This is a genomic window from Bradyrhizobium sp. CCBAU 53351 (assembly GCF_015291745.1).
Taxonomy (GTDB): Bacteria; Pseudomonadota; Alphaproteobacteria; order Rhizobiales; family Xanthobacteraceae; genus Bradyrhizobium.
The window spans coordinates 5,715,496-5,942,728 of record NZ_CP030059.1 but is presented as its reverse complement, the minus strand read 5'-3'; the positions used below and the strand labels follow the sequence as shown (position 1 = coordinate 5,942,728).

The 227,233-nt window shown below is 63.7% G+C and carries 216 protein-coding genes, 1 tRNA gene, 1 other RNA gene and 2 pseudogenes (2 of these 220 running past the window's edge); 126 read left to right on the top strand and 94 right to left on the bottom strand.

Going from position 1 to position 227,233, the window contains the following annotated elements; translation table 11 throughout:
• On the bottom strand, window positions 1–687 hold the 5' portion of the coding sequence (locus XH83_RS28255; protein WP_194403905.1) for an alpha/beta fold hydrolase. Its footprint begins 165 nt before the window's first position; 687 of the gene's 852 nt are visible here — the first part of the coding sequence; its start codon is at window positions 685–687; the stop codon falls past the left edge of the window.
• 118 nt (window positions 688–805) lie between these two features.
• On the opposite strand from XH83_RS28255, the gene XH83_RS28250 reads away from it, so the two are divergent.
• Together XH83_RS28250 and XH83_RS28245 are read left to right on the top strand one after the other, a co-directional pair.
• Complete coding sequence (locus tag XH83_RS28250; RefSeq protein ID WP_194403904.1) at window positions 806–1,423, top strand: ABATE domain-containing protein; 618 nt, start codon at window positions 806–808, stop codon at window positions 1,421–1,423.
• 143 nt (window positions 1,424–1,566) lie between these two features.
• Entirely contained in the window at window positions 1,567–2,511 is a 945-nt protein-coding gene (locus XH83_RS28245) for a LysM peptidoglycan-binding domain-containing protein (RefSeq protein WP_194403903.1), read from the top strand.
• A 27-nt stretch (window positions 2,512–2,538) separates the two neighbouring features.
• Here the strand turns inward: XH83_RS28245 and XH83_RS28240 are convergent, their stop codons facing one another.
• Window positions 2,539–3,612 (bottom strand): tartrate dehydrogenase, encoded by a 1,074-nt coding sequence (locus XH83_RS28240; protein WP_194403902.1) that lies wholly within the window; start codon window positions 3,610–3,612, stop codon window positions 2,539–2,541.
• 153 nt (window positions 3,613–3,765) lie between these two features.
• Here XH83_RS28240 and XH83_RS28235 point away from each other — a divergent pair, with 153 nt between their 5' ends.
• Together XH83_RS28235 and XH83_RS28230 are read left to right on the top strand one after the other, a co-directional pair.
• On the top strand, window positions 3,766–4,683 hold the full coding sequence (locus XH83_RS28235) for a LysR substrate-binding domain-containing protein (protein ID WP_194403901.1): 918 nt from the start codon (window positions 3,766–3,768) through the stop codon (window positions 4,681–4,683).
• A 38-nt stretch (window positions 4,684–4,721) separates the two neighbouring features.
• Entirely contained in the window at window positions 4,722–5,546 is an 825-nt protein-coding gene (locus XH83_RS28230; RefSeq protein ID WP_194403900.1) for an aspartate dehydrogenase, read from the top strand.
• Window positions 5,547–5,550: 4 nt separating this feature from the next.
• On the opposite strand, the gene XH83_RS28225 is transcribed toward XH83_RS28230, so the two are convergent.
• The 9 genes from XH83_RS28225 to XH83_RS28185 form a co-directional block, all read right to left on the bottom strand.
• Complete coding sequence (locus XH83_RS28225; RefSeq protein WP_194403899.1) at window positions 5,551–6,855, bottom strand: sorbosone dehydrogenase family protein; 1,305 nt, start codon at window positions 6,853–6,855, stop codon at window positions 5,551–5,553.
• 142 nt (window positions 6,856–6,997) lie between these two features.
• Complete coding sequence (locus tag XH83_RS28220) at window positions 6,998–7,207, bottom strand: hypothetical protein (protein WP_194403898.1); 210 nt, start codon at window positions 7,205–7,207, stop codon at window positions 6,998–7,000.
• Between the two features lie 154 nt (window positions 7,208–7,361).
• Window positions 7,362–7,988: an isoprenylcysteine carboxylmethyltransferase family protein gene (locus XH83_RS28215; protein ID WP_018319663.1), complete on the bottom strand. Its 627-nt coding sequence runs from the start codon at window positions 7,986–7,988 to the stop codon at window positions 7,362–7,364.
• Window positions 7,989–8,015: 27 nt separating this feature from the next.
• Window positions 8,016–9,047, bottom strand: a complete 1,032-nt coding sequence (locus tag XH83_RS28210) for an NAD-dependent epimerase/dehydratase family protein (RefSeq protein WP_194403897.1) — start codon at window positions 9,045–9,047, stop codon at window positions 8,016–8,018.
• Between the two features lie 28 nt (window positions 9,048–9,075).
• Window positions 9,076–9,594 carry a DUF962 domain-containing protein gene (locus XH83_RS28205; protein ID WP_194403896.1) on the bottom strand — a complete coding sequence of 173 codons (519 nt, stop codon included), beginning with the start codon at window positions 9,592–9,594 and terminating at the stop codon, window positions 9,076–9,078.
• A 170-nt stretch (window positions 9,595–9,764) separates the two neighbouring features.
• Window positions 9,765–10,436: an OmpA family protein gene (locus tag XH83_RS28200; protein ID WP_194403895.1), complete on the bottom strand. Its 672-nt coding sequence runs from the start codon at window positions 10,434–10,436 to the stop codon at window positions 9,765–9,767.
• Window positions 10,436–10,852: a hypothetical protein gene (locus XH83_RS28195; protein ID WP_194403894.1), complete on the bottom strand. Its 417-nt coding sequence runs from the start codon at window positions 10,850–10,852 to the stop codon at window positions 10,436–10,438. Before XH83_RS28195 ends, XH83_RS28200 begins: the two co-directional genes overlap by 1 nt.
• A gap of 88 nt (window positions 10,853–10,940) precedes the next feature.
• Entirely contained in the window at window positions 10,941–11,225 is a 285-nt protein-coding gene (locus XH83_RS28190) for a type II toxin-antitoxin system HicB family antitoxin (RefSeq protein WP_194403893.1), read from the bottom strand.
• Between the two features lie 10 nt (window positions 11,226–11,235).
• The gene (locus tag XH83_RS28185) at window positions 11,236–13,842 is read right to left on the bottom strand and encodes an ATP-dependent helicase (protein WP_194403892.1); all 2,607 of its coding nucleotides are present in this window, start codon (window positions 13,840–13,842) and stop codon (window positions 11,236–11,238) included.
• 235 nt (window positions 13,843–14,077) lie between these two features.
• On the opposite strand from XH83_RS28185, the gene XH83_RS28180 reads away from it, so the two are divergent.
• On the top strand, window positions 14,078–14,251 hold the full coding sequence (locus tag XH83_RS28180) for a DUF1328 domain-containing protein (protein ID WP_028138034.1): 174 nt from the start codon (window positions 14,078–14,080) through the stop codon (window positions 14,249–14,251).
• A gap of 3 nt (window positions 14,252–14,254) precedes the next feature.
• Here the strand turns inward: XH83_RS28180 and XH83_RS28175 are convergent, their stop codons facing one another.
• Window positions 14,255–14,761, bottom strand: a complete 507-nt coding sequence (locus XH83_RS28175; protein WP_194403891.1) for a thioesterase family protein — start codon at window positions 14,759–14,761, stop codon at window positions 14,255–14,257.
• Window positions 14,762–14,846: 85 nt separating this feature from the next.
• On the opposite strand from XH83_RS28175, the gene XH83_RS28170 reads away from it, so the two are divergent.
• From XH83_RS28170 to XH83_RS28160, 3 genes are all read left to right on the top strand, one after another.
• Complete coding sequence (locus XH83_RS28170; RefSeq protein WP_194403890.1) at window positions 14,847–16,271, top strand: FAD-binding oxidoreductase; 1,425 nt, start codon at window positions 14,847–14,849, stop codon at window positions 16,269–16,271.
• Window positions 16,272–16,354: 83 nt separating this feature from the next.
• Window positions 16,355–17,653: a Spy/CpxP family protein refolding chaperone gene (locus XH83_RS28165; RefSeq protein WP_194403889.1), complete on the top strand. Its 1,299-nt coding sequence runs from the start codon at window positions 16,355–16,357 to the stop codon at window positions 17,651–17,653.
• 34 nt (window positions 17,654–17,687) lie between these two features.
• Window positions 17,688–18,056, top strand: a complete 369-nt coding sequence (locus tag XH83_RS28160; protein WP_194403888.1) for a hypothetical protein — start codon at window positions 17,688–17,690, stop codon at window positions 18,054–18,056.
• A 58-nt stretch (window positions 18,057–18,114) separates the two neighbouring features.
• Here XH83_RS28160 and XH83_RS28155 read toward each other — a convergent pair whose 3' ends face one another.
• Window positions 18,115–19,590, bottom strand: a complete 1,476-nt coding sequence (locus XH83_RS28155) for a caspase family protein (protein ID WP_194403887.1) — start codon at window positions 19,588–19,590, stop codon at window positions 18,115–18,117.
• A gap of 424 nt (window positions 19,591–20,014) precedes the next feature.
• Between XH83_RS28155 and XH83_RS28150 the strand changes: the two genes are divergently transcribed.
• From XH83_RS28150 to XH83_RS28140, 3 genes are read left to right on the top strand one after another with little or no spacing between them, the layout of a single operon-like run.
• On the top strand, window positions 20,015–21,046 hold the full coding sequence (locus XH83_RS28150) for a TRAP transporter substrate-binding protein (protein ID WP_194403886.1): 1,032 nt from the start codon (window positions 20,015–20,017) through the stop codon (window positions 21,044–21,046).
• Between the two features lie 5 nt (window positions 21,047–21,051).
• Entirely contained in the window at window positions 21,052–22,905 is a 1,854-nt protein-coding gene (locus XH83_RS28145) for a TRAP transporter large permease subunit (protein ID WP_194408427.1), read from the top strand.
• 12 nt (window positions 22,906–22,917) lie between these two features.
• Window positions 22,918–23,895: a hydroxyacid dehydrogenase gene (locus XH83_RS28140; RefSeq protein WP_194403885.1), complete on the top strand. Its 978-nt coding sequence runs from the start codon at window positions 22,918–22,920 to the stop codon at window positions 23,893–23,895.
• A 7-nt stretch (window positions 23,896–23,902) separates the two neighbouring features.
• Here the strand turns inward: XH83_RS28140 and XH83_RS28135 are convergent, their stop codons facing one another.
• Entirely contained in the window at window positions 23,903–25,069 is a 1,167-nt protein-coding gene (locus XH83_RS28135) for an ABC transporter substrate-binding protein (RefSeq protein WP_194403884.1), read from the bottom strand.
• Between the two features lie 328 nt (window positions 25,070–25,397).
• Here XH83_RS28135 and XH83_RS28130 point away from each other — a divergent pair, with 328 nt between their 5' ends.
• The 3 genes from XH83_RS28130 (at window position 25,398) to XH83_RS28120 (ending at window position 32,076) form a co-directional block, all read left to right on the top strand.
• Window positions 25,398–27,788 carry an EAL domain-containing protein gene (locus XH83_RS28130; RefSeq protein WP_246776343.1) on the top strand — a complete coding sequence of 797 codons (2,391 nt, stop codon included), beginning with the start codon at window positions 25,398–25,400 and terminating at the stop codon, window positions 27,786–27,788.
• A gap of 248 nt (window positions 27,789–28,036) precedes the next feature.
• On the top strand, window positions 28,037–29,335 hold the full coding sequence (locus tag XH83_RS28125; protein WP_194403882.1) for an MFS transporter: 1,299 nt from the start codon (window positions 28,037–28,039) through the stop codon (window positions 29,333–29,335).
• 155 nt (window positions 29,336–29,490) lie between these two features.
• A complete protein-coding gene (locus XH83_RS28120) occupies window positions 29,491–32,076 on the top strand; it encodes an EAL domain-containing protein (RefSeq protein ID WP_194403881.1) in 2,586 nt (861 codons plus the stop codon).
• Window positions 32,077–32,270: 194 nt separating this feature from the next.
• Here XH83_RS28120 and XH83_RS28115 read toward each other — a convergent pair whose 3' ends face one another.
• On the bottom strand, window positions 32,271–32,549 hold the full coding sequence (locus XH83_RS28115; protein WP_194403880.1) for a hypothetical protein: 279 nt from the start codon (window positions 32,547–32,549) through the stop codon (window positions 32,271–32,273).
• A gap of 241 nt (window positions 32,550–32,790) precedes the next feature.
• Here XH83_RS28115 and XH83_RS28110 point away from each other — a divergent pair, with 241 nt between their 5' ends.
• A complete protein-coding gene (locus XH83_RS28110) occupies window positions 32,791–33,027 on the top strand; it encodes a hypothetical protein (protein WP_194403879.1) in 237 nt (78 codons plus the stop codon).
• 38 nt (window positions 33,028–33,065) lie between these two features.
• Here XH83_RS28110 and XH83_RS28105 read toward each other — a convergent pair whose 3' ends face one another.
• From XH83_RS28105 to XH83_RS28095, 3 genes are all read right to left on the bottom strand, one after another.
• Window positions 33,066–33,287 carry a hypothetical protein gene (locus XH83_RS28105; protein ID WP_194403878.1) on the bottom strand — a complete coding sequence of 74 codons (222 nt, stop codon included), beginning with the start codon at window positions 33,285–33,287 and terminating at the stop codon, window positions 33,066–33,068.
• 49 nt (window positions 33,288–33,336) lie between these two features.
• The gene (locus XH83_RS28100; protein WP_194403877.1) at window positions 33,337–33,579 is read right to left on the bottom strand and encodes a transcriptional regulator; all 243 of its coding nucleotides are present in this window, start codon (window positions 33,577–33,579) and stop codon (window positions 33,337–33,339) included.
• A 97-nt stretch (window positions 33,580–33,676) separates the two neighbouring features.
• Complete coding sequence (locus tag XH83_RS28095; RefSeq protein WP_194408426.1) at window positions 33,677–33,886, bottom strand: cold-shock protein; 210 nt, start codon at window positions 33,884–33,886, stop codon at window positions 33,677–33,679.
• A gap of 439 nt (window positions 33,887–34,325) precedes the next feature.
• Between XH83_RS28095 and rpsU the strand changes: the two genes are divergently transcribed.
• On the top strand, window positions 34,326–34,601 hold the full coding sequence (gene rpsU, locus XH83_RS28090; protein ID WP_194408425.1) for a 30S ribosomal protein S21: 276 nt from the start codon (window positions 34,326–34,328) through the stop codon (window positions 34,599–34,601).
• An 88-nt stretch (window positions 34,602–34,689) separates the two neighbouring features.
• Here rpsU and XH83_RS28085 read toward each other — a convergent pair whose 3' ends face one another.
• The 3 genes from XH83_RS28085 to XH83_RS28075 all read right to left on the bottom strand — a co-directional run bounded on the left by XH83_RS28085 (window position 34,690) and on the right by XH83_RS28075 (window position 35,646).
• Window positions 34,690–34,968, bottom strand: a complete 279-nt coding sequence (locus XH83_RS28085) for a DUF1488 domain-containing protein (RefSeq protein ID WP_194403876.1) — start codon at window positions 34,966–34,968, stop codon at window positions 34,690–34,692.
• A 122-nt stretch (window positions 34,969–35,090) separates the two neighbouring features.
• Entirely contained in the window at window positions 35,091–35,387 is a 297-nt protein-coding gene (locus XH83_RS28080; RefSeq protein ID WP_194403875.1) for a hypothetical protein, read from the bottom strand.
• A complete protein-coding gene (locus XH83_RS28075) occupies window positions 35,380–35,646 on the bottom strand; it encodes a hypothetical protein (protein WP_194403874.1) in 267 nt (88 codons plus the stop codon). Before XH83_RS28075 ends, XH83_RS28080 begins: the two co-directional genes overlap by 8 nt.
• Before the next feature lie 353 nt (window positions 35,647–35,999).
• Between XH83_RS28075 and XH83_RS39810 the strand changes: the two genes are divergently transcribed.
• On the top strand, window positions 36,000–36,344 hold the full coding sequence (locus XH83_RS39810; protein ID WP_246776341.1) for a hypothetical protein: 345 nt from the start codon (window positions 36,000–36,002) through the stop codon (window positions 36,342–36,344).
• A gap of 125 nt (window positions 36,345–36,469) precedes the next feature.
• Here XH83_RS39810 and XH83_RS28065 read toward each other — a convergent pair whose 3' ends face one another.
• The gene (locus XH83_RS28065; protein ID WP_194403873.1) at window positions 36,470–37,096 is read right to left on the bottom strand and encodes a TetR/AcrR family transcriptional regulator; all 627 of its coding nucleotides are present in this window, start codon (window positions 37,094–37,096) and stop codon (window positions 36,470–36,472) included.
• A 132-nt stretch (window positions 37,097–37,228) separates the two neighbouring features.
• Here XH83_RS28065 and XH83_RS28060 point away from each other — a divergent pair, with 132 nt between their 5' ends.
• The 4 genes from XH83_RS28060 to XH83_RS28045 all read left to right on the top strand — a co-directional run bounded on the left by XH83_RS28060 (window position 37,229) and on the right by XH83_RS28045 (window position 43,938).
• On the top strand, window positions 37,229–38,461 hold the full coding sequence (locus tag XH83_RS28060) for a cytochrome P450 (RefSeq protein ID WP_194403872.1): 1,233 nt from the start codon (window positions 37,229–37,231) through the stop codon (window positions 38,459–38,461).
• A gap of 144 nt (window positions 38,462–38,605) precedes the next feature.
• Window positions 38,606–42,232: an AsmA-like C-terminal region-containing protein gene (locus tag XH83_RS28055; protein ID WP_194403871.1), complete on the top strand. Its 3,627-nt coding sequence runs from the start codon at window positions 38,606–38,608 to the stop codon at window positions 42,230–42,232.
• Window positions 42,233–42,545: 313 nt separating this feature from the next.
• Window positions 42,546–43,664: a DUF2336 domain-containing protein gene (locus XH83_RS28050; RefSeq protein WP_194403870.1), complete on the top strand. Its 1,119-nt coding sequence runs from the start codon at window positions 42,546–42,548 to the stop codon at window positions 43,662–43,664.
• Between the two features lie 31 nt (window positions 43,665–43,695).
• Complete coding sequence (locus XH83_RS28045; RefSeq protein ID WP_194403869.1) at window positions 43,696–43,938, top strand: hypothetical protein; 243 nt, start codon at window positions 43,696–43,698, stop codon at window positions 43,936–43,938.
• Between the two features lie 42 nt (window positions 43,939–43,980).
• On the opposite strand, the gene XH83_RS28040 is transcribed toward XH83_RS28045, so the two are convergent.
• Window positions 43,981–45,687, bottom strand: a complete 1,707-nt coding sequence (locus tag XH83_RS28040) for an ATP-binding protein (protein ID WP_194403868.1) — start codon at window positions 45,685–45,687, stop codon at window positions 43,981–43,983.
• On the bottom strand, window positions 45,684–47,198 hold the full coding sequence (locus XH83_RS28035; protein WP_194403867.1) for an ATPase domain-containing protein: 1,515 nt from the start codon (window positions 47,196–47,198) through the stop codon (window positions 45,684–45,686). Before XH83_RS28035 ends, XH83_RS28040 begins: the two co-directional genes overlap by 4 nt.
• Window positions 47,199–47,661: 463 nt before the next feature.
• Between XH83_RS28035 and XH83_RS28030 the strand changes: the two genes are divergently transcribed.
• Window positions 47,662–48,147: a YkgB family protein gene (locus tag XH83_RS28030; RefSeq protein ID WP_194408424.1), complete on the top strand. Its 486-nt coding sequence runs from the start codon at window positions 47,662–47,664 to the stop codon at window positions 48,145–48,147.
• Window positions 48,148–48,162: 15 nt separating this feature from the next.
• Here XH83_RS28030 and XH83_RS28025 read toward each other — a convergent pair whose 3' ends face one another.
• The 8 genes from XH83_RS28025 to ssrA form a co-directional block, all read right to left on the bottom strand.
• Complete coding sequence (locus XH83_RS28025) at window positions 48,163–48,660, bottom strand: GNAT family N-acetyltransferase (protein ID WP_194403866.1); 498 nt, start codon at window positions 48,658–48,660, stop codon at window positions 48,163–48,165.
• Between the two features lie 215 nt (window positions 48,661–48,875).
• Window positions 48,876–50,747, bottom strand: coding sequence for a ferrous iron transporter B (locus XH83_RS28020; protein ID WP_194403865.1), 1,872 nt, complete (start codon window positions 50,745–50,747; stop codon window positions 48,876–48,878).
• A 73-nt stretch (window positions 50,748–50,820) separates the two neighbouring features.
• Entirely contained in the window at window positions 50,821–51,099 is a 279-nt protein-coding gene (locus XH83_RS28015) for a FeoA family protein (protein ID WP_194403864.1), read from the bottom strand.
• A gap of 119 nt (window positions 51,100–51,218) precedes the next feature.
• On the bottom strand, window positions 51,219–51,470 hold the full coding sequence (locus XH83_RS28010; RefSeq protein WP_025038043.1) for a ribbon-helix-helix domain-containing protein: 252 nt from the start codon (window positions 51,468–51,470) through the stop codon (window positions 51,219–51,221).
• A complete protein-coding gene (locus tag XH83_RS28005) occupies window positions 51,467–51,655 on the bottom strand; it encodes a DUF4169 family protein (RefSeq protein ID WP_194403863.1) in 189 nt (62 codons plus the stop codon). The genes XH83_RS28010 and XH83_RS28005 overlap by 4 nt, the downstream gene beginning before the upstream one ends.
• 280 nt (window positions 51,656–51,935) lie before the next feature.
• Window positions 51,936–53,369 (bottom strand): class II fumarate hydratase, encoded by a 1,434-nt coding sequence (gene fumC, locus XH83_RS28000; protein ID WP_194403862.1) that lies wholly within the window; start codon window positions 53,367–53,369, stop codon window positions 51,936–51,938.
• Between the two features lie 87 nt (window positions 53,370–53,456).
• Window positions 53,457–53,975: an SspB family protein gene (locus tag XH83_RS27995; protein WP_194403861.1), complete on the bottom strand. Its 519-nt coding sequence runs from the start codon at window positions 53,973–53,975 to the stop codon at window positions 53,457–53,459.
• 125 nt (window positions 53,976–54,100) lie between these two features.
• Window positions 54,101–54,466, bottom strand: a transfer-messenger RNA (tmRNA) gene (ssrA, locus tag XH83_RS27990).
• 84 nt (window positions 54,467–54,550) lie between these two features.
• Between ssrA and XH83_RS27985 the strand changes: the two genes are divergently transcribed.
• The 12 genes from XH83_RS27985 to XH83_RS27930 all read left to right on the top strand — a co-directional run bounded on the left by XH83_RS27985 (window position 54,551) and on the right by XH83_RS27930 (window position 65,230).
• Window positions 54,551–55,156 (top strand): chromate transporter, encoded by a 606-nt coding sequence (locus XH83_RS27985; RefSeq protein ID WP_194403860.1) that lies wholly within the window; start codon window positions 54,551–54,553, stop codon window positions 55,154–55,156.
• Window positions 55,153–55,683 (top strand): chromate transporter, encoded by a 531-nt coding sequence (locus XH83_RS27980; protein WP_194403859.1) that lies wholly within the window; start codon window positions 55,153–55,155, stop codon window positions 55,681–55,683. The genes XH83_RS27985 and XH83_RS27980 overlap by 4 nt, the downstream gene beginning before the upstream one ends.
• Before the next feature lie 95 nt (window positions 55,684–55,778).
• Window positions 55,779–56,540, top strand: coding sequence for a tripartite tricarboxylate transporter TctB family protein (locus tag XH83_RS27975; protein WP_194403858.1), 762 nt, complete (start codon window positions 55,779–55,781; stop codon window positions 56,538–56,540).
• A gap of 7 nt (window positions 56,541–56,547) precedes the next feature.
• Entirely contained in the window at window positions 56,548–58,062 is a 1,515-nt protein-coding gene (locus XH83_RS27970; RefSeq protein WP_246776340.1) for a tripartite tricarboxylate transporter permease, read from the top strand.
• Window positions 58,063–58,179: 117 nt separating this feature from the next.
• Window positions 58,180–59,163, top strand: coding sequence for a tripartite tricarboxylate transporter substrate binding protein BugD (locus XH83_RS27965; protein WP_194403856.1), 984 nt, complete (start codon window positions 58,180–58,182; stop codon window positions 59,161–59,163).
• 171 nt (window positions 59,164–59,334) lie between these two features.
• Window positions 59,335–60,129: a thymidylate synthase gene (locus tag XH83_RS27960; RefSeq protein ID WP_194403855.1), complete on the top strand. Its 795-nt coding sequence runs from the start codon at window positions 59,335–59,337 to the stop codon at window positions 60,127–60,129.
• Window positions 60,130–60,134: 5 nt separating this feature from the next.
• The gene (locus XH83_RS27955; RefSeq protein ID WP_194403854.1) at window positions 60,135–60,620 is read left to right on the top strand and encodes a GNAT family N-acetyltransferase; all 486 of its coding nucleotides are present in this window, start codon (window positions 60,135–60,137) and stop codon (window positions 60,618–60,620) included.
• The gene (locus tag XH83_RS27950) at window positions 60,620–61,132 is read left to right on the top strand and encodes a dihydrofolate reductase (RefSeq protein ID WP_194403853.1); all 513 of its coding nucleotides are present in this window, start codon (window positions 60,620–60,622) and stop codon (window positions 61,130–61,132) included. Before XH83_RS27955 ends, XH83_RS27950 begins: the two co-directional genes overlap by 1 nt.
• A gap of 153 nt (window positions 61,133–61,285) precedes the next feature.
• A complete protein-coding gene (gene hflK / locus XH83_RS27945) occupies window positions 61,286–62,422 on the top strand; it encodes an FtsH protease activity modulator HflK (RefSeq protein WP_194403852.1) in 1,137 nt (378 codons plus the stop codon).
• Window positions 62,419–63,315 (top strand): protease modulator HflC, encoded by an 897-nt coding sequence (gene hflC, locus XH83_RS27940; protein ID WP_194403851.1) that lies wholly within the window; start codon window positions 62,419–62,421, stop codon window positions 63,313–63,315. The genes hflK and hflC overlap by 4 nt, the downstream gene beginning before the upstream one ends.
• Window positions 63,316–63,387: 72 nt before the next feature.
• A complete protein-coding gene (locus XH83_RS27935) occupies window positions 63,388–63,594 on the top strand; it encodes a DUF2065 domain-containing protein (RefSeq protein WP_194403850.1) in 207 nt (68 codons plus the stop codon).
• Window positions 63,595–63,736: 142 nt separating this feature from the next.
• The gene (locus tag XH83_RS27930; RefSeq protein WP_194403849.1) at window positions 63,737–65,230 is read left to right on the top strand and encodes a Do family serine endopeptidase; all 1,494 of its coding nucleotides are present in this window, start codon (window positions 63,737–63,739) and stop codon (window positions 65,228–65,230) included.
• Window positions 65,231–65,371: 141 nt separating this feature from the next.
• Here the strand turns inward: XH83_RS27930 and serB are convergent, their stop codons facing one another.
• On the bottom strand, window positions 65,372–66,277 hold the full coding sequence (gene serB, locus XH83_RS27925) for a phosphoserine phosphatase SerB (RefSeq protein WP_194403848.1): 906 nt from the start codon (window positions 66,275–66,277) through the stop codon (window positions 65,372–65,374).
• Between the two features lie 11 nt (window positions 66,278–66,288).
• Between serB and miaA the strand changes: the two genes are divergently transcribed.
• The 10 genes from miaA (at window position 66,289) to XH83_RS27875 (ending at window position 79,032) form a co-directional block, all read left to right on the top strand.
• Window positions 66,289–67,245 carry a tRNA (adenosine(37)-N6)-dimethylallyltransferase MiaA gene (miaA, locus tag XH83_RS27920; protein WP_194403847.1) on the top strand — a complete coding sequence of 319 codons (957 nt, stop codon included), beginning with the start codon at window positions 66,289–66,291 and terminating at the stop codon, window positions 67,243–67,245.
• 328 nt (window positions 67,246–67,573) lie between these two features.
• Entirely contained in the window at window positions 67,574–69,349 is a 1,776-nt protein-coding gene (locus XH83_RS27915) for an acetolactate synthase 3 large subunit (RefSeq protein ID WP_194403846.1), read from the top strand.
• 24 nt (window positions 69,350–69,373) lie between these two features.
• Window positions 69,374–69,916, top strand: a complete 543-nt coding sequence (gene ilvN, locus XH83_RS27910) for an acetolactate synthase small subunit (RefSeq protein ID WP_028145447.1) — start codon at window positions 69,374–69,376, stop codon at window positions 69,914–69,916.
• A gap of 3 nt (window positions 69,917–69,919) precedes the next feature.
• Window positions 69,920–70,615, top strand: coding sequence for a class I SAM-dependent methyltransferase (locus tag XH83_RS27905; protein ID WP_194403845.1), 696 nt, complete (start codon window positions 69,920–69,922; stop codon window positions 70,613–70,615).
• Between the two features lie 47 nt (window positions 70,616–70,662).
• A complete protein-coding gene (locus XH83_RS27900) occupies window positions 70,663–71,553 on the top strand; it encodes an EamA family transporter (RefSeq protein WP_194403844.1) in 891 nt (296 codons plus the stop codon).
• Between the two features lie 7 nt (window positions 71,554–71,560).
• A complete protein-coding gene (locus XH83_RS27895) occupies window positions 71,561–72,163 on the top strand; it encodes a LysE family translocator (protein WP_194403843.1) in 603 nt (200 codons plus the stop codon).
• Window positions 72,164–72,297: 134 nt separating this feature from the next.
• The gene (gene ilvC, locus XH83_RS27890) at window positions 72,298–73,317 is read left to right on the top strand and encodes a ketol-acid reductoisomerase (RefSeq protein WP_194403842.1); all 1,020 of its coding nucleotides are present in this window, start codon (window positions 72,298–72,300) and stop codon (window positions 73,315–73,317) included.
• Between the two features lie 310 nt (window positions 73,318–73,627).
• The gene (locus XH83_RS27885) at window positions 73,628–76,972 is read left to right on the top strand and encodes a PAS-domain containing protein (RefSeq protein WP_246776339.1); all 3,345 of its coding nucleotides are present in this window, start codon (window positions 73,628–73,630) and stop codon (window positions 76,970–76,972) included.
• 40 nt (window positions 76,973–77,012) lie between these two features.
• Window positions 77,013–78,104 (top strand): DUF2336 domain-containing protein, encoded by a 1,092-nt coding sequence (locus XH83_RS27880; protein ID WP_194403840.1) that lies wholly within the window; start codon window positions 77,013–77,015, stop codon window positions 78,102–78,104.
• A gap of 79 nt (window positions 78,105–78,183) precedes the next feature.
• A complete protein-coding gene (locus XH83_RS27875) occupies window positions 78,184–79,032 on the top strand; it encodes an SDR family oxidoreductase (RefSeq protein WP_194403839.1) in 849 nt (282 codons plus the stop codon).
• Window positions 79,033–79,042: 10 nt separating this feature from the next.
• Here the strand turns inward: XH83_RS27875 and XH83_RS27870 are convergent, their stop codons facing one another.
• A complete protein-coding gene (locus XH83_RS27870) occupies window positions 79,043–79,663 on the bottom strand; it encodes a hypothetical protein (RefSeq protein WP_194403838.1) in 621 nt (206 codons plus the stop codon).
• A 107-nt stretch (window positions 79,664–79,770) separates the two neighbouring features.
• Here XH83_RS27870 and XH83_RS27865 point away from each other — a divergent pair, with 107 nt between their 5' ends.
• Both XH83_RS27865 and XH83_RS27860 read left to right on the top strand, forming a co-directional pair.
• Window positions 79,771–80,424 (top strand): TetR/AcrR family transcriptional regulator, encoded by a 654-nt coding sequence (locus tag XH83_RS27865; protein ID WP_246776338.1) that lies wholly within the window; start codon window positions 79,771–79,773, stop codon window positions 80,422–80,424.
• A 237-nt stretch (window positions 80,425–80,661) separates the two neighbouring features.
• Window positions 80,662–82,374 (top strand): sulfatase-like hydrolase/transferase, encoded by a 1,713-nt coding sequence (locus tag XH83_RS27860; RefSeq protein ID WP_194403837.1) that lies wholly within the window; start codon window positions 80,662–80,664, stop codon window positions 82,372–82,374.
• A gap of 119 nt (window positions 82,375–82,493) precedes the next feature.
• Here XH83_RS27860 and XH83_RS27855 read toward each other — a convergent pair whose 3' ends face one another.
• The gene (locus XH83_RS27855; RefSeq protein ID WP_194403836.1) at window positions 82,494–84,053 is read right to left on the bottom strand and encodes a glycine betaine ABC transporter substrate-binding protein; all 1,560 of its coding nucleotides are present in this window, start codon (window positions 84,051–84,053) and stop codon (window positions 82,494–82,496) included.
• A complete protein-coding gene (locus XH83_RS27850) occupies window positions 84,050–84,832 on the bottom strand; it encodes an ABC transporter ATP-binding protein (RefSeq protein WP_194403835.1) in 783 nt (260 codons plus the stop codon). Before XH83_RS27850 ends, XH83_RS27855 begins: the two co-directional genes overlap by 4 nt.
• 123 nt (window positions 84,833–84,955) lie before the next feature.
• Between XH83_RS27850 and XH83_RS27845 the strand changes: the two genes are divergently transcribed.
• From XH83_RS27845 to XH83_RS27820, 6 genes and pseudogenes are all read left to right on the top strand, one after another.
• On the top strand, window positions 84,956–85,774 hold the full coding sequence (locus XH83_RS27845; protein ID WP_194403834.1) for an ABC transporter ATP-binding protein: 819 nt from the start codon (window positions 84,956–84,958) through the stop codon (window positions 85,772–85,774).
• Window positions 85,774–86,559, top strand: a complete 786-nt coding sequence (locus XH83_RS27840; RefSeq protein ID WP_194403833.1) for an ABC transporter permease — start codon at window positions 85,774–85,776, stop codon at window positions 86,557–86,559. Before XH83_RS27845 ends, XH83_RS27840 begins: the two co-directional genes overlap by 1 nt.
• Window positions 86,560–86,661: 102 nt before the next feature.
• Entirely contained in the window at window positions 86,662–87,198 is a 537-nt protein-coding gene (locus XH83_RS27835; protein ID WP_194403832.1) for a DUF305 domain-containing protein, read from the top strand.
• 9 nt (window positions 87,199–87,207) lie between these two features.
• Window positions 87,208–88,677 (top strand): annotated as a pseudogene (locus tag XH83_RS27830) (YncE family protein).
• Window positions 88,678–88,717: 40 nt separating this feature from the next.
• The gene (locus tag XH83_RS27825) at window positions 88,718–89,236 is read left to right on the top strand and encodes a sigma-70 family RNA polymerase sigma factor (RefSeq protein WP_194403831.1); all 519 of its coding nucleotides are present in this window, start codon (window positions 88,718–88,720) and stop codon (window positions 89,234–89,236) included.
• Window positions 89,233–90,006, top strand: coding sequence for an anti-sigma factor (locus XH83_RS27820; RefSeq protein ID WP_194403830.1), 774 nt, complete (start codon window positions 89,233–89,235; stop codon window positions 90,004–90,006). Before XH83_RS27825 ends, XH83_RS27820 begins: the two co-directional genes overlap by 4 nt.
• 72 nt (window positions 90,007–90,078) lie before the next feature.
• On the opposite strand, the gene XH83_RS27815 is transcribed toward XH83_RS27820, so the two are convergent.
• Window positions 90,079–90,528, bottom strand: coding sequence for a cupin domain-containing protein (locus XH83_RS27815; protein ID WP_194403829.1), 450 nt, complete (start codon window positions 90,526–90,528; stop codon window positions 90,079–90,081).
• 137 nt (window positions 90,529–90,665) lie between these two features.
• Here XH83_RS27815 and XH83_RS27810 point away from each other — a divergent pair, with 137 nt between their 5' ends.
• The 19 genes from XH83_RS27810 (at window position 90,666) to XH83_RS27720 (ending at window position 111,375) form a co-directional block, all read left to right on the top strand.
• Window positions 90,666–91,691, top strand: coding sequence for an ABC transporter substrate-binding protein (locus tag XH83_RS27810; protein ID WP_194403828.1), 1,026 nt, complete (start codon window positions 90,666–90,668; stop codon window positions 91,689–91,691).
• A gap of 29 nt (window positions 91,692–91,720) precedes the next feature.
• The gene (locus XH83_RS27805) at window positions 91,721–92,425 is read left to right on the top strand and encodes an NUDIX hydrolase (protein ID WP_194403827.1); all 705 of its coding nucleotides are present in this window, start codon (window positions 91,721–91,723) and stop codon (window positions 92,423–92,425) included.
• 93 nt (window positions 92,426–92,518) lie between these two features.
• On the top strand, window positions 92,519–93,829 hold the full coding sequence (locus XH83_RS27800; protein ID WP_194403826.1) for an ABC transporter substrate-binding protein: 1,311 nt from the start codon (window positions 92,519–92,521) through the stop codon (window positions 93,827–93,829).
• Between the two features lie 15 nt (window positions 93,830–93,844).
• A complete protein-coding gene (locus XH83_RS27795; protein ID WP_194403825.1) occupies window positions 93,845–94,615 on the top strand; it encodes an ABC transporter ATP-binding protein in 771 nt (256 codons plus the stop codon).
• Window positions 94,615–95,319: an ABC transporter ATP-binding protein gene (locus XH83_RS27790; RefSeq protein ID WP_194403824.1), complete on the top strand. Its 705-nt coding sequence runs from the start codon at window positions 94,615–94,617 to the stop codon at window positions 95,317–95,319. The genes XH83_RS27795 and XH83_RS27790 overlap by 1 nt, the downstream gene beginning before the upstream one ends.
• 5 nt (window positions 95,320–95,324) lie before the next feature.
• Complete coding sequence (locus XH83_RS27785) at window positions 95,325–96,206, top strand: branched-chain amino acid ABC transporter permease (RefSeq protein ID WP_194403823.1); 882 nt, start codon at window positions 95,325–95,327, stop codon at window positions 96,204–96,206.
• Complete coding sequence (locus XH83_RS27780) at window positions 96,203–97,222, top strand: branched-chain amino acid ABC transporter permease (RefSeq protein ID WP_194403822.1); 1,020 nt, start codon at window positions 96,203–96,205, stop codon at window positions 97,220–97,222. Before XH83_RS27785 ends, XH83_RS27780 begins: the two co-directional genes overlap by 4 nt.
• The gene (locus XH83_RS27775) at window positions 97,182–98,132 is read left to right on the top strand and encodes a polyphosphate kinase 2 family protein (protein ID WP_194403821.1); all 951 of its coding nucleotides are present in this window, start codon (window positions 97,182–97,184) and stop codon (window positions 98,130–98,132) included. Before XH83_RS27780 ends, XH83_RS27775 begins: the two co-directional genes overlap by 41 nt.
• A gap of 5 nt (window positions 98,133–98,137) precedes the next feature.
• Entirely contained in the window at window positions 98,138–98,287 is a 150-nt protein-coding gene (locus XH83_RS27770; RefSeq protein WP_194403820.1) for a hypothetical protein, read from the top strand.
• 733 nt (window positions 98,288–99,020) lie between these two features.
• Window positions 99,021–101,360, top strand: a complete 2,340-nt coding sequence (locus XH83_RS27765; protein ID WP_194403819.1) for a mechanosensitive ion channel domain-containing protein — start codon at window positions 99,021–99,023, stop codon at window positions 101,358–101,360.
• Between the two features lie 102 nt (window positions 101,361–101,462).
• Window positions 101,463–102,455: a tripartite tricarboxylate transporter substrate binding protein gene (locus XH83_RS27760; protein ID WP_194403818.1), complete on the top strand. Its 993-nt coding sequence runs from the start codon at window positions 101,463–101,465 to the stop codon at window positions 102,453–102,455.
• Between the two features lie 224 nt (window positions 102,456–102,679).
• Window positions 102,680–104,275 carry an NAD-dependent malic enzyme gene (locus XH83_RS27755; RefSeq protein ID WP_246776521.1) on the top strand — a complete coding sequence of 532 codons (1,596 nt, stop codon included), beginning with the start codon at window positions 102,680–102,682 and terminating at the stop codon, window positions 104,273–104,275.
• Window positions 104,276–104,509: 234 nt separating this feature from the next.
• Window positions 104,510–104,902, top strand: a complete 393-nt coding sequence (locus XH83_RS27750) for a BlaI/MecI/CopY family transcriptional regulator (RefSeq protein WP_194403816.1) — start codon at window positions 104,510–104,512, stop codon at window positions 104,900–104,902.
• Window positions 104,899–107,418 carry a M56 family metallopeptidase gene (locus tag XH83_RS27745; RefSeq protein WP_194403815.1) on the top strand — a complete coding sequence of 840 codons (2,520 nt, stop codon included), beginning with the start codon at window positions 104,899–104,901 and terminating at the stop codon, window positions 107,416–107,418. The genes XH83_RS27750 and XH83_RS27745 overlap by 4 nt, the downstream gene beginning before the upstream one ends.
• Before the next feature lie 147 nt (window positions 107,419–107,565).
• Window positions 107,566–109,020 (top strand): DUF1800 family protein, encoded by a 1,455-nt coding sequence (locus tag XH83_RS27740; RefSeq protein ID WP_194403814.1) that lies wholly within the window; start codon window positions 107,566–107,568, stop codon window positions 109,018–109,020.
• Window positions 109,021–109,022: 2 nt separating this feature from the next.
• Complete coding sequence (locus XH83_RS27735; RefSeq protein ID WP_194403813.1) at window positions 109,023–110,273, top strand: DUF1501 domain-containing protein; 1,251 nt, start codon at window positions 109,023–109,025, stop codon at window positions 110,271–110,273.
• 6 nt (window positions 110,274–110,279) lie between these two features.
• The gene (locus XH83_RS27730) at window positions 110,280–110,447 is read left to right on the top strand and encodes a hypothetical protein (RefSeq protein ID WP_194403812.1); all 168 of its coding nucleotides are present in this window, start codon (window positions 110,280–110,282) and stop codon (window positions 110,445–110,447) included.
• A gap of 153 nt (window positions 110,448–110,600) precedes the next feature.
• Window positions 110,601–111,119: a septal ring lytic transglycosylase RlpA family protein gene (locus tag XH83_RS27725; protein ID WP_194403811.1), complete on the top strand. Its 519-nt coding sequence runs from the start codon at window positions 110,601–110,603 to the stop codon at window positions 111,117–111,119.
• A 100-nt stretch (window positions 111,120–111,219) separates the two neighbouring features.
• Window positions 111,220–111,375 carry a hypothetical protein gene (locus tag XH83_RS27720; protein WP_167771231.1) on the top strand — a complete coding sequence of 52 codons (156 nt, stop codon included), beginning with the start codon at window positions 111,220–111,222 and terminating at the stop codon, window positions 111,373–111,375.
• Window positions 111,376–111,676: 301 nt separating this feature from the next.
• On the opposite strand, the gene XH83_RS27715 is transcribed toward XH83_RS27720, so the two are convergent.
• From XH83_RS27715 to XH83_RS27705, 3 genes are all read right to left on the bottom strand, one after another.
• A complete protein-coding gene (locus tag XH83_RS27715) occupies window positions 111,677–111,982 on the bottom strand; it encodes a hypothetical protein (protein ID WP_194403810.1) in 306 nt (101 codons plus the stop codon).
• A gap of 95 nt (window positions 111,983–112,077) precedes the next feature.
• Window positions 112,078–112,350: a hypothetical protein gene (locus XH83_RS27710; RefSeq protein WP_194403809.1), complete on the bottom strand. Its 273-nt coding sequence runs from the start codon at window positions 112,348–112,350 to the stop codon at window positions 112,078–112,080.
• 131 nt (window positions 112,351–112,481) lie between these two features.
• On the bottom strand, window positions 112,482–115,151 hold the full coding sequence (locus XH83_RS27705) for an alpha/beta hydrolase fold domain-containing protein (RefSeq protein ID WP_194403808.1): 2,670 nt from the start codon (window positions 115,149–115,151) through the stop codon (window positions 112,482–112,484).
• Between the two features lie 228 nt (window positions 115,152–115,379).
• Between XH83_RS27705 and XH83_RS27700 the strand changes: the two genes are divergently transcribed.
• The gene (locus XH83_RS27700; RefSeq protein WP_194403807.1) at window positions 115,380–115,592 is read left to right on the top strand and encodes a hypothetical protein; all 213 of its coding nucleotides are present in this window, start codon (window positions 115,380–115,382) and stop codon (window positions 115,590–115,592) included.
• Between the two features lie 76 nt (window positions 115,593–115,668).
• A complete protein-coding gene (locus XH83_RS27695; protein ID WP_194403806.1) occupies window positions 115,669–117,129 on the top strand; it encodes a carboxylesterase/lipase family protein in 1,461 nt (486 codons plus the stop codon).
• Window positions 117,130–117,150: 21 nt separating this feature from the next.
• On the opposite strand, the gene XH83_RS27690 is transcribed toward XH83_RS27695, so the two are convergent.
• Window positions 117,151–117,330, bottom strand: coding sequence for a hypothetical protein (locus XH83_RS27690; protein ID WP_194403805.1), 180 nt, complete (start codon window positions 117,328–117,330; stop codon window positions 117,151–117,153).
• Window positions 117,331–117,484: 154 nt separating this feature from the next.
• Here XH83_RS27690 and XH83_RS27685 point away from each other — a divergent pair, with 154 nt between their 5' ends.
• Complete coding sequence (locus XH83_RS27685; protein WP_194403804.1) at window positions 117,485–118,279, top strand: class III extradiol ring-cleavage dioxygenase; 795 nt, start codon at window positions 117,485–117,487, stop codon at window positions 118,277–118,279.
• Window positions 118,280–118,442: 163 nt separating this feature from the next.
• Here the strand turns inward: XH83_RS27685 and XH83_RS27680 are convergent, their stop codons facing one another.
• From XH83_RS27680 to glgC, 3 genes are read right to left on the bottom strand one after another with little or no spacing between them, the layout of a single operon-like run.
• Window positions 118,443–118,703 (bottom strand): SemiSWEET transporter, encoded by a 261-nt coding sequence (locus XH83_RS27680; protein WP_194403803.1) that lies wholly within the window; start codon window positions 118,701–118,703, stop codon window positions 118,443–118,445.
• A 37-nt stretch (window positions 118,704–118,740) separates the two neighbouring features.
• Window positions 118,741–120,195, bottom strand: coding sequence for a glycogen synthase GlgA (gene glgA, locus XH83_RS27675; protein WP_194403802.1), 1,455 nt, complete (start codon window positions 120,193–120,195; stop codon window positions 118,741–118,743).
• A complete protein-coding gene (gene glgC, locus XH83_RS27670; RefSeq protein ID WP_194403801.1) occupies window positions 120,192–121,454 on the bottom strand; it encodes a glucose-1-phosphate adenylyltransferase in 1,263 nt (420 codons plus the stop codon). The genes glgA and glgC overlap by 4 nt, the downstream gene beginning before the upstream one ends.
• A gap of 292 nt (window positions 121,455–121,746) precedes the next feature.
• Here glgC and XH83_RS27665 point away from each other — a divergent pair, with 292 nt between their 5' ends.
• From XH83_RS27665 to XH83_RS27655, 3 genes are all read left to right on the top strand, one after another.
• A complete protein-coding gene (locus tag XH83_RS27665) occupies window positions 121,747–122,175 on the top strand; it encodes a hypothetical protein (RefSeq protein WP_194403800.1) in 429 nt (142 codons plus the stop codon).
• Window positions 122,176–122,390: 215 nt separating this feature from the next.
• Window positions 122,391–122,705, top strand: a complete 315-nt coding sequence (locus XH83_RS27660) for a septal ring lytic transglycosylase RlpA family protein (RefSeq protein ID WP_194403799.1) — start codon at window positions 122,391–122,393, stop codon at window positions 122,703–122,705.
• 45 nt (window positions 122,706–122,750) lie between these two features.
• Complete coding sequence (locus XH83_RS27655) at window positions 122,751–123,920, top strand: Gfo/Idh/MocA family protein (RefSeq protein WP_194403798.1); 1,170 nt, start codon at window positions 122,751–122,753, stop codon at window positions 123,918–123,920.
• Window positions 123,921–124,148: 228 nt separating this feature from the next.
• Here the strand turns inward: XH83_RS27655 and XH83_RS27650 are convergent, their stop codons facing one another.
• From XH83_RS27650 to XH83_RS27635, 4 genes are all read right to left on the bottom strand, one after another.
• Window positions 124,149–125,459, bottom strand: a complete 1,311-nt coding sequence (locus XH83_RS27650) for an ABC transporter substrate-binding protein (RefSeq protein WP_194403797.1) — start codon at window positions 125,457–125,459, stop codon at window positions 124,149–124,151.
• A gap of 166 nt (window positions 125,460–125,625) precedes the next feature.
• Entirely contained in the window at window positions 125,626–128,133 is a 2,508-nt protein-coding gene (gene uvrA, locus XH83_RS27645; protein ID WP_194403796.1) for an excinuclease ABC subunit UvrA, read from the bottom strand.
• A gap of 255 nt (window positions 128,134–128,388) precedes the next feature.
• The gene (locus XH83_RS27640) at window positions 128,389–129,570 is read right to left on the bottom strand and encodes a calcium-binding protein (RefSeq protein WP_194403795.1); all 1,182 of its coding nucleotides are present in this window, start codon (window positions 129,568–129,570) and stop codon (window positions 128,389–128,391) included.
• 332 nt (window positions 129,571–129,902) lie between these two features.
• Complete coding sequence (locus XH83_RS27635; protein WP_194403794.1) at window positions 129,903–131,120, bottom strand: SMP-30/gluconolactonase/LRE family protein; 1,218 nt, start codon at window positions 131,118–131,120, stop codon at window positions 129,903–129,905.
• A 324-nt stretch (window positions 131,121–131,444) separates the two neighbouring features.
• On the opposite strand from XH83_RS27635, the gene XH83_RS27630 reads away from it, so the two are divergent.
• From XH83_RS27630 to XH83_RS27605, 6 genes are all read left to right on the top strand, one after another.
• Window positions 131,445–131,708 (top strand): hypothetical protein, encoded by a 264-nt coding sequence (locus XH83_RS27630; protein ID WP_194403793.1) that lies wholly within the window; start codon window positions 131,445–131,447, stop codon window positions 131,706–131,708.
• 685 nt (window positions 131,709–132,393) lie between these two features.
• A complete protein-coding gene (locus XH83_RS27625; protein ID WP_194403792.1) occupies window positions 132,394–133,956 on the top strand; it encodes a 2-isopropylmalate synthase in 1,563 nt (520 codons plus the stop codon).
• 218 nt (window positions 133,957–134,174) lie between these two features.
• Window positions 134,175–135,179 (top strand): TRAP transporter substrate-binding protein, encoded by a 1,005-nt coding sequence (locus tag XH83_RS27620; protein WP_194403791.1) that lies wholly within the window; start codon window positions 134,175–134,177, stop codon window positions 135,177–135,179.
• A 244-nt stretch (window positions 135,180–135,423) separates the two neighbouring features.
• A complete protein-coding gene (locus XH83_RS27615) occupies window positions 135,424–136,038 on the top strand; it encodes a Spy/CpxP family protein refolding chaperone (RefSeq protein WP_194403790.1) in 615 nt (204 codons plus the stop codon).
• A 180-nt stretch (window positions 136,039–136,218) separates the two neighbouring features.
• A tRNA-Lys gene (locus XH83_RS27610) sits at window positions 136,219–136,294 on the top strand.
• Window positions 136,295–136,435: 141 nt separating this feature from the next.
• Entirely contained in the window at window positions 136,436–137,254 is an 819-nt protein-coding gene (locus XH83_RS27605; protein ID WP_194403789.1) for a metallophosphoesterase, read from the top strand.
• Here XH83_RS27605 and XH83_RS27600 read toward each other — a convergent pair.
• Complete coding sequence (locus XH83_RS27600; protein WP_194403788.1) at window positions 137,251–137,466, bottom strand: hypothetical protein; 216 nt, start codon at window positions 137,464–137,466, stop codon at window positions 137,251–137,253. The two genes, XH83_RS27605 and XH83_RS27600, sit on opposite strands and share 4 nt — an antisense overlap.
• 73 nt (window positions 137,467–137,539) lie before the next feature.
• Between XH83_RS27600 and XH83_RS27595 the strand changes: the two genes are divergently transcribed.
• On the top strand, window positions 137,540–137,926 hold the full coding sequence (locus XH83_RS27595; RefSeq protein ID WP_194403787.1) for a hypothetical protein: 387 nt from the start codon (window positions 137,540–137,542) through the stop codon (window positions 137,924–137,926).
• A gap of 151 nt (window positions 137,927–138,077) precedes the next feature.
• On the opposite strand, the gene XH83_RS27590 is transcribed toward XH83_RS27595, so the two are convergent.
• The 7 genes from XH83_RS27590 to XH83_RS27560 form a co-directional block, all read right to left on the bottom strand.
• Window positions 138,078–138,350, bottom strand: a complete 273-nt coding sequence (locus XH83_RS27590; RefSeq protein ID WP_194403786.1) for a hypothetical protein — start codon at window positions 138,348–138,350, stop codon at window positions 138,078–138,080.
• On the bottom strand, window positions 138,350–138,544 hold the full coding sequence (locus tag XH83_RS27585; protein WP_194403785.1) for a hypothetical protein: 195 nt from the start codon (window positions 138,542–138,544) through the stop codon (window positions 138,350–138,352). The genes XH83_RS27590 and XH83_RS27585 overlap by 1 nt, the downstream gene beginning before the upstream one ends.
• Window positions 138,544–138,726 (bottom strand): hypothetical protein, encoded by a 183-nt coding sequence (locus XH83_RS27580; RefSeq protein ID WP_194403784.1) that lies wholly within the window; start codon window positions 138,724–138,726, stop codon window positions 138,544–138,546. Before XH83_RS27580 ends, XH83_RS27585 begins: the two co-directional genes overlap by 1 nt.
• Window positions 138,726–138,995: a hypothetical protein gene (locus XH83_RS27575; protein ID WP_194403783.1), complete on the bottom strand. Its 270-nt coding sequence runs from the start codon at window positions 138,993–138,995 to the stop codon at window positions 138,726–138,728. The genes XH83_RS27580 and XH83_RS27575 overlap by 1 nt, the downstream gene beginning before the upstream one ends.
• A gap of 633 nt (window positions 138,996–139,628) precedes the next feature.
• Complete coding sequence (locus XH83_RS27570; protein ID WP_194403782.1) at window positions 139,629–139,883, bottom strand: hypothetical protein; 255 nt, start codon at window positions 139,881–139,883, stop codon at window positions 139,629–139,631.
• Window positions 139,884–139,891: 8 nt separating this feature from the next.
• Entirely contained in the window at window positions 139,892–140,215 is a 324-nt protein-coding gene (locus tag XH83_RS27565) for a hypothetical protein (RefSeq protein WP_194403781.1), read from the bottom strand.
• Window positions 140,216–140,217: 2 nt separating this feature from the next.
• Complete coding sequence (locus XH83_RS27560; RefSeq protein ID WP_246776520.1) at window positions 140,218–141,747, bottom strand: AAA family ATPase; 1,530 nt, start codon at window positions 141,745–141,747, stop codon at window positions 140,218–140,220.
• Between the two features lie 24 nt (window positions 141,748–141,771).
• Here XH83_RS27560 and XH83_RS27555 point away from each other — a divergent pair, with 24 nt between their 5' ends.
• The 4 genes from XH83_RS27555 (at window position 141,772) to XH83_RS27540 (ending at window position 146,379) form a co-directional block, all read left to right on the top strand.
• Window positions 141,772–142,251, top strand: coding sequence for a ribbon-helix-helix protein, CopG family (locus XH83_RS27555; RefSeq protein ID WP_194403779.1), 480 nt, complete (start codon window positions 141,772–141,774; stop codon window positions 142,249–142,251).
• Between the two features lie 163 nt (window positions 142,252–142,414).
• Window positions 142,415–144,970 (top strand): hypothetical protein, encoded by a 2,556-nt coding sequence (locus XH83_RS27550; protein WP_210346988.1) that lies wholly within the window; start codon window positions 142,415–142,417, stop codon window positions 144,968–144,970.
• 195 nt (window positions 144,971–145,165) lie between these two features.
• Window positions 145,166–145,642: a hypothetical protein gene (locus XH83_RS27545; RefSeq protein WP_194403777.1), complete on the top strand. Its 477-nt coding sequence runs from the start codon at window positions 145,166–145,168 to the stop codon at window positions 145,640–145,642.
• A 383-nt stretch (window positions 145,643–146,025) separates the two neighbouring features.
• Window positions 146,026–146,379 carry a hypothetical protein gene (locus tag XH83_RS27540; protein ID WP_194403776.1) on the top strand — a complete coding sequence of 118 codons (354 nt, stop codon included), beginning with the start codon at window positions 146,026–146,028 and terminating at the stop codon, window positions 146,377–146,379.
• A gap of 215 nt (window positions 146,380–146,594) precedes the next feature.
• Here XH83_RS27540 and XH83_RS27535 read toward each other — a convergent pair whose 3' ends face one another.
• Both XH83_RS27535 and XH83_RS27530 read right to left on the bottom strand, forming a co-directional pair.
• On the bottom strand, window positions 146,595–147,176 hold the full coding sequence (locus XH83_RS27535; protein WP_194403775.1) for a hypothetical protein: 582 nt from the start codon (window positions 147,174–147,176) through the stop codon (window positions 146,595–146,597).
• Between the two features lie 61 nt (window positions 147,177–147,237).
• A complete protein-coding gene (locus XH83_RS27530) occupies window positions 147,238–148,332 on the bottom strand; it encodes a DnaJ family molecular chaperone (protein WP_210346987.1) in 1,095 nt (364 codons plus the stop codon).
• Window positions 148,333–148,978: 646 nt separating this feature from the next.
• Between XH83_RS27530 and XH83_RS27525 the strand changes: the two genes are divergently transcribed.
• The 5 genes from XH83_RS27525 to XH83_RS27505 all read left to right on the top strand — a co-directional run bounded on the left by XH83_RS27525 (window position 148,979) and on the right by XH83_RS27505 (window position 155,521).
• Window positions 148,979–149,653, top strand: coding sequence for a methyltransferase (locus XH83_RS27525; RefSeq protein WP_194403774.1), 675 nt, complete (start codon window positions 148,979–148,981; stop codon window positions 149,651–149,653).
• A 351-nt stretch (window positions 149,654–150,004) separates the two neighbouring features.
• Window positions 150,005–152,227, top strand: coding sequence for an ATP-binding protein (locus XH83_RS27520; RefSeq protein WP_194403773.1), 2,223 nt, complete (start codon window positions 150,005–150,007; stop codon window positions 152,225–152,227).
• A complete protein-coding gene (locus XH83_RS27515; RefSeq protein ID WP_028141937.1) occupies window positions 152,228–152,686 on the top strand; it encodes a response regulator in 459 nt (152 codons plus the stop codon).
• Window positions 152,683–155,118 carry a response regulator gene (locus XH83_RS27510; protein WP_194403772.1) on the top strand — a complete coding sequence of 812 codons (2,436 nt, stop codon included), beginning with the start codon at window positions 152,683–152,685 and terminating at the stop codon, window positions 155,116–155,118. The genes XH83_RS27515 and XH83_RS27510 overlap by 4 nt, the downstream gene beginning before the upstream one ends.
• A gap of 55 nt (window positions 155,119–155,173) precedes the next feature.
• Window positions 155,174–155,521 carry a response regulator gene (locus tag XH83_RS27505; RefSeq protein WP_028141938.1) on the top strand — a complete coding sequence of 116 codons (348 nt, stop codon included), beginning with the start codon at window positions 155,174–155,176 and terminating at the stop codon, window positions 155,519–155,521.
• Window positions 155,522–155,862: 341 nt separating this feature from the next.
• Here XH83_RS27505 and XH83_RS27500 read toward each other — a convergent pair whose 3' ends face one another.
• The 3 genes from XH83_RS27500 to XH83_RS27490 all read right to left on the bottom strand — a co-directional run bounded on the left by XH83_RS27500 (window position 155,863) and on the right by XH83_RS27490 (window position 159,584).
• Window positions 155,863–156,615: a ZIP family metal transporter gene (locus tag XH83_RS27500; protein WP_028141939.1), complete on the bottom strand. Its 753-nt coding sequence runs from the start codon at window positions 156,613–156,615 to the stop codon at window positions 155,863–155,865.
• Window positions 156,616–156,862: 247 nt separating this feature from the next.
• Window positions 156,863–157,768 (bottom strand): glucose 1-dehydrogenase, encoded by a 906-nt coding sequence (locus XH83_RS27495; RefSeq protein ID WP_244429559.1) that lies wholly within the window; start codon window positions 157,766–157,768, stop codon window positions 156,863–156,865.
• Entirely contained in the window at window positions 157,746–159,584 is a 1,839-nt protein-coding gene (locus XH83_RS27490; RefSeq protein ID WP_194408422.1) for a glycoside hydrolase family 15 protein, read from the bottom strand. Before XH83_RS27490 ends, XH83_RS27495 begins: the two co-directional genes overlap by 23 nt.
• 136 nt (window positions 159,585–159,720) lie before the next feature.
• Between XH83_RS27490 and XH83_RS27485 the strand changes: the two genes are divergently transcribed.
• From XH83_RS27485 to XH83_RS27445, 10 genes are all read left to right on the top strand, one after another.
• Window positions 159,721–160,176 (top strand): low affinity iron permease family protein, encoded by a 456-nt coding sequence (locus tag XH83_RS27485; protein ID WP_028141941.1) that lies wholly within the window; start codon window positions 159,721–159,723, stop codon window positions 160,174–160,176.
• Between the two features lie 513 nt (window positions 160,177–160,689).
• Window positions 160,690–162,150, top strand: coding sequence for a glucan biosynthesis protein G (locus tag XH83_RS27480; protein ID WP_097664814.1), 1,461 nt, complete (start codon window positions 160,690–160,692; stop codon window positions 162,148–162,150).
• The gene (gene mdoH / locus XH83_RS27475) at window positions 162,138–164,249 is read left to right on the top strand and encodes a glucans biosynthesis glucosyltransferase MdoH (RefSeq protein ID WP_194403771.1); all 2,112 of its coding nucleotides are present in this window, start codon (window positions 162,138–162,140) and stop codon (window positions 164,247–164,249) included. Before XH83_RS27480 ends, mdoH begins: the two co-directional genes overlap by 13 nt.
• Window positions 164,250–164,429: 180 nt before the next feature.
• On the top strand, window positions 164,430–164,768 hold the full coding sequence (locus XH83_RS27470) for a DUF1236 domain-containing protein (RefSeq protein WP_028141944.1): 339 nt from the start codon (window positions 164,430–164,432) through the stop codon (window positions 164,766–164,768).
• 80 nt (window positions 164,769–164,848) lie between these two features.
• Window positions 164,849–165,268: a hypothetical protein gene (locus XH83_RS27465; RefSeq protein WP_050990942.1), complete on the top strand. Its 420-nt coding sequence runs from the start codon at window positions 164,849–164,851 to the stop codon at window positions 165,266–165,268.
• Between the two features lie 171 nt (window positions 165,269–165,439).
• A complete protein-coding gene (locus XH83_RS27460) occupies window positions 165,440–165,640 on the top strand; it encodes a hypothetical protein (RefSeq protein WP_028141945.1) in 201 nt (66 codons plus the stop codon).
• Window positions 165,641–165,656: 16 nt separating this feature from the next.
• The gene (locus XH83_RS27455) at window positions 165,657–166,064 is read left to right on the top strand and encodes a hypothetical protein (protein WP_028141946.1); all 408 of its coding nucleotides are present in this window, start codon (window positions 165,657–165,659) and stop codon (window positions 166,062–166,064) included.
• A gap of 100 nt (window positions 166,065–166,164) precedes the next feature.
• Window positions 166,165–166,374: a hypothetical protein gene (locus tag XH83_RS27450; protein ID WP_028141947.1), complete on the top strand. Its 210-nt coding sequence runs from the start codon at window positions 166,165–166,167 to the stop codon at window positions 166,372–166,374.
• Between the two features lie 5 nt (window positions 166,375–166,379).
• The gene (locus tag XH83_RS40260; RefSeq protein ID WP_256379450.1) at window positions 166,380–166,502 is read left to right on the top strand and encodes a hypothetical protein; all 123 of its coding nucleotides are present in this window, start codon (window positions 166,380–166,382) and stop codon (window positions 166,500–166,502) included.
• Between the two features lie 4 nt (window positions 166,503–166,506).
• On the top strand, window positions 166,507–167,535 hold the full coding sequence (locus tag XH83_RS27445; RefSeq protein ID WP_028141948.1) for a glycosyltransferase family 4 protein: 1,029 nt from the start codon (window positions 166,507–166,509) through the stop codon (window positions 167,533–167,535).
• 81 nt (window positions 167,536–167,616) lie between these two features.
• Here the strand turns inward: XH83_RS27445 and XH83_RS27440 are convergent, their stop codons facing one another.
• Window positions 167,617–167,844: a hypothetical protein gene (locus XH83_RS27440; RefSeq protein ID WP_028141949.1), complete on the bottom strand. Its 228-nt coding sequence runs from the start codon at window positions 167,842–167,844 to the stop codon at window positions 167,617–167,619.
• Here XH83_RS27440 and XH83_RS27435 point away from each other — a divergent pair.
• The 4 genes and pseudogenes from XH83_RS27435 to XH83_RS27420 all read left to right on the top strand — a co-directional run bounded on the left by XH83_RS27435 (window position 167,843) and on the right by XH83_RS27420 (window position 170,149).
• Window positions 167,843–168,187 carry a hypothetical protein gene (locus XH83_RS27435; RefSeq protein ID WP_158228804.1) on the top strand — a complete coding sequence of 115 codons (345 nt, stop codon included), beginning with the start codon at window positions 167,843–167,845 and terminating at the stop codon, window positions 168,185–168,187. The two genes, XH83_RS27440 and XH83_RS27435, sit on opposite strands and share 2 nt — an antisense overlap.
• 302 nt (window positions 168,188–168,489) lie before the next feature.
• Window positions 168,490–169,587, top strand: a complete 1,098-nt coding sequence (locus tag XH83_RS27430) for a DUF1236 domain-containing protein (RefSeq protein ID WP_194403770.1) — start codon at window positions 168,490–168,492, stop codon at window positions 169,585–169,587.
• 24 nt (window positions 169,588–169,611) lie between these two features.
• A pseudogene (locus XH83_RS27425) lies at window positions 169,612–169,927 on the top strand (hypothetical protein).
• Between the two features lie 60 nt (window positions 169,928–169,987).
• Window positions 169,988–170,149 (top strand): hypothetical protein, encoded by a 162-nt coding sequence (locus XH83_RS27420; protein ID WP_193374107.1) that lies wholly within the window; start codon window positions 169,988–169,990, stop codon window positions 170,147–170,149.
• A 224-nt stretch (window positions 170,150–170,373) separates the two neighbouring features.
• Here the strand turns inward: XH83_RS27420 and XH83_RS27415 are convergent, their stop codons facing one another.
• Window positions 170,374–170,739 (bottom strand): response regulator, encoded by a 366-nt coding sequence (locus XH83_RS27415; RefSeq protein WP_035703238.1) that lies wholly within the window; start codon window positions 170,737–170,739, stop codon window positions 170,374–170,376.
• Window positions 170,740–170,968: 229 nt separating this feature from the next.
• On the opposite strand from XH83_RS27415, the gene XH83_RS39805 reads away from it, so the two are divergent.
• The 4 genes from XH83_RS39805 to XH83_RS27390 all read left to right on the top strand — a co-directional run bounded on the left by XH83_RS39805 (window position 170,969) and on the right by XH83_RS27390 (window position 177,318).
• Window positions 170,969–171,844, top strand: a complete 876-nt coding sequence (locus XH83_RS39805; protein WP_081492397.1) for a sensor histidine kinase — start codon at window positions 170,969–170,971, stop codon at window positions 171,842–171,844.
• Between the two features lie 1,183 nt (window positions 171,845–173,027).
• Complete coding sequence (locus XH83_RS27400; protein WP_035703233.1) at window positions 173,028–173,762, top strand: outer membrane protein; 735 nt, start codon at window positions 173,028–173,030, stop codon at window positions 173,760–173,762.
• 250 nt (window positions 173,763–174,012) lie between these two features.
• On the top strand, window positions 174,013–175,122 hold the full coding sequence (locus tag XH83_RS27395; RefSeq protein WP_194402635.1) for an IS630 family transposase: 1,110 nt from the start codon (window positions 174,013–174,015) through the stop codon (window positions 175,120–175,122).
• A 336-nt stretch (window positions 175,123–175,458) separates the two neighbouring features.
• Window positions 175,459–177,318, top strand: coding sequence for a PAS domain-containing sensor histidine kinase (locus tag XH83_RS27390; RefSeq protein WP_035709162.1), 1,860 nt, complete (start codon window positions 175,459–175,461; stop codon window positions 177,316–177,318).
• Between the two features lie 373 nt (window positions 177,319–177,691).
• On the opposite strand, the gene XH83_RS27385 is transcribed toward XH83_RS27390, so the two are convergent.
• The 3 genes from XH83_RS27385 to XH83_RS27375 all read right to left on the bottom strand — a co-directional run bounded on the left by XH83_RS27385 (window position 177,692) and on the right by XH83_RS27375 (window position 180,092).
• Window positions 177,692–179,044, bottom strand: coding sequence for a transposase (locus XH83_RS27385; RefSeq protein WP_194403708.1), 1,353 nt, complete (start codon window positions 179,042–179,044; stop codon window positions 177,692–177,694).
• Window positions 179,045–179,179: 135 nt separating this feature from the next.
• Window positions 179,180–179,317 (bottom strand): hypothetical protein, encoded by a 138-nt coding sequence (locus tag XH83_RS27380; RefSeq protein WP_194403769.1) that lies wholly within the window; start codon window positions 179,315–179,317, stop codon window positions 179,180–179,182.
• 13 nt (window positions 179,318–179,330) lie between these two features.
• Entirely contained in the window at window positions 179,331–180,092 is a 762-nt protein-coding gene (locus XH83_RS27375; protein ID WP_194403768.1) for an IS5 family transposase, read from the bottom strand.
• A 709-nt stretch (window positions 180,093–180,801) separates the two neighbouring features.
• Here XH83_RS27375 and XH83_RS27370 point away from each other — a divergent pair.
• The 3 genes from XH83_RS27370 (at window position 180,802) to XH83_RS27360 (ending at window position 184,589) form a co-directional block, all read left to right on the top strand.
• A complete protein-coding gene (locus XH83_RS27370) occupies window positions 180,802–181,047 on the top strand; it encodes a hypothetical protein (RefSeq protein ID WP_128963644.1) in 246 nt (81 codons plus the stop codon).
• Window positions 181,048–181,321: 274 nt separating this feature from the next.
• A complete protein-coding gene (locus XH83_RS27365) occupies window positions 181,322–181,501 on the top strand; it encodes a hypothetical protein (protein WP_128963645.1) in 180 nt (59 codons plus the stop codon).
• Between the two features lie 2,875 nt (window positions 181,502–184,376).
• The gene (locus XH83_RS27360; protein WP_194403767.1) at window positions 184,377–184,589 is read left to right on the top strand and encodes a hypothetical protein; all 213 of its coding nucleotides are present in this window, start codon (window positions 184,377–184,379) and stop codon (window positions 184,587–184,589) included.
• A gap of 1,323 nt (window positions 184,590–185,912) precedes the next feature.
• Here XH83_RS27360 and XH83_RS27355 read toward each other — a convergent pair.
• Entirely contained in the window at window positions 185,913–186,725 is an 813-nt protein-coding gene (locus XH83_RS27355) for an aminoglycoside phosphotransferase family protein (RefSeq protein ID WP_194403766.1), read from the bottom strand.
• A gap of 352 nt (window positions 186,726–187,077) precedes the next feature.
• Here XH83_RS27355 and XH83_RS27350 point away from each other — a divergent pair, with 352 nt between their 5' ends.
• Complete coding sequence (locus XH83_RS27350; protein ID WP_194403765.1) at window positions 187,078–188,586, top strand: tetratricopeptide repeat protein; 1,509 nt, start codon at window positions 187,078–187,080, stop codon at window positions 188,584–188,586.
• Window positions 188,587–188,830: 244 nt separating this feature from the next.
• On the opposite strand, the gene XH83_RS27345 is transcribed toward XH83_RS27350, so the two are convergent.
• On the bottom strand, window positions 188,831–189,001 hold the full coding sequence (locus tag XH83_RS27345; protein ID WP_246776518.1) for a DUF1127 domain-containing protein: 171 nt from the start codon (window positions 188,999–189,001) through the stop codon (window positions 188,831–188,833).
• A gap of 232 nt (window positions 189,002–189,233) precedes the next feature.
• Between XH83_RS27345 and XH83_RS27340 the strand changes: the two genes are divergently transcribed.
• Window positions 189,234–190,808, top strand: a complete 1,575-nt coding sequence (locus XH83_RS27340; protein ID WP_194403763.1) for a winged helix-turn-helix domain-containing tetratricopeptide repeat protein — start codon at window positions 189,234–189,236, stop codon at window positions 190,806–190,808.
• A 136-nt stretch (window positions 190,809–190,944) separates the two neighbouring features.
• Here XH83_RS27340 and XH83_RS27335 read toward each other — a convergent pair whose 3' ends face one another.
• Window positions 190,945–191,268 (bottom strand): hypothetical protein, encoded by a 324-nt coding sequence (locus XH83_RS27335; RefSeq protein ID WP_246776337.1) that lies wholly within the window; start codon window positions 191,266–191,268, stop codon window positions 190,945–190,947.
• A 130-nt stretch (window positions 191,269–191,398) separates the two neighbouring features.
• The gene (locus tag XH83_RS27330) at window positions 191,399–192,121 is read right to left on the bottom strand and encodes a hypothetical protein (RefSeq protein ID WP_246776336.1); all 723 of its coding nucleotides are present in this window, start codon (window positions 192,119–192,121) and stop codon (window positions 191,399–191,401) included.
• A gap of 157 nt (window positions 192,122–192,278) precedes the next feature.
• Here XH83_RS27330 and XH83_RS27325 point away from each other — a divergent pair, with 157 nt between their 5' ends.
• Entirely contained in the window at window positions 192,279–193,838 is a 1,560-nt protein-coding gene (locus tag XH83_RS27325) for a winged helix-turn-helix domain-containing tetratricopeptide repeat protein (RefSeq protein ID WP_194403761.1), read from the top strand.
• Window positions 193,839–193,976: 138 nt separating this feature from the next.
• Here XH83_RS27325 and XH83_RS40255 read toward each other — a convergent pair whose 3' ends face one another.
• Window positions 193,977–194,111: a hypothetical protein gene (locus XH83_RS40255; protein WP_256438859.1), complete on the bottom strand. Its 135-nt coding sequence runs from the start codon at window positions 194,109–194,111 to the stop codon at window positions 193,977–193,979.
• Window positions 194,112–194,266: 155 nt separating this feature from the next.
• Here XH83_RS40255 and XH83_RS27320 point away from each other — a divergent pair, with 155 nt between their 5' ends.
• Both XH83_RS27320 and XH83_RS27315 read left to right on the top strand, forming a co-directional pair.
• On the top strand, window positions 194,267–194,506 hold the full coding sequence (locus XH83_RS27320; protein ID WP_194403760.1) for a hypothetical protein: 240 nt from the start codon (window positions 194,267–194,269) through the stop codon (window positions 194,504–194,506).
• Between the two features lie 420 nt (window positions 194,507–194,926).
• Entirely contained in the window at window positions 194,927–195,094 is a 168-nt protein-coding gene (locus XH83_RS27315) for a hypothetical protein (protein WP_194408509.1), read from the top strand.
• Between the two features lie 888 nt (window positions 195,095–195,982).
• Here the strand turns inward: XH83_RS27315 and XH83_RS27310 are convergent.
• The 5 genes from XH83_RS27310 to XH83_RS27290 all read right to left on the bottom strand — a co-directional run bounded on the left by XH83_RS27310 (window position 195,983) and on the right by XH83_RS27290 (window position 203,037).
• Window positions 195,983–196,828: a carbohydrate ABC transporter permease gene (locus XH83_RS27310; RefSeq protein ID WP_194403759.1), complete on the bottom strand. Its 846-nt coding sequence runs from the start codon at window positions 196,826–196,828 to the stop codon at window positions 195,983–195,985.
• Window position 196,829: 1 nt separating this feature from the next.
• Window positions 196,830–197,759, bottom strand: coding sequence for a carbohydrate ABC transporter permease (locus tag XH83_RS27305; protein WP_194403758.1), 930 nt, complete (start codon window positions 197,757–197,759; stop codon window positions 196,830–196,832).
• Window positions 197,760–197,773: 14 nt separating this feature from the next.
• A complete protein-coding gene (locus XH83_RS27300; protein ID WP_194403757.1) occupies window positions 197,774–198,802 on the bottom strand; it encodes an ABC transporter ATP-binding protein in 1,029 nt (342 codons plus the stop codon).
• A gap of 118 nt (window positions 198,803–198,920) precedes the next feature.
• Complete coding sequence (locus XH83_RS27295) at window positions 198,921–200,264, bottom strand: extracellular solute-binding protein (protein ID WP_194403756.1); 1,344 nt, start codon at window positions 200,262–200,264, stop codon at window positions 198,921–198,923.
• A 418-nt stretch (window positions 200,265–200,682) separates the two neighbouring features.
• Entirely contained in the window at window positions 200,683–203,037 is a 2,355-nt protein-coding gene (locus XH83_RS27290; protein ID WP_246776335.1) for a membrane-bound PQQ-dependent dehydrogenase, glucose/quinate/shikimate family, read from the bottom strand.
• A 310-nt stretch (window positions 203,038–203,347) separates the two neighbouring features.
• Here XH83_RS27290 and XH83_RS27285 point away from each other — a divergent pair, with 310 nt between their 5' ends.
• Entirely contained in the window at window positions 203,348–204,196 is an 849-nt protein-coding gene (locus tag XH83_RS27285) for a YihY/virulence factor BrkB family protein (protein ID WP_194403754.1), read from the top strand.
• Here the strand turns inward: XH83_RS27285 and XH83_RS27280 are convergent.
• The 3 genes from XH83_RS27280 to XH83_RS27270 all read right to left on the bottom strand — a co-directional run bounded on the left by XH83_RS27280 (window position 204,114) and on the right by XH83_RS27270 (window position 206,695).
• The gene (locus tag XH83_RS27280) at window positions 204,114–205,493 is read right to left on the bottom strand and encodes a DUF2254 domain-containing protein (RefSeq protein WP_194403753.1); all 1,380 of its coding nucleotides are present in this window, start codon (window positions 205,491–205,493) and stop codon (window positions 204,114–204,116) included. The genes XH83_RS27285 and XH83_RS27280 overlap by 83 nt on opposite strands.
• Window positions 205,494–205,578: 85 nt before the next feature.
• On the bottom strand, window positions 205,579–206,316 hold the full coding sequence (locus tag XH83_RS27275; RefSeq protein ID WP_194403752.1) for a PRC-barrel domain-containing protein: 738 nt from the start codon (window positions 206,314–206,316) through the stop codon (window positions 205,579–205,581).
• A 76-nt stretch (window positions 206,317–206,392) separates the two neighbouring features.
• On the bottom strand, window positions 206,393–206,695 hold the full coding sequence (locus tag XH83_RS27270; protein ID WP_246776517.1) for a BA14K family protein: 303 nt from the start codon (window positions 206,693–206,695) through the stop codon (window positions 206,393–206,395).
• Window positions 206,696–207,038: 343 nt separating this feature from the next.
• Here XH83_RS27270 and XH83_RS27265 point away from each other — a divergent pair, with 343 nt between their 5' ends.
• Together XH83_RS27265 and XH83_RS27260 are read left to right on the top strand one after the other, a co-directional pair.
• Window positions 207,039–207,419: a response regulator gene (locus XH83_RS27265; protein WP_194403751.1), complete on the top strand. Its 381-nt coding sequence runs from the start codon at window positions 207,039–207,041 to the stop codon at window positions 207,417–207,419.
• A 199-nt stretch (window positions 207,420–207,618) separates the two neighbouring features.
• Window positions 207,619–207,792, top strand: coding sequence for a DUF1328 domain-containing protein (locus XH83_RS27260; protein ID WP_194403750.1), 174 nt, complete (start codon window positions 207,619–207,621; stop codon window positions 207,790–207,792).
• Window positions 207,793–207,953: 161 nt separating this feature from the next.
• Here the strand turns inward: XH83_RS27260 and cax are convergent, their stop codons facing one another.
• Entirely contained in the window at window positions 207,954–209,021 is a 1,068-nt protein-coding gene (gene cax, locus XH83_RS27255; RefSeq protein WP_194403749.1) for a calcium/proton exchanger, read from the bottom strand.
• 218 nt (window positions 209,022–209,239) lie between these two features.
• The gene (locus tag XH83_RS27250) at window positions 209,240–210,046 is read right to left on the bottom strand and encodes a Crp/Fnr family transcriptional regulator (RefSeq protein WP_194403748.1); all 807 of its coding nucleotides are present in this window, start codon (window positions 210,044–210,046) and stop codon (window positions 209,240–209,242) included.
• 349 nt (window positions 210,047–210,395) lie between these two features.
• On the opposite strand from XH83_RS27250, the gene XH83_RS27245 reads away from it, so the two are divergent.
• Entirely contained in the window at window positions 210,396–211,109 is a 714-nt protein-coding gene (locus XH83_RS27245; RefSeq protein ID WP_194403747.1) for a PRC-barrel domain-containing protein, read from the top strand.
• Window positions 211,110–211,328: 219 nt separating this feature from the next.
• Here XH83_RS27245 and XH83_RS27240 read toward each other — a convergent pair whose 3' ends face one another.
• From XH83_RS27240 to XH83_RS27180, 13 genes are read right to left on the bottom strand one after another with little or no spacing between them, the layout of a single operon-like run.
• The gene (locus tag XH83_RS27240) at window positions 211,329–211,625 is read right to left on the bottom strand and encodes a cytochrome C oxidase subunit IV family protein (RefSeq protein ID WP_194403746.1); all 297 of its coding nucleotides are present in this window, start codon (window positions 211,623–211,625) and stop codon (window positions 211,329–211,331) included.
• Window positions 211,622–212,266 (bottom strand): cytochrome c oxidase subunit 3, encoded by a 645-nt coding sequence (locus XH83_RS27235; RefSeq protein ID WP_194403745.1) that lies wholly within the window; start codon window positions 212,264–212,266, stop codon window positions 211,622–211,624. Before XH83_RS27235 ends, XH83_RS27240 begins: the two co-directional genes overlap by 4 nt.
• Window positions 212,263–213,936 (bottom strand): cbb3-type cytochrome c oxidase subunit I, encoded by a 1,674-nt coding sequence (locus XH83_RS27230; protein ID WP_194403744.1) that lies wholly within the window; start codon window positions 213,934–213,936, stop codon window positions 212,263–212,265. Before XH83_RS27230 ends, XH83_RS27235 begins: the two co-directional genes overlap by 4 nt.
• A complete protein-coding gene (gene coxB / locus XH83_RS27225; protein ID WP_194403743.1) occupies window positions 213,929–214,870 on the bottom strand; it encodes a cytochrome c oxidase subunit II in 942 nt (313 codons plus the stop codon). Before coxB ends, XH83_RS27230 begins: the two co-directional genes overlap by 8 nt.
• Window positions 214,867–215,640: an SCO family protein gene (locus XH83_RS27220; protein ID WP_194403742.1), complete on the bottom strand. Its 774-nt coding sequence runs from the start codon at window positions 215,638–215,640 to the stop codon at window positions 214,867–214,869. The genes coxB and XH83_RS27220 overlap by 4 nt, the downstream gene beginning before the upstream one ends.
• The gene (locus tag XH83_RS27215) at window positions 215,637–216,041 is read right to left on the bottom strand and encodes a hypothetical protein (protein ID WP_194403741.1); all 405 of its coding nucleotides are present in this window, start codon (window positions 216,039–216,041) and stop codon (window positions 215,637–215,639) included. Before XH83_RS27215 ends, XH83_RS27220 begins: the two co-directional genes overlap by 4 nt.
• Window positions 216,031–217,101 (bottom strand): hypothetical protein, encoded by a 1,071-nt coding sequence (locus tag XH83_RS27210; RefSeq protein ID WP_194403740.1) that lies wholly within the window; start codon window positions 217,099–217,101, stop codon window positions 216,031–216,033. The genes XH83_RS27215 and XH83_RS27210 overlap by 11 nt, the downstream gene beginning before the upstream one ends.
• Window positions 217,098–217,622 carry a cytochrome c gene (locus XH83_RS27205; RefSeq protein WP_194408419.1) on the bottom strand — a complete coding sequence of 175 codons (525 nt, stop codon included), beginning with the start codon at window positions 217,620–217,622 and terminating at the stop codon, window positions 217,098–217,100. The genes XH83_RS27210 and XH83_RS27205 overlap by 4 nt, the downstream gene beginning before the upstream one ends.
• Before the next feature lie 2 nt (window positions 217,623–217,624).
• On the bottom strand, window positions 217,625–218,143 hold the full coding sequence (locus XH83_RS27200; RefSeq protein ID WP_194403739.1) for a DUF3341 domain-containing protein: 519 nt from the start codon (window positions 218,141–218,143) through the stop codon (window positions 217,625–217,627).
• Complete coding sequence (nrfD, locus tag XH83_RS27195; protein WP_194403738.1) at window positions 218,140–219,507, bottom strand: NrfD/PsrC family molybdoenzyme membrane anchor subunit; 1,368 nt, start codon at window positions 219,505–219,507, stop codon at window positions 218,140–218,142. The genes XH83_RS27200 and nrfD overlap by 4 nt, the downstream gene beginning before the upstream one ends.
• Window positions 219,504–222,347 carry a 4Fe-4S dicluster domain-containing protein gene (locus XH83_RS27190; RefSeq protein ID WP_194403737.1) on the bottom strand — a complete coding sequence of 948 codons (2,844 nt, stop codon included), beginning with the start codon at window positions 222,345–222,347 and terminating at the stop codon, window positions 219,504–219,506. Before XH83_RS27190 ends, nrfD begins: the two co-directional genes overlap by 4 nt.
• Window positions 222,335–222,988, bottom strand: coding sequence for a cytochrome c3 family protein (locus XH83_RS27185; RefSeq protein WP_194403736.1), 654 nt, complete (start codon window positions 222,986–222,988; stop codon window positions 222,335–222,337). Before XH83_RS27185 ends, XH83_RS27190 begins: the two co-directional genes overlap by 13 nt.
• Window positions 222,989–223,015: 27 nt before the next feature.
• Window positions 223,016–225,310, bottom strand: a complete 2,295-nt coding sequence (locus XH83_RS27180; protein WP_194403735.1) for an FdhF/YdeP family oxidoreductase — start codon at window positions 225,308–225,310, stop codon at window positions 223,016–223,018.
• A 302-nt stretch (window positions 225,311–225,612) separates the two neighbouring features.
• On the opposite strand from XH83_RS27180, the gene fdhD reads away from it, so the two are divergent.
• The 3 genes from fdhD to XH83_RS27165 form a co-directional block, all read left to right on the top strand.
• Window positions 225,613–226,470 carry a formate dehydrogenase accessory sulfurtransferase FdhD gene (fdhD, locus tag XH83_RS27175; RefSeq protein WP_194403734.1) on the top strand — a complete coding sequence of 286 codons (858 nt, stop codon included), beginning with the start codon at window positions 225,613–225,615 and terminating at the stop codon, window positions 226,468–226,470.
• Window positions 226,471–226,614: 144 nt separating this feature from the next.
• Window positions 226,615–226,983: a hypothetical protein gene (locus tag XH83_RS27170; RefSeq protein ID WP_194403733.1), complete on the top strand. Its 369-nt coding sequence runs from the start codon at window positions 226,615–226,617 to the stop codon at window positions 226,981–226,983.
• A gap of 186 nt (window positions 226,984–227,169) precedes the next feature.
• Window positions 227,170–227,233 carry the 5' end (the start) of a thiamine pyrophosphate-requiring protein gene (locus XH83_RS27165; protein WP_194403732.1) on the top strand. Its footprint extends 1,712 nt past the window's final position, so 64 of the gene's 1,776 nt are visible here — the first part of the coding sequence; it begins with the start codon at window positions 227,170–227,172; its stop codon lies beyond the right edge, outside the window.

Sequence of the window (227,233 nt, the reverse complement as noted above, 5' to 3'; positions counted from 1 at the left end):
GAACGGCGGCTTATGCGTGCGGAAGTAGCTCTGGAAGAGCGGGTAGAGCGCGACGTTGCTCTTGTAGTCGCCGAACAGGTCGAGCTGCACGTCATCCGAGCCCGGGCGCGCCAGGTAGAAATTGTCGAGGTTCTGGCCGTCCGGCGACACCAGGGTCGCGTCAGGGACGCCGTGCGTATATTGCCAGCGCGTCGCCTCCGGCGTGAGGAAGGCGCGTAGCGCCTCGCGGTTTGCAGCGGATGGATCCTGCCAATAGGCCTTGATCGGGGTCCAGCCATCGCTGAGGCCGTCCTCATAGGCGTTGCCGTTCTGCGAGATGATCGCCCTGATCCGCTCGGGATGGCTGAGCGCCAGCCGAAAGCCCGTCGGCGCGCCATAGTCGAACACGTAGACGGCAAAGCGATCGAAGCCGATCACCTCGGTGAAGCGCTCGATCACATGGGCGATGTTGTCGAAATTGTAGACGAAGTTTTCGCGCGGCGGCATGTCCGATTGGCCGAAGCCGGGAAGGTCCGGCGCCACGATGTGAAACCTGTCCGCCAGCAGCGGGATCAAGTCGCGGAACATGTGGCCGGCGCTTGGGAAGCCGTGCAGGAGCAGCAGCTTCGGCGCGCCCTTGGGGCCGGCCTCGCGATAGACCACCTTGAAACCATCGACATCGGCGGTGCGATAGGTGGTCGGGGTCATAGCCATCTCCATTGAATAACCTGTTGAGTTCTGTATTGAGGGTTACGTACTCTCGAGTAACTTGTCAATCGTGCTTTAACAGGTTACATATTTGTGAGCCTTGTTTCTGGGACCGCTCATGGACAGACCGCCCGCGATGTTCATCGCCGACTCGCTCGGCCTCGATTTCCTCAATTCGGTGGCGACGCCGGTCGATACGCCCGTCGACTGGCTCGGGGACGGCGATGGCCTGATCGACTGGCTGGCCCAGGCGAAGCTGGTGCCGGCGGAGGAGCTGGACGAACTGAGGGCGCGCGCGAAGCCGGGCGAGCTCGACAAGGTCGCCGATCAGGCCCGTGCCCTGCGCGAGTGGTTTCGCGGCTTCGTGCGCAAGCATGCCGGTCGGCCGTTGACGGGGAATGCACTGCGCGAGCTCGGCCCGCTCAACAGCTTGCTTGAGCGCGACGACATGTTCAGGCGGATCGAGCCTGGGCCGGGCGACGACAGCGTTCTCGCGCTACGAATGAAGCGCCGCTGGCGGTCGCCGGACTCCCTGCTGCTGCCTATCGGCGAGGCAATGGCAAAGTTTGTCTGCGACGAGGATTTTTCCGACGTGAAGGCATGCGAGGGCCAAAACTGCACGATGCTGTTCGCCGACCACACCCGCAGGCGGGCACGGCGATGGTGCATCATGTCGGTCTGCGGCAATCGCGCCAAGCAGGCCGCGCATCGCAGCCGGCTCAGGAACAGACAGTGACCGCGCCGAGAAAGTCCCCGTTATGAGATCACGGGTCTTTGATAGGCGCGTGCCCCAGTTCCTGCGCCCCAAAATTCACCAAATCGGTGGTCACTAAGCCCCAAGGGGAGGCCTCTGCCTTCCGTGGTGGGACTGCTGGACTGATGATTGATCTGAGGCGCCTTGTCGTGCTGGCAGCCATTGCGCTGCTCGCCCTGGATCCCGGCGTAGCAGCCGCTTCACCCGCCAAGTCGAAGCCCGCGGCGGCCGCCGTCCCTGCCGCGCCGCCGCCCCCGCCGTTCGAGCCGCTGCCGCCGCCGAAGATCTACCTGTTCCGCGGTGCCATGGGGCCGATCTTCTCGACCGGCATGGACAGGCTCGGCGAGAAACTGACCGAGGCCGGCTTCGCGGCCGACGTCTATGAATTCACCCTGTGCCGGTTCGTCGGCAATCGTGTCATCGCCAGCTACAAGGAAAGCCCGGCGCCGATCGTGCTGATCGGCCATTCCATGGGCGGGCTGTGCTCGGTCGTCATCTCAGAGATGGCGGCCAAGGAGAACATCCCGATCAGCCTCGTCATCGCCATCGATCCCGCGCATGCGACCGGCGACGTGCCGCTCAATGTCGAGCGCTTCATCAACATCTTCCTGTCCGACAGCGTGCTCGGCGGCGGTGACGTCGTCGCGGTCTCCGGCTTTCGCGGCCATTACGCGAGCTACGATCTCAAGGAGAATAGCCGCGTCTCGCACATCAACATCGAGAAGTCCGACGACATCCATCGCCAGATCGTCGAGATGGTGAAGCAGTTGCAGCGCATTCCGCCGCAGACCCACGCCGACGCCGTGCCGCTGCGCTATCTCGTGCCTGCCGATACGTTGGTCGAATTGTGGGATTCCGGCGTGCGGGTGCCGGTGCGCAAGGGCGATACCATGGAGAGCATCGCCGCCGCCAATCGCGTGCCACTGTGGACGCTGGCGCAGAGCAACTCGCTGGCGGAGAATGCGCCGCTCACCCCAGGGCAAACCATCATCGTCCCGCGCCACCTGACACCGCCCGAGCCCACCGCCGCGATGGCGACGCCGCCGCCGGCTCCGACGAAGCGGAAGTAGGGCGTCTTCGCCTCTCCAAGCTGGACTCTACACGTTCGACCCGTGGATCGCGTCGATCACGGCGTCCGTCACTTCTTTCGTCGTCGCCTTGCCGCCGACATCGGGCGTCAGCACGCCGGCGGCGCAGACACGCTCGACGGCGGCCATCAGCCGTAACGCCGCATCCTTCTCGCCGAGATGCTCCAGCATCTGCGCGCCGGTCCAGAAGGTTGCGACCGGATTGGCGATGCCCTTGCCGGTGATATCGAAGGCCGAGCCGTGGATCGGCTCGAACATCGAGGGGAAGCGGCGCTGCGGATCGATATTGCCGGTCGGCGCCACGCCGAGGCTTCCCGCCAGCGCGCCGGCGAGATCGGAGAGGATGTCGGCGTGCAGATTGGTCGCGACGATGGTGTCGAGGCTCTTCGGATGCAGCGTCATGCGCACCGTCATGGCATCGACCAGCATCTTGTCCCAGGTCACGTCGGGGAATTCGGTCGCGACCTCGGCGGCAATCTCGTCCCACATCACCATGCCGTGGCGCTGGGCGTTGGACTTGGTCACCACGGTCAGGAATTTACGCGGGCGCGACTGCGCGAGCTGGAACGCATAGCGCATGATGCGGGTGACGCCGACGCGGGTGAACACCGCGACTTCGGTGCCGACCTCTTCCGGCAGGCCCTTGTGCGCGCGGCCGCCCATGCCGGCATATTCGCCTTCCGAGTTCTCGCGCACGATCACCCAGTCGAGATCGCCGACGCCGACATTGCGCAGCGGCGAGGCGACGCCGGGCAGGATCTTTGTCGGCCGCACATTGGCGTATTGGTCAAAGCCCTGGCAGATCGGCAGGCGCAGGCCCCACAGCGTGATGTGATCGGGCACGTCGGGGGCACCGACTGCGCCGAAATAGATCGCGTCGAACTTCTTGAGCTCAGCGAGACCGTCGGCCGGCATCATCACGCCGTGCTTCTTGTAATAGTCCGAGCCCCAGTCGAACGTCTTGACGTCGAAGGCGAGATCGCCGCTGCGCTGTGCCAGCGCCTCCAGCACGCGGATGCCGGCCGAGATCACCTCGGGGCCGATGCCGTCGGCGGGAATGGCCGCGATCGAATGGGTGCGCATGGGAGGCTCCGTTTGGGATGTCAGTGGTGCCGCGCCGGATCCGGCGGGCTGCGTCGGCGCCGAATCTAGACGGTGGCCCAAACCGTCTCAAGCGACGCTGGTTTATACAAAAAAATGATATAATCATCGCCGTCTGAGGTGAGAGGGCCGGGAATGGAATTGCATCAGCTTCGGTGCTTCGTGGCGGCAGCCGAGCAGCTGCATTTCGGCCGCGCTGCGCAGCAGCTCCACATGCTGCCCTCGGCGCTGGGCCGGCAGATCAGGTTGCTGGAGGAGGATCTCGGCACGCGGCTGTTTGCGCGGACCACGCGCGCGGTGTCGCTCACCGAGGACGGCACGACGCTGCTGCGCGATGCCCGTGCCATCCTCGCCAAGGTCGAGGCCGTCGAGAACAGCCTTCGCAATCGCTCGCGTGCGGGAGCCGCGCGGCGGCTGCGGATCGGTGCCATCGACAGTGCGGCGGCCGGGCTGCTGCCGCCGCTCTTGCGCGACTTTCGCGCGAGCCATCCTGACATCGCAGTGCAGCTTCTCGAGGACAAGACGGTCCGGCTGCTGCCGAAGGTGCTGACCGGCGCGCTCGATCTTGCCTTCGTCCGCCCGCCGGGCCGCGCGGACAAGCGGCTCGAATTCCGCAATCTGCTCCAGGAGACCGCGATCGTGGCGTTCCCGCAGCGGCATGCACTGGCGAGGCGCAAGTCGATCACGCTGGCCGACATCGCCGACGAGGCGATGCTGGTGCCGGATCGCCGCTCGCGGCCGCACAGCCACGATCTCACGATCAAGCTGTTCGAGCAGGCCGGGCTGACACCGCGCATCGTGCAGGTCGCCGACGAGAAGCAGACCATCATCCATCTGGTGGCCACCAGGCTCGGCGTCGCGATCGTGCCGCGCTGGACCACGCGGATGGCGGTGTCGGGCGTGCGCTTCGTGCCGCTCCGGCTGAGGCAGAGCGGTCCGGTCGGCCGGCTGCCGCTTGCCGCCGCCTGGCTGCGCGGCACGCGCGATCCGGCTCGCGATGCCATGCTGGCGGTGCTGGAGGCGCGCCTGCGCAGCTATGCGCGGGAGGCGTGAGGGGCTATGACGTAGGCTAGGGTGAGAAGGTGGATGCGATGAGCGAACAAAAGACGCCGGGTGAATTGCGCGTTGCCATTGCCGGGCTGGGCTCGATCGGCAGCAAGATCGCGACCGCGCTCGATCAGGGCATCGAGGGGCTGGCGCTGTCCGCCGTCGCGGTGCGCGATCCCGCAAAGCATCAGGCATTCCTCGATAGCCTGCGCCGCCCGCCGCGAATCCTGCCGCTCGAGCAGCTCGGCGAGGCCGCCGACATCGTGGTCGAATGCGCGCCGAGCCATCATCTGCGCTCCATCGTCGAGCCCGCGGTGAGGCGCGGCAAGGCCGCGGTCGTGGTCAGCGTCGGCGGCCTGCTCGATAATTTCGATCTCGTCGATCTCGCCCGCGCCAATGGCGGCCGCATCATCGTGCCGACAGGCGCACTGATCGGGCTCGACGCCGTCAACGCCGCCGCCATCGGCACCATTCATTCCGTGAAGATGGTGACGCGCAAGCCGATCGACGGGCTGAAGGGGGCGCCGTTCATCGTGCAGAACAACATCGATATCGACAATCTGCGCGAGCCGCTGAAATTGTTCGAGGGCAGCGCGCGCGAAGCCGCAAAAGGCTTTCCGGCGAACGTCAATGTCGCCGTTGCGCTGTCGCTGGCGGGCATCGGGCCTGATCGCACTCAGATCCAGGTCTGGGCCGACCCGACCGTGACTCGCAACGTTCATCGCATCGAGGTCGACGCGGATTCGGCTAGGTTCTCGATGGGCATCGAGAACATCCCGTCGGAGAATCCCAAGACCGGGTTGATCACCGCACTGTCCGTGATCGCGCTGCTCAAGAAGGAGCGCGCCACCCTGTGCGTGGGGACGTGAGGCTCTACGCTCCCGTGACGCGCCAGATCACGTTGCCGACGTCGTCGGCCATCAGCAGCGATTTCTTGTCGGGGCCGATCGTCACGCCCACCGGGCGGCCGTAGGATTCCTTCTCGTCGGGGGACAGGAAGCCCGACAGGATGTCGCGACCCGGACCGGACGGCTTGCCGTTCTCGAACGGGATGAACACCAGCTTGTAGCCGGACAGCTTGCTGCGATTCCACGAGCCGTGCTGGCCGATCACCATGCCGTCGCCGAAGCCGGGCAGGGTGCCCGCGGGCATCCAGCACAGGCCGAGCGAAGCGGTGTGGCCGCCGAGCGCGTAGTCCGGCTGCAGCGCCTTGGCGACCATCGCCGGATCCTGCGGCACGCGGTCGTCAACCGTCTTGCCCCAATAGCAATAGGGCCAGCCGTAGAAGCCGCCGTCACGCACCGAGGTGAGATAATCGGGCGGCGTCTCGTCGCCGAGCCCGTCGCGCTCGTTGACGACGGTCCAGAGCACGTTCGTTTTCGGCTCCCAGGCCAGGCCTACGGGATTGCGCAAGCCGGCGCCGAAAATGCGATGCGTGCCAGCGACGAGGTCGAGCTCGTACACCGCGGCACGGCCTTCCTCGACCTCCATGCCCATCTCGGCGATGTTGCTGAGCGAGCCGACGCCGGCATAGAGCTTCTTGCCGTCTGGGCTTGCGAGCAGGCTGCGCGTCCAGTGGCCGCCTGGCTTGAAAGTCGTGAGGCGCTTGCCCGGCGCGGTGATGCGGTCGGCCCCCGCGACATAGGGAAACGCCATCACGCCGTCGGTGTTGCCGACATAGAAGGTGTCGCCGACCAGCGCCATGCCGAAGGGCTGATTGAGGTTCTCCATGAAGGCGCCGCGAACTTCGGCGACGCCGTCGCCGTCTCTGTCGCGCAGCAGCGTGATGCGGTTGGCGGACACGCCGAGCGCGGCGGCGCGGCGCATCGTCGCCTGCATCGCATAGTGAAACACGCTCCTCGGCGCGCCCGCGATCTGCGTCGCCTCCGCGATCAGCACGTCGCCATTCGGCAGTACCTCGATCCAGCGCGGATGGTCGAGGCCGGTGGCGAACGCGTTGACCTCAAGGCCCGGCGCGACCGTCGGTTTCTGGCCCTCGCTCCATCCGCGCGCGGTCGGCATCTTCAAGGTCGGGATCGCGCCTTGCGGCTTCGCTTCGGGAATGGCGGGGCTCAGGCCCCAAGCCGGCGCTGGCTCGGTGCCCGTCATCTTGCGCCATTGCAGCGCGATGCCGCCGAGGATCGCGACGAACTGCGCGAAGATGCTGGAGAAGGTCATGAGGTGCCCCTGTTTGCGCGCGCATCCAACTGGCTGACGGGGCCGGCGTCAACCTATGCGGTATGCCGCTGGGGCCTATTCCCTGGGAATGGCAGCCGATCGAATTTGCATGGGACGAGCGCCGACGGGTGGTACCCGGAGATCAACGGCCGATCTGCCGCTCGAGCTGCCGTGCCGCGCGAAAATCGTCGAGGTGATGGACGTTGGGTGCGAGCGCGGCTTCCCTGGACAGCAGATGATAGACCCGCGCGACCGTACGCTGCTTCTGCTTGGTACGCCCAGGCGGCAGCGCCCGCGCCTTGCGCAAGGCGGCGATCGCGTGCTCGCGGAAATAATCGTAGGCGTCCGACATGGCTTGGGCTCGGCTCGATGCTCTGCGTGGTGCAGATGTCGCGGAGCTAACGGACAAGGGGAGGAGCGGTTCCTTGGTGCTTAAAGCGTGCGCTCGTGCCCCGGACGCAGCGCAGCGCGTCCGGGACACGAGAGTGAGGGCCAGTTGCTAGCCCTTAACGCGGCGACAGGAACGGAATGATCATCGGCACGCGGCGGCAATAGGCGCCGTAGGCGTCTTCGCCGAGCTCCTTGGAGAGGAACACCTCTTCCATCCGGCCCTTCTGCCACATGCCGAGCGAGATCAGGATCGCGCCGAGGATCGTCGTTACGAGGCCGATTGCGATGCCGGTGACGAGCATGCCGAAGATCAGGCCGGTGTAGATCGGGTGACGCACGATGCCGTAGGGGCCGGTGTCGATCACGCGGTGATCTTCCTTGTGGGTGATGGTGTTCGACCAGAATTTTCCGAGATGCAGCCGGCCCCACCAGGCGAAGGCGATGCCGGCCGCGGAGAGCACCGCAGCGATGTAGATGCCGGTGTTGCCGAGCACCCAAAGCGGCTTCCAGCCCAGAAGCTGTGCAACCCATGGCGTGTACAGGATGCCGCCGACCAGGATCGGCAGGCGATAGCGCTGCGACTCCAGCGTCATGACCTGCTTTTTGGTCCGCCCCTGCCAGAACGAGGCCCCAACCCAGCTGGCGAGAAAGGCGAGCCAGACCAGGGCCAGGAGTTCGGTCGGCCAGGCCGTGGTCCAGCCACCCCAGGCGACGGAGAGAAGCTTGCTGAAATCGAAGGACATGAAGGTTCTTTGCGTTAGGCGGCGGCTTCAGCCAGCGCGCGAGGAGAGCGCGCGATGCTCGATGGCGCCGGTGGGCTGCTGGCCGTTGCGGGCGAGCAGATGGGTGATGGTTTCGCGCAGCACCGGCTCGATCGGACGCGGCGAATAGCCGAGCTCGTTACGGGCTTTGCCGATCGAAAGATCGCTCGCGGCGAGCGCGATGCGCACGCCCTCGGCGGTGCCGTTGGGCGGCCGGCGCGTGAATTGATCGGAGATGTATTCCAGCATGATCGCGGAGAGCTCGGCGATCTTGCCGGGGACGACGACCGGAAACTGCCGGCGGCCGCTCATCGCCGACATCATCCGCAGGATGCGTCCGAGTGGGACGCAGTCCCCGCCGAGAATGTAGCGCTGGCCGAGGCGGCCGCGCTCCATGGTCAGCACCAGGCCCATGGCAACGTCGCGAACGTCGACGAGGTTGACCAGGAAGTTGAGATGCGGCTGCACCTTCTTCTGCAGGAAGTACCAGAGCATCGCGGTCGGCGGCGTCAGGCTGTGGTCGGCGGCACCGATCGGCATGGTCGGCGTGCCGATCACGAGCGGAAAGCCATCGGCCGCGGCCTTTGCGGCGCAATGTTCGGCGAGCGACTTCGAGCGCGTATAGGCGCCCGGCATGGCATCGGCCGGCTGCAACGCTTCTTCCGCGGGGACGCCGTTCAGGTCGGAATAGGGGAACAGGATCGATTCGGTCGAACAGTGCAGGAAGCGCGACACGCCGCGCTTCATCGCGGCCGCAAGCACGATCTCGGTGCCGCGGCAATTGACCTCGTGAAAGTCCTGCTTGTTGGCGACCCACATGCCGGGCAGACCGGCGAGGTGATAGACCTGATCGACCCCGGCGATCGCAGCATCGACCGCGGCGCCGTCAAGCACCGAACCCTGCACGTGTTCGACGTCAGTGTTCCCCGCGGCCGGCGCGCGGACATCGAGAACGCGCACCCGCTGCCCACGGGCGCGGAGCGCTTCGACGAGATGATGTCCGATGAAGCCACTGCCACCGGTAACCAGGACGAGAGCCATGCAGAAGGTTGCTGTTTCGCTTCTAGAACTATCGGGTTGAAAGGGAATTCGCCGGAAGAGGCGCCAGAATCGCGGCAAGGTCGCGACGGAAGCCCAATGCAATGAATAATTTTGCCATGACGAACATCGGTCCAAGCAAAAGATGCGAAGGAAAAGTGAACAGCGAGGCTTCGCGGCCCTCAAAAACCTTGTGGCCGATGGTCTGCGCGGCGAGGCCGAGCGCCACCAGCGCGGCGAAAATCGCCCACATCGTCGCAGTGCTGACCTGCGCCGCAATCGTCGTCGCCACCGAAAACAGCACGATGGAAACAGCCAGAATGCCGATCCCGAGCGCCACATCCAGCAGCAGCCAATAGATCAGCACCGGCAAGGCCAGGATCACCGCCAGGCTGACATCGAAACCGAACAGCGGAAGCCGGACCAGCGTCAGCGGCATCACCGCGCCGGTGAACAACAGAAGAATACCGACCACATGCATCGCCGTATTCCGGGGATCGCGATGGTACTCGACGTAAACGGCAAGTTGGCGCTGAAAAATGCCACCCATTTTGGTCTCATGCAGCACGGGATCGGGAAGGGCGAACAGTGGCTATAGCACTGGACAGGGCGGTGCACAAACCGGCGCTTTTGTCGCGCAAAGCCGTATGGGTGCGCCCCGGACAGGTTACAAAACGATCAGGACTTCAAAGGGTTCCACCGGGTGCGAAGCCCGTGTGCTCAGCGCTTCTTGGCGGGCTTTTTCGCCGCAGGCGCGGGCACTGCGGCCGGACGCGCAGGCGCCTCCTCGGGCACCTTGGCATAGGTCAGGATTTGCAACTGGCCGTTGACGGCCGACGTCGGCTTGGCGCGGTCGAGAAACTGCTCCTCGCCGAGGCCGATCGGATGCAGCCGCTTGGTCGAGATCTTGAAGGTGTTCACCAGCACGTCGCGGATCGCGTCCGCGCGGCGCTGGCTCAGGATCGCATTGGCCTCGCGCGTCTTCGAATTGGATTCGACGTGGCCGACGATCAGGAACGTGTAAGGCAGCAGCGAGGAATGAACCAGCGCGTCCGCGATGCGGCCGACGGTCTGGTAGGATGCCGGCTGGATGATCGGCGTGTCGGCATCGAACTGGATCTGCGCGTTGAAGGCGGGCAGCTTTGCGAGATCAGGCGCGATCGGCGGCCGGTTCACCGGACCGGGATCATTCTTGATCCTGGCCTTGGCGCGCTCCATCACCTGCGTCTTCAGCGCGGGGAGATCGACCTCGCCGGGCTCTTCGAGATGGTTGAGCTTGCCGACGATGTCGTCGCGGGTCGGCGCCGCCGTCTGCGCGACGGCTGTGCCCGCGAGCCAAGCGAGGCCAAACGCGAGGGCCGGTCCGGCAATGTAGAGCCTCGTCGCGCGCATCAGCGATACCCCGCGTCGTCGACGGCCTTCAGGCAGTTGTTGCTGATGCCCTTGGGGGTCGAAACCAGGCAGGGGATCGACTTGCTGGTCTCCTTGGTCGAGCCGCCGCAGACCTTGACGATCTCGCGCTGGCAGGCATTCGCCACGGTAACGCGCGCGGCAACGCGCTTCTGGATGGCGTCGAAGGCGCCGAGATAGTCGCTCTGGCACTGCGGGGACAGCACGTCGCGGTTGCGCGACAGGCACTCCTTCAGGCGGGTCGAGTCCGGGTTGACACCACGGCAATTGGCGACGATTTCCGCGCCGCAGCTCGCCGCCAGCTTTCCGATCGAATCGCCAAAGCTCATGGTCTCCGCCGCGCTGAGCGACGGCATCCCCAATGTCAGCAAGATCAGTGTGATGGAGCCCCGGACCATGGCTTTATCTGATACGGGGAAGTTCGCGATGGTCAAGACCTGTTCGGAGGAGAACCGTCGAAGGCCAGGGGAGTGCGGCGAACAGTCCTCACTCGGCGGTGTCGAGGGGTGGCCATTCGATCAGGACGACGGTGTGGTTTCCCAGGTCGTCGGCGAACTCCGGATCGGCCCTGAGCTCGTCCAGCGTCCGCGGCGGAGGAAGCCGGCGGCCGTCGGCGCCAAGCTCCTGTGCATAGAATGCGAGGGCCTCTGGAGCATTCTCCAGGGCCTCGTCGACGTCGTCGCCGCCGGAAATGCAGCCGGGCAGGTCCGGAAACCACAAGCTGACGGCTTCGGGATCGGTGTCCTCGATGACAGCAACGTATTGGGCCATATCGCAGGCCTCACGCCCGCTGCACAAAACTGTCCACGACCTTCTTCTCGCCGGCCTTGTCGAAGGCGATGGTGAGCTTGTTGCCGTCGATCTTGGTGACGCGGCCGTAGCCGAATTTCTGGTGGAAGACGCGGTCTGCCAGCGAGAATTCGGACGTCGTGCCGGTCGATTTGGCGACCAGCTCGCCCTCGATCGTCAGGGGAGCGCGACGGCGCGAGGAGAAGCTGCCGAAATCCGGTCCGGATGACGAGGAGGAGAACGTCGCGGCTTCTTCCTCGAAGCCGCCGCTTCCGCCGCCGCCATTGCGTCCGCCGCCGCGGTTGCGGTTGGCCTGGGCGCGCTGCCAGCCCGGCGTCGAATAGGTCGAGCCGAACGCCTCCATGTCGTCGAAGCGCGAGGCGCCGTAGCCGCCGGTGCCGCCCCAGGCCGAACCGCCTTTGGACTCCGTGATCTCGACATTGGCCGCCGGCAATTCGTCGAGGAAGCGCGAGGGGATCGTGGTCGACCAGGTGCCATGGATGCGCCGGTTGGTCGCGAAATAGATCATGGCGCGGCGGCGGGCGCGGGTCAGGCCGACATGGCCGAGCCGGCGCTCCTCTTCGAGGCCCGCGCGGCCCTGTTCGTCAAGCGTGCGCTGGCTCGGGAACAGGCCTTCCTCCCAGCCGGGCAGGAACACGTTGTCGAATTCGAGCCCTTTGGCCGAATGCAGCGTCATCAGCGACACCGCGTCCTCGTCGGCACCGCTGTCGCGGTCCATCACCAGCGAGATGTGCTCCAGGAACCCTTGCAGGTTCTCGAACTCTTCCATCGAGCGCACGAGTTCTTTCAAATTCTCCAGCCGGCCCGCGGCGTCGGCCGAACGGTCCTTCTGCCACATCTCGGTGTAGCCGCTCTCGTCGAGCACGATCTGGGCGAGATCGGTGTGGGCGGTGACCTCGCGCTGGGCGCGCCAGCGGTCGAACTGCGCGACGACGTCGCGAAGCGAGCCGCGCGCCTTCGGCTTCAGCTCGTCGGTCTCGACCACCGCGCGGGCCGCCTCGAACAGGGGAATGCGGCGCTTGCGGGCGTGGTCGTGCAGCATCTGCACGGTGGCATCGCCGAGGCCGCGCTTCGGGACGTTGACGATACGCTCGAAGGCGAGGTCGTCGGCCGGGGAGTTGATGACGCGCAAATAGGCCAGCGCGTCGCGGATTTCGGCGCGCTCGTAGAAGCGCGGGCCGCCGATGACGCGATAGGGCAGGCCGAGCGTGACGAAGCGGTCTTCGAACTCGCGCATCTGGTAGGACGCGCGCACCAGGATCGCGATCTCGTTGAGCTTCTCGCCCTTGCGCTGGATCTGCTCGATCTCCTCGCCGATGCCGCGGGCTTCCTCTTCGGAATCCCACGAGCCTGTGACCGTGACCTTCTCGCCGTCCTGGTCCTCGGTGCGCAGCGTCTTGCCGAGCCGGCCTTCGTTGTGCGCGATCAGATGCGAGGCGGCGGCGAGGATGTGCCCGGTCGAGCGGTAGTTGCGCTCCAGGCGAATGACCTTGGCGCCCGGGAAATCGTGGTCGAAGCGCAGGATGTTGTCCACCTCGGCGCCGCGCCAGCCATAGATCGACTGGTCGTCGTCGCCGACGCAGCAGATGTTCTTGACGTGAGGCTTCTGCTCTCTCTCCCCGTCCTGCATGGGGAGAGGGGTTGTCTTCACGGGTTCAGCTTGCGGAGAGTCCTCCTCACCCGCATCGCTCAGGCGCGCAATTGCGCTGCCGGGCGATGCGACCTCTCCCCGTGCGCGGGGAGAGGTGAAGGACGAATCCGACGGCGCCTGCGACAGCAGCCGCAGCCACAGATATTGTGCGACGTTCGTATCCTGGTACTCGTCGACCAGAATGAATTTGAAGCGCTGCTGGTACTGCCGCAAAATATCCGGGTGCTCGCGGAAGATGCGGATATTCTCCAGCAGGAGATCGCCGAAATCGGCCGCGTTCAGGATCTTCAGCCGCTCCTGATAGCTCGCATAGAGCTTGCCGCCCTTGCCGTTGGCGAACATGGCGGCTTCACCCGAGGGCACCTGCGAGGGCATCAGGCCACGGTTCTTCCAGCCGTCGATCAGGCCGGCCAGCATGCGCGCCGGCCAGCGCTTGTCGTCGATGCTCTCGGCTTGAAGCAGTTGCTTCAAGAGCCGGACCTGATCGTCGACGTCGAGCACGGTGAAGTTCGACTTGAGCTGCGCGAGCTCGGCATGGACGCGCAGGATGCGGCCGCCGATGGAGTGGAAGGTGCCGAGCCAGGGCATGCCCTCCACCGCATGGCCGAGCATCTGGCCGAGCCGGTGCTTCATCTCGCGCGCGGCCTTGTTGGTGAAGGTCACCGACAGGATCTCGGCGGGGCGGGCGCGGCCCTGGCTCAGGATATGGGCGATACGCGTCGTCAGCACGCGGGTCTTGCCGGTGCCGGCGCCGGCCAGCACCAGGACCGGGCCGTCCAGCGTCTCCACCGCTTCGCGCTGCTCCGGATTGAGCCCGGACAGGTATTTCGGGCCCACCGAGGCGCGCGCACGCGCGGCGATGCCGCCGGCTGCGGGCTGGTGGTCGGGTACGCCAGTGATCTTGCTCGGCTCGGTCATGCGAATCATTTGGCCCCACGATGACACCGCGGGGTGACGGGAGGGAGCCTTCTAACAGGGATGGTGCCTATATGGGGCGGCGAAAACAGGTTTTCCACGTGCGCGGCAGGTCAATTTGTTCCTTCGCGAGCCGCGAATTTCGCTGTTGCAGGGCCCGGAACCATCGTTCCCGCCTCGAGATTGTCTGGGCAAGTGGCGCGGCGAGCCGCGTCGACGCAGACAACATCAAGACGAGGGTTTGACCATGCTAGGCTGGGTTGTGACGTTTCTGGTTATCGCACTGATCGCCGGCATCCTGGGCTTCGGCGGCGTCGCCGGCGCTTCGATCGAGATCGCCAAGATCATCTTCTTCATCGCGGTCGTTCTGTTCCTGGTCTCGGCCGTGGTCGGCTTGGCCCGCGGCCGCAACAGGGTATAGCGCTTAGCGCTTCGAGGGCATCGCCACGTTCCGGCCGATGCCCTCGGGGCGCGGGACCGCGCTGTGGGCCTTTGTGACCGCAGCGATGCGCTCGCTGATATCGGGCGGAAACGGCGCAACGCGCCGCGCATTCATGTCCATGTGCAGCGACATGTTCTCGGACGTCGCCGACAGCCAGCCCTCGGTCGCGTGCCGCATCTCCTCGAATGTATGCAGCCGCTTGTCGTCGGCTTCCAGCAACCACACCAGGATCTGCACGGGATCGCCGAGGTGGATTTCGCGCAGATAGCGCACATGGCATTCGGCCGTGAAGGTCGAGCCGCCGCGCTCCTTCATATAGGTGGGCCCGATCCCGAGCTCGCTCCAGAGCTGGTCGATCGCGCGGTCGAACATCACGTTGTAATAGGCCATGTTGAGATGGCCGTTGTAGTCGATCCATTGCGGCTCGATCTGCATGATCGCGGCGCGGAACGGCTCTGCTTTGGGCGTCGAGGCGGCAGTCTCCGGCATGTTTCCTTCCCAAGCTATGCGTCCGGTCGCTTGACTTGACCGGCTTTATGTCCTTTGCCACGGTTCTTCTGTCGGGAGGAATTCCGTGGGTACGACCATCACCAATAATCCGCCGCGGCCGGAGCCGAAAGCCCTCGCGAGCGCGCTGGAGCAACTCGCCGCACGCTTCGGCAACCGCCTCATCACCTCGCAGGCCGTGCGCGAGCAGCACGGCCATACCACCACCTGGATCCCCAACCAGCCGCCGGATGGCGTGGTGATGGCGCAGGAGACCGCCGACATCCAGGACGTGGTGCGGATCTGCGCCAAGAACGGCGTCCCGGTCATTCCCTTCGGCACCGGCACCTCGCTGGAGGGCCAGGTCAACGCGCCCGCCGGCGGTATCTCGATCGACCTGCGCGACATGAACAAGGTGCTCGCGGTGCATGCCGAGGACCTCGACTGCGTGATCCAGCCCGGCGTGACCCGCAAGGCGCTCAACGAGCACCTGCGCGACCAGGGCCTGTTCTTCCCGATCGATCCCGGCGCGGATGCCTCGCTGGGCGGCATGGCCTCGACCCGCGCCTCCGGCACCAATGCGGTGCGCTACGGCACCATGCGCGACAGCGTGCTGGCGTTGAAGGTGGTACGCGGCGACGGCGAGATCATCACCACGGGCACGCGCGCCAAGAAGTCATCGGCGGGCTACGACCTCACCCATCTGTTCGTCGGTGCGGAAGGCACGCTCGGCATCATCTCGGAATTGACCATCCGCCTGCGCGGCATTCCCGAGACGATCGCGGCCGGCGCGGTGTCGTTCGAGACCGTGCACGGGGCCTGTCAGGCCGTCATCCTGGCGATCCAGACCGGCATTCCCGTGGCGCGTATCGAGCTGCTCAACGCCGCGCAGGTGCAAGCCTGCAACGCCTATTCGAAGCTGACGCTGCCGGAGACGCCGCTGCTTCTGATGGAATTCCACGGTAGCGAGATCGAGGTCGCCGAACAGTCCAAGGCCTTCGGCGAGATCGCGAAAGATTGCGGCGGCGGCGATTTCTCCTGGACCACCAAGCCGGAGGACCGCACCAAACTGTGGCAGGCGCGGCACGACGCCTATTGGTCCGTGAAGGCGCTGCGGCCCGGCGACAGCATCGGCGTGGTCGCGACCGACGTCTGCGTGCCGATCTCTCGCCTTGCCGAGTGCGTCAGCGAGACCGAGGAGGATCTCAAGCGGCTCAACCTGCTGTCGCCGATCGTCGGCCATGTCGGCGATGGCAATTTCCATTGCTCCCTGGTCTGCGACACCAACGACGCCGCCGAGATGGCGCGCGGCGAAGAGTTCATGCATCGCCTGGTCGAGCGCGCGCAGGCCATGGACGGCACCTGCACCGGCGAGCACGGGATCGGCCAGGGCAAGCAGAAATATCTGAAGGCGGAGCTCGGCCCCGAGGCACTGGATGCGATGCGGGCCCTGAAGAAGGCCCTCGATCCGCTCAACATCTTCAATCCCGGCAAGATTGTGCCCGAGGCGTAGACCGGGAACTTTCGGCAATCCTGCCGGTTCCAATTCCCGCCAAGTTCCGGTGCCTCAATGGCGCGGCTCTGCGGGAGGATGCGATGGTGCGACCGGTCATTGGAATTGCCGCAATGGCGTTTGCCTGCATGCTGGCGGGCGCGGCCCTGGCGAAGGGCGGACATGGCGGGGGTCATGGCGGCGGCCACGGAGGCGGACACGGCGGTGGCCATCACGGCGGCGGACATTTCCGCGGTCATGGCGGCGGGCATGTGCATGGCGGCGGACATCATCGCGGCATGCGGTTCACCACGGGTGCCCGGCGCGGCGGGCCCAATTTTGGTCAGATCCGCAACGCGGCGATCCGTCCCGCGAGCTTCCGCAATGCCCTCAACTCCAGCGCATTCCGCAACGGCCGGCTGATCAGCAATCCGGCGGCGCGTGCGCAGCTCGCCGCCGCGGCCGCACTCGCCGGCTGGAGCGGCGCGAGCAGCGGCTGGTGGCAACATGCGGGTGGCGGCTATGGCTGGGTTGGTCCGCTGTTCTGGCCGTTCGCCTATAACGACCTCTACGACTACACGATCTGGGGCGACGGGCTCGGCTTCTGGGGTTATGGCTACCCGGACATCTATGCCGGAATATTCGGCCCCTACGGTTTTGATCGCCTGTCGGCCTATCTGCCGCAGCAACCGCAGGGACGACGGCGGGCGCGCAGCGCACCGCTCGATCAGCTCTGCGGCAGTGACCACCGCGCCATCGCCGGGCTGCCCATCGATCAGATCGCATCCGCGGTGCAGCCGACGGATGCGCAGGGCTCAGCTCTCGATGCGCTCGGCAACGCCTCGGTCGACGCGGCAGCACTGATCCGCACATCCTGTCCGACGCAGGCCGCAGCGACGGCCCCCGGCCGGCTCGCGGCCATGCAGCAACGCATCGAGGCGATGCAGAAGGCCGTCGATCTGGTCCAGCCCGCCCTCGACCAGTTCTATGGTTCGCTCAACGACGAACAGAAGGCGCGCTTGAATGCCCTCGCTGACGATCAGCGGCGCGCCAGCGCATCGAACAATGCGGGCGGATCGCCGGTGCAGACTTGCAGCGTGCCCGCCGCGTTCGATTGGCCCAGCGCCACGATCGAGGAAAGACTTCGTCCGAGCGACACCCAGCGCGCGGCGCTTCAGGTGCTGCAGGATACCAGCGTCAAGGCCAGCGCATCGCTGAAAGCGACCTGCGAGCCCAATGAGGTCATGACACCGCCGGCCCGCATGGCCACGATCCGCAAGCGGCTGGATGCGATGCTGGACGGCATCAAGTCGGTGCGCGCGGCGCTCGATGATTTCTACGCCACGCTCAACGACGAGCAGAAGGCGCAGTTCGAGGCGATCGGGCCGCGCCGCACGTCCTGAAAGGTGCAAGCAACGGCGACCATTGGTGGGGGCAATGAAGTGGTTCGCAAGGCGGCAGCCGGCCGACATCTGGGATGAGCCGATCCCGGGGCCGCTCGGCGATATCGACGCGGCGGAGCGAATCCGCAACATCTGCGAGGCCGCGAGAGCGGGCGCGGAGGCCGTCGGAAGCTCCGCGCAGACTGCCACGCGCGAGCGTGAGCGCTATGAGCGTGCGGCCCGCGTCGCGATGGAAATCGCGATGAAGATTGCAGACGATCTGATGCGCGACGATGCGGTCCGCCGCATCGTCGACCTCTGCATGAAGGCCAATGATCTCAAGACGGCGCAGATCCTGTTTCGCGCGATCCAGGCCGGATGGATCCGGGAGGGCATCCAGCGCGATTATCCGGCGCTGACGTAATAAATCCGGCTCGCGCGCGATTGGGCGCGAGCCGGGGCGATGTCGAAGCTGGACCGTCTCAGTATCTGCGGTAGTCGCCGCGGTAATGGTCGCCGCCGCCGCCGCGACCGCCCATTCCGATGCCGATGCCGATCCCGACGCCGATGCCCTGCATCACGGCGCCGGGCGGCGGTCCGGGAGGCGGCGCGCGCTCGTAGACCACTTCGTCGGGCGGCGGCCGGCGCTTCGGCGGCGTCTCGACCACCTTGCGCTTGGGCGGAGTGACGTCGACGCGCTTCTTGATGATGGGCGCGACGCTCGGATTGGCGGGCGTTGCCGGCGGTGTCGGCGCTGAGCACGGGCAGGTCGGAGCCATTGCGACGGCGACCGGGGTCGCCGCGGCGGCGACGGGCACGCCGTAATTGCGGTTCTGCACGCGCAGCAGCAGCCGGCGCGCGGTCGCGGCGAGGTCGCTGTTGTCCCAATTGGCCAGATAAGCCTCGAACGAAGCGTGGGTGTTGATCGCGGTCGCGCGCTCCCAGGCCAGCATCTGGCGCCGCCGTTCCAGCACGGTGCGCACGCGCGGCGTGCGGGTATCCTGCGCGTACAGCTCGATATAGGCCTGATACGCCGGCACCGTGTCGTCCGTGATGACGAGTTCATAGGCGATCATGGCAGGCTTGCCCTGCAATTCCTTGCGCCAGTCCTCGAGGCTACGCGTGCCACTGGCAAGCGCCATCGAATTTGCGCCCGGAAGCGACGACGGCTGACTGCCGCTCTCGCCGAAGAACTTGAAGTCGGTGGTGAGCGAGGAGCTTTCCCAGGGAATCTGCCGGCCGTCGGTCGATTGTGCGACGGCGACACGGATGCGCTTGAACACTTCCTCGATCGGCAGGTTGGGCTGCTTGGCGATGGTCAGCGCCGCCGTGGTGTAGGGGCTGTCGATGCCACTGCCGTCCTCGGCTTCGGCGCCCGGCGATGTCGAATAGGAGATGAAGGAGCCGGGCGCGCCGGCCTTGGTGTCGACGATCGCAAGGCCGTGGCCGGCGCCGCTCAGCGCCGGGAACGGATTGTTGCGGCAGGCATCGAGCATGAAGATGCGTGCCCGCGTCGGCAGGGCGCCGAGCGTGTTGAGCAGGTCGTTGAGGCGGACGCCCTGGAGCGGGATGTCGGCCTCGCGCTTGGGATCGAGATCGACAGGAACGAGATAGTTCTCGCCGTCGATCTGCAGACCGTGGCCGGCATAAAACACCAGCGCGACGGTGTCGGCGCCGCTGGCGCTGACCTTGCCGGCGAAATCCGAGATCGCGGCGCGCATCTCGTTCTGCGCCAGATTGGCCGCGGTGGTGACGGTGAAGCCGGCATTGCCGAGCAGCTCTGTCATGCCCTTGGCGTCGTTGGCGGCGTTGGGCAGCTCGGGCACGGTGCGATAGGCGGATTGGCCGATCACCAGCGCGAGCCGCGCTTCGGCAGCGGCCTCCGTCGGAATCATCAACTGAGCGAGCGCAAGAAGGCCGGATGCAAGAAGCAAATTGGAAAAGACTGGACGGCGCATGGTGTCACCTCCATCGGCAATGCGCGCGATGATGTCACTTTTTCTAAGGTGCCGCCATGCGTCCGTCTGTGCACTGGATCACGTTCGGCGTGCGGCAAAATGGGGCAGGGCGCCTGCCGGGCCGGAGGGCATCGTTCTCGGCCCATCCATGTCAGTTGCGCATTGATCCATGCTCCAATTGGATCGATGCCGGCCCGGCGCGACCGCGCCCGCTGCGCGGATGTGGCTGCAGGCCGATCCTCGTCGCGAATCCCGGGGAATTGTGGTCGCTCAGCCGCGCTGGTCGCCTGCCGTACGCGCTCCCTGCCGCTCTGCGCTTGCCGGCCGCCCGCTTGCCTGTGCCGTCGCTTTGGCCATAGAGTTCACGCAACAGGCCGCCAGCAACGACTGCGGCGAACAAAAACAATGTGGGAGAAGCCGCACCATGACCATCGTGCCCGTGAACCGCCGCGCGTTCATCAAGTCATCGGCGGCGGTCACCGCCGGCCTCGTGCTCTCTCCCGCCATCATCGGCCGCGCCGAAGCTGCGACGCTGAAGCTGAAATGCTCCTCCTCGCTGCCGAACGATCCCAAATTCGCCAACGGCCGGGTCTACTACGACAATCTCGTCAAGAACCTGAAAGGGAATGGCCTCGGCGAGCAGGTCGAGGTCGCCTTTTTCCCCGACAACCAGCTCGGCCAGGAGATCGACGTCATCAATTCGGTGAAGCTCGGTGTCATCGACCTCATGGTGTCGGGCTCGTCGATCTCGGCCAATCTGGTGCCGCTGGTCGGCACGTACGATCTCGGTTTCCTGTTCTCGAGCTTCCCGCAGCAGACCAAGGCGTTCGACGCCGGCGCGGCCAAGCCGATCGAGGACGCGCTGCTCAAGGGCGGCAACATCCGCATCATCGCCTGGGCCTATAATTTCGGCTCGCGCAGCGTGCTGGCGAAGAAGCCGGTGAAGACGCCGGAGGACCTCGCCGGCCTCAAGATCAGGACGCTGCCCAACCCCGTCATCACCGAATGCCTGCGCCTGATGGGCGCCGCTGCGACGCCCCTGGCGTTCGGCGAAATCTACACGGCCCTGCAGGCCGGCGTGCTTGACGGTCTGGAGCACGATCCGCCGACGATCCTGGCCAGCAAATTCTTCGAAACGTCGAAATTCTACGCGCTGACCCAGCATAATTTCTCGCCGCTTGCGATCTATTTCAGCGACATGACCTATAACCGCATGGACCCGAAGCTGCGCGAAGGCTTCCTCGATGCTGCGAAGAAGGCCGCGGTCGACACCCGGGCCCATGGGCTCGCCGTCGAGAAGGAGGCGCTTGCGGCCCTGACCGAGAAGGGCGTGACGGTGGCCGAATGCGACCGCGAGGCGTTCAAGAAGCGCGTCGCGCCGCAGACCGAGAACTTCATGAAGGCGCGGCCGGAGTCCAAGGCCGTCATCGACATCATCCGCGCGACGCAAGCCTGATGACGATGACAGCCGCCGTGTCCGTTTCGGGCGGCCGCCGCGGCAGCATCGCCCTGCTGCTCCGCGTCAGCGATGCGATCGCGGCGATCCTGCTCGCCGCCGATCTCGTGGTGGTCTGCGTCTCCGTCCTGCTGCGGTTCTTCTTCAACGCGCCGGTTGAATGGTCCGACGATGTTGCGCGCGGGCTGATGGTCGGCTCGGCCTTTTTCGGCGCGGCGAGCGCGCTCGCGCGCGGCGAGAATGTCGGTGTTTCCTTCTTCCGCGACCTCTTGCCGGTGCGGCTGCGCGCGCTGGTCGATGCCGCCAGCGCGCTGTTGATCGTGCTGATTTCCGGCTACGTCGCCTACAACGCGATCAAGCTGGGTTCGCTGACCGCAGGCCAGACCACCGGCTCAGGCCTGCCGCTGGAATTGACCTTCTATCCCATGGGGGTCGGCGCGCTGTTCATGACGGTGTTCGCGATCGACCATCTCTGCGCAAGGCCGCTGCCAGAGATCGTCAGGGGGCTCATCGCGATCATCGTCGTCACCGGCCTTTATCTGGTCTGGGACTATCTGTCGCCGTCCTCGGTGCCGTCGGCAGGCACCTTGATGCTGATCGGCTTCTTCGCAACCCTGTTCGGCGGCCTGCCGATCGGTTTTGCGCTGGCGCTCGCCGCGCTGATCTTCATCTGGGTCGAAGGCGCGTTGCCCGGCGTGATCTTCGCCCAGCAGATGGCGCGCGGCATCGACAATTTCGTGCTGCTGGCGATCCCCTTCTTCATCCTCGTCGGCTATCTCATGGAAGCCAACGGCATGTCGGTGCGGCTGATCGAGCTGTTGCAGCGCGCGGTCGGGCGCATGCGCGGCGGCCTCAACGTCGTCATGGTCGCTTCCATGGTGCTATTCTCGGGCATCTCGGGCTCGAAGATGGCCGATGTCGCAGCGGTCGGCTCCGTGCTGATCCCGGCCGCGCGTCGTTCCAGGCAAAATCCGGGCGGCGCGGTGGCGCTGCTCGCGGCCTCCGCCGTGATGGCGGAGACCATTCCACCCTGCATCAATCTGATCATTCTGGGCTTCGTGGCCAATCTGTCGATCGGTGGCCTGTTCGTCGCCGGCCTGCTGCCGTCGGCGCTGATGGCTTCTGTGCTGATTGCGGTCTCCATCATCTTCGGCAAGCGGCCGGAGCGGATCGAGGAGGTCGAGCCGCAGATGCCGGTGTCGGGGCTGTGGAGCGGTGCGATCGCCTCGTTCGGCCTGATCTTCATGATCTTCTTCGGCTTCAAGAGCGGCTTTGCCACCGCGACCGAAATCTCGGCCTTCGCGGTGGCTTATGCGCTGGTCGTCGGCAGCGTGGTGTTCCGGGAGCTCAGCTTCAAATCGGCCGCGCACAGCTTCGTGCAGGCCGCGACGCGCGCGGGTCTCGTCCTGTTCATCGTCGCCGCCGCGCAATCGCTGGCGTTCACGCTGACCCTGCAGCAGGTGCCGCATGCGGTCGGCGATTTCATGCTCGGGCTCTCCAAGACCTCGGGCGTCTGGCTGTTCATCCTGCTGGCGATCGCCGTGCTGATCGTGATGGGCTCGGTGCTGGAGGGCGCAGCCGCGCTGATCATCTTCGGGCCGCTGCTGTTGCCGGTCGCGGTGCAGCTCGGCGTCGACCCCCTGCATTTCGGCGTCGTGCTGGTCATCGCCATGGGCATCGGCCTGTTCGCGCCGCCGCTCGGGCTCGGCCTTTACGGCGCCTGCCTGATCGGCAACGTGCCGATCGAGCAGACGGTGAAGCCGATCATGGGCTATCTCGGCCTGTTGTTCCTCTGCCTGCTCGTCATCGCCTTCGTGCCGTGGCTGAGCACCGCGCTGCCGCGGGCGTTCGGTTACTGAAGGAGAGATGTCGTGAAGGTCCTGCTCGCGCACACGCCGGAGATGCGGCGCAACTATTACGGCGACCGTAGCCTCAACGGGCTGCGGGCGGCTGCCGAGGTTATCCTGCACGAGAGCGACGAAATCCTGGACGCCGCCGGCCTCGTGCGTGCCGCGAAGGACGCCGACATCATCGTCGCCGACCGCATGACGGAAGGGCGCGGCGAAATCTTTGCGCAATTGCCGCGTCTGCGGGCCTTCGTCCGCTGCGCCGTCGATATCCGCAACGTCGATGTGGAGGCGGCCTCGGCGGCCGGCGTGCTCGTCACCCGCGCTGGCCCCGGCTTCGTGCAGGCGGTCGCCGAGCTCGCGCTCGGCTTCATGGTCGATCTCTCCCGCGGCGTCTCGCGGACGACGGCGGACTACCAGGCCGGCCGCAAGCCGGAGGCGCGGATGGGCCGCCAGCTCGCCGGCAGCAGGCTCGGCATCATCGGCTATGGCAGCATCGGGCGATACCTTGCCGAAGTGGCAAAGGTACTGCGCATGGAGGTGCTGGTCTGCGATCCGTTCGCTGACGTCAGCGATGCCGCGATCCGGCAACTCGGCCTCGACGAGCTGCTCGCCGCGTCGGACTATGTCGTCTGCCTCGCGATCGCCAACGAGCAGACCGAAAATCTGATCGGCGAAGCGGCGCTGGCGCGCATGCAGAGGCATGCCGTCTTCATCAACCTCTCGCGCGGGAATCTCGTCGACGAGCCGGCGCTGGCGCGGGCGTTGCGCGAGGGCCGCATCGCCGGCGCCGCGCTGGACGTCGGCCGCGCGCCGGACCAGATGCCGACGCCGGAGCTGGCGAGATTGCCGAACGTCATCGCGACGCCCCATGTCGGCGGGCTGACGCCGCAGGCGATCGAATATCAGTCGCTGGAAACCGTGCGGCAGGTGGAAGCGATTGTGAAGGGCGAAGTGCCGCCGGGCGCGGTGAACGCCGACCGCTGGACGCGGCGGCCGTGAAGCGGCCCTACAGCCGGTCCACAGCCTTGAACGTCCCGTCCTTCTGGATCACCGTCAGAAACACCTTCGGCGGTGTGTCGAATGTGCGCACGCCGACGGTGACGGTGCTGCCGCTGATGTCGAAACGGCCGACATTGTTGATGGCGCGGAGCAGGCTCGCGCGGGTCGGTTTCGGCCCGGCGATTTCCAGCGCCGCGGCCGCGAGGCGGCCGGAGAGATAGCCTTCCAGCGACACGAAGTCCGGCGTCAGCGTCGGATCGAACGCCTTCTGCGCCGCCTGGTAGTCGGCGACGAGCTCGAGCGAGCGGTCCCACGGAAACGGCACGACCTGCGAGACGATGACGCCTTCGCCCTCGGGGCCAAGCTCCCTGGCAAGCGCGGTGGCGCCGACGAAGGAGATGTTGACGAAGGTCGGATAGAAACCGCTGCGGTGTGCGAGCTTGATGAACTCCGCGCAGGGCCCATAGGTCCCGACCATCACGATGGCCTCGGGCTCGGCACGCTTGATCGTTCGCCAGGCGGCCGTCACCGCCCGGGTGTTGCGCTCGAAGGTGCCTTCGGCGGCAAGCTCGAGGCCGCGCTTGGCGAGTGCGCGCTTCACACCGCTCAGCCCGTCGCGGCCGAAGGAATCGTCCTGGTAGAAGATGCCGATGCGGGTGAAGTGGCGATCCTCGGTGAGGTGCTTGACCCAGGCTTCGGCTTCCGCACCATAGCTCGCGCGGATGTTGACGACATTCGTGAGCTCGAGGTCGCGCAGGAATTCGGCGCCGCTGAACGGGCCGATGAAGGGAACGTTCCTGGCGCTGGTGATCGGAATTGTCGCCATCGCGGTCGGCGTGCCCACCGCGCCGATCAGCGCGAACACCTTGTCGTCCTCGATCAGGTGCAACGTCTCGGCCACAGAACGATCGGGGTCGTAGCCGTCGTCGCGGCTGACGAGCTGGAGCTTGCGGCCGTGCACGCCGCCTTTGGCGTTGATCTCGGTGAAGGCTGCGACGATGCCTTGCCGCATGCGCTGTCCAAGCGCGGAGGAGGGGCCTTCCAGCGCGGCGGCCTGGCCGAACAGGATCGCATCCTCGCTGACGCCGGTCTCATCGCCTCTGGCGGCGAGCGCGGTCGCTGACAGGAGCAGGAAGGTCAGGACAACGGATCTCGTTGATCGAAATCGATACATCGGAAGGTCTTGCCGGATGCTGGAAGAAACCTTCCGCAACATATCCCTGCGAGCCTGAATAGCTCGCTAAGCGGCACGGTATCGAAGGGCCGTAGTACTCCGGGCAAAACCGGCAAGTTGTTTCCACTATGCCCAGTCATTCGCGCACTTCGTTAACTAATCCATGCAGTGCGGAACGATCCGGTTCCGAAATTGTGCAGTTCTTAACCGCGGTCTTGTTCCGATAGCCGGGCCGCAGCCTCAACCAGAGGTTCCGGCTGTCGCGGGATAGGGGACGGCGGCTTTCAAGATGGGCGATCGCGATCAGAACGATCAGGATCGAAGGCGGATGACCGGATGGTGGCGTGCTGCGCCGCTGCTCGGGCTCTATCGCCCTGCGCTCGTCGCGGTCGGCGTCGGCCTTCTGTTCTCGGTCGTGGGTGCGGCCGCCGTGGCGCGGTGGGAAGATCGCGTCAACAGGATCGAGTTCGAGAACGCGGCCGAGACCGAAGCGATCGTCATGCAGAACGGCATGGGCGAGTACATCTCGAGGCTGGTCGCGCTGCGCACGCTGTTCGAATCGACCAACGACGAAGTCACCCGCAGCGAGTTCGAGACCTTCAGCGCCCGCCTGTTCGAGCGCCATCCCGGCATGCTGCGCATTGCCTGGCTGCCGCGCGTCAACCGCAAGGAACGCGTCGAGTACGAGACTGCGGCGATCACGGACGGTGTGTCCGGCTATCGCATCAAGGCGCTTCAAGGCGAGAAATTCGTGACTGCGCCGCAGGGCGACGAGTACTTTCCGGTGTTCTACTCGACCCAGCCGAAGACCTCGTTGGTCTACGGCATGGACTACGCCACCGTTCCGGAGCGCCGCGCGGTTCTGGAGCGCGCGCGCGACAACGACAAGGTCGCGGCCATCCGCACGCGCCTGTTCGAACCGAAGGAGGGGGGCCGGCTGCCCGACGTCCTCGTTGCCGTTCCCGTCTATGCCAAGGGGACGTCGCGCGAGACGGTTGCGGACCGGCGTCGCAATCTCGCCGGCTTCGTGGTCGGCATCTTCGACCTGCCGCTGTTGATTCAGACCATTCGCGTGACCACAGGCGCAAGCCCCGCGGTCAGCATGAACGTCTATCCGCCGTTCACGGCGCAGATCGTCGGCCTGGAGCAGATGCTGCCGGACTATTCGTCGGCGGCCACGGCGCCGCAGTCCATGCGCGACGTCGCGCGGGCGCTGCACTGGTCGGGCAGCCTGAAGATCGGGGATACCGATTGGCAGGTGCGTGCGGTTCCGACCGCCGGCGGTGCGCTGGAGACGACCTATGATCGCGCGGGCGCGGTGCTGATCGTCGGCTTGCTGCTGACGCTGTCGTTGTCGACCTATCTCATGCTCGCGAGCCGCAATTCACGGCGGCTGTCATTGGCCAACCGGCGGGTGCTCGAGCTCGCTCAGACCGACATCCTGACCGGATTGCCGAACCGCGCCTTCTTCCTGACCCGGCTCGACGAGATGAACAGCCAACTGGGCGTGCGCGGCCTGCCGTTCTCGATCCTGATGCTCGACCTCGATCGCTTCAAGAACGTCAACGATTCCCTCGGTCACGGCGCCGGCGATGCGCTGCTGCGCCAGGTGGCACAGCGGCTGAAATCCGCCGTGCGCGCCAACGACGTGCTGGCGCGGCTCGGCGGCGACGAGTTCGCCGTCATCCAGGAAGCCGGCGCGGATCAGCGCGCCTGCTCGACCGAGCTGGCGGCGCGGATCGCCAAGCTCTTGACCGAACCGTTCCTCCTGCCCGGCCACCGCGTCGAGATCGGCACCAGCATCGGCATTGCCATCGCGCCGGATCACGGCAGCGATCAGGAGCAATTGCTGAAGAAGGCGGACCTTGCGCTCTATCGGTCGAAATCGGCGGGCCGCAACTGCTTCACCATCTACGACGAGGCGATGTCGGCCGAGCTGGAGGCCCGCAATACGCTGGAGGGGGACCTGCGCGACGCCATCGCGCGGTGCCAGTTGGAGGTGCATTACCAGCCGTTCATCGACGCCCTCAGCGGCGCGCGGCGCGGCTTCGAGGCGCTGGTGCGCTGGCGGCATCCGACCCGCGGCCTGATCCCGCCGGACCAGTTCATCCAGCTTGCGGAGGAGACCGGGCTGATCGTGCCGCTCGGCGAATTCGTGCTGCGGCGCGCCTGCGCTGATGCGGCCGGCTGGCCTTCCAATCTCGCGGTCGCCGTCAATTTGTCGCCGATCCAGTTCAAGGAAGCCGAGCTGTTCGAGGTGATCTGCGCGGCGCTCGCGGATTCCGGCCTGCCGCCGCACCGGCTGGAGATCGAGATCACCGAATCCGTCCTGCTGGAACGCGGCGGCGAGAACCACGCCTTCATGCAGCGGCTCAAGCAGCTCGGCATCGAGCTCGCGCTCGACGATTTCGGGACCGGCTATTCCTCGCTGAGCTACCTGACCGCGTTCCCGTTCGACAAGATCAAGATCGACAAGTCGTTCATCCGCAATCTCACGCAGCAGCCGCGCAGCTCCGCCATCATCTCCTCGATCGTGACGCTGGCGCGCGGGCTCGACATGTCGGTGACGGCCGAGGGCGTCGAGACCCGCGAGGAGTACGAGCGGCTGAAGGCGCTCGGCGTCAATTTCGCGCAAGGCTATCTGTTCGGCCGCCCGCAGCCGATCGAGCGGATCCTGTTCGACGCCCCCGCCAAACCGTCGCGCCGCGACGCCGCCTGAGCGCACCGCCTCTAAGGTCCTTGAACAAGAAGCCGCCATGCCGGGCCTTGTCCCGGGCATCCACGTTCTATGTCTCGTTGACAAGGGCGTGCATGGCCGGGACACGCCCGGCCATGACGATGCGGAAGCATCATGCCCAGGCTCTGGCATCATGCGAGCCCCGCGGCTCGAGCGTACAAGCGAAAAGCGCTTGACCCGGACCGCTCCGGATGGTCGGTAGCACCATCTAGGGGTGAAACAATCACATCATGCGGCTTCCGTTCTTCTACGGCTGGGTCGTGGTCGCCGTGACCTTCGTCACCATGGCCATCGGCGTCAACGCGCGTACCGCCTTCTCATTGTTCTTTCCGCCGATCATCTCCGAATTCGGCTGGGAGCGTGGCGTGACCGCCGGCGCGTTCTCTTTCGGCTTCGTCGTGTCGGGCGTGGTCAGCCCGCTGATCGGCCGCTTGATGGACCGCGCCGGCCCGCGCGCGGTGATGGAACTCGGGGTCGTGCTGATGGGGGGCGGCTTGCTGCTCGCGCCGCTCACCAGCGCGCCCTGGCATCTCTATGTCACCATCGGCGTCATGGTCGGCGCCGGCTCGGTGTGTCTCGGTTATTCCGGCCAGTCGCTGTTCCTGCCGAACTGGTTCATCCGCAAGCGCGGGTTTGCCATCGGCATCGCCTTCGCCGGCGTCGGCATCGGCTCGGTGACGCTGCTGCCATGGGTGCAGCACATGATCGAACAGACCGGCTGGCGCACCGCCTGCACCGCGATGGGCCTGCTCATCCTGGTGGTGCTGGCGCCGGTCAACTTGCTGCTGCACAAGCGCCCGCAGGACATCGGCCTCGAGCCGGACGGCGATGCCGCCCCGGCTGCGGGCGATGCCCAACCGATCTCCAACATCGTCGATCCCGTTTGGGTCAACACCGACTGGACGCTGAAACGCGCCGTTGCGACCGCGCGCTTCTGGTGGATCGCGATCGGCTATTTCTCCGGCCTGTACATCTGGTACGCGGTGCAGGTGCATCAGACAAAATTCCTGCTCGACATCGGCTTCAGTCCCGGTGTCGCGGTGTGGGCGCTCGGTATCGTCAGCGTGCTCGGCATTCCCGGCCAGATCGTGCTGGGCCATGTCTCCGATCGCATCGGACGGGAGTGGGTCTGGGCGATCAGCTGTGCGGGCTTCGTGATCTGCTTCGCCGCGCTGATCGCCTTGAAGTATCAACCCTCGCTCTGGCTTGTTTACGTCATGGTGTTCGCGCAAGGTGCGCTCGGCTACGGCCTCACCTCGATCATGGGCGCGGTGGTGTTCGAGATATTCCAGGGCAAGCACCAGGGCAGCATCTTCGGTACGATCATGCTGGCGGCGCTGGCGGGCGGTGCGGCCGGACCGTGGGTGACCGGCCTGCTCTATGATCGCGCCGGCGACTACACGCTCGCCTTCGGCATCGCGATGATCGTGAGTGGATTGTCGGCGCTGTCGATCTGGCGGGCATCGCCGGGAAAGGTGCGGGCCGTCGCCGGCCGGCTGCACGAACTCCAGGGCCGAACCGCGGAGTGAGTTCCGGGCACACCGCATTACCTGCGCTTCCTTCGCGGAATGTTAAGCATGTCGCGGCTTGGCAAATGCGAGGGAGGATTGCAAAAACGTCTTGGACACCATCGGAGCGTTAGCCTCGGGCCGATTGCCGCTTCTTCCCTATGCCCGGTCCACCGATGTCTGCTTGCGATGGTGTTGTGACAGAAACTTCGGACGTGCTGCTTGCTGCGCTGGAGCGCGCCGACGATGGCGTCGTCATCGTCGACAGCGCGCATCGCATCACGCATTTCAACGCCAGTGCGGAGCGGATCTGGAAGCTCGCGCGCACCGACGCGCTCGGCCGCGATGCCGGAATTCTCACCCTGAAATGCCTTCAGGCCGATCCGGTCGCGGAATTCCGCGACGAGATCAGCCTCGTGCGGAACGATGGCAGCCGGATCCGTGCCGCGATATCGCTGTCGTCGATTGCGCATGACGGCGCGACCCATCGCGTCGTGTTCGCGCGCGACGTCACCGCGGATGCCGAGCGCCGCGTCAGGATCGGACTTCTCCACGCCGTCTCCGATCAGACCAACCGGGCGGTGATCATCACCGATACCGAGCAGAACATCGTCTACGTCAACTCGGCTTTCACGGCGCTGTTCGGCTACGCCAGCGATGAGGCCGAGGGCCGCCGCGCAGGCGAGCTGATCGCCGGCTGTCACACCGACCGCAGGGCGGTCGAGAGGCTCGTCAAGCGACTGATGCATGGCGGTCGCCGCGGCGAAGCCGAAGTGCTCGCCTACGACAAGGATGGCGAGGAGATCTGGGTCTGCGCCCGGATCGATGCTTTCCGCGACAAGAAGGGCCAGGTCAGGCACATCTTCGCGCTGCTCGAGGACATCACCGAGACCAAGCAGTTGCGCTCGCTGCAGCAGCTCATCATGGGCTCGCTCGCGGACGAAGTTCCGATTACCGACATCGCCGACCGGCTATGCCGCCGCGTCGAGGAGATCGCGCCGGACGTCGTCTGTTCGCTGCTCCACGTCGATGCCGCCGGCCTGATCCACCCGCTCGGCGGTCCCTCGCTGCCGGAGGATTATTCACGCGCGCTGGACGGGATTGCGATCGGCCCGAATGTCGGCTCCTGCGGCACTGCCGCCTTCTACGGCAAGCCGGTGCTGGCGACCGACCTCGAGACCGATCACCGCTGGCAACCCTACAAGGCGATGCCGCTTGCGATCGGCCTGCGCGCCTGCTGGTCGACCCCGGTCAAGGCCAAGGACGGCCGAGTCATCGCGACCTTCGCCTTCTACTATCGGGAGCCTCGCGCGCCGAGCAACTGGCACCGGCGCATCGTCGAGGCTTGCGTCAATCTCGGAGCCTTCGCGATCGAGCGCAAGGAGGCACGCGCCGAGATCGCGCGGCTCGCCTATCACGACATCCTCACCGGCCTGCCGAACCGCGCGCAGCTGCGGAATCTGATCACCACCGCGATCGATGCCTGCCCGACCGGCAGCCATATCGCGCTGGCCTTCCTCGACGTCGATCATTTCAAGGACGTCAACGACACGCTTGGTCACGCCGCCGGTGACGAGCTGCTGATCCAGCTGGCCCAGCGTCTGCGCGAGCAGATCGGCCCCGAAGACATGCTGGGACGGCTCGGCGGCGACGAATTCGTCATCCTGCTGCCGCAGCGCAACGCGCAAGACGCCGAGCGCGTCGCGGCCGGGATCACCGAGGCGCTCGCCGCGCCCTTGAGGCTGGGATCGAAGCTGATGCCGATGTCGGCCAGCATCGGCATCAGCCTCTATCCCGACCATGCGACCGACATCGACACGCTGATGCAGCAGGCCGACGCCGCCATGTACATGGCCAAACAGGCCGGGCGCTCGACCCATCGCATCTTCAGCGCCGAGATGAACGCGCTCACCGAGCAACGTCTGGCGCTGATCGCAGCGCTCCGTCGCGCCGTCGCGGAAGGAGCGCTCAGCCTGAGTTACCAGCCGCAGATCCGCAGCTCCGACGGCGCGATCCACGGCGTCGAGGCGCTGTCACGCTGGCATGACGCCGAGCTCGGCAACGTCTCGCCGGCGAAGTTCATTCCGCTCGCCGAGGAGTGCGGCCTGATCGAGCAGATCGGCCTGTGGTCGGTGCGCGAGGCCTGCCGGCAGATGGCGAGCTGGCGCCGCGCCGGTCTCGACATCCCCTGCGTGTCGGTGAACCTGTCGCCGATCAATTTCCGCAACGTCACGTTGGCCGCGCGGCTCAAGGACATCCTCGCCGAATACGATCTGCCGGCGGAAGCCTTGATGCTGGAGATCACCGAAGGCGCGTTCATGCAGGACAGCGTTGCCGCCCTCGAGACGATGAACGCGATCCGCGAGCTCGGCGTCGGCCTCTCGGTGGACGATTTCGGCACCGGCTATTCCAGCCTCAGCCGCCTCGCGCATCTGCCGATCCGCGAACTCAAGATCGACCGCAGTTTCATGCGCGATATCGAGAAGGATGCAGGCGCCCTCGCCATCGCCACCGCCGTGGTGCGCGTCGGCCAGGGCCTCGGCATGACCGTCGTCGCCGAAGGCGTCGAGACCGACGGCCAGCGCAAGACGCTGGCCGAGCTCGGCTGCGACGTCGTGCAGGGTTTCCTCTACGCCCCCGCGCTTCCCCCCGTCGCCTTCGAGCGCTGGCTGATCGAGCATTGCGCCGAGCAGGCGAAGACGATGCTGGCGCGGCTCGGGGTTGGACCGGCTGGCATGGCCGGGGTGAAGCGGTCGGCATAATTGCCGAACCGGCGATCTTCCTCGGCCAATAGGAACGTATCGGAACGCCGGCGGTTTGATCTATGATACCTGCGGAGGGGCGCCACGCCGTATCCAGTTTGGAGGATGCATGGGCCCGACGAAGAGACCGGAAGACGCCATTCCCTTGGTTCGATCGGCAGGTTTTCGACCGTCGCAACCGCTGCTCGGAGCCATCACGGCATGGATGGCGTTTCAGGAAGAAAACGCCCAGTCTGTCCCAGGCAATAGCTCGCTTGGTGGAGCTGGGGCTTACGCACGCCGACCAGGATCGACAGAAGCTGCGCGCCCGCGAAATGGCCGGCGATACGATTGATCGCATAGGCGACGCGACGACGACAGCGGACGATCGGGCAATCCGCAAGCAGGATCTGCTCGATGGACCCAAGGAGTTCGGACGCGTGCGAATTGATCGTGCCAAACGCGGCAAGCCGATCCAGGAATGAGGCGACCACCTGGAAGCCCCCATACCGGAGGACTTCGGGCCGCCGGAGAGATAGAGGACGTAAGATGAAACGGCATTCCCAATCGCGTGCAGAGGATGAGGCGAACAGCCACTTCAAGCAGGCCGCGGCAAAGCCGGCGACCGACTACGAGAAAGCGGAACAGGCTTTCAAGGATAACCGGGAACGATTGAAGGCTGAACGGTTGGCGAGGGAAGCCGACCGACCAAGCCCGTCCGACAGGACGCGTTAGATGTCGCTCTTCTACTTCGACATCTGGGATGGTGAAGCGCTCGTCGTTGACGAAGAAGGCCTGGATCTGGCCGGCCAACGCGCCGCGGAGGTCGAGGCCGCGATGTCTCTGGCCGACATCGCCAGACAGCTTGAGCCACTCGCCAGCAGCGACGGTTTGGCCGTCAATGTTCGGGATGCGAGCGGACCGGTGTTGAGAGCGATATTCGTTTGCGAAAAAGTTCAGTCGATCAATTGAGATCGCGGCGAGCCGGCCATACAGCCCGAGCGCTTTGGCTAAAGCATCGAAAGCACGACGATCCCGTCTTCGAGCTCTCCTGAAGCAAGCCGTGCCCGAGCAATACGCTCGAACTCGGTTCGATTCCTCTGCAAATAGCTGAAGGCCTGCTTCTGCGTGTTGAACGTCGTGGCGAGCTGGCACATCTGCCGAGTTGCACCGGACGCGAGAAAGAAGGTGATGGTTCCGTGGTCAGATTTGATTCTAGGCACGATCTGCACTCTCCGGCATGGGATCGGCCCCCTCAATTCGGCGGCGTCTTGAAGACGATTACCGCGTCGGCTTCTTCGAACGCTTCTTGAGCGCCGGTGGGGGCAAAGCGAGCCGAACAGCTTCGTCAGCCGCCTCCTTGGCCTCGCGCGCAGCTCGGAGCCGCGCCATGTTCTTGCGAACGTCGATGGCCTGCCTTTCGGCGTCAGCCATGGCCCGCACGCCCTCTTCAGCGGCCAAACGCCGCCGATCGGATCGCGCAACGCTTTCGGCTGATGGTTCTGCCGTCTTCTTTGTGCCCATCGTTCACCCGGCTCCGTAAACGACTAAACCCGCTCAATCCTGGGATTGAGCGGGTAGGGCGGCCGTTTCAGTACATCCGTGAAACGGCGCCACGATATCAAGCCAGCGAGAGGTTCTCGGCGCTGACTTTGCCTCGCATCTTGTCGGTCTTGGCCTCGAAGTTGACCTTTTGGCCTTCTGCGAGACCGGCAAGGCCAGCTCTCTCGACTGCGCTGATGTGAACGAACACATCATTGCTGCCGTCGCTTGGCTGAATGAAACCGAAGCCCTTTTGGCCGTTGAACCACTTGACAGTACCTGTTGCCATTTTCTTCTCCAAAGCGCGCAAGCGCATTCCGCGCAACAATCGCGCGTTATCTTCAACTTCGTCGATGTCTCTGGAAAAGGAGCCCGCGGGCGCATTCAACAAGGCACAGCGGCTAATCGAACCAGGCCAATATATATGGTTTTCACGATTTTGCAAGGAGTGGGGCCGATTTGTTTTCCTGCGAGGCATGTCGTCGGCTCCGATCGCGGCGCTTTGCGTCCGTCGACCTCGCAAGCAGGGACCTTAGCGATTGACAGCGCTGTACGACAGTGGTCACGTTCACGCCACGAAGCTGCATCGCTGTGACAAGCAGATCAGCTCATCCGAGGCCGCGACGAGTGTCGCCGCTACCGTCCTCCAAAATCGCAATGAGACTCCTGCGCAATGGGCTGCCCTGCAGGACGTGTCGCATATGCAGCCCCCCAGCAGGGAGAACCAATTGCAAGTACTCGTCAGAGACAACAATGTTGACCAAGCGCTCCGTGTGCTCAAAAAGAAGATGCAGCGCGAGGGCGTCTTCCGCGAAATGAAGCAGCGGCGTTCCTATGAAAAGCCGTCGGAGAAAAAGACTCGCGAGAAATCCGAAGCCATTCGTCGCGCCCGCAAGCTTGCCCGCAAGCAGGCGATCAGAGAGGGATTGCTGCCCGCGCCGCCGAAAAAGAAACCCTTTGAACGCAAGCCGCCCTTGCCGGCGATCAAGGCAAAGGCCGAGTAGAGACGACCTCGGGTTGGCTGCGATCATGGGACCGCGACGACATCGGTCCTTCCGCCGCACATCCGCCGTTGCGCCGTTGCGCCGTCCCCTATGTCCTGAAATCGATGCCACGCAGCACGATGCCCGGCGGGGTGCCTTCGAACTCCGTCGCGCGATATTTGCTCGCCGCGCGTGCTTCGATGCGATCCCGCAGGCGGGTGAACTGAGCCTCTCGCTGCTCGGGCCTGACCTGCGGCCCACGCTCGAGATCATCCATCGCGGAGGTCGAGATGGCGCAGGGAACCTCCCTGGTGCCGTCATGCATCGAGAACCGGACGACCATCCGGTCGTATTCGTGGCTGATGAAGCAGCCGCTCGTCAACGTCATGGTTTGCTCCGTTGCGTGATCGCCAGGCACGATCGCGCCCCTCAAATCACCGCGAGTGACCGGCCGCCTGCGTTCCCGCCGCGCATGGCGCGCGTTGGGAATGCAGGCGGCGGTCGTTCGCCTCAGCTCTCCCCCGACAGCCGGGCGAAATCATCGAGCAGCGCCGTCACCAGCGCGCGGTGGCGCGTGTCCTCGGTGGGCAGGCTCGCGGCGTAGAGGTTGAGCAAATGGCGCGCCTTCACCGCGGCCTCCGACCAGGACGCGGCGGGCACCGTCATCATGCGGTGCTCGAGATCGGCCTCGCGCTCGCGCAGCTCTCTGGTGTTGGCTTCGACCTCCGCCAGCGCGCGGCGCAGGTCGGTGGCCTTCTGTGCGGCCATGCCGCGGTGCTTGTCGAGATCCACGGTATGATCAGTCATTGGCGATGCTCGCGTCTGCGGCTTGCGCGTTCGCAAGATCGATCGAGCCGATCGGCAGCATCTCCATGATGCCGCCCGCGCCTTCGGCGGGCACGGTGATCATCGTGGCGACGCGGCGATAGGCGGCAAAGGTCAGGCCCTCGATCGCCTCCTCGTCAGTGACGACCTCATAGGCGCCGGCCGGCAAGACGCGGTCGATGCCGCGCATGCGGAACGGATGCCTGAACGTAACGGTTTCTCGCCGCGAGCGGATGGTCATGCACGCCTGCCTTTCGCAAGTGAAGCCCCAACCGGTGCCGGCTGCCCGCGAGCATGCGCTCCTGGCGCGGCAATAGCCAGCACTATCGTCACCGCGCCGAGAACGACAGTGTCACGGCGCGATAGACGCCCGCGAGGCATTTAGCGCTCGCTATCGCGTCAGTGCGGGCGTAAGGTCGCGGCCATCACCGCACGTCTCAACGGCTTCGACCGGTGACTGAGGGTCACGTGTGCTCCCGCCGAAGGCTTCGCAGGAGCGTTCGATGTCGCGTGTTCAGATCTCGGAATGGATCGTGCCGCCGGTGATCGTTCCGTTGTTTCTTCTGCTTCTGGTGTGCGCCGCGGCCCTTCTAAATGGCTAGGCCGACCCGCGTGCCGTATCTGGTCAGCGGGACCAACGAATACGGTAGTTCCAATCTCGGCCGCGGCAATGCGACGGTTGCGCTACGCCTTGCCCGAAAGCTGCTGCGCGAAGGCTACATGGACGTCAGGGTCTGCACCCCGCGCGGACGGGTGCTTCAGCCGGATGAATTCGACGAACTTGAACCTACAGAGGAGAGTGGCATGGCAAAGGGTCAGCAACGCAACAATCGCGAAGCCAAGAAGCCGAAGAAGGAAAAGTCCAAGGTCATCGCCGCGGCTCCGAGCCGCAAGGAAGCCGCCTGGCAGCCGGATTTCGGACCTGCAAAGAAGAAATAGGAACGAGCTGGCGCGGAATCGGGATCCGGCCGCGCGCTGCTAACGACAAGGCTCGTGCTCGCAGCGACTGGAAGGCCGCACTCACCGCCCGGTCCGCCGCATGCAGGACAACGCCGGCTCGCGCCTTACGACGCTTCGCCCTGGCTCGACGCCAACCCCGTCCTGCGCCTGAGATCGGTGATCGCACGCAGAAAACTGTCGGCCGGCGTCGTCTCGGGATCGATCAGCCGGTGCAGGCGAAAGCCGTCTTCCAGCGCCAGCACCACCGACGCCATCCAGGGCGGGTTCAGATTGGTGTTGCGTCCGTTGCTTCTCAACGTGGCCTCGACGATGTCGGCGATCAGCTTGCGCCGCGCGCGCAGACGTTTGGCAAGTTCTGGCCGGCGCTTCTCGGCGCGCGCGACGAACAGGATCATCTCGATGTGCAGCAGCGGCGAACGGCCGAGCGGATCCTGCTTGCTGCGGTCCATCGTCTTCAACGCGTCGATGAAATCGTCGAGATTGTCGTGCTCGGCGAGGATGTCCATGTTGCGCCGGATCGACTGCTCGACATGGTTCTCGAGCATGGCGATGATCAGCTCGTCCTTGCTTTTGAAGTTCGAATAGAACGCGCCGCGGGTGAAGCCTGCCGCCGCCGCGATCGCCTCGATGCTGGCGCCGCCGATGCCGTCCTCCTCGAACACGCGCGCGGCCGCTTCGAACAATTTGTCGCGCGTATCGTCCCTGGTCGGCCTGGTTCTCACCCTTGACATCGGACGAGGGTAGGGCAGAATGCAACTCGATACAACAATGTATCGAGTTTATAATTTCGAGGGATGGTTACGCCGGGCAGTGCGGCTGCGCTCGGCGTATTCGTGTCATGCGGCAACCGATTTGAGGTCACCATGAACGAGCACGTGCAAGGCGCCGGCGGCGCGCCGCTGTTCAACCCGCTCTCGCCGGATTTCATCCGCGATCCCTATCCGCATTACGACCGGCTGCGCAGGATCGATCCGGTCCATGTGACGCCGTTCGGCCAGTTCGTTACCAGCCGCCATGCCGACGTCAGCCTGGTGATGCGCGACAAGCGCTTCGGCAAGGACTTCGTCGAGCGCTCCAAGCGCCGCTACAGCGACAAGATCATGGACGAGCCGGTGTTCCGCAGCATGAGCCACTGGATGCTGCAGGCCGATCCGCCCGATCACACCCGCCTGCGCGGCCTCGTCGTGAAGGCCTTCACCGCGCGCCGCGTCGAGGACATGCGGCCCCGCATCCAGCAGGTCGTCGACCAGGCGATCGATGCCGTGATCGACCGCGGCCACATGGACCTGATCGAGGATTTCGCCTTCCGCCTGCCCGTCACCATCATCTGCGACATGCTCGGCATCCCCGAGGACCATCGCGAGGTCTTCTACAAGAACTCGGGCGACGGCGGGCGGCTGCTCGACCCCGTGCCCCTCACGCCCGAGGAGATCCAGAAGGGCAACGCGGGCAACCTGATGGCGCAGATGTATTTCCAGCAGCTGTTCGAGCTGCGCCGCAAGAATCCCGGAGACGACCTCACCACCCAGCTGGTGCAGGCCGAGGAAGACGGCAACAAGCTTACCAATGAGGAGCTGACCGCCAACATCATCCTGTTGTTCGGCGCCGGCCACGAGACCACGGTCAATTTGATCGGCAACGGCCTGCTCGCGCTTCACCGCAATCCGGACCAGCTCGCGCTGCTCAAGGCGCGGCCCGAGCTGATGGAGGGCGCGATCGAGGAGTTTCTGCGCTACGATTCCTCGGTGCAGATGACCGGCCGCGTCGCGCTGGAGGATATCGAGGATCTCGGCGGCAAGCGGATCCCCAGGGGGGAGACCGTGCTGTGCCTGCTCGGCTCGGCCAACCGCGATCCGGCGGTCTACCCTGACAGGCCGGACCGGCTCGATGTCACCCGGGCGAACGTGAAGCCGCTGTCGTTCGGCGGCGGCATCCATTTCTGCCTGGGGGCCCAATTGGCGCGCATCGAGGCCGAGATCGCCATCGCGACGCTGCTGCGGCGGCTGCCGGACTTGCGTATCGACGACGTCGAAAACCCGGAATGGCGGCCGACCTTCGTGCTGCGCGGCCTCAAGCGGCTGCCGGCGAGCTGGTGAGGCACCCCCGGGCATTAACCTCCGCGCGCAACAGTCGCTGTGACTTCGCCACACTTCCCCCTATATAAGGGGCTGTTCCGGCACGCCTGAAGTCCGCTAAGGCCAGGGTTTGGTCCGGTTGCCGGTTTGGCCGAGGGGAGACCCGTGCAGACGACGCTGCTCGGATTGGCGATTGCCTTCATCATTGCGCTGCTGGCCGCGCTGATCGGGCCTTACTACGTCGACTGGAACCAGTTCAGGCCCCAGTTCGAGGCGGAGGCTGGCAAGATCATCGGCGTGCCGGTGCGGGTCGCTGGGGAGCTTGACGCGCGGCTGTTGCCGGCGCCGACGCTGCGGCTGCGCCAGGTCACCTTCGGCGGCAACAACGATCTCGGCCGGCTGCGTGCCGACAAGCTCGACGTCGAGTTCAGCCTCAGCTCCCTGATGCGGGGGGAATGGCGCGCCACCGAGCTTTCGGTGGGCGGCATGGCGGTCGATCTCGGCCTCGATGCGCGGGGGCGGGTCGATCTGCCCTCCACCGCGAGCGGCACCTTCAATCTGGCCTCGCTGGCCATCGAGCGGCTCAATCTCACCGGCCGCATCGCCCTGCACGATGCCGCCAGCCGCTCGACGCTGGAGCTGAACGACATCGCCTTCTCCGGCGACGTTCGCTCGCTGGCGGGCTCGGTGCGCGGCGACGGCCGCTTCACCGCCAACGGGGTGCGCTATCCGTTCCGCGTCTCGTCCGGTCCGAGCCCCGACGGCAGTGCCACCCGTCTCCACCTCAACATCGATCCCGGCGAGCGCGCCATCCTCGCCGATCTCGAAGGCGTGCTCGCCTTCGACAATCGCTTGCCGAAATTCGAGGGCGCGCTGACGCTGGCCGTGCCCGCTGCGAAGAAGGCCGGCGAGGCGGGGCCGACGCCGTGGAAGCTCACGACCAAGCTGAAGGCGGAGCCGGCCGGTGCCAAGTTCGAGCAGATCGATGCGAACTTCGGCCCGGAAGACAGCGCGCTGAAGCTCGGCGGCGTCGGCGACCTCAAATTCGGCGCCTCGCCGCTGCTGCGCGCGGTGCTGTCGGCGCGGCAGGTCGATGCCGACAAGCTCGCAGCCAAGAATACGGACAAGGACGATGCCGAGCCGCTGCGCATCCTGCCGGCGCTGCGCGCAGGCCTCGCCGCGATTCCGCAGGCGCCGATCCCGACCCAGATCGAGTTCAACTCCGACCAGATCATGCTCGGCGGCCGTCCGCTGCAGAACATCACGGCCGAGCTCCAGACCGACGGACGGTCCTGGACCTTCCAGCGGCTCGAGCTGCGCGCGCCCGGCATGACGCAGCTCTCGCTCAATGGCGCGACACCAGGCGCCGACAGTTTCAGCGGCCGTCTTTCCGTCGAATCCTCCGATCCCGATACGCTGGTGGCCTGGCTGCAGGGCCGCAGCGAGATCAACCGCCGCAGCACGCGGCCGCTGCGCCTTGCCGGCGACGTCACCGTCGCCGCCAATCATCTCGCCGTCGACAAGCTCAAGGCCGACATCGAAGGCGGCACCGTCGAAGGCCGCATCGCCTTCGTGCAGTCAGGCGCGAGCAAGGGCTCGCGGGTCGACGCCGACCTCAAGGCCGACCGTCTCGACCTCGACGCCGCCGCAAGCTTCGTGCGCGCGCTCGCGGGACCGCAAGGCGAGTGGCCGGAAGAAGCAAAACTTTCGCTCGACATCGGCCGCGCGATCTCCGCCGGCCAGGAGCTGCGGCCGTTCGCGGCCAAGCTTGCCTACGGCCCCGCATCGCTGTCGCTGGAGCAGCTGCGTTTCGGTCAGGCCGGCGGCGTCACCACCGAGGCGAGCGGCAGCTTCGACCGTGCCAAGGCCACCGGCAAGCTCGCGCTGAAATCCTCAGCCAATTCGCTGCGCGAGCTCACCGCGCTGATCGAGCCGTTCGCGCCTTCGGTCCGTGCGCGCTTCGATGCTCTTCCGCCGCTGGCCGGCGCGACGCGCCTCAAGCTCGATCTCAGCCTCGACAAGAATGCCGAGCATGCCGATCGCAGCAATGCCCGCGCCGTGCTCGATCTCGACGCGCCGCAGCTCAAGGCGACCGCGACGCTGGCCGCGCAGATGCCGGCAGCCGCCATCGGCGGCATCGATCTCAACCGCCTGCAGAGCAGCGACTTCACGCTGGACTCGAAGGTGTCGACGCCGCAGGCCGGCGCGCTGCTGGCGCTGCTTGGGCTCGATCGCGTGGTGGCCGCAGGCGAGGGCGCCTCGCAGTTCGAGGGCAAGCTGACCGGTGCCTGGCGGCGGCCGTTGCAAGTGAGTGCAAAGCTCAGCGGCGGCGGGCTGGATGCCGACGCGCAAGGCAGCGTCGAATTGTCGGAGCCGAAGGGCAGCGTGAACTTACGTGTGCGCAACGTCAACCTGGCGCCGCTGCTCGGCGTCAGCCGGACCGACAAATCGGCGCAGAACGTCAGCCTGTCCTCGCGCGTCGGGCTTTCAGGCAATCGCCTGACCTTCGACGATCTCGACGGCAATGCGGCCGGCTCGCATCTGCGCGGCCATCTGGCGGTGATGCTGGATTCCGACAAGAGTGTCGACGGCGAAGTCGGTCTCGATACGCTCGATCTGGCGCCGGCGCTCGCGATGGCGATCGGCGCAGCCGGGCACGATGCGAGCGAACCCCTGGGTGCAGGGCTCATCACCGGCTGGCGCGGCCGGATCGCCTTCCAGGCGTTGCGCGGCACGTTGCCCGGCGGCATCGAGCTGCGCCCGTTCGGCGGCACGATCCGCAGCGACGGCCAGTCGCTCGCGCTCGATGCGCTGAAGGGCGGCGTTGGCGGCGGCGAGATGTCGGCGAGCTTTGACGCGCGCAACGGTGCCAATGGCCTTGCTCTGAACGCGCGCATCGAGCTCGGCAATGTCGATGCGGCGGCGCTGCGCTACCGCGATCTGGCGCTGCCGAAGGGGCGCGCCTCGGTGCAGATGGCGTTGACCAGCCAGGGCCGCAGCGTCGCGGCGCTCACCGGCGCGCTCGCCGGCAACGGCACGGTGACGCTGGACTCCGCGGAAATCAGCGGCCTCAATCCGCGCGCCTTCGAGATCGCGATCCGCGCCAGCGACGGCGGCCAGGTCTCAGACGACAACCGCTTGCGGCAGCTGGTCGAGCCCGCGCTTGCCGCCGCGCCGATCGCGGTGGCCTCCGCGCAGATTCCGTTCACGATCCGCGATGGCCGCTTGCGGGTCGGCGCGACGCCGCTGGAAGCCAAGAACGCCCGCGCCATCGTTTCCGGCGGCTACGACATTCCCGCCGACCAGGCCGACATCCGCGCCAGCCTGACGCCGATCATGACCGGCCTCTCCGGCGCTCCGCCGGAGATTCAGCTGTTCGCGGCGGGGCCTCCCGACAAGCTCAATCGCACGATCGATCTCGCGCCGTTGTCGTCCTGGCTTGCAGTGCGCACGATCGACCGCGAGACGCGCCGGCTGGATGCCATCGAGCGTGGCGAGCCACCGCCGGCGACGGCGGCGCTGCCGACGCTGGTGTCTCCTGATCCGGCCCCTGAGCAGGCGCCCGCCAATGTGCCGCTGCCGGGCCAGGATCCGCGCCGCGCGCCGTTGAAGCCAAAGGCCGCGCCGACGCCGAAGGCCCCACAGGCCGCTCCCGCTGCGCCGAGCCCGCCGCTCGCCAGCCAGCAGCTCGCGCCGCTGCCGCCGGCCATCGACGTCAGGCCTGCCCCGGGTCCGCCGCCCGCAAAGCCGAGGCCGAAGCCGCCGCTGGTGCTGACGCCGCAAAATCCATGAGGTTCCCCTCATCCCCGGGCTTGTCCCGGGCATCCACGTTCTTCGCGTCGCACGCAAGGCGTCGATGGCCGGGACAAGCCCGGCCATTACGCCGGGAAGGCTTTGGTGCTGCTAGCTTCTCGGCACCCGGCAAGCCTGTCGAAGCGGTAAACCCATTCCCTCACATTTGAATGAATTTTGCCCGGCAAAACTGATTTGCCGATTTTACCGAATTCTCGCGTTTCAACTCTAACGTCGCTTCAGAGGAATTCGGCGTCGCGTCGTTGAGACGCAACGGTTCGCAAAAGAACGGCCAAGAACTGGGGTGATCGAGATGAACGGGGCGAAATCGCTTCTGCAGGATCTGGACGACGCGATCGCGCGCGGCACCGACGAGAGCCGGGCGAAGGCGTTGTGGCATGCGACCGACATACTGATCACGGGCCGCTACAGCGACGACGAGATCAGCACGTTTGGCGACGTGATCGGCCGGCTCGCCGAGGAGATCGAGGTCGCCGCGCGGGCGCAGCTGTCGGAGCTGATGTCGGCTTGCGATCACGCTCCCTTCAACGTCATCGAGAAGCTCGCGCTCGACGACGAGATCGAGGTTGCCGGTCCCGTGCTGCGCGACTCCAACCGCATCGACGAGAAGATGCTGATCGAGAGCGCCCTGACCAAAAGCCAGTCGCATCTGCTGGCGATCGCGCAGCGCAAGTCGATCGGCGAGGCTGTGACCGACGTGCTCGTCAAGCGCGGCAACCAGGAGGTCGTGACGTCGGTTGCGAAGAACGAGGGCGCGCGCTTCTCCGGCTCGGGCCTCCTGCACATGGTCCGCCGCGCCGAGGGCGATTCGATCCTTGCCGAGCAGCTCGGCCTGCGCAAGGACGTGCCGCGCCACGTCTTCCAGCAGCTGATCTCGAAGGCCTCCGAAGACGTCCGCCGCCGCCTCGAGACCGAGCGACCCGAGATGATGGCGCAGATCCAGAGCTCGGTGACCGAGGTCACCGGCGATCTCCAGTCCAAATTCGGTCCGTCCTCGCGCAGCTATTTCGTCGCCAAGCGCGTGGTGACGACGCAGTACCGCCAGGGCAACCTCAATCAGGACTCGATCTCGAATTATGCACGCCAGCACCGCTTCGACGAGGTGCAGATCGGCCTGTCGCTGCTCTCCTCGCTCCCGGTCGACGTGATCGAGCGCGCGCTGATGGACCGCAACCGCGAGATGATCCTGGTCCTGTGCAAGGCGCTCGACTTCTCCTGGGATACCACGATGTCGCTGCTGTTCCTCGGCGCCAAGGATCACCTGATCACGGCGCGCGAGCTGCAGGACAACGAGCGCGAATACGGTCGCCTCAAGATCGAGACTTCGCGCAGCATCTTGAAGTTCTACCAGTCGCGCAAGACCGGCACCGGTAACGACACGGGCCGTCAGCCCGAGCTCCAAGTTCACTGACAGGTACACTGAGGACAGGGGAGTATCTGCAATGTTGCCTCAATTCGGCACTGCCGTTCGCAAGAAGAACCTCACCAGCGTCGCCCCCGCCGATATCGGCGGCGGAGCGCCGGACAAGGCGTCGGTCGACGCGGCCTGGCTCGTGCTGGAAGCCGCCAATGATCTCGGCGACCATGCCGCAATCGACGCCTGTCGCCGCGTCATCGACGCCGAGCTGACCGGCACGGCGGCCCGCAGCGCGGATGTCGATCTCGTGCTGGGATATTTCCGTTGAGGCTCCCAGCCCTTCGGAAAGGCCGTCCCGTCAGGGCCGAGATCAACAGGAACTCGAGCGCTGCGTTTCTGGATCGAGCTGAAGGTTCGACTTTGCTGTGCTCAACGCGGCCGCCAGCTCGTCGATGTGGTAAGGTTTCGCCAGGATCTGGATGCCGGCCCGCTGCGCCTCATGGACCGAAGCTTCGGCGTATCCGCTCGTCAGCAGCACCGGGATGTCGCTTCGCCTTTTCTTGATCTCCCGCGCGAGCTCGACCCCGTTCATGCCGCCCGGCATCATGATATCGGAAAAGATCAGATCGACGGTGCGGCCATCAGCCAAGGCGCCGAGCGCCGCGGCGGCGCTGGCGGCACGCGTGACTTCGTAACCGAGCTGGCCGAGCATCTCGCCCACGAGGGCGGCAACCTCGTCGTCGTCTTCGACCAGGAGGATTCGGCCATGATTGCTCTTCTTCGGCCGTATGCGCGTGAGGTCGATGAGATGTCGCTCCTTCGAAGGAACGTCGAATGATCGCGGCAGGTACAGCTCGATGCTGGTGCCGCGGCCGACCTCCGACTGGATCCGGACAGTGCCCCGTGACTGCGTGGCAAATCCATGGACCTGCGCGAGCCCGAGCCCCGATCCCTTGCCGACGTCCTTGGTCGTGAAGAACGGCTCGAATACGCGCGAAAGGATATCCGGAGCCATGCCGATGCCAGTGTCGACGACGGAGAGACGAACATAATCACCCGAAATCGGACCGTCTTTCAGGCCGGGCAAATTTTCCCCGCGCACGACGATCGTCCCGCCGTTGGGCATGGCGTCGCGGGCGTTGACGGCGAGGTTGAGGACGACCAGCTCGAGCTCCCCGGGATCGACCTCGACCGGCCATAGCGAGTCCGGGAAATCGAACTCGACGTGGACGTCCCCCCTCAGGCTGCGATCGAGCAGTTCCCGCATGCCGCCGATCTGCGCGGCAACGTCGACGGGCTCCGGCCGAAGCTTCTGTCGGCGCGAGAATGCGAGGAGCTGCCTCGTCAGGCTGGCGCCACGCTGAGCGGCCTGGGTCATGCCGTCCATCAGGCGCCGGCGCCGGTTCGGATCGGTCTGGCGGTCGAGCATGTCGAGGCCGCCCGAGATCACCATCAGCAGGTTGTTGAAGTCGTGCGCGACGCCGCCGGTGAGCTGGCCGATGGCTTCGATCTTCTGAGCCTGGCGAAGGGTCTCCTCGACGCGCGTGCGTTCGTTCATTTCGAGGCGAAGCTGTTCGTTGGCCTCTTCCAGCTCTCGCGTCCGCTCGACCACCAGCTTCTCGAGCTCCTGAGCGGTCTGCTCACGGGCCTGGAGCAAGGCCCGGATTTCATATTGTCGCCGCCGCGCCCTCATCGCGGATTGAACCGCGCTGGTCAGCGTGATCGGCTGCACTGGACGTTCGAGCAGCGAAACGTTGCGCAGGAGGTCGACGATGCTGCGTCGCCACGCAACGACAGCCGGTTGCTCCCGGTGGCTGGTGAGGACGACAAAAGGCAGGTCGGACCATGGCGGCTGGTTCGCGATCCATTGTGCGAGCGGCGCCGTGTCATTGCCGAACAATCCCTCTTCGGCCAAGAAAACCGCTCCAACGCCACCCTTCATCTCGGCAACGAGTTCGGGCAGACTTCGGCAATTGACCGCTTCCAGGCTCGCGCCGCGAAAAAGCTCCGCCGATGCCGGTCCGTCGCGGCCGATCGGGGCGAATATCAGAACACGCTTGTCCCGGTCGGCGCTCATTCAGCCGGTCCTTCCGGCAGCACCGTGCCGGTATAGCGGGGATTGCCGGAAAAAATGCCGCTGAACTCCTGCAGAGGCGGACCGAGCCTGATCCCCGTGCCGCCGAGCCGGAACTCGCGGATGCTGTGCTCGTGGTTGCCGCTGCGCTTCTTGACGACGGAGAGCGCGCGCCGCACCGTTCCGCCAAACTCGAAATAGCGCAGCATCACCACTGCATCGCTCAGATAGCTGATATCGAGCGGCGTATCCATCGGGCCGACGAGCCCATGCTGGGCGAGGATCAGAATCGTCAGCACGCCTTGCTGGGCCAAATAGCTGAGGAGTTCGTGCATTTGCAGGATGAGGAAGCGCTCGTCCGGCATCGCGTTCAAATAGCCGTTCAGGCTGTCGATGATGACAACCCTGGCGTTGTCGATCTCGACGCTCCGGCGCAGCGTCGCCGCGAACTCTCCGGGCGACAATTCGGCGGGATCGACTTGTTGGAAGCGGATTTTCCCGGAATCCAGATGTTCCTGCAGAGGCAGGCCCAGTGTCCGAGCACGTGCTTCGATCGTCCCACGGCCTTCATCGAAGGCGAAGAACACGGCGTGCTCGCCGCGTTCCGCCGCCGCGATGGCATAGGCCAGCGCGAGGGAGGACTTGCCGACACCGGCAGAGCCGAGGAGAAGCGCGTTGGTGCCGCGCTCGAGCCCGCCGCCCAGCAGTTGATCAAGCTCGGCGTTACCGCTGGACACGAACTCGCCGTGGAACGCCTTGTGATGCTCGGCCGCGACAAGCCGTGGGAAGATCCGCAAGCCGCCTTGCGAGATCGTAAAATCGTGGTACCCGCCGCGAAATCGAATGCCGCGCATCTTGATCACGCGAAGCCGGCGCCGCTCCGCGCCGTAATCGATAGCCATTTGCTCAAGCATGACGACACCGTGTGCGATCGAATGCAGCTGCAGATCGTCCTGGGAGGAGGATAGATCGTCGAGCAGCACGACAGTGCAGTTGCGGTTGGTGAAGAAGTGCTTCAAGGCCAGCACTTGGCGCCGGTAGCGCAGCGGGTTCTGGGCCAGCAGGCGCAGCTCGGACAGGCTGTCGAGCACGACGCGGGTGGGATTGATCCGCTCGACCTCTTTGAAGATCAGGCCGGTCGTTTCGCTGAGCTCCATCTCCGCGGGATGGAAGACTGTGAGCTCCCGGTCGGGATCGAGCGTCGTCTCGGGCGGGACCAGCTCGAAAATATCGACGCCTTGCAGAGACCAGCCGTGCCGATGCGCGACGAGCTCGAGCTCCCGCCGTGTCTCTGACAGCGAGATATAGAGCACACGCTCACCGTCGCGCACACCCCGGAGAAGGAATTGCAGCGCGATCGTGGTCTTGCCGGTCCCCGGCCGCCCCTCATAGAGGTACATCCTGTTGGCGTCCAAGCCACCGCCCAGAATGTCATCCAAACCGTCGCTGCCGGTCGAAACTCTTGGCAAATCTTTGAACCCGCTGCTCGATGCAGCCTTCGACGGACCGGTCATTGTCCCCCTCGCGACTTGGTGGAATCCCTCATTCTGCGCGGCTCATGAAAGAACAGCCAGCCTCAGGAGCGGAAATGTTTCATCTGAGGAACTCGCGGGGAAGCATTGAGTTCCGTTTGACCACCTATGCGCCGTCTCTGGTGTCGGCGGACGTCTGTCCGGCAGGCGAAAGAAGGTTTTGCGGTCAGCAGACTGCGCCCGGAAACTCGCGGCGTCGGTTCACAACTTAACACAGTCATCCTGATACCGGACCGCTGCCGTCGCCGGCGTCGCGTGACTGAGAAGACGACCGGTCGACTCTCGGTTGGGGCGAGGGATCGCTTACGGTCGAACACATCCCCGCACGCAGCTGTGATCGTCCGGGCCGGCGACGCGCTGTAACGACGCGACGGCCTCTTCGTACAGCGTGTTGGCGACGACGTGTCGCCAGCCGTTCAATGCGCACCCGGGGAGCAATCGCCACATGCAAGGTTTCAATGTCGCCGAGAATGGCGGCGGGTCTTATCGTCCGCTCGCCATTCTCCGCTGGGTCATGGTGGTCATTTTCGTGTCGTTCGGGATGCAGAAATTCACCCCGCAATCGGCGCAGGGCATCGCGCAGTTCATCACCAACAGTCCATTCGTCTCCTGGCTCTCGGTGTTTGGATTGAGGGGAGAGGCGTACGTTCTCGGTGTTGTCGAATTCGTGATTGCGGCGTTGCTCGCGGGCGGTGCGTTCAGCCCGATCCTCTCGGCCTTGGGCTCGCTCATGGGCATGGTGACATTCGCGATCACCTGGTCGTTTTTCTTCACGACGCCCGGAGTCGTGAAATGGAGCCTGTCATCGGATCCGATGGCGTGGAATCTGGCGGGCGAGTTCCTGTTCAAGGACATCGTCCTGCTGTGTGTTTGCGCCGTGCTGTTCCTCGCATCACTGCCGCGATCACTGGTTCGGCTGCGTGCCGGCTGAGCGCCGAGCCGTCCCTCAGCGCCGGATGCGATAGATCTCGACGTCCTCGCCGTGGCGGTTGGCGCCGCGCTCGAGGACGTAGTTCGCTTTTTCCAGCACCCGGCGCGATGCGACGTTCTCGACATTCACGATGCCGATGAGGAACGGCAGCCTGAAATGCAACAGTCCGATGTCCGTCATCGCGGCCGCGATCTCGCTTGCAAATCCCTGACCCCAGAATTCGCGCTTGTACGCATAGAGGATCTCGATCTCGTCGACGTCGTCGACGAGAATGTGCCGGATGCCTCCGCGTCCCACGAACGCTCCGTCCTGCGTTCGCATCACCCAGAGGCCGAAGCCATGCTGGTCCCAATGGGCCATGTTGGTGGCGAGATAGGTCTTCGTGACATCTAGCGTCCGCACCCCACCGAGATAGCGGGAGACCTCGGCATCGAGATGCAGCGCGACGAGATCGGGGAGGTGACTTTCGTTCAGCCGCTCGGCGGTGAGCCGCTTGGTGCTGAAGTGATCCATGACTGCGAGGTCGTCACCAAGAACGCGTTGCCGGCCGGCCCGCCGGTTGAATGCCGCTGAAGTCGACCATGGCAGCGTGCCCGTGTTTTGCCCGACGGGTCAACCGGCGCGTCATCGACGGCCGGATGATTTTTCGCGCATGCGTAAGCCATTGATTTCACAATCCCCGTCTACTGTGCATGGGGTTGTTTTCGTACTTTTTTGTTTTGGAGGACCTATCCAGCCCCGAGCGCCACCGCGACGTTGTACGTCAAAAGGCTCGCGGCATAGGCCAGCACCAGCATGTAAGTGAAGGTCACCGCCATCCAGGTCCAGCTGCCGGTCTCGCGCCGGATGACGGCCAGCGTCGAGGCGCATTGCGGGGCGAAGATGTACCAGGCCAGCATCGACAGGGCGGTGGCGAGCGACCATTTCGTCGCCAGCACCTGGCCGATCTGCTCGGCCGCTTCCTTGCCGCCTTCGATCGCGTAGACGGTGCCGAGGGCTGCGACCGCGACCTCGCGCGCCGCCATGCCCGGGATCAGCGCGACCGCGATCTGCCAGTTGAAGCCGACCGGCGCGAGCAGCGGCTCGAGCGCCTTGCCGATCATCGCCGCAAGGCTGAAGTCGATCGCTGGATCGGTCGCGCCTGCCGGCGGCTGCGGGAACGAGGCCAGGAACCAGATCAGCACCATCATCGAGAAGATCGTGGTGCCCGCGCGCACCAGGAACATCTTGGCGCGGGTGTAGATGCCGATCACGATCGATTTCAGCCGCGGCATCTTGTAGTCGGGCAGCTCCAGCATGAACGGCGCCGGCGCATAGTCGCGCAGCATGAAGAACTTGATCAGGAACGAAACGGCCAGCGCGCTGATGATGCCACAGGCATAGAGGCCGAACATTACGAGACCCTGGAGGTTGATGAAGCCCCAGATGTCCTTCGCCGGAATGAAGGCGGAGATGATCAGCGTGTAGACCGGAATGCGCGCCGAGCAGGTCATCAGCGGCGCGATCAGGATCGTGGTCAGCCGGTCGCGCTTGTTGTCGATCACGCGCGTCGCCATGATGCCGGGAATGGCGCAGGCAAAGCTCGACAAGAGCGGAATGAAGGCGCGGCCATGCAGCCCCGCGCCGCCCATGATGCGGTCCATCAGGAACGCGGCGCGCGCCATGTAGCCGAAATCTTCCAGCAGCAGGATGAACAGGAAGATCAGGATGATCTGCGGCAGGAACACGATGACGCTGCCGACGCCGGAGATCACGCCGTTCTGCAGGAAGCTCTGCAACAGGCCGTCGGGCAGGGTAGCCTGCACCAGCTCCCCGAGCGAGTCGAAGCCGGACTTGAGCAGGTCCATGGCCGGCTGCGCCCAGGCGAACACCGCCTGGAACATCACGAACAGGATCAGCATCAGCACGATGAGACCGCCGACGGGATGCAGTACGACCGCGTCGATCCGCGCGGTCCAGGTGTCGGGCCTCGTAGGCAGGCTGACGCAGTCGGCGATGATGCGGTCGGCCTCGCGCTGGGTCGCGCGGAGTTCGGAGACGCTGAGCGCGCGCCAGCTGTTGGCCTCCGCCTCGGCGGCGAGCTTGGCCGAGATCTCGTCGGTCAGCTTCAGGAGGTCGGCCGTGCCGCCCTTGCGCACCGCGATCGAGGTGACCACGGGCAGGCCAAGCTCCTTGGCGAGCCGCTCGACGTCGACGGTGATGCCGCGGCGGGCGGCGATGTCGAACATGTTGAGCACGAGCACCATCGGCCGTCCGGTGCGCTTGAGCTCGAGCAGCAGGCGGATGGTCAGCCGCAGATTGGTGGAATCGGCCACGCACAGCACGAGATCGGGCACGGTCTCGCCGGAGGCCTTGCCGAGCACGAAGTCGCGGGTGATCTCCTCGTCCGGGCTGCGGCCGCGCAGCGAGTAGGTGCCGGGCAGGTCGACCACCGACACCTGGCGTCCCAGGGGGGTGACGAAGAAGCCTTCCTTGCGCTCGACCGTGACGCCGGGATAGTTCGCGACCTTCTGCCGGCTGCCGGTCAGGGCGTTGAACAGCGACGTCTTGCCGCTGTTGGGCGTGCCGACCAGGGCGAGATGCAGCAGGGGTAATTCCATGTGATCAAAGGCCTGGCAAACGGCTTGGCGAAAGGCTTGTCGAAAAGCCTGGGATGAGGCGTCCGGTCGCCGTCTAGGCGACGATGACGGCCATGGCCTCGCGGCGTCGGACCGCGATCGTGATGCTGTCGACCCGCACGGCGATCGGATCGCGCCCGACCAGCCCCTCGTGCAGGACCTCGACCCGGGCGCCCTCGACGAAGCCGAGCTCGATCAGGCGGCTCTCGAGCTCGATGTCGGAGAGCGCTGAGCCCGCCTCGCGCGCGGACAGGTGCTGGATGACGCCCGTATAGCCGCGCTGGGCCAGACCCAGCGGCATGTGCGGGCGCGTGTCATTATTGGTGTCGGTCATGCCCTGTATTTTCAACGCAAGGCATTGAGGTCAAGCGAATGCGCTCGTTGAAACCGCACCTTAGAGTGATTTTAAAGTGCGGGCGGCGGGGCGCCCTCGAAGGCGCCCCCGACGGCTGGCTATTGGGCCGGGACCTTGTCCGGCTGGGCGGCCATGGCGCGGCTCTTGAAGTAGTCCAGGACGAACAGACGGATCGCCGACGACAGATTGCCCTGCTGGCGGTTGTTGTCGATCTCGCCGACCAGCTCGGACAACGTCATGTTGCGCAGGCCGGAGATCTCCTTCATGCCGTTCCAGAACGCCTCTTCCAGGCTGACGCTGGTCTTGTGCCCGGCGACGACGATCGACCGTTTCACGACGGGCGACTTCATGGCTGCTCCTCGCGATCGATCTGATGCTGATCCAGGTGCGCCTTCGCCTTGTCCGCGCGCGTCTGCTCCGCCGACCGGTCCGCCTTCGTGCGCCCGAACTTCGTCCGGTTGGCCTCCGCCTGCTTCGCCGAGGCTTGCCGCTCGGCGCGCTTCCTGAAACGATTCAGGTTGATGACGTTCCCCATGTCGCGTCTCCATCATCCGATCCTCTTCAGGCTGGATGAAACATTCCGAAACAGGGTGCCGCGTTGCGCCCCACATGACTTGATCGCCATTCGCTCGTCCTCGTCAATCGGCCCCTTGGGCCATCAAAGGATGAAATTGGCCCCGTCGAGGGGGCAGAAGGGCTGCGTAGCACGCCGTCCCGCCAGAACATTGACGGTAATCAAATCCCGCCCCCAAAGCCGCACATTTCTAAGGCGTTAGGGTCCGTATCATTACGGATGGCAATCGGAATTCGGAATTTTATCCCGGGCTGGTCATCTTCTCGGGGCGCACCAGGCGATCGAACTCGTCGGCCGAGACCAGGCCGAGCCGCAGCGCCTCCTCCTTCAACGTGGTGCCGTTGGCATGGGCCGTCTTGGCCACCTTGGCGGCGTTGTCGTAGCCGATCTTCGGGGCGAGCGCCGTCACCAGCATCAGGGAGCGCTGCATCAGCTCGTCGATGCGCTTCTCGTCGGCACGGATGCCGCTGACGCAATGTTCGGTGAAGGATCGCGCGGCATCGGCCATCAGGCGGATCGAGTGCAGCATGTTGTAGGCGAGCACGGGCTTGTAGACGTTGAGCTCGAAATGGCCCTGGCTGCCGGCCACCGTGATCGCGGTGTGATTGCCGAACACCTGGCAGCACACCATGGTCATCGCCTCGCATTGCGTCGGGTTGACCTTGCCCGGCATGATCGACGAGCCCGGCTCGTTCTCCGGCAGGATCAGCTCGCCCAACCCCGAACGTGGGCCGGATCCGAGCAGGCGGATGTCGTTGGCGATCTTGAACAGGCCCGTCGCCACCGAATTGATGGCGCCGTGCACCAGTACATAGGCATCGTTCGAGGCCAGCGCCTCGAATTTGTTGGCGGCGCTGGTGAAGGGGAGTTTCGTGATGCCGGCGACATGCTTTGCGAACAGTTTTGCAAAGCGCGGCTTCGAGTTGAGGCCGGTGCCGACGGCGGTGCCGCCCTGCGCCAACGGATGGAGGTCCTTCACCGCGACCTTGAGCCGCGCGATGCCGCTTTCGACCTGAGCGGCATAGCCGGAAAACTCCTGGCCGAGCGTCAGAGGCGTTGCATCCTGGGTGTGGGTGCGGCCGATCTTGACGATTTTCGCGAACGCCTTCTCCTTCTTGCGCAGCGCGCGGAGCAACTCGTTGAGCGCAGGGACGAGGTCGGCGTTGATGCGGCTTGCGGCCGCGATGTGCATCGCGGTGGGAAACGAATCGTTCGACGATTGGCTCATGTTGACGTGGTCGTTGGGATGCACCGGCTTCTTGGCGCCGAGCTCGCCGCCGAGCAGCTCATTGGCGCGGTTGGCGATCACCTCGTTGAGGTTCATGTTGGTCTGGGTGCCGGAGCCGGTCTGCCACACGACAAGAGGAAAATGATCGTCGAGCTTGCCCTCGATCACCTCGCGCGCGGCGCGGATGATGGCACCCGCGCGGCGCTGGTCGAGCAGGCCGAGTTCGAGATTGGACTGCGCGGCGGCGAGCTTGACGATGCCGAGCGCGTGCACGAGCGCGATCGGCATGCGATCCGTTCCGATGCGAAAGTTCTGGCGCGAACGTTCGGTCTGTGCGCCCCAATAGCGATCGGCGGGGACCTCGATGGGGCCGAAACTGTCGGTCTCGGGGCGGGTCGCGGGGCGAGCAGTCTTGGGGCGAGCAGATTTGGCCATGAGCGCATCCATTCCGCCGCGCGAAACGCCGCACGGCCTCTTCATGTAGCTCTATATAGGGAGTTTGGCCGGGCGCGACGGGCTCCGGCCCAATCTAGATCATTTCTTGCGGAAACGATCGAGCCGCACGACTTCGGCGCCGCCTTGGCTCGGGGCCGCCGGCTCTTCCGTGCTGTCCGCCGCTTCAGCGGCAGGCGCCGGCACCGCGACCGCGGACGGGGCGGGAGCGGCGGGCAGCGTCTCGGGCGCGACCTCGGCGACGTCGGAGGTGTCGAACTGAAGGCCGAATTTCACGGACGGATCGAGGAAGCTCTTGATGGCGCTGAACGGCACGATCAGGCGCTCCGGAATGCCGCCGAAGGACAGGCCGACCTCGAAGCGGTCCTCGAGCACGGTCAGATCCCAGAACTGGTGCTGCAGGATGATCGTCATCTCTTCCGGATATTGCGCCAGCAGCCGCGACGACAGCTTCACGCCCTCGGCCTTCGACACGAAGGTGATGAAGAAATGGTGCTCACCGGGCAGTCCATGGGACGCGGCATCGGTCAGCACCTTCCGCAGCACGCCGCGCAGCGCGTCGCGGGCCAGCACATCGTATCGGATATGATCGGTCGCCATGGTCGTCCTGTTGCATTGCAGGAGTGGGCCCTGCCGGCCCGACTCGCCAAGCCGCGATAGTACCGCGCCTGACGGGTCAGCAGGAGTCCCGCCGGGCAGGAAATCGCCGGGGTAGGAATAAGGTAAGTGGAGGCTTCTGTTGCCAGGTGCCTCCGAACCCCGCCTAACGGAGCTTAACCCGTTAGGACTTTAAGATGGTCTTTCAAACTGCGTTACGCAGCCTGAGCAACCGGAGCAAAGTTGTCGTTGGCAACTATTGCAGTAGCCCGATAACGGCGGAACAATACCGGGAAAAAGCACGCCCTTTACGCCCTCGTCGATCCTATTTCGCCCCCGCCAAAGCCCGCTTCCGGAGTGTCCGTTGGTGGGCTTTGGTGGAGGCGCCGGGTACCGCCCCCGGGTCCGAATGGTTTATTACGACGACCGTTTATTTCCATAGCCGGCGAACCGGCACCCCCAATATAGGGGGCAAAGGTTTCAAATGACAGGTGTTTCGAGGGGCCATCCCGAGGTTCCCTCAGGGCAGGTTCCCGCTGGGCTTGGCCGCGTCACGGTCGCCGTTCTAAGCTTCTGACATGTCCGAGGATTCTGCACCGGCCCCACAAGAGCCGGACCATCCAGCCGCTGCCGCCGTGCCGCCCGGGCTGCTCGACCTGTTCCTGGCTTTCGCCCGGATGTCGCTGGCGGGCTTCGGCGGGGTCTTGGTGTTTGCCCGGCGGGCCATCGTCGAGCAGCACCGCTGGATGAATGCGGACGAGTTCAACGAGACTTTTGCGCTCTGCCATTTCCTGCCAGGGCCCAACATCGTCAATCTGTCGATGGTGTTCGGCGCGCGGCTGCGCGGGATTGCCGGTGGCGTTGCCGCCTTCGCCGGGCTTCTGCTGCCGCCGACGCTGATCATGACGGTGCTTGCGATCATCTATGCCCGGTTTGGCGATGTGGAGGTGCTGCGGCGCATCCTCGCAGGCGTCTCCTGTGCGGCGGTCGGCCTTTTGATCGCGGTGGTCTTCCGCATGATGACGCCGCTGCTGAAGCGGACGAACCCCCTCGCGCTGATCCTGATGCTCGGTGTGTTCCTCGCCATCGGCGTGCTCCGCCTGCCGCTTCCGGCGGTGCTGCTGGCTGCCATCCCCGTGAGTGTCGGCACCACTTATTTCCTGCGACGGAAAGTAGCAGCATGAACGCCGAAAACCCGATCTGGGCGCTGATCGCCACCTTTGGACTGATGTCGCTGTTCGCGGTCGGCGGCGCTGCGGCGGCGGTGCCCGAGATGCACCGCATCGCGGTCGAGGTCCATCACTGGATGACCGAGAAGCAGTTCAGCGATGCCTATGCGATCGCGCAACTCTCGCCAGGTCCGAACGTGCTTATCGTGACGTTAATCGGCTATGCCGTCGCCGGCATCCCCGGCGCTCTGGCTGCGACGCTGGCGATGTGCCTGCCGACGGCGCTGCTTGCCTATTATGTCAGCCGGCTCATGAATCGGCCGAGCCGATCGCGCTGGCCCGGCCTGATTCAGGCTGCACTGGTTCCTCTCTCGATCGGATTGATGGCGGCGAGTGCCCTCATCCTGGCCCAGTCGACCGATCGCACAATTGTTGCACTGCTTCTGACCGCAATGGCTGCGGTCATCGCATCGGTCTCGCGCCTCAATCCACTTTGGCTACTGCTTGCCGGGGGCCTGTTGGGTTTTGCTGGCATTGTGTAATGAAAATCGCTAGGCAGTGATCCGGGCGGGGGATCCAGTTCCAGCCGATTTAGAACAACAGTGCTCGTGACTTACGGGTCGCGGAGGAGACATGCATGGCCGACACGATGGGCCACTCAGCGACGGCCACCCGAAACACCCGGTTGGCGGTCGGCTTTTGTCTGCTGGCGATTGCGCCGCAGATCTTCGAATTGATCTGGTCGATCGGGACGATCTTCGGATGGGGTACCGGCCGCGGCCCGGCCGCCGTGGTGATCGGCCACGCCACGGCGTTGCTCGCCGGCGCGCCGGGAGCGTTGATCGGTGCGGCCAGCGGTGACACCAAGAAGGCGTCATCGGATGTGCTGCTCGCGCTGATCTATTCCTACCCACTGTTCGTGGTGGCTATTCTCACGCTGTTCATGACGGTCCGGTCGGCGCAGGATTATGTCGGAGGCGTCGTCCTCATGGCGGTTGCCCTGTTCGCGCTGTGGGCCGGGAGCGATTTGCAGGGCATGCGGGGCTTCTCCTTCGGCGCAGGCACCGCGCCGCGCATGTTCGGCGGATTGCTGGTTGCCTTGTCCGCCGGCATCGCCCTGACGGGTCTTCTGACCGATGGGCCGGCGATGGCCCATTATGCCTGGCGAGGACCATTGTTCGTGGTGGCCGCGATCCTGTTCTTCGCTTTGGCGATCCGGCCGCTCGGCGTCGTGGTCACGGCCTTTGTCAGCTTCATGATCGCCGCGATGGGCTCGGAGGAGACGCGCTGGCGTGAAGCGGCGATCGTCGGCGCCTGCCTGACGGTAGGTTGTGCGATCCTTTTTCCATACGTGCTCGGGCTGCCGATGCCGATGTTTCCGCGTTTCCTGAATCAGTGAGGGCGTGATGGACCTTTTTGCCAACCTCGCTCACGGCTTCGTCGTCGCGCTCTCGCCGATCAACCTGCTGATGTGCCTGATCGGCGCTCTCGTCGGCACGCTGGTCGGCGTTCTCCCGGGCATCGGCACCATCGCGACCGTCGCGATGCTGCTGCCGATCACCTTCGGACTGCCGCCGGTCGGCGCCTTGATCATGCTCGCCGGCATCTATTACGGCGCCCAGTATGGCGGCTCGACCACGTCGATCCTGGTCAACATACCCGGTGAGGCGACGTCGGTCGTCACGGCCATCGACGGCCACCAGATGGCGAGGCAAGGCCGCGCCGGCCCGGCGCTGGCGATCGCCGCGATCGGCTCGTTCTTCGCCGGCTGCGTCGCGACCGTGCTCATCGCCGTGCTCGGCGCGCCCCTGACCAAGCTCGCGCTGGCGTTCGGTCCGGCGGAGTATTTCTCGCTGATGGTGCTCGGCCTGATCTTTGCGGTCGTGCTTGCCAAGGGCTCGGTGCTGAAGGCGATCGCGATGATCGTGTTCGGCCTGTTGCTGTCCATGGTCGGCTCGGACATCGAGACCGGCGCCTCCCGCATGGCCTTCAACATTCCGGAGCTCGCCGACGGTCTCGGCTTTGCGACGGTGGCGATGGGCGTGTTCGGCTTTGCCGAGATCATCCGCAATCTCGACGCCGGCGCCGAGATGAGCCGCGATCTCGTGCAACAGAAGATCACCGGCCTGATGCCGACCAGAAAGGATCTGATCGATTCGGCGCCCGCGATCCTGCGCGGCACCGTGCTCGGCTCGATCCTCGGCATCCTTCCCGGCGGCGGCGCGACGATTGCGTCGTTCGGCGCCTATACGCTCGAGAAGAAGCTCGCCAAGAACCCGTCGCGGTTCGGCCGCGGCGCGATCGAGGGCGTGGCGGGGCCGGAGAGCGCCAACAATGCCGCGGCGCAGACCTCCTTCATCCCGCTGCTCACGCTCGGCATCCCGCCGAACGCGGTGATGGCGCTGATGGTGGGCGCGATGACCATTCACGGCATCGTGCCGGGCCCGCAAGTGATGCAGAAGCAGCCGGACCTCGTCTGGGGCATGATCGCCTCGATGTGGATCGGCAATCTGATGCTGATCATCATCAACCTGCCGCTGGTCGGAATCTGGGTGAGACTGCTGCGCGTGCCGTACCGGTTGATGTTCCCCTCGATCGTTATCTTCTGCGCGATCGGCATCTATTCGGTGAACAACGCGCCAGTCGACGTCATCCTTGCCGGCGTGTTCGGTCTCGTCGGCTACTGGCTGATCAAGCACGATTTCGAGCCGGCACCTCTGCTGCTCGGCATGGTGCTGGGACCGTTGATGGAGGAGAACCTGCGCCGTGCGCTGCTGATCTCGCGCGGCGACTGGAGCGTGTTCCTGACGCGTCCGTTGTCGGCGGTGCTGCTGGCGGTCGCTGCTGCCCTTCTCGTCCTCACCGTGCTGCCAGCGCTCCGATCGAAGCGCGACGAGGTGTTCACCGAATCCGAGAACTGAGGTCGCGCTCCTGCGTCGGCACGCCGCATTCGGAAGTCCAATCGACTTGTGTTACGGCTTTGTGAAATGGAAATGCCGGCCCTTGGGCCGGCATTTTTGTGTCCAAAGGGGATCGACATGACCTTTATTCGCGCGCTCGCTTCGAGCGCATGTGCCGCAGCGCTTGCATCGCTGTGCGCCTTTGTCACACCGGCGAAGGCTCAGACCTACCCGACGCGCAGCATCACCATGGTCGTGCCGTTCGCGGCCGGCGGCCCGACCGACGTCGTCGCGCGCATCGTCACCGCGCACATGGCGCAGACGCTCGGACAGAGCATCATCATCGAGAATGTGGTCGGCGCCGGCGGCACCACCGCGACCACGCGCGCCGCGCGTGCGGCCAATGACGGCTACACGCTGATCACCGGGCACATGGGCACGCATGCCGCCTCCGTGCCGCTCTATCCCAAGCTCGCCTATCATCCCGAAAAGGATTTCGAGCCGATCGCGCTGCTCGCGGGCACGCCGATCCTGATCCTGGCGCGCAAGGACTTTCCGCCGAAGGACCTGAAGGAGTTCGTGACCTACGTGAAGGCCAATGCCGAGAAGGTCAACGCCGCGCATGCCGGCGTGGGCTCGGTCTCGCACGTCTCGTGCGAGCTCCTGCACTCGATCCTCGACATCAAGCCGGTCGGCGTGCCCTTCAACGGCACGGGACCTGCGATGAACGCGCTGGTGGCGGGCCAGGTCGACTACATGTGCGACCAGATCGTCAACGCTGTGCCGCAGATCAACGCCGGCACCATCAAGGCCTACGCGATCGCAACGCCGGAGCGTAATCCGTCGCTGCCGAACGTGCCGACGACGGCGGAAGCCGGCCTGCCGAAATTCCAGGCCCAGGCCTGGAATGCGATGTTCGCGCCCAAGGGAACTTCGGCCGCGATCGTGGCCACCCTGACCGCCGCGGCCAGCAAGGCGCTCGACGACGAGACCGTGAAGAAGCGCCTGCTCGAGCTCGGCAGCGTCATCCCGACCCCTGCGGAGCGCACGCCGGAAGCGCTGGCCACCCTCGTCAAGAACGAGATCGCGAAGTGGACCCCGGTGCTGAAGCCGGCCACTTAATCTGTACTTTCAAGCTGATAGGCGAGGGGCGGGACGCCGAGTTCCGCCCCTTGTCGTTTGCGCCGAGACCACTCATTTTTCCGGGTATAATCGGTGCGGACAGCGAATCGCCGCTGTTGCAGCGCGGGGGCGGCCGCTAAGTTCGCCGCCTCCCCAAAGGCACAGTCGCACATGCACCAGTATCAGGACCTGCTCGAGCGGATTCTTTCAGACGGCGCGGAGAAGACCGATCGCACCGGCACGGGCACGCTCTCGGTGTTCGGCCACCAGATGCGCTTCAATCTGTCCGCGGGCTTCCCGATGCTGACCACCAAGCGGCTGCCGCTGAAGGCGATCGTGCACGAGTTGCTGTGGTTCCTGAAGGGCGACACCAACATCAAATATCTGCGCGACAACGGCGTCACCATCTGGGACGAGTGGGCGGATGCCAATGGCGATCTCGGCCCGGTCTACGGCCACCAATGGCGCTCCTGGCCCACGGCCGACGGCCGCAGCATCGACCAGATCGCCAACGTCGTCGACATGATCAAGCGCACCCCGGACTCCCGCCGGCTGATCGTCACCGCCTGGAATCCCGCCGACGTCGAGAAGATGGCGCTGCCGCCCTGCCACCTGCTGTTCCAGTTCTATGTCGCGAACGGCAAGCTGTCGTGCCAGCTCTATCAGCGCTCGGCCGACGTCTTCCTCGGCGTGCCCTTCAATATCGCCTCCTACGCGCTGCTCACCATGATGGTCGCGCAGGTCACGGGCTTGAAGCCCGGCGACTTCGTGCACTCGCTCGGCGACGCCCATCTTTATTCGAATCACCTGGAGCAGGCGCGGCTGCAACTGACGCGGACGCCGCGTCCGTTGCCGGTGATGCGGATCAACCCTGATGTGAAGGACATTTCGTCCTTCCGCTTTGAGGATTTCGAACTCGTCGGCTACGACCCGCATCCGCACATCAAGGCGGAAGTCGCGGTCTGACCCGGATGTCGCTCAACATCCGCCGCGTGCGCCCGGGTGAAGCCGGGCTCGTCCTCGATTTCATCCGCGAGCTCGCCGAGTACGAGAAGCTCTCGCATGAGGTGGAGGCAACAGAAGCCGACATCGCCGAGGCATTGTTCGGGGACAGGCCGCAGCTCTACTGCGCGATTGCCGAGTGGAACGGTGAAGCCGTCGGCTTTGCGGTCTGGTTTTCGAACTTCTCCACCTTCAGCGGCCGCCACGGCATCTATCTCGAGGATCTCTACGTGCGGCCGTCGCATCGGGGCAAAGGCCTCGGCAAGGCGCTGCTGGTCTATCTCGCGAAGGAATGTGTCGACAACGGCTGGTCGCGCCTGCAATGGGCGGTGCTCGACTGGAATGCGCCGTCGATCGCGTTCTACAAATCGCTCGGCGCCGTCATGATGGACGACTGGACGCTGTGCCGCGTCACTGGGCCGGCGCTGACACGGCTTGCCGGGAGCTCTGCCTGATGGAGATCGTCTTCGTCGTCGCGATCGCGGAGAATGGCGTCATCGGCGCGGGCAATGCGATGCCGTGGCGATTGAAGTCCGACATGGCGCGCTTCAAGGCGCTGACCATCGGCAAGCCCGTGATCATGGGCCGCAAGACTTTCGAATCGCTGCCCCGCCGTCCCCTGCCGGGCCGGACCAATATCGTGATCACGCGCGATACGGCTTATCGCGCCAATGGGGCCGTCGTCACGACATCCGCCACGGATGCCGGCGCGGTTGCGCTTGGCGATGCCCTGCGGCGTTCGGTCACCGAGATCGCCGTGATCGGCGGCGCCGAGATCTTCCGGCAATGGCTCGACCGCGCCGATCGCCTCGAGATCACCGAAGTGCATGCTCGACCCGAAGGCGACACGCATTTCGACATCGACAAGGCGGAATGGGACGAGGTTGGACGCGTCCGCCATCCTGCCGGACCCGACGACAGCGCCGACTACTCCTATGTGACATATCGTCGGCGGCGCGGCCATTAACCGCTTTCGTCAATGTTTACATTGACTTTTTCGTGCCCGAGCATAGCTCGGAAGACGGTCAGGGCTGCGTTGTAAGGGACCTGCCTGTCCCCTATAAAGCCGGACCGGACAAAGCGGGCGGGGGCAATTCCACCCTGCCGAGGAGAGCGTCGAATGCCGTGGAAGAATCAGGGCGGTGGCCCATGGGGCTCGGGTCCAAAGGGACCATGGGGCTCAGGCCCGCAACCGGTCGGGCCGAGGCCGCCGGATCTGGAAGACCTTCTGCGCCGCGGCCAGGATCGCCTCCAGCAGATCATGCCGGGCGGCTATTTCTCCGGCATCGGCATCACGCTGATCATCCTGCTCATCATCGCGTTCTGGCTGCTGTCGGGCTTCTTCCGCGTGCAGTCCGAAGAACAGGGCGTCGTGCTGCGCTTCGGCAAGCACGTCCGCACCGTGGACCCGGGCCTGAACTATCATCTGCCCTATCCGATCGAGACCGTGCTGCTGCCCAAGGCGCTGCGTGTCAACACCATCTCGATCGGCATGACGCTGATCGACGATCCCGCACGGCGCGGCCGCTCCATCCGTGACGTGCCGGAAGAGAGCCTGATGCTGACGGGCGACGAGAACATCGTCGACGTCGATTTCACCGTGCTGTGGCGCATCAAGCCCAACGGTGTCGGCAATTTCCTGTTCAACATTCAGAACCCCGAAGGCACCGTGAAGGCGGTCGCCGAAAGCGCGATGCGTGAGGTGATCGGCCGATCGCAGATCCAGCCGATCCTGACCGGTGCGCGCAACGTTACCGAGCAGGGCGTCCAGGAGCTGATCCAGAAGACGCTGGACAGCTACGGCGCCGGCATCCAGATCAGCCAGGTGCAGATGCAGAAGGTCGACCCGCCCGCGCAGGTCATCGATGCCTTCCGCGACGTCCAGGCGGCGCGCGCCAATCTCGAGCAGCTGCAGAACGAAGCGCAGACCTACGCCAACCAGGTCGTGCCGCAGGCGCGCGGACGGGCGGCGCAGATTCAGCAGGCCGCCGAAGGCTACAAGGAGCAGGCGGTCGCCGAGGCCAAGGGCCAGAGCGCGCGCTTCCTGAAGGTGTACGACGAATACAAGAAGGCGCCCGACGTGACGCGTGAACGAATCTATCTGGAGACGATGGAGCGCGTGCTCGGCGGCGCGGACAAGCTCGTCTATGACGGCGGCTCTTCAGGCCAGGGCATCGTGCCCTATCTGCCGCTGGGCGAATTGACCACCAAGCGGCCGCCTAGCACCGGTCCGCAGTCGAGCGGAGGCAACCGATGAGGTCTCCGGTCACAGGTTTCGTCACGCTGATCGCGCTCCTGTTCGTCGTGGTCGTCGGCTACATGTCGCTGTTCACGGTGCAGCAGACCGAGCAGACCATCGTGCTGCAGTTCGGCCGGCCCGTCGACGTCGTCACCGCCCCCGGCCTGCACTTCAAGGCGCCGTGGAATTCGGTGATCAACATCGACAAGCGGATTCTCGACCTGGAGAACCCGTCGCAGGAAGCGATCGCGTCCGACCAGAAGCGGCTCGTGGTCGATGCCTTCGCGCGCTACCGCATCAAGGACGCGCTGCGCTTCTATCAGAGCGTCGGCTCGATCCAGGCTGCGAACATCCAGCTCACCACGCTCCTCAACGCGGCGCTGCGCCGCGTGCTCGGCGAAGTCACCTTCATCAACGTGGTGCGCGACGACCGCGAGAAGCTGATGCAGCGCATCCGCGATCAGCTCGATCACGAGGCCGACGGCTACGGCATCGAGGTCGTCGACGTCCGGATCCGCCGTGCCGACCTGCCGGAGCAGAACAGCCAGGCGGTCTATCAGCGCATGAAGACCGAGCGCGAGCGCGAAGCGGCCGAGTTCCGCGCGCAGGGCGGCCAGAAGGCCCAGGAGATCCGCTCCAAGGCCGACCGTGAGGCGACCGTGATCATCGCGGAGGCCAACTCGCAGGCCGAGCAGACCCGCGGTGCAGGCGATGCCGAGCGCAACCGCCTGTTTGCGGAAGCCTACAGCAAGGACGCCGACTTCTTCGCCTTCTACCGGTCGATGACCGCCTATGAGAACGGCCTGAAGTCGAACGATACCCGCTTCCTGCTGCGGCCGGATTCGGATTTCTTCCGGTACTTCAGCAACCCGTCCGGCAAGATGGCCACCGAGACGCCGGCGAAGCCGTAAGCTAGATAGAGGGCGGCGAATCTCGCCGCCCTTCGTCCAAACGAAAACAGCGTCACGAGAGGTTCCAATCCGATGAGGTCCATTGCGTTCTCCGATTTCCTCATCGGCTTGGGCATCCTGTTCGTGCTGGAAGGCCTGATGTTTGCTGCCAGTCCGAACTGGATGCGCAAGGCCATGAAGAGCGCCATCGCCACGCCGGACAATATCCTGCGGGTGGTCGGGATCGGTTCGGCGGTCGCCGGCCTGATCCTGATCTGGGTGATGCGGCGTCCGGTCTAGACCCTCGCACCAACGCCAAAGTGAAGCCGAAAGGCGGGTTTTCGCCGTATTATCGGGGTCTTGAGGCCGTTAAGCTCCGTGCTTGCGCCGTCCCCCCGTTCGAGCGCAGTCTGGACCCGAATCCTTTTCTCTGGAGATACCAATGCCCGCTGCCACCATTGCCCCGACCCGCTTGCGTTTAGGGCTGGCCGCGCTCGTCGTCAGTGCTTTCAGTGCGTTCGGCACGCCGGCAGAGGCGCGCGGACCGGATGGCATTGCCGACGTCGCCGAGAAGGTGATCGACGCGGTCGTCAACATCTCGACCTCGCAGACCGTCGAAGCCAAGGGCGGCGGCAGCAACACCATGCCGCAATTGCCGCCCGGCTCGCCCTTCGAAGAGTTCTTCGACGACTTCTTCAAGAACCGCAGGGGCCCCGGCGGCAGCAAGGGCGGCGACAACGGCAGCGCCCCGAAGAAGACCAACTCGCTCGGGTCCGGCTTCATCATCGACACCGCGGGTGTCGTCGTCACCAACAACCACGTCATCGCGGATGCCGACGAGATCCACGTCATCCTCAACGACGGCACCAAGATCAAGGCCGAACTGGTCGGCGTCGACAAGAAGACCGACCTCGCCGTGCTCAAGATCAAGCCGCCGAAGCCGCTGGTCGCGGTGAAGTTCGGCGACAGCGACAAGCTGCGCCTCGGGGACTGGGTGGTCGCGATCGGCAATCCCTTCAGCCTGGGAGGCACGGTGACCGCCGGCATCGTCTCCGCCAAGAACCGCGACATCTCCTCGGGGCCTTACGACAGCTACATCCAGACCGACGCGTCGATCAATCGCGGCAATTCCGGCGGTCCGCTGTTCAACCTCGACGGCGACGTCATCGGCGTCAACACGCTGATCATCTCGCCCTCGGGCGGCTCGATCGGCATCGGCTTCGCCGTGCCGTCGAAGACGGTCGTGGGCGTCGTCGATCAGCTGCGCCAGTTCGGCGAGCTGCGCCGCGGCTGGCTCGGGGTGCGCATCCAGAGCGTCACCGACGAGATCGCCGAGAGCCTCAACATCAAGCCCGCGCGCGGCGCGCTGGTTGCGGGCGTCGACGACAAGGGCCCGGCCAAGCCGGCCGGCATCGAGCCGGGCGACGTCGTCGTCAAGTTTGACGGCAAGGACGTCAAGGATCCGAAGGACCTCTCTCGCGTCGTCGCCGACACGGCGGTCGGCAAGGAGGTCGACGTCGTCATCATCCGCAAGGGCCAGGAGCAGACCAAGAAAGTCACCCTCGGCCGCCTCCAGGATCCCGAGAAGGTGCAGGCCGCGGTGAAGACCGACGAGCCGGCGCCGGAAAAGCCGGTGACGCAGAAGGCGCTCGGCCTCGATCTCGCCGCGCTGAACAAGGATCTGCGCACGCGCTACAAGATCAAGGACAGCGTCAAGGGCGTGGTCGTCACCAATGTTGACGCCAATTCCGACGCCGCGGAGAAGCGCCTCTCGGCCGGAGACGTCATCGTCGAGGTTGCGCAGGAAGCGGTCTCGAGCGGTGCCGACATCCAGAAGCGGGTCGATCAGCTCAAGAAGGACGGCAAGAAATCGGTGCTGCTGCTGGTCTCCAATGCCGACGGCGAGCTGCGCTTCGTGGCGCTGAGCGTGCAGTAAGGCAGGCTTTTCGCTCCACACTCGCTGTCATGCCCCGCGAAGGCGGGGCATCCAGTACGCCGCGGTCTCCCCGTATCCCGCTCTGTCTCTGGAACACTGCATCACCCGCCTTCGCGGGTGATGACGGCGGAGGGGAGGTGGCTACCCCTCCACGAACTCCTCGCGCTTGTACCCCTGCGCATAGAGCAGCGCGGTGAGATCGCCATGATCGATCCGCGCGGCCGCCGCCGCCGCAACCGCCGGCTTGGCGTGATAGGCAACGCCGAGCCCGGCCGCCTGGATCATCGCGAGATCGTTGGCGCCGTCGCCGACCACGACCGAGTCGATGTCGTCGAGATCGAACGATTCCATCAGGTCGACCAGCGTCGCGAGCTTCGCCGCGCGGCCCAGAATCGGCTCCTTCACCTCGCCGGTGAACTTGCCGTCGCGCACGACGAGCTCGTTGGCGCGGTTCTCCTGGAAGCCGATCTTGGCCGCGACCGCGGTCGTGAACAGCGTGAAGCCGCCGGAGACGAGGCAGGTATAGGCGCCGTTGGCCCGCATGGTCGCGACCAGCGCGCGGCCGCCCGGGGTCAGCGTGATGCGCTCTTCCAGCACTTCGTCGACCGCGCTGGCGGGCAGGTCCTTCAGCAGTGCGACGCGCTCGCGCAGCGCCGGCTCGAACTCGATCTCGCCGCGCATGGCGCGTTCGGTGATGGCGGCGACATGCGCCTTCACCCCGACGAGATCGGCGAGCTCGTCGATGCATTCCTGGCCGATCATGGTGGAATCCATGTCGGCGAGAAAAAGCTTCTTGCGCCTGAAGCCGACAGGCTGCACCACGATGTCGATGGGCAGGTCGCCGCGCAGCTCGCGCAGCCGCTGCTCGATGGCGTGGCGGTCGGCTTCGAGGTTACAGTCGGCACCGAAGGGGATATCAACCGCGACGCCGTCGAACAGCCAGTGTGCTGGCGATGCCTGCGGCAGCACGGCGCGGGCCCCGTCGACGATGGTGGAGTCGAGCGCGGGATTGTCGGGGTTGCAGATCAGCGTGGCGACGAGGGACATTTGAGGTTTTCGTGAGCGAGGAGCAAGTCGGCAGAAGGCCCGTTGGCGAGGCCGTGCTTATCGCAGGACCGACCGCCAGCGGCAAGTCGGCGCTGGCTCTGGAGCTCGCGCTCGCCACCGGCGGTATCGTCATCAATGCCGATTCCATGCAGGTCTACCGCGACCTGCGCATCATCACGGCACGGCCGACCCGTGACGAGGAAGCGCGCGCTCCGCACCGTCTCTACGGCCATGTCGATGCCGCCTTGAATTTCTCGGCCGGCGCCTGGGTGACTGATGCGGCCAAGACGCTCGACGAGGCGCGCGCCGAAGGCCGCCTGCCGATCTTCATCGGCGGCACCGGGCTCTATTTCAAGGCGCTGACGGCGGGACTCTCGGTGGTACCGCCCATTCCTGCCGAGGTGCGCGAGGACGTCCGCGCGCGGCTGGAGCGGAACGGGGCGGAGGCGCTGCATGCGGAACTCGCTGCCCGCGATCCGCGCGCCGCGGAGCGATTGAACCTGCGAGACCGCACCCGCATCGCGCGCGCACTCGAAGTGATCGAGGCGACCGGCCGGTCGCTGCTCGACTGGCACCGGGAGGGCCAGCCGCCGCTGCTGCCCAAGGGCAGCTTTCGCGCCGTCTTCCTCGCGCCCGGGCGCGACGAGCTCTATGCCCGGATCGATGCCCGCTTCGATGCCATGCTGGGTGCCGGCGCGCTGGAGGAGGTCGAGCGGCTCGCCGCGAGGCAGCTCGATCCGCTGCTGCCGGCGATGAAGGCCCATGGCGTGCCGGCCCTGATCCGGCATCTGCGCGGCGAGCTCAGCCTTGAGCAGGCCGCCACCATCGGGCGCGCCGACACCCGCCACTACGCCAAGCGGCAATTCACCTGGTTCCGGCACCAATTGCCTGACTTCGAATGGGTCAAGCCGGAGGAGGCGAGGGAGTGGCTTGCGGCCGTCGGGAGGGCGGCGCGGGACGGCGGCTGACACACTTTCCCTTCGGGTTCCCCAATTTACCTCTCGCCGAACCCGGGGAACACCGCTACACTGCCAAAATCGCGCGGGAACGGCCGCATTGCCTTGACATCCGGGCTTTGGCCGCTATGTTTCGCGCAACCTTTGGGAAGCCGGGCACCTGCCATGCGTAACATTATTACCAAACTCCTTATCGCCGTCGTACCCAGGCACACCGCCGGGGATGGCTAGCTGCCATCCACATGACAGGCGGTGTGCATGGGCCCTCTTCGGGGCCTTTTTTATTTCCCAAACCCGACACGAACGAAGCCGCTGACAACAGCGCATCCGGAGCAAGCCAATGAGCGACAAGAGCCACGATCCGAACCAGATGACCGGCGCCGCGATGATCGTTCGCGCGCTCATCGATCACGGCGTGACTGACATTTTCGGCTATCCCGGCGGCGCGGTGCTTCCGATCTATGACGAGATCTTCCAGCAGAGCGAGGTCCAGCACATCCTGGTGCGTCACGAGCAGGGCGCGGGCCACGCCGCCGAGGGCTATGCGCGCTCGACCGGCAAGCCGGGCGTCGCGCTGGTGACGAGCGGTCCCGGCGCCACCAACATGGTGACGCCGCTGACCGACGCGCTGATGGACTCGATCCCGCTGGTCTGCATCTCCGGCCAGGTGCCGACGCATCTGATCGGCAATGATGCTTTCCAGGAATGCGACACGGTCGGCATCACGCGGCCCTGCACCAAGCACAATTGGCTGGTGCGGGACGTCAACGATCTCGCAAAAGTGCTGCACGAAGCCTTCTACGTCGCGACCTCCGGCCGTCCCGGCCCGGTGCTGGTCGACGTGCCCAAGGACGTGCAGTTCGCGACCGGCACCTATCATCCGCCGCGCAAGTCCGACGTGCACCGCTCCTACGCGCCGCGCGTGAAGGGCGATGCGACGCAGATCCGCAAGGCCGTCTCGCTGCTCGCGAACGCCAAGCGCCCCGTGATCTACAGCGGCGGCGGCGTCATCAATTCCGGCCCCGAAGCGACCAGGCTGTTGCGCGAACTGGTCGAGGTCACCGGCTTCCCGATCACCTCCACGCTGATGGGCCTCGGCGCATACCCCGCGTCGGGCAAGAACTGGCTGGGCATGCTCGGCATGCACGGCACCTACGAGGCCAACATGACGATGCATGATTGCGACGTCATGCTGTGCGTCGGCGCGCGCTTCGACGACCGCATCACCGGTCGCGTCGATGCGTTCTCCCCGGGCTCGAAGAAGATCCACATCGACATCGACCCGTCCTCGATCAACAAGAACATCCGCGTCGACGTGCCGATCATCGGCGATTGCGGCAACATCCTCGGCGACATCCTGCAGGTGTTCAAGGCGGAGGCGAAGAGGCCTGACATCAAGTCGTGGTGGCAGCAGATCGCGCAATGGCGCGCCCGCAACTCGCTCTATTACAAGAAGAGCAACGACGTCATCCTGCCGCAGCACGCGATCCAGAGCCTGTTCGAGGCGACGCGCGGCAGGGACACCTACATCACGACCGAAGTCGGCCAGCACCAGATGTGGGCGGCGCAGTTCTACGGCTTCGAGGAGCCGCATCGCTGGATGACGTCGGGCGGTCTCGGCACCATGGGCTACGGCCTGCCGGCCGCGGTCGGCGTGCAGGTGGCCCATCCCGACAGCCTCGTCATCGACATCGCAGGCGATGCCTCGGTGCAGATGACGATGCAGGAGATGTCGACGGCGGTGCAGTACGAGCTGCCGATCAAGATCTTCATCCTGAACAACCAGTACATGGGCATGGTGCGGCAGTGGCAGCAGCTGCTGCACGGCAACCGTCTGTCGCATTCCTATTCGGAGGCGCTGCCGGACTTCGTCAAGCTCGCCGAGGCCTATGGCGGCGTCGGCATCCAGGTGCACAAGCCCGGCGATCTCGACGGCGCCATCCAGGAGATGATCTCGGTCAAACGCCCGGTGCTGTTCGACTGCCGCGTCGCGGCGCTCGAAAACTGCTTCCCGATGATTCCCTCCGGCAAGGCGCACAACGAGATGCTTTTGCCGGAGCAGGCGAATGACGAGGCGACCGCGAAGGCGTTCGCCGGCGGCAAGGCGCTGGTGTGACGAGAGAGATTTGAGGGGACGACAATGAACCAGCCCGCATCCGCCTACTTCATCGAAGAGCGCCACGATCCGAACGAGACCCACACGCTCGCTGTGCTCGTGCAGAACGAGCCCGGCGTGCTCGCGCGCGTCATCGGCCTGTTCTCGGGCCGTGGCTACAACATCGAAAGCCTCACGGTCTCCGAGACCGAGGCCCAGAAGCATCTATCGCGCATCACCATCGTCACGACGGGCACGCCGATGGTGATCGCGCAGATCAAGAACCAGCTCGACCGCATGATCCCGGTCTACCAAGTCGTCGACATGACCCAGACCCGGCGTTCGATCGAGCGCGAGCTCGCCATGGTCAAGGTGCGCGGCCAGGGCGAGCATCGCGTCGAGGCACTGAGGCTGGCGGATGCGTTCCGCGCCCGGGTGATCGACGCCACCACCGAGAGCTTTGTGTTCGAGATCACAGGCAATACCGACAAGATCAATCAATATATCGACCTGATGCGCCCGCTCGGCCTCGTCGAGGTGTCGCGCACCGGCGTTGCCGCGATCGGCCGCGGGCCTGAAGGGATGTGAACCATGCTGGCGCGCGACTGGTACTATAACGAGCGGAACCGGATGGGGATCGAGCCCGCTGTGGCCTCGATCTACGACGCCCACGACGATGCCGATCTGCGGGCGCGCGCCGCGCTGAAAATGCTGGGAGTCCAGCGCGGCTGGCGCATCGCCGATATCGGCTGCGGCAACGGCGTGCTGGCGACCGAAGCGGCGCTGATGGGCGCCGAGGTCGACGCCATCGACATTTCGCCGGCGATGCTGGCGCTTGCCGAGATCTACGCGCGCGATCGCAAGGCGCCCGTGCGCACCCAGTCCGCAGGCCTGCTCAGCTTCGCCTATCGGCCGGAATCCTACGATTTGATCGTCAGCGAATTCACGCTGCATCATTTGCCGGATTTCTGGAAGGCGGTGGCGATGTCGCGGATCTTTCGCGCGCTCAAGCCGGGCGCGACGTTCTATCTGCGCGACATCGTCTACGCATCGATGCCGGACGCGGTCGAGCGCGACGTCGAGCAATGGGCCGATTTCCAGATCAAGAACCACGATTTTTCGCGCGATGGCGTCGTCACGCACATGCGGGACGAATATTCCACCTTCGGCTGGGTGATGGAGCGGATGCTGACCGACGTCGGCTTCACGCTGGTCTCGGCCGATTACCACGCACCGATGCACGGCACCTATCTGCTGCGCAAACCAAGAGCCGGCGAGCAAGGCTAAAACGAACAACAACAGGACTGCACGACAGGGCAGAGCCGAGAACAACAATGAAGCCGGCCGATATCCTCATCGCCCTCCTGGTGGCGATCATCTGGGGGCTTGCCTTCGTGGCGAGCCGGATCGCACTCGACGAGTTCTCGCCGGAGCTGATGACGGCGATGCGCTTCGCCATTGCGGCGGCGCCGTGCCTGTTCATTCCGAAGCCCAAGGTCGCTTGGTCGCTCCTGATCGCGATCAGCTTCACGCTGTTCCTCGGCCAGTTCCTGTCCCAAGCCTACGGCATCGCCCATGGCGTGCCGGTCGGGCTGACCAGCGTCGTGGTGCAGAGCCAGGCACTTTTCACGATCGGCTTCGCTGCGATCGCATTCGGCGAGCGGCCGACGCCGGTGCAGACGCTCGGCATCGGCATCGCCGCAATCGGCCTCCTGATGATCTGCGGCACGGTCGGCTACGATTTCAGCGTCGCGGCCTTTGCGGTGCTGATGATCGCTCCGGTCTGCTTTGCGATCGGCAATCTTCTGCTGCGCGGGGCGCGCGGCGCGCCGATGTTCGATCTGTTTGCCTGGCTCTGCCTCACGGCCGCGGTGCCGCTCTTCGCGCTTGCGCTGGTCGTCAACGGGCCGGCGCCGACCCTCCAGTCGCTGATCCACATGTCGCTCACCGGCCTCATCTGCCTGCTCGTGATCGGCGCGATCTCCACCAGCATCGCCTATTGGCTGTGGGGCCGATTGCTGCGCGACTATCCCGCCGCGCAGGTGGTGCCGTTCGCACTGCTGGTGCCGTTCGTCGGCTCGGCGGCCTCGAGCATCGTGTTCGGCGAGCGGTTCGGGCCCCTGCGGCTTGCCGGCATGCTGACCGTGATCGCCGGTATCGCGGTCATGGTGCTGGCGAAGCGGCCCAACGCGTTACCCGAAGAACCGTCGCCGAAGACGGCGTGAGGTGAGCATGTCCCAGTCGCTGTTCTATGCCTTCCTCATCTTCATGGTCGTGATGTATTTCACGCCGGGGCCGAACAACATCATGCTGTTGTCGTCGGGCCTCACCTACGGCTTCCGGCGCACCATCCCGCACATCGTCGGCATCGTCCTCGGCTTTGCCTTCATGGTCGCCGCGGTCGGCCTCGGGCTCGGCTCGGTGTTCCTGGCCTATCCGATCCTGCAGACCATCCTGAAATATGCCGGCGCCGCCTACCTGATCTATCTTGCCGCCGCGATCGCCATGTCCGGTCCGACCAGACCGGGGGAGGGAGATGGCCGAGGCCCGATGACCTTCTGGGGCGCGGCGATGTTCCAATGGATCAATGCCAAGGGCTGGGTGATCGTGATCGGCACCATCACCGCCTATGCGGCGATCGCCCAATTCCCGCTCAATATCGCGATCCAGACCCTGATCAGCCTGATCGTCGGCACCGTCTCGACCGTGGTCTGGGCCCTGTTCGGCTCCGCATTACGGCCGGTCCTGACCTCGGAGCGGCTGGTCCGCGCCTTCAATATCCTGATGGCGATCCTGCTGCTGGCTTCCCTCTACCCCGTTTTCATGGATGCATGATGTCGCGGATTTCCATGCAGAAACGGGTTTCCCTCTGGGGCCGAAATGCTCTAGACAGCCCCCGAAATCCGCAAATTTCACCCTTCGGACACTGACCATTGGCCGATTTTCGGCCCTGAACGAGGAAACGACCTATGCGTGTTTATTACGATCGCGACGCCGACCTGAACCTGATCAAGGGCAAGAAGGTCGCCATCGTCGGCTATGGCAGCCAGGGCCATGCCCATGCGCTCAATCTGAAGGATTCCGGCGTCAAGGAAGTCGCCATCGCGCTGCGCAAGGATTCGGGCTCGGTGAAGAAGGCGGAAGCCGCCGGCTTCAAGGTGATGGAAGTCGCCGAAGCTGCCAAATGGGCCGACCTCGTCATGATGCTGACCCCGGACGAGCTCCAGGGCGACATCTATCGCGATCACCTGCACGACAACATGAAGAAGGGCGCGGCGCTGGTGTTCGCGCACGGCCTCAACGTCCATTTCAACCTGCTCGACCCGCGCGCCGACCTCGACGTGCTCATGATCGCGCCGAAGGGTCCCGGCCACACCGTGCGCTCGGAATATCAGCGCGGCGGCGGCGTGCCCTGCCTGATCGCGATCGCCAAGGACGTCTCGGGCAACGCCCATGACCTCGGCCTGTCCTACGCGTCGGCCGTCGGCGGTGGCCGCGCCGGCATCATCGAGACCACCTTCAAGGAAGAGTGCGAGACCGACCTGTTCGGCGAGCAGGTCGTGCTCTGCGGCGGCCTGGTCGAGCTGATCAAGGGCGGCTACGAGACCCTGGTCGAAGCCGGCTACGCGCCGGAGATGGCCTATTTCGAGTGCCTGCACGAAGTGAAGCTGATCGTCGACCTGATCTATGAAGGCGGCATCGCCAACATGAACTACTCGATCTCCAACACCGCCGAATACGGCGAGTACGTCACCGGTCCGCGCATCGTCACCGCCGAGACCAAGGCCGAGATGAAGCGCGTTCTCGCCGACATCCAGGGCGGCAAGTTTGCCCGCGACTGGATGCTCGAGAACAAGGTCAATCAGACCTCGTTCAAGGCTACCCGCGCCAAGCTCGCTCAGCACCCGATCGAGGAAGTCGGCGCGAAGCTGCGCGACATGATGCCCTGGATCAAGAAGGGCGCTCTGGTCGACAAGAGCAAGAACTAAGGCTGCGTCCGGATGCAGCAGCATCCGGCGCGCCCGCTAACGCGTTACTGATCCGGCAGCGAGCCGGTCCTACCAAGAGGCGCACCGCCAACGCGGTGCGCCTCTTTCGTTTCAGAAGCCTGCGGGTCGGTATCCAAGTGCCTACAATTCGCGGCTTTATTGCATAAAGCCCGAGAATCTACGGTGGTTGGTCGGAATTCGGCGATCAACGGAATCTTAGCATTGCGGAGCGACGGTGGACCGTCCGCTCCAACGAAAATGAGCAATGCTCGAAGCTTGGCGAAAATTGGCTCGATCGCCGGGATCGTCCGTGACGATCCTGGGTCTGCTGTTTTCGGCACTCATCGTTGCGTTGCTGCTCGTTGATTTCGGTACCCGCTATCGGGAAGCCATCGCATCGGCACAAACCGACGCGGCCAACCTCGCCGCCATTTTGGCCGAGCACGCCGCTCTGACCTTTGAAGACATCGATCGCGTGCTGCTGGAGGCCGAGGCGATCCGCAAGGAAAGTCTCTCCGGAAAATATGCCGGGCCGGGTGCGGCCAACGCGGCGTTGCGTCAACTTGCCAGGCGCTCTTCCATTCTCGTCGCGGTCGGCTGGACGGATGCTTCGGGAGAGGTCATCGCGCATTCCTACGATCACGCGCCGGCCCGCAGCAACATTTCCGAGATGTCGCACTTCATCGCTCACCGCGACAACGTTGCCAGCGGGCTGTTTGTTGCGCCTCCCTATCGTTCTGCCGTCAACAACAAATGGTTCAGCGCGGCCTCGCGCCGGCTCAACAATCCCGACGGAAGCTTTGCGGGAATCGTGACCGCACCGCTGGATCAATCGTACCTTCTGAAAATCTATCGCACGCTCGATCTCGGCGGTGACGGCTCCGTCGTTCTGCTCCACCGCAATGGGCGAATTCTGGCGCGGGTGCCGGAGCAGAAGGACGTCCTCGGTATGTCGGTTGCGGGCGGCCCGCTGTTTACCCGGTATCTGCCAGAGTCGGACGCTGGCTCCTATGAATTGACGAGCCCGGTCGACGGCATCGCCCGCGTCGCCGGTTACAAGGCAGTCAGTGGCCTGCCGCTCGTCATGGTCGTGACCTACGCCCGCAGCCACGTGTTGCAGCCATGGTACCGGCATCTCTACCTGTTCGGCCCGCTGGCCGCCGCGATCGTCGTCGTCATCCTGGTTGGCACATCGCTGCTGCAACGACAGACCTCCGCGCTTGCGGAGACGAATACGCGTTTCAACGCCGCGTTGAGCAACATGCCCCATGGGCTCAGCATGTTCGACGCGGACGAGAAGCTCCTGATCGCCAACAGCCGCTACCGCGAGATGTATGGGCTCACGGAAGCGCAGGTGCAGCGAGGCACCCCGCTCCGCAACATCGTCCGCGACTACAACACGGCAGAAGGCGTTCTGGATCTCGATGAATTCCTGGAGGGTGCAAAGCAGCGAGCGCCCCGGATCATCACGCTCGCCGATGGTCGCATCATCTCGATCCTGCGTACGCCGATGCAGAACGGCGGCTGGGTCGCGACGCATCAGGACATCACCGAGAAGCGGCGGGACGAGACGCTGCTGGCCGAACACGCCGCCGAGCTGAAGCTCATCAATACGCGCTTCGACGTCGCCATCAGCAACATGTCGCAGGGTCTGTGCCTGTTCGATGCGGACAAGAATCTCGTGATATCGAACGGCCGATATCAGCAGATGTATGATCTGCCTGACGAACTCGTCAGGCCCGGCACGCCACTGCAACGGATATTGCAGCACTATGCGGATCGCGGCGAAGCCGACCAGAACCTGACGGTGAATCAGCACCTCCAGAGGATGCCGAACCAGCGCCAGCAGGACTATCAACTGAAAAACAGTCGCCAGATCCTGATCCAGCGCAAGCCGCTGCCGGACGGCGGTTGGGTCGCGACGCATGAGGACGTCACCGAGCAGAGGCGCGGCGAGCAAATGCTGGCCGAGAAGGCCGCCGAACTGGAGGTCATCAACCTCCGCTTCGATGCCGCCCTCAACAACATGTCCCAGGGGCTTTGCCTGTTCGACGCCGATCAGAGGATCGTGGTCTCGAACGCCCGCTACGGGGAGATCTATCATCTCGGCAGCGACCAGATCAGGCCGGGCACCTCGCTGGCGCAGATCCTCGACTATCGCCGCGAGCAGGGCACCCATTTCGCCGACGTCGCACCGGATGTCTATCGCAAGCAGAACGTGAAGCTGCCGAGCGAAATTCGCGAGCTCACCGACGGACGGGTGGTCGCGATCGCGCGGCACATGATGCCCGGCGGCGGCTGGCTCACGACCCACGAGGACATCACGGACCGCGCGAAAAACGAGAAGCGGATCGCATTCCTGGCGCAGCACGACCTGCTTACGGGACTGGCGAACCGCGCCGTGTTCTCCGAGAAGCTCGACGAGGCGGCGCGGAGGCTCGAGCGGCACGGCTCGACATTCACCGTCCTGATGCTCGACCTCGACAGGTTCAAGGCCGTCAACGATACGCTCGGTCACGCCGCGGGCGACCAGCTTCTGGTCGAAGTGGCAAAGCGATTGCAGTCGTCGCTTCGGGATACCGACGTGCTGGCGCGCCTTGGCGGGGACGAATTCGCAATCATCCAGGAGAACGAGAAAAACCAGAGCGAAGGTGCGATTGGCCTCGCGCTACGGATCATCGGCCTGATCGAGCAGCCCTTCGATCTCGGCGGTAACAGGGTCAGCGTCGGGACCAGCGTCGGAATTGCGTTCGCGCCGGAGCATGGCTCGGATGCCGAAGCCCTGCTCAAGAAGGCCGACGTCGCGCTCTACGCGACCAAGTCGGCCGGTCGCAACGACTACCGCATCTTCCAGAGCGACATGACCGAATCCGCCGATACGAAGAAGTCGATGGAAGCCGAGCTGCGCGAGGCGATGGCGCGCGACGAATTCGAGTTGCACTATCAGCCGGTGGTCGATGCGAGGACCCGCGCGATGAGCGGAGTGGAAGCCTTCGTGCGCTGGCATCATCCGTCGAAGGGCGTGCTGGCGCCCGAACAGTTCCTCGGGACGGCCGCGTCGGCGGGGCTGGTGTTGCCTCTTGGAGAATGGATTCTGCGGCAGGCGTGTCTGGATGCCGCCGCCTGGCCGTCGCATGTCAGGATCGCCGTCAACGTCAGCGCCGCTCAGTTGCTCAAGGGCGACTTTTTCGACGTGGTGCTGTGCGCCCTGGTCGAGACCGGGCTGTCGCCCGAGCGGCTCGAGCTCGAGGTCCCCTCGGGCGCGGTGCTCGGCGGGAATCCGGCGGCACAGCTCCTCACGATGCGGCAGTTGAAGAATCTCGGGGTCTCGATCGTGCTTGACGATTGCGGCATGGGGTATTCGGCGGCCAGCTTTCTTCAGGGATTTCCGTTCGACAAGATCAAGATCGATCGGTCGATCGTGCACGGATGCACAACCCGAAGGGATTGTGCGGCCGCGGTCGCCTCAGCGATCGCCCTGGCCGACGGTCTCGACATCGCAACGGTCGCCAAGGGGGTCGAGAGCTGGGAGCAGTTCGAAAGCCTGCTCGCGACGGGCGTGGATTTCGTTCAGGGCTATCTGTTCGGGCGTCCCGTGCCCTGTTCCGACGTCGATTTCGACATGACGATTCCAGCGAAGCGGCACGTCGCCTGAACAGGCGGCCTCGAAGCATTCGGGATGAAGGCAGGCGGACATGCAGGACAGTCTGATCGATCAGCTCGAAGGCGCTCTGGCCAGCAAGGAGCTGTCCAAGCGCGCCGAAGTCCTGCGACACGTCACCGACCTCTTCGTGTTCGGCTCGGGCAAGTTCACGGGCGAGCAGATCGACCTGTTCGACGAGGTCATGAGCAAGCTCGTCGAGACGATCGAGAGCTCCGCTCGCGCCGCCTTCGGGAGCAGGCTGGCCAGGCTGCCCGATGCCCCCAGCAGGACGATCCGCCTGCTCGCGTTCGACGACGCCATCGACGTCGCCGCGGCGGTCCTGGAGCACTCGCCGCGCCTCGACGAGGCGGTCTTGGCGGAGAACGCACGGACCAAAAGCCAGGATCACCTGCTGGCCATCGCCGGACGCAGCCGGTTGAGCGAGCCCGTGACCGACGTTCTGCTCGAACGGGGCAACGACGAGGTCGCCGCGCGGACCGCCGGCAACAGCGGCGCAAGATTCTCGACCGAGGGAATGTCCACGCTCGTCAGGAGGGCGCGGGACGACGGCGCGCTCGCGATGTGCATCTGGTCTCGTCCGGATATCCCGCGCGAGACCCTGCTGAAATTGTTCGGACAGGCCTCCGAGCTGGTGAGGCGCAAGCTCGAGACGGCCGATCCTCGCCGGGCTGCGCAGATCCGTGGCGCAGTCTTGCAGGCCTCCGATGAGCTTCAGACGACGGCGCGGGCGGGGTCCGGCGAGCATGCCGAGGCGCTGGCCGATGTTCGCGCGATGCATTCGCGGGGAATGCTCGACGAGGCGCGCTTGCTGGGTTTCGTCGAGGAACGCTCCTTCGACAGAACCGCGGTCGCGCTGTCGCTGATGTGTGATCTGCCCATCGGGGTGATCGAGCGTGCGCTGGCCGGCGGCGAGCCTGAACAGCTTCTCATTCTCGCGCGAGCCGTTGGGCTATCCTGGGAAACCACCAAGGCGATGCTGAGATTTCAGGGCGGCCCCGATGACGTCACGCGCGAGCGGTCGGATGCGTGCTTTGCGAGCTTCGTGCGGCTGAAGCCGAGCACCGCGAAGGCCGCGCTCCAGTTCTACCGGCTTCGCGAGCGGGCCAAGCAAGGCCTTTCCTAGGTCCGCGCGGAAGCGCGGACAGGCATTGCGCACCGGCGCCTTCCTCCTACATGATCGCGGGAACCTGAGGGAGGGGACCATGCGATCTGTCGTCGTCACCGGCGCGTCCACCGGCATCGGCTGGGCTACTGCAAAATTCCTGATCGGGCGCGGCTATCGCGTCTTCGGCAGCGTCCGCAAGCAGGTCGATGCCGATCGGCTGACGGCCGAGTTCGGCACCAATTTCTCACCTCTGTTGTTCGACGTCACCGACGAAGCCGCCGTCCTTGCTGCCGCGCGGACGGTCCGCGAGGCGCTGGGCGGCGAGACGTTGGCTGGCCTGGTCAACAATGCCGGTGTCGCGGTCGCCGGCCCCGTGCTCGAATTGTCGGCCGACGATTTTCGCCGCCAGATGGACATCAACGTGATCGGTCCCGTCATCGCGACGCAGGCGTTCGGGCCGCTGCTCGGCGCCGACCCCTCGCTGAAGGGGCCGAAAGGGCGGATCGTGATGATCAGCTCGGTCGCGGGCAAGAACGGCAATCCGCTGTCGGCGCCTTATTGCACCTCCAAGCATGCCATCGAAGGCCTTTCCGAAAGTCTGCGCCGCGAATTGATGCTGTTCGGCATCGACGTCATCATCGTCGCCCCTGGCGCGGTGAAGACGCCGATCTGGAGCAAGGCCGAGGAGATCGATCTCTCCGTCTACCAGAACTCGCCCTATCTGCCGGCGCTGAACAAGGTCATGGCCTTCATGATGGACCTTGGCGCCAAGGGCCTGCCGGCCGAGCGGATCGCCGAGATCGTGTTCGAGGCGCTCACCGCGGCGAGCCCGAAGGTGCGCTATCAGATCACCCCTGACCCGATGCGGCATCTGATCGCGAGCGTGCTGCCGAAGCGGACGCTCGATCGCATCATCGCCAAGCGGCTCGGATTCCTGCCGCAGTAAGATGGGCGCTTCAGCCCGCCGCGACGGTCTTCCCGCGCGGATGGCCGGCCATCGCGATCATGCGCAGCGCCATCACGATCAGGAGCGGAATGAGGAATGCGGCATAGAGCGGCATCGCCGGCACGCGCTTGCCGAACGAGACCATGAACTGGAGCCAGAGATAATAACCGCCGGCAAGATGCAGTGTCCGCCAGGCGCGCGGCCCGATCAGCGCGGCGGTGCGGTCGAATGAGGTCGCGCTCATGGCAATGATCACGGCATAGCCGATGCCGCCAAAGATGTAGGAGACGGGCGAGGTGGCCGCCGCGAAGTCGACCGGGTCCAGGTTGGCGAAGAGGATGATAGCGGCCGCATGGATCGCGTGGGAAGCGGCAAAGCTCAGGCCGAGATAGCGGCGGTTGCGGCGCTGCCAGCGCGTCCAGCCATTGGGCCACAGCCGCGCCAGCGCTGCGGCGCTGAAGGCGAGGCAGAACAGCAGCAGCGAGCTGCGCGCCGTGAAACGGATCACCATCCGCACGCCCTCGACCTCGAACTGCCGCATCGAGGCGATCCACACGCTGAGGACCACCAGGCTGAGGGCGAGGGCGGCCAGCAGCCGCCAGCCTTCGAGCCAATCTTGACGTTGCGACATGTGACATCCCTCCGTTATGTAATCACTGATTACATTTCGATGCTGCGCATTGGTCAACGGTGTAATCGCTGCTTACATTCACGTTCGGGTGATGCTAGGAAGTGCCCATGCCCGCCCGTCAACCGTCCAAGCCGCCTGCCCGCCGCCCCAGAGGCCAGGCCCGGCCGTATCACCATGGCGACCTCCGCCGCGTCCTGATTGATGCTGCGCTGCAGCTTGCGGCCGAAGGAGCGGAGGTCTCGGTCCGCGAGGCCGCCCGCCGGGCCGCGGTGTCGCCGGGTGCGCCGTTCCGGCACTTTCCGAATCGCGACGCCCTGATGGCGGCCGTGGCCGAGGAGGCGCAGCGGCGTTTTCGTGCGGAGATCGACGCGGCCCTGAGCGCGGCCCCGGCGGCCGCGCCGCTCGCCCGTTTCCACGCCTTCGGCCTTGCCTACCTGCACTGGGCCATGCGCAATCCCGCCCATTTCGAGATCATCTCCACTGGACGTTACTTCGTCCATGGCAGCTCCGCGGAACTGACGCGTGACAATGCCGAGCTGATCGCGCTGACCGAGGGGATCCTGGCTGACGCGGCGGAGCAGGGCCTGCTGCGCTCGGCGGACCTCAAGCGCATTCAGGTCGCCGGCCGCGCCCTGGTTTACGGTTTTGCCAGGATGAATCTCGACGGCCACTTTCCGCGCTGGGGCGTCGAGGCCGGTGAGATCGAGCGGATGGCGGAGGGCGTGCTGGATCTGTTCATCGCCGGCATCGCGAAATCCTGACGCCGCGGGCAACCGCCGCCGGTCTCTCCTCACCATGCGGGTCGGGCAGCGCTGACGCCTCGTCGCCCACCAGGATTAAGCGCCGGTCGGATCACGACACGCGTTGCCTGTCCTTGACCGTTCCGTTACAGTTTTATGACATGGTGCAGGCTTCCGGCTGCGCCGGAGGCCCTGGTCGTTTCGGGCCGGCCAGACGGCTTGGCATCACCGCACCGGACCAGAGTTTGCGTGTCCTCGATGGCGTCCGCGCCCAATCCAGGTCCTTCTGCCACCACCGCCGTGCTGGCGAGCGTCGCCGCGCTCGGCATCTGGCGGCTGCTCGCCGTTGCCGCGCCGCATCTGGCCGCGCTCGCGCTGATGTACCAGACCGAGACCGATTTCGGCTCGCGCCTCTCCTTCGCGCTGGCCTGGGGCATCCTCAACTTCTTCTGGATCGCATTGCTGCGCCGGCCGGCGCTCTCGGGCGCGCTGTCGCTGACCATGGTGGTCGTGCTGGTGCTGCTGTCGCGGCTGAAGCACGACGTCGTGCAGATGACGGTCAACTTCATCGACCTGATGATGATCGACCGCGACACCGTCGCCTTCCTGTTCACGATCTTCCCGAATTTGCGCTGGTCGGTGATCCTGGCCGGCTTCGTCACGCTGCCGCTGATGTATGCGCTGTGGTGGCTCGATCCGTTCCGCATCCGCCGCCTGCCCGCGCTCGCCTGCAAGCTGGCCTGTCTCGCCGCACTGGTCGGTTATTCGCTCTATCATCCTGACGAGGCCTGGCGCGGCTATTACGACGACGGCTATCTGTCGAAGTTCTTCCGCTCCGGCGTCAGCTCGGTCTCCGATTTCGTGCAATACGGCTTCATGGAATCGGCCGCCGCGAGCAATGAGCGGCTCAACATGCCGCTGGTCGATTCCTGCCATCCCGCGGGCCGCCGGCCGAACATCATCATGATCCATGATGAATCGAGCTTCGACATCCGCGCCGCCGCCGGCATCAAGGTGCCGCAGGGCTATGGCAGCCACTTCAAATCCTGGGACGGCAAGCAGCGCACGTTCCTCGCCGAAAGCAATGGCGGGCCGAGCTGGTTCACCGAATACAACGTGCTCGCGGGACTCTCCTCGCGTTCGTTCGGCCGCTTCGCTTATTTCGTGACACGCATCGCTTCAAACCGCGTCGAGCGCGGCCTGCCGCTGGCGCTGCGCCGCTGCGGCTACGACACGATGTCGCTCTATCCTGCCTATGGCGGCTTCATGGCGGCGCGCAGTTTCCAGATGACGACCGGCGTCGAACGCTTCCTCGACTCCAAGGATCTCGGCGCCAAGGATGTCGAGCCCGACAGCTTCTTCTACGGCAAGGCGCTCCAGCTGATGGGCCAGCAGCCGCCGAACAAGCCGCTGTTCACCTTCATCTATCTCGGCGCCAATCATTTCCCCTGGGAGACGCGCTTCCGTCCCGACCTGCTGCCGAACTGGCGCGCGCCGGGCAACGTAGCGTCCATTGACGAATATCTGCGCCGGCAGGCGATGAGCGCCGAGCAGCACAAGGCGTTCGTCGCGGGGCTGAAGAAGACATTCCCCGGCGAGCCCTTCCTGATCGTGCGATACGGCGATCATCAGCCGGAGTTCGCGCCCGGGATCCTCGAGCCCGGGCTCGACGAGGGCGCCATCGGCAAGAGGCTCGACGCCTACGATCCGCGCCTCTATGCGACCTATTACGCGATCGATGCCGTCAATTTCGAGCCGGTGAAAAGTGATGCCGTGATGGACACGATCGACGGCCCCTATCTGCCGCTGGTCATCCAGGAGGCCGCGGGCATCCCGCTCGACCCGTCCTTTGCCGAGCAGAAGGAGATCATGCTCCGCTGCAAGGGCGTCTTCTACGCCTGCAGGGACGGCGCCGAAGCGCGGCGGCTGAACCGCCTCTTGATCGACGCGGGAATGATCCGGGGGCTGTAGCGCCGATAGCTACGTGCGTAGGGTGGGCAAAGCGGAAGCGTGCCCACTACCTGTCGCGCGTTATCCAAAGACGCGGGCACGGTGCTTACGCGCCTTTGCCCGCCCTACAAACCCCCACCCTATCGCCGGCCTACTTTCTCCCACAACCACTTCGCCACCGCATCCGGCGACGAGTTCGCGTCGTTGCCGCTGGCGCGCAGGTTTGCTTCGCGCATGGTGGCGATATCGATCTTGCCGAGCAGCGGTTGCAGCGCCGCCTTGAGCCGCTCATCCCCCGCGCGCTTCGGCGCGAGCAGCAGGATCGCATCGTAGGGCGGGATCGCGCGCTTGGGGTCGTCGAGCGCGACGAGGTCGTATTTCGCGATCAGGCCGTCGCTGGTGTAGCCGGCGATGACGTCGACCTCGCCGCTGGCCACCGCCGCATACATGAAGTCCGGCTGCATCTGGCGCTGGGCGCGGAACGAAAGGCCATAGGCTTTCTGCAGTGCCGCCCATTCGGGGCGCGAGAAGAATTCGTAATCGCCGGCGATCGACAGCGTCGGCGCATGGGCCGCGAGATCGGCGACGGTGCGGACGCCGAGCGCCTCGGCGCGCTTCTTCGGCATCACCAGCGCATAGGCATTCTCGAAGCCGAGCTCGCCGAGCAGCGTGATGTTGTCCTTTGCCAGCGCCGTCTTCAGCTCCGCGATCAGCTCGGCGCGCGGCTTGATGTCGGTGCGATGCAGCTGGTTGGCCCACAGCGTGCCGGAATAATCGACACAGAGATCGATGTCGCCGGCCTTCAATGCCCCAAAGATCACGCTGGAGCCGAGGCCCGAGCGCGCCGTGGCCGAGAGGCCCGCCGCCTGCAGCCGATCCCGCATCAACGCCGACAGCACATATTGCTCGGCGAAGGTTTTTGCACCGACGACGTAGCCTTGCGGCGAGCGGCCCATGGTCGGCACCAGCGTTGCCGCAACCAGCGCCGCGATACCGGAGGCGCCGAGCACGGTGCGAGCGCGGCTTCGCTGGCGCAGGCCGACCTCGATCAGGCCGAGCAACTGATCGACGGCGAGCGCGAGCAGGGCGGAGGCAAAGCAGCCGAACAGCACGAGCACCCAGTTCTGGGTCTGCAATCCCGCAAAGATGTAATTACCGAGACTGGTCTGCCCGATCGGCGTCGACAGCGTCGCCGTGCCGATCACCCACACCGCGGCGGTGCGGATGCCCGCCATCATCACCGGCAGGGCCAGCGGCAGCTCGACCATGATCAGCGACTGCCGCGCGGTCATGCCGACGCCCTTGGCGGCCTCGATCAGCGCGGGATCGATGCCGTTGAGCCCGGTGATGCCGTTGCGCAGCACCGGGAGCATCGAATAGAGCGCCAGCGCCAGCATCGCGGGTAGGAAGCCGAACGCCGAAAAGGACACGCCGAACCAGGCCAGCGTCACGGATGCCGCCAGCAGCAGCAGCGGATAGAACAGCGCGAGCAGCGCCAGGCCCGGCACGGTCTGCACGATGCTGGCGATTGCGAGCAGGATGGCGCGCGGCGCCGGGCGGTTGCGCGTCAGGATGGCCAGCGGCAGGCTGACGGCGAGTCCAAGAGCGAGCGCGGCGAGACTGACCCGCACATGGTTGCCGAGATAATCGGGCAGATGCCCCAGCGCCTCGCCCCAGCGTGGATCGGCAAGCAAGCTCATGCCGCGCCGCCCTGCGGCAGCAGCGCGTTCAGCCGCTCGACCTGGCGGCGCGGCGTGCGCAACAGCTCCAGCACGTAAGCGTCGCTGCTCCGCGACAGTTCGGCGGGAGTGCCCTGGGCGAGCAGCTTCCCCTCTCGCATCACCGCGATGCGGTCGGCGAGCAGGATCGCCTCCGTCATGTCGTGGGTGATCATCACCGTGGTCAGGCCGAGCTTGCGATGCAGCGAGCGATAATCGTCGCCGAGCGCGTCGCGGGTGAGGGGATCGAGCGCGCCGAACGGCTCGTCCATCAGCATGATGCGGGGCCTCGCCGCAAGCGCCCGCGCGACCCCGACGCGCTGGCGCTGGCCGCCGGAGAGCGCCTCCGGCAGGCGGTCGCGATGCGCATCGCGCTCGAGCTGCACCAGCTCCAGCAGCTCGTCGACCCGCGCGGCGACCGCCGAAGCCGGCTCGCCCAGCAGCTTTGGCGTGATCCCGATATTGTCGGCGACGCTCAAATGCGGAAACAGCCCGCCGCTCTGGAAGACGTAGCCGATCCGCCGCCGCAGCGCGACCGGGTCGACGTTTTGCACGTCCTCGCCGCCGACCGTGATGGTGCCGCCCTCGGCCTCGATCAGCCGGTTGGCGAGCCGCAGCAGCGTCGTCTTGCCGGAGCCCGAGCCGCCGACGATGGCCAGAAATTCGCCCTCGGCGACGTCGAGCGAGACGTCGTCGACAGCCCTCAGCGGGCCGAACCGCTTGGTCACGTGGGCGTAGCTGATGGTCGGCTTGGAAGGCATTCGACGCAGCTCATTCTTCCTTCCCCTCCCTTGGAGGGCACGGCATGCCTAGCACGCTTGGCGGCGTGATTGAACTTGCGCGCGCGAGCGGCTAAGGCATCAAGCGAAATCCGGAGGAAGCATATGTCGACGCCCACGGCGGTGGCGCTGGAAGATGCCAAGGTCGCGTTCCGGCTCGGGGACGGGCGGGTCTATACGGCGGTGGAAAAGGCCCATCTCACGGTGGCGCAGGGCGAGTTCGTGGCCATTGTCGGCCCCACGGGCTGCGGCAAATCCACGCTGCTCAACGTCGCGGCCGGGCTGCTGAAGCCGGCCGCCGGCAGCGTCAGGATTTTCGACCAGCCGCTCGCGGGGCTGAACCGGGATGCCGGTTACCTGTTCCAGGCCGATGCGCTGTTCCCCTGGAAGACCGCGCTCGACAATGTCGCGATCGGGCTCGAGATCAAGGGCACGCCACGGGCCGAAGCGCTGCCGCGTGCGCAGCAATGGCTGACCTCCGTCGGCCTTGGCGCCTTCGCGGGCCGCTATCCGCACATGCTCTCTGGCGGCCAGCGCAAGCGCGTGGCGCTCGCACAGGTGCTGATCCGCGATCCCAAGATCCTCTTGATGGACGAGCCGTTCGGGCCGCTCGATGCACAGACCCGCCAGGTGATGGGAAATCTGCTGCTCGATCTGTGGAACGCCGACCGCAAGGCGGTGCTGTTCGTGACCCACGATCTGGAAGAAGCCATCGCGCTCGCCGACCGCGTCGTGATCATGTCGGCTGGTCCGTCCTCGCGCATCATCGGCGACTGGCGCGTCGGCTTGGCCCGCCCGCGCGACATCTTCGAGGTGCGGCTGGACAAGGAGTTCCACGAGCTGCATCGCGAGATCTGGAGCGTGCTCAAGGACGAGGTGATGAAGGGCTACGCGCAATCCACGCAAGCGGCGGAGGCGGTCTGATGTCGCGCCCGACGCTGTTCGCGCTGCAGGTCCTGGTCGCGGTCGTCTGCATCGTGCTGTGGCAGGTGCTGTCGACCGTCCCGGTGTTCGGCAAGGTCCTGCTGCCGCCGTTCTTCTTCTCCAACCCGCTCGACGTCTTCAGCCAGATCGTAAAGTGGTTCGCCTCCGGCGTGATCTGGAAGCATCTCGCCATCACGCTGACGGAATCGATCCTCGCCTTCGTGATCGGATCGGCTGGCGGCGTATTGATCGGCTTCTGGTTCGCGCGCCAGCCGCTGGTGGCCGCGGTGTTCGACCCCTACGTCAAGATGGTCAACGCGCTGCCGCGCGTCGTGTTGGCGCCGATCTTCGCGCTGTGGCTCGGCCTCGGCATCTGGTCCAAGGTCGCGCTCGGCGTGACGCTGGTGTTCTTCATCGTGTTCTTCAACGTCTATCAGGGCGTCAAGGAGGTCAGCCGCACCGTGCTCGACAACGGCCGCATGCTCGGCATGAGCGAGCGGCAGTTGATGCAGCACGTCTATTGGCCCTCGGCGCTGTCCTGGATGTTCTCCTCGCTGCACACCTCGGTTGGCTTCGCCGTGGTCGGCGCGGTCGTCGGCGAATATCTGGGATCGGCGGCGGGCCTTGGCTATCTCATCCAGCAGGCCGAAGGCGTGTTCGACGTCGCCGGCGTGTTCGCCGGCATGTTCGTGCTGTCGGCCTTCGTCATCCTGATCGACTTCGGGGTGACGCTGGTCGAGCGGCGCCTGCTGGTGTGGCGGCCGACCGTGGACGGGCGCGGCTAGGCCGCCGCCCCCGACGGCTGACATTTATGTGATCGACCGGCCGGAATAGAACGCGCGCCCACGCGTCAAACCCCCATGCAACCACCTGCATGGGAGTTCAGGATGCCCCCCTCACAGTTTCGCCCCGCGGTAGCGGCGCGTGCAGGCAGATGTCGATGGCCGAGGCTCGGGCTCGGCACAGCGTTCCTTGCCGCGCGCATTCTCGTCGCTTTCGCGCTTCCTCCAATCGTCTTCGCGCACGAGACCCATCCGAACCCGCCTGCTGCGCCGAGCACGGAAGAGAGCGCCTTCCTGCAAGAGAACGATGCCGCCATGGCCAGGATGATGAACGACATGGCGGTCAAACCGACCGGCGACATCGATCGCGACTTTGTCGCGATGATGAGCCCGCATCATCAGGGCGCCATCGACATGGCCGTGATCGAGCTGCGGTACGGTAAGAACGAGCAGCTTCGGCGCATCGCTCAGGAAATCATCGTCGACCAGATGCAGGAGATCGCTGCCATGAAGCTCGCCATCGGCGAGCCGGCGACCGACACCACGCCTGCTCCGACCCAGCCGCAATCCGTTCCCATCGCAACTGTTCATCATCATCATCCTGTGATGCAGATGGACATGTCCACTGGAATGAAGAAGTAGGAGCGGCAGATGACCAAGTCTCGAAGCCATATGATGAGGACCATTTTCCTGGCGGCCACCATGCTCGCCACCGGCTCCGTCGCATGAGCGGGGCAGGCGCCTGGCGCGCTGTCCTCCCCCGACATTCCGATTAGTCATCACGATCGGGTCTACGCGGCTGAGCAGTTCTCGAACACGGTTTCGGTCACCGACCCTGCCGACAACAAACTGCTTGGCGTAATCCGGCTTGGTGACCCGCAGCCCGGCAATTTCAGCCCGCTCTACAAGGGGCAGGTGCTCGTGCACGGCATGGGTTTCTCGCCCGATCACAAGACGCTGGCCGTAGTGTCGATCGGCTCGAACTCAGTGAGCTTCATCGACACTGCGACCAACGCGGTCAAGCACGTGACCTATGTCGGGCGGTCGCCACACGAGGCGTTCTTTACACCCGACGGCAAGGAGGTCTGGGTTACCGTCCGCGGCGAGAATTACATCTCCGTCATCGATCCAACGAGCTTCAAGGAGAAGACCCGCATCACGACGCCGAACGGGCCGGGGATGCAGATATTCTCACCTGACGGCAAATACGGCTACATCTGCTCGTCCTTCAATCCCGAGACCGATGTCGTCTCAGTCGTCGAGCACAAGATCATCGCTACGGTGAAGCAAGAAAGTCCGTTCTGTCCGAACATTGCGGCGACGCCCGATGGAGATCAGGTGTGGTTCACGCTGAAGGACGTCGGCCGGACACAAGTGTTCAACGCAAGGCCACCGTTCAATGCAATCAAGACGATCGACACCGGGCCGATCACCAATCACGTCAACTTCGCGCACACCGCCAAAGGCACGTTCGCCTATGTCACCGTCGGCGGCTTGAACGAATTGAAGGTGTTCCGCACCGACGACTTCTCGCAAGTCGCCACGATCCCGGTCGGCAATCTGCCGCACGGCGTGTGGCCGTCCGGCGACGGCACGCGCATCTATGTGGGGCTGGAGAACGCCGACGCGCTCGCGGCCATCGACACCGCGACCAACAAAGTGGTTGGGAACGTTCCGATCGGCCAGGCGCCGCAAGCGATCGCCTATGTTCCGAATGCTGCGCCTGACCCGGATGACCGCCAGAACCTGCAGGCGCTCGGCGTGGCTGGCCAGGTGGCTCATCTGGCGCTCGCGTCGATAGGCGGCACAAAGCACGGTAAGGCGCCGACCACGGTCTCGCTCTTCGATCAAGGCCTGATCCAGATCCTGCAGGCTTCAGTGACGGGACTTCAGCCCAAGCGGAAATATGTGTTGGCGCTTGCGGAGCGTAGTGACGGGGGCGGCCCATTGCAGCCGCTGGCAGCCTTCATGACCAATCCGGCGGGATCCGCTATCGTCAACGCGGCCGGTCCGATCCGGCAGATCGTCGACCAGTCTGCCGCGGCCGCAAAGCGCTATTTGGTGATCGCGTCCGGCGACGCGGCGATGCCGGGCGAGGCGGTCCAGATCGAGGCTCAATGATTCCGGTTCGAACGCCAATCGCGAGATGGCGGAGCGCTTGATGAAGGACATGCTGGTTCAAGTCGAGCCGCTAATCCCTGCGCTCCGCCGCTATGCCCGCGCGCTCACGCGCGAACGCGCCGCGGCCGACGATCTGGTTCAGGATTGCCTGGAGCGCGCCGTCAGCCGCTGGCACCAGCGGCGCGACGGCAGCGTGCGCGCCTGGCTGTTCACCATCCTTCACAACCTGGCTGTCACTCAGTTTCGCCAGGCGACAGCGCGGGGCAGGCATATGCCGATCGACGATGCGGGCGAGCGGGAACTTGTCAGCGCGGCGGAGCAAGAGCACAGGCTGATCTATCAGGACGTCCTTGGCAAGCTTGCGAAACTCCCGGAGGAGCAGCGGGCCGTGTTGTTGCTGGTCGCAGTCGAGGATCTCTCCTACGCGGATGCGGCAGTGGTGCTGAACATCCCGATCGGGACCGTGATGTCGCGCCTGTCGCGTGCGCGGGAGAGGCTGCAGCAGGAGATGGATGGCACTGCGGCGGGAAATGTCGTGGCCTTGCGGAGCGTGAAATGAACCATCGGCCGATCACCGAGGATGACCTCCACGCCTATGTGGACCAGGCGCTCGAGCCCGAGCGTCGCGCGGAGGTCGCATCCTACCTGAACGATCATCCGGATGTTGCTGCGCGCGTTGCCGCCTTCGCTACCCAGCGCGAGCAGCTGCGCGGCGCGCTTGCGCCGATCGCCGACGAGCCGTTGCCGGCAGAATTGAACTTGTCGCGCATCATCGAGAGCCGAAGACGGCGTCCCCTGCGAACGTGGGGAGCGATCGCTGCGATGTTGCTCCTCGGTATCGGCGGTCTCGGCGGGTGGACCATGCGCAGCGTGTTGCAGGAGGGTTCCAACGGACTGTCTGCGCTGGCGCGGGAAGCAGCCTATTCTTATGGCGTCTACGCACCGGACCGCGTGCGTCCGGTCGAGATTCGCGCCTCCGAGAGTGCGGAGCTCACGCGATGGGTCTCGACTCGGCTGAAGCAGCCGGTGAAGGTGCCGGACCTCTCTGTCTCGGGCTACAGGCTGATGGGGGGGCGCCTGGTTGCGACGTCCCATGGCCCGGCCGCGATGTTCATGTACGATGACGATCGCGGGGATCGCCTCGTTGTACTGACGCGCCCGATGAGCAACCGCAACCTGGACACGCCGATGATGCCGCAATCGACCGGCGATGTCGCGGGCTTCGTGTGGGCGGATGGCGGCATGGGTTACACGCTCGTTGGCCAGCTTCCGGGGGAGACTCTCAAGCCGATCGCGAACGAGATTCGGAAGCAGGCGCGCCCGATCTAGCGCGGGAATTGACCAAGCGGGTCCGCGCAGCGGCGCGAGCCCGAGCATTCGCCCCGCGCCGATCGAGGGGTCTCAATCCAGCAGCTTGGTATCATCAGGCGCCTGCGGCGGCGTCTTGATCGCGATCGCCTTGACCTGTCCCGAGATCGGCTTGGTGCCGCCGTGCGGCGTGCCCTTCGGGATGATGACGAGGTCGCCCGGCTTGACCGTCACTTCCTTGTCGCCGAGCCAGATCGTCCCGGTCCCGTCCAGGATGTACTGGATCTCGTTGGTGTTGGGGTGCATGTGCTTGGGCACGTTGCCGACCTGGATCGAGATCGTGGCGCCGTCGGCGCTCGCGAACATTTTCGAGCGGTAGCCGACGGCGTTGGCGGGGCCGAGCGCGTCGCCTTCCGTCTCGCCGGTGTGGATGATCTGCGCGGTGATGTTTTCCGCGGCCAGCGCCGGCCGGAGCAGTTGGTTCGCGCCGCATCCGGCGGCAAAGGCGGCGGCCAGCGCGAGCCCGGCAGTGAAGCGATTCATGGATGATCCTCCCCATCAGGAATTGTTCTTGTGCGTCCATGCTATTGCGCCGAAAGGCCGATGGCCAGAGCCTTAAGGCGCGCTTCTCAAGCCGGTCCTGCTGCTCTATGGTGCCGCCGGCCGAACGGAGGAAACCAATGAAGAACACGATTGCCAGGCTCGCCGGCGCGCTGCTCGCGCTGACGCTCACCACCGGATTTGCCGCGGCGCAAAGCAAGGTCACCATCGCGGTCGGCGGCGGCTCCTGCCTGTGCTATCTGCCGACGGTGCTGGCCAAGCAGCTCGGCGAATACGAGAAGGCCGGCCTCAATGTCGAGCTCGTGGACCTCAAGGGCGGCTCGGACGCGCTCAAGGCCGTGCTCGGCGGCAGCGCCGACGTGGTCTCCGGCTATTTCGACCATTGCGTCAATCTGGCCGCCAAGAAGCAGGAGCTGCAGTCCTTCGTGGTCTATGACCGCTATCCCGGCCTCGTGCTGGTAGTCGCGCCCTCGCGCACCAACGACATCAAGTCGGTCAAGGATCTCGCCGGCAAGAAGGTCGGCGTCAGCGCGCCCGGCTCCTCCACCGACTTCTTCCTGAAATACATGCTCAAGAAGAACGGTGTCGATCCCACCAGCGCCGCCGTGATCGGCGTCGGTCTCGGCGCCACCGCGGTCGCCGCGATGGAGCAGGGCCAGATCGACGCGGCCGTGATGCTCGACCCCTCCGTCACCGTCCTCCAGGGCAGCCACAAGGATCTGCGCATCCTCTCCGACACCCGCACGCAGAAGGACACGCTCGAGACTTTCGGCGGCGAATATCCGGGCGGCGCGCTGTACTCGACGGCGGCCTGGGTTGCCAAGCACGAGAAGGAGACGCAGGCGCTCACCGACGCGATCCTCGCCACGCTCGCCTGGATCCATTCGCACTCCCCCGAGGAGATCATGGCGAAGATGCCGGAGGAGACGGTCGGCAAGAACAAGGACCTCTATCTCGCCGCGCTGAAGAACACGATCCCGATGTACTCGGAGACCGGCAAGATGGACCCGAAGGGCGCCGACGCCGTGCTCTCGGTGTTCAGCGTCGGCTCGCCCGAGGTCGCCAATGCCAAGATCGATGTCGGCAAGACCTTCACCAACAAGTTCGTCGAGCAGGCCAAGAAGACCACGGGGAATGCCAAATAGCTGACGCGAAGATGAGGTAGCCGTCGCTCATGACGTCGCCGATCATTCATCGCGTCACCACGCTCGATCTTGCCGTGCGGCCGATCGTCTGGCCGTTCGCGGAGGAATGGCGCGACGAGATCGCGGCGCATTTCGCCGAAAAGCAGCGCGAGCGGCCAAAGATCTGGAACGGCCGCGTCCTGCTCGGGCGCGATCCCGTGTTCGCGGACGGCTGTTTCGCTGCGACCTATTTCGAGACCGATTTCGCCAGCTTCCTCGCCTGGCGTGACTGGGGCTTTCCTGGGCCTGCCGTGTTCAACGGTTTTGGCATGGGCGCGCTGCGCAGCGCCGACGGCGCCTTCGTCATGGGTGAGATGGCGCCGCACACCGCCAATGCGGGCCGTATCTATTTCCCCTCGGGCACGCCCGATCTCGACGACGTCAGGGGTGACACGCTGGACATTCCCGGCAGCGTCGTCCGCGAGCTCGAGGAAGAGACCGGCCTCACCGCGGCGGACTTTCGGGCCGAGCCGGACTGGCACTGCATCGTCAGTGGCCCTGCGATTGCGATGATGCAGGTACTCAACCTGGATATGTCCGGCGAGGAGGCGCGCGCCCGCATCGAAGCCAACCTCGCCAGCGAGGACGAGCCCGAATTGTCGGCCATTCATCTCGTGCGCGGGATGAGTGATCTCAGGCCGACCATGCCGCGATTTGTCACGGCCTTTGTCGAGCAGCAGTTCGCCTCGCGCTGATGCGCAAGACTTGACATCCCTGCGCTCTGCCCATGTGATGGGGGCAAGCAAGATCAAGACGAATGCAATGCACAATCGTCCAGGGAGGTTTTGATGCGCCTGCGCATGGCTGCCCGGTTGCTACATGGGCTGGTGGTCGCGATAGCAGCGACGGGCTTGGCGGCGTCCGCCCAGGCCCAGGACAAGAAGATCAAGATCGGCGTCGTCTTTGATTTGACCGGGCCTCTGGCCGGCGGCGGCTCCGAGCTCAATTATGTCGGCGCGAAGATCATCCTCGACCATTTCGCCAAGACCGGCGTGGAGGGCTACAAGATCGAGGCGGTCTATGCCGACGCGCAGAGCAAGCCCGACATCGCCATCAACGAATCCGTCCGCCTGCTCGAGCAGGAGAAGGTCGACATGGTACTCGGCTTCTTCTCCTCGGCCCAATGCGTGCCGGTGGCCGCCCGCGTCGAGCAGCTCAAGAAGTTCATGTGGATGACGACCTGCATCTCGTCGGCCGTGTTCAACGAGAAAGGCTACAAATACGTGTTCCGCCCGCAGGCGAGCGGCGACCAGTTCGGCATGATGACGATGGATTTCATCGCGCAGAACGCCAAGGAGAAGCTCGGCAAGGAACCGAAGGATTTGCGCGTCGCCATCATCCACGAGGACGGCGCCTATGGCGTCGACGTCTCCAAGGGCAACGAGGCCGGCGCGAAGAAGGCCGGCTTCAACGTCGTGCTCAAAGAGGGCTATTCGGCGACCGCGCCCGATCTGTCCCCGCTGGTGACCAAGCTGAAGCGCGCCAAGCCCGACGTCATCTTCCACACCGGCTACAATCCGGACATCACCCTGCTGCTGCGCCAGGCCCGCGAGCAGGGGCTGAAGTTCGGTGCGCTGATGGGCCATGGCGCCGGCTATGGCGTCTATGAGAAGCTGAAGGAAGGCATGGGGGCCGACGCCGCCTATATCTTCAACACCGACCCGATCTCGATCTGGCTGGCCAACCAGAAGACCATGGATCCGAAGCTCCCGCCCGTCATCAAGATGGTCGGCGAGGAGTTCGACAAGATCAAGCCCGGCGTCGCCATCCGCTCCGCCCATGTCGGCATCGGTGCCTCCAACACTTATGTGTTCATGGCGGATGTGCTGCCGCGGGCGATCAAGAAATATGGCGGCGTCGATCCCGAGGCGCTGCGCAAGGCGGCGCTCGACACCGACATCCCCGAAGGCGGCACCATGCTCGGCTTCGGCGTGAAGTTCTACGGCGAGGGCACGCCGATGGCCGGGCAGAACGAGCGCTCGTTCCCTGTCGTGATCCAGTATCTCGACGACAAGTCTCACGTGGTGTGGCCGAAGAGCCAGGCGCAGCGCGACGCCGTGCTGCCGCTGCCGAAGGGCACCACCTACAGCAACCAGTAGCAGCGGAGGGCTTTGGTGCTGGAAGTCAGCGGATTGGTGAAGCGGTTCGGCGGCTTCACCGCCGTCAACAACGTGTCGTTTCGGGTCGATCAGGGCGAGATTCTCGGCCTGATCGGCCCCAACGGCTCGGGCAAGAGCACGATCTTCAACATGCTCTCCGGCACGCTGGCGCCGACCTCGGGCTCGATCATGTTTGCCGGGCATGAGATCGCGGGCCTTGCGCCGCACCGGATCATCAACAGCGGCGTCGGCCGCACCTTCCAGATTCCGCGCCCCTTTCGCCGCCTGACCATTTTCGAGAACGTCGCGCTCGCCGGTTTCTACGGCCAGGGCCGACATAGCCGCGTCAAGGCGGAAGAGGCAGCCGAGCGATCCCTCGCGATGGTCGGCCTGCCGACCGATCGCCACGCCAGCGTCGATGGTCTCGGCGCCGCCGGCCTGAAGAAGCTCGAGCTCGCCAAGGCGCTCGCCACGGCGCCTAAGCTGCTGCTGGCCGATGAAAGCCTCGGCGGCCTCGACGAGGCCGAGATGGATCAGGCCGCCGACATGCTGCGCAACATCCGCGACGAGCTCGGCATCACCATCATCTGGGTCGAGCACATCATGGGCGTGCTGATGCGCGTCGTCGATCGCGTCATGGTGCTCGACCACGGCGAGAAGATCTCGGAAGGCCTGCCGAGTGCGGTAGCGGGCGATCCGCGCGTCATCGAGGTCTATCTCGGCACCGATGCCGAGACCACGCAGGCCGCGGCCGCCGAAGCGCGCCGCCGCGCGGGAGGCGCGTGATGCTGGAGCTCCGCGGCGTCAATGCCGGCTATGGCACCTTCCAGGCGCTGTTCGACGTCAATCTCGACGTCAAGGCCGGCGAAGCCGTCGGCGTCATCGGCCCCAACGGCGCCGGCAAGACCACCTTGATGCGCGTCATCTCCGGCCTGATCCGCCCCGCGCGCGGCTCGATCCGGATGGAGGGCACGGACGTCGTGGCGACGCCACCGCACAAGATCGTCAGCCTCGGCATTGCGCATGTGCCGGAGAACCGGCGGCTGTTTCCGCAGCTCTCGGTGGACGACAATCTCAAGATGGGTGCCTTCATGAAGGAGGCGCGGGGCCATTATGCCGAGCGGCTCGAGGTCGTGTTCGACCTGTTCCCGCGCCTGAAGGAGCGGCGCCACCAGATGGCCGGCACCATGTCCGGCGGCGAGCAGCAGATGTGCGCGATCGGCCGCGCGCTGATGTCCAATCCGAAGCTGCTGCTGCTGGACGAGCCGTCGGCGGGCCTTGCGCCCGTCGTGGTGCAGCAGGTGTTCGAGCTGGTGAAGCGGATCCGCAGCCGCGGGCTGACCGTGCTGATCGTCGAGCAGAACGTGCAGCAGGTGCTGAAAGTGGTCGACCGCGCCTATCTGATCGAGGCCGGCACGATCAGGGCGTCCGGCACCTCGGCCGAGATGCTGGCGAGCGACACGGTCAAGGAAGCTTATCTGGGGGTGTGAGGCTGATGCAGGCGTTCCTGGACATTTTCGACATCTATTTGCTGGAGGCCGTGATCAACGGCATCCTGCTCGGCGGCGTGCTGGCGCTGCTGGCGCTCGGGCTCAATTTGATCTTCGGCGTCATCGACGTGACCTGGATCTGCTACGCCGAGCTCGTGATGATCGGCATGTATGCCATGTACTTCATGGTGCAGGTCTACGGCCTCAGCTATTTCGTCGCAGCGCCTCTCACCGTTGTCCTGGTCGCGCTGCTCGGCGCAGCGCTGCATTACCTCGTGATCGCGCCGCTCTTGACCGCGCCGCCGATCAACCAGCTGCTTGCGACCGGCGGGGTTCTGTTCGTGCTGCAGAGCTTTGCCACCGTCGCCTTCGGCATCGACTTCCGCAACCTCGGCATCCGCCTGCCGGTGCTTGCCTTCGGCGACATGAATTTCAGTTATGCCCGGCTGCTGTCGTTCCTGGCGGCGCTGGTCGGCATGGTCGCGGTCTATCTGTTCATGACGCGCACCTTCACCGGCACCGCGATCCGCGCCATCTCGCAGGACCGCCAGATCATGGCGCTGATGGGCGTCGACACCAAGAGAATCTATCTCATCACCTCCGCACTCGGCGGCGCGCTGGCCGGGCTCGCCGCCTGCCTTCTGGTGCTGCAATATGACGTGCACCCCTTCGTCGGGCTGTCGTTTGGGCCGATCACCTTCCTGATCTGCGTGCTCGGGGGCCTCGGCAATTTCATCGGCGGCTTCATCGCCGCCTTCGTGTTCGCCGAGATCATCTCGCTCGGTGGCCTGTTCTCCGACCTCGAATGGGGCTACGTGCTCGCCTTCGCCTTTTTCATCGTCATGATGTTCATCCGGCCCGCGGGCCTCCTGGCGAGGCGCCGATGATGGGGCAGGGGAGGCTTGCAGCCTGGGGCATTGGGCTCGCGGCACTGGTCGCGCTGCCCTTCGTCTATCGCGACCCCTATCATCTGCACATCCTGGTGCTGATCCTGATCTGGTCGTTCGCCTACACCTCCTGGTCGATGATGGGGCGGTTCGGCCTCGTCTCGCTCGGCCATGGCGGCTTCATGGGGATCGGCGCCTATGTCACCGCGCTGCTCTGGAATCATCTCGGCCTGTCGCCCTGGATTGGCATTCCCATCGGCATGGTCGCGGCCGGCGCGCTGGCGCTGATCGTCGGTTATCCCTGCTTCCGCTTCCGCATCACCGGCCACTATTTCGTGCTGGTGACGCTGGCGCTGTCGGGCATCGTGCTCCAGGTCATCACCGCGACACGCGACTATACCGGCGGCTCGCTCGGCTACACGCCGAACCGCGCATCCGGCAACAAGCTGTGGGCGCTGCAGTTCGACGACAAGACGACCTGGTATCTGATCGCGCTCGGGGTCTGGCTCTTCGGCATCGTGGTCTGGCACTGGGTCGACCGCAGCATGGCCCGCTATGCGCTTGAGGCGATCTCGGAGGACGAGGACGCGGCGGCGGCCGCCGGCGTCGACGTGACCGCGGAGAAGCTGAAGATCACGCTGCTGAGCGCGCTGATGACGGCGCTCGCGGGCGCGATCTACTGCCAGTACCAGATGTTCATCACCCCCGACACCGTCAGCGGCATCGCAGTGTCTCTGCAGATGGTGTTCGCGGCCATCGTCGGCGGCCTGTTCGTCTCGCTCGGCCCGACCTTCGGCGCCATCATCACCATTCTGCTGGCCGAGACCCTGCGCATCGGCTTCGGCACCAAGGCCGTCGGCTGGGACAATCTCGTCTACGGCGTGCTGCTCGTGCTCTTCATCATATTCCTTCCCAAGGGCATCCTTGGTAGCTTGCTCGACCGACTGAAGCCGCAACGCAAGGTGCCCCGCGCTCATGAGCAAGAAGCCGTCCAAATCGCCCGCCCAGGAACTTGACCGCTACATCACGCCATTCCGCTATGACGGTTCGGGCAAGTTTCATCTCAAGGATCACAAGACCAGCGAGAAGGGCGATCTCGACAAGGAGACGGCGCAGGCGCTTCTCGACGTCAACAAGAAACGGCTGGTCGAGTTTCAGGAGAAGCTCTACGCCCAGGACCGCTGGTCGCTCCTGATCGTGTTCCAGGCCATGGACGCCGGCGGCAAGGACAGCGCCATCAAGGCGATCTTCGAGGGCATCAATCCGCAGGGCTGCGAGGTCCACGCCTTCAAGGCGCCGAGCAGCAAGGAGCTTGATCACGACTTCCTCTGGCGCCATGTGATCGCGCTGCCCGAACGCGGTCATATCGGCATCTTCAACCGCTCCCATTACGAGGAATGCCTGGTGACGCGCGTGCACCCGGAGCTTCTCGCCAAGGAGAAGCTGCCGCAGAAGTTGCCGACCAAGAACATCTGGAAGGAGCGGTTCGAGGACATCTCGGCATGGGAACGCTATCTCTGCCGCAACGGCACCGTGGTGCTGAAGTTCTTCCTCAACGTGTCCAAGGACGAGCAGCGCGAGCGCTTCCTCGACCGGCTGGAGGACCCGGCCAAGCAGTGGAAATTCTCGATGGACGACATCAAGGAGCGCGCGCTGTGGCCGCGTTACCAGGCGGTCTATCAGGACATCGTCCGGCACACCGCGACGGCCCATGCGCCGTGGTATGTCGTGCCGGCCGATCACAAATGGTTCGCGCGCGTCGTGATCGGCTCCGTGATCAATGCGACGCTCGAAAAACTCGACCTGCGCTTCCCCCGCGCCGACAAGGCCTCGCTGAAGGAGTTCGACGCGGTGCGCATGGCGCTGGAGAAGGAAGACAAGAGGAGCCAGGCGAAGAAATCGCGAAAACAACCCCATGCACAGTAGACGGCGTGAACAAAATCAATGGCTTGCCGATCGTTGAAGAGGCAGTTCGATTTATACGAAATGGAGTTGCTGCGTCGGGCAAAACAGGCGCTGTTCCGATCATTCCCGGAACCGGCGTGCTCAATTGTGATCTCTCGCCGATTGATCCCGCTTGACAGTCTTGTGGCACAGGAGGACCATGCCGCCGGTCGCAAACAAGCGACACGCAACGTCCACCTCATGAGCAAGGGGAGGTCTATGACACCACCTCCGCAAATCCAGCCGCGTTAAGTGCGATGGAGCTCGTTCGGACTATCGCATAGCGGCAGAAACCGCGAACGGCACGCCGGGTCAAGGTTTAGCGGGCTGCATCAGTAAGGCAGAGCCCCTACCTTCCCGGCGCTGTATTTTGGTCGCCGATCGTGTGGATGGTCTTGACGAGGCCGACCGCGATAGCTGCCTTTGACATCCTGCGTTTCTCCCTCCTTCCTCCTCGCCGTCATTCCGGGCCGCTTCCCGGAATGACGGAGCGATCCGCGGATGATTTGTGCATTGGGGTGCACTGGTCACCACATCGCCATGGCCGGGCTTGTCCCGGCCATCCACGGCCTTGGCCCGAGGCGCGAAGAACGTGGATGCCCGGGACAAGCCCGGGCGTGACGACTCGTAAAGTCGAACTGCGGGAATCCCGCAATGGACGGATCGCGTTGCACGGACCGCGCTTCGTCGGCGTCTGAACTCTGCTGAGACGAGGTTCCCCGCCCCCGCATTGCGGCAAATGCCAAGAGAATGTCGCCTCGAAGGCCAACTTCCGACACAGGCGCGAGGCGAATAGCTTCAATCCGACATGACGCATGTGTTTCGGTGGTCCCGATGCCGCCGGCGCATGCATTTTTTTAAGGACTCCTCGTGTCGCATAAGCTTGCCCCGGTGGTTCTCGCCGTTCTCTTCCTCGCGTTCTTCTCCTTCCCGAGCGTTCGCGCCCAGCCGCCTCAGCCGGCCGCGAACAATGCCGCCGCGTTGTCGCCGGACGAGGCCAAGCGTGCGCTCGAGACGCTTCAGGACGACAAGAAGCGCGCGCAGATGATCGATACGCTGCGCCTGATCGCCAATGCGTCCGGTCCGCAGCAACCTGCGACGCCCGCGCCCGAGCGCAAGTCGCCGATCCCGCTCTCGGCCGACGGACTCGGTGCGCAGCTCCTGCTCACGGTGTCGGAGGAGATTGGCGAGATCTCGAGCGAGATCGCCAGCGTGGCGCGGACGATCACGCATTTCCCGGCGTTCTATTACTGGATCGTGCGAACGGCGAACGATCCCGCGGCCTATAACCTTCTGATCGAGATCGCCTGGAAGCTCGCCTTGGTGGTCGGCTGCGCGCTCGCGGCCGAATGGGTACTGTTCCGCCTGATCCGGCGCCCGGTTGCCTTCCTCGAGGGGCGTGTGCCGCAAACCGCGCATCTGCCGGCGCAGGTGTTGCCGATTGCGGATCCGCCGTCGTCGGTTGCCGATGTCACCCCCGCGCCCGAACTGCACAAGCGCCGTCACAGCCTGGCGCGCGTCTGGCAGATCATGCAGCGCCTGCCTTTCGTGTTCGGGCGCCTCGTCCTCGAATTGCTTCCCGTGCTCCTCTTCGTCGGCGTCGCGACGGCGCTGCTCGGCACCGAGATCGGACAGCCCACCACCGTTCGCCTCGTGATCCTCGCGGTCGTCAACGCCTATGCGTTTTCGCGCGGACTCATCTGCGTCTTCCGGGCGCTGGCCGGGCCGTTCGGTCTGTTTCCGGTGCGCGCCGAGACGGCGGCCTATGTCGAGATCTGGGCGCGCCGCATCGTCGGCGTCGGCGTCTCCGGCATCGCTTTTGCCAATGTCGCGCTGCTGCTCGGCCTGCACCGCGCCGGCTATGCCGCGCTGCTCCGCATGGTGATGCTGATCGTGCATCTCTTCGTCGTCGTCATCATCCTGCAATGCCGCCGGCAGGTCGCCGAGGCCATTCGGGCGCCGGCCGACCGGCAGGGCATCGCGGCCCGCCTGCGCAACCGCATCGCCGGCGGATGGCATTATCTCGCCATCGCGCTCGATCTCGCGCTCTGGGCGGTGTGGGCGCTCAACATCCGCAACGGTTATTCGCTGCTGCTGCAATATTTCGTCGGCACTGTCGTCGTTGCCGTGATCACGCGCGTTGCCATCATGCTGACGCTGAGCCTGATCGACCGTGGCTTCCGCATCCAGCCGGAGATCCTGCAGCGCTTTCCGGGTCTGGAGATCCGCGCCAACCGCTATCTGCCGCTGCTGCGCAGGATCGTCTCCGGCGTGATCGTCTTCATCGGTTTCGTGGCGATGCTCGAAGTCTGGGGTGTGGACGCCATCGTCTGGTTCTATGGCGGCCAGATCGGCAGCCGGCTGATCTCCGCCGTGGTGACGATCGGCCTCGCCGTATTCATCGCAGCCGCGATCTGGGAAGCCAGCAACGCGCTTCTGGACCGCCAGATCAACACGCTGTCGCGGGACGGGCACTACGCCCGCGCCGCGCGCTTGCGCACCTTCCAGCCGATGCTGCGCACCGCGCTGCTCTGCCTGATCGCCACGATCGTCGGCCTCACCGCGCTGAGCGAGATCGGCGTCAATGTCGCGCCGCTGCTGGCGGGTGCCGGCATCGTCGGCATCGCCATCGGCTTCGGCTCGCAGAAGCTGGTGCAGGACCTCATCACCGGGCTGTTCCTGCTGCTGGAGAACACGGTACAGGTCGGCGACAATGTCAGCGTGTCGGGCCTGTCAGGGGTGGTCGAGAACGTTTCCATTCGAACGATACGTCTGCGCGCGGGCGACGGCGCCGTGCACATCGTGCCGTTCAGCGCGGTCACGACCATCACCAATGCGAGCCGCGGCGCAGGCAACGCCTCCGTCAGCGTCAATGTCGCCTATAAGGAAGACACCGACCGCGCCAGCCAGATCCTCAAGGACATCGTCGACGAGATGCGCCGCGAGCCGGATTTCCGCGCATTGATCCGTGGCGACCTCGATCTCTGGGGCATCGACAAGGTGGACGGCGCGATGGTGTCGATCGTCGGCCAGATCCGCTGCACCGAAGCCGGGCGCTGGCCGGTCCAGCGCGAATTCAACCGGCGCATGAAGCTGCGCTTCCAGCAGAACGGCATCAACGTCGCATCCGCCACCCAGACCATCCTGATGCATATCGCGCCGCCGGCCGATAGCGCCGCCAATCTGACGCCGCGGCGCGCGGCCGGATAGAAGCGCTATCAACTTACCGCTTGCCTCAGCTCGCCCGGCAGCGTTCACTCGCCCTCCGGCCCGCTGCCAAAATGCGGGCGGCAAAAAGGGTGGGAGAGACTGATGCGGGGGCTGTGGGCTGTGTTGCGCGGTCATGCGATCGTCATTGGCGGGTTGATCGCATGCGCGATGTGGTGCGCGCCGGCAGGCGCTCAGTCATCGCGGCCCATCACCCTCATCGTACCGTTCGCCGCGGGCGGTCCGACCGACACGCTGGCGCGGATCCTGTCGGAGCGGATCGCCGCCGAGCTGCACACCACGGTCGTGGTCGAGAACGTCGCCGGTGCCTCCGGCAGCATTGCAGGTGCCCGCGCCGCCCGCGCGACGCCTGACGGCACGACGATCACGATCGGTCATTGGGGCACTCATGTGCTGAACGGCGCGATCCTCAAGCTGCCTTATGACGTCGTGAGCGATTTCGAGCCGGTCGCAATGATCGCGATGGGCACGCAACTCATCGTCGGCCGGAAGTCGCTCGAGGCGAACAATCTCAAGGAGCTGATTGCGTGGCTGAAGGCCAATTCCGGTAAGGCCACCGCGGGAACTTCAGGGGCGGGTACGGGAGCCCATGTCGCCGCCGTCTTCTTCAAGGATAAAACAGGCACCGACTTCCAGTTCGTGCCCTATCGCGGCGCGGGGCCCGCCATGATCGATCTCGTCGCAGGCCAGATCGACATCATGTTCGACCAGGCGGCGAACTCGCTGGCACACGTCAAGAGCGGCGCGGTCAAGGCGTTCGCGGTGACATCGCCGACGCGGCTTGCCTCCGCTCCCGACATTCCGACCGTCGACGAGGCGGGCCTGTCAGGGCTCTATATTTCCTATTGGCACGGCATCTGGGCACCGAAGAACACGCCAAAGGACATCGTCGCCCGGATCAACACGGCGATCGTCGCCGCGCTCGCCGATGCCGCGGTCAAGCAGCGCTTTACCGAACTCGGGCAGGAGATACCGCCAACCGACCAGCAGACGCCCGCAGCGCTCGCTGCGTTCCAGAAGGCCGAGACCGAGAAATGGTGGCCGATCGTGGAGGCGGCCAACATCCAGCCGGAATGACGAGGGGTAGCTTGCCGCGTTAACTTTTACGCGCGCAACTGCCAATCGTTGGCGCAAATCTCGCTGCGGTGCGAGATCACAATCGGGGCCTCAGTGTCTGCGTCCTTGATCTCAATGGAGCGCTGGCCGACAATGTGCGCGGTTCAATGTGCTTCTTGGGGGAATTCGTGAATAGACCTGCCCGGGTCGTTGCCCAATCGACGTCGTCAAATCCGCCGCAAGGCATGGCGCTGCTGCGCGATCCCTTGCTCAACAAGGGCACCGCTTTCACGGAATCCGAGCGCGAAGCACTCGGCCTGCGCGGCCTGCTGCCGCCTTGCGTGCTGACGATGGAGACGCAGGCGCAGCGCGTCCTCACCAACCTGCGCACGCTGCCGACGGACCTCGAAAAATACGTCGCGCTGAACGCGCTGCATGACCGCAACGAGGCGCTGTTCTTCCGCGTCGTCGTCGACAATATCGACGAGATTCAGCCGATCATCTACACGCCGACGGTCGGGCTCGCCTGCCAGAAATACGGCCTGATCTTCCAGCGGCCGCGCGGCATGTTCATCTCCTCGCGCGATCGCGGCCAGATCACCGAGCTCCTGGAGAACTGGCCCTATCAGGCCAAGCTGATCGTCGTCACCGACGGCGAACGCATTCTGGGACTTGGCGATCTCGGCGCCAACGGCATGGGCATCCCGGTCGGCAAGCTCTCGCTCTATTCGGCCTGCGCCGGCGTGCATCCGGAGGCGTGCCTGCCGATCGTACTCGACGTCGGCACCAACAACGAAGAGCTTTTGAGCGATCCCTATTATCTCGGCCTGCGCGAGCGGCGGCTCACGGGCGAAGCCTATGACAGCTTCGTCGACGAGTTCATGCAGGCGGCGCGAAAGACCTTTCCGGGCGTGCTGATCCAGTTCGAGGATTTCGCCAATCATTCGGCATTCAAGCTGCTGCACAAATATCGCGATGAAGCCTGCGTCTTCAACGACGACATCCAGGGCACCGCGGCGGTGGCGCTGGCCGGCCTGTTCTCGGCGCTGCGTGTGAATGGCGGCAAGCTGAAGGACCAGATGATCCTGTTCCTGGGCGCCGGCGAGGCGGCAACCGGCATCGCCGATCTCGTGGTGTCCGCAATGATGGCGGAAGGCGCCTCCGAGGCGGACGCGCTCCGCCGCAACTGGCTGGTGGATTCCCGCGGTCTCGTCGTCGGCGGACGCGAAGGTCTGTCCGGCCACAAGCTCCGCTATGCCCACACCGATCAGGCGCCGATCGCCGACTTCCTCACCGCGATCAAGACGCTGAAGCCGACGGCGATCATCGGCGTCGCCGCGGTCGGCGGCGCCTTCACGCCGGAGGTGCTCAAGACGATGGCGGAGCTCAACGAACAGCCGATCGTGTTCGCGCTCTCCAATCCGACCTCGAAGGCCGAATGCTCGGCGGAGGATGCCTATCGCTACACCGAGGGCCGTGCGCTGTTCGCCTGCGGCAGCCCGTATGATCCGGTCAAGCTGAACGGCCGCAGCTTCGTGCCGCGCCAGGGCAACAATTCCTACATCTTCCCGGGCGTCGGCCTCGGCGTCATCGCCAGTGGCTCGCGCCTCGTCACCGACGAGATGTTCATGGCGGCGGCCCATACGCTCGCCGATTGCGTCGGCAAGGACGATCTCGCGCAGGGCAGTCTCTATCCGGCGCTGCCGCGCATCCGCGAAGTCTCGGTCCGCATCGCCGCGGCCGTCGCCGACGTTGCCTATCAGCGCGGGCTCGCGGACGGGCCGGCGCCCAATGACGTCAAGGCCCTTGTGCAGTCGCAGATGTACGAGCCGCATTACTGAGCGGTCGCCCCGCGCTCGAACGGCGCGATAACGGCGCCACGTTTCCGCATCGTCATGCCCGGGACAGGCTTGGGCATGACGACCTCGCATTTTTCGCCTGTCTCACATTCACGAACCGGCAGTCAGGTCAGCCCACCGGCACCATCTCAGGTGGAATCGGCGTTGTGTCGCGCGGCGCTATATGCGACAATCTGTAGCGTTACAAGAAGAACTCAAGCCGCAAGGTCAGATGCCATGGACGATCGTTTGCCCGAACTGGGCGACCTCGAGCGCGAGGTCATGCAATTGGTTTGGGCCCATGGTCCCGTCACGGCCGAGATCGTGCGTGAACGTCTGTCGCGGCGGCTGAAGGAATCGACGGTTCGTACGGTGCTGCGCCGGCTGGAGGAAAAGGGCTATGCTCGCCACACCGTGGACGGCCGCACCTATGTCTATCACGCCGCCGAAGAGCGCGCGAAGGTGGCGGCCAAGGCGGTGCAGCGCATCGTCGACTGGTTCTGCAATGGCTCGATCGAGGAGGTCCTCGTCGGCATGGTGGACAACAAGATGCTCGACCAGCAGCAATTGCGCGAGCTGGCCGACCAGGTGGCCAAGGCGAAGAAGGCGAGGGGAGTGAAGAAAGAATGATCGCAACTCTGGCGGAGGCGGCACTGCGCTCCCTTGTGCTGGGAGGCGTCGTCTGGTTCGGTCTCAATCTTTTCTGCGCGCGCAATCCGCGCGTTCACATGACGGCGTGGATCGTCGTGCTGCTGGCGTCGCTGGCGATGCCGTTCGTGATGCATTGGCCGACGCTCACGATCAGCCGGCTGCCTTTGCCGGTCTCCGTGCCGGATGATTTCCTGCCGGCCGACATCTCGATGCTGGAGACGCCGCAGCCCGCGCTGTCCGGCGCTCCCGCCGGTGCCGTCGCGCCGCCGGTGATGCGAAGTGGTCTGCCGATCAATTGGTGGCTGATCGCCACCCTCGTCTATGCCGGCGTTGCCGGCCTGTTGCTGCTGCGGCTCGCGATCGGTCTTTTCCTGACCTGGCGGCTGGCGCGGGCGGCAAAACCGCTGCGCGGCTTGCCGATGACCGGCACCGACGTGCGCGTCAGCCGCGATGTCGGCGGTCCCGTCACCTTCGGCTCGACCATTCTGGTGCCGCCGCAGTTCGCCGGCTGGGACGCCAAGAAGCGCCTCGCCGTGCTCGCGCATGAGGGCGCGCATGTCGCCAACCGCGACTTCTATGTCCTGCTGCTGGCGTCGCTCAATCGGGCAATGTTCTGGTTCAGCCCGTTCGCATGGTGGCAGCTCGCACGCCTCGCCGAGCTCGCCGAGATCATCAGCGACATCGAGGCGATCGAGGTCATCGAGGACCGGCTGTCCTATGCGGAAATCCTGCTCGATTTCGCCAGCACGGTGAGGCCGCGGTCGGTCGAGCTCGCGATGGCGCGGGCCTCGACCGTGCGCGCCCGCGTCGAGCGCATCATCGCGGCGGCCGCGATGCCAGCTGCGGTCGGCTGGCGCAAGCGGCTCTGGATCGCGAGCGCGATCGCACCCGTCGTGATCATGTCCGCCGGCATGATCGCCTATCGCGCGCCGGATCCCGCACCCATCGCCGATCTCGGTGAGGCGCCGGCCCAGCATTATCGCCCGTTCGTCAATTTCTACGCCATGGGTCCGGCCTCGGTGTTCGCCATCTTCCGCGAGGGCGACGATCTCTACGGCCAGATGACCGGGCAGCGCAAATTGCGCCTGACGGTGGGCCGCGACGGCACGGCGTCCTATCCGGCCTCGTCCGGCGAGATCACGTTCCCGCTCGATGCCGAGCATCGCTCGGCCGAGCTGAGCTTGCGCATGAACGGCCGCGACATCCGCGCGGTTCGTGTCGCGGAGATGCCGACCACCGCTGCGGAGCCCGCGCCGCTCGATCAATATGTCGGCTGGTACCGGCTGGCGCCGAACCGCGTGCTCACCGTGCGCCGCGATGGGGATCGGCTGCAGGTGCAGGAGACCGTGCAGGGCCCGGCGACAGCTCTCGCCGAAGGTGCCGATGCCTTCTCGATCCATGGCCACAACCTCCTGATCTTCCTGCGCGACGAGCAGGCCAGGGTCTCGCGCGTGCTGGTCCAGAACGCGGTCGCCGGCGCGCGTCTCGCGCCGCGGATCGACGCGGCGGTGGCGCAGGCGATCGAGGCCGACTTTGCGCGCCGTGTCGCGGAAGTCCCGGATCGTTTCCGCGAGCAGGTCCCGGTTGCCGGCAGCAAGGAGATGATCCTGCGCGGGATCGAGGACATGCGCCAAGGCAGGCCGAATTACGACCGCATGAGTGCGCCGCTGGCGGCCAAGATCCATCGACAGCTCAACGAGACGCAGGCCACCTTCGTGGCGCTCGGCGCCCTCGAATCGATCTTCTTCCGCGGCGTCGGCCCCGGCGGCTACGACATCTATGGCGCCAAGTTCGAGAACGGCACGGCGGAATTCCGCCTGCTGCTCGAGCCCGACGGCAAGGCCGGCGACGTCATCTTCCGGGCCGACGGCAATGACGAGCTCGGCGGCATCATGCCCTGCGCCGAACAGGCGAATGTGCGCGGTCGCGCCGGCACCTCGCCGATCCGGATCATGCTCTACAACGAGATGGGCGAGGACATCCGCATCTTCAATCTCGACGCCGACGGCAATCGCAAGGCGCAGAGCGTCGTCAGGCCCAATATGAGTTGGGCTGTCACCACCACCGTGAACAATCCCTGGGTCATTGCCGACAAGTCGGGGCGGTGCCTCGAGGTCTTGATGCCGGGCCGGCAGACGCGCTTCCACAACGTGGAGGCTTCGAACCTCGGCGCGAAGCCGGGGCGCGCCGCACGCCGCGCCGTTCCGATCGCCAATGGCGAGGAGATGCTGCGCCGCTATATCGAGGGCGTCGGCAAGGGACAGCCCGATTACGAGCTCATGACGTCGGAGGTCGCCGAGATCACGCGCCAGCAGCTGCCGTTCGACCAGGCGATCCTGGCCAAGCTCGGCGCGTTGCGGGCGGTCTCGTTCCGCGGCGTCACCGCGCTCGACAGCGACATCTACATCGCCCAGTTCGCCAATGGCTCGGCGGAATGGCGCATCGGCGTCCGGAACGGCACCATCACCAAGATCGCGCTCGGCCCGAATTTCTAGGCAGGGTGGCGGCTCGCGATTTCTTGACGGAGGCGTCGCAATCTCCGCTTGTCGGCCGGCAATGTGAATGCTACGATTTGTAGCATTACAAATCGTAGCTTCTAACGACTCGCGATCAGGGCAGGCGCGAAGAAAGAGGCGATCGCCATGAGCAATTCTGCCAAGACAGAAGCCCTGCTGGCGCTGCATCGCTTCGGGATGGGACCGCGGCCGGGATCGATGGCCGCGATCGGGACCGACCCGCGCGGCGCGCTGGTTGCCGAGCTCGACCGGCCGCTCACACTGAGCGCCGCCGCCAGCCTTCCCCCCAGCGCAAAGGCCTATCGCACCGTTGCCGATGCCAATGCGCGGCGGACGGCGCGGGCCAAGCAGGCGCAGCAGCAGGTCAAGAAGCAGCAGATGGCGTCGGCGGATCAGGCGCAGCCCGAGGGCCGGGCACAGGGCTATGCCCAGGAGAAGGACGCCGCCGAGATGGCGGCGAAGCAGGCGGCCGATGCCGTCCCCGATCCCGGCCGTCCGATCTATTTGCAGGAAGCCAAGCTGCGGACCGAAGCTGCGCTCACTGCCGAGATCGGCTTTGCCGAACGGCTGGTGTGGTTCTGGTCCAATCATTTCTGCATCTCGGCCAACAAGATCCAGAGCATGTCCGGCGCCTATGAGCGCGAGGCGGTTCGCGCCCACGCGCTAGGCCATTTCGTCGATCTCCTGCTGGCGGCCGAAAGCCATCCGGCCATGCTGTTCTATCTCGACAATCTCGGCTCGATGGGGGCGAACTCGATCGCCGGCATCAACCGCAGCCGCGGTCTCAACGAGAACATCGCGCGCGAGATCATGGAGCTGCATACGCTCGGTGTGCGCACCGGCTACACCCAGGACGACGTCATCAGCTTCGCGAACGTCATGACCGGCTGGACGCTGGTGCCGCCGGGCGCCGATCCCCAGCATGGCGGCGAGTTCATCTTCAATCCGCGGCTGCATGAGCCCGGCGGCCAGACCGTGCTCGGCAAGCGCTATGAGCAGGAGGACGTCGAGCAGGGCCGCGCCGTGCTGCGCGATCTCGCCGCGCATCCGGCGACCGCGACCCATGTCGCGACCAAGCTTGCCCGCCACTTCGTCGCCGACGAGCCGCCGCCGGTCCTGGTCGAGCAGCTGGCGACAACCTTTCGCGACACCGATGGCGATCTCAAGCAGGTCGCGATCGCGATGGTGTCGTCGGACGAGGCATGGCGCGGGCCGCCGTCAAAGCTCAAGCGGCCCGGCGAATGGGTCGTGGGCATGGCACGTGCGACCGGCATCACCCAGGTCGATCCGGTCCGCTACACCGGCGGCCAGGAGCTGCTCGGCGAGCCGCTGTGGCGCCCGTCCGCGCCAAAAGGCTATCCGGATGACGAGGCGAGCTGGATCGACGGCGTCGGCCGGCGGCTCGATGTCGCCAACAATCTAGCCGAGCGCCTCGCAGGCACGACCGATCCGCAAGCCATCATCGAGGACGTCTTTGCATCGGAGATCGCGAGCGAGGTGAAGCAGGCGGTCGGCCGCGCCGAGAGCCGCCAGCAGGCGCTGGCATTGCTGTTCATGTCGGCGGATTTTCAGAGGAGGTGAGCATGGGCATCGTCAATCACCTGCCGACGCGGCGCGAACTTCTGGCCGGCTCCGGTGCGCTGTTCGCCTGGAGCCAGATGCCCAGGATCGCGCGCGCCGAAGGACGCGATCCGCGGCTGCTCGTCATCGTCCTGCGCGGTGCGCTCGATGGCCTCGGTGCGGTCGCGCCGGTCGGCGATCCCGACTGGATCTCGCTGCGCGGCGACCGCGCGCTGGTGCTGGACGGCAAGCCGCCGGCGCTGCCGCTGGATTCCTTCTTCGCGCTCAATCCGGCGATGCCGAACCTGCACCGGCTCTACAAGAGCGGCAAGGCCGCGATCGTCCATGCCACCGCGACGCCCTATCGCGAGCGCTCGCATTTCGACGGCCAGGACGTGCTGGAGAGCGGCTTCACCAAGCCGGGCGCAACCGCCTCGGGCTGGCTCAACCGCGCGCTGCTTGCCCTGGAAGGGGGCGGCCGCGTCGATCCGCGCGGCAGCCGCGCGCTCGGCATCGGTTCGGTGACGCCGCTGGTGGTGCGCGGCTCCGCGCCTGTGATGACATGGGTGCCGCAAAAGCTCTTGCCGGCGAGCGAGGACACCCAGAGCCGCCTGCTCGATCTCTACCGGCACACCGACCCGAAGCTCGCCACCGTGCTGCAGGCACGCATGAAGCTCGCTTCGCTCGGCGGGGCACCGGGCGCAGGCGAAGCGATGTCGGACGATCCGACGCTGGCGCCACCGGGCATCGCGCGCGTGCGCGCTTATTTTGCGGAAGCGGCCGGCACCGCCGCGCGCTACCTCGCCAAGCAGGACGGTCCGCGCGTCGGCGCCATGGGCTTCGTCGGCTGGGACACCCACATCGCGGAAGGGGCGGCCTCGGGCCAGCTCTACAATCTGCTCGGTGCACTCGATGGCGCGTTCGCCGCGATTGAGACCAACATGGGCGAGGCATGGAAGGAGACTGTGGTCGCCGTCGTCACCGAGTTCGGGCGCACCGCGCGCATCAACGGCACGCAGGGCACAGATCATGGCACGGGCACGGTCGCGTTCCTGATCGGCGGCGGGCTCGCGGGCGGCCGCGTGATCGCGGACTGGCCGGGCCTGAAGCCGGCGCAGCTGTTCGAAGACCGCGACCTCAAGCCGACTACCGATCTGCGCGCCGTGCTGAAAGGCCTGCTCAGAGATCATCTGCGCGTCGAGGAGAAGGTGCTGGCGGATATGGTCTTCCCCGGCAGCGCGGACGTCAAACCGATGGGAGGCCTTGTGGCCTGAGGCGCGATGTGCACGCTGACGCAACGAGAGCTCGATTTTCTCGCCAGCTTGAAGACGACCTGGCGACGACTCTATTGGCGTGAGTTCGCGCAGCTCCTGAAGGGTGATGCGGAGCCGGCCGAGAGCCGGCCGGACACGCGGCCCATCATCATCTGGCGCATCGTATCGCGCTGATTCCCGGCGAATCTGTCCCGATTCAGGACGCGTCACTGTGGTGGAATCGTCACAGCTGGCGCGAAACGGCGGCGGCCCTACGCCTGCTTTTGTTCCGACAAGGTTCTGCCCTCATTGCCCACCGAAAATCGCTCCCGTTCGGAGGGGCGTACCATGTCTTGCATTGCACGTGCCGAAACTGCCCGGATTTCCTTCGCAATCTCGTGCCGGCTGCTGCTGGCCATTGCCGGCGCCGCCTCGCTTGCGGCCTGCGCGCAATCGCCGGTCGGCCGCCAGAAGGCCGATCTCGCCGGCGCCAACAGGCAGGCCGCGGTCGAGCGGCCGCACCGCGTGGCGGCGCTGCATCCGCGCCCGATCAGCCGGGCGCGCGTCCCCGACGGTAACGCCAAGCAGACCGCGTCGCATGGCCTCGCCAGCTTCTATTCCGATACGGAGACCGCGAGCGGCGAGCGGTTCGACAAGAACGAGTTGACCGCGGCGCATCCCAGCCTGCCGTTCGGCACCAAGCTCCGCGTCACCGATACCAACTCCGGCCGTTTCGTCACGGTCAGGGTCAACGATCGCGGGCCCTATGTTCGCGGGCGCGTGGTCGACATCTCGCCGTCCGCGGCCGAGGCGCTCGGCATGGTCGACAAGGGCATCACCAACGTCCGCCTCGAGGTCGTGCAATAGCGCGCTCGTCAAGACAACGCGGCGCGCTTAACCGGCTGTTAGCGGCTTCTCAAGCACCATGAGTGTCCGGACAATTTGGGGCTGTTGGGGAGTCGGACGCTTGAACACGATCCAGTATCTCGAAGATCAGGCCGCGCGCGCCGAGCGGCTCGCCAAACGGATCACGGATACGCTGACGATCGAAAAGCTCCTGGCCTTTGCCGACGAACGCCGCCGCGAGATCGACGTCATCGCCGGCAAGTACCGGCGCGCTTAGCTCCAGCAAACCATGCTCTGAACGCATTCGTCCTCCCCGCGAACCGGGGAACTTCTTCGCGCCTCCTGCGTCATCTGGGCAGGAGAGAAGAGGAGGACATCATGGGTTTTGGACGAGGTGCTTTGCTTTGGTTGCTTGGCGTGCCGCTGCCGATCGTTCTGCTGCTGGCATTGTTCTGGCACCACTAAGTGGGTGTCACACGAAAAGCGCCGCGGAAGCGGCGCTTTTTTGTTGCCGGCGCAAACAGCGCGGCACTTCTAGCGCGCCGGACTATCCACGAATGGCCTTCTATGAATTCTTTCTATGAATGGCTTTCGACGAAGTCGCTGAGATAGTCCGGCAGCTCTATTCCGTCGATGTCGCAGCGCGCGCGGATCTCGCCGGCGACGTCGGTCGAGATGTCCTTCATCCAATGCTCGAGCGTGTTGAACGAGATCACCTTGATGGGATCGTTGAAGCAGCCGGCGACGAGCTCGCCGATGGTCGCTTCGAGATCGTTGCGTTCGATGCGAATTTCGGTCGCCTCGTCGCGGCGATCGATCACCACGAACAAGGTCTGGTCTGCGCCATAGGGCACGACGGGGGACGATACGCCAGCTTCAAGCATCCTCAGGGCACTCGCGACTTGGCTTCCGGACTTGGCTTCCGATCCGCGTTAACGGGAAAAACCAGCAGAAGGTTCCTCCGCGATCCCGTGAAGTGTCAGAGAAACTCTCTCCAGCGCGACAGCTCGATGATGTGTTCGGGCGAGAGGACTTCGGTCACCAGCGGCGGTTGCGCTGCCGTGCGGATCTCATAGAGATGCCGGGTCGTCGCCGGCTTTGCCGTGAAAGCAGAAATGCATTCGTCCAGCGTGCCCTCGATCACCTGATAGGGCGCACTATCCTCCCGGCGCTGATTTGCCAGGGAAGGCCATTTGTACAAAACCGCAGGCGCACCGAAATCGACCTTGGACTCTCCGACAACGTCCCCCATCGTCTCGCCTCACGCAAAAAATGCCCCAGCACGCAAGTTCGCGGGCCGGGGCCTACACCTGTCGCTGCATCTCAATGCCACGGCGACCCAACGCAGCAGCCGGACAAAGGTTCCCGGCCGCCTTGTCGCAATCAGCTCGCCGCCGCCGCGATCTTGAAGCCAGGGCCAGGCTCGTCGCGACTGACCTCGGGCGGCAGCCCGGCATAGCGCCGCAAGGCTTCCGCCATCTGCACCCGGCCCGGCACGCCGGTGATCACCACGTCGACCATGGTGAAGGACGAGTGGAAATGGCCGTGCGCCTTCAACTGCTCGACCGGGACGCCTGCGGCCGACATCGCCTCGGCATAGGCGATGCCTTCGTCGCGCAGCGGATCGAATTCGCAGGTCGCCACGAAGGCCGGCGGCAGTCCGGCGACCTTGCCGCGCAGCGGCGAGACCCGCGGATCGCTGCGGTCGGCGGGCGAGCAATAGAGGTCCCAGAACCAGTACATCAACGAGCGCGTCAGGAAGTAGCCGACCGCATTGTCGTTGTAGGAGGGTCGATCGAAGGTGCAATCGGTGACCGGGCAGATCAGCAGCTGGCCGGCGATCTCGGGCCCGCCGCGATCGCGGGCGAGCTGGCAGGTGACGGCGGCGACGTTGCCGCCGGCGCTCCACCCCGCGACCAGCACCGGGCCCGGGCTGCCACCGAGCTGCTCGGCGTGCTCGGCGATCCAGCGCGTTGCGGCATAGCCGTCTTCGGCCGCGGTCGGGAAGCGATGCTCCGGCGCGTGCCGATAGCCGACGCTGGCGAACATCATGCCGGTCCGCCGCACCATGTCGCGGCAGAACGGCTCGTCCGATTGCTCGTCGCCGAGCACCCAGCCGCCGCCGTGGAAGTAGACCACGACCTTATGCGGTCCCGGCGAGGCCGGCTTGTAGACGCGGTAAGGCAACGCGCCGCCCGTGACGGGCAGGGTGCCATCGACGATGTCGCCGATCGGCCGCCCCGCGGGCCGGCCCTTGTTGAACTCGTTGACGAAGGCGCGCGCGCCTTCCGCGCCCATCGACTCGATCGGCGGCAGGTTCAGTGTCGCGAGCAGGCCCAGCACCAGCCGCACGTCCGGCTGCAGGCGCACCACCTCGCCGTCATTGCATTGCGCGGCGCCTCCGGGACCGGTGAGCTTGAAACCGAGCATGCCGCGGCTGACCACCTCGTCGCAGATGCTGCGATAGGGGCCGACGCCGCCGGTATAGGGCATCAGGCCCTGCACCTTGCCGGGCACATTGGCGCCCGTGTACCAGGTGTTGGCGAGCCGGTGCAGCGTCAGCATCGAGCAGTCGGCCATGTGCCTGTTCCAGCCGGCCTGCGCCGTCTCTGTCGGCTCCATCGTGGTGAAGCCGGCATCGCGCAGCGCAGCCAAGCGGTCGACCACCCAGTCGACATGCTGCTCGATCGACACCGCCATGTTCGACAGTACCGACGGGCTGCCTGGCCCGGTGATCATGAAGAAGTTCGGGAAGCCTTCCACCGTGAGCCCGAGATAGCTCTGCGGTCCCTGCGCCCAGACGTCGGTGAGCGATTTGCCGCCGCGCCCGGTGATCGGATGCACGGCGCGGATCGCGCCGGTCATGGCATCGAACCCGGTCGCGAACACGATGACATCGACGTCGAAATTGCGCTTGGCCGTCGTGATGCCGCCGGCGGTGATCGCCTTAATCGGCTCCTGGCGTAGATTGACCAGGGTGACGTTCGGCCGGTTGTAGGTCGCGTAGTAGTTGGTCTCCAGGCAGGGGCGCTTGGCGCCGAAGGGATGGTCATCCGGCATCAGCGCAGCCGCCGTTTCGGGATCCTTCACGGCCGCGCGGATCTTCTCGCGGATGAGGTCCTGGACGATCTTGTTGCCGTCGACGTCGACGGCCTGATCGGCCCAGAGCTGGGTCAGGATGTGGACGAGGTCGCCCGCCGCCCAGGCCCGTTCGAACCGCTCGCGACGTTCGGCGTCACTGAGCTGCCAGCTCACGACCGTTTGCTGCGGATAGGGCACGCCGGCCATCGACTGGCGCGCCTGCTCGCGATAGGCCGCGCGATCGCTTTCAAAGAAGGTCTTGCGGTCCGACGGCGCCGGGCCGTTATGCGCCGGCAGTGCGAAGTTCGGCGTGCGCTGGAACACGGTCAGATGCGCTGCCTGCTCGGCGATCAGTGGGATCGACTGGATGGCCGACGAGCCGGTGCCGATCACCGCGACGCGCTTGCCCGCGAGATTGACGCCGTCATGCGGCCAGCGTCCGGTGAAATAGACCTCGCCCTTGAAATCCTTGACGCCGTCGATCTCCGGCGGCTTCGGCGCCGAGAGGCAGCCGGTGGCCATGATGTAATGGCGGCAGGAAACCGGTTCGCCATTGTCGGTGGTGATGAGCCAGCGCTCGGCCTGCTCGTCCCATTTGGCTTCGGTGACCTTGGTCTTGAAGCGGATGTCGCGCCTGAGATCGTAGCGGTCGGCGATGAAGCCGAGATAGCGCAGGATTTCGGGTTGGGTCGCGTATTTCTCCGACCAGGTCCAGGCGGTCTCGAGCTCAGGATCGAAGGTGTAACTGTAATCGATGGTCTGGATGTCGCAGCGCGCGCCGGGGTAGCGGTTCCAATACCAGGTGCCGCCGACGTCACCGGCCTCGTCGAGGCCGACGGTCGAGAAACCGGCCTTGCGCAGGCGATGCAGCAGATAGAGGCCAGCAAATCCGGCGCCGACCACGGCGACATCGACCTGCTGAGCGGTTCCGCGTTTCTCGGTGGCACGAGTAGCAACCATTGCGTCAGACATCGCATTCCTCCCGTATGTTTCGTTTTGCCGGCAGGCTATCGCTGCAGGTTCAGCTTGTCATCAGAGCAAGTGCAATCTTCGGTGGTCGTTTGCGGCGGCATCGTGGCCACGTGAATGTCGCGGCGCTACACGCATCGCGATGCACAATGGCCGTGATTACCCGGATAATCATGCCCGATCCGCCTGTGTATGCTTGCGGTTACAAGCCACGCGTAGCGACCGAGCGTCATGCCAGAGTTGAGTGAGCGGACCAAAGCGAACATGGACGTCGTCCTGGAGGAGACATGCCGGCAATTGCCGCATGGCGGCGATCACGACAGTCGCAGGTTCATCGCCGAGCGCCTGATCGAGGCCGCGCAGGCCGGCCACGCCACGCTCGGTGAGCTCGGCATCGTCGCGCGGCACGCGCTGGCGGAGATTCTCGCAAAACGCGATCAGTGAGCCGCCGCGAGGCTTGCCTCCTGGCGCGCCGCGGACATAACCTCACGGGAACCTGTCCGCGCATCGAGATCCCGAGATGCGATCCCTGCTTGCGCTCATTGCGGCTTCCGCATTTCTTTTGCTCGCCGGCTCGGCCGTGGCTCAGCCGGTCGGACAGTTTCCGTTCGCACTGACGCGTGAAGGACAGATGCTCGGCGCCGTCGAAGGCGAAGTGGCATCGTTCAAAGGACTGTCCTATGCGGCCCCGCCGGTCGGCGCGCTGCGCTGGCGTCCGCCGCAGCCGACACCCGAAAGCTCGGAGATGCACACCGCCTACGCTTATGGCGCGCCGTGCCTTCAACCGGCGCTGCGTGATGCGAGCGAGGATTGTCTCACGCTGAACGTGTTCCGTCCCTTCGGGGTCGACGGTCCGCTGCCGGTGATGATGTTCATTCATGGCGGCGGCTTTGTCGGCGGCACGGCCAATGAGCATCTGTTCGATGGGGCGAGGCTGGCGCAGGCCGGCCTCATCGTCGTGACCGCCAATTATCGCCTCGGCGCACTCGGCTGGTTGGCAGATCCCGCGCTGTCGGAAGGCGGCTCCGGCAACTATGGCCTGATGGACCAGATCGCGGTGCTGCATTGGGTTCGCGACAACATCGCGGCCTTCGGCGGCGATCCTAATAACGTCACCTTGTTCGGCAGCGACGCAGGCGCGACGTCGATCGCGCTTCTGATGCTGTCCGCGCAAGCGCGTGGTCTGTTCCAGAAAGCCATCCTGCAATCACTCCCCGCGCGCGCGCGGCTGCGCTCGGTGCAGGATGCGGAGGCGATCGGCCGGCAGTTCGTGGCGGCGCTGGGACCGCAGGCGGATGTGCGCGCCGCAGAGCCGCGTCGCCTGCTGGCCTCTCAAAATCGTCTCTTGGAGACGTCGCGGCGCAGCTTCGCGCCGATGAGGGATGGAAGCCTGGTGACCGAGGACATTGCAGCCGGCTTTGCGGCCGGACATCAAAGCCGCATTCCCCTGATCATCGGCTCCAACGACGACGAGACCGGCTTCGACAGCGAGTTCGATACCAAGGAGGAGGTTGCAGCGTCAGGTATCCCGAGCGATGAGCTGCGCAAGCTCTATCCCGAGATCGTCAGGTCCTCAGACCTTGCGGCAAGGTTCTATACCGACAAGGTCTTTTCCGAGCCGGCAAGACTGCTGACCCGCCTGCATGCCGCAAGCGGCACGGCAACCTTTCGCTATCGCTTCGCCTATGTGCCGGAAGCCCGGCGCGCCAGTCCCGAGGGCGGGCACGGGCGGGAGCTGCAATTCATCTTCGGTGCGGAAGGCGTACCCGGGGCGGGCATCTTCTCGCGCGGTGATCGCGAGGTTGCGAGGCGCATGCGATCCTATTGGATCAACTTCGCCAGGAGCGGCGATCCCAACGGCCTCGATCTGCCGCATTGGGACGCTGCGGCGGGCCGCGATCGCCTGCTGCTGATCACGAACGATCGCATCGCGAGCGGCGACGATCCATTCGCGGAGCGTCTCGACCGGCTCGCGCGCTAGCGCCATAGAATGGAGTGGGCTTTAAGCCGCGAGCTCGACGCGGGGAGCCGGCGTGAGCCGGTCTTCCTCGAGATAGTCCATCGCGCCGTCCTTCTCGACGGCGTAGAACTGCTGGCCGTCCCGCGACTTGAAGGCGGCGCGCACGATGCCGCGGCGGCCCTTGTCACTGTTGACGACGTCCCCCAGCGCAAACTTCTTCATCTCACGTCTCACTTGTCTTCAGGCCGACTGCTTCGGCCACATCAGGATTTTGGGCGGCAAATCGTTAACGGCTTGCTAACCATGCCGGTTTGCCTATGCTCGCCGCCGGTCGCGCGGGCACTGGCACGCGCCTGTTGCCATTGAGACGAGCCCCATGACGCGAATTCCGACCCTGTTTCTGTCGCATGGTGGCGGCCCCTGGCCGTTCATGGAGGACAGGCGGGTGCAATATGCCAAGACCGCCCAGGAGTTCGGCCGGCTGCCGCAACTGCTTCCCGCGCGGCCAAAGGCCGTGCTCGTCATCACCGGCCATTGGGAGGCCGACGCCTTCACCGTATCGACCTCGGCGCATCCGCCGATGGTGTACGATTATTACGGTTTCCCCGAGCATACCTACCACATCAAATATCCGGCGCCGGGCAGGCCGGAGCTTGCCGCGCAAGTGAAGGCGCTGCTGACGCACGCGGGTCTCGATTGCCGCGAAGATCCCAATCAGGGTTTCGATCACGGCACCTTCGTGCCGCTCGGGCTGATGTATCCCGATGCCGACATGCCGATCGTGCTGCTTTCGCTGAAGTCGGCTTACGATCCGGCCGAGCACGTCAAGGTCGGCGAGGCGATCGCATCGCTGCGCGACGAAGGCATCCTGATCATCGGCAGCGGGCTGACCTATCACAACATGCGCGGCTTCAACCGGCCGGAGTCCAAGCCCGTCTCCTACGATTTCGAGGCCTATCTGAACGAGGCGATCAGCAATCCGGATCCGGCCCGCCGCAACGCGATGCTGGTGGATTGGGAGAATGCACCCAGCGCGCGCCTGGCGCATCCGCGCGAAGACCATCTGCTGCCGCTGATGGTGGCCGCTGGCGCCGCCGGCCGCGACGTCGGCCGGCGCGTCTTCGTCGACGAAGTCGCGAGCGTCGCGATGGCGTCCTATGTGTTTGGATGATTGATTCCTCCTTCTCCCCTTGTGGGAGAAGGTGGCGCGAAGCGCCGGATGAGGGGTTGCTTCAGCGAACTCAAATGCGAGAGGTTCATGTGCGGAGAGAGACCCCTCACCCGTCTCGCCGCTACGCGGCGAGCCACCCTCGCACACAAGGGGAGAGGGACATTCACCCGTATCGCAGCTTCATCACCAGAATGCATCCGGCGAGCACGATGGTGATGGCGTTGGCGGCGACGAGCGGGGCGTCGCCGGAGAGCAGGCCGTAGATCAGCCAGAGCACCAGGCCCAGCACCATGACCAGGAACATGCCGAGCGAGATGTCTCCGGTGGAGCGGGTCTTCCACACCTTGATGGCTTGCGGCGCGTAGGCCACGGTGGTGCAGGTAGCGGCGGCAAAGCCGATCAGCTTGATGACGAAGGGGTCCATGCCGGCTCTATAACATGGATTCGAGGACGGTCATGCTTCAGGCGCGGGAAGTCATGAGATCACGATACAGCGCGGCATATTCGCCAGCGCGGCCACGCCAGGAGACGTCGGTCGCAAGGCCGTTTCGCTGCAGCCGGCGCCAGATCGGCTTGTCGTGGAAGGCGGTGTTGGCCTTGCGCAAGCTGCCGGCGAGGGCCTCCGCCGTCACGGGTGCGAACTTGAAACCGGTGGCATCGCGGCCGGAGGCGTCGGCCTCGCCGATATCGAGGATGGTGTCCTCGAGCCCGCCGACGCGTGAGACGATCGGGACGGCGCCATAGCGCAGCGCGCAGAGCTGGGTCAGGCCGCAGGGCTCGAAGCGCGAAGGCACGATCAGCGCGTCCGATCCGGCCTGGAGCAGGTGCGCCAAGATCTCGTCATAGCCGATCACGACGCCGATCCGGCCGGGATTGGCGCGGGCGGCTGCCTGATAGCGGTCCTGGAGATCACGGTCGCCGCTGCCGAGCAGCGCCAGCTGCATGCCTTCGCGCAAAATGGTCGGAATCGCCTCGAGCAGGAGATCGAGACCCTTCTGCCACGACAGCCGGCTGATGACGCCGAGCAGCGGCGCCTCATCCGAGGAATCGAGGTTGAACTGCTGCTGCAGCACCGCCTTGTTCGCGGCCCGGAACGTGAGGTCCTCCGCGCCGTAGCGGTAGGCGATGTGCGGATCGTCCTGCGGATTCCACACGGAGATGTCGATGCCGTTGAGGATGCCGCTGAGCACGCTTGCGCGTGCGCGCAACAGGCCGCCGAACCCCATGCCGCCTTCGTCGCTCTGGATCTCCCGCGCATAGGTCGGAGATACCGTGGTGATGCGGTCGGCGAATTGCAGGCCGGCTTTCAGGAAGCTGATGCCGCCGAAATATTCGAGCTCGTTGACGTTGAACGAGCCCCAGGGCAGGCCGATCGCCCCGATCAGCTCCGGCGCGAACTTGCCCTGATAGGCCATGTTGTGGATGGTCATCACGGTCGCGGGCCGCGGCCGATGGTCATAATGCAGATAGGCGGGTGCGAGCCCGGCCTGCCAGTCATGGGCGTGCACGACATCGGGAACGAACGTCGGAACGAGGCCGTGACCGATATCGGCGGCGACACGGGACAGCGCCGCAAAGCGCACGCCGTTGTCCGGCCAGTCGACGCCCTCGGAGGTGACGTAGGGATTGCCGGGCCGCGCATAGAGATGCGGCACGTCGAGCACGAACAAATCGAGCCCCTCGTGGGAGCCGGCAAGCAGCCGCCCGGGACCGCCGAAATAATCGGGCCAGGTCCGGAGCTCCGCCGCGCCGGAAACCAGCCGCATCACGTCGGGATAGCCCGGCATCAAGGTGCGCATCTCGACGCCGTGCGCCTTCAGCGCGATCGGCAGCGCGCCGGCGACATCCGCGAGGCCGCCGGTCTTGACGATGGGATAGACTTCAGAAGCGACCGCGAGGACGCGAACAGGCGTCATTTATTGAGCCCGTCGATCATCGGCTGGGTGATCAGCGAGATGCCCTGTTCGGTGGTGCGGAATCGCTTCGCGTCGAATTCGGGGTCTTCGCCGACGACGAGCCCTTCGGGAATCTCGACGCCGCGGTCGATCACGACGTTCTTCAGCCGCGCTCCGCGGCCGACATTCACATAGGGCATGATCACCGCGTTTTCGACATTGGCGTAGGAGTTGATGCGCACGCCGGTGAACAGCAGCGAGCGCCGCAGCGAGGCGCCCGAGATGATGCAGCCGCCTGAGACCAGCGAGCTCACGGCCTGGCCGCGCCGGCTTTCCTCGTCATGGACGAATTTGGCCGGCGGCGTGATTTCCGAATAGGACCAGATCGGCCAGGCGCGGTCGAACAGATCGAGCTCCGGCACCACGTCGGTGAGATCGATGTTGGCGGACCAGTAGGCGTCGACGGTGCCGACGTCGCGCCAGTAGGCGGTGTTGTTGCGGCTGGAGCGGACGCAGGAGGTCGAGAACTGGTGCGCGATCGCGCGGCCGTTCTTGACGAGATAGGGAATGATATCCTTGCCGAAATCGTGGTTGGAGTTCGGATCCTCGGCATCGCGCCTGAGCTGGTCGAACAGGAATCTGGCGTTGAAGACGTAGATGCCCATGCTGGCGAGCGAGACGTCCGGCTTGCCGGGCATCGGCGGTGGATCTTTCGGCTTCTCCAGGAACTCCTGGATCCAGCCGTTCTCGTCGATATGCATGATGCCGAAGCCACTGGATTCCGCGCGCGGCATCTCGAGGCAGCCGACCGTGACGTCGGCACCGCTCTCGACATGCTGGCGCAGCATCACCTCGTAATCCATCTTGTAGATATGGTCGCCAGCCAGCACGACGATGAAGCGGCAGGCGTGGGATTCGATGATGTCGATATTCTGGTAGACCGCATCTGCCGTGCCGACATACCACATGTTCTCGGAGACGCGCTGGCTGGCGGGGAGGATGTCGAAGCTCTCGTTGCGCTCGGGGCGGAAGAAGTTCCAGCCCATCTGAAGGTGTCGGATCAGGCTGTGCGCCTTGTACTGGGTCGCGACCGCGATCCGGCGGATGCCCGAATTGACGGCGTTCGACAGCGCGAAATCGATGATCCGGGACTTGCCGCCGAAATAGACGGCCGGCTTGGCGCGCCGGTCAGTCAGCTCCAGGAGCCGGCTGCCGCGTCCGCCCGCCAGGACGAACGCCAACGCCTGACGGGCGAGCGGTTCACTACCGACGGCACTCATGTCATCCTCCCAAACTCTGGCATTCGAGGCTTTTTGTCGCCAGAAGCCCCGCGGTCCCGCGCCCACTGGAACCGATAGTAACGGTACGCATAGTAAATCGGGAAGTAGGTTGTTGGTTGCGAACGCGGGAAGCTTAATGCTTTCGACTTGGCTATCCAGCAGCGCGCCATGCGCGGGACTTGTGCGCCGCACGCAAATCCGGGTTTTGAATCCGGACTTTGACTTGGCGCAAGGATGCCCGATCATGGCGTTGCGATCCTTTTCCAAGCAAAGTCAGACAGGGAGTAAGACGATGAGGATCTGGAGAACGGCAATTGCCTGTGCGCTGGCCGGCGCGGTCGTCGCCGGCGAAATTCAGCAGGCGGCGGCGGCCCCGCTGCCGACCAACGTCGCGACCATGAAGGCCGCAGCCAGCAATGACGTCACGCAGGTGCATTGGCGCGGCGGCGGCTGGGGCTGGGGCCTTGGCGGTCTCGCCGCCGGCGCGATCATCGGCGGCGCCATCGCCAGCGGCGGTTATGGCTATTACGGCGGTCCTTATTACGGCGGCTATGGCTATCCGGGCTACGGCTATGGTTATGCGCCGGCCTATTACGGCGGCTACGGTTACGCCCCGGTCTATCCGCGATATTATCGGCCGTATCGTCCGTATTACGGCTATGGCTACGGCTACCGCCCGTACCGGGTTTATCACCGTCACTATTATCGCCGCTATTGGTGAGCCCTCGGGCTCTGGCTTTGAGCATGATCCGCGCGCAAACGCGTTCCGTGTTTGCGCGCACAATCGCGTTGCGATGGAGCCGGCCGGCGTGGACTGCTCTTTCGCGGAAGTAACAATGTGTGATGGCACGGCCGCACGTTGCGCGCCGCAGGTTTGGAACTCCAGGGAACAAATCGTCGTTTGCAGTGCCGGGCGGGCCAACCGGGAGCGGTGCCGTGCGAGCGCAGCCGACGCTATTGTTTTGCCTAGCCATGTTTTCATTTTCAGTCGTTTCCGTTGCCCGCGCCGAAAGCGGGCTTGCCTCTTACTACGGCTATGGAAAAGCCGGTAAAGGCGGCGAACTCACCTGCGCCCACCGCACGCGCCCGTTCGGCAGCGTGCTCAGGGTGTCCTATGGCAGCCGCTCGATCCAATGCCGTGTCAACGATCGCGGCCCGTTCATCCGCGGCCGTATCGTCGATCTCTCGGTGCCCGCCGCCCGCGCACTCGGCATGATGAGCGCCGGCGTGGTGCGAGTCTCCGTGGAATAGGCCGGACCGCACGCTATAGTGCTGCCCAAAGCATTGGGGAGCACGATGGCAGGAATCAGGGTGGGACTCGTCGGCTGCGGCTTCGTGTCGGAGCTGCACATGTATGCGTTCCGGCGGGTCTATGGCGTGGACGTCGAGGTCGCGGCGGTCGCCGCGCGTGGCGAGAAAGTCATCCCGTTCGCGCAGCACCACAATATCCCGCGCGTCTATCGCAGCTTTGCAGAGCTGATCGCCGACGGCGAGATCGACGTCGTCGACATCTGCACCCCGCCCAATCTTCATGCCGAAATGATCGTCGGTGCCATGCAGGCCGGCAAGCATGTGATCTGCGAAAAGCCGTTCGCCGGCTATTTCGGCCGCGACGGCGACGCGCAGCCGATCGGCAAGCACGTGCCGAAGGCCCTGATGTACCAGCGCGTGATCGAGGAAATGGACAAGACCCGCGCCGCGATCGAGCGCACCGGAAAACTCTTCATGTACGCCGAGGACTGGGTCTACGCGCCCGCGGTGACCAAGACGGCGGAGATCATCAGGGCGACGAAAGACAAGATCCTGTTCATGAAGGGCGAGGAAAGTCATTCCGGCTCGCACGCGGCCCATGCCGCGCAATGGGCGATGACCGGCGGCGGCTCGCTGATCCGCATGGGCTGCCATCCGCTCTCGGCCGTGCTCTATCTCAAGCAGGTCGAGGCCAAGGCGCGCGGCGAGACCATTCGCGTCGCCAGCGTCACCGGCGACGTCGGCAACGTCACCGCGTCTCTCAAGCCCGAGGAGCGCGGCTACATCAAGGCCAATCCCGTCGATGTCGAAGACTGGGGCACGCTCACCACCACCTTCTCCGACGGCACCAAGGCGACCGTGTTTTCCGGCGACATGATCATGGGCGGCGTGCGCAACCTGATCGAGACCTACACCAGCGGCGGCTCGCTGTTCGCCAACATCACCCCCAACAATCATCTGATGAGCTACCAGACCAGCGAGGAGAAGCTCGCCAGCGTCTACATCACCGAAAAGGTCGATCGCAAAACCGGCTGGCAATATGTCTGCCTCGAGGAGGAATGGACGCGCGGCTATCTGCAGGAGATCCAGGATTTCATGGAATGCGTGGCGACGGGCCGGCAGCCGCTGTCGGACCTCGCGCTGGCCTACGAAACGATCAAGGTAAATTACGCTGGGTATTGGGCGGCGGAGGAGGGACGGCGGGTGGTGTTGTAGGGCCGCTGAAGAGACCACAGGCACGCTGCTATCCCTTCTCCCCTTGTGGGAGAAGGTGGCGCGAAGCGCCGGATGAGGGGTATCTATCCGAGAATTCAGACGGCGAGAGGTTCACGCGTGGAGAGAGACCCCTCACCCGTCTCGCCGCTTCGCGGCGAGCCACCCTCTCCCACAAGGGAGAGGGGAAGACGGCGCCTATGCTCGCTATCGATTTCAGCGCGTTCAATACTACGTCCCGTAGGTCGATCCCTTTGGCAGCGGAAACACTGGGTCTTGTGTGCGGATGTTGGTCGGCCACACCACCGAGATGTGCTCGCCGGCATTCTGCATCACCACCGGGGTCGAGCGCTCGTTCTGGCCGGAGAGCGGGGTGCCCGGCGGGAAGAATTTCACGCCGTAGCCCTGGATGGTGCCGCCGGCGGGAATGTCGACGTCGAGGGCGGCTTTGCGAATGGCCTCGGGCTCGAAGCTGCCGTACTTCTCCTTGGCGACCGGCAGCACGTTGTTGAGCAGCACCCAGGTCTGGTTGAAGCCCATCGAGCAATGCGGCGGCACGTCGGTGGCGCCGGTCTTGGCCTGGTAGCGCGAGACCATGGTCTTGATCAGATCGCCCATGCCCGGCGCGAGTTTGGACGGATCGAGCAATTGCGCCGGCACCGGATCGATGTTGCAGAAATTGTCGATGTCGGCGCCAAAGGTGGCGCGCAGCTTGTCGAGCTGGCTGTAGCCCGCGCCGGCGCCGAACAGCATCTTGAAGCGCAATCCGCTCTCGCGTGCCTGGCGCAGGAACAGGGTGATGTCGGGGTTGTAGCCGGCATGCGAGATCACGTCGGCCTTGGCGCGCTTGATCTTCGTCACCAGCACCGACAGGTCGGGCGCCGAGGCCGAATAGCCCTCGCGCAGCACGACCTGGATGCCGGCCTGCTTGGCATAGGCCTCGTCGGCGGCGGCGACGCCGACGCCGTAGGGCCCATCCTCGTGGATCAGCGCGACCTTGACCTCTTTGGGATCCATGCCGAGCTTGGCTTGCGCGTGCTCGGCGAGGAAGCCGGCAAAGGCCTGGCCGTACTGGTCGGAATGAATCTGCGCGCGGAACACGTATTGCAGGTTCTTGTCCTTGAACACGGCGGTCGAGACCGCGGTCGTGATCCAGAGGATCTTCTTCTGCTGCTCGACCTTGGCCGCCATCGGCACCGCGTGCGCGCTGGAATAGACGCCGTTGATGATGTCGATCTTTTCCTGGCTGATCAGCCGCTCGGCCTCGTTGATGGCGACGTCGGCCTTGCTCTGGGAATCCGCCGCAACGGGCACGATCTTGGTCTTGCCGCCGATGCCGCCCTTTTCGTTGACGAGGTCGATCGCGATCTGCGCGCCGACCGAGGAGGCGACCGAGCCGCCGGCCGCGAACGGCCCGGTGAGGTCGTAGATCAGGCCGATGCGCAAATTCTCGGCCTGCGCCTGGGCCCTGGTCCAATCGAGGCTGAGTGTGGCGGCGGCAGCCGCCGTACCCTTCAGCAGCTGCCTGCGTGAAGTCGGCATCCTATCCTCCCTCAAAACCGTCTTGTGTTTGGTTGTTATTGTTCCGCGAAGTATGGGGAACCGGATCGAAGAAAGTCAACATGGCGAAAGTCGAGGTCTGTCCGCGGCGTCCTGGAACGCACTTGCGAAATGACGGCGAGATGGCCCGGCGGCCAACGCCGCGTGGTCACTGCCTGAGACGGCTGGCCAGATAACGCGCCGTCTTGCCGCCGGCCTTGGCGACTTGCTCGGGCGTCCCCGCCGCGACGATGCGGCCGCCCTCGTCGCCGGCGCCGGGGCCGAGATCGATGATCCAGTCGCTGTGCGCGACGACGTCCATGTCATGCTCGATCACGATCACGCTACTGCCGGCGTCGACGATCCGCTCGAGCTGGGCAATCAGCCGTTCGACATCGCGCGGGTGCAGGCCGGTGGTGGGCTCGTCCAGCACATAGAGCGTGGGCCCGCGCTGCGGCCGCATCAGCTCGGTCGCGAGCTTGATGCGCTGGGCTTCGCCGCCGGACAATTCGGTGGCGGACTGGCCGAGCCGGATATAGCCGAGGCCGACCTCGCGGACAACCGACAGGGAACGGTTCAGCGTGGCATCGCCCTCGAAGAAGACGAAGGCCTCGTCGACGCGCATCGCCAGCACGTCCGCGATGGACTTGCCGCGGATCTTCACCTCCAGCGTCTTGTCGTTGTAACGCGCGCCCTTGCAGGTCGGGCAGGGCGCATAGACGCTCGGCAGGAACAGCAGCTCGACGCAGACGAACCCCTCACCCTCGCAGGTTGCACAGCGGCCTTTCGCGACATTGAACGAAAAGCGCCCGGCATCGTAGCGGCGCGACCTTGCCTGCGGCGTCGCCGCGAACAGTTTTCGCACATGGTCGAACAGCCCGGTATAGGTCGCAAGGTTGGAGCGCGGCGTGCGGCCGATCGGCTTCTGATCCACGACGACGAGGCGGCTCACCTGGTCGAGGCCGCCAACGATCTTGCCACCGAGGGTCTCGACCGTCGGGGCCAGGCTGTCGTCGTCGTCAGCGGCGAGCGTATGGCCGAGATGCGCGGCCACGGTGTCGACCAGGAACTGGCTGATCAGGCTCGACTTGCCGGAGCCCGATACGCCGGTGACGCCGGTGATGACGCCGAGCGGAATGTCGACGTCGAGGCCGCGAAGATTGTTGCGGACGACGCCCCTGATCTTCAGGTGCCCCTTCGGCTCGCGGCGATCAGCCGGCAGCGGCTTTCTTGGTCGCGAGAGATAATGGGCCGTTCGCGATTGTGCGATGTCGCCGAGCCCAGCCGGCGGCCCGCTATAGAGGATGAGTCCGCCGCCGTCGCCGGCGTCGGGACCGACATCCACCAGCCAGTCGGCATGCCTGATCACCTCGATCTCGTGCTCGACCACGAAGATCGAATTGCCCGCGCGCTTCAGCCGGTCCAGCGCCCGCAGCAGCGCCTCGGTGTCGGCGGGATGCAGGCCGGCGGACGGCTCGTCGAGCACGTAGACGACGCCGAACAAATTGGAGCGGACCTGCGTCGCCAGGCGCAGGCGCTGCAATTCACCGGGCGACAGCGTCGGCGTGCTGCGTTCGCAGGCGAGATAGCCGAGGCCGAGGTCGAGCAGCACGGCGAGGCGCGCCGTCAGATCCTCGCAGATGCGCCTTGCGACGACGATCTTCTCCGACTTGTCCGCCGAGGCCTTTGCGAACGGCCTGATCAACTCGTGCAGCTGCTTGAGCGGCAAATGCGACATCTCGGCGATGTCGAGCCCGGCGAATTTCACCTTGAGTGCCTCGGGCTTCAGCCGCGAGCCATGGCAGGTCGGGCAGTCCTGGGTGATCATGAATTGCGCGACGCGGCGCTTCATCATCGCGCTCTCGGACTTGGCATAGGTCTGCATCACGTAGCGCTTCGCGCCGGTGAAGGTGCCCTGATAGCTCGGCTCTTCCTTGCGGCGCAGGGCGCGCCTGACCTCGGCGGCATCGTAGCCGGCATAAACAGGAACGGTCGGCTGCTCCTCGGTGAACAGGATCCAGTCGCGGTCCTTCTTGGGCAGCTCGCGCCAGGGCTTGTCGACGTCGTAGCCGAGCGTCGTCAGGATGTCGCGCAGGTTCTGCCCCTGCCAGGCGCTCGGCCAGGCCGCGACGGCACGCTCGCGGATGGTCTTGGTGTCGTCGGGCACCATCGACTTCTCGGTCACGTCGAGCATCCGGCCGATGCCGTGGCAGGTCGGGCAGGCGCCCTCCGGCGTGTTCGGCGAGAACGATTCCGCATAGAGCATCGCTTGTCCGCGCGGGTAGTCGCCGGCGCGGGAATAGAGCATCCGGAGCAGGTTCGAGATGGTGGTGACGCTGCCGACCGATGACCGCGTCGTCGGCGCCCCCCGCTGCTGCTGCAGCGCGACCGCAGGCGGCAGGCCCTCGATGTCGTCGACCTCAGGGATCTGCATCTGGTGGAACAGGCGCCGCGCATAGGGCGACACCGATTCCAGATAGCGCCGCTGCGCCTCGGCGTAGATCGTTCCAAAGGCGAGTGAGGATTTGCCGGAGCCCGATACGCCCGTGAACACGACGAGGGCGTTGCGGGGAATGCGGACGTCGACGTTCTTCAGGTTGTGCTCGCGCGCGCCGCGGACCCGGACGAAGCCGTCGTCCTGCAGCAGGCTGTCGGATTGTCTTGGTCGATCGTCCATCTCGCCTCCTTCGGCCCCCGTGGGGAACAACGGCAGGATCGCAGGATGGGTCCTTTGATGCCAGCGCGCCTGCAAGGCTAAACAGCATGAGCGCTTGTCGAAACGGATGCCGCGCAGGCGATCCTCAGCCTGAGCGCCCGCCAACGGCGGGCGTCTCGAAGGATGGTCGCGGCCGAGCTCGCTGCCAAAGGCGATCGCCCTGCGGTGGCAGGGCGGGACCTTGCAAGAGGCGTTCGGCGGCCAGCAAGCCGCCCCTCAGACGATGAAGTCCCTGGCGTTGAGATCGGCGGCATGGACGCCGTCCAGCGTGATCGTGTCGCTGGCCGTCAGGTGAATCACCGCATTGCCGGCGCTGTCGTCGCTGATCAGGCTCTTCAGATCGGCCCAGCCTGCAAAGCCGTAAGCGTGGACGTCGATCACATCATGCTCCCGCGCGGTGCTGCCGGCGGCCTTGTTGCCCTGATCGAAATCGTTGATCACGTCCTGGCCCGAGCCTGCGTTGAACACGAACAGATCGTTGTTCGGCCCGCCCCAGAGCTGATCATCGCCGCCGCCGCCGTTGAGGAGGTCGCGGCCGCCCGTGATCGAGCTGCCCACGGCCGGGGCGTAGGTGTTGGCATCGCCATACAGCCAGTCGCCGCGCGCGCTGCCCACGAGGATGTCGTTGCCGCCATGCGCGTTGCCTGACATGTTCGAGGCATCACCGAACATGGTGATCGACGTCGAATCGGGATTGCCGTCGACGGCTGCGATCAGCACGTCGTCGCCGCCGCGGGCGTTGCCGCTCATGTAGTCCGCGTCCCCGGCCATGAACGCACCCCCGGATCGCGCTTCGGTGCCAACCGTGTAGACGAGAATATCGTTGCCGCCACGTGCCTCGCCCAGCATGTCGAGCGCATCGCCGAAGATCGATGCGGCGCCATAGACGCCGGCCTGGGTGACGTTGATGATGTCGTTGCCGCCTCGGGTCTCGTCGTTCATGGTCGTGCCCGCATCGCCGACGAACGTCCCGTACGCCCTGTCTCCCATCGTGCCTGTGATGAAATCATTGCCTCCGCGCGCGTCTCCGCTCATCGCCATCTCGGCGTCGCCGAACAGAGAGGTGGTCGTATAGATCGTATCTGTGGCGTCGACGTTGAGAACGTCATTGCCGCCATGGGCATGGCCGGACATCGTCCGCGCGTCGCCATCGACGGTGACATAGACGCCGAAGCCTGCGACATCAGCGACGAAATGGTCGTTGCCGCCGTGCGACCGTCCTTGCAGATCCTCATCGTCGCCGACCAGCAGCAGGGTGCTGGGCCCGCCATCGACTGTTGCGATCATGGTGTCGTTGCCGCCGCGGCCGTCGATCGGCAGACCGGGATCGCCGTATACGAGCACGAGCTCCTGGCTTCCCACGTTGGTGATGATCGTGTCGTTTGGCATATGGCGCATCGCGAAGGCTCCCCAGTTCATATCCGGCGCGGAGCGCGGCGAGCATCATGCCCGCGCGCCGCACTGCGGCCCTGCCGCGTCACACATCATCTTTGCTTTGATGGCGGAGATTGGCCCGCGGTGCAGCTTGATTGCGGCCGGGGAACGTCATCGGCGCGCGCGCGTCGTCAGGCTGTCATGAAACCCGGTGTCGCGCGGAGTGGGCAAAACGACTTGTCCGCTGCAGCTCGAAAAGCGAAGGCGGAAGCGTGCCCACGATCCCTTTGAGACGAAGGGAGATGGTGGGCACGGCGCTTTGCGCCATTGCCCACCCGACGATAGCTGGCTCGCCCTCAGCCGGGCCCCGCGCCCTGCGTTGCCGTGAACACCGCGTAAAGCGACTGGCTTGCGGCCATGAACAGCCGGTTGCGCTTGGGGCCGCCGAAGGTGATGTTGCCGCACACCTCCGGCAGGCGGATGCGGCCGAGCAACTTGCCCTCCGGTGACCACACCGTCACGCCGCTGTAGCCGACGGCGCGGCCGGCATTGCTGGAGGCCCAGACATTGCCGTTGACGTCGCAGCGCACGCCGTCCGGCCCGCACTTCACGCCGTCGACCACGCATTCGCTGAACTTCTTGAGGTTCGACAGCTTGTTGTCGCTGCCGACGTCGAACACGAAGATCTCGCCCTTGCCGCCGGGTCCGGTATCGCCCGGTCCCTTGCCGGTCGAGGCGACGTAGAGCTTCTTGTAGTCCGGCGAGAAGCAGAGGCCGTTCGGATCGGGCACCTGCTCCTCGGTGACGACGAGGTCGATGCGGCCGGAAGGATCGATGCGATAGCAATTGGTCGGCAGCTCGCGCTTGCCCGGTGTGAAGCCGGCTGGCTGTCCGATCCGCGGATTGAGCTTGCCGCCGGCATTGCTCGCGCCCCCCGCCGCATCCGGCTCGCCCTCGTAGAGCTGGCCGCCATAGGGCGGATCGGTGAACCAGTAGCTGCCGTCGGGATGCGCGACGACGTCGTTCGGCGAATTCAGTTTCTTGCCGTTGTAATTGTCGCAGAGAACCGTGGCGGTACCGTCATGCTCGTAGCGCGTCACCCGGCGGGTCAAATGCTCGCAGGAGAGCTGGCGGCCCTGGAAGTCGAAGGAGTTGCCGTTGGAATTGTTGGACGGGGTGCGAAATACACTGACGCGGCCGTCGTCCTCGCTCCAGCGCATCTGCCGGTTGTTGGGAATGTCGCTCCAGAGCAGATATCGGCCTTGCGCGCTCCAAGCCGGGCCCTCGGCCCACAACACGCCGGTGTAGAGGCGCTTGATCGCGGTGTTGGGCTGCGCGAGATCGTTGAAGGACGGATCGACCGCGATGATGTCGGGGTCCCAGAAATAAGTCGTCGGCGCGCCGTGCGGGCCGAAATCGCGCGGCGGGGTCGTGATGGTGGTCGGCGGTGCGGCGGGTCCGGTCTGGGCCAGCGCAGGGCCAGCGATGGTGGCGGCGGCGCCAAGCGCAAGCCCCCGGACAAGTGTTCGTCGTGAAAGCGCAAGCTCCTGCTCACGCTGTTCCTGGCGTGTCATCGCGTCCTCCCAAGTCATGTTCGGCTGGCCGGTTGATCCGGCCGAGCAACTGGAGGTTAATGCGGTCCAGCGCCGGTTGCGAGGGTGGAATTGGATGCGCACGATGCGCCGGAGCCGCAATCCCGTCATATTCGAATGCGTTCGGCGCGGACGCGCTTCGCGTCCTCTTTGCGCCGTTTGCAAGGCTCGAAAATGTTCCGCCGGCTTGAGCAAAAATCTGCCTGCGGCAAAGCGCGGCATGTCACGCATTCGGCCCGCTTCAAGCCATGATTTCGCGCGGATTGCCACGCAGACACCGTGCGGGGGCAATGAACGGAGTTGAGAGTGGCTGGCGTCGTCGTATTGATCGTATTGCTGGGGGTCGCGTTCGCGGCCGGCTATTTCACGCGTGACACCATCTCCAACAAGCGGCGCGCCGAAGCTCGCCGCTGGCGGGAATATAGCGAACCGGATTGGCTTCCCGCCAACCCACCCGCCAACACCAACGACATCGCCAGCGCCATCACGGCAGTGCCCGTGGTCAACGGCGAGCTCGGCCAGATGCTGAGCCGCTGGGAGACGAGAGCCCGCGCCCGCCGCGCGGGATAGGGGCAAGTCCACTCGCGCAGAAATATTCCACTTTACCGAAATTCGGAAATGGCGCATATGTCGCCCATCCCGGCTCATCCAGAGGGCGATCTCGAACTCGTCTTGATCGCGAGCCGGGCTTACGGTGGACGCGGCAGCGTCGGCACGAGAGGGGACGAGCAGGGCGGGTAGTCCCCGTGCGCAACGAAGCAAGCCAGAACTGCCTCCGCGGAGGGATTTCGGATTGCCTGCCGCCTTTGGGTCTCGGCTCTGCGCCGCATCGCTTGCGCGCCTGCAGCGGGTCCAGGCACGAAGCGGGGGAAGGGGTGGCAATCAAGTCAGCCCTCTTGACCATCTTTTGGCGTTGCAGTTGCGGCCATTTCTCGTCTAGAAACAGGCCACTGAGCCTCCCGGCAACCAACCGTCAACGGTTTTGACCGAGAATTTGTGGGCTCAAAAGGGTCTGGCAATGCTGATTCGCGGCCAAATCGAGGGGATTTCGGGGGAGGTGGCTCTGGCCGCCGCCACGATCCCGGCTGCGCTGCTGCCCACCCTCCTGATTGGCGGGCTTCTTCTTAGCTGCCCCTGAGGGCCGGCTGGGCGCCATGCGCCTGGGCGCTCAGGGGTTGGTCGAGATCACCGGACACCTCAAGCGCCAGGGACCAAGACGGCCTGAACGGCGCAAAAGCTCAAAAGGAAATTTGAAATGGCCACCGTGAACAAGTCCGAGAAGGACCGCGTCATCATTTTCGACACCACGCTGCGCGACGGCGAGCAGTGCCCCGGCGCCACCATGACCTTCGAGGAAAAGATCGAGGTCGCCGAGTTGCTGGACGATATGGGTGTGGACGTCATCGAAGCCGGCTTCCCGATCACCTCGCAGGGTGACTTCGAAGCGGTGAGCGAGATCGCCCGCCGCTCCAAGAACTCCGTCATCGCCGGCCTGTCCCGCGCCCATCCGGCCGACATCGACCGCTGCGCCGAGGCGGTGAAGTTCGCCAAGCGCGGCCGCGTGCACACCGTGATCGCGACCTCGCCGCTGCACATGCGGGTGAAGTTGAACAAGACGCCGGAAGAAGTGCTCGAGACCTCGGTCGCGATGGTCGCGCGCGCCCGCAACCAGATCGACGACGTCGAATGGTCGGCGGAGGACGGCACCCGCAGCGAGATGGACTTCCTGTGCCGCATCGTCGAGGCCGTGATCAAGGCCGGCGCCACCACGGTGAACATCCCCGACACCGTCGGCTACACCGTGCCGGAGGAATACACCCACTTCATGAAGACGCTGATCGAGCGCGTGCCGAACTCGGACAAGGCAGTGTTCTCCGTGCACTGCCATAATGATCTCGGCATGGCGGTCGCGAACTCGCTGGCCGGCATCGTCGGCGGCGCGCGCCAGGTCGAGTGCACCATCAACGGCATCGGCGAGCGCGCCGGCAACGCTGCGCTCGAGGAGATCGTGATGGCGATCAACGTGCGCAACGACAAATTCCCCTACTGGAACAAGATCGACACCACCCAGCTGACGCGCGCCTCGAAGGTGGTGTCGGCGGCAACCTCGTTCCCGGTCCAGTACAACAAGGCCATCGTCGGCCGGAACGCGTTCGCGCATGAGAGCGGCATCCATCAGGACGGTGTGCTGAAGGACGCCTCGACCTACGAGATCATGCGGCCCGAGATGGTCGGCTTGAAGCAGTCCTCGCTGGTGCTCGGCAAGCATTCCGGCCGCCATGCCTTCGTGCACAAGCTGGAGGAGATGGGCTACAGGCTCGGTCCGAACCAGCTGGAAGACGCGTTCACGCGGATGAAGGCGCTGGCCGACCGCAAGAAGGACATCTACGACGAGGACATCGAGGCGCTGGTCGACGAGGAGATGGCGGCCTCGCACGACCGCATCAAGCTGACCTCGCTGACCGTGATCGCCGGCACCCATGGCCCGCAGCGCGCGACCATGAAGCTGGACGTCGACGGCCAGATCAAGATCGAGGAAGCCGAGGGCAACGGTCCGGTGGACGCGGTGTTCAACTGCATCAAGCGCCTGGTGCCGCACGAGGCCAAGCTCGAGCTGTACCAGGTCCACGCCGTCACCGAGGGCACCGACGCGCAGGCGGAAGTGTCGGTACGTTTGTCGCAGGACGGCCGCTCGATGACCGCACGCGCGGCGGATCCGGATACCCTGGTGGCATCCGCAAAAGCCTATCTCGGCGCGCTCAACAAGATCGTCATGAAGCGCCAGCGCGATACGGTTACGACGGCGGCAGCGGGCTGACGGACGAAGTTGGTCATTCCGGGGCGATGCGAAGCATCGAACCCGGAATCTCGAGATTCCGGGTCTGGTCCTTCGGACCATCCCGGAATGACAGTCTGAGAGATGCCTGCCCTGCTAACGGCCAATAGCAGCGTAGCCCGACGGCCTGTATTGATTCTGTCGGCATGAGGATTGGCCGCCCGCGCGCCGGGCGGTCCAGATAATAACAGGGAGAGAACATGCGCACCTTCGCGATCGCCGCGTCCATCGCGGCATTGGCACTCGGGCTGGCCGGGCCGGCGTCGGCTCAATCGCCGATCGTCATCAAATTCAGCCACGTCGTCGCCACTGACACGCCGAAGGGCAAGGCAGCGGAGAAGTTCAAGGAACTCGCCGAGAAGTACACCGCCGGCAAGGTCAAGGTCGAGGTCTACCCGAACTCGACGCTGTACAAGGACAAGGAAGAGCTCGAGGCGCTGCAGCTCGGCAGCGTGCAGATGCTGGCACCGTCCAACTCCAAGTTCGGACCGCTCGGCATCCGCGAGTTCGAGGTGTTCGATCTGCCCTACATCCTGCCCGACCTGAAGACGCTGCGGAAGGTGACGGAAGGGCCGCTCGGCACGCGGCTGCTCAAGCTGCTGGACGCCAAGGGCATCACCGGCCTTGCCTATTGGGACAACGGCTTCAAGCAGATGAGCGCCAACAAGAAGCTGGTGACGCCCGCCGACTACCAGGGCGTCAAGTTCCGCATCCAGTCCTCGCGCGTGCTGCAGGCCCAGTTCAAGGCGCTCGGCTCGCTGCCGCAGGTGATGGCGTTCTCGGAAGTCTACCAGGCGCTGCAGACCGGCGTGGTCGACGGCCAGGAGAACACCTGGTCGAACATCTATACCCAGAAGATGCACGAGGTGCAGAAGTACATCACCGAGACCAATCACGGCTACATCGGCTACGTCGTGATCGTGAACAAGAAGTTCTGGGACGATCTGCCGGCGGACATCCGCGATCCCCTCACCATGGCGATGAAGGAAGCCACCGACTTCGGCAATGCGCAGTCGCAGAAGGAGAACGACGATGCGCTCGCCGAGATCAAGAAGAGCGGCAAGAGCGAGATCATCAAGCTCACGGCGGAGCAGAGCGAGGCGATGCGCAAGGCGATGGAGCCGGTCTACAAGGACGCCGCGGGCCGCATCGGCCAGCCGCTGATCGACGAATTCCTGAAAGAGGCCAAGAGCGCCACAAATTGAGAGCGCCACAAATTAAGAGCGCGACCAACTGAGGGCACGGCGAACCGATCCGTCCGAGCGATGAACGAAGGCTTCCGTGCGGCCTGCACGGAAGCCTTTTTGTTGCGAATGATTTCCAGCTTGCGGCCGGAGGTAAAATCGGTCGTTACATCTTGGTAAGGACGCGCTCCCTGTCCAAGTTGTAAGTTGCGTGTCAGCCGCACCGCGCCCATCTTCATGAACATCCTTCCAGAGGAGGTACGTCATGAGAAAGTTCACCATCGCCGCCATCGCCGTGCTCAGCATTGCCGGCTCGGGCGCGGTCTATGCCCAATATCATCGCCCGTGGATGGAGCATGTCCGCCACATGCGCATGAACCCGGAGGACCGCGCCGCCTTCGTCGACGCGCGGATCGCCGCCGTCCATGCCGGGCTGAAGCTCAACGCCGATCAGGAGAAGCTGTGGCCGCCGGTCGAGGCCGCCGTGCGCGACTTCGCCAAGCTGCGCATCGATCGCGCCAATGCGCGGATGAATGGTCCCGGCGACGCCGGCAAGGACGCTGCAAAGGACGCCGACAGGCCGGAAGATCCGATCGCCCGCCTGCGTCAGCGCGCCGAGGACATGGGCGCCAGCTCCGCGGCCCTGAAGAAGATCGCCGATGCCGCCGACCCGCTCTACAAGACCCTGGACGACGGCCAGAAACGGCGCCTCGCCGTGCTGACCCGCCACCGCGGGCCGTTCGGCGGCGGCGAGGACGGCCCGCGCCACTTCATGGAACGCGGCATGGGCCGCATGATGGATCGCGGCATGGAGCACTTCCATCACGAGCGTTTCGACCGCGACGGCGGGGAGGGCCGCGACCGCGAGGGCCGGCTCTGAACAAAGCGGGCTCTTGCGGGGATCAGCCCCGAAATTAACCTTGGCGAAGCCGCTGGAATCCAGCGGCTTTTCGCTTTTCCGGCGTTGTGGAAGAACCTTGGAAAACTTGCGTCCGATCGCTTGCCAGACCCGGATCGCTTTGCTAAACGACCGGCCTCGCAAGGCTTTGACCGGCCTTTCGGGCGCATAGCTCAGTTGGTAGAGCAGCTGACTCTTAATCAGCGGGTCCCAGGTTCGAGCCCTGGTGCGCCCACCAAGCTTCCCTTTCATATCGTTGACGTAAATCGCTTGGCGATCCTTCGCGAGAAGACGCTTCGCGCCGCTGGGGGCGAACTGGGGGCAAATCGCTCCAACATATCGCGTTGCCTCTTGCAGCCGCCGGCGCGATCGTCCGGCCATGAAGCTGTTCATCGCATCCGACCTGCACATCGAAGCCTGGGATCACGGCTACACCGTTCCGCAGAACCTCGACTTCGACGTCGCGGTGTTCGCCGGCGACGTGCATCATGCCCATCGCGTGACGAGCTGGCTGACCAACCAGCGCGGCCTGTGGGGCAAACCGGTGCTGTTCGTCGCAGGCAACCACGAATACTACGGCTCCATCCTGGAGGACGCCGCCGCCACGATCCGCGAGCGGACGCGCCCCACCAACGTGACCTTCCTCGATGCCGACGCGGTGCCGATTATCGACGGCGTCCGCTTCCTCGGCTGCACTTTGTGGACAGACTACAGGTTCGAAGCGGAAAGCCAGGCAGAGGGCATCCGCGCCGGCCGGTGGATCAACGACCACAAGTCCATCAGGACCACGCCAGGCGCGGAATTCCCGGCGCCGTTCACGCCATTGGAAGCCTACAAGCGCCATGTCGCCGAACGGCGCTGGCTGACCGATCGGCTCGCCGAGGAGCATGACGGACCGACCGTGGTGATCACCCATCATGGGGTTCACCCGAATTCGCTGCACGAACGCTACTCCGACGAGGGCGCGATCAACGCTTCGTTCATCAGCGATCTGTCCGCCATCATCGAGAAGTACAAGCCATCGCTATGGGTGCATGGGCACGTTCACGACAGCTATGATTATACCGTCGGCAGCGACGGCGGCGGGACGAGGGTCATCGCGAACCCGCACGGTTACGCCTGGGCCATCAATCCCGGATTCATACCCGACCTCATCGTCGAGATCCCGGACTGGGCGCCCCGTCCGCGCTTCCGCTAGTCCTTGCGCTTCGGCACGCGCCGGCCGCGAAGGAATCCATGCGAGGCCTTGGCATAGACGTCGGCGAGCTCCTGCTCGAGCATCCCGTTCGCGACGATCAGCGCCTTGATCGTCTGCATCAAGTCGCCGCCGCACGCCTCGATCGCCTGCGCGGCCGCGACCTCCAGCTCGACGGCCTCGTCGACGGGTTGCTGCTCGACGGGGTCGGCCATGGCGAAGGATTCCTGATTGACGGAGAAGCCATGTTGTTCTCTATTCGTTCTACGGTCAATTGGAGTCCAGCGTATGGCCGGAAGAAGGTGTGCAGAGTGGCGGTTTCCAACCGCGAAACAACAGAAGGCGGAGGAGACGGCACGCCGCCTGGCCGAGGCGCAGCGGCGCCGCGTTTCCGTCGACGACGAGGACGCCTGGTGGGACGCGGTCCTGCGGGATCCGCGAGCGGGGACCGACCGGCCGGCGGCCAGGCTGACGCTCGGCGAGATCCAGGCGAAGGAATTGACGGTGTCGTGCCTGCGCTGCATGCGCGGCGTCCGCGAGTATCGACGCGACCTGATCGCACGCTGGGGCGCCGACGCTCTATGGCGTGACGTCGGTCAGCGGCTGCTGAACGAACGCTGCGAAATCAGGACCGGGAGTCATGAGGACGACGGGTGCTGGCCGGATTTCAGGTGAACCGGCGCCTGATCGTGCAACTCGTCGAGAGTGATGAGCCCGTTTACGTACGCCTTGACGAGATCACTAGCTCCTGATCCTACGACGCCATCGCAATCCGTTGCGGCGTCGATCAAGACGGCCCAAGCGCGGAATGCGCTGCGGTCCTCCATCACGCGATCTCCTCGCCGATGAAGTATGGAAGACCGTCTTCGGGTCCCATCTCGACAGCGACCCGATAGCGCTTGGGTAAACCGTAAGTCAGCACACCGTTGCCAGGGTCGCACCATCTGACCTCGACATCGCTCGGCTCGTCACCAAGCTTGCCGGGCCCATAGAGTCTCTCGCACCAATGCTCGGCGACCATGCAGGCTTCCCAGTCGTCTGACGCCTTGGCGTCGTCGAACTGGCGGTCTCCGATGTGCTTGATAGCCCAGAACCCCATCACACGCTCTCCTTCCGCTGTCCGATCGTGCCGTAGACGGCCTCCAGATCCCTGAACGCAGCGTCCATGTTCTCGACGTGCTGGCGCGCCTTCGCGAACAGCCGGTGGCGCCGGGATCCGGGATCGAAAGGATTCGTCGGACCGCGATAGGCGGCCTCGCGGGCGGCGATGCGGTCGTCGCGCTTCGCGGACATCACTTCGATCTCCTGTTGCGCTTTTTCTTCGGCATGCGCTTCTCCCAGTCGCCGCGCGCAACCTGATTGCGCGGGTGGTGGAGAGTGTCCCTCACGAACGAGAAGAGGCCCGCCGGCCGCACGGCGTCCCGCACCGCGTGGACTACCTCCGTGATATCGAGATCTTCGACGGCGCGCTGCATCAGATGAATCTCACCTTCTTGCCCATCGATAGTGAAGCGAGAACCTCGCGCTGATAGAGCGGGATCCGCGGCGGCCACGCCGGCGCCGGCGGGTGCATGTTTGGGTCGTAGCCCCGCGCGACATCGACACCCATGGTGACGAAGATGACATCGTCAGTGATGTGGACGTCGCCGGCCACGGGCTCCAAGTTGCACGTCACGGCGTCGATCTCCGGCGCGGGCGGCGGCGTCATCGACGAGCTGTCGAACAGGCGGCGGTCGGACGGCATCAGAGCAACGCCTCAAGACGCTTCCCAAGTCGACGATATCGGCGCACGCGGCGTGGATGTATGCCACTTCGTGCGGCTCGATCTCGCGCAGTGGCTTTGTGACCATATGTCCGGCCGCCACCGTTAGCGCCTTCGCGAAGGCTGCAGGTCCCAGGCCAACACCCTTCCGCAATTCTTCCAGTCCTGCGATGTCCATACACGCCTCCGAAATCAGCGAGGGTTCCGCCTCCTGGGTCACCCACAACCCGTCGTCTCGATCCGCGTCGAGCTCGCCTAGTTGAACCGCGGTGCGGGTCCCGAAGGCCATCCCGCTATTATCGCCGCTCTGCCCTGGTTCGTTCGCCTGGGACGACGGGAATCATCTCAGCCTCCTTGACAAGGACGAAGCGCAATCTGCGCCAGGTCGCGGAAAAATTTCCGGAGGTCCGATGGAAGTTCGCGCCTTTTGGGAAGCTAAGCCGTCTTAGGTATCCTATGGGGCCGACCACTGCGCCTCTGTGACGACGGCGACGCGGGCGCAGCCCAGCGCTTCAGACACCGCGCGCTCGACCTGAGCCAACGTGTTCCTCATCATGCCACGCCTTTGCACGACGATAACTAATTGACCGTTCACGACTTCTGAGTGAAAAACTTTCACTGGAGCCACCAGAATCCATCCTCGCAGAGCGCCCATTCGAGGCGCTCGTCGATCCAGAGGACCTGCTCAGTGAACTGCGGCCACGCGCCGTCGTCGTCGACGGGCCAGCCGGCGATCAGCATGTGAGGTCGGCTCGCGTGGCGGCTCGGCCAGAATTCCCACCTCGCCATCGTCCGCTGGGGGATCCGCATGTCGATCTCATCTGGGCGAGGGCGCCAGCCGGTCTGCAGGCGCTCCAGCAGGCGGGCCATCTCGGGCGTTATTCGTCGATCCCCTCGATCGGGATCTCGTCGCCCCGCTGCTCGCCCAGCATATAGAGCCGGTGCGCGGAACGAGCGAAGCGGCCATTTCGGTCGAACCAGTGGATCGCCGCGGTGCAGATGTCCTCGCCGTCGTCGTAGTCAGGGTGCTTCCGCGCCTGGCCCTTGATGACCAGTTTGAACTCCTTGCCGACGCGGCGGACCTGCGTCGTCCAGTTCTCGATTGTCGGCGCGCGGAGCTGCTCGAACGCGCTCGGCGTCTCACCGAGGGTGAAGCTCTCGAGATCGCGCGCCAGGTCTTGCTTCCAACCACTATTCGACATCGTCAGTGCCTCATCTGGCAGGCGTCGCGGGCTTCCAAAGTTGCCGCGACGATCTTCTGCAGCGCTCGCATCGAGAACCCGCGGGCCTCCCAGGCCTTCGCCATGACGCGCAGCTCGTCGGGCGCAAACGGCGCCACGCTACCGGCCCACTCGTCGCCGTCCTCGGTGAGCATGTCGTCGACGATCGACGCCGCCAGCAGGGGCAGGTCGACGAGCCGCGGGGAGGGCACGCGCACGATGCGGAATCTGTCGCGGATGTGCTCCGGCAGCCCGCTGACGTCGTTGGCGGTGGCCAAGTACGACACCATGGACAGATCAAATTCACAGTCGGTCGACTGATCCCGCATGAATTTAGATGTCTCCTTGTCGAGGTACCCCGTGATCGAGTTGACCAGCCCGCCATGATGGTTGGACTTGGCTTTGTCGATCTCGTCGACGAACACCACGGGGTTGGCCGTCCGGCTCGCGAGCACGGCGCGAGCGGGCACGGATGCTTCGGTGTTCGACCAGCCTTTAGAGGTACCCGCGAACTGGCCGTCACTACTGGATGCACCGTCATATCTTTGCACGTAAAGATTGAGATAGGCCGAAAACTTCCTCACAATCCGAGACTTGGAAACGCCGGGAGACCCGACTAGCAGCATGGGCTTGACGAGCACCGCCTCGCCTTCGCGCAGGTCGCGAAACAGCATCGACAGCGCGGTGGCTGCGTGCGGGAATTCTTGCGCCAGGCGCCTCCGCGCCTCGTCGAGGTTGCGAGCGCAGACGAGCGGCAGCGGCTTGTCGAGGATCTCGGCGAACGGCTTGTTGTGGTTGTTCAGCTTCGTAGCTCTGGACGCCGGCATCACGACCAGCGTCGGGCCTGGATACGCGGACCGAAACCACTGGGCCGTGTCGACCTCGCTCGCCGGCGACTCCAAGGCGGGCTCTTTGATGATAGCTCCGGATAGCATGGCCGCCGCGATCGCGAACGGCGAGCGCTTTTCGTGGGCGAAGGCGCCGGCGCCGCACTGCCACCAATAGCGAAGCCGGTCGCGGCAGTCGCCGTCGTCGTCGGCATCGAGGTCGGCGGCATCTAGCGCGTACTGGAGCTGCGGCAGCACGCTGCGGAAGCTTGCCGGGTGGGTCGCGCGGCATGTCATCATCGACCAGGCCAGCGCCAGCTCGCCGTCCTTCCGGTTGCCGCGCGAGTAGAGCGCCTCGATGGTCTCGCGGATCTCCTCCTGCACGGCGACGCGGTCGCCGCATTTGTCCAGCAGGCGCTGCGCGCGCTCGGCGCCGATGACCTCCTCGGAGAGTTGATGCAGGATTCCGAATGCGTCATCCCAGCGTCCGACGAGCAACAAAGACAGGGCAGGGTGCCCCGACGTCGGCGGCGGCCGCCGGCCGCCCTCGGCTCGGTCTTCGGCGATCAGGCGCAGCAGATCGGCGGTGTTGGAGCGCTTCTTGCCCCTCGACGAATCCTTGGAAGCCATGTTATCACCCGCGCCAAGTCGCCACCATTGGCTATCTTTGTGCGCACAAAGATGCACTAAAAGCAAGGATTTGGCCTGATCATGGTTACTGGATTCCCAAAGAACAGGAAGCTGCGCCGTAAGCCAGGACCGTCCGCCCGTGACGACGGGGAGAACCGCTCGGAGCGCATCACGCTGCGGGCCCACGACGACCTGCTCAAGCTGCTGTCGCTGCGCGCCGATGAGTCCGGCGTCTCCCGGTCGCACTACATCGAGCGGCTGCTGATCCGCTGGCTGACCGCCGACCCGCGCAACCCGCAGCTCGACGCCATGGGCCGCGTCAAGCCGGGCCCAACCCCCTATGAAATGAGATCGCGGGATCCGCTCCGGACCGCCGACCGCTGGCAGAGGTTTTCCACAGCTCATGAGCTGCTGTTCGGCATGGCGCCACCGCGTGATTGGTTCGAGGAAGCCGAATCCTACTGGCCAGCGCCTGTCGGCGGCCACCTCGAGCAGGACGGCGAGGCGACCGATCCTGCCGACGCGCCCATCGACAACTCGCACCGTCTCAAGAAGAAGTAGGCGCGCTCACAATTCGAGATCTTGATGTTACAAGACTCTAATTGTCGTTCGAGAAATCGACGCCGTTACAGTCGGTTGACCTTTCGCGCACCATCGACTGATGCCCCCATATCGACGTTGCTAGACTAGAAACGTCTGCCTCCAACAATTCGAGTCTAGAAACGTGGCCCGGGCCACGAACCGAGTCCGGACCCGGACTCGTCTGCGCGTTCCGACCGTGGCTCCGGGGCCTAGGTGGGCGGCGCCGGCGGCCCCCAGCAGGATTCGTGGGCTGTCTGCCACAGTCTGCCGTAAGGCATTGCCGCTTGCGGGCGTCCGGTCTATTGCTGTTCCCTGGATAGCTCGCATGAACCTGGACACCGCACCAGATTTCGAATCCTTGACGCATGCCCCGGCGCCCGCCAGCAAGGCGAAGAAGCGTCGTGGTCCTAAGCTGCGCCCCGTCAACCTGACGAAGCGCAAGCAGGACGCCGAGCACCAGGCCAAGGTCGCCCGTGCCGAGGAGAGCCGCCAGGCCGATCTCGCATCGGCAACCAGCCCTGCGCTCCGTCGCCTCATCGAGATGGGCGAGCCGACGGACTGGGCGGGCAATCCAATCGAGGCGCCCCGGCGCAACATCGGATCAGAGCAGGGCGTGCTGGTCCTCAAGCGGGTCATGCTCGCCGCCACCATCCACCCGGACGACCGCGACCGCTTCACCGACGCCCAGCTGGCGCAGGTGATCGACGACAGCACGGAGGAGGTCGCGCTCGAAGCCGACTTCTATCGCCACGTCGACCGGATTCCTGACAGCATCCATCGGCACATGCTGGCCTTCCAAACCGAAAGCCAGGAGAAGGCGCAGGCCCAGTTCGAGGCGAAGAAGCAGAAGAACGCCGACAAGCAGCAGCGCCGCGCCGAGCGCCATATGAAGGGTCTCGCGAAGCAGGGCACCAAGGTAGAGGCCGAGGCCGTTGTCGTCGACGAGGCCGAGAAGGCGGCTGCCCGCAAGAAGGCCGAGGAGTTCGCCGCCAAAGCCCGCGAGCAGGCCGCCGAGAGCGCCGATCGCATGGAGCACGGCTTCCTGCTCGCCAAGCCCGGCGTTTACGCCGGCGACCATTACGACCCGTTCCACGAATTCCTCGGCAAGGGCGTGCTGCGCAGCCACCTGTCGCCGTCGTTCGCCCGCTTCGCGCAGATCGTGCCGCGCCGCGGCCGCATCCGCGCTGGCTATGACAAGGGTGCGCTGTTCTCTACAGCGACGAAGTTGATCGCGCTCGATTGCCCGTACGTCGAACTGGACACCACGCGCCACTGCTGCATCGTCGTCGAGTTCGACACCGTGTGGGCGTCCGCCGCGGCATTCCGCCTCGCGCTGCTGCAGCACCTGCCGGCCCAGATGCTGCCGAACCTCATCGTCGGCAGGATCACCCGCAGCGGGCAGTTCGCGCGGCCGCACTGCATCTGGTTTCTCAATCCCTACGTGGTTGACCCGAAGGACGGTACAGTCCGCGACGCCTGCGTCTGGAACGAGCCCTATCGCGAGACGACCGACCCGACGACGGGCGAGGTCAAGATCTACGGCGACAAGCGCTGCCGCAAGGGCCCGATCGAGAAGTATCACGCCGTACAGCGCGGTCTCGTCGCCCGTCTGCTGCCGCTCGGCGCCGACCCTGGCTGCTGGAACATCTTCAAACCCAAGAACCCGCTTTCGCCTTTTTGGACGACTTTGCTCGCGAATGAGGACCACTGGAGCGAGCTGGACGACTTCATCGCCATCCCGAAGTTCTCGATGAAGGTCGACGAGGCGGATCTTGCCAGGCGCGGCGCCGAGATGCGCGCCGACGCCGCCAAAAATGACGGCGAGATCCTGACGCCCTCGAACCTGATGTGGGCGACGATCGGCGTGACTATCGAGCCTTTGGTCGCCAAGATGCTCCGCATCCGCGATCTCTCCTTCCTGGATGCCGCGCGTGATGGAGTCGAAACGCTGACGCAGTGGTTCGACGACCGCATCCGTCCCAACGTCGAGGCCGAGATCACCGCCAGCGCGTCTTTGGACCGAGTCCTTGAGGGGCGCTGCGCCTTCGCCGCCCGCTACTGCATCGACAAGCTCAACAGGAGCCGCAGCCGCATCGCGATCAACCGCGGTCGCGACGACGATCTCAAGGTCGTGCCTATCCTCGATGCCGACGGCAACGAGCGCCTGATGACGCCGGAAGAGCGCATCAAGAAGCGGGGCGTGCGCTCCGGCGCCACGCGCTCCGCCGTCGCCCTCTGGAAGATGTGCGAGCAGCTCTCCGTGACCGGCCTGGTCGCCGACGAGATGACCGCCCGGAAGACCGAGATCATCAAGGGCCTGGACTTCGTCGGCAAGAGCTTCGCCTACGACAACTGGGACAGGGCCATCGACCTGATCTTCAACAGCCCGGCGCCTGTTCCGCGGCCCAGGGCTTCGCGGTCCCGGGATTCCGCGAACATGTACAAAGATAAAAAGCACACCCTCTCTCCAGATCAGACCATCGAGCATTCCTCCTCGACTCTGACTACGGGCGCCTTCGAGGCCTTTCCGGCTCCGGCGAACCCGGTCCAATCCATCGAACCTCCCTGGCTTGACCCTGTCGACGGACCTTCGGAGGCCAAATCGCTGGATCATCGTCGGTCTGCCATGCCTGCGGCGCTCGGCAACATGCTCTGCGATGCGGTCGTCTGCCCCGATGCTGAGCCGGTCGGATCCTGATCGCATTCTTCTGGAGCCCGACGGAGCCTTCGGCCTCCATGTCGTCGAAGGCCTCCGGGCCCCGGGCTGCAGGGCCTGCGGACCGCCGATGCGAAGTCTCTGTCCACGTCGTTCGATCTGTTGATTCTTGCTGAGCTGGCCTGGATAACCAAGGCTTAGCGGATCGGTCGACCCGGTCGGAACGATGGAGAGAGCATGGCGAAGCTCAGACGGCAACTGACGCAAGCGGACGCCGACCGGATCGCGGAGATGGACGAGGCCCGGGGCGCGTATTTCCAGCGTGACCCGGACAGGCCGGACAACCTGTTCGTGAAACTTCGTCGACGGCGCCAGCCGCTCGAACTCAAAAAGGCGCAGCAGCGTCTGCGGACGGCCCGGTGGCGCAGCGAGATGGACAGGCGCAAGGCTCCCACGACCACAGACGTCGGCCTGGCGCTGGCGACGGCGCTGGCGACCTCGTCTTGGTCGGACATGCTGACCCCGGCGGACTACGACCTCCTGAGGCGGGCGCTGGCCGACTTGCAGGCGCGCGGCTTCAGCATCGAAGAAACCAAGAAGACCATGCGCCGTCTGCGCATCAGGATGGTCGATCCGGGCGACCGGCAAGGCGAAGAGTCCGAAGGCTGCGGGCCGCCGATCTGGCAGGACGACGGGCGCAAGCTGCCGTTCTGAGCGCGAAGCCTCGTCAACAAATCATAGGATTGACTGGCGGAGAGAGTGGGACTCTCTTCCCCTTCGCCGCGATTGCGCGAAAACCCGCGGAAAACAAGGATTCCTAAAAAGCCCGATCGGATTTGCGACCACCGCCGTGTACCACCCGTTACCCGATTCGGGCCGTCAATCTCGACTGATTTCGGGGCCATCCGAGACGTCTCGGACGAGCTGGATCGGCGCCGATCCGGGGTAGCCGGTCCCGTCCAGCACAACAGCCCTTCTTAAGCTTCGCCGTCCATATTTCCCGTGATCGCAGGATCACTCGATCACGGGATCAGGGCGTCACAGGATCAGAGGATCACAGGACAGCCACGAGGGCTCCGAGGAGCGAGCGGATCGGGATGTCGAAACGGAAGAACACCATCAGAGATCTGGTTGGAGACGCGCCGGCGCTTGCGCCCGATCTCGCGTCCGAACGTAGTGGCTTCGATGGGGCGGCGCCGGCGCCCGGCGCCGCCCGGGTCGAGCGCCAATCGCTTCGCCAGTTGTCGGCCCATCCTGGCGAGGCTGCCGCGCCAGCCTCGCCACCGCGTGCCACACTGAAGGAGCGAGCGCACCAGATGTCCCTCTATCTGGAGCCGGCGACCTACGACGCGCTGCGTGAGATCGCGCATCGAGAGAGGACCAAGATGCATGTTCTGCTGCTGCAGGCGGTGGACGAGTTTTTGAAGAGGCGCGTTACGCTGGCGGAATGACAGCTTTCCGTACGTCATCGACCTAGAATACCCTGCTTTCGCGGGTTTGGTCAGCGCCCCGATTACTCCGGCCAGGCGCCGTCGTCTTGACGTCTGCGAATCCCCGCGAGGGTGTGATTTCCGAGGATCTGCAGGTCGACATCCACGCAAAGCCAGGTTTTGGTACTCGCGCGATCCGCCGCCGAGGTCGGATCCGAGGACGCCGCCGGCGATCTCTACGACAGCCGACACTCCTGGACGTCCAGAACGACGATGCCCGCCGCAGCGCCCGAACTGCCGGTCTCAAAAACCTCTGAAGTATGCGGATCGTCGCCGGGGAGCCGAAAACGCCCGGAGAAGGCGGATATTGCCTCTCTGACCCGAGCGATGTTCGGATAGTGTGGCACGCAAACGACGTATCCCTTCGCGCCGCCCCCTTCATGGGCGGGAAGAAAGCTCAAAAACTCGCGCAGACGAGAAACGTCGCCACCGACATGTTTCGATGCAGTCCAAAGTTTGAATTCGACCAGCGCCTCGATGTCGTCGGGATTCCTTGCCTCCGACCGTAGGCATACCAGGTCGACCAGGAAATTGCGGCTCAAATGCTCAAACCGCGAGCGATCGAAATTCAAATGAGCGCAGTCGCGTGCCGGAAATTCGACGCGCACGATGCGCCCCGTTTGCTGCCAAATATAGAGCGCGCAGAGGTGTTGAACGAAGGATTCCGGAGGAGGTGCATTCGTCCTCGACATGCCGGCATATTGCATGATCGCCGATTTCGTCGAAGCGAGCAGAAGGCTCTTCGAGATCTGGTGCATGGCTCATCCGGGCCCGCGGAGCGGTCGGAAGGAGCTTGCTCGGCCCGGTGCCATCGCTTCGCTAGAACTGCCGCTCGGCACGGGCTTCCTCATAGGCGGCGTTGATCAACTTCGACTGCAGCTCCGCGGCGGCCCTGATCCGGGCGCCCAACATTGCGACGTTGTCCGGATGGTTTTCCTTGAGCTGCTTGCGGTACGCCGATTTGATCTCGGCGATCGGAGCGTCGCGCGGGACCTGCAGAACTTCCGGCCATGGCGGCACGGCCTCGGTCGGATCTTCCCGGTCCCCGTAATCGTCTCCCGTCCGGCCGTTCGCAGCATCATTGTCATCGGACGAGGAGTCTCCTTCAAGATGCGGCGGCTGCGCTCCATCGGGAAGGAATTCCTCATACCCCGTATCCACCGACCATCGATACCGCAAATCGCTCCACTGGTCGAAGGGCGTCCGGTCGAGGCTCGAGGCCAGGGATTCCTTCGCAATAAGCCAATGGACCAGGAACGCGACGTATCCCGCCCCGACACCTAAGACGAGCGGGCCGAGATTGACCGGTGGATCGACCAACAAGACCGACTGGAGCCAGTGCAGCCGGCCCGGCACAAGAAGGCCCAGCGCGAAGGCCGGCACGACGTAGAGCGCAGCCCGTCTGATCGCGATGGCCAGGCTCTGTCGCTTCACCCACCTCGCCACCTCCGACTCCCAGGGCGGGAAGGTGACGATCACGGCGCGCTTGACGAAATCGATCGACTGCTCGGCCCGATCAATCAGATCTTTCGTCTCGTCGATCTCTTGATTCAACCGGCGGCCCAGAGCAGAATTCTCCCGGAAGCGCTGATAGTCGCTTCCCTTCGTGAGATCGATTCCGGCTTCGTGCCCCTGCGCAAAGAGCTCTTCTCGTCTTTGCATCAGCGCAGCGCGAGTTGCCAACAGGTCGATAACTTCACGGCGGAATTCGTCGTTATCGTACTCCTCGGCCCTAGGAATGGCGGGACTTTCCCTCTGGACCAAAGCGAAGTACGAAACGAATGCGATGAGCGGCGCTCCGAAAACGGCGACCGTCACCGCGACCTTGAAGAGAAAGAAGGCGGCAACCACGACTACGACGGCAGCGAAGGCCATCAGCTCGAACGCACCGCCGTCCTTGCTTTTCCTGGGCATGGCGCTACCTGGGGCCCGACAGGGCCCCGAAGACGGCGAACAGCAAGAGCACCCAGAAACCGGCGCTGTATACGAACGTCATGATAGGACTGCGGGCGTGCCGCGTATCCGAAACAACGGAGCTGAACGTGCCGGTGGGAAACATGTAGATGAACCATTGGATGACCGCACCGGGTATCAAGAGATACTTCCAAGGTCTATCCAGCTTAAGCCCGGCGGTGTTCTCGCGGCTCCATAACATTTTGGTATCGCTTCCGTCCCGAAAGTCGCGCGATTTGAGGAGTTGCAAGCCGGCGCCACTTCAATGTCCGCGATTTTCGCGGAGTCGCCCAGAAAATTCAAGGGGTAACGCGGTGCGAGGCTTTCGAGATGGTACCACCAGGGTACTGGATCGGCGGACGGCAGGCGATGTCGCTTTCCGTTTCAAGCAATGGAGTGGAAAGAACAAGAAGAAGACGGGGCGAACCCTCGATGGTCGGACATGGGATCACTGGCCGAAGCCGAAACGCCGTGAGAGGCGGTCGGTGCGAACCGTTATGGCAAACGCCATGTGAACAAGCGCACAATTTGCGGCAGCTCTGCGCCCGCCTTCGCGTCGAGACGGTTCGTGCTAGTCATCAGGAGGCCGAGACAGAGACGGCCCGCCTTGACAGCCACGACCATTTCCGACCGGCAAACCTTCATCCGCGCCAACACCCGACTGCGGTCGGTGCCGTTAGTGCCGGAAATCGCTATCTTCCTCGCCGATGAATCGTTGCCTATCTGGCAGCAGACCGAGGACGAGCTGAACGAGGCTGGCCTCCCCCCGCCCTTCTGGGCCTTTGCCTGGGCAGGCGGCCAAGCCCTGGCGCGCTACGTGCTCGATCATCCCGATACCGTGCGGGACCGGCATGTGCTCGATATCGCTTCTGGCTCCGGACTCGTCGGCATCGCGGCGAAGAAGGCTGGCGCGGTCGGGGTGACCGTGTCCGACATCGACGCCTTCGCGATCGCGGCGGCCGAACTCAATGCGGAGGTCAACCAGGTCCACCTCACGTCGTGCGGCGAGGACGTGCTCGACACTCAACCAAACGGCCGATGGCAGACCATCCTCGCGGGCGACATTTTCTATGAGGGGGACACCGCGACGCGTGCCTTTGCATTTCTGGCCGACCATGCGCGCGCCGGTGCGACTATCTTGATCGGCGATCCCGGGCGCACTTTCCTTCCGAAGGCAAAGCTTGTCCGACTCGCCGACTATCGCGTACCGGTGACCCGCGATCTAGAAGACGCCGAGATCAAGCATACGGCGGTTTGGACCATCTCGCCGGATTGTCTGTAAGTTGCATTAGCCGGCGTTAGTCGTGCTCTCGATGAACAGGCGCGCAACAGCTCAAGCACCATCAGAAGCTCGGCGAAGCGCCGACGTTGGCCTCAGCGCCTTTTCGCCTGCGAGTACGACTGTATTTCTTCTTGCCCTCGACGTTCGGAGCGCGAGACGCGAAGGGTCAGAGTCCACAGTAAACACTTGTCATAGCGAGCAAATCTCGCCCCGCCTTCGCATCATGGAACAAAATGCCGGAACTTGGGTTAAGTTCATTCCGTTCCCTATGCGCAAATCCGCATCCCAGAAAAGTCTACTGACCACCGGCATTTGCTTGCCATAAGCTCTGAGTCAAGAAGGCATCACCCAGTGACCGAGTTGGATGACGGCTATCTTGAAGAGTGTGCCGCAGAGCCCATTAAGATCCCGGGAGCAATTCAGCCTCACGGCGCGCTTTTGGTGGTCGAACCTGAAACCCTGAAGATATTGCAACAGAGCGCGAACGCTCGCCGACTGCTTGGGTTCGATGTCCGCAATGACGCGTTGCTCTCTGCTTATGAGGAAGCGACCACGCTTTGCGAGGAAATCCGTGGGTGGTTGTCGGGAGGCGAAAACACGCTTTTCTACCTGGTTGCAGTCGGATCGCAGCAGCTTCAGCTCACCGCCCACCGCAGCCCCCAAGGACTCTTGTTGGAATTCGAACCACCGCCGCGGCCAGGCGAGTCGACGCTGGATGGTCTTTACCCGCGGTTGCGGGACTTTCTGGACCGCATATCCGGTGCCCACGATATTATTAGCATCGCTGAGGAGGTGGCCCGCGAGGTGCGGGCAATCACCCATTTTGATCGAGTTCTCCTTTACAGCTTCGACGGTAACGGCGACGGCACGGTTTTGGCCGAAGACACGAATAAAATTCTTCCTTCCTACCTCGGCCTTCGATTTCCCGCATCCGATATTCCCGCTCAAGCGCGGGAGCTCTATCGCCTGAACAGGATCCGGCTCATTCCTGACGCCAGCTACGATCCGGTCGAGATCGAACCCTCGATCAGTCCCCTCAACGGACTGCCGCTTGACCTGTCGCAGGTGGCGCTGCGCAGCGTTTCGCCCGTTCATCTCGAATACATGCGCAACATGGAGACGGCGTCGTCGATGTCGATGTCAATCATCGTCGACGGTGCGTTGTGGGGGCTCATCTCCGGGCATAGCCGCGCCTCTCGGATGGTCAACGCGCAGATCCGCACCGCATGCGACATCCTCGCTCAAGTCGTGTCGCTGCAGATTGGCTCGCGCCTGAAGGCAAGCAGTGCCGCGGAACGCCTTGAGCTGAAGAGCGTGGAGACGTCGCTGCTCAGCAAGCTTTCGGTCGCGACTTCGTTTCAGCGCGGGCTGGTAAACAATCCGCACGAATGGCTGCGGCTTGTGGATGCGGAAGGCGCTGCAGTTGTCGTGCAGGGCGGCATACTGACGACCGGTCAGACGCCGAGCGAGCGCCAGATACGTGATCTGGCGACGTGGCTCTTCGAGGCCGGGCACGACGTATTGGAAACGAATTCGCTGGCTTCGATATGGTCGGGCGGCGAGTTCTTGAGCGAAAAAGCCAGTGGTGTGCTGGCGGTCTCCATCTCGCAGATCCGGGGCGATTACATCATCTGGTTCAGGCCCGAAGTCGTCAAGACGGTTGCTTGGGGAGGCGATCCCAACAAGCCTATGGAGAGCGGGGCCGGCCGGCTTCATCCGCGCAAGTCTTTCGACCTTTGGAAACAGCTTGTCCGTCAGCAGTCGAAGCCGTGGACTTCGGCAGAAGTGGAGAGCGCGCTCGGCTTCCGCGCGTCGATTCAGACTCTTGTGCTGAAGGCTGCGGAGGAGCGTGCTGAACTCACGGACCGGCTGGAAGCCGCCAACAAGGAGCTGGAGTCGTTTTCCTATTCGATTTCGCACGATCTGCGTGCCCCTTTCCGGCACATCGTCGGTTTCGCAGAACTTCTGTCGGACAAGGAGAAAGGGCTCGATCAAAAGTCGCGTCACTACATCGAAACAATTAGGGGCGCCGCCATCTCGGCAGGAAGGCTCGTCGACGACCTTTTGCATTTTTCCCAACTCGGGCGCTCTCAGCTTCTCAAGTCGAACGTCGATGTCGCCAAGATTGTCAACGAATTGAGGCATTCGTTGCGGACGGAGACCGAGGGGCGAAACATCGAATGGCAGGTAGGGGCGCTTCCAATAGGCTATGGCGACCCCGCCATGCTTCGTCAGGTGCTTCAGAACCTGCTTCACAACGCCATCAAGTATACGGCGCCGCGGGACGCGGCCATCATCACCATCTCAGGCCACGAAGACGCGAACAGCACGACTTATATCGTCGCTGACAACGGCGTCGGCTTCGAGATGAAGTACGTCGACAAGCTTTTTGGCGTCTTTCAGCGCCTTCATAGGGCCGAGGAATTCGAGGGGACTGGCATCGGATTGGCCTTGGCCAAGCGCATCGTCGACCGCCACGGCGGCTCAATTAGCGCCGAAGGCAAGGTAGGGGCCGGCGCCTCCCTCACTTTCACCTTGCCGCGCCCCAAAGATTTGAAGAAGAGGAGCTCTTAATTGCCGGACCTCAGACCGATTCTGCTTGTTGAAGACAACCCGCGAGACCTCGAGCTGACGCTGGCGGCGCTTGCGAAGTGCCAGTTGGCTAACGAGATCGTCATTGCTCGCGACGGAGCCGAAGCGCTCGATTACCTGGCCGCGAGAGGCAGCTTCGAAGGCAGGCCGCCCGGCGATCCGGCCGTTGTGCTGCTCGATCTAAAGCTTCCCAAAATCGACGGGCTGCAGGTTCTCGAAAAGGTCAAGAATGACCGCCACCAGCGCCAGATCCCCGTCGTGATGCTGACCTCCTCGAGAGAGGAGCGCGATCTGGTGAAGAGCTACGAACTGGGCGTCAACGCCTTTGTCGTGAAGCCCGTGGACTTCAACGCCTTCTTCGAAGCCATCCAGGATCTCGGAATGTTTTGGGCCGTGCTGAACGAGCCGCCTCCCCGCCCCTTCACCAACGAGGCCCAATGATGAAGCAAGAGCCTATCCGCATTCTGCTGCTTGAAGACAGTGAGATCGATGCCGAACTGCTGGCGGCGCATCTATCGAAGGCCCAATTGGGCTTCACACTCGACCGCGTCTACAGCAGACGGGATTTCGTCGCGGCTTTGGAAGGCGGCGGCCATGACATCGTGCTGGCGGACTATTCATTGCCCGATTTCGACGGCCTCTCGGCACTGAACATCTCCACGGTTCTGCAGCCCGATCTTCCCTTCATCTTCGTATCGGGAGTCGTTGGCGAGGAATTTGCCACAAACGCGCTCAAGCGGGGCGCCACTGATTACGTGGTGAAGCGGAATCTCACACGGCTGTCGACAGCGGTAGAGCGTGCGCTCGAACAAGCCCGCCAGCGCGCATCGGCCAAGAAGATCCAAGATGCTTTGGCCCGCAGCGAAGTCAGCGCGCGTCTGGCGATGGAAGCGGCCAAGCTCGGCCTGTGGGACTATGATCCGGCGACGAGAGAGCTCAAGTGGGACGCCAGCGCGAAGGCGATGCTCGGCTGGCCGGTCCAGAAATCGCCGGGTTATCGAGACTATCTTGCCGCCTGTCATCCGGACGACCGCGACCGACTTCATCAGGCTGTCCGCCAGGCGACGAAGTGGTCTCGCGAACACGATGGCACGTTCGGTGCGGAATATCGTATCTTCTCGGACGCCGGCAGCGAGCGTTGGGTAGCCGCCCGCGGTCAGGCATTGTTCGAAGAGAAGGAATTCAAACGCTTTGTCGGGGTCGTGCGCGACATCACCGAGGAACGCAGAGCGAAGAAGGATCTGGAAGACCTCACGACCGACCTGGAACGTCGCGTCGCGGAACGAACCGCGGAGCGAGACAGCCTTTGGCGGCTCAGTCCAGACCTGTTCGCCGTGATCGGACGGGAGGGACGATTGCGGCGCCTCAACCCGGCTTGGAGCACAATGCTCGGGTACGCCGAAGGCACCCTTACGGAGAGCATGTTCGATCTGTTGCTGCCCCCCGAAGAGCGCACCGAGGTGAAGCGACAGCTTGCCGATACGATCCGCGATCGCACCGTCGGTCGCTTCGAAAGCCGTATCCGCCATGCGAACGGCGAATGGCGGTGGGTCACCTGGAATGCGGCGCCGGATGAGGAAGCCATCTATCTCGTTGGACGCGACTGCACCGCCGAAAGAGCGGCAGCGACCGCGCTGGCTGAACGCAACGCCGAACTCGCCCGGCAGATCGAAGAGCGGGAGCGCGTCGAACAGACCCTCCGGCAGATGCAGCGGCTCGAGGCCGTCGGACAGCTCACCGCCGGGGTCGCTCACGATTTCAACAACCTTCTTACGGTCATCCTGGGCAACATTGCTTTCGTGGAGAAGCGGTTCGACAAGCCGGAGCGCGAGCAGGACGTCCGATCGCGCCTCCAATACATGCGGACCGCGGCTGAGCGAGGAGCCACACTTACCGCCCAGTTGCTGGCGTTCTCGCGGCGCCAGAAGCTCGAGCCAAAGCCCGTCGACCTGAATGAAACCGTGACCGGGATGAGCGAGCTTCTGCAGAGCACGATGAAAGGCTCAATCCGGATCGAAACCGTGTTGAAGAGCGACCTAGCCCCAGCACTCGTTGACCCGACCCAGATCGAATTGATCATTCTCAATCTGGCCATCAACGCGCGGGACGCAATGGAGATCGGCGGCGCGCTGACCGTCGAAACCAGTCAGGCGGTCGTCAAAGAACCGCCGGCCAGGCCGGCCGACCCGCCTCCGGGTGATTACGTGGTCCTGACGGTGAGCGACACCGGTACCGGCATTCCTCCACATGTTCTCGACCATGTGTTCGAGCCGTTTTTCACCACAAAGGAGGTCGGAAAAGGTTCAGGCCTTGGATTGCCGCAAGTATTCGGGTTCGCCAAGCAGTCCGGCGGTGGCGTGAAGATCAGGACGGCTACAGGGGAAGGTACCAGCGTTAGCGTCTATCTTCCTCGCGCCGCCAATGTCTCCCAGGCCCCTGGGCAGACGCCGAAAAGCGAGACCGCGTCAGGCCGGGCCTCCGCCAAGACAATCCTTCTGGTCGACGACGACAGCGCCGTTCGCGAGGTGGTCGGCGTGATGCTCGAAGAGCTGGGGTACTCCGTTGTCAGCGTGGGTAGCGGCGCCGCCGCCTTGGATATCCTTGCCGGGCCGGAGCATTTTGACGCTCTGATAGTGGACTACGCCATGCCGGCGATGAGCGGCGTGGAGGTTGCCAAGAAGGCACATGGACTCCGACCGCATCTTCCGACTCTTTTTGCGACCGGCTATGCCGACCTCAAGGCTCTTGAAGAGATCCATCACGCGAGGCTGATAAGGAAGCCGTTTCAGGAGGAAGAGTTGGCGCGCCGGCTCCACGAAGCATTTGCCGAGTTCGACGATCCCAAAATCGTTCGTCTGCGGGGCGCCGGCTAGGTCATGGTCGGCAAAACCTTTCTATCTTGCCTGAGATGCACCTTTGGAGATCGACATGCCGCTGCGGCTGCTGGTGGTGGAAGACGAAAGCTTAATTGCCATGATGATAGAAGACATGGCCGAAGAACTGGGCCACGAAGTCGTTGCCAAGGCGACTAATGTCCCACAAGCAACGAGCTTGATCGACGCTGGCGGATTCGATGTAGCCCTCTTGGACGTCAACCTCGCCGGCGAATTCAGCTATGGTCTGGCCGAGATGCTGCAGACCAGGGACGTCCCATTCTTGTTCACGACAGGCTACGGAGCAGGGATCGAGGAAGAATGGCGAAATTGCAAAATCCTGCAAAAGCCGTTTGCAGAGGATCAGCTCAACGCTGAACTTGTCGCGTTCGAGAAAGGGTGAAGCGGCGCCTTGTCGTGGTATTTGACACGCGCGCCCGGTATGTTTTCGCAGAAATCGTAGTCTGGCGCGGAAAATCTCGGCGTCAGTGGGACTCTCTTCCCCCTTCGCCGCGATTGTGTGAAAATCCGCGGAAAACAAGGATTCATGACCACCCCTGTGTACCACCCGTTCCGCGATTCAGGGTGTCATTCTCAGTCGATTTCGAGGCGCTTCAGGACGCCAATCGATCGTCGCTTGTCGTCCTGGAGAGGGTGAAGTCCAGGCTTTCCCCTTCACGTCGCGAGCGACCCGCAGGGCCCGTCCGACAACAGCCTTGCTTCTGCATCGCACGGCCCGGCGTTCTAAGTCTCTCCTAAGTTAGAGAGCGCAAAGGCGACGAGGAGGCCGACGACAACGAGCAAGCCGGCCAGCTTCTGTTCGCCTTCGACCGCTTCGGGCACCATGGTGTTCACCACCATCGTCAGGAGAGCGCCCGCAGCGACGGCACTCACGGCAGCAACGACCTGAGGGGAAGCTCCGCCAAGGAAAGCCGCTCCCGCGGAAGCAGCAAGCCCGGAGAGGACGGCGATCGTTGCCCAAAGGCCAAAGATGTAGAGCCGGGAGCGACCCGCGGTTCGCATGCCGAGCGCACTGGACAGTCCTTCCGGGAAATTGGACAGGAAGATAGCTGCCAGCATAGCGAGGCTGATGCCTTTCCCGCTCAACAGCCCGAGCCCCAGAACCACGCTTTCCGGAACCCCGTCGAGGAGCGACCCGATTGCGATCGCCAACCCTCCGCCTTGGCCGGCGTTCGCCTGCTGGTCCCCGGACCGTTTACGTGAATGCGCGCCTGCTCGAGAGACCGCCCAATCGGCAAGGGCATACATTGCGGAGCCCGCAACGGCACCGGCGACGATCGGCCAGATCCCGCCTTCCTGATACCCGTCCTCCAACAGGTCGTAGGCCACGGCCGAGATCAGCACGCCGCAACCGAACGACATGATCCCCGCGGTAACGTACCGAGGCATTCTGAGGACGAATGCGACGGCTGCTCCCAGGAGCAGCGATGAGGCACCAAGCAGCCCCCAAAGGCCGGCGGTCAACCAGATCGGCATCGGAGCACCAGCTATGTTTCGCGACCTGGGGGCGGCGAGACCTGGCTTGCGCTCTTCTCCCGCGTCTTACTTGCCTTCTTCACCGCCGAGCGGCGCTTCAGAACCGATGTCAGAGCGCTCGCCATCTTGCGCGCGATCTTACCTGCAGCCATTGCCCGTGCGCCATTTACCAAAGTTCGATCCTCCAATTGCTGCGTAAGCGATGCGACCAGCGGTTCTCGTTGGGATCATGACCCTGAGGCTTTGCCTAGCCTCCGCTTGCGAAGCCGGGGAATAGGGTCATGCCGCCGTCGATGAACAGGGTGGCGCCGGTGACGTAGTCGGCGGCGTCGGAGACGAGCCAGGCGACCGCCTGCGCGATGTCGTCCGGCTCTCCGATGCGCTTGTAGGGCACCAGCGTCATCAGGCTTTCGTACGCTTCCCTCGTCTCCCAGGCGCGCTGATTGATGGGCGTCCGGATGGCGCCGGGTGCGATGCCGTTGACGCGGATGCCGATGGGGGCGACTTCCTGCGCGATGCTTCGCATCATCTGCATCACGCCGCCTTTCGATGCCGCGTAGTTCGCGTGGCCCGCCCACGGAATCTCCTGATGGACCGAACTCATGCAGACGAGCTTGCCGGCCGCGGCCGAGATGTCACCGACGATGCCCCGTCTTTTGAATTCGCGGACTGCCTCCCGGGCACATAGGAACTGGCCGGTGAGATTGACGCCGATCACCTTATTCCACTGATCGATCGTCATCTCATGGAGGGGCGCGTCGCGCTGCAGTCCGGCGTTGTTCACCACGATGTGCAACGTGCCGAAATGATCGATGGCACGGGCGAACATCGACCGGACGTCATCCTCGTTGCTGACGTCCGCCTTGATTGCGATCGCTTTTCTGCCCCGGGCCTCGATTTCATGAACGACTTCTTCGGCTGAGACGGGATCCACGACATAGTTGACGACGACGTCGGCGCCGGCCGCGGCCAGCCCCAGCGCGACCGCGCGGCCGATACCTGAGTTGGCGCCGGTCACCAGCGCAGGCTGCCCTTCCAGGGTCACGGGAAAGCGGGCCTGCGGTCGCAAGCGCTCGCCCGGGCTTGCCGGAGCGGCCGGGTCGGTTGAATTCACTGTCATGGCGGACCTCCTAGTCGGAGCGCGCGGCTTCATCTCCCTCGCTGGGGAGGGCTCTCTTGCTACCGCGGTGCTCCGAGGGTTTTTCGCGGTGGGTGAGGTTGTGGGCGGTATTGACGAGGGCTATGTGAGAAAAGGCCTGCGGAAAGTTTCCGACCAAGCGCCGCCGCGAAATGTCGTATTCTTCCGATAGCAGGCCGACGTCGTTGCGAAGCGCGAGAAGCCGCTCGAACAATTCCTTGGCCTCGGCGTCGCGGCCGATCAGATGGTAGGCGTCCGCCAGCCAGAAGCTGCAGGCCAGGAACATGCCTTCCCCCGGCGGCAGACCATCCTTCGTCGCACCCGTATCGTAACGCCGGACGAAACCGTCCTGGAGCAATTCCCGTTCGATCGCCTGGATCGTCGAGATCACGCGAGGATCCTCGGGTGGCAGAAAGCCCACGGCCGGGATCAGCAGCAAGCTCGCGTCGAGTTGCGGCTCGCCGTAGACCTGGACGAAGGTTTTGCGCTCAAGGTCGTAGCCGCGCCGGCACACCTCGTCGTGGATCGCGGCTCGTTGCGCTTCCCACTCCTCGACGCGGCCCTTCATGCCGAACTCGGCAGCCGACTTGATGGCCCGATCGTAGGCGACCCACGCCATGATCTTGGAATACGTGAAGTGTTTCGCGCCGCCCCGGACCTCCCATATGCCCTCGTCCGGCTGGCTCCAGATGCTCTTGAGATGGTCGAGCAGCGCGCATTGTACTGCCCAGGCGCGCTTGTTCTCGCGGAGACCGCCGCGGCGCGCCTGATATAGGGCGTCCATCAGCTCGCCGTAGACGTCGAGCTGAAGCTGGGTGTGCGCCGCGTTTCCGATCCGGACGGGCTTGGAGTTCTCATATCCGGAGAGCCACGGGACTTCCCACTCGGTCAGCCTGCGTTCGCCGGTGACCGCGTACATGATCTGGAGCTGCCGCGGACTTCCCGCGACGGCGCGGACGAGCCAGTCGCGCCAAGCGCGCGCTTCGTCGAAGAAGCCCGCGCCCACGAGGGCCAGTAGCGTCAAGGTGGCGTCACGTACCCAGCAGAAGCGGTAGTCCCAATTTCTCGAGCCTCCGATCTGCTCCGGCAGCGACGTCGTAGCGGCGGCGACGATGCCGCCGCTCGGCCCGAACGTCAGCGCTTTGAGAGTTATCAGGGATCGCTGGACCGCCTCCGAATATGGCCCTGCCGTCTTGCAGCGGCTGGACCAATTGCGCCAGAAATCCTCTGCCTGTTTCAGAAGAGACGCAGGGTCCTCGGGAGCGGCGGGATCCTGGTAGGATATCTGATGGGAAAGCACGAAAGCCACGGTCTCGCCGCGCGCGACCGAGAACGAGCCCACAGTTTTCATGGCTTCGCCGCGCATCGGCACCGCGGTCCTGAGCAGTAGCATCGACGCGCCCGCGACCATGCTGACCGCTCCGTCCTCAAGGCGGCTGACCCAAGGTACGCTGGTCCCGTAGTCGAAGCGCGCGACAAGTTCGCTGCGCATCTCGACCTCGCCCTCCAGTCCTTCGACGATTCTGACGACCTTCGAGAGATCCGTCTTAGGCGGCATGAGATCGATGAGGCGGACCCGGCCGCAGTCGGTCGTAAAGTTCGTCTCGAGGATCAAGGTGCCCGGTCGGTAGCGTCGTTCGCTGCTCGAGCGAGCCTCGGGGCAAATCTTCCAGTATCCGTTGTGCTCATCGCCGAGTAGCTTCGCGAAGCAGCTGTCCGAATCGAAGCGGGGGACGCAGAGCCAGTCGATTGACCCGTCGCGCCCGACCAGACCCGCAGTCTCACAATCGCCGATCAAGGCGTAGTCTTCGATCCGAGCCATGCTGGGCATCCAACCGGAACGTTTGCCCTCCAGTTCCGCAGATCCCATTGCGGACGTTCATACTTTCGACTGAGGCTAGTGGTCGATGCGCCTTACGGGGAACCCGCGAACCTCTTCGCCCGTTCTCTCAAAATCGGAGGATCTCATGCGTGATAGGCGGAAGAAAACGGAAGGCGGCACCGCCCGCTTCTTCGGCGAGTTTGCTACCCGCACCTCGCAGGCTGCGGGGCGCGCGTCGACCTTCGTGCTCGCGGCCCTGGTGGTCATCATCTGGGCAGTCACCGGTCCGTTGTTCGGCTATTCGGACACGTGGCAGTTGGTCATCAACACCGGCACCACCATCGTCACCTTCCTGATGGTCTTCCTCATTCAGAATTCCCAGAACCGCGACAGCGCAGCCATGCAGGTCAAGCTTGACGAATTGATCCGCGTCGGGACGGCGCGAAACTCCCTTGTCGGTATCGAGCATCTCACGGACGAAGAGATCGAAGACCTGCGGGAGAAATGCGAATCGCGCGCCAAAGCGGAAAAAACGGCGAACGAGCGTGTGAAGACGACCGGACGACGGGCCCGCCGCGCCGCCGAGCAGGCGGCAAGTTAATCGCTGCGGCACCGAAGGGAGTTAGGTACTCGCCGGGCATTCGCGTAGCGAGCCGACGCTGAGTTGAACCGCTGCCTACCGATTTCTCGAATGGTCAGATCGGAGAGTGCGGCAGCATCGGTCACACCGCGCTGATGAAGTTCGAGCATCTTCCTTGCGACGACAGCGCACAAGGGCCCTCGCGATCGACGAGTTCGAGTTTTCGGAGAGCGGCCTTGAAGGCCAACTCGAGAGCGTTCCGCTATTCTGGCGCAATGGTGATGTCCGCGAGCAAGCGCGCAATAGGCATGGTTGTGCTCCACTTGGTGCGGGCGGGAGCGCAATCGGTCTCTCAGCCACCGACGCCTACGGGCAGAGCCTCGGCCAATGATGCTGGAAGTATGTACCTCTGGGACTATACGCGGGCCGTGGAACCCACGGGCCATGGTGATCGTTGCTTGGCCGCGGCAGCAGTAGCGAGGAGTACACGTGAACCGACGCCAGCTTGTTCAAGGGTCGGCGTTACTGCCGGCGATGCTACTCGCCTCGCGCAGCGGCTTCGCCGCTGCGTCGGACGAGACCTTTGGCCCGTCGACGGTGAGGGATCTTGCCCGTGCGATCGCAAGCAAGCCGTTCGAGGCGCCCGACGAGAAGCTGCCGGCCGGGTTGAAAGACCTGGACTACGACCAGTACCGTTCGATCCGCTTTTTGCCTGAGCGGGCCCTTTGGCGTGGCAAGAATCTTCCGTTCGAAGCGCAGTTCTTCCATCGTGGCTTCTTTTACAAGAACAGGGTGAATATCTTCGAGGTCGCGGATGGAAAGGTCGCCGAGATCAAGTACCGCAAGGCGGACTTTTCTTTCGGAGAGAAGGTCCCGGCGTTCGAGGAGACGGATCTCGGGTTCGCAGGCTTCCGCATCCATGCGCCCATAAACCGTCCCGACTATTACGACGAGGTCTGCGTATTCCTGGGCGCGAGTTATTTCCGCGCTGTGGCCAAGGGGCAGACGTACGGGCTCTCCGCCCGCGGACTCTCGATCGATACCGGCGAAGCCAAGGGCGAGGAGTTTCCGCTCTTCAAGGCCTTCTGGCTCGAGCGGCCGGCGTCGGGTGCAACCTCGATGGTCATCCAAGCTCTCCTCGACAGCAAAAGCTGCGCGGCAAGCTACCGCTTCACCGTCCGGCCGGGCGAAACCACGGTGTTCGACGTTGAAATGTCGGTCTATCCGCGCGTCGAAATGCAGCGCGCCGGTCTCGCGCCCATGACCAGCATGTTCTTCTACGGCCCGAACGACCGCAACGACATCGACGACTTCCGTCCGTCGGTCCACGATTCCGACGGCCTGGCGATCTTCAACGGCAAGGGCGAAAGCCTTTGGCGCCCGCTCAGCAATCCGCGCGATCTGCAGATCAGCACCTTTCAGGATCTCAATCCCCGCGGCTTCGGCTTGATGCAACGGGAGCGAAACTTCTTCGCCTACCAGGACATCGAGTCCAGCTTCGAAAAACGCCCAAGTCTCTGGATGGAGCCCATCGGCGATTGGGGCGAGGGCGGGGTCACGCTATTCGAGATCCCGACCAAGGAGGAGGTTCACGACAACATTGCCGCGTTCTGGCGGCCGAAGAACCCCCTGCAGGCCAAGGGCGAACACAACTACACCTATCGGCTGTACTGGGGCCCGGATAGCCCGAAGCCGCATTCGCTGGCGCGCTTCACGCGAAGCGGAATAGGGGCGCGGGGCGAGGATGCCCGCCTCTTCGTCCTCGATCTGGTCGGTGAGAACCTGAAGGGCATCGATCCCGCGGGCGTGAAAGGCGTGGTGACGGCGGAGAAGTCCGAAGTGAAGAACATCGTCACGCAGCCCAATCCCTACACCGGTGGCTGGCGGCTCAGCTTCCAGTGCCAGGTGAAAGGCGAGCCGATCGAGCTGCGCGCGTTTCTGACCGAGGGTGACAAGCCCTTGTCGGAAGTCTGGGTCTACCGATGGGCCCCCTGACCACGGCGACGCGACCGGTCGCCGGCGATATCGCGACGGAGCGCCTGCTGCCTCGCGAGACGCCGCTTCCGATGGCTCCTGGCAACCTCGGGAAGGCCCGGGTCCCCGACCGCGTTCCTGCGGCGGTGGGCTCCGCGATGGCTTGGCGCCGCGGCCTCATTCTGCTCGCGACGGCGGCGCTCACGGGCGCGGGCGGCTACGAGATGTATCGCGTGCTGGAGGTCGGCGGCGTCACCGTACTGGAAGCCATGGTGCTGGTGCTGTTCCTCGTTTTGCTCGCGTGGGTGGCTTTCTCGTTTGCCTCCGCACTCGCCGGGTTCTTCGTGCTGCTGACCCATCCGACCGCGGTAGTTGCGGAGCTGCCTGCGATCGTGAGCCGCACCGCCATGCTGCTTCCCACCTACAACGAGGACCCGCACCGATTGACGGCGCGGCTTCGCGCGATGATCGAATCCTTGGAGGCGACCTCGCACGGGGAGCTGTTCGACTGGTACGTTCTGAGCGACAGCACCGACCCGGACATCTGGGTCGCCGAGGAGAAAGCGTTGCTCGCGCTACGGCAGGCGGTGGGGACGCCGCGACTGTACTATCGCCACCGCGCCGACAACACGGCGCGGAAAGCCGGCAACATCTCCGAGTGGATCACGCGGTTCGGCGCCGTCTACGACTTCATGATCGTGCTCGACGCCGACAGTCTCATGAGCGGACAGACCATCGTCCGGTTGGTCCATGCCATCGAGGCCAATCCGACCGCGGGGCTCGTCCAAACGCTCCCGATGGTGGTCAACGCGCGAAGTTTTTTTAGCCGCGTCCAGCAATTCGCGGGCCGGCTGTACGGGCCGATGATCGCCGCCGGCGTGGCCTGGTGGCACGGCTCGGAAGGCAACTATTGGGGCCACAACGCGATCATCCGCGTGAAGGCGTTCGCGGAAGCGGCGGCGCTGCCGCAGCTTCGGGGACCCAAGCCGTTCGGCGGGCACATCCTCAGCCACGATTTCGTCGAGGCCGCGCTGATGCGGCGGGCGGGGTGGGGTATCTACATGCTGCCGACGCTCGGCGGAAGCTTTGAGGAGGTGCCGCCTTCGCTGCTCGATTTCGCCGCGCGCGACCGGCGCTGGTGTCAGGGCAATCTTCAGCATCTCGCCGTGGTGCCCGCTCGCGGTCTCCATTGGGTATCGCGCCTGCATTTCTTGGTGGGGATCGGGGCCTATCTAACGGCGCCGCTGTGGCTGCTATTCCTGCTGCTGGGGATGCTGATCTCGCTCCAGGCCCGCTTCGTGCGCCCGGAGTATTTTCCCAAGGGCTTCTCCCTCTTTCCGACCTGGCCGGCCCAGGATCCCGTGCTCGCTATTTGGGTGTTCGTCGCCACGATGGGACTGTTGTTGTTGCCGAAGCTGCTCAGTCTGGTCGTCGTTTGGACGCGGAGCCCGGTGAGGCGCCAATTCGGCGGCGCGTTGCGGACCTCGGCCGGAGTTCTCGCGGAGATCGTCATCTCTGCATTGATGGCGCCCGTAATGATGATCTTTCAGTCGATCGCGGTCGTCGAGATTCTGGCCGGCCGCGATGCCGGATGGCAGACGCAAAGACGAGACGACGGCACTGTGGAGCGCCGCGAGCTCTATCGGAAGTACGGCATCCCGACCTTGTGCGGCGTTGCGATGGCCGCAAGCGCCTACGCCGTTTCGTTGCCACTTTTGCTCTGGATGTCGCCGGTGATCGTCGGGCTGCTGTTCGCTGTTCCTATCGGGGCGCTGACGGCCAGGCCGTCGTCCGGCAAACTGTTCGCCACCCCTGAAGACCGGGAGCCGCCTTCAATCCTGCGCCGGGCCAACGAATTGAGTGCGGCGGCGGAGGTCGGCATCAAACCCGCTCTCACGGAGCTTCGCGAAGCCCCCGAGCTGCTGGCCTTTCATGTCGCCCAGTTGCCGCCACCGCGCGCTGCCAGGCCCGATACCGTAGACGCCAACCTGGCGGTCGGACGTGCCAAGGTGGATGCCAGCGAGACGTTCGAGGAAGCCGCCGCGCATCTGTCTTCGCGCGAGGTCTTCTCGATATTGAATGACGCCTCGGCGCTCTCGACCGTGCTGCAGAAGGGATGACCTTACCGAGTGCCTGGCGGACCACGCTCTCGGGGCTCGAGCCAATCCTTGATCCGAGCCGACTTCCCGCGCTCTCGCCTCCGACGTTCGGGAAAATATGGCAATTCTCCTGCCTCTTTCCGGAACCTTGCCATCATCTGCGGGTTCTCGCATGCCGCATCTGGCGGCGAGGAGAACAACATGAACAATCTTCTAGTGACGACGGCCCTGGCCGCGCTGATCTCGACGGGCGCGATGGCGCAGTCGACGGTCGTCACAACCACCGGCACCGGTCACTCGGCCGCCGTGCAGATCGAGCCGGAATACCGCACCAAGATCCGCACCTACGTCACCGAGCACAAGGTTCGTCCGGTGCAGCAGAAGATCGTGGTCGGCCAGCCCGTCCCGCGCGAGGTCGAGCTCGAGGCGGTGCCCGCCGATTGGGGTCCTTCGCTCAGGAAGTACCGCTATGTCTACTCGGGCGAGCGCGTGATGCTGGTCGATCCGTCGACCCGGACGGTCGTCCAGGAGATCGACTGAGCATTCTAGCGGGTCGCTGATCGCAGCGGCCCGCCTCCCATCCGCCGATACCTTGATTTCCCATTTCCGAGCGGCCATCCATGCCGATCATTCGTTATTTCGTCTTCGTCGGCGGGTTCCTGCTGGCGTTGCTCTTCGCTGCGGATCGGTACCTGCCCGCTCCGGTAGAAGCCGCCGCCGTGGCCGACCCCGACAGGACCATCATCCGGATAAAATCGGCGAGGAGCCTTCCGGAGAAAATCGTCTTCGACACCAGCCAGCGCGCCGAGGTACCGATGATCGCGCAGGCCGATCCGATCCCGGAAGAGCTGCCGCGGGAAGTGCGAGAAGCCATGGCCGCCATGCCTGCCGCACCATCCGGCGAGGCCCAGAAGGAAGAGCCGGCCCACGTTGCGGCGGTCCTCACGCATCCGAAGCGGTCGGCAATGCTGCGGAAGCGGACACCCGACCGCCGTCTCGCCTTCGAGCGCGCCGATGCGACTGCCGGCGGATCGTGGTGAGCGGAAAGCCTGGGAGAGGGTCAAAGAAGGGGACCGAAGGAGCAGCTTTGCAGCCGGGTGGGCTGCTCGCACGTGGGGGCCGTTCATGCTTGGGGCGGGGCGGTTAACTTTGTTGAATTCGTCGCAAAGCTATTCCGCGGTAAGCTAACTCTTCCTGCGTTGGGGGTTTCCATGTTCGATCCGGCCACGACCGCGCTCTTGCGCGCCGTATCCGACGAGGTCTGCGAAGACGTCTCGCGCCACGAAACCGCGGCGCGCACCCATGTTGCTTCGAGGATTCTGGAAGCGGCGACGAACGGCGACAGCTCGCCGGAGAAGCTGAAGCAGGTCGGACGCGCGGCCCTCCACGACGCTCCGACCATGTGGCGATAGGTCGAGGAAGGCTGGGGTGAACTTCCAGGTCACCGTGCTCAAGATCCTGGTGAGCTATCCCGACGGGTTCGCCGTCATGGTCGATCTCAAGCGCGACATGGCGATCCTGGCGACGAGCGGGCGCGACTGGGCCGAGCGGACCAAGCGCCTTGCCGCTCGCGTGCCGGAGCTCGACATCTTCTCGCAAGGATTGGTCGAGCGTCTGAATGGCGGATGGCGGATCACGGAGAAGGGCCGTGCCGTGCTGGGGTTCATGGAAGCCAAGCCTGCCGAGACAACGACGGAGAGCGCTGCGCCCGCCGTGGAGCCGCCGGCTTCAAGTCCAGCGGCGTCCACACCTCTCGCCGCCAGGCGCTCCGGCCGAAGCCAGCGCCTGCAGCGCCGTCGTGCGGCACGCGAGCGGGCCCGCGCAAAAGCTTGCTGAACGCCCGCTTGTGCGTTGAGGCACGCGCTCGGGAAAAACTGGAAACTTTGCCGACTGTGTCGAGTTGCCAGCGATCGGATCGGTCGCCGGGAGCGCAGAAATGGTTGACGATGTCGTCTTGAAGAACGCCTCGGAGACCCCCTGGAACGTGTACCGCGCTCGGCGCCCCGACGTCGGCGCTCGCGACAGCCGACGCTGTTTGCTGGAGCGCCATCTGCACAGGAGATGGGAAGAGCGCCAGGGTGATACCGGAGAGCTCGCCAGCTTCGGGATCGCTTACCTGCACCGGCTTCCCAGAGACGAATGTTGACGTGCATGAAAATGCTATTGGCACGCGCAGCCATCGGAAGCACAAGGCCCGGTTGGACGCTGCTCGCGATTTCGTTTCTGATCTCCGCGATCATCGTGATCGGCTTGCGCATCGTGTTCGGAGCCTAGCTCGATGCGGATCGCCCAGCTTGCCCCGTTGGCCGAGAGCGTCCCTCCGAAGCTGTACGGAGGCACCGAGCGGGTGATCGCCTGGCTGGTAGACGAGCTCGTCGATCGCGGGCACGACGTGACGCTGTTTGCGAGCGGCGACTCGAGCACGAAAGCCAAGCTCCATGCCGTGTGGCCGCGCGCGCTACGCCTGGGGCGGAAAGGCGTCGATCCGAACGCCGCCTGCGCGCTCTTGATCGAGGCCATCGGCGAGCGCGCGCGCGATTTCGACGTGATTCATTCTCATGTGGATTGGTTGCCTCTGCCGGTCCTGGGCCGCACTGGAGTGCCGTTTCTGACGACCATGCACGGGCGGCTCGACCTTCCGGGGCTGCCCGATGTGATCGGCACTTTCCCGAAGGCTCCTTTTGTCTCGATCTCGGACAACCAGCGGCGTCCGCTCCCGGACGCGAATTGGATCGCGACGATTCCGCACGGGCTGCCCAAGGATCTGTTTCGTCCCTCCTACGAAGCCGGATCGTACCTGGCCTTCCTCGGGCGGCTGACGGCGGAGAAGGGGCCTGAAGCAGCGATACGCATCGCGCGGGCGGTTCAGATGCCGCTCCGGATCGCCGCCAAGATACCCCGGGCCGAAACGGCCTACTTCAAGAAGAAGCTCGAACCCGAGATCGATGGAGAGACGGTCCAGCTCATCGGCGAGGTGGACGAACTGCGGAAGCAGCCGTTCCTCGCCGGCGCCTCCGCCTTGCTGTTTCCGATCGATTGGCCCGAGCCCTTCGGCCTGGTGATGATCGAGGCGATGGCATGCGGGACGCCGGTGATCGCCTATCGCTCCGGATCGGTGCCGGAGGTCGTGGAGGACGGCGTCACCGGATTCATCGTGGACGGCGAGCAGGAGGCGATCGAAGCAGTCGAGAAGGTCATCCGCTTGGACCGACGAAGGGTCCGCGCCCGCTTCGAGGAGCGCTTCGTCGCGAGCCGAATGGCGAAGGAATACGAAGAACGATATCGCGAGCTGGTCGCTGGCAGGTAGCGCCTCCGAAGGAATCGTTCGGCCGAAACAAAACGGCCCGCCCGGCGTACCGGACGAGCCGCTCGTTAAATCGGCCTGCGATCAGTGCTCGGTGCAAACCTTGGTGGTCTTTACGGCGGACTCGGCCTCCGTCTTGGTCTTGTAGACGCCGTTGCCCACCACTGTCGTGGTGGTGGTCGTCGGCTTGGTGTCGACGACGGTGCATTTCTTGGTCGTCGCATCGCGGACGATGTAGAACTCGGCGGCACTGGCGGCCTGGGTGCCGAGAGCGAAAGCGGCGAGCGCGCCGCACACGACCAGCTTCTTCATGGAGTTCTCCTCAAGCAGTTGTAAAGTGGCTATTGCTAACGAGGCGGACGCGGCAGAAGTTCCACTTTTTCCCGGTCTGGAAGCCATGATGGAACCGCTTTCAGGTGGTCTGCTTGCCCCCCTTGATGACCTGAAATCGCGGTCCGGCCAGCCTGTTTGGCGGCACGACAACCGGCTCGAAATCCGTGTCCTGTCCTTGCGCGCCCTTGCAATTTGGGCAGACGAAGAGGTGCGCGATCATCGTCGTGGGATTGTCCCGGACGAGTTCGGACCGAAACCATTTCATTGTTACACGGCAATTTGGACAGCTAGGATTGCCGACGTCCCCCAAGGAATGCCTTAGTCGTTTCATCGGCCGCCCCGCCGCTCGGCATTTGGTAAGTCGTAGCACCTCGGACGTGGCGCGAATGTATCAAAAGACACAGCGGGCCACGGTGCCATGGAGATCGTGTGGGAGCGGCGTTCGCACGACGGGCGGGCGGGCGACGCCGTCTTGGTGAACGCGTGCTTGCCCTTCCGCGAAGCAGCATCTCTAGCCGCCGGGCAAATCGCAAGCTCGATCTCGCTGCGGATTGCCAGATTTTCCCGGCTGGAACCGAAGGCGGCGCCGAGGGTTGATCGGCGTCCACATTTGGGAGGTTTCAGATGAACAAGCGTTTATTCTTGGCCACGACCGCTGCGGTTGCCATCGCGACTTCGGCATTCGCGCAATCGTCTCCGAGCACGTCGAGCTCCACTCCGTCCGCAACGCAGCAAAAGGACTCCACCTCGACGCCGTCCTCTTCGACGTCGACGCCCTCGAATTCGTCGGGCTCGGCTCAGACCACTCCCTCCAGCAACTCGGCTCAGAGCCTGTCGCCGTCATCGACCAACCAGACCTCTGGTAGCCCGCCGTCCAATTCCGGGTCAGGCACCAACACCACCCAGGCGCCCGCCTCGGGCAACTCGACGAACCAGGCCCAGACCAATCAGCCGACGAACCAGTCCACGACGCCGTCCAACCAGGCGCAGACCAACTCGCCGTCTGGCACGACGCAGAGCGCCAATCCGCCGGCTTCCGGCACCAACCAGGCGCAGTCGCCCTCGGGTAGCGGCTCGACCAATACCGCGCAGCAGCCGAACAATCAGCAGAACACGGCGGATCGTTCGTCGAACACCAACGTGAATGCGTCGGTGAACATCAACGACCAGCAGCGGACCCGGATCAGCGCGTCGATTTCGCACCTGAACGTGCAGCCCCTCACCAACGTGAACTTCTCCTTGTCGGTGGGCACCGTCGTCCCGCGCGACATCCGGCTGCAGCCGCTGCCGGCCGAGGTCGTCGAGATCGTGCCGCAGTATCGGGGCTACAACTTCGTCCTGGTGAAGGACGAGATCGTGATCATCGAACCATCGACCTACAAGATCGTGACCGTCCTGCCGTACTCGGGCCGTTCGACCGCGTCGGCGCCGGCGCGCACCGAGCAGCGCAAGGTGACGTTCAGCGACCGTGAACGCGAGGTCGTCCGCAAGCACGCCAAGGCGCGACCGGTCGAGCGCGAGAAGCGGGTGACCACCGGCAGCTCGGTCCGGACCGAGATCCGGACCGGCGAGCGCGTGCCGGAGGGCGTGGAGATCGAGGCCTTCCCGGAGGAGGTCTATCGGGATGCTCCGACCCTTCGCGAGTACCGGTACATCAACCGGGACAGGCGCACCTACATCGTCGAACCTCACGAGCGTCGCATCATCGAAGAGATCGATTGATCTCGCAACCGAAGGAGAAGAACCATGAAAACCATCGTGTTGGGAGCGCTCACGGCGACCCTGATGGCAGCGTCGGCGAATGCCGCCCCGCTCGCCCCTGCGGCCATCGCATCGGCCGAGCTCGGTGCCAGAGCAGGTCAGGCTCGTTTGTAACGAGTACGGTCGCTGCTACCGGACCCGCGGCCCACGCTACGTCCAGCGCTACTACGGCGGGGACGACGGGTACGTGGTCCGCCGGAGCTACGGCTACTATGGCGGCCCCGGCTACTACGACCGCGGCTACGGCTACTATGGCGGTGGGCCGAGCATCGGTTTCAGCTTCGGTACCCGGAGCTGGTGAACTACGAAAGGGCCGCTCTCGAGCGGCCCTTTCTCCGTCGGTTCCTGTGGGGATGATGAGATGTCGGCTGTTGCGAAGCTCCTGGCCCAGAAAGAGCAGTTGCTCGCGCGCCTTGAGACCGATCCGGGTCCGAACGAACGGGCCGAGATCCAGGCGTTGCTTTCAAAGATCGAGACGGCGCTGAAGCTGCTCGGCAACACCGCTGCCGCGGTCGACGAGTAGTGGTCGGCGAGCGATTTCGCTGAAGCTCTCCCGAACAGATAGCCTGCCGGTATGAAGGCCCCAGCTCTAGGGGGCTATGAGCTGGGGCCAGTACCGGGTTCGCCCCTAGGGCAGGGGCGTTGGGAAAACTTGGCAGCCAAGCCTTCGTTCCTGCGTGAAGGAAGTTTGGATCTTCGCGCATCCACACCCGCTGAAGTTCCGGACGTGCGGCCGCCGGTTGATCGCTAGGTCGGGGGTGCTCGCCTCGTCTCGCCGAGCTCCTGGACCACCCGCACGATCTCGTCCGGGTGGAAGGGCTTTCTCACGATACGGCTGCCTTGGACCGGGCGAGGCGGGACCGGCGAGAAGCCGGTCGCGTAGACGACCGGCAAATTCGGGTACTGCTCCCGATAGCGCTCCGCGATCTGCCACCCGTCGACCTGCCCGGGTAGCCTCACGTCGGTGATCAGAACATCCGCGACGCGGCGGTCGCACCAAGCGAGCGCTTCCTCTCCCGTGCTCGCATGGATCACGTGATAGCCGGCCTCGCGCAGGGCATCGACGACGAATTCGCGGATCAGAGGATCGTCTTCGACGAGAAGTACGCTCACTGGGGGCTCTTGTGGATTTAGTGTCTCACATTCGAACGGCGCAACGTTGCGGTCGTTCCCGGCTCTGATGCAGCTTGCGAGAGCGCTGGGCCCGTGGCCTGGAGCAGACGCGCCGTAGTGAGGAACGGGCATGCGTGGCTGCGGTTCTCTGTCCATGAACAGGCTCTTCCCTCTCGTCCTGGAGCATGGGCTTCCGACAGTAGCCAGGTACGCCATTTCGGCGTGCATCATGCTGGGCTGCGCCGTCCTGCAGATGGCACTGCAGATGCAGACGGGTTCGCCGGGATATTTCCTGCTGCTTCCCGGTGTGTTTCTCTCGGGCCTCGTCTTCGACCGCGGCTCTGGAATTTTCGCAGCCATCATCGCGGTCGCCATCGGGGCCTACGTCGGCTATGCCAGCAACAACGGCATGGACTACTTGGCGACTAACGCTCTCTTCGCCATCACCGCAGCCGGAACGGCCGCCGTCGCCGAATTCCAACGCTCCGAGCTGGGGCGGGTGGTTTTGGCCGACAAGACGAAGGCCCTGCTGCTGCAGGAGATGGCTCACCGGACGAAGAACAACCTCGCAATCCTTGGCGGTATGATTAGGCTGGAGGCGAGACACGGCGGTTCGGAAGTCGCGGCCGCGCTGGAGGCCACCGCGCGTCGCCTGCAGGTGATGGCGGAGGCCTACGACCATCTCTCGCCAAAGCGGGATTCGAACTCCGTGAACATGCGCTTTTTTTTGAACAACGTCGTGGAAAAGGTCTTCCAGTCTTTGGCGCCTCCCGGGCCGATTGCATTTCAGGTGGTCTGCGAGGACATCGACCTGGCCAGCAGCCATGCGCTCGCGATCGGCATGATCACGAACGAGCTTGTCACGAACTCGCTGAAGTACGCTTTTCCCGCCGACAGGCCCGGCCACATTGCGGTCTCGTTCGCAAGTGGAAGCGGCATCGAGCTGTCGGTTTCCGATAACGGAGTCGGTCTGCCCGAGGGGGCAGAGCCCGGCGGATTGGGGTCGCGCATCGTCCAGTTGCTCGCCCAGCAGCTGGAAGGTGAAACTTCCTATGAACGGCTTGATCCTGGCCTCAACGTCCGGGTGCGGGCGAACCCGCGATAGCAGCGCGTTCGGCGAGCGGTCGCTGTCGTGGTGGGCTCTTTGAAGAAGGCAACGAACACATCGGTCGGCTTTGCCGGCAGAAGTTCGCCGTAGCAGCCCGGCATGCACACCGGCACCGCCGCCGCCGCGTCGGATCGAGACGCCGAAATGGGAGTGACGACATCGTCTTGCCACGGTCGTGTTCGTTCATGGCTGTTTCTGGCATCAACACAAGGATGCTCGAAATCCACACAGCCGGCGACCTGCAAGAATTTCTGGGCCGCAAAACTCTCGCGCGACACGTCCCCGGGACGCCGATAGCAGAAAAAAACTTCGCAAGATCGGGCGGCGAGTTCTGGTCATCTGGGAATGCGAGATCCGTACCCGAGATCTGCTCGCCGCCAAACTGAAGCGCTTCTTGGATAAGTCAACCCTGACTCTCATCCGGTGAATCGCACCTCCTGAAGGCCACAGGGATAAAGGCGGTCCTGCGATCGAGCGCAACTCGCATATCGCGGCACACCACGCATGCAAGGCTTTTCGAAAGTTTGCGGATGGGCTGCTGCCTGGAAGGCTTTTTCCGTGCGAGCAGGGAAAGCGACCAGTGGACCCAGTGGAGGCAGATGATACAGGGCCGGCGGCCAAGGGGACCGACTGGACGGCCGAGCAGGTCACCATCGCAGTCGCTAAACTATTTCCTGATGCTCGGACGCGAACGAGCCACCGACAAGATTGGCCGAGCACTACCGGCGGCTGGAGCGGGAGGTGGGACGGTCGGAGAAGTCGATCGAATGGAAGCAACGTGTCGGCTGTTCTGGAGTGGCTCGGGATCGCCTGGATTCCGGGCCTGTTGCCCACAATTCGCAGGACTCCCTGTCGCAGTCCGTCGAGGTCCGGTTGGGTCTACATCCGAAAATTGTAACGGACCCCGTGCCGTTGAAGCCGCGCTTCACGTCGTCAGTGACTGGCCAGAAGCAAAAGAGTCTGCCGGCCTTGAAGACGTTCGCCACCCTATAAGAAATGCTAAGCCTTGTGGAACTTAAGTGTCTAATTGATATGAGCTATTTGGAATTATCGCGGCAGAGTGTTGCAAGCCGGCTACAGCAACGAGCGAGGGAAAGGTTAAGGTGTGCTCGGCAGTGGGGGTACGCGTGTCGTGCTTTCAACTCTTTTTCGGGGAGACACTTTAGTGAGAAGACTTCTGATGACAACGGCCGGGGCATTGGCGCTCGGTCTATCGCCTCCGGCCAGCGCGGCAGATCTGGCTGCGCGTCCCTACACGAAGGCACCTCCAATGGTCGCCGCGATCTACGACTGGAGCGGCTTCTACATCGGCGCCAACGGCGGTTGGGGCTCAAGTCGCAACAGCTGGGATTCGGTTGCCCCGTTCCTGGTGGGCCCCGAAGGTTCGCACGACGCAACGGGCGGCGTTGCGGGTGGTCAGATCGGCTATCGCTGGCAGACTGGAACATGGGTGTTCGGCCTCGAAGCGCAGGGCGACTGGGCTGACCTGCGAGGCAGCAACTTGAGCACGCTCTTCGGACCGGGCTTCCGTAACGAATCGCGGATCAATGCGTTCGGTCTGTTCACGGGTCAGCTCGGCTGGGCCACCAACAACGTCCTGTTCTACGTCAAGGGCGGTGCTGCTGTGACCGACAATCGAAACCGGATCTACTCGACTGCGACTGGCGCCTTGCTTGCCAGCACCGGCGATGACACCCGTTGGGGCGGTACCGTCGGCGTAGGCTTTGAATACGGCTTTGCCCCCGGCTGGTCGGCTGGTGTCGAATACGATCATCTGTTCATGCAGGATCGCACCCTTACCTTCACAACCCCCGCGGGCGTTGCATTCGGTGCGGATCGCATTCGTCAGGATGTCGACCTCGTCACGGTTCGCGTGAATTACAAGTTCGGCGGGCCCTCTGCCGGACGGTACTGACCGCAGCTTTCTCATATCCAGTAAACTGGCCTGGCCGCATTTGCGGTCGGGCCTTTTTCTTCATCATTTTGTTTTCGCTTCTTGATTGTCTTGAACACCAATGAGCGCCCGCCTGAAAGGCGATGAGGTGGAGTCCGCTGTGGGTCAAAAGTGGCCTCCAGTCGGCATGGCCGTGAAGGTCAGCTAGTCATCTGGAACGCAAGTTCGTCACATTAGTTGATAGCTCGAAGCTCTACAGAGGAGAGTGCTCGTGGCGAATGCGGGTGTGCGAGGCCGGCCGATTGCGCCGTTGGTGCTGAGTCAGCAGGAGCGGACGTACCTGGAGAGGCAAGTTCGTCGTCATCGTGTTGCCCGGTCGCTATCTGAGCGATGCCGCGCGATCCTGCGATGCGCGGATGGATTGCCTAGCAAGTCTGTGGCTGCCGAACTCGGCCTCCACGAACACACCGTTGGCAAGTGGCGTCGCCGATTTTTGAAGGACCGCTGTGATGGCCTGCTTGACGAGGCACGCCCTGGCCGCCCTCGAACCATCAACGATGATCAGGTTGCCGCGGTGATCGAGCGGACGTTGCGGACGACGCCAGCCGATGCGACGCACTGGTCGATCCGCTCGATGGCTGCGGAAACCGGCTTTTCCCACACCACGATCCGCCGAATGTGGGCGGCGTTCGGCTTGCAGCCGCACCGTAGCCAGACATTCAAGCTATCGAGCGATCCGCTGTTCGTCGACAAGGTACGCGACATCGTCGGCCTTTACCTGTCCCCACCGAACCGAGCCCTTGTTCTGAGCATCGATGAGAAAAGCCAGATTCAGGCACTCGATCGCGAGCAGCCGGTCTTGCCGATGATGCCCGGCATACCGGAGCGTCGTACGCACAGCTATGTGCGGCATGGTACGACCACGCTGTTTGCCGCGCTCGATGTCGCCTCGGGGTTCGTCATCGGCAAATGCTACAAGCGCCACCGGGCAGTCGAGTTCTTGAAGTTTCTAAAAGAGATCGATGCTCAAGTCCCTGAAGGCCTCGATGTCCATATCGTCATGGACAACTACGCCACCCACAAGACACCCAGGATCAAAGCGTGGCTCGCCCGTCGGCCGCATTATCATGTCCACTTCACGCCGACTTCCGCGTCATGGATCAATCAGGTCGAACGCTGGTTCGCTGAGCTCACCAGAAAGCAGATCCAGCGAGGTGTTCACACCTCCGTCAGGCAGCTCGAGGCCGATATCCGTACCTTCATCGACCTGCACAACAAAAATCCCAAGCCCTTCAAATGGACCAAGTCCGCAGACCAGATTTTGGCTTCCGTCAAACGCTTCTGCCACAAAGCCCAGCAGACTTTATGTGGCGAACTTTAGATTCACGTGACTAGGGGCCAACAGCGGAAATCCAACTTGGGTTGAAATGAAGAGGGCCGCCAACCCGGGGGCGTCTTTAGTCAATGCGCGTCCGGGTGAAGACGCCTATGATCACACCGGTATGGTCCCGAACCGTCACAGTCTCTCGGCTTCGCTCTGCCAACTTCTTGCCCACTTGCAGAGCTTCCCGGGGGCGGTCTAGATCGAGAGAGATCAGCAAATATTTTGGACGGGACAGAGCCGGCCCATCAGTTCGCTCTGTAAGGACATGCCAGGGGGTATCCGTCCGCCGAAATGCTGGATAAGTTGCTCCCGGAGGGCTGAGACGGGCATTCGATGCGTGACGAGATGCTGACATTCCTGAACGGGGGAGGACGGATGGGAGAGCGCATCCGCCTGTTCGACTGGAGGTCAAATTCACTCGGGCCTCCGGATTCGTGGCCGCAATCGCTTCGTTCGGCACTGTCCATTTGCCTGTATTCGAGCTTTCCAACGGCGATCTATTGGGGGCCGGACTTCAGGCTCCTTTATAATGACGCGTGGTCTGTCATCCCGGGCGAGCGCCATCCCTGGGCTCTCGGCCGCCCCGCCAAGGAAGTCTGGTCCGACATCTGGCACGTCGTCGGCCCGCAGTTCGAGAACGTGATGGCCACGGGTGAGGGCTTTTCTACCTATGACGAAATGCTGCCAATGGTGCGTGGCGGCGTCCAGCAGGAGACCTACTGGAACTACAGCATCAGCCCGATCCGCGGCGAAGACGGCGAGGTTGCGGGCATCTTCAATCAAGGCAATGAGACAACTCAAATTGTCCTGGCGCGGCGTAGCTCCCAGCAGGAGATTGCGCGTCTCTCCCTGATGTTTGAACAGGCGCCAGGCGCGACGGCCGTTCTGCGGGGGCCACGCCATGTCTTTGAAATCGCAAACCCCGCTTACTTGCAGTTGGTGGGCCGTAACGACATCCTCGGCAAGTCGGTCGACCAGGCCCTGCCCGAGGTGGCGTCGCAAGGTTTCATCGAGCTACTCGACACCGTCTACAAGAGCGGAGAGCCTTACGCCGGGCGCGCCATTCCGGTCGTCCTGGATCGAAGTGGAATTCGCGAGCAGCGGCATCTCGACTTCGTCTATCAGCCGATAAGCGACGGCGCGGGCGACCGGTACGGCATTTTCGTGCAAGCGACCGATGTGACGGACACGATCCGGGCGGTGGCTGCTCTTCGCGAAAGCGAGGAACGTTACCAGGCCATCGTTAACTCCATCGACCAGATGATCTGGTCGACGCTGCCTGACGGCTATCATGATTATTACAACGACCGCTGGTACGAATATACGGGGATGCCCAAAGGTTCAACCGATGGTGAGGCCTGGAACGGAATGTTTCACCCCGATGACCAGGAGCGAGCCTGGAAATTGTGGCGCCACAGCTTGGCTACGGGCACCCCCTATCATATCGAGTATCGGCTGCGGCACCGCTCGGGTGAATATCGCTGGGTGATCGGACGTGCACAGTGCGTCCGCAACGAGGCGGGCGAAATCATCCGCTGGTACGGCACGTGCACTGACCTGCATGATTTGAAAATGGCCGAGGAGGCCCGGCAGCTGCTGATGCAAGAGCTGAATCATCGGGTGAAGAACCTCTTCCAGCTCTTCGAGGCCATGGTGTACATGACGGGCCGATCGAGCAATACGACGGCTGAAATGAGCTCCGCGCTTAAAGCACGTTTGCAAGCGCTATCGCGGGCACATGACCTCGTCCGGATCGGCGCAGCAGATTCGATGCCGGCGCATTCGGTGTTGCTCATCCATCTTGCTGAACAGATATTGGCACCGCATTTGAGTGACGCGCAACATGGCAAAGTGAGCTTGGCCGGACCGGAAATCCTGCTGGGCGAGAAATCAGCCTCCGCTATGGCGCTCATCCTGCATGAGCTTGCCACGAACGCTACCAAGTATGGCGCACTGGGTCGTGCAGACGGGAAGGTGATGATCGGCTGGGAACTTGCTGGAAAAGATCTGGTTCTGACGTGGAGCGAGCGCAATTCCTCTGCTGCGATTGCCAAGCCGACATCGACCGGTTTCGGCAGCAGGCTCATTAAGTCTGCGGTCGAAGGGCAGCTCGGCGGAAAAGTCGATATTGTTTGGAAGCCTTCTGGCGTACAACTCCGCCTGGAGTTAAGCCAGGCACGGCTGCGCGACTGATCGGAGCACTTCGCTCAACGCAGCATTGATCACAGCGGTTCGCGATTTAGCTCGAAGTTCTATGTACTCCAGTCGCGTCCATAGAGCCCACTTTGTCTGATGTCTGAAAGGGTCAAGGGCCGTCCATGGCAGCCGGATGTCCCTGATGCGGTCATTCTTTGGAAGCGGAAATCGCAGCTCTGTGGGCGGAAGTCAGCCACGGGTCAGAAGCGCCGGTTTGAGCAGCGCCGCGTCACTTCCGGTATGCCCCCGATGCGCTAACAATACCTGAACTAAAACGCACTTCGCCATCGGGCCGATTCCGTTGAAAAAGGCGGGCAGTATTTCCTTGTAATGGCTCGGTCGCGATGTGGCCGAACTGCTCTACCGATCGCTATGCGAGCCTCGGGGTGGACATCGGGATCAGCTTGGCCATCTTTCTTAGGTTCTGGGCGGTGGCCGCCAGGATGAACTCGTCATGCGCACCGTTTGGACCTCGTAAGCGTAGACGGTCGAGTTTGAGGATGCGCTTGAGGTGCGCGAACAGCATCTCGATCTTCTTGCGGAGCCGACGCGAGGTGCGGCCCTCCCATGATCTTGCGATCTGGCGCGCCATGTCGCGAGCGCCCTCGTAGATCGAGCGTGGCACCCTCCGTGATGGCTGCTTGGGGCAGCATCGGGACTTCAATGCGCAGCGATCACAATCGTGCTTGCTGGCAAGGTAAAGCATGGTGGCGCCATCATTCACCAGCGTTCCGGTCGTGGTAAGAACTTTGCCGCCGGGGCAACGATAAACGTCCCCGGCGTGGTCATAGGTGAAGTCGTCGCGCGAGAAGATCCCGTCTGTGCGAGCCGACTTGTCGAAGACTGTAACGTGCGGCTCGATGCCATGCTCATAGACCAGCCAGGCGAGCATCTCGGCCGAGCCATAGCCGCTGTCGCCGAGGAGCCGGCTCGGATAGAGATCAAACCGCTCCAGCGAGCGCTCAATCATGCGCTTGGCAGCCAATACCTCCGCCTGCCGGATTGCCGTCGTCGCCTCAACATCGACGATGATCGCGTTCTCGATGTCGATCAGGTAGTTCGTCGAGTAGGCAAAGAAGGCTTGGCCGCCGTGCGCTCCCGTCCAGCGCGCCGCTGGGTCGGAGGGCGACACGAACTTCGGGGTCACTTCGGTGGCTGCTCCGAACGCGGCATCATCGAGGACAGCCAGATACTCGTCGATCGCTCGGCCGGCAGCCTCCGGTGGAAGTCCCTTGTCGCCTTCGATCCCCTTCTGCCGATTGGCATCGGCCTTGATCAGGCTCGCATCGACGGCGAATCCTTCACCACCGACCAGCCGCTCCTCGATACAGCGACGCAAAACGCTCTCGAACACGCACCGGAAGAGGTCGCTCTGTCGGAAGCGGCCATGCCTGTTCTTGGAGAACGTCGAGTGATCAGGTACTGCGCCATCTAGACCAAGCCGGCAGAACCATCGGTAGGCCAAGTTAAGGTGGACCTCATCGCACAGGCGCCGCTCCGATCGAATGCCGAAGCAGTAACCGATCAGCAGCATCCGGATCATCAGCTCGGGATCGATCGAAGGTCGACCGATACTACTGTAGAAAGGCGCCAGGTCCTGTCTGACCTCTTCAAGGTCGACAAATCTATCGATCGACCGGAGCAAGTGGTCGGCCGGGATATGCCTTTCCAGCGAGAACTCATAGAACAACGCGGCCTGCTCGACTTGCCGATGTCCCATCATGATCTTCAGTCCTGCCAATTAGACTGACTGAATCATTGATCCCTCTGCGTCGCAACCGCCGCCTTTTTCAACAGAATCGGCCACAAGCGAAAGTCAACGTCGGCTGAATGATTGAGGCCGCCAACTGAAGCAGCCTTAGTTCAGCTTGCGCTTTAGTTCTTGGACGAACTTCCGCTGCTCCTCGATGTCCTCTTCGACCATCTGGCGCAGTTCGTCGATGGGAGACGGCTTTTGACTTGCGCGGGGCTTCTTGGGTGGTTTCTTGTCGGTCATCAATCCTCCCAGATTAGGACGCGGACTCATTAAGGCGCAGCCATAGCCTTATTGATGCGAGTTGAACGAATGCGAGGTAGTTGGCGGCGAGCCTATCGTAGCGCGTCGCCACCCGACGACATTGTTTGATCCTGTTGAAGAACCGCTCGACCTGGTTGCGAGCACGATAGAGGTGGGGGCTGAAGCAGATCGGATCGCTACGATTGCTCTTCGGCGGGATGTTGGCCCACGCGCCCTTCTTCATAGCCATCTCCCTGATCCAGTCCGCATCATAGCCACGGTCGGCAAGCAGCATCGAGCCTGCTTTCAGACAAGACAGCAGTTTTCCGGCGAGTCGAACGTCATGGGCCTCACCCGGGCTCAGCGCCAGCCGTACCGGCAAGCCATTGCCATCGACCACCGCATGGATTTTGCTCGTCAAGCCGCCGCGTGACCTTCCCATCGACTGGCGCTGGTTTCTTGTGATGCAGGCTCCATGCTGATGCACGCGGACAATGGAGGTGTCGATCATCTGGACAGCGGCATCATGGGCAGTGGCGAGCGCTTCTATGATGCGGCCCCAAACACCGGCCCGCCGCCACCTAACGAACCGGTTGTAGCAAGTGGTGTATGGGCCAAACGCCGTCGGCAGATCACGCCAAGGTGCTCCTGATCGGAGGACCCAGAAGATGCCATTCAGGACCCGTCTGTCGTTCACCCGACGAACGCCACGCGGCTTGTTCGGTAGCATCGGCTTGATGGCGGTCCATTCATGGTCCGTGAGTTCGTAGCGCATGATTCGACCTCCAGTTCAGGAGTTTGAATCACGGTAGTCGGGCCAAACGCAACGATCCTGGCTTGCTCCTGGTATGGCGCTTACGGACAGAGCGGACATCAACAGCCCTCAATCTCTGCCAGATGCGTCGAAAATGGACCCATAGCAGACACCGACGCGCCAACTGACTTCGGCATTGTTCGGCCCGCGTTCTCTGTGCGTCAGGTGCAAATTGCTCCAACTGAGCAATCAGCGCCTCTTGAGTAACTTGAGAATTTTTCCGGGTTTCATGTGCAATATTGTTTTGCACGTATCAAAAGATACTGAACCAGTGCCCGCTTCGGGTCATTATCTTCGATCGTAGGACTTCTGTTATGAGAACGCCGGTTGCTTTCTCGCTAATAAGCGTTGGATTTTGCCTATGCCGAAGCGTCGCCGCGTTAAACAGATCTTCTCTCTCGAAGAACGCCTATCTGTCGAGGCCAAGCGCCTGCGGGAAGAAGCCAAGCTGCTCCCCCCAGGTGCTCTCAGGGACACCTTGCTGAGAAGAGCGCGTCAAGCAGAGACGGGCTCGCACTTGAGCGAATGGCTCCGGTCGCCCGGACTGAGGCCCCCGGAGTAGGAACAACGGCAAAGCTGTGCTAGTTAACAACCATCATCGGCACGCGACCCGCAGGCGTCGATGGCTGAGAGATGTTTGCGCTCCCGCCTCGAAATCGGAGCGCGCCGAATGCCGCTATATTTTTTCGATCTGCTTAGCGCCGAAGGGTTAGCTCCCGACGAAGAGGGAACGGAGCTTTCCTCTCTAGATGAGATTCAAAACGAGGCGGCTTACGCTCTTGCCGATATGCTGAGAGACGAGGTGCGGGCGACCAACGGCAACCCGCGTGCTCGCGATCTGATGATCGTCGTTCGCGACAAAAATGGTCCGGTCTTGGAGGCGAAGTACTCTTTTCAGATCGCGCGCGTCCAGTAGGCATGCGTACCTCTTTCTCCGTCAGTGACAGAGCTGCCGATGGCAGCTTCTGGCCGCAGCAGACCTTCACGGCAATCTTGCTCAGAACCCCATTTTATCGCCCGTCTTGCCAATGCAAATCCTTAAGAGAGTAGACCTGTCCAAGTCCCAAACCAGGAGCTTTGCAACCAACCATTGACGCAGCTATTGTGTCCCCATCACCGGCTTCGGCTCTGCCCGTAGGCGTCGGTGGCTGAGAGATCATTGTGCTCCCGCCTGCGAGCCAGGGAGCGCCATGATGACCGAGCAGTATGGCCGGGAACTTCAAGATCTGTTTGATGCCGCCGATCGAGCGATTGCTCATAGTAGGGAAATCATCCGGCAGCGCCGAGAGATGTTGGCAGCTTGCGAAAACGACCGCCGCCAACAAGAGGATCGCTTCGCTTTTCGCCGGGAATTGTGGAAACCTCGTTGAATATTTGCGTTAGTTGGTGACCTGATGGCTTTGGCCCTATGCCTCAAGCGCCCCGACCAACCGCCCAAATGCAGATTTATCGACCCAGCGAGTTCGATCGCGAACTCATCGAGCGCGCGCGAGAGGTCGTACAGTTTGCAAAAAAGGTTCTGGCGGAGTCCGATCCGACTGTCCTGCTCAAAGGGTACCGTCCACTACTCCCTCAGAAGGTCAGCGAGACTGCCACATTTACGGAGGAGTAGCGGTCTTCAAAACCGAGAAAGGTTTAGGCATGGGAAAACTCCGGGTCTCTCGGCGGCTCGCTTACCACCTTGGCCAAGAGGCCCGACGCGGCGGTATACGTATCGACGAAAATCCTTTCCCACCTTACTCTGGAGGCCACAACCTCTGGCGGCTGGGTTGGGAAGAGGAGGATCATAAGCTCTCGTGAGAGGCGGTGGAACGTTAAGCCTCCTGGCCCATTGGAAGCCGGCTTCACGTTTCAGACTGAATGGTGCAGCAGTAAAGCCGCCTATTTGGCGAGATTTACATACATGCGGGAGCGCAAATGCCATCCATTGAACAATGCAGAGCGTATGCCGCTGATTTTAAAATCCGAGGAGCCGATTCGAAAAATTCAGCAAGGCGCTCTGCGGTTCTTTTGAGCATTTCACGAAGCTGGACAGCATTGGGGCACCAGCTCGAAAGCCTTGCAGAAATTGTGAAATCGGAAGGAAAGTGAAGTTCGCGCCCCGTTGGTTGGGCTGCTTGTCCCGCCATGAGAGCTTAGCAACCAGCCAAGATCGGCCCGGTTAGATCATCTGCATCATGGCCGAGGTTGCCGAGGCGTCGGTGACTGAGAGAGACGAGCGCTTCCTTTACGCTCCCCAACATGGCCAAAGGCACCGTGACTTACGCAAGCTGATATGGGTCGAGTGATGCCCCCTCAGTTGGCGGTCTCCCAACGGCGACTTCCGCTTGGGGCTTATCGCGACATATTGCGCTGCCGCCCGAAGTCGGTCGCTGTAAGGGCAAAGGAGACATTGTTTTAGTTACATCATGGCGCCGGGTTTATGGGTACACGGCCTAGTGAGCCGCTAGGACCGGTGGGCTTGTAACGATGTGTGGGAAGCTTTAGTGGCGGCGCGCTCCAGACGCACGAGCCACTAGCTCAAGAACTTGCGCGGCCAACGCGCTTGAGGCGAAAGACAGTCGCCCGGCGCGCATATAGGTCGATTTGAGCGCGCGTGCCAACCGAGCAGAACCTTCAATCTGGGCGCGCGGCTCAGCCGTTGATGACAATTTCTCGCCGGGGTGTAGCCTGTGCTGGGCGGAGCTTGATTCGTCATGCTGGACGCTATTCTCATGCTGCTTGGAATTGGAGCCGTTGCCCTTCTGCTTATTGCGTTTTGGGCACTGCATAGGCCCGTGTGAGCGGGCCTCTCGTGCTTGAAGAGTCTAATGTTGGATCTAGCCGGTTCACGACTGACGATTGTCTCACTAGTATCAAAATATAACGAGAGGGAGCCAGCCTGAAGCTCGGCGGCCCGCCAATATCAATTGGGAGGCTTGTCTTCACGGTTGAGCATCGCCAAACGCCGTACGAGCTCTTCCTTCTTGGCCACGAGTCTCGCGGCGAGAATGTCATTGACGACCATATGGAGTCGCCAAAGCTCTTCGAGAGACATCCTCTCAAACGGCTGCCGTTCCATGACCCCCCCGACTCACGAATTGCCCATAGCTTGAGCTTTCGAGGGGCAGATGGCAACTCGGGGCTGGTTGCGCGGAGAGTTACCTACACCTACGGCGCCGATCTAGTTTCTGGGAATCTGAACGCCTCGATCTTGACCGCGAGCGGCGCAACTGAGCTTGCGCTAATCGGTTTCGCAGGACACCTAATTCAGCCATTTGACATTTGATGAATGCGGTACGTTGGCGCAGAGCAAAAGCGGCATCGAAAGTTCGATCGGAAATACTCATCACGACCCCAACACTACTGTACTATAAAATATCTCGACAATCATAGTATTACGACAGGGGATGGACACAATTGCAAGGCGATTTCTTGAGCAATGCGCCCGACGCCGTTGCTCGAGAAAGGACCATTGATGCTTGGATCGTCGCCGGGCAGCCGGCCGAATGGAAAAGTCGGCGCGCGCCCAAACCAGCCCGTTGACGTTGCCAGCCACTGGTGCGGCCACCGCCGCTGAACGAAACCATTTTACGCCATCGGCGAAGCCGTCCGGAAACAGGCAAGGGCTTAGGTTGACGCATCAGACGCGGGGATGCCACCATGCTAGTCCTGATGAACCTGATTTGGCGACAACTTGCCTATACAATGCTGATCGGCATGCGATCCAAACTCATACGGCACTGAAACTAGAAATTAGAAGCGGCCGTGGGTCAGGAGGCCATCGTGCCCAAACAGGTCGTGATAGCTCTCTGCTCTTTGGCAGTTGCGTGCCGGGCGCTTGGTAGCGTTGGTTGCGCAAAATGGCACGAAGGCCCACGTGTCTCAGAAACGTAACCTATTCGTGCTCAGCTTGATGTAGCGGGCTAGTCACACCGGCCATCGACGCTGAATTTTCGAAGCTTCTGACCGTAGTTTTCCAGCAAACCATGGGCGGCGGCCCTTGATGCATGGTGGGGCCGATTGTGAAATGATCATATTGCGAGCCAGAAATGCCGCGATAGGATCATTCCACCGGGGTTGGCTGTATATTCGCTTAGATCTTTTCATCCGGTGTCTCTCGGCCATGCTCGGAACGGAGCGTGAGCATCGCTGCGGCCTTCGCGCAGACCGGTTGCTTTTAATCACCAACAAGTCTTGTGTCCCTCGCCGCAAGTTCTACGTACCGACAATTTGCGGAATCCAATTTGCCGTTGGAGGACGTTTATGCCCAAAGAGAATTGCCTGATTGTTCGTGCGGGTGGGAAACGACTGGACCTGTTACGAGGCGAAGCTGCCCGCATCGCCAAGGGAGCTAACGCTGGCTGGTGGACCGACCGAGCGGAGATCGGCATCAGGTTCTGCTTTGAAGATTCTAAGTCAAAAGAGTTATTCGCACTCACCTGCGACAGCCTCGGCATCACCTGTCAGGACGGCTAATCCATTGAAAAAACCGCGGGCTTGGGAGCCAGACCGGACAGACCTGAGCCGATGCACCATGAAGGCTCGCCAGGGGTGAACGAGAGGCCGCGAATTGAGGCGGTGGCTATGTCAGCGACGATCTGGAGAGGTACGACTTTGTCCATGGCGCTGCGACCTGAGCGACCGATTGTTAGGCCGACATTTATTAGGGCCGATGTGTGAACGAGCCGCTAGCCTTACCGAACGCGCCTATGTGACTATCCTGCTCAATGCTTCAGTTCGCACGTGGTCACGAGCAGCATGGTCCGGCTGCATTGCCAATCGGATCCCAACATTGGTTCGTGGAGTCCACGAGGAGTACCGAGGGCGATAGTAGTACCAGCAACCACCAGAACAGCGATGGTCAGCGCGAGCGTTCGATGGTTTGCCAAGTTCCACTTCATTGAGCTTCCCTCCAGTGGAAGTGACCATGCTACGCGCAGAGATACCTCCCGCTTGTGAACTACTTCACACGGCGTTTCTCAGCAGTCATCACAGTCGCGTGCAGCAAGCCCGCCGCGAGAGGGCTCGCACAGCTCAGCAGTCCGCCCCTTACGCACCTTGCCGTAGGGACACCCGTTTGGCTAGGGAAGGGGGCCCACCTGCTGCGACGAAAACAACGGTTTCGACGCCGTTTCAAGCAAAGCCAGCCTTTGGAAGATCGACTCGCCAACGCGGCGGAACGACTGCGCGAGCAAGCAAAGTTGCTTCCGCCCGGTGCGCTTCGCGAAGTGCTGCGAAAGGCCCGTCAAGCCGAAACAAGCTCGCACATGAGCGAGTGGTTACGGTCTCCGGGCCTTCGCGCACCGACGTGAAAGACTATCGCGCCTTCCTCCTCGGTCAGGGCGGACATGTTTTTGGAGCCGAAGGCTTCGAAGCCTCCAACGACGACGACGCTTTGCGAAAAGCACAGTTTCTAGTCGACGGCTGCGATGTTGAAGTTTGGCAGCTTGCGAGAAAGTCGGCGCGATCAGGGCCGCGGCAAACTTGTCAGCGTCCGATGAAGTCCGAAAGACGTTTCATCGCTCACCTCATCGCTCATCGAGCAAGCGCAGCAAGTTGCTGAGGAATACGCCAACGATCAGCGCGGCATTATCAAGAAGCTGCGCAAGCCTCAGAATTAATATGCACAAGCCATGTCCGGAGTTGGCCCAGAGGCGAAGATCGTGGTCGCGCTCGGCGGGTCAGCACTTGAGGCCAGACCGGACGTGCCGACATCACGTCCAGATCGAGGCGATTGACCCAAAGGAAACACTGCTCCGCTTCGAGGGCGTGTTGGCACGCGCGCGCGACTAGAACGGTTCAGTCTTTCGAGCGCAGCCCCGTTTCGATGCGTTGAATCAGCCGCTGCCGCAAGGAAGGCACCACGTCGCCGAGGACGACGAAGGTGCGGACGATGGGCAAATACGGCTCCATGGCCGCCGTAAGCTCCGCGAACGACATGCCGGCCAGCCGCGCGTATTCGGATTGCGCCGCCGCATTGGTCGCGCGCGGACGCTCCGGATTGTCAGCTATTTCCGGGGCGAGTTCGGAAAGGATGACATGCAAGAAACCAAGATCGAGGGCGGCCGGCCCGCGCATCGCGAAGGTCCAGTCGACGAGCTTTGGGCCTTCCGCCGTCATGATCACGTTGCCGGAGCTAAGGTCGCAATGGCAAAGCCCGTTACCGATCGGCAGGTGATCAATCAGGGCGAGGATATCCGCGGCGATGCGCTTCGGGACCTTGCCGTCGTCGTGCTGCAACTCGGTTTCCATATAGTCGCGCATGGAAGGAATCTCCGGCGGCGCGGATGTCTTATGAAGAGACATGGCCAGAGCCGCGACGATTGCGCCTGCCTGTCCGTACGTGACCGTGCCGGTCCGCGAGAGATGCAACAGGGTTGGTCCGTCAAGACGCTCCAGCACGATGCCGAAGCGCCCGTCCAGCGTCAACTCGCCGAACACCTCCGGCACCGGAAGACCGGCAGCGAAGACAGCGCCGATCATGCGCATTTCATGCCGACCGAACTCACGAGCGACGCCGGCCTTGAAAAGCTTGACCACTTGACCGGGCGCCCAAGTATAGGCTTCGGAGAAGGCACCTTCACCAATCTTTTCCCCCAGGGGTCCCTGCATGCCCGTTCTCCGCCGTGCAGAGGAAACACCAGCGGCGAGCAAAAAGAAACCCCTTCCATCGCGGCGTCGCTTCGTCCTACGCTAAATGGTCCTAGTCCGGTTGTGACCCATCAGCGAAGTAGCAGCGCGCCTCGTTGAGGTCCGCTCAGTGAAGCATGGCGGACCAGATGTGCTAGGTTGAGTTCTTCGCATTTTGACCCCTGACCGGACATTATTGGGACCACGTAGACCGGCGATCCCCGAGCCGGCAAATAAGAAGCTGCGGATGAGTCAGGAGCCTTGACCAACCTTAAGCTGTGCAATTCTGCTAGTGTTGGAAGTCCAGGCGGGCGGTCCGAGAGCGGAGGCAGCGGTGACAAACTGGGAGGTGTCGAACGGCCCACTTGGCGAACCGCCATCCGAGAACGCGCAGCCGGACAAACCGGCATCCGATGAGAGGGAACGGGAGAAGCCGCCATCTGATCGCAACTTAAAGATTCGCTTGCGGGCACGATTGCAGGTGATCGGGGGCGCGCTCGCCTCGATTGCTGCCGTGGGCGCGATCGCGGGTGGCCTCGTTGGCTACTGGACCGTTTGGAAGACACTCCGCACAGACGTGTTTCCGGAAAGCCAAAAAACACAGAAACAGGCTACCATCCGGCCCGATGTTGCTCCTCGTTTGTCCCTTGTTGTCCTGCCATTTGCAAATCTCAGCAACGATGCGGAGCAGGACTATTTCGCCGACGGCATTACGACCGATCTGACAACAGACCTCGCGCAAATGCCTGAGACGTTCGTCATCGGTCGCGGGACGGCTTTCACCTATAAGAAAAAGCAGGTCGATCTAAAGACGCTGGGCAAGGACCTTGGTGTCCGATGGGCGGTACAGGGAGCGGTGCAGCGGGCCGGAGATCGGGTCCGTATGAACGTATCACTTTCCGACCTGTCGACTGGTCGCGACGTCTGGTCGGACCGCTTTGACGGCGATCGGTCAAATCTTCCGTCCTTGCAGGAACAGGTCACGGCTAGGCTCGCCCGTTCCCTCAACGTCGAACTCATCCAAGCCGAAAGCCGGCGCAGCCAAATGGACAGACCAACCAACCCAAACGCTGTGGATTTCAGCATGCGCGGCTGGGCGAAGCGCTATGGCCCACGGACCAAGTTGACGAATGCAGAGGCAAACGACTTGTTCGACAGCGCACTGCGCCTCGATCCGAGCAACATAGATGCAATGATCGGCAAGGCATCGTGCCTAGCGGATGGTGTGATCTACGGATGGTCAACATCCGTGGCGGAGGACAAAAGGACGGCGCTCAAGCTAATTGATCAAGTTCTCGCACAACGTCCAGCGACCGCAAACGCGCACGCAGCCAAGGGAAACATATTGAACTATGGAAATCCTGAGGAAGCCTTGCCTGAATATGACGCAGCTTTGGAAATCGATCCTAATTCGCCTGTCGCGTATGCATCCAAGGGGATCGTACTTGTTACGGCGGGACGCGCGGCCGAAGCGTTTTCTCCAATTCAGATCGCTTTGCGCCTAAGCCCCAAAGATCCGGCTGCTGGGACTTGGCATTTTTTCCTCTGTCACGCTCATGTCCATCTAAGCCAATACAGGGAAGGGATTGAGGAATGTAGGCGCTCCATAAATTTGAACAAATCGGACTGGTTTCCGTATCCAGATCTGATTGCCGCCTATGAAGCCACTGGCCAATCGGAAATGGCCCAGCAAGTAATCGTGGAACTAAACGCAATCCGACCGGACTTCACGATCCAGTGGTTCAAGCAAATCGGCTATGCACGTTCGAGCAATCCGCAGTTTCGTCGTGAGTACGACGGCATCATCGAAGGACTCAGAAAAGCCGGCGTTCGCGAGCAATGACGCGACGGAAACCTCATGGCTTGGTTTACAGACAGACGAGAGCAAATGAATAAGGTCTGCTTCTGGCCTGTTGCTGTCGAACCACGCAGCCGCGAGCACTAACGTTGTCAGGGGACGACCGGACCTGGCCGAGCCGAGGCCAAACTGTCGCGATTGACCCATACCGGAAGTCGGTGTCTGGGCCGCGACGCGGCTCGCGTCGGCCTTTTTCCGAGGGACTGTCCATCGCTGCCGTCGGTCGACATCATTCGGCCGATGGTATACCTCGCGGGTTCGTAGTTCGGTTTGAGGTCACGTAATCGATCTCGGAATACGTAATGCCCATATCCATCAGCTCCCGATCACTCAGGTTGCAAAGATCGCGCCGCAGCCGCTCCCATTTTCGCCATTCCTTAAAGGCGGTCCAACAATTCATGAACGCACCCACGTTGCCTCGCTGCGCTACGGTCGTCTGGACCAAGCCCGTTGTCTGGTAAATCGTGCTCATTTGCAGCATCCTCGGGTGCCTTGTTTCCACCCAGATAAACTGCCAAGATTTGGCCCAACACGCTTGACGTGCTGCTTACATTTTCCTTATGGGCAGCTTATTCTTTACCTGCGAATTGTTGCCGCCTTTAACCGGCGACCGCCTAGAGGGATTTCGCATCTTGCGCTATCTCTTCGAAGATCTTGAACTAGATTCCGGCCGCCGCGAGCTATACCGCGACACAAACGTCGTTGCCCTGGCGCCACAGACCTTTGACCTGCTCGACTATCTCATTCGCAACCGCGAGCGCGTAGTTGGCAAGGACGAGCTCATCACCGCCATTTGGAAGGGACGGTTCGTGTCCGATGCCGCGCTGACGACCCGGCTAAATGCAGCTCGATCCGCGATTGGCGATTCCGGAGAGCGCCAGCGTCTGATCAAGACGCTGCCGAGGAAGGGCTATCGCTTTATCGGTACGGTGCAGGAAGCCGACAGAGCCCCCACGGTGGCAGTAAACGAATTCCAAAGGGAGACCGCCAAACCTGCCCTCACACTTCCCGACAAGCCGTCGCTCGCCGTTCTCCCATTCACCAACCTGAGCTCGGATCCAGAACAGGAGTATTTCGCCGATGGCATGGTCGAGGACATCATCACCGGCCTTTCACGGTCCAAATCGCTGTTCGTCATCGCGCGACAATCTACTTTTAGCTATAAGAGCAAGCCTATCGACATTAGGCAGGTCGGGCGCGAGCTAGGCGTTCGGTACGTGCTCGAAGGCAGCGTGCGCAGATCCGGCGACCGGGTTCGCATTTACGGAAATTTGATCGAGGCCACGACGGGTGCCCACCTCTGGGCGGACCGCTTCGACAGCCAACTCAGTGATATCTTCGATCTGCAGGACCAAGTGACGGGTAGCGTGATTGGCGCACTCGTTCCTCAATTGGAGCGGGCCGAGATAGAGCGCGCAAAACGCAAGCCAACCGAAAATCTTCAGGCCTACGATTACTATCTTCGTGCACTCTCAAGCTTCTATCAATTCACTCGCGAACAAAACATTGAAGCCCTCAGACTGACTCGGCTTGCCGTCGAGATCGATCCCGGGTTGGCCGCAGCATACGCGCTGGGCGCTTATTGCTGCCTGCAACGAAAGGTCTTCGGCTGGACGGTCGATGCGGATCAGGAACGCGATGAGACCCGACGGCTGGCGAGGCGCGCAATTGAGCTCGATAAGGAAGATCCAACTGTCCTTGTGAGGGCCGGGCAGGCTATTGCCAGCGTACTGTATGAGCTCGACGAGGGCACGACCCTTGTTTTCCAGGCGCATGAGCTCAATTCAAATTTGGCTGTTGCACGATATAGTATCGGCTGGGAACACATACGGCGCGGCAATGTTGAGGAGGGGCTCAAACAGTTCCATGCCGGCGTGCGTTTAAGCCCTATGGATCCGTTTCTTTTTCTGATGCGGACCGGAATAGCGTTTGCTCATTTTTTGACAGATCGATACGAAGACGGTTCATCATGGGCCAAGTTGGCTGTGCTGCACCGGCCCAACTATCTCAACGCACAGTTTATTCTAGCGGCTTGCCACGCAATGTCTGGCAGGGTCGAGGAAGCCCGAGTGATCGGTGCACGCCTACTAGAAGCGAGGCCGGCTCTGCGCCTCTCTACGCTCGTTCCCAAGCTCGCTAGATTTTACCAGCCGAAACCTCTCGAAAAAATAACGATAGCTTGCCGCATCATGGGTCTCCCCCCCTAATTGCATGCGGCTGTTCGGGAAGTGCTGATCTCATTGCAATTCCTCTGAATTGCAAAGCCACGAGTTCACTGACTCAAGCACGGTCATTCAGAACGCCGCGACCCGGACTCCCTGCATGGAATTCCGGCGTACGTTCTCAGATCATGCTGCCGGGCAGAAAGCAGCGAACGCGCGGATGGCCATCGATGTAGTGCTTCCATACCATAGTCGGACCGGCGCGGTTCGGTTGCTTTAGGACGGCGCCCTCAGGAACCACGACCCACTCACCTTCGATGCGGACGCGGTAATGGCCACGGTCGGATTCCCAATCGGCGTCGAAGACGATGTATCCATCGGCATCCGTACAGCACTGCCCAAACTCGCTATGCAAGCTCTCGAACCATGGCTTCAGCGGCGACTTGGCGTAGCGCCCGTCATCACGGGCGAGCACCGGTGTCGCCAACGCAATCAGGCCAAGCATCAGCGCTGCATGTATTCTCGCGGACATTCGTTCCTCTCTACGAGGCTGCAAGCGCACTATGCGCCGATCTGCTTCCTCACCCTGCGATATGCGAAAAATGGAAGTCCGACAAAATCGCTTTTACTTCTGGCTATGGAGCAAATGCCGCTGCCTGTGGAGGGCCGGGTGTATCAGGGCGAACGAATACAAAACGCGACCTCACCGGCAGGTCCAAACCGTCTTGGCCGTCCTGCCCGATCAGAATGAGGCCCGCTCCACCATTCGCCACTGTTAGGATGACCGGTTCACCAGCCCATGTCCTGATCGGCTCCATCGCCAGGATAAGGAATTCGCCGATCGGCTGGTCCAGATACTGAAGTCTTAGCTGCGCTGCGATTTCGGCGGGCGCAAGCAGAAGGCCCAGCAATTGTGCGCGCGCATAGACGTCCCGCAGCGCTGCCGTTTTGCCCTCAAAGCCAAGTTCGGCTGGCGATACGGCAACAAGCTCGACCTCGGCTTTCTTCCCGCTGAGGGTAAAGGCCGGTCTTCCGATAATCTCGTCAGCCGAGCTCCCAACACCGCAGCCCAGTGCACTCATCGCGCCCCGAAGAGCGGCCAAATCCCTAAAGGTCCCGACAGTAATCCTCTTCCAGAAAGGAACCTCGGCGGCGGAGCTGAATGACGTCCGGGTGTCGCGGGCTGGCGGAGCCCCCTTGAGCGCCAAGTGATTGCGCAGGACATCCTGCGCAGAGCATTGGGCTTCAGTAGCGTTGGCGCAGGCGATGACAAGCGCACCGCAGACAAGTAGAGTGGCACTCCGTTGTGCAAATGCAGCGGCCCGTCGCATTCTCCTGGACTCGTAGGTCGCACTCATCGTCGCCTCCGCTACGTGTCTCGCCGCCTAGACTGCCAAAGCGCGGTTCGGTAGGCTTTACGAGCGGCTTACATTTTCCTTATCGGCGGCTTATTCTCTTCATTCCGACTGGCGCAGGGGCGCAGCGTCGCTCCGAGACTGGCAACGGGGAAGGAAGTTGCGCTATCTGTTTGAGGAGTACGTCTTCCACACCGATCGGCGCGAGCTGCATCGCGAGGGGGAGCTCGTCCCTGTCGCACCACAGGTGTTCGATCTGCTTGGTTACCTGATCCGCAACAGGGAGCGAGTTGTCAGCAAGGACGACATCATCAAAGTCATTTGGAATGGGCGCAGCGTATCCGACGCGGCGCTGACAACCCGCCTGAATGCCGCCCGGACTGCAATCGGCGATTCCGGCGAGGAACAGCGCTTCATAAAAACACTACCGCGCAAGGGCTTCCGTTTCGTCGGAGCAGTCCGGGAAGTGAAGGAACCGGCAGGCGCAGCAGTTGCCGATAATCAGTTAGAACTTCAGAAAGCCGACCTTGCGCTCCCCGACAAACCGTCTATCGCTGTGCTGCCGTTTGAAAACCTGAGCGGCGATCCCGAGCAGGAATATTTCGCCGACGGCATGGTGGAAGAAATCATCACCGCGCTGTCGCGCTTTAAGTCTCTGTTCGTTATCGCACGTCACTCAAGTTTCACCTTCAAAGGCAAAACTGTCGATATCCAGGAGGTCCGACGCAGGCTCGGCGTGCGCTACGTGCTTGAGGGGGCCGTGCGCAAGGCATCGGGGAAGGTTCGAATCACAGGGCAATTGATTGATGCGGTGACATGCGCGCATCTATGGGCGGACAGATTCGAGCGTGATCTGACGGACATTTTCGCTCTCCAAGACGAAGTTGCACTCGCCGTTGTCTCGGCTGTTCAGCCAAAGATGCTTCAAGCAGAGATTGAAGCGGCTACGCGGCGGCGACCAGAGAACCTCACTGCCTATGATTTTTTTCTCCGATCCATGCAACAGTATTACCTGACGACCCGCGAAAGTTTGGCCGAGGCGATTAAGTTGGCTCATCGGGCTTTGGAGCTAGAGCCGAGGTTCAGCTCTGCAGCGGCTCTGGCAGCTGACTCTCACGCGAGCAACTTCGCTTTAGGCTATGCCAACGATCCCGAGTTCGACGCCAAGGAAGCAATGCGGCTTGCACGTTTGGCGTTGAGCCTCGATGATGATGACCCCGACACGTTGTCAAGGGTTGCTGTAATCTCAGCAGGCCTGGTCGGCGATAGTGAAGCTGAAATCGAAATGGCTGACCGGGCGGTCGCGCTCAACCCGAATTCCTGGCGCACTTGGAACAATAGAGGCTGGGTCTATACAATGGGGGGACTGCCCGAAGAGGCCATCCAAAGCTTTGAACGTGCAATTCGCATGAGCCCGGTAGACCCGCTGCTACACATGACGTTTCTGGGCATTGGGAATGCTCTTATGGGCCTTGGCCGGTTTGACGAGGCGATCATTGTCTTGAAGAAAGCCCTTCGTCAGAATCCTTCCTTTGTGCCAGCTTGCCGTGGACTTGCGTCTGCCTTCGCCCACCTCGGACGCGACGCTGAGGCGCACGCCGCGGCGGCGCGTGTGCTTGAGATCGATCCCGCCTTTACAATATCGGCGCATATCGCCCGGGCCCCCAAAAGCTCAAAGCTGTTGATCGAGGGCCTTCGGAAAGCGGGGCTGCCCGAATAACCTTCCTGCGCTGTGCGGACGGGGTGATCGATGACCGCTTCTGGGCCCATTGCTGACCTTCGCTCGGAGAGTTTTAACGTCTGCTTCCGGGAGATTCGCGACGAGCCCACGCGGCGATCCGAATTGGACCGACCCTGCCTACAGCTCCTTGCGGATCTTCTTGATGAGCGCCTTCTGGTCGTCGATGTATTCCTGGACGACCTGACGAGCTTGCTCCTCGCGCGACTCCTTTGGAGGGTTCAATTGTTCTTTGCGGCTATCATCGTCAGTCATCTAGTATATTAGCGCAAATCAGGTCGCCCCTAAATTCAGTTTGAGCGACCAGAAGTCACAGAGGGCCATCGGCACAGGTGTTCCCTACCAAGGCCGGTGGGAACCCGCCGGAGCCGCGCCCGTTGTCCCAATATGTGCATGTCGGGAGAACTTCCATGTCGGTAAGACTTCAGATCGCGGCCATGGTCTTCATGATGGTCCAGGCAGTGCTGTTCGGAGCGGGAATGGTCGTGATCCTTCTCACTCCGATCCAGTCGGATGCGATGGAGGCGATCCCGACGATGATAGCGATCAGCGTCGTGACATCGGCGGCGATTGCCTGGCTGATCGCGCCGCGGCTCCGTCAACGCTACTGGCGCGCACGGGGCGCGGACGGCGACGTCATATCCGGCTGAACCGAAGGATTGGATTCTGATACGGAGCGGACGGTCCGCCTGGCGACGAGTCCGAGCGTGGACCCCTGGACGATGAGCTGAAGAGAACGACGGCGTAAGTTGCCGTCAGAATGAGAGACTTCGCCGGCGTATCCGGCAACGACAGCGCCAGCCGCCACGGAGGTGGGGCAGGATAGGGTGGGGATGGGGTAGGATAGGGTGGGGATGGGGTAGGGCAGGTGCAGGGCAGGCAGGATGGGCGATGGGCGATATTAAAGAAGAGAGCAGGTCACATTACGAACCTTAGGCGCGATTGGCGCGTGAACAGAGAAGGAAGATTGTACCCCAGATCGAGCGCCGGCACTGAGCTGAAGAAGGCTAAGATCTCATCAACCAGAAGCGCGCCGTCCGCGATCTCAAAGACAAGGCTCGGATGGAATGATGCCCGAGAAGCCGATCGACGGCGTGGAGCCCGAGCAGTCCGAGGATGACATCCAGCGCGAAGAGCTCGGTCCTCGCGGCGTTCCCAGAAAGGAAAGCCCAGCGCGGATGACGCCGCAGCGGGAGAAGAAGACGCCGAAGGACGTTGATCCCGGACATTCGGCATGAACTCGATGGACACATTTGATCCGTTCGCCGTTTCACGTTCACGACGGCCTCAATCACCAGATCATCGAATGGAGTCCTCGATGGGCTTCGATGTACCACGAGCACGCGTCGAAGTGGAATGAGGGTGTCATAGCCTGGGACGGCTTGTTGCTCGACGGATGGGCGTCCATCATTCATACTTCTTGCGGCCATTGAAGGTGTGAGCGGAGCTGGGAAAGAGCCGATGGCCGTCAAGAAGGTCGGCAACAGCCGCAAGAGTCGATCGCCGGCGGCGGTTCCGATCGTCGACCCCTGACCAAAGTAACGCCGTCGGAGCCAGAACAGCTCCGCTCCAAGATGGCCTCCGACCGCGACAAGCTTGAATTCCCCGAACCGCCCACGGCAACGGCCGTTGAAGAGGAAACGCGTCGACAATATTCTGCCGATTTATGGAAAAACTACATAGCGCAGAATTTCAAAGGTCTTTGTTGGAATTCGATGCGTGCCGTTCAAAAAAATCGCGGTCCGCCGACGAGATAATAGCGCCTGGTGCTAGAACATTGCTCCTCGAAAGAGGGCAATTTCGTAAACTAGTTAAGCGCAACGGCTAAAATCCTGCCTCCCACTCGGCAGCGGCCGGGTTGCGAACAGGACGGAGCAGTATTGGAATGCCCTATTCCAAAATCGAAACTCGGCGATCAAAAAATGCGCTTGCTGAAGATGCGGCTGATGATCCGCCGCAAGGCGATGTGATGTACCAGTGTGTGCCGGGTAGTAATCAAGACCTCACGGGAGGACGCGTAGCCAAGCTCCGAGGCAGCGAAGAAAATTGCTGGACGAACTCTCTTGGTGGACTGAGCAGCCCTTCTGCGCCGCAAAAACCCGGGAGCGCTGCCTGACGAAGTCAGCTTACTTCACGGCTCCTCCTGTGATACCGGCGATAAAGCGATCGAGAAAGAGATTGTAAGCGATAGCCACTGGCACCGCGGCGATCAGGGCACCCGCCATGATCTCACCCCAGAAGAACACGTCTCCGCGGATCAAGTCGGTCGAGACGCCCAACGTGATCGGCTTCTGGTCGGATGAGGAGACGAAGGTCAGCGCGTAGACAAACTCCTGAAGCGTCAGGGTGAACGTAAAGATCACCACGGTCAAAATTGCCGGCACCGACAGCGGGATCGCCATCTTGATGAAGGCGCCGAAAAGGCTGCAGCCGTCGACGATTGCGGCTTCCTCGATCTCGACCGGCAGCGCCTTGAAGAATCCCATCAACAGCCAGGAGCAGAATGGGATCGTGAACGTTGGGTAGACCAACACCAACGACCACATCGAGTTTTGGAGACCGAGGACGGCGATGATCCGCGACAACGGCAGGAACAGTAGGGTTGGAGGGACCAAGTAGGTTAGGAAGATCATGATGCCGAGAGCTTCGCCCTTTCTGCTGGTCATGCGGGCAAGGCTGTATCCGGCCGGAACCGCGGTGACTAGTGTGATCGCGGTGACGCAGAGGCCGATGACCAGTGAATTCAGCAGCCAGCGCGCGAACAGGGTCTCCTCGAACAGGTACTTGATGTGCTCGAGCGTCGGCGGCTCATTGAACCAGAACGGGGTGTTGGCGATGTCGTAGAGGTCGCTGTTCTGCTTGAACGCCGTGATCACCATCCAATAGAACGGAAACGCGGCCAGGATGACGAAGAAGGCGACGCCGAAGTAGAAGCCGGTTTCTCGGAGCGAGCGGGCAACGGGGGACGACATCTCAAATCTCCCGGCGACGAATGAAGCGCAGCATGAAAATCACCACGACCAGCAGCACCGGCAGCATGAACAACGAGATGGCCGCGCCGTGCGAGACATCGCCGGAGACGATGCCGGTCTGAAAGCCAGCGAAGCCCAGCACCGATGTCGCGCCGCCAGGACCACCCATCGTCAGCAAGAACACGATGGAGAGATCAGTGAACGTGAACACGATGCCGAAGATCAGGCCGATGGCCATGATCGGCAGGATCATGGGCAGGATGATCTGGTAGTTGCGGCGCCAAAAACCTGCACCGTCGACCGTGGCCGCGTCGATCACGTCCTGCGGAACGGCAGTGATGCCGGCGAGGAAGATCACGATGGCAAATGGAAAGAAGCGCCAGGCGTTGATGATGACAATGCACAACATTGCAAGGTAGGGATCGCCAAGCCAGTTCGGCGCATCTTCGCGAGTAAGAAAGCCCGCCGCGATCAGGCTCCAGTTGATCACGCTGTAGAGCGAATCGAACATCCACTGCCAGGCGATCGTGGCGAGTGCGACCGGCACTGCAAATGGCAGGATAATCAGCGCCCGCACGATCTTGCGGCCCCGAAAGGGTCGCAATAGCAGGAACGCGCCGAACTTTCCGAGCACGAGGCCGAGCAATTGCGACCCGAACGTAAAGATGAACGTGTTGCGCAACGTGTCGAGGAAAGTTGGATTCTGCAGAATTTGCTCGAAATTGGCCAGTCCGACGAACTTCCAGGTCGGGTTATAGATCGTGTAGGCGCTGAGCGAGTAGTAGATCGCGAGCAGAAGCGGAAGACCGACGAGCAGCAGGACGTACAGGATCGCCGGCGCGACCAAAATCGTTTCGAGCATTTCGCGGCGATCGAGTACGAAGTGAAAGCGCGAAACCGGCTTGGCAATGGGCTCTGCAATGACGGCCATCAGCTGTCCCCGGTTCAGTGGCGAGTGCTGCGATTGCCGCCGGCGTCGAAATGGCGCAAGGCGCTGTTCTTCACCGCGAACGGATGCCACTCCCCGGGATGAATGCTTGCTTCGGCGACGTGGGCTGGCGGCAACTTCGCCGTGATTGGTTGGCTCGAATCGAAATCAGCGATCGCACCGTAAACGATGCGCTCGGACCCGAGATATTCGGAGCGGTCGACGCGAAACGAGAATTCGGTCGCGCCGCCATCTTCAATCATGTTCCTGGGCAGGAAATTCTCCGGCCTGAAACCCAAATAGCCGCCGCCGTCGTGTGTCACGATGTTCATCGGCGGCGCGCCGACAAAGGTCGCGACGAAAAGGTCGGCTGGATCTTCGTAGATTTCGGTTGGCGTCCCCACCTGCCTGATACGTCCATGGTCGATGACCGCAATGCGGTCGCCCATGCCCATCGCTTCGACTTGGTCGTGGGTCACGTAGACGGTCGTAAGCCCAACGCTCTGCTGGAAGTTCTTGATTTCCTGCCGAGCCAGGGTGCGCAATTTGGCATCGAGATTGGACAGCGGCTCATCGAGCAGAAGCGCCGTCGGCTCGCGAACGAGCGCGCGCGCAAGCGCAACGCGCTGGCGCTCGCCGCCGGAGAGCTGACGCGGCCGCCGGTCGAGAAGATGGCCGATGCCAAGCAGCCGCGAGGCCCAATCGACCTTCTTCTGGATTTCCTCGCGGGGCACCCGCTGCGTCCGCAACGGAAACGCAATGTTGTTGCGGACGGTGTAGTGCGGATAGAGACCATAGCTCTGAAACATCATCGCAACGCCGCGAGCGCGCGGCGGGATGTCGTTGACGACGTGGCCGCCGATCAGGAGATCGCCGCTCGTCTGCTGCTCCAGGCCGCAGATGATGCGCAGAAACGTCGTTTTGCCGCAGCCCGAAGGGCCGAGCAGCACCATGAACTCGCCATCCGGCACCGTGAGCGAGATGCCGTTGACGGCGGGCACCTCGCCGAATATCTTGACGATATCCCTAGTCAATACCGCAGCCATCGAACCTCCTGAGATCAATGCACTGCGCTCCGCCGTCGATCATGCGGCGGAGCGCCAGTCCTTTGTGACAGGCAGCAACCGTTGCGGTGTCCGGGCCGCGCAAGCGCGGTCCACCGCCTCAGGTTTTGCCGTGCCACTTGGTGAAGATCGCCTCGGACTGCTGGTGCGCCCATTTGACGGCGTCCTCGGCCGACATCTGACCGGTCGCGGACTTCGACATCATGTCGCAGATGACGAAGTCGTTGTAGACCTCGTCGACGGCAGGCCATGACGGACCGGGATATCCGGGGGACGCCGACCACTGTCCGGAATCCTGCAGCACGGCAAGCTTGTCATTCGGCGTCGAGGTTGAATCGTTCGACAGAATCGGCATCGGCTTCGGCACGAGGTTGGCGAAGCACGGATTGTTGTACCCCTCGCTCGCCTTGAACGCTTCCGGCCAGTGATCGGCGTAGTATTTGAGGAACTCGATTGCGCCTTCCTTGTTCTTGGCGAACTTCCAGATGCCGTAGAACTCGGACGCGCCGCCCATGATCTGGCGTACCGGCCCCTTCGGCGGGGCCATCACGAAGGTGTCGTCGGCGCCCTTCTTGTTGGCCTTCTGGAAGGTACGGTAGGCGGAAATCGGGTTGACGATCAGCGAGCCGACGCCCGACACGAGATATCGGTTGTTGCTGGAGTCGTCCCACGACAGCACTTCCGGCGTCATCGCCTCCTTGTATAGCGCCGAGACATATTTGACGGCTTCGACCGTCTCCTTGCTGTTGAGCACGACGCTCTTGCCATCGGCGTCCTGAAGCGCGCCGCCATAGCTCCACAGCAGGCCGCGCCAGGTCGTATTCGGGTCGTTGCTGTGCCCGAGCGAAATGCCCACCGGGTGACCCTTGGCTTTCAGCTTGGCGCCGCCCGTACGCACGTTGTCCCACGTGTCCGGCTTCACTCCGATCTCGTCCCACATGCTCTTACGATACATGATGGGGAAGTTGATGTAGAAATCGGGGAACGCAGACCAGGTCTTGTCGTCCTGGTTGTAGCCGATCTGTCGCCCGATCGTGCTGACCTTGCCGTACTTTTTCTCCGTCGCCTCGACGAGGCTCGTCACGTCGACGAGGAACTTGCGGTAGAGGTGCGCGCCGCCCGCGCCGTTCCAGCCGAACAGATCGTGGCCCGATTGTGCGGAGGCCTCGGCGGCGGCGCGCGCGGCGACGTTGCCGACCGGGATGTGATCGACGGTGACCTCGACGTGGTTTTTCTCTCCCCAGTCCTTTGCGAACGCATCGAACCATTTGTCGTACTCGGGGACGAAATGGCTCCACTGCACGATGGAAAGGGATTTGGTGTCGGCAAGCGCGCGGGAGACGAACGGCGCAGATACCGACGGCGCCGATGCGGCGGCAAGGGTAAGACCGGTGTGTTGCAGGAAACGGCGTCGTGTGACGCGCAAATACTTGCCCGTGCTCATCTGGACTCCTCCTGTATGTGCGTCGCCAGTTGGAGAAGGCTTATCCAGAGAGGGATGAGTCTAGCTCTACCTGGGATCTTTGCTTTTGGTTCACTATAGTCCTAAGGCGCCAAGGGTCTTTTCGACATTCGGTGGATTAGTACGTTGCCGTACAAGCATTTCTTGTCGCAGGCGGTAGTCGCCGACTTTGACGAACCGGCGAACTGGCGCGATCTCATAGCCCGAGTTGTTGCCGGCACGCTGTGTTACCCTCGTCGCAGCGGTGGCGAGTGCACTGAGTAACGTTGGTCTTCCATGCCCGCCAGCTCGGACCGGACGTTTGAAGGGCGACGCAACGGCTGCGACAACATGCGACGTCCGTTCCGTTCTTGGTGACTGCATAGCAACACTTCCCAAGGCTGCCTCTGCTCGTCAGGAGTCAGCGGCCGGGGCTCGGCAACGAGTAGGCGATCAAGGAATCGCCGATCGGCGTCTCCATGAAATGATGACCGCCGGCCATGATGACGAGATATTCGCGGCCGCCGGCCTCGTAGGTGATCGGCGTGGCCTGGCCCCCGGCAGGTAGCACGTCCTTCCAGACAGTTTTTCCGGTTTTGATATCGATTGCTCTGATGAGATTGTCGGTCGTCGCTGCGACGAAGATCAGCCCGCCGGCAGTCACGACGGCGCCTCCATTATTAGGCGTTCCAATCGTGATCGGCAGCATCGACGGGATCCCGAAGGGTCCATTCGTCCGCGCTTCTCCCAAAGGGCGATCCCACAACGTCTTGCCGGTCTTCAGGTCGATGGCGCGAATCCCGCCATAGGGCGGCTGCTTGCACAACAACCCGGTGCCGGGCAGTCGCCAGCCCGCATTGACGTTGATGGCATAGGGGGAGCCGAGCTGCGGATCGCCCGCGCCTTCCTGCCCGCCGATTTCGCCGCGCGCCTGGTCGCGCGGCGCCCAGCCGAGACGGTTGGCCTCGTCGCGCGGCACCAGGCGATTGTAGTTCGGCATGTCGTTGTAGTTCGCGACGATGACCTGGCGAACGGGATCGACGGCGATGCCGCCCCAATCGGAGCCGCCATTGTAGCCGGGATATTCGATCCAGTGCGGGCTGGCGGTGGGCGGTGTGAAGATGCCCTTGTAGCTTGCCCGACGAAACTGGATGCGGCAGATCATCTGATCGATCGGCGACATGCCCCACATGTCCTGCTCGGTGAGGTCGGCCTTCCGCAGCGTGTGGTACAACGAGAATGGCTGGGTCTTTGCACGCTGCGCCGGCTCGACGCCGCCTTGCGGGACTGGCCTCTCCTCGACGCCGACCAGCGGCTTGCCGGTGCGCCGGTCGAGCACGAAAATGTCGCCGCGCTTGCTCGGCAGCACGAGCGCGGGCACCGGCGCGCCGTTGTCGGTCGGGAAGTCGACCAGAGTGGCTTGAGAGCCGAGTTCGTAGTCCCAGACGTCATTGTGCACGGTCTGGAAGTGCCAGGCGGGCTTACCGGTGGTGACATCGAGCGCCACCAGAGACGTGGCGAACTCTTTTTCGCGGTCCGAGCGGCTGCTGCTCCAATAGTCGACGGCCGAGACGCCGAGCGGCAGATAGACGAGCCCCAGCTGCTCGTCGCCGGAGGCGGTCGTCCACATGTTGGGCGTGCCCCTGGTATAGGTCTGTCCCACCGGCGGCGGTGCGTCTGCATCGGGCTTGACCATGTCCCAGGCCCAGCGCAAGGCGCCGGTTTGTGCATCATATCCCTGAATCACACCCGACGGCGCGTCCCGCTTTTGGCCGTCGAGCACTTCGTGCCCGATGACGATGATGCCGCGGACGATGGTCGGCGCCGACGTGATCGCAAACATGCCGGGGTCGTGTCGGCCAACGCCCGTCGCAGTGTCGACCTGTCCGTCATAGCCGAACGTCTGGCAGCGCTTGCCGGTCTTCGCATCGATCGCGATGAGGCGTGCATCGAGCGTGCCTTCGATGATGCGCTGAGCGCAGGCGGCGCTCTGATCGGCATTCGGAAGCGCGTAATAGGCGAGACCCCGGCAAGCCGCTGTGTACGGAATGAATTCGTCCGGGACGCGCGGGTCAAATCGCCAGATCTGCTTGCCGCTCTTGGCATCGACAGCAAGAACGAGGTTCTTGGGGGTGCAGACGTAGAGGGTATCGCCCACCTTGAGCGGCGTGTTCTCCGCGCCGTAGGTGCCTTTCGTGGTCTTTGTCGGCAGGTCGCCGGTATGGAAGGTCCAGACCTTGGTGAGCTTGGCGACGTTGGTCGTATTGATCTGGTCGAGCGGCGAATAGCGGCGTGCGCTGTAGCTGCCGCCATAGGCAGGCCAATCCGCGCCCGCCTTCAGAGGCGAAGGATCGGGCATCGCGTTTGTCGGCGACGGCACCACGGACGGTGCGGCGCTTGCCGGCCTGAAAGCCCCCGTCATCAACAAAGTGGTAGCCACCAACAAGAGCAATCCGACCACGATAGTCACCGCAGGTTCATATTGGTGGCGGATCGGGCGAAGCTTCGGGGTGAGAGCCAGCACGAAGATCAGTAACACACCCGGACCGACCGTCCGTGGGACCAGCGCCCACCCGTTGGCGCCAACTTCCCAGAACGCCCATGCGAGGGTGAGCAGGAAGAGGAGAAGGTAAAGCCATGCGCCTTCGACGCGCCGGCGGGCCAACAGAACACCCGAGACGATCAGCATGAGTCCGCTGGGCAGATAATAGAACGACCCCCCCAACCACAGCAGCCACGCGCCGCCGGCCCCGAGTACGAAGCCGATGAGGATCATGACGCCTCCGAGAACGAATGCTGCCCAGTCTGCTGCGCGATACGTCTGAGCCATGTCGGTACCCATGCTTTTGCTGAAGATCTAAGGCGAGCCCAATGCCTTGGTTCCTCAACAAGTGAGTACGTTTGCGAACTATGATGAGGACACTTGGTGCGTTGCTAGGTACCTTGGAACCTGCGCAGCGACGGGAGGTTCTCCGTCATTCATTCAAGCTTGGCGGTTCGCAACGGACGTGATCAGAAGCGGTACCAATGCTAAACCACTGAACGGGGGTAGCCGCAGCCCTCTGCGCAGGTTCATCACCATCGCAATGGCCTTTTGGGTCAGGCTAGGTGATCACAACATTTCGGTCCTGTCCGCCGCCGTTGCCTTCTATTCCTTTCTCTCGATCTTCCCCGCCATAGCCGCGCTTGTGTCACTCTATGGGCTCGTCGCCGACACCAACGACATCGTGCGGCAGCTCAACGCGCTCCAAGCGATCCTGCCGGGGGAAGCGACGGCACTCATTTCAGAGCGATTGAAGGCTCTCGTGCAGAACACGCGTCCCCCTTTCGGCGTCGGGCTGATGGTGAGTGTGGGTATTTCGATCTGGAGTGCGCGCTACGCGACTGGCACGCTCATGACTGCCTTGAACGTGACCTACGCGGTCCCGGAGGGGAGGGGATTGGTTCTCTTCAATGCCGTTGCTCTGTCGCTGACCGTGGCGTTGATTGTGCTCGCCGGTGGGGCCGTGATCCTGATCGCGGTGCTTCCCCTCCTACTCAGCTACCTGCCAATACCGACTGGCTGGCAGGCTGCTGCAATGTGGATACGATGGCCGCTGCTCGTGGGCATAATCATCGCAATCATTGCTCTGCTCTACCGTTACGCACCCAATCGCACTGAACCAAGATGGGACCTTGTTTCGGCCGGCGGGCTTCTGGCTACGACCGGATTGATTGCTGGTTCATACGCCTTCTCGGAGTATGTGAGCACGTTCGCCGCCTATCAGAAGACCTACGGCTCGCTCGGCGCCGTTGCCGTGTTCATGACGTGGCTCTGGGTCGCGGCCTATTCCATATTGGCGGGGGCCGAGCTCAACTCCGAGATCGGGAGCCGGTCGGCTGAGCGACAGCCTTTGGCGCATCGTCGCCCCCCAAAGGAAAGACATGTTCAGTGAATTGCCCCATCGGGCCTGCACGGACCATGAGAGCAAACGCGTGATGTCGGCGCTCGACGTCCCCCCTGTCGCCGGCGGCGGCAATCGTTCGACGCGCGTCCGCGAGGACGAGGTCGGCGTGGTGCGAGAGAGCAAGGAGCCGGGCAGGATCGCGTTCGCAGCTCGCGACCTCGGTCATGACTTCGATCATTCGGATCGATACTGCCGGTTGCGCGCCGGCGCTTTGCCGGATCATGTGAAACATGGTGCCGAGCAATTGACCATATTGCACACGCGGCACGACCAGGACCGGCTGACTTCCCCTGATCGCCACGCCTGTCGGGAGGTGCAAAGGCACGAGATCGCACAGGGCCGCTCCCAGTCGGTCCAGAACCGCGAGAGCGGTGTGCGGGTCGTTGATGCCGGGAGAGAGTGCCCTGACCGCGACCTCGACGAGCTGCCGGACGGCGAAGCGCAAATCGGTCGAAGCGCTGCTGCTGCCGCCGAGCGCTGTCGCATTTTGAATCGCCACCTCGGCACCATCGACGGGAGGAGTGACCAACGCGACAGTTGCTCCAGGGAAAACATAATCGCCGGGCCCGACCAGCAGCCGAATGCTGGCGCGATGCTTGGCCGCCCAGGTGGCCAGACCCTCGTCGTCGAGATGCTGCAGATAGCCCCGCCGGGAATCTCTCAGAGGCAGCGAGCCGATCCAGTACTCCTCCGGCGGAGGTTTAGGTTGCGGATCCTGGGTCGTTAGCCGTTGTATCGCGGAGCGGAGGTCTTCACTGACGAGTTCGATCACCGTTTCCACATTGATCCGACCGGCGACGTGGCCGACGAAATAGACGAGTATCGCGACACAGGCGAACGCGAGCGCGATGCCGACGCTCAACGCCAGATGGGGGACGAAGCCACCCTCGGGCTCGGTCCGAATGCTTCTCAGCACGACCAGAGCGTAACAGAACGTGCCAAGCAACATCCCAAGTGTCAGTTGATTGCCACGGTCGCGGGTGAAATTGCGCAGGAGCCGTGGCCCCATCTGGCCGGCGGCCAAGGACAAGGCAGCAATGGTAATCGTAAATACGGTGCCAGCGACGCCGATTGTCGCGCCGGCAACGGTGCCGAGCAGGGTGCGGCCGCCGGTCGCGCCTCCGTCGTAAAGCCAATCGTGCAGCGTCGAGAGTGCGGCGGCTTCGGTACGGTCGAGATGAACAGCAAGGAAAGCCACGAGCAAACTGGAAAGCACCACGAGCATGGGCACCACCCAGAACGTCTCGCCCAGATCGGTCAACAATTTCTCGGCACGGGCCAACATTATTTAAGCCGCATAAAGGAGGCGAGCTTGGAAGAAACAGCGCAAGGGCGGTGCGGTTCCGCCAAACCGCTCCGCCCTCAGAAAATCAGCTATTGCTGGGGTACTTGAACTCAGGCGCCGACTTCAGCTGGTCCGCCGTCGTGTCCATGGTGGCGGTCCACTTCTTGGCTGCACGATCAAACTTCAAATTGATCGCCGACGGCCGCACCGCGACGTAGTGATCGCCGATGCGCAGGAATCCTCCGACTGAGAGGATATAGCCGTCAATGCCGTTTTCATTGAGCGCGACATCCTTGATGGTGCCAATGTCCTGTTTGGCGTTGTTGTACACCTGCAGGCCCATCAATTGCGAGCTCAGTCCATCCTTCGCTGGCACCGACGTGAAGGCTCCGCCGGGGCCGGCTGCAGTCGCGTTGGTGCTATTGCCTGATGCGTTTGCGTTCGAAGAACTCTTCTGCGCGTTCGCGCCGACCGTTTTCACCTCGGCGAAGGTGCTTGGACCGACGAACATCGTCACCGGATTTCCCGACCGATCTCTGGCCTCGACCAGGAACGACTGCGGACGTACCCTGACGTCCGTGAAGCCTGCCTGCTGCAAGTCGTTGACCATCTGCTGCCGTACGCTGTCCTGGCTCCTATCAGACGGCGTGCCGGCTTTGTTTGCTCCATTGTTTGCGGGGCTGCTGTCGCCGCGTTGGTCCGCGTTCTGAGTCTGGCCCGAACCATGGTCAGCTGGGCCGGTCGCCTGCGGAGCGTTTTGCGCCAGCGCAACGGATGATGCGCCGGCAAGGAATGCGGCGGTTAGTAATGACGCTGCCTTCATCTGTGGATCTCCTGTGTTCATGTTTCCGGAGTTGTGACGCCCCCGAACGGCCGTCGCCGCCGGGCTGGCGTCTGGCCTAGGGACAAGGATGCCTGACGCCATCGTAACCCATGTAGGTACCCGAGCTCGGGTCATACGACTTGTATCGCTGTGAACAGTAGGCGTTGTTCTCGGCTGCCTGCGCCCGACTGTTGGCGACGGCGCTTCCGATCGCCGCACCTGCCACGAAGCCACCTACTGCTGGACCCCAGCCGCGGCTGTACCGGTGCCGGTATCCGTCCCGCCAGTGATGACGATGCCAACCGTGATGATAGCCAGGCCTCCATTGGACCTCCACCAGCCTCGCGTCGTTTTTCGAAATTCTGCTCGCGGCCACCATCGGTGCGGCCTGCGCTGAAGCTCCGAGTGGCATCGCGAGAGCGAGAGCAGCGGCCGCAATGCATGATCTGTTTGAGCGAAAACTAGTCTTCATCAGCTATCTCCCTTGCTGCATTACACCAATAGAAAATGCCCAAGCAGCGGTGGCGTTGCAGAGACACTTGGTACAGAAGGGTACTCGCAGCTTAGGGCAGCCGCGCTCTGACGCTATCTTCGGTGTGATGCCGGGTGCGTGCGGCAACGGACATAATTTGTGCTTTAAGATCAGGCTTTGAATTGATCATTGCGGCATCATGGAAACGATGAGCCGCGCTCTCGCAATGCCGCGGATCATTGGAGGCCCAATGAAGATTGCCGTTATGGAAGACGAATATTTCATTGCTGATGATTTCGCAGTCGAGATCCGGCGTCGCGGCCATGAGACCGTTGGTCCATTTGCCGAGCTAAGCGCCGCTTTCCAAGCAGCGAGTAGTGCAGCTATTGATGCCGCACTGCTCGACATCGACCTTCAGGGAGAAGCTTCGTTAGGAGTGGCAGACCTCCTTCTGAAGAGGGACATCCCTTTTTTGATCTATACCGGTTACAGCCGTGAAGTCATACCGAGCCGGCTTGCAGGCTACGTAGTTGAGAAGCCAAATCGTATCCGCGATGTCCTTGATCGACTATTTCGCGATGCGCTGGCTCATGGCTCGCCGCAAACTCCGGTGGCGCTAGTGTCGTCTTAGTCGATCTCTGCCACAGTAACGCCCGTCGGGGGCGCCGGTACGAAGGCGCACCGACCACTGTCGGCATATTGCATCGTGAGCGGAACGGCCCAATCTCACGCAGATTGTTGAAAAGGCAAGATCAGATCGCATTTAAGTCTATGGGCTTTCGAATCGGACTTGCCATACCTCATCTGCTACGAAGTCGCGGGAGCTTGGCATGTTGAAGTGGGCGTTGATCTTTTTTATTATATCGATCGTAGTCGGATTGCTCGGCTTCAGCGGCGTCGCTGCCGGTGCATCCACGATTGCCAAGTGGCTGTTTTTCGCGGCGGTGGCGATCTTCGTGGTTTTCGTCCTTCTGGCCTTTTTGGCAGGAGAAGTCATTCTGTAGGTGATACGAGCGAAAGCACTTCTCATCGTCAATGAGCGGAAGAGGGCGCGCGGCGGGCAGCTCGTGGCTGCTGGACCAGCGCGCTGCTGACATCAAGATCGTCTCCGTGTTTGCAATTCAAGAGAAGTAGTACGCAAGCGCCAAAACGAGATAGACGCCGATTAGCAGCAGGCGAACCAGGTGGTCTCGGCGTCTCTCGTGATTGAATTGACGATGAACGCCGTGCCCGCGATCGAAAACAGGTCGACGGGGTTCTGAAACACCAGGGTCATCGGCTTCCCGATCAACCAGGAGAAAATAACAAGAAGCGGAGCTACGACGAGCGCAATTTGGATCGCTGAACCGATGCAGAGCGTCATCACGAGACCCATTCGGTCGCGTCGAGCAAACCAGACAGCGGCAAATATGTCGGAACTGGTGCCGACGAGCGCAAGTACGACGACGCCGAGGAAAAGTGGCGTCACGCCAGTGGAGTTGGCCGCCTCCGTCAGGGCGCCCGAGACAAATTTGCTCTGCAGGGCCGCCGCGCCGGTGCATGCCAGCAAGACAATCAAACAGGCGGTTACGGACCACGCAGGTGTGGTAGAAGGCTCCGCTTTGGTCGCGAAGACATTCCGGTGAGTGATTAGCGTGAAGACGAGATTTCCGGAGTAAAGTATCAGCAGGACGACGGACACGGCCAGGCTAAGCAGTTCGTCCGAGGCGCTCACGTTGTTGATATGACGAACGCTACGGCCGGTATAGTCGAATACGGCCGGCAGGAGCAGAGCGATCACGGACAGGACGAGCATGCTCGACAGCAATCCAGCGCGTGCTTCGGCGAAACTTTGGCGCTCGCGATTGAACCCGCCGGTGACGATGGCCAGCCCGAGCCCCAGCAAGCAGGTTGCTGCAATGGATCCGGTGATCTGGGCGTGGACAACCTCCACCTGGCCACCGGCGAGGACGAATAGCGCAAGAATGAGTTCTGCCAGGCTTCCCAGGCTGACCGTCAGAAGGCCCCCCAGGGCAGGACCAGTGTGGGAGGAAAGCTGGTCTGTTGCTACGCGGATCCATTCCGCGAGCACGGCTATAGCAAGAACGCCGGAGCCGAAGGTCCATATTGGCGAAAGATGGAAAACATACTCGCCGATCGGTGTGAAAAACACGAACGCCAGGGGCGCAAGTCGGGCCATGGCGCCGTATTTCCCGAACGCATTGTTGTTCCTGGAGGCGATGGGGGTCGACAAGCAGGTGACAGGCTCCTAGCCGCTGGCGGTCGTTCAATTCACAGGTAAGCTCGCTCGGCGGGCGCCGGCGACGGGGTTACGACTGATGGGTCCCGCGGTCGATCTCCATGCAGCTTGCGATGATCAACGAGGTGATATGCGTCCCGTTCGGTGCGCCGGCACGATGTCGGTACGCATCCGAACAATACGGCGGCGACCATCCACTTTGCGGCCAGAGGTCACGCATTGATTGCCCGCCAAGTACTGGTTGAATCCAGAGAATTCTCATGGGCCGTTAGAATCACGCGATGGCAGTTGCATGACAGTTCCTCGAGACGGGCCTTATCAACAATCTCGATCTGAGCGCGACCTTGCTTGATAATGCCTCGCGCCTCCATGTCGCCCATTGTCGTGGTGATGCCGGCGCGCCGAACACCCAGGGCTTGTGCCATGCATCGATGCGTGAGCGGGATTTCGTGAGATGACAATTTGTCCTCCGCAATGAGCAGCCACCGAGCCAGTCGTTGTTGCAGGCTGTGACGCGAGTTGCATGCGGCCAACTGCGAACTGTGGATCAAGGTAGCCTGGACGTATCGCAGGAGTAGTTTCTCGATTTCGACGTCGCTCTTGATCAACTCGATCAGCGCTTCGGCTTCGATCCGCAGGGCCGTGCCGGCTACCTGAACCATGCAGCGGTGAGGGGAAACTCGCATGCCGAGGATCAGGGGGATGCCGATAAAGTCCTTTGCTCCGACGGTCTGTATCTCGACCGGCAAGCAGTTCCCGGCCTTGGCCGTCAGCGAGGCGGCGCCTTGTTCTGGGAAATATGCGTACTGCAATGGAAGATTGCGCTCTTGCAACATTTGCCTCGGTTTCAATCTCACATCGTCGCAGCGACCAACGAGCAGAGAGCGTGAAGGATCTGGCAGGCGCCGGATTAGATCATTGGCGAGGTGGGACGGCGTTTCTCTTATCCTCTTCGCTGGGTCGAGCGGAAGCGGGCGGAGAGAGAACGAACGGGTGCTTGCGATTTCATCCCTCAACATGTCAACCTCCGTGAAGGGCCATTGGTTGACATGTGGGAGCCCGGCTTTCCGATCACAGTCGGGCTAAAGGTGCCATGTGTCAGGAGAAACCTGACGGCGACCTTCGATCGCCTCCCTCTCCGACCTCATCGGCGTCGCGTGCGCAACGCTGGAGCAGAAGCGCCGACACAGGTGACTGGGTCCGCTCATTCTGTCGTCGTCTTCGCGGCTGCTCGGAAAAACCATGACGCGCTTCCCGCTTTGCTTGGCACGGAAGCGGACCGTTCGTTGGGGCGACCGCGAACTCTCGGCACAGGAAGCGATTATGAGATGAAGATGCTGGAACAATCCCCATCGCAGGAGCAATGGAATGCGGGTAAAGATCAGGATCGCCCTTGCAATTCTCATAGGTACAATTTCAAGCTCCGTTCTGCCGGTCGCCGCGTGGTCCGAGCCGGCAACGCCGGTTGCGACGGAACAATCAGCACATTCCCCACAGTTCTCCAGAACGGTTTACGATGGATACCGTGCCTCTCGCTTGCTTGGCAGTGCGGTGTTCTCCTTGAAAGGCGAGTATTTGGGAGCTGTCCGGAACATGATCCTTGCGGACGACGGGCAGATTGTTTCGTTGCTGGTTGAAGGCTTTAGAACAGAGGACGAGCCCGAGTTCATCTCGCGGATTCCCTTCAAGCGAGTGATGAGGCCGCTTCACGAAGGGGCTCTCGTTGCTGACTTCGCCGATTTGAGGTCGCGAGAATACGGCCTCTTCGTCGATCCCGGCCAAGCACAAGCGGAGCCGCACGAGTTCTCGATTTCGAAAGTCATCGGCGACTACGCGCGGCTGCAGGCTGGGCAAGGCTATGGCTATGTCTCCGATCTGGTTTTCGACAGCGGCGGCAAGCTTGCGGCAGTCGTGATATCCCGCGAAGCGTCTGCCGGCGGAGGGACCTACGCCTTTCCTTACCCAGGCCAGACCGGGCAATGGAGCCCAAAGCTCAGCTATTATGGCCTGCCTTACGTCACGGCAGATCAGGCAAGCAAGGCCGGTCTACGACTCGACCTGAAGGAGTTTCGAAACTCGTGAGGAGATCAAATCTTGGGTGGGTAATGTCCGGCGCCGTGCGTCCAGCAGGAGCCTGGCCTCTCCCAAGCAAACTGGTGCGGTCACGTCCTCAAGCGCAGAACGCCCTCCGTCCCCTCGAAACTGCGTTTGGACGTGGCTGCATCAGAGCCTTTCATGGACACGTGCGGTATCGGAAGTAGCCGCGTACTAAGCGGATACTTGTTGGCGCTTCCGAAGCGCTCAGGGTCGAGCGAGGACGTCGGCGAAGGTCAATGCGAACATCGCCATCAGGAAGACAAGGCCCGCGATCGCCGCGAGGCGGATCAACGGCTTCGCTGAAGCAAGTTCCATAAAGAGCAGGACGACCAGTGTCGACTTTGCCGCCGCGATGACGATACCGGTCGCTGTGGTGATGCGGCCCATGGGGATGTAAGCCGCGATTAGGCTGAGCAGCAGAAGAACGAGTAGCGCGGCCCAGATCAGCAGGTTCCTCACCCATAGGTGGCGGATGTCGCCTGATGCGCCTCGCCTGTTCATGACGCGCGTCCCGGCAAGTAGATGAGCGGGTAGAGGAAAATCCATACGATATCGACCAAGTGCCAATACAAGGCCGTGACCTCGATCTCGGGATTGTCTTTCGCGGGAAGCTCGCGCCGGTAGAGCACCCAGATCAAGCGGCTCACCAGCCCAATGCCGATAGAGAGATGGATCGCGTGCACACCCGTGACCAGCCAATAGAACCCGTAAAACAGTTGTGCTCCGGGCTGAGGCAATGCAAACCCGGCTCCCGGTACCAGATGCTTGTCAATGTCCTCCTTGTATTCGAAGCCCTTGATGACGATGAACGCGAGACCGAGCATCGCCGTGATGATGAGACACGCGAGGACAAGCCGTCGCAATCGCGCAGCCTCCTCGGCCGCCTGCGCTGCGACCGCCATCGTCAGGCTGCTGGTCAACAGCACGGCGGTGTTGATCGTACCGTACCAGACGTTGGTTTCGCGGCCGGCGGCCGCGAACGCGTCCGGGTGTTCGATCCGACACGCAGTGTAGGTCAACAACAAGGCACCAAAGAACAGCGTCTCGCTGGCCAGGAAGACCCAGATGCCGAACTTGCCCGCCTCACGCTGCCGGCCGAAATCTATCCAGGGTTCTCTCAGCAGTGCACTTTCGTCGCTCATCGCGTTTCTCTCGCATTTTGCATTTCCGGAGGATCGGTCCCGGCGGACATGCCTTCGGCGTGGTAGTCATAGGGCGCGCGGTCGACGCGGGGCTGCCGGTCGAAGTTCTTGGGCGGCGGCGGCGAACTCGTGGTCCATTCGAGGCCGGTGGCGCCCCACGGATTCCTGGCGGCTTTTCCGCCGTAGAAGAGCGACCAGGTCAAATAGCCGAGCGGCAGCAAGTAGGCGAGCGCGAGCACCGCCGCGCCGGCCGACGACATCACGTTGTAGATCTGAAACTCCGCCGGATAGGTGTGATAGCGCCTGGGCATGCCCAGATAACCGGCGAAGAATTGGGGCAGGAACGTCATGTTGAAGCCGGCATACATGAGAATGGCGGCGAACTTCGCCCAGCTCTCCGGATAGAGCCGGCCCGTTACCTTGGGCCACCAGAAATGCAGGCCGGCAAAAAAGGCGGAAACAGAGCCGCCGACCATGATGTAATGGAAGTGAGCAACCACGAAATAGGTATCGGTCACATGGATATCGACGGGGATCGAGGCGAGAAAAAGTCCGGAGAGCCCGCCAGTCGTAAACAACCCGACAAAGCCGAGCGCATAGAGCATCGGGGAATCAAAGCTGATCTGGCCGCGATAGAGCGAGGCGGTCCAGTTGAAGACCTTGATAGCCGAAGGCACCGCGATGATGAAGGAGAGGAAGGAGAACACCAGGCTCGCCAGCGGCGACTGACCGGAGACGAACATGTGGTGTCCCCAGACGAAGAAGCCGATGCCGGCGATTGCGAGCATGGCATAGACCATGAAATCGTAGCCGAAGATCCGCCGCCGCGCGAAGCAGGGGATGATCTCGGACACGACGCCCATGGCTGGCAAGACCATGATGTAAACGGCCGGGTGCGAGTAGAACCAGAACAAGTGCTGGAATAGGATCGGATCGCCGCCGCGTGCGGGATCGAAGATTGGCAGGCCGAACACCCGCTCGGCGATCACCAGCAGCAGCGAGATCGCGAGAACCGGCGTTGCGAGCACCATGATTAGCGATGTCGCGTAGATGGCCCAGACGAACAGCGGCAGCCGGAACCAGGTCATGCCGGGAGCGCGTAGCATGTGGGTGGTCGCGATGAAGTTCACGCCCGTGGCGATGCTGGCAAACCCGACCACAAACACGCCGGCCGCCGCCGCGAAGACGTGGGTGTTGGAGAACATCGACGAGTAAGGCGTGTAAAACGTCCAGCCGGTGTCGACGCCGCCCGCAACGAGGGCATAGACGGTGAATGCGCCGGCTGCGATGGTCAAATACCAGCTGAAAAGATTGAGGCGCGGAAAAGCGACGTCGGGGGCGCCGATCATGAGCGGCAGGAGGAAATTGCCGAACGTGTTGGGGATCGATGGCACGAGGAAGAACCAGACCATGATGATCCCGTGGAACGAGAACAGCTTGTTGTAGGTGTCCGAGGTCAACAACCATCCGTTGGGTTGAAACAATTCGAGCCGCACGGCCGTGATCGCAGCGCCACCCATGAAGAAGAAGATCGTGATGGTCACGGCGTAGAGGATCGCGATGCGCTTGTGATCGGTGGTGGCAAGCCATGACCGGATCGTGGAACCGTGGCGGAGATAATCCGGGCGCTGCGGTAGCGGCAGCTCTCCGGCGAGCAGGGCGTCAGTCATTTTGCTGCTCCTCCCGAAGCGAGCGGATATAGGCGGTCAGGCTCTGGATTTCGCCGTCATCGAGCAACCCCTTGAAGCTCGGCATGATCGGTTCAAAGCCGGCCACGACGTCGCGCTTCGGCTGCAGGATCGAATCCCGGATATAGGCGTCGTCGGCGGAAACGGTGCGACCATCCGCCAGTTGCACTGTACGGCCATAGAGGCCCGCCAGGCGCGGTGCGTGGACGTTGGACGAGGCTGCGTGACAGCCCGCGCATCCCTGCGAGACGAACAGCTTGGCGCCCTCATGCGCGAGATCGTCGCCTTCGGGTTGCTGGGTCAACCACCGAGCATAGTCATCCTGGCGCATGACCACGATCTTGCCTCGCATCATCGAATGGTTGGTGCCGCAATATTCGGCGCAAAGAAGCGGGAAGGTGCCGCTCTTGCTCGCCTGAAACCAGATATCGGTATCGCGGCCGGGCACCACGTCCTGCTTGACGCGGAACGCCGGCACGAAGAACGAGTGGATGACGTCTTGCGAACTCATCAGCAGATGCACCGGCCGGTTCAGCGGCACATGCAGCGCGTTGATCTCGCGGGCCCCGTTCGTGTGCTGCGTCTTCCACATCCACTGCTTCGCGACCACATGGATCTCTAGCGCATGGGGCGGCGCGTCGAGGCTGCTGAGGTCGGCGGAGGAGGCCCACCAGAACAGGAATATGAAGGTGAGGAGGGTGGCGAGCGTCCAGCCGATCTCGAACTCGCGACTCAGAATCTCTGGCATCAGACCGCGCTTGGCCTTCGATCCGCGCCGGTAGCGCACGGCGAACAGCAGGATCAGCCCGAACACGAGCACGACAGTTGCGCCGGACAGCGCCAGCAGGAGATAGAAGATGTGATCGACCGTGACGGCGTGCGTGCTGGCCTCCGGCAGCCTGAACAGCGAGTTCATGCCGAAGCTCCGCGTCGTTTGCCGCGCAACAGCAACAGCCCGATCAGCCCCGCCATGGCGGCGACCGTTGCGGCGCCGAGAAGCTGCAGGATCGCGGCGATCCTGCTGGTATAGATGCCGTGTATCGGATCGAAGCCGTAGCACAGCAGCGCGATCCGGCCGGGCAGCCCGCCGATGCGGCCGTTGCTGGCCTCGAGCAGCGCGAGGCGCAGATCGCCCGGCTGCAGCGCCAGGCTGGACAGCGCTCGGACGACCCGGCCGTCCGGTGCAAGCGTGACGAACGCCGCCGGATGCGCGACGGCGTCACGGCTGCGGTCGAACGCGGTGTGGTAGCCGATGCTGTCGAGCAGCGTGCGCACGGCCTCGTCCGATCCGGTCAGGACGGAGACCCCGGCCCGCCCGATCTGTCCCTCCGTGAAGCGCCGCGCGTCCTCGCGGCTATCGCGCGGATCGATCCCGACGATAACGAGGCTGTAGTCGCGTCCCGCGGCGAGCCCGCCCTGCTGCAAGGCCGAGCTGGCGATCGTCAGCGCCGGCCCGCAGATCTGCTGGCAGGTGAAGTCTGCCGGGATCAGCAGTGTCGGACGTCCGGCGATCGCGTCGCCAACTGACACGGGACGGTCGTCGAGGCCGGTGAATTGCAGGGTGAGCGGAACATGTGCATCGGCCGGCGGGTCGAAGGCGACGCGCGCGATCTCCTGCTCGGTCAATCCGGCCTGCGCGAGCGCCGGCCACAACACGAGCGCAAGAACGAGGAGCGCCCGCCTCATGGTTTGCCTCCGTCGGCAGGGGGCGGTTGAGCGTCGTGATCCCCGATCGCGTCATACGCGTGCGCGCCGCGGCCTACGACGATTTGCATCGCCTGATCGATCGGGATGCGCGCCTGATTGTGGTCGCGATCCACCCAGGCATAGCCGGAGAGCCGGGCCTGCTGCTCGGCTTCGAAGCGCTCGAGGTCGGCCTGCGGCGATGTCTGCAACGCCGGCGCCGGAAACCGCCGCTCCGTGCGCGGGAAGAAGGCGCCCGGCACCTGCGCATTTAGAAACAGCAGGAGTCCTGCGATGGCCGCCGCCACGAACAGCAGGAAGCTGCCGACCACGGCCAGGACGACGCGGTTGTCGACATCGGCCGGTTGCGGCAGCGCGCGATGTCCCATCTCCTCAACCGGCATGGCGGCCGCCTGCGGATGTGAGGCCTCGACCGAATAGCACGGAAGACGCGGTCAGGACGACGAGCGAACCAAGGCCGGCGAGGGCGACGGCGGGTTGCCGGGCGAAGGCAGGCAGGATCAGCCAGGCGAAGTGCAGGCCGGTCCCGAGCAGCAGAAGCACACCAACGGCACGTAGGCCGGCGCGGCTGGCGCGCACGCTGGCGAGCAAAAGCATCGTGAACGGCAGAACCGCGCCAATGAGAAAGGTCGCGATCAAAATTGCAGCCCATGTGTCGGTACCGCGCTTGAGAAACCATGCGGCCTTGTGAGGCAGATCGCCATACCAGGCGACTACGAACGTCATGTAAGAGAGATAGACGACGCCAAGCAGCGTCGCCATCAGTAGCTTGCCGATGTCGCTCCTTGCCCGGCCTCCAACATTTCCGATGCCGACAACGCCCAGCACAGCGAGAGCCGCCAGCAACTGCTGGATCGCGATCATCGACGCGAAAGCGGTGGACACGTAATGGGGTTCGATCGACAGGAACCAGTCCACCGCGACCATGCTGATGGTGAGCCCGAAGAAAGCAAGGCCGAGCCCGGCCAGCAGCCTCGCGCCGAGACCGGACGCAAAGATCACTGCAAGAATTGACCACCCCGCCAGGGTGATCGCCGCCCGCAGGATGAATGAGGTCTGGCTCAGATACCACATCGCGACGTCCGGCTTGATCTCGCCGGGATTCGCGGCCCACGGATAGATCGACGGCAATGCGGCAAGGACCGGGACGAACGCAATAGCAACGAGAGGCATCATGGCGGCGAGCGGACGCAGGACCGGTGCAGCGGCGATGCCCCAGACCCCGCCGGTCAGGCGGTGGATCAGCAGCAAATTCAAGCTGCCGACCGGGGCGCAGCTCCAGATGGCGAACGCCAGCAGCCAGCCCTGCAGCAGGGGTGGATAAATAGCCAGGCGCCCGAGAACGAGCACCAGCGCGGCCGTGAGCGTCAGCAGCGCAAGCCCGGCCGCCGCATGCCGGTTGCCGAATGCCGACAGAGTCTGCCGATGCGATGCCGCGATCATGGCAGCTTGCTCCTTAGCTGCGGGACCTCGGCCATATCGGTCCGCTGCGACTGCTGAAGCGCGCGGATATAGGCGATGATGGCCCAGCGGTCGCGCGGCTCGACGCGCGCGGCATAGGAATACATCGCGCCGTAACCGTTTGTGATCACGTCGAAGAAGTGCCGGGCGTCGGCCTGCCGGAGCCGGCTCGAATGAAACGACGGCGGGGCGGGAAAGCCGCGCTGCACGATCATGCCGTCGCCATGGCCGGAGAGTCCGTGGCAGGGCGAACAGTAGATGCCGAAACGCTCGCGGCCGCGCGCCAGCAGCGCCATGTCGACGGGCGGCGGCGTCGCGATCTGCCGCGCGCGATCGAGTTCGCCCTGCGCGATCGCGCCCTTCGGCGGGACCTGGGCTTCGGTCCCGTCCTTGAACAGCGCTGCCTTGGTGAACGTGCCGTAGCGGTTCTGCTGCGTCATCGAATGATCGCCGCAGCCGCCGAGCGCGGCCGGGAGCATCATCAAACAGAGCAGCCGGCGGATCGTCATGGCAAGCGCAGCTCCGTCACCGCGACGGCACCGGCTTCGGTGAGCACCGTCCGCAAGTCGTTGGGATCGGCTTCGGACGCGGCGACGAGGACGTAGCGATCCTGCGTTGCGCGCTCGAAGCCTGGAATCTCGAACAGCGCATCGTGTAGCCGCGGCAGGCGGCACGACCGGAGAAAGGCGATCACGCCGGCGAGGGCGGCGGCAAAGACGCCGACCTCGAAGGGGACGAGCAGGAAGACCTGCCAGGAATTGAGCGGCCGCCCACCGCTGTCGATCGGATAATCGATCACGGCGCTGTACCATTGCAGGCCGAACGCGAAAGCGGCGGTCGCGAGCCCGCCGATCAGCATCGCCGGTCGGATCCGCGAGCGCGCGACGCCGAGCTGCTCCGCCAGCCCCTCGATCGGATAGGGGGTGAAGGCGTCTAATGCGGCATGACCCGTGCCCTTCACGCGCTGCAGCGCTCCTTGCAGCGTTTCGGGGTCGAGGAACTGCGCCACCAGGGTCGAGGTCATGCGGCGGCCTCCTCGTGAGCGAGTTCGCGCATGTCGAACATCGACACGCTCGGGATCAGCCGCATGAAGAGCAGGAACAGGAAGGCAAAGAAGCCGAGTGGCGCGATCAGGAAGCTCCAGTCCCAGAATGTGAAATGGAAGCTGTGCCACAGCGAGGGCATGTAGCCGTGAGACAGCGTGTTCCAGACGATCAGGATGCGCTCGAGCCACATCCCGATGTTGATCGCAATGGCGACAAGAATGAGCACCGGCAGCGAGCGTCGCGCGAACGGCCACCAAAGGAGCTGTGGCACCAGGCAGTTGCAGGTCAGGAGCGCCCAGTACAGCGGCGCATAGGTGCCCGCGAATTCGAATCGCACAAAGGCGCGGTCGGCATGCTCGCCGCCATACCAGCCCATGAACCACTCGGTCGCATAGGAATAGAACATCACGATGGAGGCCATCAACAGGATGCGGGCCATCGCGTCGAAATGCCGGGGCGTAATGATGGCCTGGAGGCCGAGCCCCCATCGGATCCCCGCTGCGAGCACGACGACCATCGCGAAGCCCGAATACATCGCGCCGACCACGAAATAGGGCGGGAAGATGCTCTCCTGCCAGCCGGGCATGAGGCTGGCGGCGAAGTCGAGGCCAACGATCGAATGGACCGAACAGACCAGCGGCACGCCGAGCGCCGCCATCGTGCTGTGCAGCGTCTGGAGGCGCGACCATTCTCGCGCCGAGCCGCGCCAGCCCAGCGCGAAAGCGCCGTAGACAAGCTGGGCCCCTCGCCACGGCGCGCGGTCGCGCATGGTGGCGAGGTCGGGGATGAGACTGACGTACCAGAACAGGATGGAGAACAGCAGATAGCTGACGATGGCCCAGAAGTCCCAGACAAGCGCGCTGCGCCATTGCGGCCACAGCGCCATCGTGTTCGGATAGGGCGCGAGCCAGTAGGCATAGATCGGCTGGCCGAGATGGATGATCGGCATCAGCCCGGCGATCGCGACCGCGAACAGCGTCATGGCCTCCGCGAAGCGGTTGATCGAGGCGCGCCATCGCTGCCGGGTCAGCAGCAGCATCGCCGAGATCAGCGTGCCGGCGTTGCCGATGCCGATCCACCAGACGTAATTGGCGATGGCAACGCCCCACACGATGGTGGAGTTGATGCCCCAGATGCCGATGCCGCGGTAGAACAGCCAGACGATCGCGACCAGCAGCCAGAGCACGAAGGGCAGGGTGGCGAGCAGCGCGAGCCACCAGCGCTTGCCGAACCCGGTGAACAGCTGGTCGGCGATGGCCTGGGTGATCGCGACGTCGTCGGCGCGCTCCGCCGAAATCCAGCGATGCGCGGGCGGCTGTTGCGGCACGAGGACCCGGCTCATGTCTGCTCCTCCGCGGGATTGCGCAGGTCGGCCAGATAAGTGGTCCGCGGCCGCGTGCCGAGATGCCCGAGCAGGGCATAGTGGCGCGGGTCGGCCTTGCCGCGGTTGATCTCGGCGTCAGCCTGGTTGAGGTCGCCAAAGCTGATGGCGCGCGTCGGACAGGCATTCTGGCACGCGGTGCGCACCTCGTCCGGACCGAGCGGACGATTCTCGCGTTCCGCGCTGCGCCGTGCGCCGCTGATCCGCTGGACACAATAGGTGCACTTCTCCATGACGCCGCGCGCGCGAACAGTCACCTCCGGATTCTTCTGCCCGCGATAGGATTCCGCGCCGAGATTTGCATACTCCTCGCCGTCGGCGTAGCCGAAGAAATTGAAGCGCCGGACTTTGTAGGGGCAGTTCGCCTCGCAGAAGCGGGTCCCGATGCAGCGATTGTAGACTTGCCCGTTCAGGCCTTCGTGGTCGTGCACGGACGCCGCGACCGGGCAGACCGGCTCGCACGGCGCATGCTCGCAGTGCATGCAGGGGACCGGCTGGAAGCCGAGCGGCATCCCGTTGGCCGCGCCGTGATCGTAGACATCGACGCGCATCCAGTGCATGTCGCGTCCCATCGCGATCTGCTCCGGTCCCACGACCGGAACGTTGTTTTCGGCCTGGCACGACACCACGCAGGCATTGCAGCCGATGCAAACCGACGTGTCGATCACCATGGCCCAGGCATGGCCGTCGCTCGACTGGACGGTGCGCGGCATCAGGCTCGGCGGATCGTCCGAAGCTGCCGCCGCCGGCGTTTGACCGAGCTGGTACAACGGATAGAGTTCGCGGACATCGTCCGGTGTCCGCACCACGTTTTGCGTGGTTAGGATCGGCTCCCGGCGTCCGGTTCGCGTGACCGAGATGCTTGGAATGCGCCAGCGATGCTCTCCGGTTCGCAGTGCATAGGCATTTACGCCGACGCCGTCACCGATTGCGCCCGCTTTGTGCCGGCCCGCGCCGAGCGTGAGCGTGCCGACCCCGGCTGCGGTCCCGGGCTCGGTCAGAACCGGCACGTCGAGCGTTCGATCGCCGGCACCGATCGCGACGATATCGCCGGAGGCGACGCCGAGCCTCGTCGCGTCGTCGGGATGCAGCGCGAGCGCATTGCCCCAGACCTGCTTGGTCAGCGGCTTGGGGCATTCCTGCAGCCACGCATTGTTGGCAAAGGAGCCGTCCCACAGGCAGGGATCGGGGCGCAGGATGAGGGTGATGTCGCTGGCATGCGTGTCCTGTGCTTCGCCGCCCGGCATCGGCGGTAGTTGCGGCGCAGCCGGGGTAACGGTGGCGGCGCTGGTGCCGGCAATGACGCCGGCGTGCAGCGCCTGTTGCCACCACGCCTCGAAATCGCCAGAGGCCGCGCCTTGCCAGGTCTGCCGCACCAGATCATACGCGCTCGCGTCCTGTTCGCCGGTGAGCCAGGCCAGCAGCTCGTGGACGCCGTAGCTGCCGTAGAGCGGCCTGATCAGGGGCTGGGCGATGCTCGCGGTGCCGTCGCTCGCGCGCAGGTCCGACCAAGCTTCGAGTGGATGATGGTGCGGAACGTGCCAGGTTGCGAGGGCCGCGGTCTCGTCGACATACTCCCCCATATGCAGCCGGAACGGCGCCTGCTGTACCCGCGCTCCGAACTGCAGATCGGCGGGCGCGTCGTAGACCGGGTTCGCGCCAACGATGATGAGCTGGCGCACGCTCCCCGCCGCGAGATCGCCCGCGAGCCGTTCGAGCGTGTCGGCCCGCTTGCCCGACGGCGTGCGGTCGAACGGCTCAATGAGACGGATCGGTGCATTGATCTGCGCGTTGATCCAGTTAACCAGCGCATGAACCTCCTTCGACAGCGTCGGTCCCGCCATGACGAGCGCTGCGCCCTTGTGGCCGCTGAGGTCGGTCGAGATCTTGCGCAGCAACGCGCGCTCGTGCTCGGGAAGCTCTGTCGCTCCTTGAGCTGCACCAAGCTCTCCCGCGAGCCTCATCGCGAACCGTTCAATGGCCTCGGGTTGCAGTGCCAGCCGCTCGTCGGCCTTGGCTCCCGTCAGCGTCAACGCGCTCTCGAGACAATAGAGACGCGAGAAGCTTTTGGCATCGCTTCGACCCTCGGCGAAGCCGCGGCCGTGCCGGATCTGGTCGGGTCCGTGTCCGATCGGATCGGCATCGAGCGCCACGATAACGCGCGCCTTGGCGAGATCGGCGACGCCGTGAAGGGGCCGGCCATGGGCGAGCTGGCTTCCCTCTCGCGCGTTGTCGTCGTCGGTCGGGGCGTAGGCGTGCCACGCCGCGGCGGGGAACGCCTGGAGCAGGCCATCGATCTGGCGGAGCACGGTCGGGGATGTGGTGCGGCTGGTCAACAGGCGGAGGCCGTCGCCCTGACGGCTGCGGGCGTCGGTGATCTGGCCTGCCAGCGCACCTTGCAGCGCTTCGCGCGAGGCAATGGCGCCATCATGAAGGATGGTGCGAGAACGGTCCGGATCGTAGAGCGACAGCACGGCGGCCTCGGCGAACACGTCGGTGGCGCCGAGACTGCCGGGATGGCGCGGATTGCCTTCCACCTTGATCGGCCGGCCGTCGATCGCGGTGACGATGACGCCGCGCCCTATTCCGGCAAGTCCGAGCGCCGTCGCGAATTTCAGCGGTTCGCCAGGAACGATCCGCTCCGGCATCTTGACATATGGCAGGATTGTCTCGTCCGGCTTGCTGCAGGCCGCGAGGCCACTTGCCATGCCGGTCGCGAGCAGGCTGAGTGCCTGACGGCGGCTGAGCTTGCTGCGCCGAACCGGGTCGGGCCGCGTCGGCAATTCCTTCAGCGGTGGCATATGGTGCAATCCGTCAAATGACCAGTATTGATGTGGTAAGTTGCGGCGAGCTTGGACCCGGCTTCCGCCTGGTTCTTAGGCGGTTGCCATTTCGGATCGAAAACCGCCTCGCGAGGACGCAGGTGAGGCTCAGGATTACGGTGGCAGTCGAGGCACCATTGCATCGTAAGAGGAGCTGCTTGTCGCATCAGCCGCATCTGTCCGACGTCACCATGACAGGTGGTGCATCCCACCCCTTTTGCGAAGTGGACCGAATGATCAAAATAGACATAGTCCGGAAGCCGGTTGACGCGGGTCCACGCCATCGGCTTGTTTCTGGCAAGGCTCTCCCGTACCGGCGCCAGCATCTGCGCATTCGTCCAGATCTGCGAATGACAGGTCATGCAAGTCTCGGTCGGAGGAATGCCGGCAAAGCGTGCTTTCTCGACGGAGGTGTGGCAATAGCGGCAATCGAGTCCGAGCCCGGAAACATGATGCTCGTGGCTGAACGGCACCGGCTGATTCCGGGTGATGTTCTGGTTGGTGACATTGGGGGACCGCATCACCTCATAGGACAACCCCACTGCAAGCACCGGTGCCGCTCCAATCGCCGCCATGATCAAGGTCGCAATCGTGTTCGCGCCTGGACGAAAGAGCTGCATTGATCGCCCCCAGCCGCGCTAAGACGTTCACGCGCGAATTCGAACAGGAACTGATTTTGCGGCCGGCGTCTTCGAATGGATGTCGTGGTGCGACAGCGGGATCAGCGGGTTCATTTCTGGATAGTAGGCGCCGACGCAGCCGTCAGGCAGGTTGAACGGCGTTACCTTCAGCGGACCGACCTCTCGCGTGACACCATCCTCCGCGTCACTGACCAGCGAGACCATTTGGCCTTCCCGGAGGCCGGCGCGCGCGATTTCGTCCGGGCTCATCAACAGCACGTCTCTGGTGCCCTCGATGCCCCGCATCCGATCGCTGTAGCCGTAAATCGTCGTGTTGAACTGGTCGTTGCTGCGCATGGTCAGCAGTCGGAAGCGCCCGGGCGCATCCGAAAAGCCGGTCGAACTGAGCGTCTCCGGGACGGTAAACTCCGCCTTGCCGCTTTCAGTCTTCCAGATCCGTTCGCGGGCCGAATTGCCGCGATAGAAACCGCCGGGCGTGAACATCCGCGCGTTGAACTCGTGGAATTCGTCCGGATAGGTCTCGGCGATCTCGTTCCGGATGAGGTCGTAGTTGCCGGCCCATTCATCCCATTTCAACTTCGGATTCGGCTGCAGGGTCGCCTTTGCCAGGCCCGCGACGATCGCCACCTCGGATTTCAGGTGTTCGCTTGCCGGCTTGCGCAACCCGATCGAGCCCTGGATGCAGCTGAAAGTGTCCTCCATCGTCACGGCTTGCTGACCGCTTGCCTGAATGTCTTCTTCGGTCCGGCCGAGGCATGGCAATAGATAAGCAGCTTTGCCGTGCACCAAGTGGCTGCGGTTCAGCTTGGTCGCGATCTGAACAGTGAGGTCTAATCCGCGCCAGGCCTCTTCCATCTTCGACCGCTCGGGAATGGCTCGCACGAAGTTTCCACCTAACCCGACGAAGGCCTTGACCTTGCCGGCCAGAACGCCTTCGCAGGTCTCGACGGTATTCATGCCCTTTTCGCGCGGTGGCTCGAACCCGAACTGCTTGGCGTATTTGTCGAGGGGAACCAGCTCGGGTTTCTCCGAAATGCCGACGGTGCGCTGACCCTGCACATTAGAATGCCCACGCACCGGCGAAATCCCGGTGCCGTCTCGCCCGATGTTTCCCTTCAGAAGCAGCATGTTGACGAGCATTGCCACGTTCTGAAAGCCGTGCACGTGCTGGGTCAGGCCCATGCCGTAGATGCCGATTACGCGGTCTGCCTCGACATAAACCTGCGCGGCCTCCTCAATGACGGATCGGCTCAGGCCAGAGGCGGCTTCGATTTCCTCCCAGGAAGTCGCTCGGACTTTGGCCTCGAAGTCTTCGGAACCGTGCGTGTGCTGCTCGATGAAGGGAGCATCGATGACACGTTTGCCTTGCTGCTTTGCCGCGTCGTCGGCGGCGAAGACATGCTTGCAGATGCCGACGATGACGGCGATGTCGCCGCCAACTTTCACCTGGTGGTACTGGCTGCTGATCTGCGTAGCCTTGCCCGTCAGCATCTCCGCCGGATTCTGGGGATTGATGAAGACTTCGAGGCCCTTTTCACGCACAGGATTGAAGGTGATGATCTGTACACCGCGCTTGGCCGCGTCCTGGAGTGGGTGCAGGAAGCGGGGACTGTTCGATCCCGTATTCTGCCCGAAGAAGAACATTGCATCGCAGTTGCTGAGGTCGTCGAAGACCACGGTTCCAACGCCGGCGCCAATCAGCTTTTTGAGCGCCACCGACGTCGTTTCGTGGCACATGTTCGAACTATCAGGCAGGTTGTTGTTGCCATAAACCCGCGCGAACAGGGCATAGAGATAGGAGGTCTCAAGGCTGGCGCGACCCGATGAATAGAACACGACCGACTTAGGATCGAGCGCTTTTAGTTGCGAGCCGATGGCTTGAAACGCCTCGTCCCAGGGGCAGGGCACGTATTTGTCAGTGGTACTGTCGTAGCGAAGCGGATGCGTGAGGCGACCCTGTTGCTCGAGATCGTAGTCGCTCCAAGAGAGAAGATGGGTCACTGTATGTTCGGCGAAGAACTCCGGCGTGCAGCGGCGTGAGGTCAACTCCCAAAGGGTCGCTTTGGCGCCGTTCTCGCAGAATTCGAACGTGTGGTAATCGGCCGGCTTTGCCCACGAGCAGGAAACGCACATGAAGCCTTTCGGCTTGTTTTGCCGGCGAAGGGTATTCAGCGCCGCCGGCGAATCCCACTCTTTGCCGAATATCCGGGCAATCCCTTCGAGAGAGCCCCATCCGCCGGCTGGACCATCGTATTCAACTGTATTGGGAGTGTCGTCGCCAGCCTTGTTCGGTCGCGCCATGATCTTGCTTCTCTTCCGGAACCCGCCAGACCCGGTGCATCGCCAACGTATGTTCGTGGTGGCGGTTCCTCGGCTCGGCCCTTCTTGCCACTCCGAGAACGGAGATAAAGCTGCGGAAAAAGGCCAACGACACCAAGGTCTTCGATCGGACGGCGGATGGCGCGTCTCATTCGCGATAGATAGTTTGCTCGCTGCCGTACCGGAAATCGCGCACTCGTGTTGATTGGGCGAGTTCGTTCGATAGGGGCGAGGAACCGGGGCGCCTGGCAGGAGGTTGCCAGACGCCAATCTCGGAGCCGGCCATGGATGATCGCTGCACACTCGACAAGCCAGAGCTGGTCTGGCGAGGCCGCGATCCGATCCCGTCTTCGCGCAGAGTCGCAGAGGAGCGGCCGATAGCGCTCACCTACAACGGATCGACCTATGCGGTAATGATGGCCTCGCCAGCCGATCTCGTAGACTTCGGTATCGGCTTTACCTTAAGCGAAGGCATTGTGGACGACTGTGATGACATCCTCAGCATCGACACCGTCGAGCTCGAGCTGGGGTGCGAACTGCAGATCTGGCTCGGCGGCTCGCATGCTGATCTCCTTGCCAACAGGCGGAGGGCGATGGTCGGGCCGGTCGGCTGCGGCCTGTGCGGAATCGAGAGTTTGGAGCAGGCCTGCCCACGCCCGGCGCGCGTCGTCAGCCCCGCTGGATTTCAGCCGTTTGACATTTTGAAGGCGATGGCCTCGTTGCGGCCGCTCCAGCAACATAACCAGGCGACGGGCGCGATGCACGCGGCGGCGTTCTGGGGCGGCGATGACATTCGATTGGTCAGGGAGGACGTCGGACGCCACAATGCGCTGGACAAGCTCGCTGGTGCGATAGTCAGAGCCGGCCTGGAGACGTCGCGGGGCGCTGTCCTCATAACGAGTCGGGTCTCCGTCGAATTGGTGCAGAAAACCGCACGCATGGGCGTGCCGCTTCTTGTCGCCGTTTCAGCGCCGACTTCGCTGGCGATCGAGACCGCCGAGCGGGCGGGCGTTACGCTCGTCGCCGTCGCACGTGACGATGGTTACGAGATATTCAGCCATGCAAGCCGGCTGCTCTTTGAAACGAAAGAATTGGTCTCCGCTGGGGTCGAGCGGCTGGCTCCCGAGATGCTTTCCCGCTGAACTTCGGCTCTTGAGGGCAATCGGGAGCGTGCCTTCGTTCGGTCTCGTACTGACATCAGATCGCGCACGCCGTTTCGGTCGGAACGTCTGTAGCCGGCAAGCGCTGTGGTGATGTTCGGCTTTCCAAACCGAAAGGAGACAGCGATGAAGACGACGCTTTTGGCGGGATTCCTGCTCGCCGCGATGGCCGCCACTCCAGCACTGGCGCAAGGTGGTGGCACGAATTCCACGAGTACCACGCCGTCAGTCGCCAACTCGGGCCAAAACACGGCGGTACAAAAAATTCAAGACGATCTCAAGAAGGCAGGCTTCACCGACATCAAAGTCGTGGCTGAATCCTTCGTCGTGCAGGCCAAAACCAAGGACGGAAATCCCATGCTGATGACGATTGGTCCTCATGGCATGTCGGTGTTCGAAGCGATGAACGCGACCACGACAGGATCCGGCTCCTCAGCTAACTCTCAGGGGACGACGGGCTCAAGCTCTTCAAACAACAGCGCTAACTCCAAGTAGCTCCTCGCACCTTGGCGAACATCGCGGCTCTCAAAAGCAGGCCCTGCGATGTTCGTCTGGTGCCGCCGAAGCGAGACGTACGCGAGCGTACGCACATCGTAGGTGATGGCCAACCGAACTCCGAAACGTTCTGGTTGCCTGACCGTTGCTCCAACGTCGAGCGCGAAAGAACCGCGAGAAAATCCAATGAATGTCAGCGAATTCGTTTGGCACCGGTTGTCCGAATGGGGATTGCGCCGGGTTTATGGAT

Bases quoted from the DNA above. Each gene is read 5' to 3' on its own strand.
- XH83_RS28250 (WP_194403904.1), top strand. From the start codon at position 806: ATGGACAGACCGCCCGCGATGTTCATCGCCGACTCGCTCGGCCTCGAT.
- XH83_RS28245 (WP_194403903.1), top strand. From the start codon at position 1,567: ATGATTGATCTGAGGCGCCTTGTCGTGCTGGCAGCCATTGCGCTGCTC.
- XH83_RS28240 (WP_194403902.1), bottom strand. From the start codon at position 3,612: ATGCGCACCCATTCGATCGCGGCCATTCCCGCCGACGGCATCGGCCCC.
- XH83_RS28235 (WP_194403901.1), top strand. From the start codon at position 3,766: ATGGAATTGCATCAGCTTCGGTGCTTCGTGGCGGCAGCCGAGCAGCTG.
- XH83_RS28230 (WP_194403900.1), top strand. From the start codon at position 4,722: ATGAGCGAACAAAAGACGCCGGGTGAATTGCGCGTTGCCATTGCCGGG.
- XH83_RS28225 (WP_194403899.1), bottom strand. From the start codon at position 6,855: ATGACCTTCTCCAGCATCTTCGCGCAGTTCGTCGCGATCCTCGGCGGC.
- XH83_RS28220 (WP_194403898.1), bottom strand. From the start codon at position 7,207: ATGTCGGACGCCTACGATTATTTCCGCGAGCACGCGATCGCCGCCTTG.
- XH83_RS28215 (WP_018319663.1), bottom strand. From the start codon at position 7,988: ATGTCCTTCGATTTCAGCAAGCTTCTCTCCGTCGCCTGGGGTGGCTGG.
- XH83_RS28210 (WP_194403897.1), bottom strand. From the start codon at position 9,047: ATGGCTCTCGTCCTGGTTACCGGTGGCAGTGGCTTCATCGGACATCAT.
- XH83_RS28205 (WP_194403896.1), bottom strand. From the start codon at position 9,594: ATGGGTGGCATTTTTCAGCGCCAACTTGCCGTTTACGTCGAGTACCAT.
- XH83_RS28200 (WP_194403895.1), bottom strand. From the start codon at position 10,436: ATGCGCGCGACGAGGCTCTACATTGCCGGACCGGCCCTCGCGTTTGGC.
- XH83_RS28195 (WP_194403894.1), bottom strand. From the start codon at position 10,852: ATGGTCCGGGGCTCCATCACACTGATCTTGCTGACATTGGGGATGCCG.
- XH83_RS28190 (WP_194403893.1), bottom strand. From the start codon at position 11,225: ATGGCCCAATACGTTGCTGTCATCGAGGACACCGATCCCGAAGCCGTC.
- XH83_RS28185 (WP_194403892.1), bottom strand. From the start codon at position 13,842: ATGATTCGCATGACCGAGCCGAGCAAGATCACTGGCGTACCCGACCAC.
- XH83_RS28180 (WP_028138034.1), top strand. From the start codon at position 14,078: ATGCTAGGCTGGGTTGTGACGTTTCTGGTTATCGCACTGATCGCCGGC.
- XH83_RS28175 (WP_194403891.1), bottom strand. From the start codon at position 14,761: ATGCCGGAGACTGCCGCCTCGACGCCCAAAGCAGAGCCGTTCCGCGCC.
- XH83_RS28165 (WP_194403889.1), top strand. From the start codon at position 16,355: ATGGTGCGACCGGTCATTGGAATTGCCGCAATGGCGTTTGCCTGCATG.
- XH83_RS28160 (WP_194403888.1), top strand. From the start codon at position 17,688: ATGAAGTGGTTCGCAAGGCGGCAGCCGGCCGACATCTGGGATGAGCCG.
- XH83_RS28155 (WP_194403887.1), bottom strand. From the start codon at position 19,590: ATGCGCCGTCCAGTCTTTTCCAATTTGCTTCTTGCATCCGGCCTTCTT.
- XH83_RS28150 (WP_194403886.1), top strand. From the start codon at position 20,015: ATGACCATCGTGCCCGTGAACCGCCGCGCGTTCATCAAGTCATCGGCG.
- XH83_RS28145 (WP_194408427.1), top strand. From the start codon at position 21,052: ATGACAGCCGCCGTGTCCGTTTCGGGCGGCCGCCGCGGCAGCATCGCC.
- XH83_RS28135 (WP_194403884.1), bottom strand. From the start codon at position 25,069: ATGTATCGATTTCGATCAACGAGATCCGTTGTCCTGACCTTCCTGCTC.
- XH83_RS28130 (WP_246776343.1), top strand. From the start codon at position 25,398: ATGACCGGATGGTGGCGTGCTGCGCCGCTGCTCGGGCTCTATCGCCCT.
- XH83_RS28125 (WP_194403882.1), top strand. From the start codon at position 28,037: ATGCGGCTTCCGTTCTTCTACGGCTGGGTCGTGGTCGCCGTGACCTTC.
- XH83_RS28120 (WP_194403881.1), top strand. From the start codon at position 29,491: ATGTCTGCTTGCGATGGTGTTGTGACAGAAACTTCGGACGTGCTGCTT.
- XH83_RS28110 (WP_194403879.1), top strand. From the start codon at position 32,791: ATGTCGCTCTTCTACTTCGACATCTGGGATGGTGAAGCGCTCGTCGTT.
- XH83_RS28100 (WP_194403877.1), bottom strand. From the start codon at position 33,579: ATGGGCACAAAGAAGACGGCAGAACCATCAGCCGAAAGCGTTGCGCGA.
- XH83_RS28095 (WP_194408426.1), bottom strand. From the start codon at position 33,886: ATGGCAACAGGTACTGTCAAGTGGTTCAACGGCCAAAAGGGCTTCGGT.
- XH83_RS28085 (WP_194403876.1), bottom strand. From the start codon at position 34,968: ATGACGTTGACGAGCGGCTGCTTCATCAGCCACGAATACGACCGGATG.
- XH83_RS28080 (WP_194403875.1), bottom strand. From the start codon at position 35,387: ATGACTGATCATACCGTGGATCTCGACAAGCACCGCGGCATGGCCGCA.
- XH83_RS28075 (WP_194403874.1), bottom strand. From the start codon at position 35,646: ATGACCATCCGCTCGCGGCGAGAAACCGTTACGTTCAGGCATCCGTTC.
- XH83_RS39810 (WP_246776341.1), top strand. From the start codon at position 36,000: ATGGCTAGGCCGACCCGCGTGCCGTATCTGGTCAGCGGGACCAACGAA.
- XH83_RS28065 (WP_194403873.1), bottom strand. From the start codon at position 37,096: ATGTCAAGGGTGAGAACCAGGCCGACCAGGGACGATACGCGCGACAAA.
- XH83_RS28060 (WP_194403872.1), top strand. From the start codon at position 37,229: ATGAACGAGCACGTGCAAGGCGCCGGCGGCGCGCCGCTGTTCAACCCG.
- XH83_RS28050 (WP_194403870.1), top strand. From the start codon at position 42,546: ATGAACGGGGCGAAATCGCTTCTGCAGGATCTGGACGACGCGATCGCG.
- XH83_RS28045 (WP_194403869.1), top strand. From the start codon at position 43,696: ATGTTGCCTCAATTCGGCACTGCCGTTCGCAAGAAGAACCTCACCAGC.
- XH83_RS28040 (WP_194403868.1), bottom strand. From the start codon at position 45,687: ATGAGCGCCGACCGGGACAAGCGTGTTCTGATATTCGCCCCGATCGGC.
- XH83_RS28035 (WP_194403867.1), bottom strand. From the start codon at position 47,198: ATGACCGGTCCGTCGAAGGCTGCATCGAGCAGCGGGTTCAAAGATTTG.
- XH83_RS28030 (WP_194408424.1), top strand. From the start codon at position 47,662: ATGCAAGGTTTCAATGTCGCCGAGAATGGCGGCGGGTCTTATCGTCCG.
- XH83_RS28025 (WP_194403866.1), bottom strand. From the start codon at position 48,660: ATGGATCACTTCAGCACCAAGCGGCTCACCGCCGAGCGGCTGAACGAA.
- XH83_RS28020 (WP_194403865.1), bottom strand. From the start codon at position 50,747: ATGGAATTACCCCTGCTGCATCTCGCCCTGGTCGGCACGCCCAACAGC.
- XH83_RS28015 (WP_194403864.1), bottom strand. From the start codon at position 51,099: ATGACCGACACCAATAATGACACGCGCCCGCACATGCCGCTGGGTCTG.
- XH83_RS28010 (WP_025038043.1), bottom strand. From the start codon at position 51,470: ATGAAGTCGCCCGTCGTGAAACGGTCGATCGTCGTCGCCGGGCACAAG.
- XH83_RS28005 (WP_194403863.1), bottom strand. From the start codon at position 51,655: ATGGGGAACGTCATCAACCTGAATCGTTTCAGGAAGCGCGCCGAGCGG.
- fumC (WP_194403862.1), bottom strand. From the start codon at position 53,369: ATGGATGCGCTCATGGCCAAATCTGCTCGCCCCAAGACTGCTCGCCCC.
- XH83_RS27995 (WP_194403861.1), bottom strand. From the start codon at position 53,975: ATGGCGACCGATCATATCCGATACGATGTGCTGGCCCGCGACGCGCTG.
- XH83_RS27985 (WP_194403860.1), top strand. From the start codon at position 54,551: ATGTCCGAGGATTCTGCACCGGCCCCACAAGAGCCGGACCATCCAGCC.
- XH83_RS27980 (WP_194403859.1), top strand. From the start codon at position 55,153: ATGAACGCCGAAAACCCGATCTGGGCGCTGATCGCCACCTTTGGACTG.
- XH83_RS27975 (WP_194403858.1), top strand. From the start codon at position 55,779: ATGGCCGACACGATGGGCCACTCAGCGACGGCCACCCGAAACACCCGG.
- XH83_RS27970 (WP_246776340.1), top strand. From the start codon at position 56,548: ATGGACCTTTTTGCCAACCTCGCTCACGGCTTCGTCGTCGCGCTCTCG.
- XH83_RS27965 (WP_194403856.1), top strand. From the start codon at position 58,180: ATGACCTTTATTCGCGCGCTCGCTTCGAGCGCATGTGCCGCAGCGCTT.
- XH83_RS27960 (WP_194403855.1), top strand. From the start codon at position 59,335: ATGCACCAGTATCAGGACCTGCTCGAGCGGATTCTTTCAGACGGCGCG.
- XH83_RS27955 (WP_194403854.1), top strand. From the start codon at position 60,135: ATGTCGCTCAACATCCGCCGCGTGCGCCCGGGTGAAGCCGGGCTCGTC.
- XH83_RS27950 (WP_194403853.1), top strand. From the start codon at position 60,620: ATGGAGATCGTCTTCGTCGTCGCGATCGCGGAGAATGGCGTCATCGGC.
- hflK (WP_194403852.1), top strand. From the start codon at position 61,286: ATGCCGTGGAAGAATCAGGGCGGTGGCCCATGGGGCTCGGGTCCAAAG.
- hflC (WP_194403851.1), top strand. From the start codon at position 62,419: ATGAGGTCTCCGGTCACAGGTTTCGTCACGCTGATCGCGCTCCTGTTC.
- XH83_RS27935 (WP_194403850.1), top strand. From the start codon at position 63,388: ATGAGGTCCATTGCGTTCTCCGATTTCCTCATCGGCTTGGGCATCCTG.
- XH83_RS27930 (WP_194403849.1), top strand. From the start codon at position 63,737: ATGCCCGCTGCCACCATTGCCCCGACCCGCTTGCGTTTAGGGCTGGCC.
- serB (WP_194403848.1), bottom strand. From the start codon at position 66,277: ATGTCCCTCGTCGCCACGCTGATCTGCAACCCCGACAATCCCGCGCTC.
- XH83_RS27915 (WP_194403846.1), top strand. From the start codon at position 67,574: ATGAGCGACAAGAGCCACGATCCGAACCAGATGACCGGCGCCGCGATG.
- ilvN (WP_028145447.1), top strand. From the start codon at position 69,374: ATGAACCAGCCCGCATCCGCCTACTTCATCGAAGAGCGCCACGATCCG.
- XH83_RS27905 (WP_194403845.1), top strand. From the start codon at position 69,920: ATGCTGGCGCGCGACTGGTACTATAACGAGCGGAACCGGATGGGGATC.
- XH83_RS27900 (WP_194403844.1), top strand. From the start codon at position 70,663: ATGAAGCCGGCCGATATCCTCATCGCCCTCCTGGTGGCGATCATCTGG.
- XH83_RS27895 (WP_194403843.1), top strand. From the start codon at position 71,561: ATGTCCCAGTCGCTGTTCTATGCCTTCCTCATCTTCATGGTCGTGATG.
- ilvC (WP_194403842.1), top strand. From the start codon at position 72,298: ATGCGTGTTTATTACGATCGCGACGCCGACCTGAACCTGATCAAGGGC.
- XH83_RS27880 (WP_194403840.1), top strand. From the start codon at position 77,013: ATGCAGGACAGTCTGATCGATCAGCTCGAAGGCGCTCTGGCCAGCAAG.
- XH83_RS27875 (WP_194403839.1), top strand. From the start codon at position 78,184: ATGCGATCTGTCGTCGTCACCGGCGCGTCCACCGGCATCGGCTGGGCT.
- XH83_RS27870 (WP_194403838.1), bottom strand. From the start codon at position 79,663: ATGTCGCAACGTCAAGATTGGCTCGAAGGCTGGCGGCTGCTGGCCGCC.
- XH83_RS27865 (WP_246776338.1), top strand. From the start codon at position 79,771: ATGCCCGCCCGTCAACCGTCCAAGCCGCCTGCCCGCCGCCCCAGAGGC.
- XH83_RS27860 (WP_194403837.1), top strand. From the start codon at position 80,662: ATGGCGTCCGCGCCCAATCCAGGTCCTTCTGCCACCACCGCCGTGCTG.
- XH83_RS27855 (WP_194403836.1), bottom strand. From the start codon at position 84,053: ATGAGCTTGCTTGCCGATCCACGCTGGGGCGAGGCGCTGGGGCATCTG.
- XH83_RS27850 (WP_194403835.1), bottom strand. From the start codon at position 84,832: ATGCCTTCCAAGCCGACCATCAGCTACGCCCACGTGACCAAGCGGTTC.
- XH83_RS27845 (WP_194403834.1), top strand. From the start codon at position 84,956: ATGTCGACGCCCACGGCGGTGGCGCTGGAAGATGCCAAGGTCGCGTTC.
- XH83_RS27840 (WP_194403833.1), top strand. From the start codon at position 85,774: ATGTCGCGCCCGACGCTGTTCGCGCTGCAGGTCCTGGTCGCGGTCGTC.
- XH83_RS27835 (WP_194403832.1), top strand. From the start codon at position 86,662: ATGCCCCCCTCACAGTTTCGCCCCGCGGTAGCGGCGCGTGCAGGCAGA.
- XH83_RS27825 (WP_194403831.1), top strand. From the start codon at position 88,718: ATGAAGGACATGCTGGTTCAAGTCGAGCCGCTAATCCCTGCGCTCCGC.
- XH83_RS27820 (WP_194403830.1), top strand. From the start codon at position 89,233: ATGAACCATCGGCCGATCACCGAGGATGACCTCCACGCCTATGTGGAC.
- XH83_RS27815 (WP_194403829.1), bottom strand. From the start codon at position 90,528: ATGAATCGCTTCACTGCCGGGCTCGCGCTGGCCGCCGCCTTTGCCGCC.
- XH83_RS27810 (WP_194403828.1), top strand. From the start codon at position 90,666: ATGAAGAACACGATTGCCAGGCTCGCCGGCGCGCTGCTCGCGCTGACG.
- XH83_RS27805 (WP_194403827.1), top strand. From the start codon at position 91,721: ATGACGTCGCCGATCATTCATCGCGTCACCACGCTCGATCTTGCCGTG.
- XH83_RS27800 (WP_194403826.1), top strand. From the start codon at position 92,519: ATGCGCCTGCGCATGGCTGCCCGGTTGCTACATGGGCTGGTGGTCGCG.
- XH83_RS27790 (WP_194403824.1), top strand. From the start codon at position 94,615: ATGCTGGAGCTCCGCGGCGTCAATGCCGGCTATGGCACCTTCCAGGCG.
- XH83_RS27785 (WP_194403823.1), top strand. From the start codon at position 95,325: ATGCAGGCGTTCCTGGACATTTTCGACATCTATTTGCTGGAGGCCGTG.
- XH83_RS27780 (WP_194403822.1), top strand. From the start codon at position 96,203: ATGATGGGGCAGGGGAGGCTTGCAGCCTGGGGCATTGGGCTCGCGGCA.
- XH83_RS27775 (WP_194403821.1), top strand. From the start codon at position 97,182: ATGAGCAAGAAGCCGTCCAAATCGCCCGCCCAGGAACTTGACCGCTAC.
- XH83_RS27760 (WP_194403818.1), top strand. From the start codon at position 101,463: ATGCGGGGGCTGTGGGCTGTGTTGCGCGGTCATGCGATCGTCATTGGC.
- XH83_RS27755 (WP_246776521.1), top strand. From the start codon at position 102,680: ATGGCGCTGCTGCGCGATCCCTTGCTCAACAAGGGCACCGCTTTCACG.
- XH83_RS27750 (WP_194403816.1), top strand. From the start codon at position 104,510: ATGGACGATCGTTTGCCCGAACTGGGCGACCTCGAGCGCGAGGTCATG.
- XH83_RS27745 (WP_194403815.1), top strand. From the start codon at position 104,899: ATGATCGCAACTCTGGCGGAGGCGGCACTGCGCTCCCTTGTGCTGGGA.
- XH83_RS27740 (WP_194403814.1), top strand. From the start codon at position 107,566: ATGAGCAATTCTGCCAAGACAGAAGCCCTGCTGGCGCTGCATCGCTTC.
- XH83_RS27735 (WP_194403813.1), top strand. From the start codon at position 109,023: ATGGGCATCGTCAATCACCTGCCGACGCGGCGCGAACTTCTGGCCGGC.
- XH83_RS27730 (WP_194403812.1), top strand. From the start codon at position 110,280: ATGTGCACGCTGACGCAACGAGAGCTCGATTTTCTCGCCAGCTTGAAG.
- XH83_RS27725 (WP_194403811.1), top strand. From the start codon at position 110,601: ATGTCTTGCATTGCACGTGCCGAAACTGCCCGGATTTCCTTCGCAATC.
- XH83_RS27715 (WP_194403810.1), bottom strand. From the start codon at position 111,982: ATGCTTGAAGCTGGCGTATCGTCCCCCGTCGTGCCCTATGGCGCAGAC.
- XH83_RS27710 (WP_194403809.1), bottom strand. From the start codon at position 112,350: ATGGGGGACGTTGTCGGAGAGTCCAAGGTCGATTTCGGTGCGCCTGCG.
- XH83_RS27705 (WP_194403808.1), bottom strand. From the start codon at position 115,151: ATGTCTGACGCAATGGTTGCTACTCGTGCCACCGAGAAACGCGGAACC.
- XH83_RS27700 (WP_194403807.1), top strand. From the start codon at position 115,380: ATGCCAGAGTTGAGTGAGCGGACCAAAGCGAACATGGACGTCGTCCTG.
- XH83_RS27695 (WP_194403806.1), top strand. From the start codon at position 115,669: ATGCGATCCCTGCTTGCGCTCATTGCGGCTTCCGCATTTCTTTTGCTC.
- XH83_RS27690 (WP_194403805.1), bottom strand. From the start codon at position 117,330: ATGAAGAAGTTTGCGCTGGGGGACGTCGTCAACAGTGACAAGGGCCGC.
- XH83_RS27685 (WP_194403804.1), top strand. From the start codon at position 117,485: ATGACGCGAATTCCGACCCTGTTTCTGTCGCATGGTGGCGGCCCCTGG.
- XH83_RS27680 (WP_194403803.1), bottom strand. From the start codon at position 118,703: ATGGACCCCTTCGTCATCAAGCTGATCGGCTTTGCCGCCGCTACCTGC.
- glgA (WP_194403802.1), bottom strand. From the start codon at position 120,195: ATGACGCCTGTTCGCGTCCTCGCGGTCGCTTCTGAAGTCTATCCCATC.
- glgC (WP_194403801.1), bottom strand. From the start codon at position 121,454: ATGAGTGCCGTCGGTAGTGAACCGCTCGCCCGTCAGGCGTTGGCGTTC.
- XH83_RS27665 (WP_194403800.1), top strand. From the start codon at position 121,747: ATGAGGATCTGGAGAACGGCAATTGCCTGTGCGCTGGCCGGCGCGGTC.
- XH83_RS27655 (WP_194403798.1), top strand. From the start codon at position 122,751: ATGGCAGGAATCAGGGTGGGACTCGTCGGCTGCGGCTTCGTGTCGGAG.
- XH83_RS27650 (WP_194403797.1), bottom strand. From the start codon at position 125,459: ATGCCGACTTCACGCAGGCAGCTGCTGAAGGGTACGGCGGCTGCCGCC.
- uvrA (WP_194403796.1), bottom strand. From the start codon at position 128,133: ATGGACGATCGACCAAGACAATCCGACAGCCTGCTGCAGGACGACGGC.
- XH83_RS27640 (WP_194403795.1), bottom strand. From the start codon at position 129,570: ATGCGCCATATGCCAAACGACACGATCATCACCAACGTGGGAAGCCAG.
- XH83_RS27635 (WP_194403794.1), bottom strand. From the start codon at position 131,120: ATGACACGCCAGGAACAGCGTGAGCAGGAGCTTGCGCTTTCACGACGA.
- XH83_RS27625 (WP_194403792.1), top strand. From the start codon at position 132,394: ATGGCCACCGTGAACAAGTCCGAGAAGGACCGCGTCATCATTTTCGAC.
- XH83_RS27620 (WP_194403791.1), top strand. From the start codon at position 134,175: ATGCGCACCTTCGCGATCGCCGCGTCCATCGCGGCATTGGCACTCGGG.
- XH83_RS27615 (WP_194403790.1), top strand. From the start codon at position 135,424: ATGAGAAAGTTCACCATCGCCGCCATCGCCGTGCTCAGCATTGCCGGC.
- XH83_RS27605 (WP_194403789.1), top strand. From the start codon at position 136,436: ATGAAGCTGTTCATCGCATCCGACCTGCACATCGAAGCCTGGGATCAC.
- XH83_RS27600 (WP_194403788.1), bottom strand. From the start codon at position 137,466: ATGGCCGACCCCGTCGAGCAGCAACCCGTCGACGAGGCCGTCGAGCTG.
- XH83_RS27595 (WP_194403787.1), top strand. From the start codon at position 137,540: ATGGCCGGAAGAAGGTGTGCAGAGTGGCGGTTTCCAACCGCGAAACAA.
- XH83_RS27590 (WP_194403786.1), bottom strand. From the start codon at position 138,350: ATGGGGTTCTGGGCTATCAAGCACATCGGAGACCGCCAGTTCGACGAC.
- XH83_RS27585 (WP_194403785.1), bottom strand. From the start codon at position 138,544: ATGTCCGCGAAGCGCGACGACCGCATCGCCGCCCGCGAGGCCGCCTAT.
- XH83_RS27580 (WP_194403784.1), bottom strand. From the start codon at position 138,726: ATGCAGCGCGCCGTCGAAGATCTCGATATCACGGAGGTAGTCCACGCG.
- XH83_RS27575 (WP_194403783.1), bottom strand. From the start codon at position 138,995: ATGCCGTCCGACCGCCGCCTGTTCGACAGCTCGTCGATGACGCCGCCG.
- XH83_RS27570 (WP_194403782.1), bottom strand. From the start codon at position 139,883: ATGGCCCGCCTGCTGGAGCGCCTGCAGACCGGCTGGCGCCCTCGCCCA.
- XH83_RS27565 (WP_194403781.1), bottom strand. From the start codon at position 140,215: ATGTCGAATAGTGGTTGGAAGCAAGACCTGGCGCGCGATCTCGAGAGC.
- XH83_RS27555 (WP_194403779.1), top strand. From the start codon at position 141,772: ATGGTTACTGGATTCCCAAAGAACAGGAAGCTGCGCCGTAAGCCAGGA.
- XH83_RS27545 (WP_194403777.1), top strand. From the start codon at position 145,166: ATGGCGAAGCTCAGACGGCAACTGACGCAAGCGGACGCCGACCGGATC.
- XH83_RS27540 (WP_194403776.1), top strand. From the start codon at position 146,026: ATGTCGAAACGGAAGAACACCATCAGAGATCTGGTTGGAGACGCGCCG.
- XH83_RS27535 (WP_194403775.1), bottom strand. From the start codon at position 147,176: ATGCACCAGATCTCGAAGAGCCTTCTGCTCGCTTCGACGAAATCGGCG.
- XH83_RS27530 (WP_210346987.1), bottom strand. From the start codon at position 148,332: ATGCCCAGGAAAAGCAAGGACGGCGGTGCGTTCGAGCTGATGGCCTTC.
- XH83_RS27510 (WP_194403772.1), top strand. From the start codon at position 152,683: ATGATGAAGCAAGAGCCTATCCGCATTCTGCTGCTTGAAGACAGTGAG.
- XH83_RS27505 (WP_028141938.1), top strand. From the start codon at position 155,174: ATGCCGCTGCGGCTGCTGGTGGTGGAAGACGAAAGCTTAATTGCCATG.
- XH83_RS27500 (WP_028141939.1), bottom strand. From the start codon at position 156,615: ATGCCGATCTGGTTGACCGCCGGCCTTTGGGGGCTGCTTGGTGCCTCA.
- XH83_RS27495 (WP_244429559.1), bottom strand. From the start codon at position 157,768: ATGAAGCCGCGCGCTCCGACTAGGAGGTCCGCCATGACAGTGAATTCA.
- XH83_RS27490 (WP_194408422.1), bottom strand. From the start codon at position 159,584: ATGCCCAGCATGGCTCGGATCGAAGACTACGCCTTGATCGGCGATTGT.
- XH83_RS27485 (WP_028141941.1), top strand. From the start codon at position 159,721: ATGCGTGATAGGCGGAAGAAAACGGAAGGCGGCACCGCCCGCTTCTTC.
- XH83_RS27480 (WP_097664814.1), top strand. From the start codon at position 160,690: ATGCTACTCGCCTCGCGCAGCGGCTTCGCCGCTGCGTCGGACGAGACC.
- mdoH (WP_194403771.1), top strand. From the start codon at position 162,138: ATGGGCCCCCTGACCACGGCGACGCGACCGGTCGCCGGCGATATCGCG.
- XH83_RS27470 (WP_028141944.1), top strand. From the start codon at position 164,430: ATGAACAATCTTCTAGTGACGACGGCCCTGGCCGCGCTGATCTCGACG.
- XH83_RS27465 (WP_050990942.1), top strand. From the start codon at position 164,849: ATGCCGATCATTCGTTATTTCGTCTTCGTCGGCGGGTTCCTGCTGGCG.
- XH83_RS27460 (WP_028141945.1), top strand. From the start codon at position 165,440: ATGTTCGATCCGGCCACGACCGCGCTCTTGCGCGCCGTATCCGACGAG.
- XH83_RS27450 (WP_028141947.1), top strand. From the start codon at position 166,165: ATGGTTGACGATGTCGTCTTGAAGAACGCCTCGGAGACCCCCTGGAAC.
- XH83_RS40260 (WP_256379450.1), top strand. From the start codon at position 166,380: ATGAAAATGCTATTGGCACGCGCAGCCATCGGAAGCACAAGGCCCGGT.
- XH83_RS27445 (WP_028141948.1), top strand. From the start codon at position 166,507: ATGCGGATCGCCCAGCTTGCCCCGTTGGCCGAGAGCGTCCCTCCGAAG.
- XH83_RS27435 (WP_158228804.1), top strand. From the start codon at position 167,843: ATGGAGTTCTCCTCAAGCAGTTGTAAAGTGGCTATTGCTAACGAGGCG.
- XH83_RS27440 (WP_028141949.1), bottom strand. From the start codon at position 167,844: ATGAAGAAGCTGGTCGTGTGCGGCGCGCTCGCCGCTTTCGCTCTCGGC.
- XH83_RS27430 (WP_194403770.1), top strand. From the start codon at position 168,490: ATGAACAAGCGTTTATTCTTGGCCACGACCGCTGCGGTTGCCATCGCG.
- XH83_RS27420 (WP_193374107.1), top strand. From the start codon at position 169,988: ATGTCGGCTGTTGCGAAGCTCCTGGCCCAGAAAGAGCAGTTGCTCGCG.
- XH83_RS39805 (WP_081492397.1), top strand. From the start codon at position 170,969: ATGCTGGGCTGCGCCGTCCTGCAGATGGCACTGCAGATGCAGACGGGT.
- XH83_RS27400 (WP_035703233.1), top strand. From the start codon at position 173,028: ATGACAACGGCCGGGGCATTGGCGCTCGGTCTATCGCCTCCGGCCAGC.
- XH83_RS27390 (WP_035709162.1), top strand. From the start codon at position 175,459: ATGCGTGACGAGATGCTGACATTCCTGAACGGGGGAGGACGGATGGGA.
- XH83_RS27385 (WP_194403708.1), bottom strand. From the start codon at position 179,044: ATGATGGGACATCGGCAAGTCGAGCAGGCCGCGTTGTTCTATGAGTTC.
- XH83_RS27380 (WP_194403769.1), bottom strand. From the start codon at position 179,317: ATGACCGACAAGAAACCACCCAAGAAGCCCCGCGCAAGTCAAAAGCCG.
- XH83_RS27375 (WP_194403768.1), bottom strand. From the start codon at position 180,092: ATGCGCTACGAACTCACGGACCATGAATGGACCGCCATCAAGCCGATG.
- XH83_RS27370 (WP_128963644.1), top strand. From the start codon at position 180,802: ATGCCGCTATATTTTTTCGATCTGCTTAGCGCCGAAGGGTTAGCTCCC.
- XH83_RS27365 (WP_128963645.1), top strand. From the start codon at position 181,322: ATGATGACCGAGCAGTATGGCCGGGAACTTCAAGATCTGTTTGATGCC.
- XH83_RS27360 (WP_194403767.1), top strand. From the start codon at position 184,377: ATGCCCAAAGAGAATTGCCTGATTGTTCGTGCGGGTGGGAAACGACTG.
- XH83_RS27355 (WP_194403766.1), bottom strand. From the start codon at position 186,725: ATGCAGGGACCCCTGGGGGAAAAGATTGGTGAAGGTGCCTTCTCCGAA.
- XH83_RS27345 (WP_246776518.1), bottom strand. From the start codon at position 189,001: ATGAATTGTTGGACCGCCTTTAAGGAATGGCGAAAATGGGAGCGGCTG.
- XH83_RS27335 (WP_246776337.1), bottom strand. From the start codon at position 191,268: ATGCTTGGCCTGATTGCGTTGGCGACACCGGTGCTCGCCCGTGATGAC.
- XH83_RS27330 (WP_246776336.1), bottom strand. From the start codon at position 192,121: ATGAGTGCGACCTACGAGTCCAGGAGAATGCGACGGGCCGCTGCATTT.
- XH83_RS40255 (WP_256438859.1), bottom strand. From the start codon at position 194,111: ATGACTGACGATGATAGCCGCAAAGAACAATTGAACCCTCCAAAGGAG.
- XH83_RS27320 (WP_194403760.1), top strand. From the start codon at position 194,267: ATGTCGGTAAGACTTCAGATCGCGGCCATGGTCTTCATGATGGTCCAG.
- XH83_RS27315 (WP_194408509.1), top strand. From the start codon at position 194,927: ATGCCCGAGAAGCCGATCGACGGCGTGGAGCCCGAGCAGTCCGAGGAT.
- XH83_RS27310 (WP_194403759.1), bottom strand. From the start codon at position 196,828: ATGTCGTCCCCCGTTGCCCGCTCGCTCCGAGAAACCGGCTTCTACTTC.
- XH83_RS27305 (WP_194403758.1), bottom strand. From the start codon at position 197,759: ATGGCCGTCATTGCAGAGCCCATTGCCAAGCCGGTTTCGCGCTTTCAC.
- XH83_RS27300 (WP_194403757.1), bottom strand. From the start codon at position 198,802: ATGGCTGCGGTATTGACTAGGGATATCGTCAAGATATTCGGCGAGGTG.
- XH83_RS27295 (WP_194403756.1), bottom strand. From the start codon at position 200,264: ATGAGCACGGGCAAGTATTTGCGCGTCACACGACGCCGTTTCCTGCAA.
- XH83_RS27290 (WP_246776335.1), bottom strand. From the start codon at position 203,037: ATGATCCTCATCGGCTTCGTACTCGGGGCCGGCGGCGCGTGGCTGCTG.
- XH83_RS27285 (WP_194403754.1), top strand. From the start codon at position 203,348: ATGGCCTTTTGGGTCAGGCTAGGTGATCACAACATTTCGGTCCTGTCC.
- XH83_RS27280 (WP_194403753.1), bottom strand. From the start codon at position 205,493: ATGTTGGCCCGTGCCGAGAAATTGTTGACCGATCTGGGCGAGACGTTC.
- XH83_RS27275 (WP_194403752.1), bottom strand. From the start codon at position 206,316: ATGAAGGCAGCGTCATTACTAACCGCCGCATTCCTTGCCGGCGCATCA.
- XH83_RS27270 (WP_246776517.1), bottom strand. From the start codon at position 206,695: ATGGTGGCCGCGAGCAGAATTTCGAAAAACGACGCGAGGCTGGTGGAG.
- XH83_RS27265 (WP_194403751.1), top strand. From the start codon at position 207,039: ATGAAGATTGCCGTTATGGAAGACGAATATTTCATTGCTGATGATTTC.
- XH83_RS27260 (WP_194403750.1), top strand. From the start codon at position 207,619: ATGTTGAAGTGGGCGTTGATCTTTTTTATTATATCGATCGTAGTCGGA.
- XH83_RS27250 (WP_194403748.1), bottom strand. From the start codon at position 210,046: ATGTTGAGGGATGAAATCGCAAGCACCCGTTCGTTCTCTCTCCGCCCG.
- XH83_RS27245 (WP_194403747.1), top strand. From the start codon at position 210,396: ATGCGGGTAAAGATCAGGATCGCCCTTGCAATTCTCATAGGTACAATT.
- XH83_RS27240 (WP_194403746.1), bottom strand. From the start codon at position 211,625: ATGAACAGGCGAGGCGCATCAGGCGACATCCGCCACCTATGGGTGAGG.
- XH83_RS27235 (WP_194403745.1), bottom strand. From the start codon at position 212,266: ATGAGCGACGAAAGTGCACTGCTGAGAGAACCCTGGATAGATTTCGGC.
- XH83_RS27230 (WP_194403744.1), bottom strand. From the start codon at position 213,936: ATGACTGACGCCCTGCTCGCCGGAGAGCTGCCGCTACCGCAGCGCCCG.
- coxB (WP_194403743.1), bottom strand. From the start codon at position 214,870: ATGAACTCGCTGTTCAGGCTGCCGGAGGCCAGCACGCACGCCGTCACG.
- XH83_RS27220 (WP_194403742.1), bottom strand. From the start codon at position 215,640: ATGAGGCGGGCGCTCCTCGTTCTTGCGCTCGTGTTGTGGCCGGCGCTC.
- XH83_RS27215 (WP_194403741.1), bottom strand. From the start codon at position 216,041: ATGCCGGTTGAGGAGATGGGACATCGCGCGCTGCCGCAACCGGCCGAT.
- XH83_RS27210 (WP_194403740.1), bottom strand. From the start codon at position 217,101: ATGATCGCGGCATCGCATCGGCAGACTCTGTCGGCATTCGGCAACCGG.
- XH83_RS27200 (WP_194403739.1), bottom strand. From the start codon at position 218,143: ATGACCTCGACCCTGGTGGCGCAGTTCCTCGACCCCGAAACGCTGCAA.
- nrfD (WP_194403738.1), bottom strand. From the start codon at position 219,507: ATGAGCCGGGTCCTCGTGCCGCAACAGCCGCCCGCGCATCGCTGGATT.
- XH83_RS27190 (WP_194403737.1), bottom strand. From the start codon at position 222,347: ATGCCACCGCTGAAGGAATTGCCGACGCGGCCCGACCCGGTTCGGCGC.
- XH83_RS27185 (WP_194403736.1), bottom strand. From the start codon at position 222,988: ATGCAGCTCTTTCGTCCAGGCGCGAACACGATTGCGACCTTGATCATG.
- XH83_RS27180 (WP_194403735.1), bottom strand. From the start codon at position 225,310: ATGGCGCGACCGAACAAGGCTGGCGACGACACTCCCAATACAGTTGAA.
- fdhD (WP_194403734.1), top strand. From the start codon at position 225,613: ATGGATGATCGCTGCACACTCGACAAGCCAGAGCTGGTCTGGCGAGGC.
- XH83_RS27170 (WP_194403733.1), top strand. From the start codon at position 226,615: ATGAAGACGACGCTTTTGGCGGGATTCCTGCTCGCCGCGATGGCCGCC.